The organism is Bacteroides neonati (assembly GCF_000499785.1).
GTDB lineage: Bacteria > Bacteroidota > Bacteroidia > Bacteroidales > Bacteroidaceae > Bacteroides > Bacteroides neonati.
The window spans coordinates 115,344-326,520 of sequence record NZ_HG726023.1; the positions used below are offsets into that span (position 1 = coordinate 115,344).

The 211,177-nt window shown below is 44.6% G+C and carries 167 protein-coding genes, 3 tRNA genes and 6 pseudogenes; 80 read left to right on the plus strand and 96 right to left on the minus strand.

The window, feature by feature from the left end:
* Positions 1-15 precede the first annotated feature (15 nt).
* From TY03_RS13175 to TY03_RS13195, 5 genes are all read right to left on the minus strand, one after another.
* Complete coding sequence (locus TY03_RS13175; RefSeq protein ID WP_042370771.1) at positions 16-348, minus strand: helix-turn-helix domain-containing protein; 333 nt, start codon at positions 346-348, stop codon at positions 16-18.
* A 146-nt stretch (positions 349-494) separates the two neighbouring features.
* Entirely contained in the window at positions 495-917 is a 423-nt protein-coding gene (locus TY03_RS22900; protein WP_042370773.1) for a hypothetical protein, read from the minus strand.
* Positions 901-1,146 (minus strand): hypothetical protein, encoded by a 246-nt coding sequence (locus TY03_RS13185; RefSeq protein WP_042370774.1) that lies wholly within the window; start codon positions 1,144-1,146, stop codon positions 901-903. Before TY03_RS13185 ends, TY03_RS22900 begins: the two co-directional genes overlap by 17 nt.
* 161 nt (positions 1,147-1,307) lie before the next feature.
* Positions 1,308-2,564 carry an aminotransferase class I/II-fold pyridoxal phosphate-dependent enzyme gene (locus tag TY03_RS13190; RefSeq protein ID WP_042370777.1) on the minus strand — a complete coding sequence of 419 codons (1,257 nt, stop codon included), beginning with the start codon at positions 2,562-2,564 and terminating at the stop codon, positions 1,308-1,310.
* Between the two features lie 58 nt (positions 2,565-2,622).
* Positions 2,623-3,225: a Crp/Fnr family transcriptional regulator gene (locus TY03_RS13195; RefSeq protein WP_042370778.1), complete on the minus strand. Its 603-nt coding sequence runs from the start codon at positions 3,223-3,225 to the stop codon at positions 2,623-2,625.
* 569 nt (positions 3,226-3,794) lie between these two features.
* Between TY03_RS13195 and TY03_RS13200 the strand changes: the two genes are divergently transcribed.
* A complete protein-coding gene (locus TY03_RS13200) occupies positions 3,795-4,571 on the plus strand; it encodes a hypothetical protein (protein ID WP_042370780.1) in 777 nt (258 codons plus the stop codon).
* A gap of 217 nt (positions 4,572-4,788) precedes the next feature.
* Here the strand turns inward: TY03_RS13200 and TY03_RS13205 are convergent, their stop codons facing one another.
* Together TY03_RS13205 and TY03_RS13210 are read right to left on the minus strand one after the other, a co-directional pair.
* The gene (locus TY03_RS13205; RefSeq protein ID WP_042370782.1) at positions 4,789-5,247 is read right to left on the minus strand and encodes a hypothetical protein; all 459 of its coding nucleotides are present in this window, start codon (positions 5,245-5,247) and stop codon (positions 4,789-4,791) included.
* Between the two features lie 727 nt (positions 5,248-5,974).
* On the minus strand, positions 5,975-6,535 hold the full coding sequence (locus TY03_RS13210) for a hypothetical protein (protein WP_222860404.1): 561 nt from the start codon (positions 6,533-6,535) through the stop codon (positions 5,975-5,977).
* Between the two features lie 442 nt (positions 6,536-6,977).
* Between TY03_RS13210 and TY03_RS13215 the strand changes: the two genes are divergently transcribed.
* The 4 genes from TY03_RS13215 to TY03_RS13230 all read left to right on the plus strand — a co-directional run bounded on the left by TY03_RS13215 (position 6,978) and on the right by TY03_RS13230 (position 8,252).
* Complete coding sequence (locus tag TY03_RS13215; RefSeq protein ID WP_042370786.1) at positions 6,978-7,292, plus strand: helix-turn-helix domain-containing protein; 315 nt, start codon at positions 6,978-6,980, stop codon at positions 7,290-7,292.
* Entirely contained in the window at positions 7,279-7,572 is a 294-nt protein-coding gene (locus tag TY03_RS13220) for a DUF3876 domain-containing protein (protein WP_042370788.1), read from the plus strand. Before TY03_RS13215 ends, TY03_RS13220 begins: the two co-directional genes overlap by 14 nt.
* Positions 7,573-7,646: 74 nt before the next feature.
* Positions 7,647-7,943, plus strand: coding sequence for a MerR family transcriptional regulator (locus TY03_RS13225; RefSeq protein ID WP_042370791.1), 297 nt, complete (start codon positions 7,647-7,649; stop codon positions 7,941-7,943).
* Between the two features lie 6 nt (positions 7,944-7,949).
* Positions 7,950-8,252, plus strand: coding sequence for a helix-turn-helix domain-containing protein (locus tag TY03_RS13230; protein ID WP_042370793.1), 303 nt, complete (start codon positions 7,950-7,952; stop codon positions 8,250-8,252).
* 63 nt (positions 8,253-8,315) lie between these two features.
* Here TY03_RS13230 and TY03_RS13235 read toward each other — a convergent pair.
* The 12 genes and pseudogenes from TY03_RS13235 to TY03_RS13290 form a co-directional block, all read right to left on the minus strand.
* Positions 8,316-8,582: pseudogene (locus TY03_RS13235) on the minus strand (tyrosine-type recombinase/integrase); the annotation flags it as partial.
* 195 nt (positions 8,583-8,777) lie between these two features.
* Positions 8,778-9,620 carry a BRO-N domain-containing protein gene (locus TY03_RS13240; protein ID WP_042370798.1) on the minus strand — a complete coding sequence of 281 codons (843 nt, stop codon included), beginning with the start codon at positions 9,618-9,620 and terminating at the stop codon, positions 8,778-8,780.
* Between the two features lie 2 nt (positions 9,621-9,622).
* A complete protein-coding gene (locus tag TY03_RS13245; RefSeq protein ID WP_042371360.1) occupies positions 9,623-10,252 on the minus strand; it encodes a hypothetical protein in 630 nt (209 codons plus the stop codon).
* A gap of 158 nt (positions 10,253-10,410) precedes the next feature.
* A complete protein-coding gene (locus TY03_RS13250; protein WP_042370801.1) occupies positions 10,411-12,288 on the minus strand; it encodes a hypothetical protein in 1,878 nt (625 codons plus the stop codon).
* Between the two features lie 153 nt (positions 12,289-12,441).
* Positions 12,442-15,546: a type I restriction endonuclease subunit R gene (locus TY03_RS13255; RefSeq protein ID WP_042370803.1), complete on the minus strand. Its 3,105-nt coding sequence runs from the start codon at positions 15,544-15,546 to the stop codon at positions 12,442-12,444.
* Positions 15,546-16,748 (minus strand): AAA family ATPase, encoded by a 1,203-nt coding sequence (locus TY03_RS13260; protein ID WP_042370805.1) that lies wholly within the window; start codon positions 16,746-16,748, stop codon positions 15,546-15,548. The genes TY03_RS13255 and TY03_RS13260 overlap by 1 nt, the downstream gene beginning before the upstream one ends.
* A complete protein-coding gene (locus TY03_RS22215) occupies positions 16,733-17,896 on the minus strand; it encodes a restriction endonuclease subunit S (protein ID WP_081713105.1) in 1,164 nt (387 codons plus the stop codon). The genes TY03_RS13260 and TY03_RS22215 overlap by 16 nt, the downstream gene beginning before the upstream one ends.
* Positions 17,893-19,440 (minus strand): type I restriction-modification system subunit M, encoded by a 1,548-nt coding sequence (locus TY03_RS13270; RefSeq protein ID WP_042370807.1) that lies wholly within the window; start codon positions 19,438-19,440, stop codon positions 17,893-17,895. The genes TY03_RS22215 and TY03_RS13270 overlap by 4 nt, the downstream gene beginning before the upstream one ends.
* A gap of 30 nt (positions 19,441-19,470) precedes the next feature.
* A complete protein-coding gene (locus TY03_RS13275) occupies positions 19,471-19,671 on the minus strand; it encodes a helix-turn-helix transcriptional regulator (RefSeq protein WP_042370809.1) in 201 nt (66 codons plus the stop codon).
* Between the two features lie 111 nt (positions 19,672-19,782).
* A complete protein-coding gene (gene mobB, locus TY03_RS13280; protein WP_042370811.1) occupies positions 19,783-21,069 on the minus strand; it encodes a conjugal transfer protein MobB in 1,287 nt (428 codons plus the stop codon).
* On the minus strand, positions 21,024-21,476 hold the full coding sequence (gene mobA, locus TY03_RS13285; RefSeq protein ID WP_042371362.1) for a conjugal transfer protein MobA: 453 nt from the start codon (positions 21,474-21,476) through the stop codon (positions 21,024-21,026). Before mobA ends, mobB begins: the two co-directional genes overlap by 46 nt.
* 174 nt (positions 21,477-21,650) lie before the next feature.
* Positions 21,651-22,028: a DUF3408 domain-containing protein gene (locus TY03_RS13290; protein ID WP_074434178.1), complete on the minus strand. Its 378-nt coding sequence runs from the start codon at positions 22,026-22,028 to the stop codon at positions 21,651-21,653.
* A gap of 132 nt (positions 22,029-22,160) precedes the next feature.
* Between TY03_RS13290 and TY03_RS22470 the strand changes: the two genes are divergently transcribed.
* The 3 genes from TY03_RS22470 (at position 22,161) to TY03_RS13300 (ending at position 23,078) form a co-directional block, all read left to right on the plus strand.
* Complete coding sequence (locus tag TY03_RS22470) at positions 22,161-22,310, plus strand: hypothetical protein (RefSeq protein ID WP_154663598.1); 150 nt, start codon at positions 22,161-22,163, stop codon at positions 22,308-22,310.
* Between the two features lie 193 nt (positions 22,311-22,503).
* The gene (locus TY03_RS13295) at positions 22,504-22,776 is read left to right on the plus strand and encodes a helix-turn-helix domain-containing protein (protein ID WP_038653317.1); all 273 of its coding nucleotides are present in this window, start codon (positions 22,504-22,506) and stop codon (positions 22,774-22,776) included.
* 2 nt (positions 22,777-22,778) lie between these two features.
* Positions 22,779-23,078 (plus strand): helix-turn-helix domain-containing protein, encoded by a 300-nt coding sequence (locus TY03_RS13300; protein WP_042370814.1) that lies wholly within the window; start codon positions 22,779-22,781, stop codon positions 23,076-23,078.
* Positions 23,079-23,341: 263 nt separating this feature from the next.
* Here the strand turns inward: TY03_RS13300 and TY03_RS13305 are convergent, their stop codons facing one another.
* From TY03_RS13305 to gadC, 6 genes are all read right to left on the minus strand, one after another.
* Positions 23,342-23,710 (minus strand): hypothetical protein, encoded by a 369-nt coding sequence (locus TY03_RS13305; protein ID WP_042370816.1) that lies wholly within the window; start codon positions 23,708-23,710, stop codon positions 23,342-23,344.
* The gene (locus TY03_RS13310) at positions 23,679-24,998 is read right to left on the minus strand and encodes a site-specific integrase (RefSeq protein ID WP_042370818.1); all 1,320 of its coding nucleotides are present in this window, start codon (positions 24,996-24,998) and stop codon (positions 23,679-23,681) included. Before TY03_RS13310 ends, TY03_RS13305 begins: the two co-directional genes overlap by 32 nt.
* Before the next feature lies 1 nt (position 24,999).
* The gene (locus tag TY03_RS13315; RefSeq protein ID WP_042370819.1) at positions 25,000-26,226 is read right to left on the minus strand and encodes a site-specific integrase; all 1,227 of its coding nucleotides are present in this window, start codon (positions 26,224-26,226) and stop codon (positions 25,000-25,002) included.
* Between the two features lie 286 nt (positions 26,227-26,512).
* Positions 26,513-27,502, minus strand: coding sequence for a site-specific integrase (locus tag TY03_RS13320; protein WP_042370820.1), 990 nt, complete (start codon positions 27,500-27,502; stop codon positions 26,513-26,515).
* 237 nt (positions 27,503-27,739) lie between these two features.
* Positions 27,740-27,812: transfer RNA gene (locus tag TY03_RS13325), tRNA-Phe, on the minus strand.
* A 145-nt stretch (positions 27,813-27,957) separates the two neighbouring features.
* Complete coding sequence (gene gadC, locus TY03_RS13330) at positions 27,958-29,526, minus strand: putative glutamine/gamma-aminobutyrate antiporter GadC (RefSeq protein ID WP_042370821.1); 1,569 nt, start codon at positions 29,524-29,526, stop codon at positions 27,958-27,960.
* A 193-nt stretch (positions 29,527-29,719) separates the two neighbouring features.
* Between gadC and TY03_RS13335 the strand changes: the two genes are divergently transcribed.
* A complete protein-coding gene (locus tag TY03_RS13335) occupies positions 29,720-30,478 on the plus strand; it encodes a potassium channel family protein (RefSeq protein ID WP_042370822.1) in 759 nt (252 codons plus the stop codon).
* An 89-nt stretch (positions 30,479-30,567) separates the two neighbouring features.
* On the opposite strand, the gene glsA is transcribed toward TY03_RS13335, so the two are convergent.
* The 3 genes from glsA to TY03_RS13350 form a co-directional block, all read right to left on the minus strand.
* Complete coding sequence (gene glsA, locus TY03_RS13340; RefSeq protein ID WP_042370823.1) at positions 30,568-31,509, minus strand: glutaminase A; 942 nt, start codon at positions 31,507-31,509, stop codon at positions 30,568-30,570.
* Entirely contained in the window at positions 31,506-32,951 is a 1,446-nt protein-coding gene (locus TY03_RS13345; protein ID WP_042371367.1) for a glutamate decarboxylase, read from the minus strand. Before TY03_RS13345 ends, glsA begins: the two co-directional genes overlap by 4 nt.
* A 239-nt stretch (positions 32,952-33,190) precedes the next feature.
* Entirely contained in the window at positions 33,191-34,174 is a 984-nt protein-coding gene (locus tag TY03_RS13350; protein WP_042370824.1) for an ROK family protein, read from the minus strand.
* A 175-nt stretch (positions 34,175-34,349) separates the two neighbouring features.
* Between TY03_RS13350 and TY03_RS13355 the strand changes: the two genes are divergently transcribed.
* The 6 genes from TY03_RS13355 to TY03_RS13380 all read left to right on the plus strand — a co-directional run bounded on the left by TY03_RS13355 (position 34,350) and on the right by TY03_RS13380 (position 42,280).
* Entirely contained in the window at positions 34,350-35,066 is a 717-nt protein-coding gene (locus TY03_RS13355; protein WP_042370825.1) for an ABC transporter ATP-binding protein, read from the plus strand.
* Positions 35,067-35,088: 22 nt separating this feature from the next.
* Positions 35,089-36,348: an ABC transporter permease gene (locus TY03_RS13360; RefSeq protein WP_042370826.1), complete on the plus strand. Its 1,260-nt coding sequence runs from the start codon at positions 35,089-35,091 to the stop codon at positions 36,346-36,348.
* 5 nt (positions 36,349-36,353) lie between these two features.
* Positions 36,354-37,595, plus strand: coding sequence for an ABC transporter permease (locus TY03_RS13365; protein ID WP_042370827.1), 1,242 nt, complete (start codon positions 36,354-36,356; stop codon positions 37,593-37,595).
* 72 nt (positions 37,596-37,667) lie between these two features.
* Positions 37,668-38,771, plus strand: a complete 1,104-nt coding sequence (locus tag TY03_RS13370; RefSeq protein ID WP_042370832.1) for an efflux RND transporter periplasmic adaptor subunit — start codon at positions 37,668-37,670, stop codon at positions 38,769-38,771.
* A 73-nt stretch (positions 38,772-38,844) separates the two neighbouring features.
* Positions 38,845-40,158, plus strand: coding sequence for a TolC family protein (locus TY03_RS13375; RefSeq protein WP_042370834.1), 1,314 nt, complete (start codon positions 38,845-38,847; stop codon positions 40,156-40,158).
* 220 nt (positions 40,159-40,378) lie between these two features.
* Positions 40,379-42,280 (plus strand): transglycosylase domain-containing protein, encoded by a 1,902-nt coding sequence (locus tag TY03_RS13380; RefSeq protein ID WP_042370836.1) that lies wholly within the window; start codon positions 40,379-40,381, stop codon positions 42,278-42,280.
* A gap of 34 nt (positions 42,281-42,314) precedes the next feature.
* Here TY03_RS13380 and TY03_RS21935 read toward each other — a convergent pair whose 3' ends face one another.
* The 3 genes from TY03_RS21935 to TY03_RS13395 all read right to left on the minus strand — a co-directional run bounded on the left by TY03_RS21935 (position 42,315) and on the right by TY03_RS13395 (position 44,940).
* The gene (locus TY03_RS21935; protein ID WP_074434179.1) at positions 42,315-43,310 is read right to left on the minus strand and encodes a hypothetical protein; all 996 of its coding nucleotides are present in this window, start codon (positions 43,308-43,310) and stop codon (positions 42,315-42,317) included.
* Between the two features lie 16 nt (positions 43,311-43,326).
* Positions 43,327-43,983: a DUF4476 domain-containing protein gene (locus TY03_RS13390; RefSeq protein ID WP_042370840.1), complete on the minus strand. Its 657-nt coding sequence runs from the start codon at positions 43,981-43,983 to the stop codon at positions 43,327-43,329.
* 108 nt (positions 43,984-44,091) lie between these two features.
* Positions 44,092-44,940, minus strand: coding sequence for a CvfB family protein (locus TY03_RS13395; RefSeq protein WP_042370841.1), 849 nt, complete (start codon positions 44,938-44,940; stop codon positions 44,092-44,094).
* A 152-nt stretch (positions 44,941-45,092) separates the two neighbouring features.
* Here TY03_RS13395 and TY03_RS13400 point away from each other — a divergent pair, with 152 nt between their 5' ends.
* Positions 45,093-46,091: a malate dehydrogenase gene (locus TY03_RS13400; protein WP_042370844.1), complete on the plus strand. Its 999-nt coding sequence runs from the start codon at positions 45,093-45,095 to the stop codon at positions 46,089-46,091.
* A gap of 119 nt (positions 46,092-46,210) precedes the next feature.
* Here TY03_RS13400 and TY03_RS13405 read toward each other — a convergent pair whose 3' ends face one another.
* The 3 genes from TY03_RS13405 to rplS form a co-directional block, all read right to left on the minus strand.
* Positions 46,211-47,113, minus strand: a complete 903-nt coding sequence (locus TY03_RS13405; protein WP_042370846.1) for a DMT family transporter — start codon at positions 47,111-47,113, stop codon at positions 46,211-46,213.
* A gap of 17 nt (positions 47,114-47,130) precedes the next feature.
* The gene (locus tag TY03_RS13410) at positions 47,131-48,372 is read right to left on the minus strand and encodes an MFS transporter (protein WP_042370848.1); all 1,242 of its coding nucleotides are present in this window, start codon (positions 48,370-48,372) and stop codon (positions 47,131-47,133) included.
* Positions 48,373-48,522: 150 nt separating this feature from the next.
* Entirely contained in the window at positions 48,523-48,873 is a 351-nt protein-coding gene (rplS, locus tag TY03_RS13415) for a 50S ribosomal protein L19 (RefSeq protein ID WP_042370849.1), read from the minus strand.
* Between the two features lie 158 nt (positions 48,874-49,031).
* On the opposite strand from rplS, the gene TY03_RS13420 reads away from it, so the two are divergent.
* Genes TY03_RS13420 through TY03_RS13430 form a run of 3 tightly spaced genes read left to right on the plus strand, consistent with a single transcriptional unit; the run spans position 49,032 to position 53,658 of the window.
* Entirely contained in the window at positions 49,032-49,808 is a 777-nt protein-coding gene (locus TY03_RS13420; RefSeq protein ID WP_042370851.1) for a 5'-nucleotidase C-terminal domain-containing protein, read from the plus strand.
* A gap of 12 nt (positions 49,809-49,820) precedes the next feature.
* Positions 49,821-50,654, plus strand: coding sequence for a bifunctional metallophosphatase/5'-nucleotidase (locus tag TY03_RS13425; protein WP_042370853.1), 834 nt, complete (start codon positions 49,821-49,823; stop codon positions 50,652-50,654).
* 22 nt (positions 50,655-50,676) lie between these two features.
* Complete coding sequence (locus TY03_RS13430; RefSeq protein ID WP_394330889.1) at positions 50,677-53,658, plus strand: glycoside hydrolase family 3 N-terminal domain-containing protein; 2,982 nt, start codon at positions 50,677-50,679, stop codon at positions 53,656-53,658.
* Between the two features lie 202 nt (positions 53,659-53,860).
* On the opposite strand, the gene TY03_RS13435 is transcribed toward TY03_RS13430, so the two are convergent.
* Entirely contained in the window at positions 53,861-54,487 is a 627-nt protein-coding gene (locus tag TY03_RS13435) for a porin family protein (RefSeq protein WP_042370858.1), read from the minus strand.
* A 19-nt stretch (positions 54,488-54,506) separates the two neighbouring features.
* Positions 54,507-55,139, minus strand: a complete 633-nt coding sequence (locus TY03_RS13440) for a DUF4136 domain-containing protein (RefSeq protein WP_042370859.1) — start codon at positions 55,137-55,139, stop codon at positions 54,507-54,509.
* Positions 55,140-55,315: 176 nt separating this feature from the next.
* Between TY03_RS13440 and TY03_RS13445 the strand changes: the two genes are divergently transcribed.
* Complete coding sequence (locus tag TY03_RS13445; protein ID WP_042370862.1) at positions 55,316-56,614, plus strand: S28 family serine protease; 1,299 nt, start codon at positions 55,316-55,318, stop codon at positions 56,612-56,614.
* Between the two features lie 42 nt (positions 56,615-56,656).
* Here TY03_RS13445 and TY03_RS13450 read toward each other — a convergent pair whose 3' ends face one another.
* Together TY03_RS13450 and TY03_RS13455 are read right to left on the minus strand one after the other, a co-directional pair.
* Entirely contained in the window at positions 56,657-57,016 is a 360-nt protein-coding gene (locus tag TY03_RS13450) for a winged helix DNA-binding protein (RefSeq protein WP_042370863.1), read from the minus strand.
* A gap of 10 nt (positions 57,017-57,026) precedes the next feature.
* A complete protein-coding gene (locus tag TY03_RS13455) occupies positions 57,027-59,489 on the minus strand; it encodes an FAD-dependent oxidoreductase (protein WP_042370864.1) in 2,463 nt (820 codons plus the stop codon).
* Between the two features lie 447 nt (positions 59,490-59,936).
* Between TY03_RS13455 and TY03_RS13460 the strand changes: the two genes are divergently transcribed.
* The 8 genes from TY03_RS13460 (at position 59,937) to TY03_RS13490 (ending at position 69,461) form a co-directional block, all read left to right on the plus strand.
* Positions 59,937-61,301 (plus strand): sigma-54-dependent transcriptional regulator, encoded by a 1,365-nt coding sequence (locus TY03_RS13460; RefSeq protein ID WP_042370865.1) that lies wholly within the window; start codon positions 59,937-59,939, stop codon positions 61,299-61,301.
* 302 nt (positions 61,302-61,603) lie between these two features.
* Positions 61,604-61,684 (plus strand): K(+)-transporting ATPase subunit F, encoded by an 81-nt coding sequence (gene kdpF, locus TY03_RS21940; RefSeq protein WP_074434180.1) that lies wholly within the window; start codon positions 61,604-61,606, stop codon positions 61,682-61,684.
* A 23-nt stretch (positions 61,685-61,707) separates the two neighbouring features.
* The gene (gene kdpA / locus TY03_RS13465) at positions 61,708-63,414 is read left to right on the plus strand and encodes a potassium-transporting ATPase subunit KdpA (protein ID WP_042370866.1); all 1,707 of its coding nucleotides are present in this window, start codon (positions 61,708-61,710) and stop codon (positions 63,412-63,414) included.
* 21 nt (positions 63,415-63,435) lie between these two features.
* The gene (gene kdpB, locus TY03_RS13470) at positions 63,436-65,469 is read left to right on the plus strand and encodes a potassium-transporting ATPase subunit KdpB (protein WP_042370867.1); all 2,034 of its coding nucleotides are present in this window, start codon (positions 63,436-63,438) and stop codon (positions 65,467-65,469) included.
* A 64-nt stretch (positions 65,470-65,533) separates the two neighbouring features.
* Positions 65,534-66,103, plus strand: coding sequence for a K(+)-transporting ATPase subunit C (locus TY03_RS13475; protein WP_042370868.1), 570 nt, complete (start codon positions 65,534-65,536; stop codon positions 66,101-66,103).
* 56 nt (positions 66,104-66,159) lie between these two features.
* On the plus strand, positions 66,160-66,882 hold the full coding sequence (locus tag TY03_RS13480) for a hypothetical protein (protein ID WP_230201984.1): 723 nt from the start codon (positions 66,160-66,162) through the stop codon (positions 66,880-66,882).
* A gap of 1 nt (position 66,883) precedes the next feature.
* The gene (locus TY03_RS13485; RefSeq protein ID WP_042370872.1) at positions 66,884-68,008 is read left to right on the plus strand and encodes a sensor protein KdpD; all 1,125 of its coding nucleotides are present in this window, start codon (positions 66,884-66,886) and stop codon (positions 68,006-68,008) included.
* A 13-nt stretch (positions 68,009-68,021) separates the two neighbouring features.
* A complete protein-coding gene (locus TY03_RS13490; protein ID WP_042370873.1) occupies positions 68,022-69,461 on the plus strand; it encodes a HAMP domain-containing sensor histidine kinase in 1,440 nt (479 codons plus the stop codon).
* Positions 69,462-69,555: 94 nt separating this feature from the next.
* Here the strand turns inward: TY03_RS13490 and TY03_RS13495 are convergent, their stop codons facing one another.
* Genes TY03_RS13495 through TY03_RS13505 form a run of 3 tightly spaced genes read right to left on the minus strand, consistent with a single transcriptional unit; the run spans position 69,556 to position 71,021 of the window.
* Positions 69,556-70,101, minus strand: a complete 546-nt coding sequence (locus TY03_RS13495) for a hypothetical protein (RefSeq protein ID WP_148335666.1) — start codon at positions 70,099-70,101, stop codon at positions 69,556-69,558.
* A gap of 10 nt (positions 70,102-70,111) precedes the next feature.
* A complete protein-coding gene (locus TY03_RS13500; RefSeq protein WP_042370877.1) occupies positions 70,112-70,480 on the minus strand; it encodes a hypothetical protein in 369 nt (122 codons plus the stop codon).
* A gap of 4 nt (positions 70,481-70,484) precedes the next feature.
* Positions 70,485-71,021, minus strand: coding sequence for an RNA polymerase sigma factor (locus TY03_RS13505; protein WP_042370879.1), 537 nt, complete (start codon positions 71,019-71,021; stop codon positions 70,485-70,487).
* Positions 71,022-71,191: 170 nt separating this feature from the next.
* On the opposite strand from TY03_RS13505, the gene TY03_RS21515 reads away from it, so the two are divergent.
* From TY03_RS21515 to TY03_RS13525, 4 genes are all read left to right on the plus strand, one after another.
* Complete coding sequence (locus tag TY03_RS21515) at positions 71,192-71,623, plus strand: hypothetical protein (RefSeq protein WP_052332493.1); 432 nt, start codon at positions 71,192-71,194, stop codon at positions 71,621-71,623.
* 98 nt (positions 71,624-71,721) lie between these two features.
* Entirely contained in the window at positions 71,722-72,357 is a 636-nt protein-coding gene (locus TY03_RS13515; RefSeq protein ID WP_042370880.1) for a DedA family protein, read from the plus strand.
* Positions 72,358-72,447: 90 nt separating this feature from the next.
* Positions 72,448-73,095, plus strand: coding sequence for a DUF47 domain-containing protein (locus tag TY03_RS13520; RefSeq protein ID WP_042370882.1), 648 nt, complete (start codon positions 72,448-72,450; stop codon positions 73,093-73,095).
* A 16-nt stretch (positions 73,096-73,111) separates the two neighbouring features.
* Positions 73,112-74,128, plus strand: coding sequence for an inorganic phosphate transporter (locus tag TY03_RS13525; protein ID WP_042370884.1), 1,017 nt, complete (start codon positions 73,112-73,114; stop codon positions 74,126-74,128).
* A 183-nt stretch (positions 74,129-74,311) separates the two neighbouring features.
* Here the strand turns inward: TY03_RS13525 and TY03_RS13530 are convergent.
* A tRNA-Met gene (locus tag TY03_RS13530) sits at positions 74,312-74,388 on the minus strand.
* Positions 74,389-74,615: 227 nt separating this feature from the next.
* Between TY03_RS13530 and TY03_RS13535 the strand changes: the two genes are divergently transcribed.
* The 4 genes from TY03_RS13535 (at position 74,616) to TY03_RS13550 (ending at position 79,473) form a co-directional block, all read left to right on the plus strand.
* On the plus strand, positions 74,616-75,002 hold the full coding sequence (locus TY03_RS13535) for an START-like domain-containing protein (RefSeq protein ID WP_042371370.1): 387 nt from the start codon (positions 74,616-74,618) through the stop codon (positions 75,000-75,002).
* Positions 75,003-75,081: 79 nt separating this feature from the next.
* Complete coding sequence (locus TY03_RS13540) at positions 75,082-76,980, plus strand: LptF/LptG family permease (protein ID WP_042370886.1); 1,899 nt, start codon at positions 75,082-75,084, stop codon at positions 76,978-76,980.
* 2 nt (positions 76,981-76,982) lie between these two features.
* Complete coding sequence (locus TY03_RS13545; RefSeq protein ID WP_042371372.1) at positions 76,983-78,197, plus strand: bifunctional 3,4-dihydroxy-2-butanone-4-phosphate synthase/GTP cyclohydrolase II; 1,215 nt, start codon at positions 76,983-76,985, stop codon at positions 78,195-78,197.
* An 82-nt stretch (positions 78,198-78,279) separates the two neighbouring features.
* Positions 78,280-79,473: a pyridoxal phosphate-dependent aminotransferase gene (locus tag TY03_RS13550; RefSeq protein WP_042370887.1), complete on the plus strand. Its 1,194-nt coding sequence runs from the start codon at positions 78,280-78,282 to the stop codon at positions 79,471-79,473.
* A gap of 79 nt (positions 79,474-79,552) precedes the next feature.
* Here the strand turns inward: TY03_RS13550 and TY03_RS21945 are convergent, their stop codons facing one another.
* Positions 79,553-79,723 carry a DUF362 domain-containing protein gene (locus TY03_RS21945; protein WP_074434181.1) on the minus strand — a complete coding sequence of 57 codons (171 nt, stop codon included), beginning with the start codon at positions 79,721-79,723 and terminating at the stop codon, positions 79,553-79,555.
* Positions 79,724-79,999: 276 nt separating this feature from the next.
* On the opposite strand from TY03_RS21945, the gene metA reads away from it, so the two are divergent.
* The 3 genes from metA to TY03_RS13565 all read left to right on the plus strand — a co-directional run bounded on the left by metA (position 80,000) and on the right by TY03_RS13565 (position 83,774).
* Positions 80,000-80,917 carry a homoserine O-acetyltransferase MetA gene (gene metA / locus TY03_RS13555; RefSeq protein ID WP_042370890.1) on the plus strand — a complete coding sequence of 306 codons (918 nt, stop codon included), beginning with the start codon at positions 80,000-80,002 and terminating at the stop codon, positions 80,915-80,917.
* Positions 80,914-82,740 carry a peptidase U32 family protein gene (locus TY03_RS13560; RefSeq protein WP_042370892.1) on the plus strand — a complete coding sequence of 609 codons (1,827 nt, stop codon included), beginning with the start codon at positions 80,914-80,916 and terminating at the stop codon, positions 82,738-82,740. The genes metA and TY03_RS13560 overlap by 4 nt, the downstream gene beginning before the upstream one ends.
* A 77-nt stretch (positions 82,741-82,817) precedes the next feature.
* On the plus strand, positions 82,818-83,774 hold the full coding sequence (locus TY03_RS13565; RefSeq protein WP_042370895.1) for a hypothetical protein: 957 nt from the start codon (positions 82,818-82,820) through the stop codon (positions 83,772-83,774).
* A gap of 163 nt (positions 83,775-83,937) precedes the next feature.
* Here the strand turns inward: TY03_RS13565 and TY03_RS13570 are convergent.
* The 7 genes and pseudogenes from TY03_RS13570 to TY03_RS13595 form a co-directional block, all read right to left on the minus strand.
* A pseudogene (locus TY03_RS13570) lies at positions 83,938-85,662 on the minus strand (TonB-dependent receptor); the annotation flags it as partial.
* A gap of 171 nt (positions 85,663-85,833) precedes the next feature.
* A pseudogene (locus tag TY03_RS23250) lies at positions 85,834-86,283 on the minus strand (Plug domain-containing protein); the annotation flags it as partial.
* Between the two features lie 9 nt (positions 86,284-86,292).
* Positions 86,293-86,898 carry a helix-turn-helix transcriptional regulator gene (locus TY03_RS13575; RefSeq protein WP_042370899.1) on the minus strand — a complete coding sequence of 202 codons (606 nt, stop codon included), beginning with the start codon at positions 86,896-86,898 and terminating at the stop codon, positions 86,293-86,295.
* 4 nt (positions 86,899-86,902) lie between these two features.
* Positions 86,903-88,471, minus strand: coding sequence for an NAD(P)/FAD-dependent oxidoreductase (locus TY03_RS13580; RefSeq protein WP_042370900.1), 1,569 nt, complete (start codon positions 88,469-88,471; stop codon positions 86,903-86,905).
* A gap of 51 nt (positions 88,472-88,522) precedes the next feature.
* Complete coding sequence (locus TY03_RS13585) at positions 88,523-88,897, minus strand: GxxExxY protein (protein ID WP_042370903.1); 375 nt, start codon at positions 88,895-88,897, stop codon at positions 88,523-88,525.
* A gap of 56 nt (positions 88,898-88,953) precedes the next feature.
* Entirely contained in the window at positions 88,954-90,324 is a 1,371-nt protein-coding gene (gene radA / locus TY03_RS13590; RefSeq protein ID WP_042370905.1) for a DNA repair protein RadA, read from the minus strand.
* 187 nt (positions 90,325-90,511) lie between these two features.
* On the minus strand, positions 90,512-91,552 hold the full coding sequence (locus TY03_RS13595; RefSeq protein ID WP_042370907.1) for an asparaginase: 1,041 nt from the start codon (positions 91,550-91,552) through the stop codon (positions 90,512-90,514).
* A gap of 405 nt (positions 91,553-91,957) precedes the next feature.
* On the opposite strand from TY03_RS13595, the gene thrA reads away from it, so the two are divergent.
* Genes thrA through thrC form a run of 3 tightly spaced genes read left to right on the plus strand, consistent with a single transcriptional unit; the run spans position 91,958 to position 96,940 of the window.
* The gene (gene thrA, locus TY03_RS13600; RefSeq protein ID WP_042370911.1) at positions 91,958-94,393 is read left to right on the plus strand and encodes a bifunctional aspartate kinase/homoserine dehydrogenase I; all 2,436 of its coding nucleotides are present in this window, start codon (positions 91,958-91,960) and stop codon (positions 94,391-94,393) included.
* A 15-nt stretch (positions 94,394-94,408) separates the two neighbouring features.
* Entirely contained in the window at positions 94,409-95,623 is a 1,215-nt protein-coding gene (locus TY03_RS13605; protein ID WP_042370912.1) for a cofactor-independent phosphoglycerate mutase, read from the plus strand.
* 15 nt (positions 95,624-95,638) lie between these two features.
* The gene (gene thrC / locus TY03_RS13610; protein ID WP_042370915.1) at positions 95,639-96,940 is read left to right on the plus strand and encodes a threonine synthase; all 1,302 of its coding nucleotides are present in this window, start codon (positions 95,639-95,641) and stop codon (positions 96,938-96,940) included.
* 271 nt (positions 96,941-97,211) lie between these two features.
* Here the strand turns inward: thrC and TY03_RS13615 are convergent, their stop codons facing one another.
* From TY03_RS13615 to TY03_RS13625, 3 genes are all read right to left on the minus strand, one after another.
* Positions 97,212-97,844: a thiamine diphosphokinase gene (locus TY03_RS13615; RefSeq protein WP_042371374.1), complete on the minus strand. Its 633-nt coding sequence runs from the start codon at positions 97,842-97,844 to the stop codon at positions 97,212-97,214.
* Complete coding sequence (pnuC, locus tag TY03_RS13620; RefSeq protein WP_042370917.1) at positions 97,841-98,395, minus strand: nicotinamide riboside transporter PnuC; 555 nt, start codon at positions 98,393-98,395, stop codon at positions 97,841-97,843. Before pnuC ends, TY03_RS13615 begins: the two co-directional genes overlap by 4 nt.
* Before the next feature lie 69 nt (positions 98,396-98,464).
* Positions 98,465-100,771, minus strand: coding sequence for a TonB-dependent receptor (locus TY03_RS13625; protein ID WP_042370918.1), 2,307 nt, complete (start codon positions 100,769-100,771; stop codon positions 98,465-98,467).
* A 200-nt stretch (positions 100,772-100,971) separates the two neighbouring features.
* On the opposite strand from TY03_RS13625, the gene TY03_RS13630 reads away from it, so the two are divergent.
* On the plus strand, positions 100,972-101,823 hold the full coding sequence (locus TY03_RS13630) for a mechanosensitive ion channel family protein (protein ID WP_042370920.1): 852 nt from the start codon (positions 100,972-100,974) through the stop codon (positions 101,821-101,823).
* Between the two features lie 94 nt (positions 101,824-101,917).
* Here TY03_RS13630 and TY03_RS13635 read toward each other — a convergent pair whose 3' ends face one another.
* Positions 101,918-102,157 (minus strand): hypothetical protein, encoded by a 240-nt coding sequence (locus TY03_RS13635; RefSeq protein WP_042370922.1) that lies wholly within the window; start codon positions 102,155-102,157, stop codon positions 101,918-101,920.
* A gap of 145 nt (positions 102,158-102,302) precedes the next feature.
* Between TY03_RS13635 and TY03_RS13640 the strand changes: the two genes are divergently transcribed.
* Positions 102,303-102,539 (plus strand): hypothetical protein, encoded by a 237-nt coding sequence (locus TY03_RS13640; RefSeq protein ID WP_042370925.1) that lies wholly within the window; start codon positions 102,303-102,305, stop codon positions 102,537-102,539.
* Here TY03_RS13640 and TY03_RS13645 read toward each other — a convergent pair.
* The 6 genes from TY03_RS13645 to TY03_RS13665 all read right to left on the minus strand — a co-directional run bounded on the left by TY03_RS13645 (position 102,536) and on the right by TY03_RS13665 (position 106,382).
* Positions 102,536-103,684 carry a glycerate kinase family protein gene (locus TY03_RS13645; RefSeq protein WP_042370928.1) on the minus strand — a complete coding sequence of 383 codons (1,149 nt, stop codon included), beginning with the start codon at positions 103,682-103,684 and terminating at the stop codon, positions 102,536-102,538. The two genes, TY03_RS13640 and TY03_RS13645, sit on opposite strands and share 4 nt — an antisense overlap.
* 260 nt (positions 103,685-103,944) lie before the next feature.
* A complete protein-coding gene (locus TY03_RS23020) occupies positions 103,945-104,067 on the minus strand; it encodes a hypothetical protein (protein WP_262482519.1) in 123 nt (40 codons plus the stop codon).
* Between the two features lie 4 nt (positions 104,068-104,071).
* Positions 104,072-104,404 (minus strand): zinc ribbon domain-containing protein YjdM, encoded by a 333-nt coding sequence (locus tag TY03_RS13650; protein ID WP_042370931.1) that lies wholly within the window; start codon positions 104,402-104,404, stop codon positions 104,072-104,074.
* A 91-nt stretch (positions 104,405-104,495) separates the two neighbouring features.
* Positions 104,496-104,568 (minus strand) — tRNA-Lys (locus tag TY03_RS13655).
* Positions 104,569-104,648: 80 nt separating this feature from the next.
* Entirely contained in the window at positions 104,649-105,776 is a 1,128-nt protein-coding gene (locus TY03_RS13660) for an AI-2E family transporter (RefSeq protein ID WP_042370934.1), read from the minus strand.
* A 6-nt stretch (positions 105,777-105,782) separates the two neighbouring features.
* Positions 105,783-106,382: a thymidine kinase gene (locus tag TY03_RS13665; protein ID WP_042370936.1), complete on the minus strand. Its 600-nt coding sequence runs from the start codon at positions 106,380-106,382 to the stop codon at positions 105,783-105,785.
* A 112-nt stretch (positions 106,383-106,494) separates the two neighbouring features.
* Here TY03_RS13665 and TY03_RS13670 point away from each other — a divergent pair, with 112 nt between their 5' ends.
* The 5 genes from TY03_RS13670 to TY03_RS13690 are packed head-to-tail and all read left to right on the plus strand — an operon-like array spanning position 106,495 to position 110,137.
* Complete coding sequence (locus tag TY03_RS13670) at positions 106,495-107,157, plus strand: hypothetical protein (protein WP_042370938.1); 663 nt, start codon at positions 106,495-106,497, stop codon at positions 107,155-107,157.
* 17 nt (positions 107,158-107,174) lie between these two features.
* The gene (rsmI, locus tag TY03_RS13675) at positions 107,175-107,849 is read left to right on the plus strand and encodes a 16S rRNA (cytidine(1402)-2'-O)-methyltransferase (protein WP_042370940.1); all 675 of its coding nucleotides are present in this window, start codon (positions 107,175-107,177) and stop codon (positions 107,847-107,849) included.
* A 37-nt stretch (positions 107,850-107,886) separates the two neighbouring features.
* Positions 107,887-108,744 (plus strand): Cbp1 family collagen-binding glycoprotein adhesin, encoded by an 858-nt coding sequence (locus TY03_RS13680; protein WP_042370941.1) that lies wholly within the window; start codon positions 107,887-107,889, stop codon positions 108,742-108,744.
* Positions 108,744-109,436 (plus strand): YjjG family noncanonical pyrimidine nucleotidase, encoded by a 693-nt coding sequence (locus TY03_RS13685; RefSeq protein ID WP_042370942.1) that lies wholly within the window; start codon positions 108,744-108,746, stop codon positions 109,434-109,436. The genes TY03_RS13680 and TY03_RS13685 overlap by 1 nt, the downstream gene beginning before the upstream one ends.
* A 56-nt stretch (positions 109,437-109,492) precedes the next feature.
* Positions 109,493-110,137, plus strand: a complete 645-nt coding sequence (locus TY03_RS13690) for a MarC family protein (RefSeq protein WP_042370943.1) — start codon at positions 109,493-109,495, stop codon at positions 110,135-110,137.
* 168 nt (positions 110,138-110,305) lie between these two features.
* Here the strand turns inward: TY03_RS13690 and TY03_RS13695 are convergent, their stop codons facing one another.
* The 7 genes and pseudogenes from TY03_RS13695 to TY03_RS13725 form a co-directional block, all read right to left on the minus strand.
* Positions 110,306-111,802: a RagB/SusD family nutrient uptake outer membrane protein gene (locus TY03_RS13695; RefSeq protein ID WP_042370944.1), complete on the minus strand. Its 1,497-nt coding sequence runs from the start codon at positions 111,800-111,802 to the stop codon at positions 110,306-110,308.
* Positions 111,803-111,834: 32 nt separating this feature from the next.
* A pseudogene (locus TY03_RS13700) lies at positions 111,835-114,666 on the minus strand (SusC/RagA family TonB-linked outer membrane protein); the annotation flags it as partial.
* 581 nt (positions 114,667-115,247) lie between these two features.
* On the minus strand, positions 115,248-116,834 hold the full coding sequence (locus TY03_RS13705; RefSeq protein ID WP_042370948.1) for a SusD/RagB family nutrient-binding outer membrane lipoprotein: 1,587 nt from the start codon (positions 116,832-116,834) through the stop codon (positions 115,248-115,250).
* A gap of 12 nt (positions 116,835-116,846) precedes the next feature.
* Positions 116,847-119,813 carry a SusC/RagA family TonB-linked outer membrane protein gene (locus TY03_RS13710; RefSeq protein ID WP_074434183.1) on the minus strand — a complete coding sequence of 989 codons (2,967 nt, stop codon included), beginning with the start codon at positions 119,811-119,813 and terminating at the stop codon, positions 116,847-116,849.
* Between the two features lie 636 nt (positions 119,814-120,449).
* Positions 120,450-121,274, minus strand: a pseudogene (locus TY03_RS13715) (site-specific integrase); the annotation flags it as partial.
* Positions 121,275-121,445: 171 nt separating this feature from the next.
* Positions 121,446-122,729: an IS1380 family transposase gene (locus TY03_RS13720; protein ID WP_042366226.1), complete on the minus strand. Its 1,284-nt coding sequence runs from the start codon at positions 122,727-122,729 to the stop codon at positions 121,446-121,448.
* An 86-nt stretch (positions 122,730-122,815) separates the two neighbouring features.
* A pseudogene (locus TY03_RS13725) lies at positions 122,816-123,220 on the minus strand (Arm DNA-binding domain-containing protein); the annotation flags it as partial.
* Positions 123,221-123,682: 462 nt separating this feature from the next.
* Between TY03_RS13725 and TY03_RS13730 the strand changes: the two are divergent.
* Genes TY03_RS13730 through TY03_RS13745 form a run of 4 tightly spaced genes read left to right on the plus strand, consistent with a single transcriptional unit; the run spans position 123,683 to position 130,790 of the window.
* Positions 123,683-126,985, plus strand: a complete 3,303-nt coding sequence (locus TY03_RS13730; protein WP_042371379.1) for a SusC/RagA family TonB-linked outer membrane protein — start codon at positions 123,683-123,685, stop codon at positions 126,983-126,985.
* A 23-nt stretch (positions 126,986-127,008) separates the two neighbouring features.
* Positions 127,009-128,577, plus strand: a complete 1,569-nt coding sequence (locus tag TY03_RS13735; protein WP_042370955.1) for a RagB/SusD family nutrient uptake outer membrane protein — start codon at positions 127,009-127,011, stop codon at positions 128,575-128,577.
* A 26-nt stretch (positions 128,578-128,603) separates the two neighbouring features.
* Positions 128,604-129,491 (plus strand): zinc-binding metallopeptidase, encoded by an 888-nt coding sequence (locus TY03_RS13740; protein ID WP_230201978.1) that lies wholly within the window; start codon positions 128,604-128,606, stop codon positions 129,489-129,491.
* A 12-nt stretch (positions 129,492-129,503) separates the two neighbouring features.
* Positions 129,504-130,790, plus strand: coding sequence for a DUF4302 domain-containing protein (locus TY03_RS13745; protein ID WP_042370957.1), 1,287 nt, complete (start codon positions 129,504-129,506; stop codon positions 130,788-130,790).
* Between the two features lie 105 nt (positions 130,791-130,895).
* Here TY03_RS13745 and TY03_RS13750 read toward each other — a convergent pair whose 3' ends face one another.
* Positions 130,896-131,345, minus strand: a complete 450-nt coding sequence (locus TY03_RS13750) for an acyl-CoA thioesterase (protein WP_042370959.1) — start codon at positions 131,343-131,345, stop codon at positions 130,896-130,898.
* Positions 131,346-131,423: 78 nt separating this feature from the next.
* On the opposite strand from TY03_RS13750, the gene TY03_RS13755 reads away from it, so the two are divergent.
* From TY03_RS13755 to glmM, 12 genes are all read left to right on the plus strand, one after another.
* The gene (locus tag TY03_RS13755) at positions 131,424-131,987 is read left to right on the plus strand and encodes an L-threonylcarbamoyladenylate synthase (protein WP_042371383.1); all 564 of its coding nucleotides are present in this window, start codon (positions 131,424-131,426) and stop codon (positions 131,985-131,987) included.
* Positions 131,988-133,778: a chloride channel protein gene (locus tag TY03_RS13760; protein ID WP_042370961.1), complete on the plus strand. Its 1,791-nt coding sequence runs from the start codon at positions 131,988-131,990 to the stop codon at positions 133,776-133,778. It begins immediately after the preceding gene.
* 34 nt (positions 133,779-133,812) lie between these two features.
* Positions 133,813-134,787 carry a methionyl-tRNA formyltransferase gene (gene fmt, locus TY03_RS13765; protein WP_042370963.1) on the plus strand — a complete coding sequence of 325 codons (975 nt, stop codon included), beginning with the start codon at positions 133,813-133,815 and terminating at the stop codon, positions 134,785-134,787.
* Positions 134,788-134,906: 119 nt separating this feature from the next.
* Complete coding sequence (locus TY03_RS13770) at positions 134,907-135,497, plus strand: RNA polymerase sigma factor (protein WP_042370965.1); 591 nt, start codon at positions 134,907-134,909, stop codon at positions 135,495-135,497.
* Positions 135,498-135,589: 92 nt separating this feature from the next.
* Positions 135,590-135,766: a hypothetical protein gene (locus TY03_RS22670; protein WP_187373996.1), complete on the plus strand. Its 177-nt coding sequence runs from the start codon at positions 135,590-135,592 to the stop codon at positions 135,764-135,766.
* A 61-nt stretch (positions 135,767-135,827) separates the two neighbouring features.
* Positions 135,828-136,484 (plus strand): ribulose-phosphate 3-epimerase, encoded by a 657-nt coding sequence (gene rpe / locus TY03_RS13780; RefSeq protein WP_042370969.1) that lies wholly within the window; start codon positions 135,828-135,830, stop codon positions 136,482-136,484.
* Positions 136,485-136,487: 3 nt separating this feature from the next.
* Positions 136,488-137,771 carry a ComEC/Rec2 family competence protein gene (locus TY03_RS13785; protein ID WP_230201979.1) on the plus strand — a complete coding sequence of 428 codons (1,284 nt, stop codon included), beginning with the start codon at positions 136,488-136,490 and terminating at the stop codon, positions 137,769-137,771.
* Positions 137,772-137,858: 87 nt separating this feature from the next.
* On the plus strand, positions 137,859-139,142 hold the full coding sequence (locus TY03_RS13790) for an IS1380 family transposase (RefSeq protein WP_042366226.1): 1,284 nt from the start codon (positions 137,859-137,861) through the stop codon (positions 139,140-139,142).
* A gap of 164 nt (positions 139,143-139,306) precedes the next feature.
* Positions 139,307-140,143 (plus strand): ComEC/Rec2 family competence protein, encoded by an 837-nt coding sequence (locus tag TY03_RS13795; RefSeq protein ID WP_148335667.1) that lies wholly within the window; start codon positions 139,307-139,309, stop codon positions 140,141-140,143.
* Positions 140,144-140,306: 163 nt separating this feature from the next.
* Positions 140,307-141,341 carry a DHH family phosphoesterase gene (locus TY03_RS13800; RefSeq protein WP_042370974.1) on the plus strand — a complete coding sequence of 345 codons (1,035 nt, stop codon included), beginning with the start codon at positions 140,307-140,309 and terminating at the stop codon, positions 141,339-141,341.
* A gap of 119 nt (positions 141,342-141,460) precedes the next feature.
* Positions 141,461-142,117, plus strand: a complete 657-nt coding sequence (locus TY03_RS13805) for a DUF4827 domain-containing protein (protein WP_042370975.1) — start codon at positions 141,461-141,463, stop codon at positions 142,115-142,117.
* A 37-nt stretch (positions 142,118-142,154) separates the two neighbouring features.
* Positions 142,155-143,543 carry a phosphoglucosamine mutase gene (gene glmM / locus TY03_RS13810; RefSeq protein ID WP_042370978.1) on the plus strand — a complete coding sequence of 463 codons (1,389 nt, stop codon included), beginning with the start codon at positions 142,155-142,157 and terminating at the stop codon, positions 143,541-143,543.
* A 381-nt stretch (positions 143,544-143,924) separates the two neighbouring features.
* Here the strand turns inward: glmM and TY03_RS13815 are convergent, their stop codons facing one another.
* The 5 genes from TY03_RS13815 to TY03_RS23025 form a co-directional block, all read right to left on the minus strand.
* Complete coding sequence (locus tag TY03_RS13815) at positions 143,925-144,707, minus strand: LytR/AlgR family response regulator transcription factor (RefSeq protein WP_042370980.1); 783 nt, start codon at positions 144,705-144,707, stop codon at positions 143,925-143,927.
* Entirely contained in the window at positions 144,704-145,765 is a 1,062-nt protein-coding gene (locus TY03_RS13820) for a sensor histidine kinase (RefSeq protein ID WP_042370982.1), read from the minus strand. Before TY03_RS13820 ends, TY03_RS13815 begins: the two co-directional genes overlap by 4 nt.
* A 13-nt stretch (positions 145,766-145,778) precedes the next feature.
* The gene (locus TY03_RS13825; RefSeq protein ID WP_042371387.1) at positions 145,779-146,669 is read right to left on the minus strand and encodes an efflux RND transporter periplasmic adaptor subunit; all 891 of its coding nucleotides are present in this window, start codon (positions 146,667-146,669) and stop codon (positions 145,779-145,781) included.
* Between the two features lie 19 nt (positions 146,670-146,688).
* Complete coding sequence (locus TY03_RS13830; RefSeq protein WP_042370985.1) at positions 146,689-150,999, minus strand: CusA/CzcA family heavy metal efflux RND transporter; 4,311 nt, start codon at positions 150,997-150,999, stop codon at positions 146,689-146,691.
* A gap of 148 nt (positions 151,000-151,147) precedes the next feature.
* Positions 151,148-151,273, minus strand: coding sequence for a hypothetical protein (locus TY03_RS23025; RefSeq protein ID WP_262482520.1), 126 nt, complete (start codon positions 151,271-151,273; stop codon positions 151,148-151,150).
* 82 nt (positions 151,274-151,355) lie between these two features.
* On the opposite strand from TY03_RS23025, the gene TY03_RS13835 reads away from it, so the two are divergent.
* The 6 genes from TY03_RS13835 to TY03_RS13860 all read left to right on the plus strand — a co-directional run bounded on the left by TY03_RS13835 (position 151,356) and on the right by TY03_RS13860 (position 161,624).
* A complete protein-coding gene (locus TY03_RS13835) occupies positions 151,356-151,940 on the plus strand; it encodes an RNA polymerase sigma-70 factor (protein ID WP_042370987.1) in 585 nt (194 codons plus the stop codon).
* Positions 151,941-152,000: 60 nt separating this feature from the next.
* A complete protein-coding gene (locus TY03_RS13840; protein WP_042370988.1) occupies positions 152,001-153,020 on the plus strand; it encodes a FecR family protein in 1,020 nt (339 codons plus the stop codon).
* Positions 153,021-153,201: 181 nt separating this feature from the next.
* Positions 153,202-156,729 (plus strand): TonB-dependent receptor, encoded by a 3,528-nt coding sequence (locus tag TY03_RS13845; RefSeq protein WP_394330890.1) that lies wholly within the window; start codon positions 153,202-153,204, stop codon positions 156,727-156,729.
* Positions 156,730-156,751: 22 nt separating this feature from the next.
* Entirely contained in the window at positions 156,752-158,677 is a 1,926-nt protein-coding gene (locus tag TY03_RS13850; protein ID WP_042370990.1) for a RagB/SusD family nutrient uptake outer membrane protein, read from the plus strand.
* 17 nt (positions 158,678-158,694) lie between these two features.
* The gene (locus TY03_RS13855) at positions 158,695-160,107 is read left to right on the plus strand and encodes a sulfatase (protein WP_042370992.1); all 1,413 of its coding nucleotides are present in this window, start codon (positions 158,695-158,697) and stop codon (positions 160,105-160,107) included.
* Between the two features lie 65 nt (positions 160,108-160,172).
* Positions 160,173-161,624 (plus strand): arylsulfatase, encoded by a 1,452-nt coding sequence (locus tag TY03_RS13860; protein ID WP_042371391.1) that lies wholly within the window; start codon positions 160,173-160,175, stop codon positions 161,622-161,624.
* A gap of 150 nt (positions 161,625-161,774) precedes the next feature.
* Here the strand turns inward: TY03_RS13860 and TY03_RS13865 are convergent, their stop codons facing one another.
* The 3 genes from TY03_RS13865 to TY03_RS13875 are packed head-to-tail and all read right to left on the minus strand — an operon-like array spanning position 161,775 to position 167,496.
* Complete coding sequence (locus TY03_RS13865; protein WP_042370994.1) at positions 161,775-162,611, minus strand: hypothetical protein; 837 nt, start codon at positions 162,609-162,611, stop codon at positions 161,775-161,777.
* Positions 162,612-162,633: 22 nt separating this feature from the next.
* On the minus strand, positions 162,634-164,328 hold the full coding sequence (locus tag TY03_RS13870; RefSeq protein ID WP_042370997.1) for a RagB/SusD family nutrient uptake outer membrane protein: 1,695 nt from the start codon (positions 164,326-164,328) through the stop codon (positions 162,634-162,636).
* Between the two features lie 12 nt (positions 164,329-164,340).
* Positions 164,341-167,496, minus strand: coding sequence for a SusC/RagA family TonB-linked outer membrane protein (locus tag TY03_RS13875; protein WP_042370999.1), 3,156 nt, complete (start codon positions 167,494-167,496; stop codon positions 164,341-164,343).
* 223 nt (positions 167,497-167,719) lie between these two features.
* Between TY03_RS13875 and TY03_RS13880 the strand changes: the two genes are divergently transcribed.
* Entirely contained in the window at positions 167,720-171,664 is a 3,945-nt protein-coding gene (locus tag TY03_RS13880; protein WP_042371393.1) for a hybrid sensor histidine kinase/response regulator transcription factor, read from the plus strand.
* Here the strand turns inward: TY03_RS13880 and TY03_RS13885 are convergent.
* Complete coding sequence (locus TY03_RS13885; protein ID WP_187373997.1) at positions 171,657-172,805, minus strand: esterase; 1,149 nt, start codon at positions 172,803-172,805, stop codon at positions 171,657-171,659. The two genes, TY03_RS13880 and TY03_RS13885, sit on opposite strands and share 8 nt — an antisense overlap.
* Before the next feature lie 273 nt (positions 172,806-173,078).
* Between TY03_RS13885 and TY03_RS13890 the strand changes: the two genes are divergently transcribed.
* Complete coding sequence (locus TY03_RS13890) at positions 173,079-173,627, plus strand: glutathione peroxidase (RefSeq protein ID WP_042371002.1); 549 nt, start codon at positions 173,079-173,081, stop codon at positions 173,625-173,627.
* Positions 173,628-173,731: 104 nt separating this feature from the next.
* Here the strand turns inward: TY03_RS13890 and TY03_RS13895 are convergent, their stop codons facing one another.
* From TY03_RS13895 to TY03_RS13910, 4 genes are all read right to left on the minus strand, one after another.
* Positions 173,732-174,769, minus strand: coding sequence for an NHL repeat-containing protein (locus tag TY03_RS13895; RefSeq protein ID WP_042371004.1), 1,038 nt, complete (start codon positions 174,767-174,769; stop codon positions 173,732-173,734).
* A 24-nt stretch (positions 174,770-174,793) separates the two neighbouring features.
* Positions 174,794-176,818, minus strand: coding sequence for a YncE family protein (locus TY03_RS13900; RefSeq protein ID WP_042371006.1), 2,025 nt, complete (start codon positions 176,816-176,818; stop codon positions 174,794-174,796).
* Positions 176,819-176,904: 86 nt separating this feature from the next.
* Positions 176,905-177,411 (minus strand): NUDIX hydrolase, encoded by a 507-nt coding sequence (locus TY03_RS13905; protein ID WP_042371008.1) that lies wholly within the window; start codon positions 177,409-177,411, stop codon positions 176,905-176,907.
* A 25-nt stretch (positions 177,412-177,436) separates the two neighbouring features.
* Positions 177,437-178,657 carry an S-adenosylmethionine:tRNA ribosyltransferase-isomerase gene (locus TY03_RS13910; protein ID WP_042371011.1) on the minus strand — a complete coding sequence of 407 codons (1,221 nt, stop codon included), beginning with the start codon at positions 178,655-178,657 and terminating at the stop codon, positions 177,437-177,439.
* Between the two features lie 67 nt (positions 178,658-178,724).
* Here TY03_RS13910 and TY03_RS13915 point away from each other — a divergent pair, with 67 nt between their 5' ends.
* The 3 genes from TY03_RS13915 to TY03_RS13920 all read left to right on the plus strand — a co-directional run bounded on the left by TY03_RS13915 (position 178,725) and on the right by TY03_RS13920 (position 182,308).
* Positions 178,725-179,774 (plus strand): DUF2027 domain-containing protein, encoded by a 1,050-nt coding sequence (locus TY03_RS13915; protein WP_042371013.1) that lies wholly within the window; start codon positions 178,725-178,727, stop codon positions 179,772-179,774.
* A gap of 455 nt (positions 179,775-180,229) precedes the next feature.
* Entirely contained in the window at positions 180,230-180,397 is a 168-nt protein-coding gene (locus TY03_RS22475; RefSeq protein ID WP_154663599.1) for a hypothetical protein, read from the plus strand.
* Between the two features lie 81 nt (positions 180,398-180,478).
* Positions 180,479-182,308, plus strand: coding sequence for an endonuclease/exonuclease/phosphatase family protein (locus TY03_RS13920; RefSeq protein WP_042371397.1), 1,830 nt, complete (start codon positions 180,479-180,481; stop codon positions 182,306-182,308).
* 100 nt (positions 182,309-182,408) lie between these two features.
* On the opposite strand, the gene TY03_RS13925 is transcribed toward TY03_RS13920, so the two are convergent.
* From TY03_RS13925 to TY03_RS13960, 8 genes are all read right to left on the minus strand, one after another.
* A complete protein-coding gene (locus tag TY03_RS13925) occupies positions 182,409-182,765 on the minus strand; it encodes a hypothetical protein (protein ID WP_042371015.1) in 357 nt (118 codons plus the stop codon).
* 233 nt (positions 182,766-182,998) lie between these two features.
* On the minus strand, positions 182,999-184,933 hold the full coding sequence (locus TY03_RS13930; RefSeq protein ID WP_042371017.1) for an MGH1-like glycoside hydrolase domain-containing protein: 1,935 nt from the start codon (positions 184,931-184,933) through the stop codon (positions 182,999-183,001).
* 12 nt (positions 184,934-184,945) lie between these two features.
* A complete protein-coding gene (locus TY03_RS13935; protein ID WP_042371019.1) occupies positions 184,946-188,080 on the minus strand; it encodes a glycoside hydrolase family 2 TIM barrel-domain containing protein in 3,135 nt (1,044 codons plus the stop codon).
* Complete coding sequence (locus tag TY03_RS13940; protein WP_042371020.1) at positions 188,077-188,679, minus strand: lysine exporter LysO family protein; 603 nt, start codon at positions 188,677-188,679, stop codon at positions 188,077-188,079. The genes TY03_RS13935 and TY03_RS13940 overlap by 4 nt, the downstream gene beginning before the upstream one ends.
* Entirely contained in the window at positions 188,676-188,969 is a 294-nt protein-coding gene (locus TY03_RS13945; protein ID WP_042371022.1) for a LysO family transporter, read from the minus strand. The genes TY03_RS13940 and TY03_RS13945 overlap by 4 nt, the downstream gene beginning before the upstream one ends.
* 110 nt (positions 188,970-189,079) lie before the next feature.
* Positions 189,080-190,609, minus strand: coding sequence for a RagB/SusD family nutrient uptake outer membrane protein (locus tag TY03_RS13950; protein ID WP_042371024.1), 1,530 nt, complete (start codon positions 190,607-190,609; stop codon positions 189,080-189,082).
* A 27-nt stretch (positions 190,610-190,636) separates the two neighbouring features.
* Positions 190,637-193,780 carry a SusC/RagA family TonB-linked outer membrane protein gene (locus TY03_RS13955; RefSeq protein ID WP_042371026.1) on the minus strand — a complete coding sequence of 1,048 codons (3,144 nt, stop codon included), beginning with the start codon at positions 193,778-193,780 and terminating at the stop codon, positions 190,637-190,639.
* 17 nt (positions 193,781-193,797) lie between these two features.
* Positions 193,798-195,459 (minus strand): hypothetical protein, encoded by a 1,662-nt coding sequence (locus TY03_RS13960; RefSeq protein ID WP_042371027.1) that lies wholly within the window; start codon positions 195,457-195,459, stop codon positions 193,798-193,800.
* Between the two features lie 339 nt (positions 195,460-195,798).
* On the opposite strand from TY03_RS13960, the gene TY03_RS13965 reads away from it, so the two are divergent.
* Positions 195,799-197,085: an NCS2 family permease gene (locus tag TY03_RS13965; RefSeq protein ID WP_042371028.1), complete on the plus strand. Its 1,287-nt coding sequence runs from the start codon at positions 195,799-195,801 to the stop codon at positions 197,083-197,085.
* Positions 197,086-197,680: 595 nt separating this feature from the next.
* Here TY03_RS13965 and TY03_RS13970 read toward each other — a convergent pair.
* The 7 genes from TY03_RS13970 to hemW form a co-directional block, all read right to left on the minus strand.
* On the minus strand, positions 197,681-199,312 hold the full coding sequence (locus TY03_RS13970) for a tetratricopeptide repeat protein (protein WP_042371029.1): 1,632 nt from the start codon (positions 199,310-199,312) through the stop codon (positions 197,681-197,683).
* 34 nt (positions 199,313-199,346) lie between these two features.
* Entirely contained in the window at positions 199,347-200,348 is a 1,002-nt protein-coding gene (locus tag TY03_RS13975; RefSeq protein WP_042371030.1) for a DUF4249 domain-containing protein, read from the minus strand.
* Between the two features lie 5 nt (positions 200,349-200,353).
* The gene (locus TY03_RS13980; protein WP_042371031.1) at positions 200,354-202,999 is read right to left on the minus strand and encodes a TonB-dependent receptor; all 2,646 of its coding nucleotides are present in this window, start codon (positions 202,997-202,999) and stop codon (positions 200,354-200,356) included.
* Positions 203,000-203,031: 32 nt separating this feature from the next.
* Positions 203,032-203,901 (minus strand): FecR family protein, encoded by an 870-nt coding sequence (locus TY03_RS13985; RefSeq protein WP_042371032.1) that lies wholly within the window; start codon positions 203,899-203,901, stop codon positions 203,032-203,034.
* A 23-nt stretch (positions 203,902-203,924) separates the two neighbouring features.
* Positions 203,925-204,362, minus strand: coding sequence for a hypothetical protein (locus TY03_RS13990; RefSeq protein ID WP_042371033.1), 438 nt, complete (start codon positions 204,360-204,362; stop codon positions 203,925-203,927).
* Between the two features lie 86 nt (positions 204,363-204,448).
* The gene (locus tag TY03_RS13995) at positions 204,449-205,003 is read right to left on the minus strand and encodes an RNA polymerase sigma-70 factor (RefSeq protein ID WP_042371400.1); all 555 of its coding nucleotides are present in this window, start codon (positions 205,001-205,003) and stop codon (positions 204,449-204,451) included.
* Positions 205,004-205,022: 19 nt separating this feature from the next.
* Entirely contained in the window at positions 205,023-206,156 is a 1,134-nt protein-coding gene (gene hemW, locus TY03_RS14000; protein ID WP_042371034.1) for a radical SAM family heme chaperone HemW, read from the minus strand.
* A 285-nt stretch (positions 206,157-206,441) separates the two neighbouring features.
* On the opposite strand from hemW, the gene TY03_RS14005 reads away from it, so the two are divergent.
* From TY03_RS14005 to rprY, 3 genes are all read left to right on the plus strand, one after another.
* Positions 206,442-208,598, plus strand: a complete 2,157-nt coding sequence (locus tag TY03_RS14005) for an elongation factor G (RefSeq protein ID WP_042371035.1) — start codon at positions 206,442-206,444, stop codon at positions 208,596-208,598.
* Positions 208,599-208,864: 266 nt separating this feature from the next.
* Positions 208,865-210,418, plus strand: a complete 1,554-nt coding sequence (locus TY03_RS14010) for a sensor histidine kinase (protein WP_042371036.1) — start codon at positions 208,865-208,867, stop codon at positions 210,416-210,418.
* A 4-nt stretch (positions 210,419-210,422) separates the two neighbouring features.
* Positions 210,423-211,124, plus strand: coding sequence for a response regulator transcription factor RprY (gene rprY / locus TY03_RS14015; RefSeq protein ID WP_042371037.1), 702 nt, complete (start codon positions 210,423-210,425; stop codon positions 211,122-211,124).
* Positions 211,125-211,177: the final 53 nt, after the last annotated feature.

A 211,177-nucleotide genomic window follows, 5' to 3' on the forward strand; every position in this document is an offset into this window, starting at 1 on the left:
TGCTGCTTTTTACTGTCAGGATTGATTCGTAAACTGATTATCCTTTTCAAACCTTTTGTAAGTTTGATAGTCAGCCTTCTCTTGAACAAATGCCCGAATGTCAGATGATCGATAGTAAGTTTTATGACCTATCATGAAATAGGGGAGCTTGCCATTTGTCCGATAGCGTTGTAGCGTTCGGTAGGATACTTTTAGTAGAAACGCTAAATCCTGATTGTCGAGTAATTTTTCGTTTTTGTCTAATACATTATTGGTATTGACTAGGGATCTCAAGTCTTGCCCGATTTCGGAGAGCTTTTTCGATAGCTTCTCCATCCATTTATCGAAGTTTTCATTGTCTATATACATTTTGCTTCATTTTAAGTTGAACATTATTGTTTTCAATCGATTGATGAAGCAAAGTTCAGCAGAATAGAGAAATAAACATAGAGGAGTCTGGTATTGACCCCTCTATGTGTTAAGTGTAAATGACTATTTATAAGATAATTGTAGAATCATCTTTTTTCATCTTTGCTTTTCTGAATATCAGACTTACGTTTTTTGTACTCTTTAATAAGAGCAGTCTTTAATGCATCCAGTGTTTTAGTTAGATTATAAGGCTTACGTTTAAAAAGCTCTCCCTGCCTATCATAGATACTATTAAAACTAAATCCGAAAGTCTGTTCAAACACTTCGGAAAAAGCAATAGTTGTAGGAGCTTTACCTGTCTTGTCGGTTATTCCTCCTAATAACATAAGTGCTGAAAGAAGTTCGGTCATGCCCATAATACCAAGATTCTGAAACCTAGGTATAATTGATAAAGAAGATTGGTGAGGTTGGGAAAGTGGCAATGAGAATAACTCTGGAGAATGTATTTTCAATTTTATTAATTCCAATTCTGTATCAATTGCGGTTAATGCTTTATGTATAAAGAGCATTTTGAGCGTGTTTTTTTTCCCGCTTGTATTGATATGATTCTTTTATGAATATACATTCAATGCGAATAAAATTAAGTACCCGAAAAGAAGAAGAGAAATCTTTGGAATTACCAGTTGCTACAATATACTTAATAAAATCTTCATAAGCATCTTGTATTTCCGCGTTAATTGCTGTAAGAGAAGTTTTGGATAATAATATAAAAAACTTCATTTTTAATAAATCATTCATAGGCATAAATTTAGATGGTAAATAATTAATTCATATAATCTTGAATTTTTTATCTATTTATTTACACCTTTTCCCACAGATGCATTGCATAGAAAAGCATCCATATTGTGACATGGATACATCCCTTTTTTCATCTTTCTAAAATTGCGTTGCTATATTATCTATGAAGTCTTACGCCGTAAGTTTAACTTGTTGTAGACAAATTCAATTTGATTAAGTGCCTGATCAATATTCTCTTTTGTATGCATGGCTGTAAGGCTTAATCGTATTCTAGATTGTTTTCTGGGCACAGCTGGATAGGAAATCGGATTAACGTACACACCATTCTCTAGTAATATTTTAGCAGCTTCATTTACTTTATATTCATCTCGAATCATAAGAGGAAATATCGCTGATTGAGAAATACCGTAGTCTATATGTAAAGTATTCAGGCTCTCTCTGAAATATTGGATGTTTTTAAGTAGCCTTTCTCGAATATCAGGTTCTTCATCAATAATCTCGATTGCTTTGATAGTGGATGCGGCAACTTGTGGTGTCGCTGCTGCCGAGAAAATATTATGTCTTGAATAATAGCGAAGTAGGGTTATAACCTCCTTTCGGGCAATTGTATAGCCTCCTACATTCCCAAAGGCTTTACTGAATGTACCGGTTATTATATCAACCTTATTTAGCAGTCCAAAATCTTCGATTACTCCTCGACCTGTTTTTCCTAAGACACCGATGCCATGTGCATCGTCTATCATCAAATAAGCCCCGTATTCTTTGCAAACTTCGTAAATCTTGTCAATGTATGCAATGTCACCGTCTTGTGAATAGACACCGTCAATGACAACCAAGCGATTTTTAAAATCCATTGATGCACGTAATGCACGCAGCAAAGATTCAATATTGTTATGTAGAAATATTTTCCGATTTGTGCAATGGCACCCATCCATAACACTCGCATGGGTAAACATATCCAATATGGCAACATCATCCTCCCCTAATAATGCACAGATTGTGCTGCAATTAGCCGCATAGCCCGAAGTATAGCTGATGGCATACTCATTATTTAGGAAATGGGCTATCTTTTTTTCAAGGGCTTCGTGTAAATAATGATGTCCTCCAATAAGAGGGGAAGCACCAGCACCACATCCAAATTGTCTGATTGCATCAATACCCGCTTCAATCACTTTGTTGTGATGTGATAATCCCAAATAGTCATTTGAAACAAAACTAATGACATTTTCCTTTTTTTGCGAATATGGATTTTGGATTTCCATTTCTGCTCTAGATCCGGAACATGTTATGATACGATAGGGTAAATGGCATATGTTATGGCGATAGACAATGTAGTTATCTATCGTTTTGGCTCGTTCTAAAAGAGGCTCTCCTTTATACTCAAAGTCCTTAAGTGTTTTTCCATCAAATTCAGTCATAGTGTTTTTATATATGGCAAAATTATCAGTTTATCCAACCTAAGTCAATGAACCTTAGTTAATAAATTCGTTTTCGAATACGGCTTAAGGCTTGAGGGGTTATACCAATATAAGATGCTAGGTATTTCAATGGAATTGTGAATATTAACTCTTTGTGGTATTTGATTAATTCTTTATATCTATCCTCAGGAGACAGTTTGAGAAGGCTAATTTCTCGTTCTATTTTACGCGTAAACACATCCTCCAAAACAATCCGAGCAATCCTATTTGTGTTTAAAGAGCCTTCGTATATTGTTGATAAGTCTTCTGTATTTATTCGCCAAACGACAGAGTTACATAATGCCTGTATATTAAAGGCCGAAGGATTGTCGTGCATCAAAGATAAATAAGAGTTAGCAAACTCATTACTAAAAGAAAACCAGAACGTGATTTCTCTTAACTTTATATTTGTAGTCCAGTATCGCATAATACCTTTTTCTATAAAGTAAAGGTACCTCTCTTTCTTGCCCTCTTGAATAAGGAAAGTGTTTTTCTTCATTTCATATCTTTGGAAATGCTCATTAAAAAACTGTTCTTCTTCAGCGGTAAGACGTAAGCCATGATTGAGATTGTCTTCTATATTCACCGAAGCCTCTATAAGGTTTGCGATTGTATTACACATAAGCGAATCATTTTTATTTCATGTATTTATATCAGAATTTGAAAAAGGATGATAGCTCAGAAACATATCATTTCTAATATGCCCCTCATTGCATATGTCTATATTTAGACGTTAGGTTTGGCTAATAGCCTCAAAACTTTCGTTACTAAACAAGCAGCAAAACTTATGCCAATAGTTTGTTTTATAGCCGATAGTGAATTTGTCTGCCGCTAAAGATCAATATAGCCCATTTGTCATAAATAGTAATTTAGATAATCATGTGGAAAGTGTGGCGTTTTTAGGTGGCAGCTGTGGAAAAAATACACATATAACACTGTTCTCTTGTGATATCATTGTTCTCACGAACATTTATTTGTAGATAAATGAGGAATTAGTTTGTTTTTTATCATCGTACGTATCATTAGTTGTCTCAGGTTCATTGATTGTAAGCAATCGCTGGTTTAACTTTGTCACATATATTATAATCGATATATCAATAGCTAAGTGTTGTCAAGTTGTAGGGCAACAGATGATAAGTAAATGACTTATTGCTAAATAAATTCTACAACAAAACTTAAATATATCTGCTTATGAAAAAGTTGTTCTTCTTTGCAGCCTTGTTTTTGGCTGTTTTATCTGTTGCTTCGTGTTCAAATGATACAAAGATCGATGAAGCTTCGCTGGCTTCAAGAGACTATCAGACTGACGCCCGGATTTTGGCGAAATTTGTTGATATTAATAAAACAATTGGTGAGTATTACATCAATGAAAATAAGAAAAACTCCCCAATGGCTTATGTAACCAATAAAGATTGGGAGGAGTTACAATTGGTAAACCCTGTGAATAGAGCAAGATATGAAAGTGATTTGAAGATATTGAACTCTCAATTAGAAACTGCTGCCAAACGATCAGATGTAGCACAAATAGTTTACAGCATTTACGGAGAAACTTGGGTGAGAAATCTCAATGATAATGCTTCCTTTAAAATAGAAAAAACGAATGAATTGTCAACGAGAGTATCTAGAAGCAATTATGGGCGTTTAAATCTTTTGTACAATACTGAACAGCGGCAATCTTTTTATGCTGGAAGACAAATAACTTCATCAGTCAGAATTAATATGACTGGTAATTATTATTATTTCTTTGAAGTTCTATGTGATACAGACGCTGGTAAATCTCCCAACGGTGGAGTCGGCGGGGATAATTCTAAGTCGATATTAATGTCCGGAACAACTATAATTGAGACTTATAATTTTGTATGGACAGCGACAAGTAGCTCTACGCAAATATTCTGGGAGTTTAGAGGAATACAGCACGCACCTCAAAATCCTTCAAATGGAAGTATTGTGTTGGAGTTTTATGATTAAGAATAGCCACTGCGCAGAATGTATATAAATGGAAATACGAGATTCATAACTGAGTCTCGTATTCTTTATAGTGAACTTTTTTCAATTAATATATCCTAACATGCTCCTTTTTTCACCCAAGTGTATTCCATTGTTTTGAATAGGTGGTTCGAACTATACGTGATAATAAGTAAAGTGTCAATAAACCCACTTGCTGTGTATTGGATAAACATCTACTTTAAGGGCTCGCTATTTGAACTGAATGGTATTCTCTGTAATCTCTGTATTGCTGACCAGGTACTGTTATAGGATCTCTATGTGTTTCATAAACAAACAAGTCTTCTTTTGTCAACTTTTTAATTTCCCAATACAATCCGTAATCCATGTAGATAACGTTAAAATTAGGAGTCGTAAATGTCCAGCGGAAGTAGGTAACTATCTCTTCTTTTTCCCCATTATCATATGTTGTTATTGTTTTATAAGAGCCACTCGCGTTGTCATTAAATATCCAGAATTCATGAACATCAAACTCTTTTCCATTATCTAACTTGGCATGATAACTCCTTTCCCACCTTTTGTTAAAAGTGAGGTTCTCGATGATAGCTTTCTGCCCCGGTTCGTAATATCCGTTTCTCTCCACACAGCTTGTAAATATTGTAAAAATAAGTGTATGAATAATTGTTTTTAGTATTCTCATATTGATTAATAATTTAAAAACGTTGCTGTCTTATTAAAATCTAAAATTGTTCTTTCAAATATAGTTCTTTATAGAGGGCTTTCGAGCACATTGGCTAAAAAATGGGAGCTTTCATTCGATTAGCCTGATAATATATGCTGCAATATAAATGTGTTTCCGCTCAATCCGTTTCGATACCTACTATTAGTTCAAGGTTACTAATCGTACCATATAATATTACATATTACTATGAAAATGTAGAGTCAATAATACACTCCAAAACACTAAATAGGCTATCAGAATAAGCAATAGAATCTTTATCGTATTGCTTTTTTTTGTATAGGTATTAGTAAGTAATATGTGAGGAATAGTGGAATAATACAAACTCCTGCAATATTTTTCAATTCATAGGTGGTAAACTTTATGCCTAAAATAAAGAATAACCAATAGAATGAGAATATAAACAATAGAATATATTTAATAGTCTTATCTGTTTTTAATTTCTTGATATATGAGTATAGGAAATAGATTGACGTTAGTAAGCTAACGAATATTATATCTCCTATAAATAATATATGAAAATCTAACATATTTCTTCCGTTTACATAATTTCATTCCAGCAGTGTCCCTGCAACATAGCTTTTTGGCAGTCACTTCCAAGAAAATAAGTTTTTGGACCCTTAACGCAGTCAGATCCCCATCCGTTAAAGTCCATACACACGTCTCTACGAGTTACACAATTATCTCCCTATATGCCAAACGCATCACTACAGTTAGCATAGGAACCATGATTCTGTGTACACGGTGTACTTCTCATTTGACCAGACTTACAACAATCTATTAATCCCATGTCAAATATGAAGGTGTTTTCCCGTAGTTGTGCTGGCAATAATTCGTCTTTTAATATTATTTTATTATCAGTGATAATATTGCTCGCACATCCTGTTACTTTATTACTTTTAATTCTGCCTGTCACAGATAAATCACTTATACTCACTCTCGAAAGCTGAACGGGTAATTGCACAATTCCTTTTTCATTTGCGCTGTATTCTTGGCCAGAGAGATTTACAATTGCAGTGTGTAAGGGGAAATATATCCGATAAAAAGAAAAATCAGAAGCAATGAAGGTTCCTCTCTGTGCCTCTATTTCCTTCTTATGATGTTTAAATACCCATTTTACAACATCTTTATTCTTCTCTGCCAGAATCATGGTTTTATAACCAAACACACCCACTTGATTAGGATTATTTACCGAAAACTGTTCAATATACGATTTCTCAAAGGCATTGATTTCATTCTGAATTTCCATAGAAATACTTCGTGTTCCGAACGTTGTTTTGGTATTTACTACATTCTGCTGTTGTGGTTCATCAGAACTACAAGAAATAACTGTCATCGATACGCTTAATACACAGGTCATAAACCATGTGTGAAAAACACTTTAATCTTTTTCATGATTTCTTTTTTTAGTAATGATTAATTGAATATGCTACAAATGTATCATATAAAACTGACCTTCTCTGCAATCCTACCTTTTATCTATTTAGCTTGTCGTCATTAATTAACCTGGATTCATTTTGATGGTTGAGTTGCAAGAGTATTATGAGCAATAAATTGTTCATGTGTCATTTTGCCATAAGCAGTCTTTTCATACCACTATCGGACACTTTTGAAAATGGTTCTTGATTCTTCTTTCATTTGCCTATGAAAATAGAATCAACACGTTTTATAAACTATTTAAAATTAAAAGTATGGAAGTGGTAACCATTGAAAAAAGAACCTTTTTGTATATCTGCGAACGGTTCACAGAGTTTGCCAAACGGATGGAAAGTTTGTGTAGTACTCATATACAGAAAGTAGAAAACGGGCTAGATAGTCAAGAGGTATGCCTGTTATTAGGCTTTAGCAAGCGAACGTTGGCATACTATCGGAGTAGCGGAAGACTGGCGTATTCTCAAATTGGTAGCAAGATTTATTATAAATCTTCTGATATTGAAAAAATTATAGTAGACAGCGAAATACAAAATCAGTCACCCAAACAAATCAAGCCTTATGAAAAGAACTAAAGAGAATTATCCGTCTTTCAATCTGTTTTCCATTGTCGATACATGGGAAAGTATTAATCTGAACCCTACGGTTATCATCTACCGGAACGATAAAACATATCTTTTTTCTATTATATATGTGTCGGAAACCACAAGACAGGCTTCGCCTGCTACTTATGAGATACAGCAAGATGGTAGCCAGTATTTTATTGCTGCTGCGTCCAAATGGCTCTATGTAGATTATGATCCGGCAAAAGATGTACTTAGCATTTCATCATTGGGTGACTATCTGCGCAGCTAATCAGACAGTTCGTCCGAAACTTACTTCAGAGTATAAAGAATTGAAAATTTAGCAATGATTGATGTAATTTATATATGGATATAGTAGCAATAGAAAGAGATTCCTTTGATTCTTTTAGAAAGAAACTGGAACAAATTGCATCATTGGCAGATGGTTGCCTGTCTCCTTATAACAATATCTGTATTGAAAATGAGTGGATAGATGGTAAAACATTAGCAATTTCTTTGAATATTTCTCTACGAAGCCTACAAACTTTAAGGGAGAGGGGTAAACTCTCCTTTTCGACTATCGGAAAGAAAGTCTATTATAAAGTAGCCGAAGTACAAAAGCTACTTGATTCAGATATAATCAAAATAGCCACTAAAAAATAATTGCTTATGGATTTATACACGAATGAAGATAGTAGAGAATTGTTGCTGTCATTGGATAAGGCTCTAGCTCATATAGCGTACGCTTTGAGAAATAGTAAGCCAGCATTTGAAGGAGAACGATATCTGACAAGTGAAGAACTGTGTTCTATTCTAAAAATCAGCCGTAGAACTTTGCAGTATTATCGGGATGGCGGTGTCTTCGCCTTTATTCAACTACCGGGCAAAGTGCTATTCCGTGAATCGGATATTAGGAAAGTACTGGAAGATAGGCTTTGTTCAGCTTATGATATAGAAGATTATTCTCTTTAGCTTTTAATAGCAAATACGGAAAAACGGCTACCGCCCGATTGGAACAGGTAGCCGTTTCTATCTTTAGGTGGTTTTTGTTGAGAAATTCTCCCGTACATTCTGCATATCCCGAAGGATACTTTGATCCAATACTTTGGCATATCGTTGTGTCATTTTTGTATTGGTATGACCGAGCATCTTTGCTACATTTTCCAATGATACATTATTGGCTAAAGCAACAACAGTCGAAAATGTGTGTCGTCCGGTATGCGTGGTTAGGTTCTTCTTAATACCGCATAAATCAGCAATTTCTTTCAAGTAACTGTTTAGCTTTTGATTGCATATAACAGGATTCGTTATATGTTTTTGTAATTCAGATATTTACAATAGAGCTTAGGGTGAAGTGCTAACGGATTTGCAACGTGGTGTATTCTGCTTATTGCTTTTGGTTGCGTAGCCTATTTGTTGCTAGTAGCGTTCCTTGCTCGTGAAGACAAAGATATAAAAAATGGATGAATTTACAAGAAATCCACCCATATATTTGATTTACTCGCTTTCGTTTTTATCCTCAATACTTTTTTGTATTGATTTGGCATTGAGTGAAGTGACCACTTTTTCGCCGAGCACCTCTTCCATTTCAAGACGTGCGTTACGAGCTACCGTTGCACCTTTTATCGCTACCTCTGCGTGCTGTTGCATTGTTTGAGGATCGCTATTCTCAGAAAGACCTTTGGTTGTAAGCTCTGCGAGCATATTAAGTACCAACTCACGATTGGTCATATTATCTCTAAGGTTCTCCTTTTTGAGATTCTTCAATCGTTTATACTCCTTTGCCGTGTGGTCGCTCCAAGTTTTGTAAATTATATCCGTAAGCGTGGCAAATTGCACTCCCTCCTCTAATCCGCAACGTTTCCATTCATCGGTTAGCTCCTTGCGAATCTCAATAGTCTTTATACGTTGATTGATCCAATTTTCTGAATATCCAAGCCTACGATAATCAGTCATAGCTTGTTCAATCGAGAGTTCAGGATCTTGCATCTGGTCTAAACGCTCACTTGCTACTTGCGCCATCCATTGCTTGAAAGGCTCTGCTTTTGGAGATGGAATAGATTGAATTAGACGAAATAGTTGCTCTGTATCAGCAACATCAGTCATACGCATTTTACCATCCACAGCACGCATTTTCAAACCGTGACAATTCGTCACGGTTTCATTTCCCTCCTCTTTAAGGCGTTGCTTTAGCTTGCGCCAATATGCAGTGGGATCGACACTATTGGTTAATATCCCGACGACATCCACAATAGAGAAATACCATTTTTCGGCATCCTCATCCCAAAGAGTGCGGACTTGTTTCTGTTCAAATAGTTGTATTTTATTTTGTTGTGGCATGGCTATACTATTTCTACTTTTAGATTAAGATCCAACGCGTCGGAAATTTTTTCTATCTGCTGCCGTTTTTGTCCGGTTGAACTATGAGTAATAAGAAACATTCCTTTAGCAATCTCTTTTTGATTGTAAAAGTTGTCCTGCGTATTCGAGATAAGAGGCACTCCACATTGTATGATACCGAGAGATCGCACCTTCTCCACGCCTGCCAACATTACGACTTCTTGCAGTGTTTCGTAAGCAAAGCGGTTTTCTATCACTTTGCCGTTTGGTAAGGTAACGCGTAGGTTTGTTTTTGCACTCTTGGTCGTGGAGTTTCGTTTGATCGTCCCAATATTATGATCCACTTTAGGGTCAGGGATAATCTCGATTGTCTCCATTTGGTCGGTAAAATTACGCTTACGAGAGATACGCACACTCAATGGCTCATTCGGCACATAATCAACGACCAATACTAACTCTCGTTGAATTTGACTGATTATCGGCTCAATCTTCTCAGATACAACGGGCAAAATCTCTTTTTTGATGATCTCTTGCTCCAAATCCGATGTTTGTTTTAGGAGGTCATCTCCTAACTCTAAACCTAACTCTTTTAGGCTCTGGATTGTGCTGTATAGTTTTTGTAATTTGGTCATAAGAGTGTTATCTTTTATTGTCAGCTTTTGCTTGTTAATATAGTGGATAGAGAAATTTATGCTCAGTTGCCCAGTCATAGTATCTCTGCACCAACTTCGAAGAGATGGTACGAGAGGTAAGAAAAGCTATTTTTGAATAACTATCAATCATTTATCAATTAAACAAGAGTCTTTAATTTTGTTCTGAAGAAACAATACTTCTTTTTTTTGATATATTTTAGTGCCATTTTTCTAAAACGAGGAATTGCTGTCAACAACGGGACAACTATTACCGTGAATAATGCACTTATGATAGCTAAAGGAGAGTCTGAAGGAGTTGTTATTGTACTTACCACATAATATACAATCCAAGACAACCCTAAAGCGACAATAGATATCAGTGTATACATCAAGTATTTGAGAGTTGTATATTTATGCTTTATCTTATTTTTTTCACTTTTTCGTGAGTTAAATTTTATCTTTTTTAGTTCAGCTGCATACTCCTCGCCCTGCCTTACCTTTTCTTTTAGAAAAGAAGTTTCTCTTCTAAGATCATCAACACTTTTTATATTAATGAAATCTATAATATCCCCAATGTTTTCTGAGGTAATATTCTCAGGAAGAATTTCATGCTCTCGAATGGCATTAAATACGGAAATTTCCTCATCTTTACTATAATTTCGTTTGGATAATTCATCATACTTAATTGAAGCAGATTTATATAACATAGAATTAATAACTAATTTTGTCTTTGTCATCACATTGAATGATATCGGTTTCTTCCCATTTATTAATCCTTTATGTAACTTGAACCAGAGTTTAGCGGTAATAAAATCAATATCTGAAGACAAACTAAACTCATTTTCATTTTTAATTAGGGGATGCCAAGCAACAAAAGATGCGACACTATTTGCCGTCATCAAAATACACTTAGATTTTTCAAAACTCGTTTTGCTATTTGTATTTCTTCGATTGTTGATTATTGAAAACATTCTTAGGTATTTTGATATCGTTTCTTCCTCGAATGTTAAATCTTTATCAAGACTATCCTTAAGTATCGCAGTTATATTCTCATTGGTTTGAAGATTTCCAGACATCTCTGACACATAGCCTGCTCTGTCATCATAAACAATATCATTTGATTTCAAAAATGAAAAGAAACGCCCCTTCTCAGCAATAACGTCACTTTTTTCTAAGCATTTCCGAAGAATTGTATTCATTGCGGTTTGGGCGTACGGGCGTATTTTCCCATCTTTAATTTGAGTTGCAACATAAAAATAGCCATCCATTGTATTTTTTGTTTCCTCAAAATACTTTAGTTCAATATATTTAGTTCTTTTATTAGCTTCTTTTACTAATGATATAAAGTCATCAAATACCTCTTTAAACAATTCTCCATTATAGCCATAAAAGCTAAAAAGATGTTCTGTGTCTAGATAGATTGTAAGTTTACTATCCCAGCTGCCAATGGTATTTAAGTCTGTTGAATCAGTAATATCCTTAATGCCATGCAGTATTATATACCCATCACGAATTTCATTCAAACAATCAATAAAATTTTCATCAGATTCATTTTCAATAATAAAACGTGAAAATAAGCAATCGCCTTGCTCCTTTTGGGTTGATAATAAAAAGTCTGCGAAATTAGATTTGAACTCTTCTTCTTGTTCGACAGTCATTCTTAAACCTTTATTCAGGCGATAAAATTCTAATAACTTATCAAATACAAATTCATATTTAGTTGTTTGCGCTTTTTGATTCTCTTTAAATTGCTCTACAATAATACTTAATGGCATAGCATTATATGTATTGTCTCTATCTTTTGAAACCTCCTGTGATAACCTTTTTTTTAATACAGTCTTTAGTACTCCTTCTGGAACATCAATTTCAAAATCCGTCTTGATTAGTATGCGGAGGCTAGTAATATTAAATGCGTGAAGATTGTTGTTATGTATTGTTGCTTTTACAAATTCAGCAATAACTGAAAATATGTCTTGATTTCCATTATCATATAAGTCTTGAAATAGTGCAATAGAAGCTAAAATATTATTTCTCATCGTAGTTTTTTATTTGTTATCATTATCTAATTTAGAACCCATGTGATATTTGATGTCGTAGTTGTTGTTACGATCTAACTCACTAGCTGACTATGTCTTGTTACTCGGCTAGAGGTGAATCGGAAACAATAACATTTGCTAAATTAGACATACTCAAATCTGCTCACCTATACGTTTAAACTTCTCGACAAAAGCGACAATCTTTTGAAAAACACTCTGTTTTTTTGTCAGATATTGAGGATTCAAAGGGCTCATTTTCGGCAAGATGGCGTTGAGCTCCGTACCGTTCTCACTTGCAAATTCACGTTTTAAAGAAGCTGTTATGTAACGCTTTGCCTCTGCCTTATTTAAATTTTCTTCTGCAATTAACTGTTCCGCCTCTTTCTTTAGTATTTGCCTTGCATATTCATAGAATGAGTCTATTATATTCGCTTTGTCCTCAATGGTATTAAGGTCTGTTTCGTTGATGAAATCAACCACCAAGCTCTCTTTTGCTCTATTACCAATACTTGCACGGATAACCCTGCGAATTTCCTCTATTAACGAAGCTTTGTCTTTGGTCTTTTTGTTATGCTCAAAAATCAATTCGATAATATACTCAAGGTTTATCTCTTGTGATTTAAGCAGGTCAACCTCAAAGACTACATCATCCCAGTCGATTTTTGACTCTTCTGATTCTTTACCGCTACGTTCCTGTCTTAACCAGTCACGAATATCATTATAGGTAGATCTGTAATCTTGGATTGTACGATCAGGTAGTACCTCAATAGCTTGCATTGTGGCTATATCCTCATCTGTTACAAAATGAGCCTCTTTAAACGCTTCAATGGCTTTAGGATCGTTTATGTCTATTGCTTGAAGAGCTTTAAGGTGTGTAAATTCATCGTAGTTTTGCAGGATGTTTTCTACACGCAGGTACTCACCAAATAGTTTTGAGAACTCCTTTTTATCGCTCTCAGTGACTATCGCTTCCGGTGTCGGGAACTTCTCGTTTAACTCCTTTACAACTTCGATATAACCTCTGCGTGCTTCACCTGTGACAATATCCGTAAAACCCTCCAGATACTCTTTGTAGCTTTTTTCAAGCACTACATTTCTTGTACTACTATCCCCGAATGTTCGAATAGCCTCAATGGTAGCAGCTTCCAAATCTCTAAAAGTAACGATGTTACCAAAAGTTTTGGTAGCATCATAAATTCGGTTGGTGCGAGAGAATGCCTGCATCAGTCCATGATAACGCAGGTTTTTATCCACAAATAGCGTGTTGAGTGTAGGTGCATCAAACCCCGTGAGGAACATACCCACAACAATGATAATATCAACCTCTTTGCTCTTTACCCGTTTGGCAAGGTCTCGGTAGTAGTTTTGAAATTCTTTGCTATCAACGCCAAAACTCGTTTTGAACATTTTGTTATAATCGTCAATAGCTTTCGTTAAAAACTCTTTGGCACTAAGATCCATTGCCGTAGGCTCAAAGGTCTCATCTGGTATTGTGCCTATTGCATTTTGCTCTTCATTGGCGGCAAAAGAGAAGATGGTCGCAATCTTGAGAGGTTTTTCACTATCCTTTTGCAGATGGTTCAGCTCCTCATAATAGCATTTTGCGGCATCAACACTACTTACGGCAAACATTGCATTAAATCCTTTGCCACCTCCTTGGTTTCGGTGGGTTTTGATTCTAAAATTCTGCAAAATATATTGCGATATCTCTTTTATACGAGCAGGGTGAAGCATCGCTTTCTTATACTCTGCCGAACTTAGCTTTTCTTCATCTTGCTCTTTTTCTATTCCCTTGAATTTAGGACGTACATCGTTGTAATCAACTTTAAACTTTAATACCTTTTCATCTCTGATTGCATCGGTGATGACATACGAGTGCAATTCACGTCCAAATACACTTGCGGTTGTCTCATCCCCCAAAGCATTTTCGGTAAATATCGGCGTTCCGGTGAATCCGAATTGATAGTATCGTTTAAACTTCTTCCTTAAGAGCTTTTGAGCCTCACCAAATTGTGAACGGTGGCATTCGTCAAAGATGAATACTACCTGTTTTTGGTATATTGACAGTTCACCTTCACCCTTCATCAAGTTGTTTAACTTCTGAATGGTGGTGACTATAATCTTGTTATCGTCTCTTTCGAGGTTCCTTTTTAGCCCTGCCGTGCTATCCGAGCCATTCACGCTGTCGGGCGAGAATCGTTGATACTCCTTCATCGTCTGAAAGTCGAGATCCTTGCGATCCACCACAAAGAACACCTTGTCGATAAAGTCAAGCTGTGTCGCTAATCGAGCCGCTTTGAAGCTGGTGAGGGTTTTACCCGACCCTGTGGTGTGCCATATATATCCACCACCTTCAGGCTTAGACCATTGCTTTGCCTGAAAGGAGCTTTTGATTTTCCATAGTATTCTTTCGGTTGCTGCAATCTGATAGGGTCTCATGATGAGCAGCGTGTCGCTTGTATCGAAAACCGAATAAGTTAGAAGCACATTCAAAAGTGTTCTTTTTTCGAAGAATGTTGCTGTAAAGTCTTTGAGGTCTTTGATTAGCGTGTTGTCGGCTTTCGCCCAGTTCATCGTAAAGTCGAAGCTGTTTTTATTTCGCTCTGTGGTATTTGCAAAGTATCGGCTATCTGTTCCGTTCGAGATAACAAAGATTTGCAGGTACTTAAATAGAGAGTTTTCTTTGTTAAAACTCTCCTTCGTGTAGCGATGCACTTGGTTAAAGGCTTCACGGATAGCTACGCCACGCTTTTTCAGCTCAATTTGAACAAATGGCAACCCATTGACCAATATGGTAACGTCGTAACGATTGGCGTGCGTTCCCATTTGCTCAAATTGCGATATTACCTGCAATTTATTACGAGTAACATCTTGTTTATCAACTAAGTAGATGTTTTGGATATGCCCATCGTCAAAAACAAAGTCGTAGATATAGTTGTCGTGTATTTTCCTTGTTTTTTCAACGAGGTTGTCACTTGGTTTGTCCAAATACTCCTCCACATAACGAGCCCATTCGCCATCACTGAATACCATATTATTAAGCTCCTGAAGCTGTATTCTTGCATTGGCAAGCATCGCCTCTGCGCTCTTTATCGTGGGATTTTCATAGCCTTGGCTGATTAGGTCTTGTATGAGTTCTCGTTCGAGGGCGAACTCCGTTTGATAACCAACAGGAGCTTCACACACCATTGAGTACTTGGCATAATCATCCAGAACTATGAAGTTTTTGGATTCTGCTATGGTTTTATATGGTCTCATTATTGTTCGTTTACGTTATTGTTATCACCTTGTTTAAAACCGCAAGTTTTCTTGATTTCAGGTAGTAAATAGCTTAAAACTCGTTTGTCATCATCTTTAACTATTGAACTTTCTTCTCCGCTATGTTTGGAGTGACTTGAGAGATCAAGTATTCGTTTGTAATATGCACTACGTGAATCTTCTGGCAAGAGCTCATCCCACTTCTTATAACCGAGAAATGTAGATGTTTTTTCTAGGACATTACGGAGAAAGTTGAAATGATATTTTTTAACATCTCCTGATTGTGCTGCTTTTTCTAATTCAGACAAAAGGGAAAGATGATAAGAAAAAGGAGAGTCTTTGGAATCTTCAAGTAAAAACGTGCCATCATTCAGTTTTTCTATACGCCTTTTTATTCCGTGCTTTACTTTGTAGCCATAGCGTGAATCTGCATTATTGAATTCATTAAAAAGAACATTATAAAATAATGGATTATGCGTTGTTATAATAAATTTCAAATCTGACTTACTTGATTTTATTAACTCCGCAATATTTACAGCCAATTCAATTAGGTGATTATCATCTAATGAACTTACTGGGTCGTCAATAAAAACATATTCCAAGTCATCAAATCGGTCAGTGTCTCGTTCTGCGGCTTCAGGGACATTAAGATTATCAATAACCTCTTCAAGCAGACTATAAAATAGACACCATATTAGGCAACTTTCTTCACCTTTTGAAATCTTTATATTCTCAATCTTTTCCTCATTACCACCCTCAATAGAGAAGGTGACTTCAGAATATGCCTTCACGATAATATTCTGACCTTCTTTGTCCTTTATGATGTACTGTTCGTTAAAGCGAGGCGTAAGCTTGTCATTTGTGTAACGCTGAAAGTGAGTTATTATGTTGTTTCCTTGCCCTTGAACACGAAGCACCCAATCTGTAAATTTGTTTGATTGTATTTTTAGTTTTCTATCTGAATCTTTATCTAAATCATTATCCCAATAGAACAAATCTTCAGTAAAGGCATTATAGTAAATGATTTTACCTGCGGACTCCTTCTCTTCGGGTTCTTCTTTGCCGTCATCTTTGGGGGCTACCAACTCTTTAAACTCACGTGACAAACGTGTTTTACCTGTGCCATTAAAGGCGTAGATTAACTGCACTTTTTTATTAGCGTCTTTAAGGGCTCGTGCTATTTCTGTTAATGTCTGTCCCATATTATGCCTCTATTGTTATCGGTTGGAAATGTTAGTAACATATCTCGGTAGTATTCATACTGTTTTTGGCGTAGTTCAATCTCTTTTGGCAGACCTTCACTTATTGAAGTTGTGAGGGTGTCGAATTTGTCGAGAATTGCAACTATGCGTTCTTGCTCTTCGAGGGAAGGAATAGGAGTAGGCATTTTTTCAAATGCTGTTTTTGATAGACGAGGTACGCTTGAGCGTCGAACTTGACCTGTTATTTTCTGCTGTTGAGTTAATAGGAAGTAGTATAAAAACTTACTATTAAAATTTTCTGGGGTTGTGAAATAATAAACATCATCTGCCGCCCAAAAATTAACACTACTATAACCTATTTCGCCAGCAGAACCAGCACTTATAATAAATGTAGTATTAGCATTTACATTGCTTTCATGATAATAACCAAGAGGAATCATACAATTTTGGAAAACTGCATATTCCCCAGTTTCCTTTAATTGACTTTTAATTAATCTTCTACCACGGTTAATTCCGAGAACTTCGCCCAACGGCTTCCATTCCACTTCGCCAGCTTCAAAACTTAACAACTGGTCACGATAGTAGTTATACTGCTTTTTGCGAGCTGTAAGCTCCGCTGTAAGCTCCGCTGTAAGCTCCGTAAAAGTATCTAATATACGAACTATCTCTTTTTGAATTTCGATAGGTGGGATTGGGATTGATATTGCCTGAATGTCTTTATCTAGCAGGTGTCTTACTGTTCCAGTTTGCTTGCCCTGTTCTATTTTTTTTATTACAATTTTCAACAGATGAGATAAATATCCATTACAGATAGTCTTTTCATTATCATTGGAATAAAATTTACAAACACGTTGACAAAGTATACCCCCGTTTGTCTTCCAATTACCAACATGAAAATTACCATCCATTCCCACAAGCAAATCTCCCAGAGATAATACATATTTGTCAGGAATATTTTGAGTTGTAAAAGTGTCAGATGTTCCACTTAGAACATCTCTAATGCGAGCCAAAGGTTTTCCTTTTCCATCATTATTAAATAGTGATGCATCACAAGGATATCCATAAATCACATCAGAAACAGACAGTAATTTATCGTATTTTACCCCATTAGGGCAAAACTGCTGAATTAATTTATCTAAATAACTCATGCCTCAATCTCCTTTAAAATAGCATCAATCTCAGCACGAAGAGTGTTTATCTTCGCCACGGTTTTTGAAATTTCTGCATTCAACTCCGTAATATCCACTTTTTCACGATTATCCTTTTGTTCCACATAGGAACTAACAGAAAGGTTGTAATCGTTTTCGGCAATCAGTTTGTTGTCTACCGATTTTGCTGTATATTCAACATCTTCTTTGCGGTCGAAAATTTCCATAATCCTCTCAATATGCTTGTCTTCAAGAAGATTGTTATTAGTTACCTTTTTGAAAAACTCTTCACCGCTTGCATCTATAAACTGCGTTTTGGAATCTCTCTTATTTTTGGCAAGAACCAAGATATTTACAGCTATCGAAGTTCCATAGAACAAGTTCGGAGCTAATGAAATTACAGTTTCGACAAAGTTATTGTCTACCAAGTATTTTCTAATTTTCTGCTCTGCACCTCCACGATAGAAGATGCCGGGGAAACAGACAATAGCTGCCCTCCCTTTACCCGAAAGATAACTTAGGGCGTGCAGCACAAAGGCAAAGTCTGCCTTTGACTTAGGTGCAAGCACACCTGCAGGGGCAAAACGGTCATCGTTAATCAGCGTAGGGTCGTCCGAGCCAATCCAATTTACAGAATATGGCGGATTAGAAACAATGGCATCAAAAGGTTTGTCGTCACCAAAGTGGGGATCTCTAAGCGTATCACCGAGTGCTATATTAAACTTGTCGTAGTTGATATTATGCAAAAACATATTCATACGAGCAAGGTTATAGGTGGTGTGGTTAATCTCCTGACCAAAGAAACCCTCTTCAATGATATGATTATCAAAGTGTTTTTTTGCTTGCAAAAGCAACGAGCCTGAGCCTGCAGCAGGGTCGTAAATCTTGTTTACTCTTGTCTGCTTGTGCATAGCAAGCTGCGCAATAAGTTTGGAAACGTGCTGAGGTGTAAAGAACTCACCTCCCGACTTCCCTGCATTAGCGGCATAGTTAGAAATAAGAAATTCATAGGCATCGCCAAATAGGTCTATCTGGTTGTCTTCGAAATCTCCAAAATTCAGCTCCTCCACGCCTTTCAATACTGCTGCTAAGCGACTATTTTTATTTTCAACGGTATTGCCCAATCGTGTACTGGTCGTGTCAAAATCGGCAAACAATCCCTTAATATCTTCTTCGGACGGATAGCCGTTTGCGGAACTCTCAATCTCATCGAAAATCTTTTTGAGATCTGTATTAAGATTCGGATTTGTATTAGCGTTTGCTGCAACGTTCACAAAAAGTTGACTCGGTAAGATGAAATATCCTTTTGTTTTAATGGCATCATCTTTAATCTCTGGCGTTATTACACTATCCGCTAAGTTAGCGTAGTCAACGCTATCGTCGCCACCTTCAATGTATTTCGTGAAATTTTCGCTTATAAAACGATAGAAAAGTGCTCCCAGCACAAACTGTTTGAAATCCCATCCATCAACAGCGCCACGTACCTCGTTGGCTATTTTCCATATCTTATTTTGCAATTCAGCTCTTTGTATTGTACTTGTCATTTTTCCGATTTTTTAGTGTTCAATAAGTAGTTACCTGCTCTTATTCAGCAATTCTCTGCGATCAACTGATAAAAGTTTTGCTATTTTCTCAAGCGTAGGAATTGATGGCTGAATAACATTCGTACACCATTTTGAGACCGTAGAAGGGTCTTTGCCTAACTGTTCTGCCAGCCATTTACCTGTTTTCCCTTGTTCTACAAGCACTACTTTTATGCGATTTATATTTTCCATTATATCACCTTTAATAGATATGTAATACAAAGATATTGAAAATTCCAGTAGCTTGTATCAACTTTCTAAACAATTATTTAACAGCCTGTTTTGGGGGCGGAAATTAGGGCGTTACATTCGTCTGCCTTTCTTCTTTTTCTTTTGCATTCTTCGTCGGAACATCTCCTCTTCTGGGTCGTCGCCATTAGGCAATATCGGAATGTCGAAGAGCGAACCAATAGAGCCACCAATACTGCTGCTTTCGAGGTGTTGCTCTGTGTGGTGAATGGTTTGTTGCGCAGGTGGCGATTGTTGTGGGGCAAATGGGGCAGAGCCTTGCGATTGTGCAACGTTGGTTAGATGCTCATATTGTTTAGGGTTCTCAAGCCTATCAACGATTGCGTTTGCTGCGTACTCTTTGCCCAGACGTGAGCCATTGAGGACTACGCCTGTGTTGTGGTCAATGAAAGTAACACCGTACAAGCGACCTGCTGCGTTCTCTCGATAGACTACACCGATACCACTTTGGAACAAGTTGTAACGGAGCTGCTCCTTGTTGGTAGCTCCTGCGAATGCTTGATTGATGGCTCTCTTTAATGAAGCTGCCGGGCGGCTCTTTTCTAAGTGCTCTTTTGAGGCTTGGTACTTTTTCTCTAACGCTTCGTTGCCGGCAAATTTGCCGAGTGTGGCTGACGAAAATGGGTTACCAACTTTGTTGTCTTCATTGTCGGTTGCCGAGTAAACAATACCACTAAATGGGCTGCCATAGTGCGAACCTTTCACCTCTTCGGCTGCAATGTTAAACTTCGTAAGCACCGCTTTATACTCCGTAAAGGTGAGAAAATGGTATTTGTTCATCACCTCCCTGACAACATTTTCGACCTGTTCTTTGGCGTTTCCTTGACTCACATCAACCATTTTTAGCTCTGGTTTTTTCTCTTTTGACATCTTTTCGGCTGTATGGAGTCCATATTTTTGCTCCAAAGAACGAGTTATATCCTTGCTTCTTCGCCTCTCAAATTTGTCGTTTATCTTCTTTCCTTTCTCATTTACACGCACAGAAACGACGTGCAAATGATGTCGACTTATGTCGTGATGCTTGAAAACAACGTATGGTTGCGAACCATATCCCATACGCTTCATATACTCCTCGGCTACCAGCGAAAGCTCCATATCCGAGAGTTTATCATCAGGGTGAGGGTTGAGCGATACGTGAAAAACAGGGTTTTCAGTCCGGTATCTTTGGGGCATAAACAGCTCAAAATCCTTCATCATATCACTCACCTTGAACTCCTCGCCTTGCTGTGGACAGAGCATTTTGTTGGTTAGAAGTATCTGAGCTGTATCGGCTTTGAACTTGTTCATATTGTAATTTATCGCTCCTGCGAGTGATCCGCTGACGCTGATTTTTGCAACCATAGTTCTTTGAATTTTTGTGATAATTCGGAAATTTGTCGGCTAATGACAACCAACTCTACAGTCTGTTGCTCCAATTTATAGAGCATCGCCAGAGCTTTTCGCTCCTCAAATTTGCTCTTGAGAGTTACGACAGTTTGATTGTAATTGACTCCGATTGCTCGAAATTGATTGTATAGAGAGGATAGTAGTTGCGTATATTCAAGCAACGATCCATCAACTTTTACCACCCGAAAGGTCTCGTTAAATATCCGTGCCTTGATGAACGATGCCATACTATGTATCCCAGATTTCTCATAAAGCGTGAGGAAATCTGCATACTCAATATCACTCAAATTGACACTAACACGATTCTTAGCAGGGTCGATTTTTGGTGGTCTGCCACCCATTTTATTCTTTATTCTATTCATATTGTTTTCTATTGATATACGACTTCGGAGTATATCTACCCCATTTATGGGGCGAGGCTTTTGTGTTGCGCAAAAGGTTTTCCGCTGCGGAAAACACACCTCGCCTATATCTCTAATCAAGATATAGAGTTCGCCCCGAAAGGCGAACCTATCAATCTTCGATGATTTAATTTACTACATTCGTTTCCACTGTTCGAGTTCACTGGCATAGTCACTTAGGTGTGCACGGACAAGGTTTTCTACAAAACCCGATACACTCAGTTTTCTATCACCTAACCGTCTGACGACTACATCAACTTCATCTCGTAGCGTTCGGCTGATAAATATTGTCTGCCGATCAACTATCTTTGGCGTTGTGAGATAGGTTTGTTGATACTCATCCATAGATGCCTTGCGCTGCTTGGGTGAACTACGTTTTGTCGGTTCGATTGGTGGAATAGGTAAAGCTGGTGAACTCTGCTCGGTTCGCTCATTTGCAAAAGGATGATTTTTCTCTTTTGGCAAGCCTGCAATCTGCCCCTGTGTGATGAATTCTTCTAAATTGTCTGACATAATTTTCAGTTGTTAAATTAATACTGTTTTGCTGTGCCGAGTTCACTCGCTCGACACGATTTTCAGAGCAAAGTAATAGCGTTAATTTTCAATATACAAGCAACTTAGACGAATCGGATAACTCTTCACTATATGGCAGTAAAATGCACTTGGCTACCTCCATCGAGTCGGTTTAGTTTGCGTTATATTGCGGAGGGACCAAGTCAGCAGATTAAATTCGTGGAGTTGGTGGAGCGACCAATGAAAATACAGATAGTAGAGTTGGTTAAGATAGCAAAGTAGTGCAATTTGGTGAATAAGAACCCATTGGCGTGCCGGATTTGGTATTATCAAAAAAGATTCATTACTTTTGCCGTTGAAGCCCTGAAGCTCGCCCTTGGATAAGGCGAAACAAAAAGCTGAGGAGCGTCGTTTTACTGTGGATTTTTTTAGTGGTGGTTTAACTCGAATTATTAACGATTAAATCACTAAAACAATGACAATTTTAAATATTGAAGAGAGTGCCTTTGAATTGATGATGGCACGCTTTGAGGCTCTTGCCCAAAAGGTAGAGCAGCTATGCAGCAATGCTGGCGACAAAAGAGTAAAGGAGTGGCTGGATGCTACCGACGTATGTTTTCTGCTTAATATCAGGAAACGGCAGTTGCAGAATTACCGTGATAGCGGTAAGATCGGCTTCTCGAAAATCGGCAACGTGATAATGTATCGTCCCGATGATGTTATGAAACTACTTAAAAAAGCGGAGTAACTATGTCGGAGATTATCACACACCAGAGTGAGAGAGTAACAAGGTTTCTCTCCACTATCGACCGTATGATGGAGGCGTTGGACAAGCTATCTAAGAGCCACGCTCCACGATTCGGTGGCGAACATTACGTTACGGATGCTGAGTTGACAGAAAGGCTTAAAATCAGCGACCGAACCACCCAAGAGTGGCGAAGTAGTGGCAAGATTGATTATATCCAATTTGAGAAAAAGGGCAAAATCCTCTATCGAGAGTCGGATATTCAAAAATTCCTCGAAAAGCACTACCTAAAGTCGTGGCAGTAAGTTTTATCCAGATTAGAGGGAGTCTGAAGCTGCAACATTAACAAATAAAAGCGATGAACCTAGATTGAAAAATCTACCGTTCATCGCTTTTGTTTTAAGTTTTATCCGTCATATCGGTCGCCCTTGCTGCTATGACTTTTAATTGTATTTAGCTAAGAATTAGACAAGCCTTGCGACTGTAAGGAGTAACCCTTTAGGGCTTGGGCTTGGCTATTTCGTGCGAAATACTCCCTTTGTCATAGCAGTAAGGGTGATTGATATGATTAATTACAAAAATTATCTTTTGCTTTCAGCTCATTCACTCCAATGTATATTGGTTGCATATTGCTCCGCATCATCTTACACATTATCCACTGCCGAAATAGTTCCGCTTTGTGTGATTGAATCCGAAAAGCGAGAGCCATAATCATATCCAGCCCGTGATAATCCGGTAAAACGTTGCAACCAACCAACGTTGCGCCACCCGTCATGTTAGCCGTTGCAACACCTGTTTTGAGAATTGCACGTATATTGGAACGTATTGTTGGCACCATTACCCCGAATAATTCGGCAATCTCAAAATCTCGCATCTGAACATTTGCAGGCACGTTTACTGTGCCGTTATCGCTGATCGTTACCATATCTCTTTTCATATCTGTCTCTAAATTCAAAATAATTATACTCCTCCACGATGGGCATATCTCGGTCTTCAAAGAGCTTGAATTTGCTTTTGCTGCTCTTGACGATTCGCTTCATATCATCGCCCACCTTTTTATTGCTCATACGTGCGTAGATTTCGGTAGTTTTCAAATCTTTATGCCCCATCATCTTGGCTACCGTCTCAATAGGCACATCGTTAAGCAGAGTGATTAGGGTTCCGAAATTATGGCGACTTTGGTGGTATGAGATGGGCTCTTTTAGTGAGCATAGCTTTTGCATCTTACCCAGATTCTCGTACATCGTAGACCACGTAGTCATATTAAAGAGCCTCTCGCTTTTACGCTCGCTCCGATATTTCTCAATGATTTTCAACGGAATATCAAGCAGGGGAACATAACATTCCGTACCCGTCTTTTGCCGTTTGAAGGTGAGGTGTTTATCCCCTTTGTCGTTAATGCCGATATTTTTATCCGTCAGTTTTACAACATCCGAAAATGAAGTGCCTGTAAATGTGGAAAATATAAACATATCACGACTAAAACAGAGGGCTTTCGATTTAATCTCTGTTGTCATCAGCTTGTGCAAATCCTCTTCTATTTGATGGCGACATTCCGGTGGTACTACATCAAACTTATATCCCACAAATGGATCTTTGCGTAGCGTTCCTTGGTTTATTGCACATTTGATAACTCGCTTGAGTGAAATGGCAACCCCATTGGCTGTATTTACAGACAATCCCTTTTCTCCTCTTAGAAAGAGCATCATATCTTCTAAGAACCTAAGATTCAATTTGATTAGCTCTATATCTTCTACGCCATATTGAGATTTTATAAAATCGGCAACGTAGTTGATCGCATAGTGGTACATCAGAAAGCTTTTCTCCTCTCTATTAACCCCAACCATCTGCTTGTATTGCTCGTTATGCTCCCGAAAGAGTTCGAGCAACATCCCGGTTTTCTGTCCGATGTTGCAAACTCTATTTTTCAGAAGCTCAGCTGTTACATACCCCTGCTGCTTAATAAAATCCTTATGATAGCCGGTAATAGCATCTGTTAGTTCCTGTAATTTGTTGTTGATTTCAGTGGACTCACGCTCTCGCCCTTTCAGTCGATACCTTTTAGCATCCCAAAGTGTAGGATCTACATCCATCTGTGTTGAGAATTGAACCATCTCACCACTAACCGATATACGCCCCATAACGGTGGTCGTACCGTTTTTCTTGACTCGCCCTTTGTTGATGTAAAACATCACCGCAAAGGTGTTATACTTTACCTTTTCCATCTTATAAGTTTGCTAAATGGTATTTCCCTTTGATGCTTTTTGCAAGCCGTCTCATATCGCTATCCACTTTCTCATAAGATATTTGAGCATAGATGCGAGTAGATTTTATCGTGCTGTGCCCCAGCATCCGACTGACTGTTTCCATCGGGATACCTTGGGAGAGCGTAATGACACTGGCGTAGCAGTGCCGGGCTGCGTGAAAGCACAAGCACTTATCTACACCGCACATTTGTGCTATCTTTTTTAGGTGTAGATTGGTTTTTACATTACTCAACATTCTGAATACGTGTTCGCCATCGGTTGAGCCCCTATACTTGTCAATCAATTTGATAGGCAGGTCTAATAGAGGGACGTGAAATTCGACTCCTGTTTTAATACGTTTAGAGTGAATCCATACCGTACCATCATCATTTGTTGCGAGGTCGCTATATTTCAGATTGCGAAGATCACTAAATGAGATACCTGTAAAGGCTGAAAATAGAAATAGGTCTCTCACCAAATACCTGCTTGGAATATCGAGAGGGGTAGTCATAATCTGCTCAAGCTCCTGACGTGTCAAGGTCTTAGGCTTTGACTCTTCGCCTTCACTGCGGAATGATATAAATGGATCAAACACAATGACATCATCGGTAATTGCAGATTTAACCATCAGCTTAATTTTGCCGATTATACCGACAACGCTATTCGCTTTGAATTTTCGTTCTATCCGCAGATAATGGTCAAATTTTTCGATGAAGGAGTAATCCAGCGCACCAAATGAGATCTCTTTGAGGTTGTATTTTGCTTTTATGAACTCCCTTAGATAATTGAAAGCTATACGATATTGATCGCAACTCTTTGCTTTCAGGTTGATGCCAACACGTTGAAGCATCATTTTGTGGAATTTATCACAATAGCCGAGCAGGGACTCTTGTCCCGATGCCATACCTTGAAAGGCTACTGCAACTTCTTTCGGGGTGGTTGTACCTTTTCGCTCGATTAGCTCCTCGTAACTTGTGTGAATAGATACTGCAATCTTGCCTAAGGCACGGTTTAGGTCAGTGGCGACCTTGCTTTTGCCTAATGCTCTGGCTGCTTTAATATCCCATAGGGATATAGCAACACTTAATTTGGCACTAAATTGTGCCATCTGCTTGCCGATGGTAATGCGCCCCATAATTGGAACGGTTCCATCCTTTCTTATCTCTTTGTGCCGGAGATAGAAGCTTACTTTTAGTTCGTTACCCATAATAATAAATTTTACTGTGATTTTTACGTCACAAAATTACTTTATCACGAGCAACGGAACGCCATCAATACATACGCAAAATAGCGAATAGTAATCTTAATATCAAATAGTTAGTCTCTGCAAATTGCGTCATCTTGCATTTAGATAAACTGCTAACGCAATCGTAACGTAACTACTTCGTAAAACCACTAAAAACTGCATTTTTACCACTTAGCAATCTATTGCAGTTTGCTACATACAGCACACAATATCAGCGATTTACTTCATTTATCACTCTATTGCATTTTTAGGTTGTTATCTGGTTGCATGGCACGGGCAATAATGTATCTTTCTTTTTCGCCAGTGGATGCCCTTTGTATTTCTCCAATATCTTTAAAGGAATATCCAAAAGAGGAATATTGCACATGACTTTCGTTTTCTGTCTGGCTTTTCTTATCCACAAGTTTCCCAGATTGTCAGGTACAATATGTTCGGATCTCAATTCCGAAACATCAATGAAAGCTAAACCTGTCCAGCATTGGAATAGGAAAATATCACGTACTAAATCCAATCGGGGAATATCAAACACTTTGTTTTGCATGATCTCTAATTCCTCTTTGGTCAGGAACTCCTTGTGTACTTCCTGCTCATGAAAACGGATGTTGATAAATGGGTCTTTCTCCATCCAGTCATTAGCTAATGCCATGTTGGTGATTTTCTTCACTACTTTCATATAGCGGATTACCGTATTTTCCTGCAAATCCTTCTTTGCTTTCAAGAAGTGAATATAGTCCTGAATGATGGCATGGCTTATTTCTTTTATGGAAATATCCTTTAGATGGTACTTTTTCAAAGCCATCTCTTTGAAATATCTTAAACAGGTATCAAATCGGGATATAGTTACTTTGGCGTAATCCTTACCAATCAATTCACGGCACTTGTCGTTATGTTCCTGAAAAATTTCAAAGAACATCAGGTGCTTTTCATCTAGTCCGAGAAAACGTCTTTTGACCTCCATCGGGTTGATCAGTTTGTTTTCATCCTCTAAAGTTCGATGAATGTCGTATAGGCGTAATTTTACCGATTCAAGATAGCGGTTTGCCTCTACTGATTTAGCGTCTTTGCCTGTACACCGCTCTTTAGCTTGCGACCAATGTTCGGGATTAACGGTTCTTTTTAGTTGTATCTCAGCTAATTGACCCTGAATTGTTATCCGCAACATGATGGGTGTCTCACCCGATTTTACTGTCCTTGTTTTGCGGATGAAGAACAGTACGTTGAAAGTCTGTCGTTTCATACTCTAAAAATTAATGGTTTAAAGTTACTGAATCGTGCAGAATAGCACGAATTAAACGATCAGACAATCAGTGACTTACGGTGCAATTCGTGGACACTTTTTTCGAGACTAAAATTGTCCACGATTTAGCACTACGGAAGTGCGTTATTTTGCTCGAAATATGCGGATTAGGGGAAAAAGAAAATCCCTGAAACGTTTAGTTTTCAGGGATTTACCGAATTTGCAGTATTTTAAAAGTGGTGCCACCAGGAATCGAACCGGGGACACAAGGATTTTCAGTCCTTTGCTCTACCAACTGAGCTATGGCACCTTCTTTTTTTGATTTCGGGTGCAAAGATAGTTATATTTTTTAATACTGCAACAACTTTGTTGAAAAAATGTAGATAATAATCATAAATAACCCCATCTTGTTCTCTTAGAGCCAAGATGGGGTTATGATTTACAAAAAACGAAAGTTAAGGTTTGGGTGTATTTTTATCATCAGCTTCTGTGGCAGTAGCTGTTGTAGTTGTTGCTGAAGCAGTACTGGTAGTCGCAGTTGCAGCAACCTTGGTAGTTGCTGTCGGAACAGCTTGTTCTTCCCAGTGGAAAGGCTCAAATTCTGTATTAGGATCGACCCAAGACGGTTTTTTAGCGGCATAGATAATAAATGGTATGATTACTACCACTAATGTACCGATAAATAGAACGGCATACCATACGGTATTGCTACCTGTCGAAATTTGGCTTGGAGGAATGAAACTTAATACGAAGGCCAGCAGTGAACCCAAAAATCCGAGTCCGCCTACAATCCACATTAAACCATTGTTCTTCTTGCCAATACGGAATGGGCGTCCCTCTTTCTTCATTCGGTAACGCAGTACGATGGCACCCGAGAACATGAGCATATACATGATCAGATAAAGCACTACGGTAAGTTGAGACAGAATTTGATAGAAGCTCTGTACCGATGGCATAACCACAAACAAAAGGCTCAATACGGTAACAGCAGCACCTTGTATATAAAGGATATTCTTTTGTACACCGATCTTATTGGCTTTCTGGAAGAATGGAGGCAAATATCCGGCTTTACCCACCGTGTAGATACCTTTGGAAGGACCGGCTACCCAAGTAAGTACACCGGCTAGTACACCAAATGCCAAAGCAATGGCAATAATAGGCGATAACCAAGAAGCATGAATGTACTTGAAGTAATTGTCAAAACCAACAAGCAAGCTTTGTGTAAGGTTAATATCCTTTTCGGGGATAATAATACCCAATGAGAATGTTCCCAATACAAAGATAATTACCGTAATAAGGGCACCGATGAAAATAGCTTTCGGATAGTTTTTAGATGGATTTTCCATATCTTTTACGTGGATACCACCCATTTCCATACCGGCATAAAATAAGAAGATGCCCGAGGCCAATACAAGGTTGTTGAAGTTCGTGAAATCGGGGATGAAGTTACCATCGAAACTCATGTTTGATTGTCCGCCATTCATCAGATAAAAGGCAGCTAAAATAATAAGCAATGCTGCCGGAATGATTGTACCCACCAGACCGCCTACTTTGGCTACTTTGCCTACCCATCCCAAACCTTTGAGAGAGATAAACGTGGCTAACCAATAAATGATAAGCACTACAGCCAAGGTATAGTACTTGTTGCTAGCCACTGCCATGTCGCTTTTATCGTTCATACCGATGAAAGCAATCGAAACAGCACCAAAAGTTAAAACCGTAGGATACCAGATGGTACTCTCAATCCATTGTAGCCAGATGGCCAAAAAGCCGGTACGCTTACCATACGCTTCGCCTACCCAGCGAAATACTCCTCCCTGTTTGTCCTGAAACATGGCAGCCAATTCTGCGGCTACCAATGAGGTGGGAATCAAAAATACAATGGCTGCAAAAAGATAATAAAAAGCCGAACTTAGTCCATAAACGGCCTCAGCAGGTAAGCCACGTAGAGATACTACTGCCGTTACATTCATGATTGCCAGGGTAAAGACGCCTAGTTTCACTGCTTGTTTCATATTTGCCATAAGTTAAGGTGTTAAGTGAAAATAATATTTTAATCAGATGTATAACAACATCATCATATAGATGTTTTGAGACGTACCCATTAAACTACGATAATTAACAAATGGATACAGTAAACAAACCAATTCCCAAGTTGTTTCTTCTATAATTCTATCGCCCTTACGAGGGCTTTTTATTCATTAAAACAGTCTTTTTATGAAAACTGCCCTAACCGACTTCGCCTTACCCAAGAAAGGAATCTATGGATTTCTTCATCTTATTATATTGGCCTTGTCATTATTTCTCATTATTAGTATATCGATCGATACTTTTAAAGGAACCCCTTTCTACACACAATCATCATATATGAAAGTGCAGTTTTGGATCTGTCTGTGGTTTCTGTTCGACTTTGTGCTCGAGTTTTTTCTAGCTCACCGCAAGCTACACTATTTGCGTACGCACTTTATCTTTTTTCTTATAGCAATCCCTTATCAAAGTATTATTAATTACTACCAACTCACGTTCTCGGAAGAGCTCACTTATTTTATTCGTTTCATACCGTTAGTAAGAGGTGGATATGCTTTGGCGATTGTGGTAGGTTGGCTTACGTACAATCGTGCGTCCAGCCTTTTGGTCTCCTACTTAACCATGCTGCTGGCCACGGTCTATTTTGCCAGTCTTGCTTTTTATGTGATGGAGCATAAGGTGAATCCTTTAGTAACCGATTATGGCGATGCACTTTGGTGGGCATTCATGGATGTTACTACGGTAGGCTCCAATATTGTGGCTATTACCGTAACGGGGCGTGTGCTTTCTGTCGTTCTGGCAGCTTTGGGCATGATGATGTTCCCTATCTTTACGGTTTATGTAACCAGTATTGTGACAAAGAAGAATCAGGAGAAGGAGGCTTATTATCAGCAACAGGCTGCTGCTGCGGGTACAGATAAAGAGCCGGATGCGGCGCAGGCAAAGTAAGAAAGGGTCGGATGATACCAAGAAAAGGGTCGGATGATCTACCCCAAAGGTTCCGACCATCCGACCCAAAGCATCTGGTTACGTTTAGTTTATCCGAAGATATTCTGCTGTAACTTATTCATGATAAATTTTATGGCGAGTTGCGCCTTCACTGAGTTTCCGGCCTCATCGATAGGGGGAGCGAATGCAGCAATACCGAACTTGCCCGGCATAACACCCATTACGCCGCCACCCACGCCTGTTTTGGCAGGAATGCCTGAGGTATACATCCAGTCGCCTGTATGTTCGTAGAAACCTACGGCAGCGATCATAGAGGTGATACGTGGCGAGATCTCGCTGGGGAAAACATACTTCTTTGTCACCGGATTGGTTCCTCCACAAGCAATGGTTGCTGCAGAGATGGCCAGCTGTTTAGCCGTTACGCCGAGCGAACATTGACGCGTATAGAGGTCGAGAGCCAGATTCGGTTCATCGTAAATACGGTTGAAGTTCTTCAGCAACCAAGCGATAGAGCGGTTGTTGAAATTGGTATCCGATTCGGATTTGTACAACTCATCGATTAGCTGCGGAGCCGATCCGCAAAGTTCGGTAATGTTGTCAACAATGGCTTTCCATTTCAAAACCGGATCGCCCACGGGTTGCACCATCGAACAGGCGGCAATGGCACCTGCATTGACCAATGGGGTAGAGGGGTGATCGTTTTCCAAAAGAATCGCAATAATCGAATTAAAGGGCAATCCTGTTGCATCTGCACCAATCATTTCGAGTACCTTGTCTGCTCCATATTGACGCAATGCAAGGATAGCCGTATGCACCTTTGATACCGATTCGATACCAAAACGATAATTGGTATCACCTGCCTCTACCACTTCGCCCGAAGGGAGGCAAACGGCGATTCCAAACAGATGGCTGTCGATATTGGCGAGGTAAGGAATGTAGTCGGCGTTTTTCCCGTCGGTATTTCCTTTGAATTCTTTGTAAGCCTCATCAACAGCTTCTTTTATCTGTGCTAAAGATAGCTCTTTGTTCATGACTTTTTAGTTTTGTGGCTCCGACCGCCGTGGTTAAACATGGTAGGCTCAATAGGAATATTCTTTTCCATGGCAATGCGTGTGGTGGTTGGATATTCCAGTTTTTCCAATGCAATGATCGCATTTTTGATATCGCCCAATAGCATATCGGCCATATCGCGACTGAATCCTTGACGTACTACGACGCGCATGACAACATAGTTTTCCAAACTTTCGGGCAAGGTGTAAGCCGGAACCATCCAGCCGCTTTGTGCGAGTTTGTCCTGCAAGTCGTATAGGGTCCATTTGGCATGTTTCGCGTATTCGGGTTTCATGTACCAGATGAAAAGCGGATTCACCACCTCTTCGCTATAGTTCACAAAAGGAGCCAGTTTGGCAATCTCTTTGTGGATATATTTGGTGATCTCCATCGAGTTATGCTGAATCTCTTTGTAGCCTTGGAAACCTAAACGGATGAATTGATAATATTGTCCTAGAATCTGAGCAGCCGGACGTGAGAAGTTCAAACCGACTTGTGTAATGTTTGCACCCAGATAATTCACGCTGAAAGACATCTCTTCGGGTAGGTACTCTTTGCCTTTCCATACAACCCAACCCAAACCCGGATATACCAAACCGAATTTATGTCCGGAAACACTGATCGAAAGTACCCATTTCAAGCGGAAATCCCATTTCTTTTCGGGATAGAGGAACGGAAGAATGAATCCGCCACTAGCTGCATCGACATGAATTGGAATATCGTATCCGGTTTTAGCGTTGTATACATCAAGAGCTGCGTCGAGTGCTTCTACGTCGTCATTCAAACCGGTCCATGTAACGCCTTGGATAGGAACGATGCAAATGGTGTTTTCATCGCAAAGCTTCAGAGCTTCTTGAGGATCCAATACGGTTTTTTCGAGTGTCAATGGCACTTCGCGCATTTCGATCTGCCACAGTTGGCCGAACTTCTCCCATACCACTTGCATACCGCTCGATATCACAAAGTTGGGTTTGTCTACCGGTTTGCCTTGAGCTTGACGTTTTTTACGCCAGCGCAACCAAGCGGCTACGCCGCCCAGCATACAAGCTTCTGACGAACCAATGGCGAGTGCACCTGTTTTCCATTTATCTTTTTCGGGCGTATTCCACAGATTGGCCATAATGTTGAGGCATTTGGCATTCATCAGTGCAATGCGTGGGTATTCGGTCTCGTCAATGTAGTTGATGTTAATGGCTTCGTTCATTAGCTTGGTAGCATAATCGTCCATATAGGTCGTTACAAACGTTGCTAAGTTCAGCTTAGGCTGTGTTTGTGCATACGTTTCGTCTTTTACCATCTGATAAGCAATTTCTGCTGTAGTTGGTCCGTCGGGTATGCGATCAACAGGCGAAGGTTGCAACATTTCTTCTGAGCCATAAATGGCTGTTTTGGCATCTCCTTTTCTAAAGTCTGAATCTTTCATCTTTTTCTGTTTTATATAGTTAATGAATAGGTCGATCATTCGGCTTGGGTCGAATGTGTACTAACGAACAGATGCCAACGATGAAAGTTTCCTGTTTTTACATTATTTGGCGTTTATTAGGGCTTTGGAAAGAAATGCAGAATATCATCTGCTATTCTGATTCGGGTATGGGTATAAAAAAAAGATGCAATAGCTTAAGAAAAGCCATTACATCTTTTTTATAGACGGTAGAGAGTATATTAATCTTTCAAATCTTTTAATTCCCAAGCCAATGCACTGGCACCCAGTACGGCAGCATCCGAGTCTTTAAGTTCTGAAACCAATAACTTTGTTTTTCCTTGATAAATTTTCAAAATGTTATCGTTGATTGCTTTTTGAATAGGCTTCAAAATGTAATCACCCGATTTTGCAAGACCACCGAACAATACGATAGCTTCAGGGCTAGAGAAAGCAATGAAGTCTGCCAACGCCTGACCTAGTATGGTACCGGTGAAGTCGAAAATCTCTTGTGCAATCTTATCTCCTTGAACTGCTGCGTCGTATACATCTTTAGATGTAATGCTTTCGGCCGGAATGTTGCGTAATAAGCTGGCATCGGTGCGCGCAGCCAAAATCTCACGGGCAGTGCGAGCTACGCCGGTAGCCGAACAATAAGTTTCCAAACAGCCATGACGGCCGCAACCGCACAGACGTCCGTTATCGCGACGTACAATGACGTGGCCTAACTCACCGGCAAAACCATCGTGACCATATACTACCTGACCGTTGATAACGATACCGCTACCTACACCTGTTCCGAGAGTGATCATGATGAATTCTTTCATACCACGGGCAGCGCCGTAAGTCATTTCGCCAACTGCAGCTGCATTTGCATCGTTGGTTAGTGCAGTAGGAATGCCCAAGCGTTCTTCGAACATGGCGGCCAATGGGATAATGCCTTTCCAAGGCAAGTTGGGAGCGAACTCGATGGTGCCGCTGTAATAGTTACCGTTGGGAGCACCAATACCAATGCCTTTGACCTTCTCTACACCGCCATTGGCTATGATGAGAGGAAGCAGACTTTTGCACACTTCGTCAACGTATTCATCTGCTGTGCTGTATACCTGAGTTTTTACAGCGCCGCTGGCAATAATTGTGCCACGTGCATCTACAATACCAAAGACAGTGTTTGTGCCACCGATATCAATACCTACTACATAGGGTCTTTCCATGCTTGAATTCATGTTATTTTTATATTTAAAGGGTTAGTTTATCCATTTTGTGATCACAAATTACGCAAAGAAGATTGATATCACAAAATGTTTTTTATAAAAAGTTCAACTTGTTTGCAACTTTTCGTATCTATCGAGCGTCTAATAAAACAAATCATAAGAAAAGAGAAACTAAACAAAGCAAACTGTGATACAATTAAGAGACATTAATAAGACCTACAACAATGGAGCACCTCTTCATGTGCTCAAAGGCATCAACCTCGATATCAAGCGGGGAGAGTTCGTTTCAATTATGGGGGCATCGGGTTCCGGCAAATCGACGTTGTTGAATATCTTAGGTATTCTCGATAATTACGATACGGGTGAGTATCACCTCAATGGCGTATTGATAAAGAACCTGAGCGAAACAAAAGCAGCCGAATACCGTAATCGCATGATTGGTTTCATTTTTCAGTCGTTCAACCTGATCTCTTTTAAAAATGCAGTAGAAAACGTAGCATTGCCACTCTTTTATCAAGGAGTAAGTCGCAAGAAGCGCAATGCACTCGCACTCGAATACCTCGATAAGCTGGGATTGAAGGAGTGGGCGCATCATATGCCCAACGAAATGAGCGGTGGACAGAAGCAGCGTGTGGCTATTGCCCGGGCCTTGATTACGCATCCGCAAATTATTCTGGCAGATGAGCCTACGGGAGCACTCGATAGTAAAACATCCGAGGAGGTGATGCAAATCTTGAAAGACTTGCATGCAACGGGGATGACCATCGTTGTGGTAACCCACGAAAGTGGTGTAGCCAACCAGACGGATAAAATCATTCATATCAAAGACGGTATTATCGAACGTATTGAGGATAACAGAGAACATGATGCATCGCCGTTTGGCAAAGACGGATATATGAAGTAATAATCAGTAATCAATCATTCTTATGTTTGACATTTGGCAAGAAATATACAGTACTATCAAACGCAACAAGTTGCGAACATTCCTGACCGGATTTGCCGTAGCATGGGGAATCTTTATGCTTATTGTGCTATTGGGTGCAGGCAACGGACTGATACATGCGTTTGATAAATCGGCCTCCGAACGTGCCATGAACTCCATTAAGATATTTCCGGGATGGACTACCAAGGCTTACGACGGGTTGAAGGAAGGACGCAATATTCAATTGGATAATAAGGACTTGCATGCAACCGCCACTAACTTTGGCAACAATGTGATTAGTGCCGGAGCTACCGTGCGGCAAAGTAATGTGAATATTAGTTTCGGGTCGGAATATGTAAACCTTACCCTCTATGGCGTATTCCCGAGCTATACCGAAGTAGAGACGGTGAAGTCGGTCGATGGACGTTTTATCAACGATATCGACATCAAAGAAAGGCGTAAAGCCATCGTGATACACAAGAAAACAGCAGAGATATTATTTGATAAGACGAAGACGAATCCTATCGGACAATTTGTTAATGCCGGTGGTGTGGCTTATCAGGTGGTGGGTTTGTATGACGATCAGGGAGATAAGAACTCGAATGAAGCCTATATGCCCTTTTCGACTCTTCAAACTATATATAATAAAGGTGACAAGCTCAATAATATCATTTTTACGACTAAGAACCTAGATACGGAAGAGGCAAATAAAGAGTTCGAAACACATTATCGAAGACAATTGGGCAATAACCACCGTTTTGACCCTACCGACGATAGTGCTATCTGGATATGGAATCGTTTCACACAATACCTGCAACAGCAAACGGCAACCGGTATTCTGCGAACAGCGATTTGGGTAATCGGTCTTTTTACCTTGCTAAGCGGTATTGTCGGGGTTTCGAATATAATGCTTATCACCGTTAAGGAGCGTACCCGGGAGTTTGGTATTCGTAAGGCACTGGGTGCTAAACCATCTTCCATCCTTTTTCTTATCATCATAGAGAGTATTACTATCACAACGCTATTTGGGTATATCGGTATGGTGGCCGGTATTGGGGCTACAGAGTGGATGAATGCGTCGTTTGGTACCCAAACCATGGACAACGGCATGGGTACGGCAACCGTCTTTTTAAACCCGACCGTCGATATATCTATCGCCATACAAGCCACTTTGACACTCATTGTAGCCGGTACGCTGGCAGGATTCTTCCCCGCCCGCAAGGCAGTGAGTATTCGACCTATTGAAGCACTTAGAGCAGACTAATCATTATGAGAATAGACATAGATTCGTGTGAGGAGATTCTTCTCACCATTACTAGAAATAAAACCCGAAGCCTGCTTACGGCGTTCGGTGTATTTTGGGGTATTTTCATGCTGGTTGCCCTTATTGGAGGTGGACAGGGCATGCAAAATATGATGCAAAAGAACTTTGAAGGATTTGCCACCAACTCAGGTTTTATATGGCCACAGAAAACAGGCGAAGCTTACAAAGGGTTCCGAAAAGGACGTTGGTGGAGCTTGAATAATGACGATGTGGAGCGGGTGCGGAAAAATGTCGAAGGCATGGCAGTGGTTACGCCAACTGTGAATCGCTGGGGATCAACAGCCATTTACGGTGATAAAAAATATTCGGTCATAGCCAAGGGGCTCTATCCCGAATATGATCAGATTGAGACGCAGCAAATGTCATACGGACGATTCATCAATGATGTCGATGTAAGCGAAGCACGCAAAGTCTGTGTTATCGGCAAGCGTGTGTACGAAAGCCTTTTTAAAGCAGGCGAAGATCCTTGCGGAAAGTTCGTACGTGTTGATGGTATTTACTACCGGGTTGTGGGAGTTTGCGTTTCTGAGGGCAACATCAATATCAACGGACAGGCCTCCGAAAGTGTGGTACTTCCTTTCAGCACCATGCAACAAGCGTATAATCTGGGACACAATGTCGATATGATCTGTTTTACCGTAAAACCCGGCGTGAAGGTTTCATCCTTGCAGCCCGATATAGAACGGGTTGTGAAAGAGCCACACCTCATATCGCCTGATGATAAACAGGCAGTGATGCTACTCAATGCCGAAGCAATGTTCTCGATGGTCGATAACTTATTTATCGGTATCCGCATCTTGATTTGGATGGTTGGGTTGGGCACATTACTCGCAGGTGCCATCGGGGTTTCGAACATCATGATGGTGACTGTAAAGGAGCGTACTACGGAGATTGGTATTCGCAGAGCCATCGGTGCTCGTCCGCGAGACATCCTGCAACAGATTCTCTCGGAGAGTATCGTACTTACCACGCTGGCCGGTATGGCAGGTATCTCGTTTGCGGTATTAGTGCTCCAGGTAATGGATATAGCCACTGCTAAAGATGGAACAACTTATGACTTTCAAGTATCGTTCGGGCTTGCAGTGGGCACCTGTATACTGCTTGGCGCCTTGGGTGTGCTAGCCGGCTTAGCTCCTGCTTACCGTGCCATGGCCATTAAACCGATAGAAGCCATACGCGATGAGTAAGGTTTGGATAATGAGCGTGAGAAAAAAAGAGAATCAACAATGTATAATAATAAGATTTAATATAGACTAAAGATGAAAAAGTTTCTGAAAATCACATTACTGGTGGTGTTGGCTGCCATATTAATCGGAACATTTGCGTTCCTTTGGATCAAATCCAGACCTCAAACAATTGTATATGAAACGGTAAAAGCCGAAGTAGCCGACTTGCAGAAAACTACTGTCGCTACCGGTAAGGTGGAACCACGCGATGAGATTCTGATTAAACCTCAAATTTCAGGTATTGTTTCAGAACTTTATAAAGTGGCCGGACAAACCATCAAAAAGGGAGAAGTAATAGCCAAAGTAAAAGTAATTCCTGAACTGGGACAACTTAATTCGGCCGAAAGCCGTGTGAGACTGGCAAAGATCAATGCGGCACAGGCTGATACCGACTTTGCTCGTATAGAGAAACTCTATAAAGAGAAACTGATCAGTCGCGAAGAGTTTGAGAAGAGCGAAGTGGCCTTGAAGCAATCACGCGAGGAGGTACAGACTGCTAAGGATGCACTCGAGATCATAAAGGAAGGTATTACCAAGAACAGTGCCTCTTTTTCGAGCACAATGATTCGTTCAACGATCGATGGTCTGATTTTAGACATCCCGGTAAAAGCGGGTAACTCGGTGATTATGAGTAATACCTTCAATGACGGAACAACCATTGCTACCGTAGCCAATATGAATGACCTGATATTCAAAGGTAAGATAGATGAAACCGAAGTAGGGCGTATTCATGAAGGAATGCCGGTAAAACTGACTATCGGAGCTTTGCAGAACCTCACTTTCGAAGCTGTTTTGGAATATATTTCGCCAAAGGGTGTAGAAGAAAACGGAGCCAATCAATTTGAAATTAAGGCAGCGATTCATGTACCCGATACGGTACAAATCCGTTCCGGATATTCGGCCAATGCAGAAATTGTATTGCAACGTGCCAACAAGGTGCTTGCGGTGCCCGAGAGTGTAATTGAGTTCAGCGGAGATTCCACCTTTGTGTATGTCATGACCGATTCTCTGCCTGAGCAGAAGTTCAAACGTCAGCAAGTGACTACCGGTTTGAGCGACGGTATCAAGATTGAAGTGAAGAAAGGCGTTACGGCGAAAGATAAAGTACGTGGAGCCGAGAAGAAGGATAAGAAATAATATCTTCGTTATACATGAAAACTCTAAATAAGAGTACGAGCCTTAAGGCGTTTAATTACTAATAATCAGTTGAATGAAAAAGAAATTAATTATATTATCGGTGCTGGCTTGCGGCATTACCGCTCAGGCACAAGAGAGTTGGAGCTTGCGTCAATGCATCGACTACGCCCTTGAACATAATATCAATATCCTGGAAAGAGCCAATCAAGCCGAGCAGAATGCAGTAGATGTGAATACTAGTAAATGGGCTCGTTTGCCCAATCTTAACGGATCGGCCGGACAGAATTGGAGCTGGGGACGTGCGGCTTCGCCCGTCGACAACACCTACAGTGATATGAATAGTGCTAGTACACAATTCAGTCTCAGTACCAATATACCTCTGTTCACCGGATTGCAGTTACCGAATCAATACGCTCTGTCGAAGTTAAACCTGAAAGCAGCTATTGAAGACCTAAACAAAGCCAAAGAAGATATTGCCATTAATATTGCCTCGTCTTATCTACAGGTATTATTTAATGCCGAATTGAATAAGGTTGCTGCCGGGCAGGTTGTTCTCAGCAAAGAGCAATTGGCACGAATTTCTAGGTTAGGCGAATTAGGCAAAGCATCTCCTGCGCAGGTCGCTGAGGCAAAAGCTCGTTTGGCTCAAGATGAAATGAATGGTGTACAAGCCGATAACAACTACAAACTAGCATTGCTCGATTTGAGTCAATTGCTTGAACTACCTACTCCCGAAGGATTTCGTATTGCCAATCCGGATACGGCACTCGCTTTTTCTGCGCTTACACCTCCCGACGAGATTTATGCGGAAGCAGTGGTCTCTAAACCAGGTGTTCGAGCTGCGCAGTTGAGGCTCGAAGGGAGTGAGAAAAGTATTCGGATTGCTCAAAGCAACTTCTATCCGCAACTATCACTGGGAGGCGGATTGGGAACGAACTACTATACATTGAGCGGACAGTCAGGAGCTGCTTTTGGTACGCAATTGAAGAATAATCTGAATAAATATGTTGGCTTTAATCTGAGCATTCCCTTGTTTAATCGCTTTGCCACCCGCAACCGTGTGCGTACGGCACGCTTGCAGCAAGCTAGCTTGGCATTGCAACTTGATAATACGAAAAAGGTACTTTATAAGGAGATTCAACAAGCTTGGTACAATGCCGTTGCTGCCGAAAGTAAATACAACAGTAGCTTGGTAGCGGTCGATGCCAATCAGGAATCGTTCCGACTGATGAGCGAAAAGTTCGATAATGGTAAGGCTACTGCCGTAGAATACAACGAAGCTAAGCAAACCTTGGTGAAAGCGCTTTCGGATAAAATACAAGCTAAATATGATTATTTATTCCGCACGAAGATTCTTGATTTCTACAAAGGTCGATTCATCGAATAATAAATAGTTTTGCATGCTGAATGATAAAAAGAGGGAGGTTGACTCCCTTTTTTTATAGTCGCTCTTCTGATGTACTTGCTACCTGTAGCTTACCTGTTTTGCTCTGAATTAAACTTTCGTATATTTTACTCGGAAGAACTATATTTTCGTTTAATTATTATATGAATGAGGGTTTATCGTTAACTTTGCTGCCGAATGAGACGATAAATAACAAAGAACAATGAATCGAAAGATTAGTAGCATAATAGCTGTGGTAGGAGGCGTGCTTATTGCAGTGCTCGTTGGGTTGTACATGGGACGTAATGCTTTACTTGAGCAGCTTGCCCGGAAGCGGATTCAACAGCTTGAAACGACCTATGACCTTAAGGTTGGATACGGTGATTTGTATCTGAATGGATTGGATAAAGTGGTATTGCGTAACCTCTTCGTAGTACCCGATCAACGTGATACGCTGCTTACCATGCAGTCGCTTGATGTTCGTCTGAACCTTTGGCAACTCATTCGAGGGCATGTGGAAGTAGAAAATGTACGACTCAACGGATTGAATGTAACGCTGGTCAAACAAGATTCTGTTGCCAATTATGACTTTCTGTTTCGTAAGCAGTCGCCGGCTAGCACAGACGAGCCACAGGAGGCAAACTATGCCCAACGAGTGGATCGTATACTTGACTTACTTTATCGGCTGCTACCTACCAATGGAGATTTGCATCGTGTTTGTATTACACAACGGGAAGATACCAACACGGTTCAATTGACGATTCCTTCGTTTGTTATTACAGATAATCGCTTTCGCTCCGAAATCAATGTCCTTGAAGATACATTGACCCAATATTGGACTACCAGTGGAGAGCTCAATCGAGGTACGCATACACTTAAAACAGAACTGTATGCTCGCGACCGTCAAAAAGTATCTGTACCTTACATTCATCGTCGCTTGGGAGCAATGGTTCGATTCGATACGTTAGCATACAGCTTGACCCAACTGCCCGGAGAGCCTTTGGGCATGGTCGGTCAGGCGCGTATCAGCGGTCTTGATGTGTTTCATAAAGCACTATCGCCCGAAGCCATTCGACTAGATCGGGGACAGTTGACTTATCGGGTCAACCTCTTTCCTCAAGCTGTTGAGCTCGATAGTGCTACGGTGTTTCGCTTCAATCGTTTAGCCTTTCATCCCTATCTTCGGGTAGCCAAATCAGACAGTAAATACCATTTTACCGCTTCCATTCACAAGCCGTGGTTTCCTGCCGATGAATTATTTAGCTCATTGCCTACCGGATTATTTACGAACCTCGATGGTATTCGTACCAGCGGAAGTTTGGCTTTTACGTTTTTGCTTGATGTCGATTTTGCCCGGCTTGATAGTTTGAGGTTAGTATCTGAACTAAGAGAAAAAGATTTTCGGATTGTGAAATATGGTGCTACGAACCTGTCTAAGATGTCTGAAGAGTTTATGTATACCGCCTACGAAAACGGACAGGCTGTGCGTACCTTTCCTATCGGTCCGTCGTGGGAGCACTTTACCCCTTTAGATAGTATCTCGCCCTTGTTGCAGATGTCTATCATGCAGAGCGAAGACGGTGCTTTCTTTTATCATCGCGGATTTCTGCCCGATGCTATGCGCGAGGCGTTGATTCATGACTTAAAAGTACGTCGGTTTGCCCGGGGAGGTAGTACCATTACCATGCAGTTGGTGAAGAATGTGTTTTTGAACCGGAACAAGAATTTTGCCCGCAAGCTGGAAGAGGCGCTTATTGTATGGTTAATTGAAACTGAGCGTTTAACCTCCAAAGAGCGGATGTATGAAGTGTATCTGAACATAGCCGAATGGGGGCCTAACATTTATGGGGCAAACGAGGCTGCCTCCTATTACTTTAATAAACGGCCTTCTCAACTAACTGTGCAAGAGAGTATTTTTCTGGCATCTATTATTCCGAAGCCCAAGCATTTCAAACGCTCCTTTACCGAAGACATGAAGTTGAAGGAGCATATGGAGGGTTATTACCGGCTCATCACCGAGCGGCTATTGAAGAAAGGATTGATTGATGAGGCTCAGGCAGATAGTATTCGAGCCGAAGTAAACGTAACCGGAGAAGCTAAAAAAGACATGCTTACCGATCAATGATTCATTTCATCACTGATCGGTAAGCATGGGCTGCTTATCTTTCTCTACGTTCGGATGAGTCCGACGAACTTCTACTGCTACGGCTGCTTCTTTCCTTATTATTCTGCCCGTTATTATCATTGCCACTTCGGCGAGATACAGAAGAAGGGTCGCGTCGGTTACTTCTACTACTCTCTTCCCTGCTCGATGAGCTGTTTCCCGGGCGAGCCGATGAATTAGGACGGGTCGAATTGCTTGGGCGAGTTGACGCGTCTGGTCTGTTTGAGGCATCCGGTCTACTTGATGCACCATGACTCGGACGGGTAGATGTGCTTGGCCGTGTCGACGTATCTGGCCGTGTCGATACACCCGGTCTGCTTGATGCATCATGACTTGGCCGAGTTGATATACCGGGACGACTCGATGAATTGTTTCCCGGACGTGTCGAAGTGTTTGGTCGGATCGTGATCGAACCAAAATCGGAGCGTCGATTATTGTAATAGACCTTGCTTTCTCTTATGTTATGCGGACGTCCGTAGTACGTGTGGTTATAGCGTCCGCTATAATAACTAGCATTGTGATAATGTTTCCGATAATGGCCACCGCAATAACTACGGTAATGATAGGGACGACCGAAATAATAGTGATTATGGTTTACGTACGTGATATAAATACGGAAGTTCCAATTGTTTCCACTTGTATAGATAGGACGATAGAAATACTCTGCCCGTAGAAAGCGACGGTATTGTGAATCACTCATTACGTAACGTAAGTCATCGTTTCGTATATCCAGGGCTTGATAATAATCATCCAATGCCCATTCATATCCGCGCACCACATCATCCATAATATAGCGTATCGAATTGATAAAATCGTAATTGATCTCATACGCATCATTATATTGATCGGTATTCATATCCAGCTCGTAAGCCATCTTATCCGTTAAGAAACGAGTCTCTTTACGAATCTTACTGGTGCTCATTGAAGCCATACACATGCTGCTCATGGCAGTCATCCCGATGGCGAAAAGAATTAATATTAGTCGCTTCATATTCTTTTTTATTTAGTTATCGATTGTAACGCTTTATAGCATCTCTTACTTGATCTTTCTCCGAAGTAAAAGTGAGCATATCTATTACCTGATAATAGTTGCGCTTGTCCACTACTTGTGGATACATCTCTATCATAGCTTCAATCTTTTCGTTCGTAAATGAAAAGACATCAACCAATACTTTGCACTGTGCAGACGTTAGCGGTACCTCTTTAATCTTTTTCAGTCGATCGGACGAGAAGCCACTTTTTACCGAATGGAGGAATGCAGCGAACTCGCGATCTGACATCGCTCTTGACGGAGAGAGGCATTGTCCTGGTCTATGACCGGTTGTTGGTCCTGGGCCAACGGTTATGATCGGAGGTGTCACAGGCTGCGTAGGTTGTGCAATGATGGTTTGAACCGGCTCTTTAAACATGTCCAGTGCTACAACACGTCCGTCGGCAAAATTGATAATAATCACCGAATGCTCGTATGATATGAATGCTCTGTATTCCCACTCTTCTCCAACCTCGTCGAAACGTTTATATACAGGTTCACCGCAAAGTGCAATAACTTCTTGCTGTGTCATTCCTTTTTGTATCTGCTTGAAACGACTTGATTGATTATATGTCGAGCAACTACTTAATAATACTACGAATAATAGTAGCACTGTGATCTGTATCTTTTTCATAAGGCCGATTGATTTAAATGAATTCTTTTTGTTGTTACAAAAATAGGGCGAGAAAACTCCCCGCCCTACTGATTCTCTCTATTCATACGTAGGGATTTCCCTATTCTTTCATTTCTGCTTTTGAGTGGCTAGTGAAATGCCGTCTTCATGCAATACGATGAGTCGTTTGCGGTATAAGTCGCCCACTGCCTTTTTGAATGTTTTCTTACTTACATAGAAGGTGTCGTATATATCTTCGGCAGCACTCTTGTCGGTCAGAGTGATGTGTCCGTTGTGCTCCTTGATATAGTCCAGTAGTGTTTTGGCAAAATCGTCTATCTTCTCAAAACCGGGTTTCTGTAGCATCAGGTCAATTTTTCCATCCTCACGCACCTGTTTCACAAAGGCTTTCAGTGTCATGCCTGTGCGCAGGGGTTGAAATATTTCCGTATCATAGAGTAGCCCGCTGTATTGATTCTCAATGATGGCTTTAAAGCCAAGGTCTGTTTTCTGCCAGACAAGAATACGCACTTCGTCGCCCGGCTGATAAGCGGCCACCTCTTTCGACAGGTAGCGATCTACCTTGGCCGATGCCACGATACGATAACTCTCCTCATCCAGGTGAGCGTGTACAATGTATTTGTTGCCTACCTGCATTTTCATTTTTTGTTCGCTGAAAGGTACAAAAAGGTCTTTCATCAGCCCCCAGTTCAGGAAGGCTCCGAATTCATTGACCCAAGCCACTTCGAGACAGGCAAATTCGCCCACCTGTACCAACGGGGTTAGCGTAGTGGCAATCAGTCGTTCGTCAATATCGAGATAAAGGAAGACGTTGAGCCAATCACCTACCTTACAATCTTCGGGTACATAACGGGTAGGCAAAAGGATTTCACCCTCTTCTTCTCCGTCAAGATACATTCCAAAATCTACTTGCTTGACTACCTCAAGCGTGTTGAACTTTCCTAATTCGATGCTCATACTTTTTTTATTAATGCACACAAATATACGGTTTTCTATATAACTTATGGTTATCTCCCCTTACTTTTTACGATAAACAATCTGTTTGTTTAGTCGTTATATTTGCAATAACAATTGAAAACGGATTTATTTATTAAAAAACAGATAACATTATGAAATTCTTAACGAACGAGAAGCTAACCATTGTAGGAGCTGCAGGTATGATTGGTTCTAACATGGCCCAAACGGCCTTGATGATGAAATTGACTCCAAACATCTGTCTTTATGACCCCTACGCACCTGCACTCGAAGGTGTAGTCGAGGAGTTGATGCATTGTGCTTTTGAAGAAGTACATATCACTTATACTTCCGATATCGCCGAAGCACTATCGGGAGCGGCCTATGTGGTTTCATCGGGTGGTGCGGCGCGCCGTGCGGGTATGACACGAGAAGACTTACTCAAGGGGAATGCCGAGATTGCTCAGCAGTTTGGTAAGGACTTGCGTCGGTACTGTCCTGAGGTGAAGCACGTAGTGGTGGTGTTTAATCCTGCCGACATTACCGGATTGATCACTTTGGTATATTCAGGATTAAAACCCTCACAGGTATCTACACTGGCAGCGCTCGACAGTACTCGCTTGCAAAGTGAATTGATGAAATACCTACGCCTTCCTTCTTCGGATATTCGCAATTGCCGTACGTATGGCGGACACGGAGAGCAGATGGCCGTTTTTGCCTCTACTACCGAGGTGCAGGGCGAAGCATTGACCAAGATTATCGGTTCTCATCGTATGCCTCCCGAAGATTGGGATGCGCTTAAGATGCGTGTGATTCAAGGAGGTAAACATATTATCGACTTGCGTGGACGCTCCTCGTTCCAAAGCCCTGCTTTCCTTTCTATCGAGATGATTGCTGCCGCCATGGGAGGTAAACCGTTCTGTTGGCCTGCCGGTACGTATGTGTCCGACCATCAGTTCGATCATATCCTAATGGCTATGGAAACAACGATTACTGCAGAAGGTGTTCATTACAAAGAGGTAAAAGGCAACCTTGATGAACAAAAAGCATTGGAGGAGAGCTACGTACACTTGTGTAAGTTACGCGATGAAGTAATCGCTATGGGATTATTGCCCGAGATGAAAGACTGGCATACGCTGAACAAGCATTTGTAAGTACGCCGTTCGACTATAATCAAATCACAATGGGGTATCGTCTGAAAAGATGGTATCCCATTGTTAATTAAAGTAGAAAGCACCCTTTAATTATTATCGTTTTCTTTGAGAAATCGTTGCTACTTGTCTTTACTCTCGGCGACTTCGACCAAATAGACACCTACGAAAATGAAAGCAATGGCAAACAACTGCGTCCAGTTGAAACGATCCTGCCCCAGAATATAAGAGGTAATGGTAGCAACAATCAGAATAAGATAACCATATATTGCCACAAGTGTAGTCTTGAGATACTTTAATCCGTTAAACATGAGTAAGTAGCTAATCACCGTAGGGAATATCAATACAAACAGCAAGGCTAGTAGCGGTGCCCAATGGATGGGGAGTGATAGCACCGGAGCGTCGAATCCATAAAGGAATAATACGATGATACCCGAAATAGAAGCCCCGGTAAAGGTATACTTAAGCATTGTGAGCGGTCCTGCAGATGAGAGCAAGCGTTGGCTCATGACCAGATAAATGGCATATACGATGGAGGATATCAAACACAATAGGTTTCCGACAAAAGCATCTGATGCGAGATCATCACTTTTCTGTGTAAGGATGCAGACCAAAGCCCCGGCTAGTCCGATTGAGATGCCTACTACTTTGCCCGTCGTAACGCGTTCCTTAAAGAAAAATATCATGATAAGAAACACCCAAATAGGCTGCAGACTGATAAATATAGAACTCGAAATCGGAGTTGTTTTACTCAAACCTAATAGGTAGAAAAACATAAAACCATACAGCCCCACCGCTCCCAATAAAAGGAGTAGCCATTTCTCTTTTGTGGCAACGGTCTTTTCGGAAGGCAAAAACAGTGCGATGATCCAAAAGGCTACCGCAGCAAATACGCATCGCATGGTAGCCCCGGTGAGTGCACTCATCCAGAGTGGAAGTAGAAACTTCAACGCATTCATATTGAGTCCGCTAAATGTCTTAGAAACTGCTACACTAATGTTAGCCCCAAGTATCTTATTCTTCATAATGAATGCGTTTATGGTTATTTCGAGCTAATGCGAAACAAGAATATGCTCTGTCTCTTATAGGTCCATACTAATGCCAACAAGGTTACAACAAGATTGAATACGAACGGAAACTCTTGCGAATGAATATGGAATAAGGATTGGAAAAGACCGATGATAAACGGACACAACAGAATAGCCAGATAGTTCATCATCATCACAAAGGCCAATGCCAGCGTTGCCTTCTCAGGGATGGCTGTCTGTGTCGTTTTATCGTACACCAAAGGCTGAATAACGCCATAGCCCAATCCGGTAAGGATACAGCCGGGCACGATGAGCCATTCGCTTGGAGAGATCCAGATCAATGCCAAACCGGCAGCGATACTCACCAGACTATAAAACAGGGTCCTCTCTTTAAAGAAGCCTACGATCTGATTCAATAGAAAACCCGGTGCCATGATGGCCAAGAAGAAGAGCGATATCATAATACCTGAATTACCACTCGTGAAATGATGAGCTTCCATTAAAAAAGGCAAGTTGAATACAACGATCAACACTAGAAAGGTAGTCAGTCCGTAGAATGCCATTACCTGAGTAAGCCGACCGATATGAATACCATATTTACTGGCTGTCACCTCTGCGTCTATGGTGTCATCGCCCGCTTTGGCCGTTTGTGAAGAGCTGTTGAGTGAGGTGTTCCCTTCGCTTACCATGCTTCGTTGCAAATATATCGATAGTACTAATGATACCAGTGGCAACAGATAGACAACAAAAGGAAGATGCCAGTTTACTTCAGCCAGATATCCGGTGATAACCGTCACCACTACCAATGTAATATTGGTGATAGCCGAGCTAAGACCAAATTGCTTTACCCGATAGGCTCCGGTGAAGTATTTAGTGATAAGTCCGGTTGATAAAGGTACGATCATCCCCGAACCAACCCCCAACATGGCGCTGATAGCAATCAGTTGCCACATTTTATTCGAAAGCAGATACAAGATACCGCTCAGAGCGAAGATACCCAGTCCTATTTGTAGCAATCGGATGAAATTTACTTTCTGAGTAAGTGTACCTGCCAAAAGAATAAAAGGGATAATCAATAGCGAAGGTAGCGATGAGAGCATTTGTATGTCAAGCTCGGTAGCGTGTGGAAATATCTCGGTAAGTTTGCCCAATATAGGCGAAACGGCTAATCCCGGGAGTGCGTTGAGGGCTGATATCGACCAGATACCAACGAGTGTAATTAGAGGGATGGTTCCTCTTCCTGTTTGTATTCTCATATCTTAATGGTTTGGATTTGTAGATGCAAGAAGAACAATCGGGTGGGAGTAATGTTCAGCCTCTCTTGGCTGCATATAGATATAAAAAAGAGGAAATACCTTTGCAGGAATTTCCTCTTTTTTATGTCGAATTGAATCGTTCGTAATAAATTAGCGAACTCTTTTTTCTTTGATTCTGGCTTTCTTACCGGTAAGTGCGCGCAGGTAGTACAACTTAGCACGACGAACCTTACCAACTTTGTTCACCTCGATGCTGTCGATAGCAGGTGATTCAAGTGGGAAAATTCTTTCTACACCAATTGTTCCAGACATTTTGCGTACAGTAAAACGCTTCTTTTCTTGGTGTCCAGAGATCTTGATAACAACGCCACGGTACAACTGTACACGCTCTTTGCTACCCTCGACGATACGATATGCTACAGTTACAGTATCACCAGCTTTGAAACTTGGGTGTTGTTTGCCAGTAGCAAATGCTTCTTCAGCAATTTTAATTAAATCCATTGTTGCTATTATTAAATTGTTTTATCGTTACAACGCAACATACCAGGCAACTCTCTCCTGACAGCGATTGCGCGAAAGCGGTGCAAAGAAACAAATTATTTGCCACACTACCAACTATTTTTTATATATTTGTCGCTTAAACAGAAAAACGAGAGATCATGCAATATATAACAAAGTTCTTTTCAGGAGTAGCTTTAACGGGCTTACTGATATTTGCTTCCTGCCACTCTTCGCGCCAGGCAGTCGAGATAACCCAGATAAAAGGTACGTTGATCCCGGTCGATTCGCTGTTGGATGCACGCCCGGATGCCCAAGCCACAGCATTAATTGCACCGTACAAAGCCAAAATAGACAGTATGATGTATGCGGTGGTCGGAGAGAGTGAGATAACCATGCCGACAGGGCGTCCCGAAAGCTTACTGTCCAACCTGATAGCCGATGTATTGCGGGAGTCTGCCGTACCCGTGTTGGGGAAACCTGCCGATATGGGATTGGTAAACATGGGTGGCTTGCGTAGTATCCTTTCGAAAGGCCCTATTACCTGCGGTACTATCTATGAGATATTGCCTTTTGAGAACTCACTTTGCGTGGTAAGCGTCAAAGGAACAACGCTCAAAGAACTCTTTACCGCTATTGCTGCGAAGAAAGGTGAAGGGGTGAGTGGCGTTAAGCTAACGATCAACCAAGAGGGAGGGCTACTGAATGGAACCATTGGTGGAAAAGCCGTTGAAGATGATAAAGTCTATACCGTAGCCACCATTGATTATTTGGCCGATGGAAACGACGGAATGGCACCGTTGGCTCAGGCGATAAAGCGCGAATGTCCCGATAAGTCCATCTTGCGTGATCTGTTCATGGATTATGTAAAGCAGCAAACCAAGGCCGGAAAGAAAATAACATCCGGAATAGAGGGTAGAGTAGTAATTAATAATTAAGAATAGTCGACGATGAAAAGATATCAAAGAGGAGTAGTTGCATTGCTTTTGATGGTGTTCATGCTTCCGGCATTGGCACAGCAAGAAAAGACATTAACGATTTTGCAAACAAGCGATATGCATAGCCGTATCGAACCGATCGACAAGAATACAGCCGATAAGTATGCTGGTATGGGGGGCTTGGTACGCCGTGCTACATTGATCAAGCAGTTGCGCCAAGAGGTTCCCGGACTTCTATTGTTCGATAGCGGAGACTTCTCCCAAGGTACCCCTTATTATAATATGTTTCGTGGCGAAATCGAAGTAAAGATGATGAATCAGATGGGATACGATGCCATCACGATAGGCAATCATGAGTTTGACTTCGGCATGGACAATATAGCACGCCTTTTTAAGCTCGCCACATTTCCTATTGTATGTGCTAACTACGATGTGCAGGGCACGGGACTCGAAGGCTTGGTAAAACCTTATGTGGTCTTGGAACGCAACGGACTGAAAATCGGAGTGTTCGGTCTCAGTCCTCAGTTAGAGGGATTGGTGCAAGCCGATAAGTGCGAAGGAGTTGTATACAAAGACCCGGTGCTGATGGCCGATGAAATCGTTGCACAATTGAAAGATCATGAGCAGTGCGATGTAGTTATCTGTCTGTCGCACATGGGCTATGAATACGATAAAAAGCAATTGATTACTCAAACAGAGCATATCGATGCGGTATTGGGCGGACACTCACATACGTTTATGAACGAAGTAGAGATGATACCGAATCGCGCCGGCAAAAGTGTGTCGCTCCAACATAGCGGCAAAAGTGGTATCTATGTCAATCGTACCGATATTACGGTTAAATAAATAGTTCGGTATGCGTAAATACATGCTCCTTTTCTTGTTGAGTGTAGTTTCTGTGATGGGGACAGTACACGCAACAGCAACCGGTGTCGATCCTCTGTTGCTATATAAAGCAACGCATGATAAGCAGTGTCAACGTTGGGTAGACTCCCTAATGAATCGCTTGTCGACGAAGGAGAAAGTGGGGCAGCTCTTTATCTATACCATCGCACCGGTAGAGACGAAACGCAACCTGGTACTGCTGCACGAAGCCGTTGCTACCTACAAGGTAGGCGGACTCCTCTTTTCGGGGGGTAAACTACAAAATCAGGCATTACTCACCAACAGGGCACAAAAGCAGGCCCGTGTTCCTCTTATGATTACGTTTGATGGCGAATGGGGGCTGTCGATGCGCCTGCGTGGCACACCGGTATTTCCGCGCAACATGGTGTTGGGGTGTATTCAAGATAATCGGTTGATTTATGACTACGGTCGCGAGATGGCTCGGCAATGCCGCGAATTGGGGGTACAGGTCAACTTTGCCCCGGTGGCCGACGTCAACATCAATCCGCACAATCCGGTGATTAATACCCGCTCGTTTGGTCAGAATCCGATCAAGGTGGCCGATAAAGTAATCGCTTATGGTTCCGGCCTCGAAGGAGGAGGGGTACTTTCTGTCTGCAAACATTTCCCCGGTCATGGCGATACGGATGTCGATTCCCACAAAGCCTTACCCGTACTACCCTTCACCCGCGAACGGCTCGATAGCGTAGAACTGTATCCCTTCAAGGAAGCCATCCGTGCTGGTTTAAGTGGTATGATGGTAGGACACTTGCAGGTACCCATTATCGAACCGATAGGCAACTTACCCTCATCGCTCTCTCGCAACATTGTCTATGGACTACTTACCGAAGAACTGGCTTTCAAAGGACTTATCTTTACCGACGCACTGGCTATGAACGGCGTGTCGGGCAATACCCATGTGAGCCTGCAAGCCCTGAAGGCGGGCAACGATATGGTACTTGCTCCCCGTAACCTGAAAGAAGAGATGGAGGCTGTATACAAAGCGATCGACAAAGGAGAGCTGAGTATGGAAGACATCGACCGGAAATGCCGCAAGGTATTGACCTATAAGTATGCACTCGACCTTAAGCACAAACCGGTGGTGCGCCTATCCGGACTTGGTGCCCGTATTAATACGCCGCAAACGCGCGATTTGATTCGCAGGCTCAATCTGGCTGCCATTACCGTAATCTGTAACAAAAAGCAGATACTCCCGTTGCACACCGAAACCAAAGAAATGGCACTGCTCGAGGTTGGAGAACCAGGCGATATGAGCGACTTTGCTACCCGGTTGTCTCGCTATATCACCCCCGTTCGCTTTCGATTGCGTAAGAACATGACCGAAGAGCAGTCGCAACAGTTGCGCGATTCGCTGGCAGCTTATAAGCGAATCATCGTTGCTGTAGGCGAACAGCGTTTGGCTCCTTATCAGAAGTTCTTTTCCCGTTTTGCGCCTGAGTCACCCACTATATATGCTTTCTTCACGCCGGGCAAGATGATGTTGCAGATTCAGCGGGCAGTCTCTACTGCGCAGGTAGTCGTTTTGGGGCATTCGACAGCAGAAGATGTACAGCACCAGGTGGCCGATGTACTGTTTGGTAAAGCCACCGCCAACGGCAGGCTTTCGGCAAGTCTTGGAGGAGTGTTTCATGAAGGAGAGGGAGTAACCATTACGCCCGATATGCCTGTCCATTTCATGCCCGAAGAGTACGGGTTGCGCTCGGAGGTACTTGCGCGTATCGATTCTATTGCGATTGAAGGCATTCGTCAAGGAGCCTATCCCGGCTGTCAGGTGGTTGTGTTGAAGGATGGACATGTGATGGTCGATCAGAGTTTTGGCACACAAGCCGGTGGAAACTCCGAACGCATCGGGCCTCACAGCATCTATGATCTGGCTTCGCTTTCCAAAACCACGGGCACACTGTTGGCTTTGATGAAGCTTTACGACAAAGGATATTTCAGTCTGAATGATAAGCTGTCCGAGCATTTGCCTTGGTTGTTGCGTACCAATAAAAAAGACATTACCATACGCGACGTGCTTCTTCACCAGTCGGGTTTGCCCGCAGGCATTGTCTCTTATACCGAGTTTATCGATCGAGACAGTTATCAGGGGCGTTTATTCAGTAATAAACGCGATGGGAAACATACGCTTCATCTCGGCCCCGGTGTCTGGGCCAACCCCAACTTTAAGTTCAAAAAAGAGTATGTCTCCTCTGTTCGCGAGGGCGATTATACCTTGCCGGTGAGTGATGGTATCTGGTTGAATCGTTCTTCCCGAAAGCTCCTTGAACAGGAGATTGCCAAGGCACCAATGAAGGATAAATCCTATCGTTACAGTGATGTGGGCTTTATCTTGCTGCGTTTGTTGGTCGAACAGCTTGCTGATAAACCGATGGACGAATACCTTCAACAAGAGTTCTTCGAACCGATGAGACTCGAACGTACCGCTTATCTGCCGTTGCGTCAACATGCAAAGAAAGAGATTGTGCCCTCATCGATTGATCGTTTCTTGCGCAAGGATACGCTTCGCGGTTATGTGAATGATGAGTCGGCCGCATTCCAAGGCGGTGTTTCGGGCAATGCCGGTTTGTTCTCGACTGCCGGCGAAGTGGCGCGTATTTATCAGATGCTGCTCAATGGCGGAGAGCTCGATGGACAACGCTATCTGAGTGAGGAAACCTGTCGACTCTTTACAACCGATCAGTCAAAGATCAGTCGCCGTGTGCTCGGCTTCGACCGTCCCGATACGGTTAATCTCAAGAACAGCCCTTGCGCTCCTTCGGCACCCGCTTCCGTATATGGTCATACCGGATTCACCGGTACTTGTGCCTGGGTCGATGCCGAAAACGGATTGGTATACGTCTTTCTGAGTAACCGTACGTATCCCGATGCGACCAATCGCAAACTACAGCAGTTGGATATCCGCGAGCGAATTCAGGAAGTAATTTACGAGGCGATGAAATAACGCTTCACCACAGATGGCGCAGCGGATACGAAGGAATGTAAAGAGAAAAAGACAAGACAAGCGAAATAAGTAAGGGGCAAAGCAAGAAGCAAAGCCTCGGAAGAGGATACACTAAGAAACAAAAACAGAGGACACAGCGTGCACAAAGTTTATAATAAACTCAGTGCCCCCTGTGTCCTCTGTGGTGAATAAGGCTGAATGTTTAGAAAGCGATTCCCACGCGGAACCCAAAGTTATTCAAACCATCCACACTGTAAGTCAATACATCTGCTTTGTTGGTAGCGTAGCTATAATAAGCAGCGATGTGCAAACCGGGTCCGTAGGCCCATGGGTAGATGTTAAGACCTACTTCGGGAGATGCATAGAATCCCCAGCTGTTTTCTCTTGTTTCGAACATGTTATAATCCGAACGAACCTTTGCATAGCTCGGACCTACCTTCACACCGAAATAAGGTTGGAATGTTCCACCGCGGTTCATCTGATAGCGGGCAGCCACACCAAAAGGCATTTGGAAGATCGTATGTTGCTGATCGGTATTGAGCGATCCGTTGTTCAAAGGTATGGTTGTACGACCATAATATTCATGATTGCTATGGTATGACAAGAAAAGACCCAAGCCGATGTTGGGAGTTACAAAATAACCACCTTCCATATTCATACCCCAACCACTGGCATCGTTGGCAAAGCCATTGCTTAGCGGCACATTAAACTGCCAGTCGATGTTTGCATATCCGTTATCGGTTAATTGTGCCTTGGCCGGAAGGGCAAAGACGAGTGCAACAGCGACCACCGCCATCACTTTGAGAGATATCTTTTTTATTGTTTTCATATAGGTTCAGTTTTGAATATTATTTTTTAGTAAGATAAGGCGACTGCGTGAAAGCTTGATTAACGGCAGCTACCACCAACGTTTTGTTTACAGAAGTAGAGTAATCTATTCCACTCATATAGCTTGTCCAAAGTACGGGAATTTTCTTGCCGGCACCTTCATCGGTTGTTAAGTTTACGATTTCGGTGATGAATGAATTGGTACTGTAGCTATAGTTCACTGCATACGGATAATACCATCCGCCCCAGTTTCCCCAGTAGCCTGATCCCCAGTAGCCAGGATAGTTCCACCACCATTCGGGTTGTCCGTAGTCGGTGAAGTAGTGAGTACTCAGGATATAGCTTACCTGTACACCTAAGTCTGCACTTGCTTTGTTGGCAGCAGGTGTATAGCCTCTTGCTTCAAGATTCTTTGCATAAGCATTCAGTATTTCGTCTGCTTCTGCTCCTTTCCAATATTCCGGTTTGGCAGTATTGCCAATCAGAAGAATACTATCGGGCAAATAGTATGTACTAAATTGTTTAAAGTTAGCTTGTTTGTCGTAGTTGGTATAAACCAAATACTTACTGTCTAACTTGCCCATGTCTGGCTCTTTTTCGCAACCAGCGAATGCAAAGACCGCCAATAATAAAACAGGAATTAATCTCTTCATACTCTTTATAATGTTTAGGTTTAATAAAATCGTGCCCAGGTACCTTAGGCTTTTGTTACAAACAACAACTCGTTTTCTAAAAGGTTCAACGAAGAAGTTGTTAAAATGTTAATAGATAGCTCTTCACTTTGTCGAAAAGAGTGTATCTTTAGGCCATATTATTAAAACGAATACTTATGAAACAGTTGCGCATGCCGCGTGTCGTGCTTTTTGCTCTATTCCTTTTGGTTGCCACCGTCTCGCTCTGGGGGCAATCCGATTTACTCCAAAAGATCAAGACTATTCCGGCTATTGAAGAAGTTAAACCGCTCGAAACCTCCGAGTTCGCCCAGAAGTACGTAACCTATTTCTCTCAGCCGGTCGACCATCGACACCCTGAGAAGGGGAGCTTCCGGCAACGGGTGATTGTAGCTCATGTGGGCTTTGATTGTCCAACAGTAATGGTGACCGAAGGCTACGGCGGTGCCTATGCCCTGCGTCCGAAATACCGCGACGAACTGTCCAAACTATTGAATGCGAACATTGTCTTTGTTGAGCACCGCTACTTCCTCGAATCGACTCCACAGCCTAAGGACTGGCAGTACCTCACTGCCGAGAATTCGGCCTACGACCTGCATGCGGTGGCAACTGCTTTCAAAGCCATTTATCCGGGCAAGTGGATAAGCACCGGAATCAGCAAAGGGGGGCAGACAACGATGCTTTACCGTGCGTTTTTTCCCGATGATGTAGATATCTCGGTGCCCTATGTGGCTCCGCTTTGCTACAACATCGAAGACGGACGGCACGAACCTTTTCTGCAACGCGTCTCTACTGCTGAAAATAGACAAAAAATACAGGCGTTTCAGCTCGAAATACTCAAACGGAAAGCCACACTGCTACCGCGCTTCGAGCAGTATTGTCGGGACAAGAACTATGCGTATCGTACCAATTTGGAGGAGATTTACGACCTTTGCGTGCTTGAGTATTCGTTCGCCCTTTGGCAGTGGGGTACGCCCATAACCGATATTCCCGCCTCTTCGGCTACGGACGATGTGTTGTTTGCCCATTTCCTGGCGATCAGCGAACCCTCTTACTTTGAGAAAGAGGGAGCCAACACCTCGTTCTTTGTGCAGGCTGCCCGTGAGTTGGGCTATTATGGCTACGACACCACTCCCTTCAAGCAATACCTCTCCATACCCAATGCCAAAGGCTATCTGCACCGTCTGATGGTGCCCGAAGAGCTTGGCCGGATGAAGTTTGATAAGCACCTGAGTAAGAAGGTAGCGAAGTTTCTCCGTAAGAACGATCCTAAGATGATATTCATTTATGGCGAGAATGATCCCTGGACTGCTGCGGGCGTCACGTGGCTGGAAGGAAAGCAACAGATGCGCGTCTTTGTTCAACCCGGTGGCAGCCACCTGGCTCGTATCGGCACCCTTCCGCAACCGATGCAGACCGAAGCCCTTACACTGCTCAAGCAGTGGCTGGCCGAGTAAGGTGGCTTCGGGAAAGGTTCAGAGGCATCATTCGGGGGGGAGTTAGTCCTCCCGAATGATGCCTCTGAGCTGTTTGGGTATTTCTATCTTTTCCAGACTCAACTCCTGTAGGCGTGCTTTGCCTGCTGGGGTGAGCGAAAAGTACATTTGTCGCTTGTCCGTTTGCCCCATCGAGCGTTGAATCAACCCTTTCTCCTCTACCGAGCGAAGGGTTTTCGAGGTATGCGATGTGCCCATCTCTGTTCGTTCGGCTATGGTAGTCGATGTGATTTCACACCCCGCCTCTTCGAGGCAGCACAACACCATCGCTTCATTGAGCGATAGGTTGTACTCCTGATAGAAGGCTGTTTCGAATTGCGCCAATGCTTTGTACACATCGCGCATGATACAGATCGTTTTCATATCTTCCTTGTCAAATAAATAAGTTTACGTTTGCGTTATCTGCCCGTTCCATATAGGTGGCTACTCCACCGATGGTAACCTCGTCGAGCAGTTCTTCGCGGGCCACGCCCATCACGTCCATCGACATTTGGCAGGCGATGAACTCGACCCCGTTCTCCAACGCTTGTGTTCGCAGCGACTCGAGCGAATCGATTCCTTTGCGGTGCATGATGTAGCGCATCATCTTGCCGCCCATACCGCCCATGCTCATTTTCGAGAGCTTCAGTTTCAGCGAATGGGCAGGAAGCATCATGCCGAACATCTTGCCGAAGATATCTTTCTCTACTGCCGGCTTGTGCAGACGTTTAATGACATTCAATCCCCAGAAGGTGAAGAAGATGGTTACCTTTTGTCCCGTGGCGGTTGCGCCGTTGGCCAGTACGAAGGTGGCGAGTGCTTTATCCAGATCATCACTGAACATGATGAATGTTTTTCCTTTGCCCTCGCACGAACTCACCAGGTGGCAGGCCTCGGGGCTACCCTTTTCGATGGTAATCGTTGCTTTGCCAGCAGCCGATGTTTGCGACACCAACCGGTTGCCGGTCGAGTTGCACCAAGCTGCGGCATCACGTGCAAATCCGGGGTCGGTCGATACGATTTCTACCTGTTCGCCGGGCGTGAGCGTGTCCATGGCTTTTTTCATCTTCAGAATAGGGCCGGGGCATTGCAGACCGCAGGCATCTACCCGAACGATGTTTGCCAACGCTGCCGGCTGCTCGCCCGATTCACTAACGGAGGCCGCCTTGGGCTTTGCGGGCAGTGGAAACTGCTCCTTATCGTGAATAATGATAGGGGCGGTGGCTGCCTGATAGGTCTTGAGCCCGCCCGAAAGGTTGTGCACCTGCGTATATCCGTGTTGCACCAGTATCCGGTAGGCGAGGTATCCCCTCAGTCCCACGGCACAGAATACATAGATGGGTTGGTCGCGCGGAATCTCCTGCAAGCGGTCGCGCAGCTCGTCGAGCGGAATGTTGACCGCTTCGGACAGGGAGCCGACAGAGAATTCGTCCTTCGTTCGCACATCGAGCAGGTAGGCATTTTCCGTGCGCAGGTCGCGTAGTTCGCGCCAGTGCACCAGCTTCATCTTGCCGGTGATGATGTTCTCGGCTACGTAGCCCGCTATCGCCACCGGGTCTTTGGCCGAAGAGTATGGAGGGGCATAGGCATGTTCGAGACGCATAAGGTCGTAGATGGTTCCGCCTTGCTTGATGACCAACGCCATCTCGTCAATGCGCTTGTCTACACCGTCGTAGCCCACAATCTGGGCACCGTATAGCTTTCCGTCGGTGGGATCGAAGGTGATTTTGAGGCTCATTTGCAGGGCACCCGGATAGTAGCCCGCGTGCGAGTTGCTATGCGTAGTCGATGATACGTACGAGATACCAAGCTGTTTCAGTCGCTTGGCGGGCAGTCCGGTCGAAGCCACCGTAAGGTCGAACACCTTGGCGATGGAGGTTCCGATAGAACCCTCGTACGGAATCTGTGCACCCAGCACGTTGTCCGCCACGATGCGCCCTTGGCGGTTGGCGGGGCCTGCCAGATAATTGAGCCACGGCTGCCCGGTAATCGGGTGTCGAAACTCGATGGCATCGCCGATGGCGTAGATCGATTCGTCGGAGGTTTGCAGGTAGTCATTGACCGCAATGCCTCCTGCCGGACCGATGGTAAGCTCGGCGGCACGTGCCAACGTTGTCTCGGGGCGCACGCCGATCGAGAGAATCACCAAGTCGGCCACAATGGATTCGCCATTCTGGAAAATCACTTTTAGCTCTTTGCCTACCCGTTCGAACGATGCTACTGCCTGCTCTAAATACAAGTTAACCCCTTTGCTCATCAGTTGTTGATGCACCAGCGAGGCCATGGAAAAGTCGATGGGTGCCATCACTTGATTGCCCATCTCGACGATGGATACCTGTGCCCCCAGATGATGCAGGTTCTCGGCCATCTCCAGACCGATAAATCCGCCTCCGATCACAACGGCACGGCGCACCAAGTGCTCTCCCACGTATGTTTTGATGCGGTCGGTGTCGGCCACATTGCGTAGCGTGAAGATGCCCTCCGAGTCGATTCCCGGCAGGGGTGGACGCACGGGAATGGCTCCGGTCGAAATCACCAAGCGGTCGTAGCTCTCCTCGTAGGTATCTTCGCCTACGCGTCTTACCGTAACCGTTTTTTTCCTCTTATCGATAAAGATAACCTCGTTCTCTACCCTTACATCTACGCGAAAGCGCAGCCCGAAAGCCTTTGGTGTTTGCACAAACAACTTCTCGCGCTCCTCAATCACTCCACCTATATAATAAGGTAGTCCGCAATTGGCATACGATATATACTTTCCTTTTTCGAGCAGAATGATCTCCGCTGTCTCGTCCGTTCTTCTGATACGGGCTGCGGTAGTGGCTCCCCCGGCAACTCCACCGATGATGATAATCTTCATTATATTATTTAGTTTAAATAGTTTCCTATGGAAATAACATCTAATGGATACTAATTGTTCGGGCAAAGATTACTTTTTTTTCTTCTTCTCATTCTTTAACGATGAGCATGGTGTAAGGGTACGTGTAGAATATCCCAAAAGCAGTTTGGACGAAAGGCGGTTGCACTGTGTCCGAAAGCCCCTTGCATCGCTCGCTTTTCGTGCCTTTATTTCGTAACTTAGAAGCCCATAAAACTACCTTCTCACCTAGGTGAGAATATCTACCCACCTAGGTGAGAAGGTTTACCCACCCGGGTGGGGAGGTCGTCTCACCCGGGTGAGAATATAAGAATACCGCGGGCAAATTGTGGCTTCCCGCGAAATACTCCCGAAAGTTTGCACAGTCCGTACAAAAAAGAGTAACTTTGTCCACCCTGTTTTTATCCCTTTATTTTAATAAACCGAAACATGAGTAAGATTCTTATAATCGACGACGAGCCTCAGATTCGCAGCTTGTTGGTACGAATGATGGAGCTCGAAGGATACGACGTCTGTCAGGCAGGCGATTGCCGGGCAGCGCTCAAGCAATTGGAACAGCATGCGCCCGAGGTGGCCCTGTGTGATGTCTTTCTGCCCGACGGCAACGGGGTAGAGTTGGTTATGGCCATTAAAAAAGCAGCCCCCCAAACCGAGGTGATTTTACTTACCGCCCACGGCAACATCCCCGACGGTGTGCAGGCGATCAAGAACGGCGCGTTCGATTATATTACGAAAGGAGACGATAACAACAAGATTATCCCCTTGGTGAGTCGCGCTGTAGAGAAGGCATTGCTGAATGCCCGTCTGGAGAAATTGGAAAAGAAGTTGAGCGGGAGGTATTCGTTCGACTCCATCACAGGGCAGTCGAAGGCAATCAAGGCAGCTGTTCTGTTGGCACAGAAGGTGTCTGTAACCGATGTACCTGTACTGCTCACGGGCGAAACGGGTACGGGCAAGGAGGTCTTTGCCCAAGCCATTCATTACAACAGCAAGCGAGCCGGACAGAACTTCGTAGCTGTGAACTGCTCGTCGTTCAGCAAGGAGTTGCTCGAAAGCGAGATGTTCGGCCATCGGGCAGGCTCGTTTACGGGTGCGCTCAAAGACAAAAAAGGGCTGTTCGAGGAGGCCAACAACGGCACGATCTTTCTCGACGAAATAGGCGAAATGGCTTTCGAGATGCAAGCCAAGCTCTTGCGTATTCTCGAAACGGGCGAATACATTAAGATAGGCGATACGAAGTCTACCCGCGTCAATGTGCGTATCATTGCCGCTACCAACCGTAACCTGCCCGAGGAGATAGCGGCAGGGCGTTTCCGCGAAGATCTGTTCTATCGCCTATCGGTGTTCGAAGTGCACCTTCCCCCTTTGCGCGAGCGCGAGGGTGATGTGGGATTGCTGGCCACGCACTTTATCAACGACTTTGCTGCGAAGCTGGCGCACCCCATCGTAGAGATTACTCCTGCTTTTCTTGAAGCCATCGGCCGACAGCCTTGGAAGGGCAACATCCGCGAACTACGCAATGCCATCGAGCGCAGCTTGATTGTGTGTGATGGCGGCCGGCTCGACGTGTCCGATCTTCCGTTCGAGATACAAAACAATCATTATGAACAAGCCGACGGCAGCGGTATAGGCAGCTTTGAGCTTGCCTCGATGGAGAAGCGGCACATTGTCCGGGTGCTGGAGCATACGAAAGGCAATAAAACCGAAGCCTCACGCCTGCTGAAGATAGGACTGACAACGCTTTACCGCAAGATAGAGGAGTATCGGATAAAGCCCGACGAATATAGAGTATAGTCTTCTCTATCAAAAGAGAGCGAACCCTACCAAAATGAAAGGGTCTTCATGGTTGATACCATGAAGACCCTTTTTGTTTATATGCTTGTTTGTTAGTTGATTGACCTTCCCTTTGTGGTGTCTCCTGCTCTTTGGCATACATTTGGCAACAGTAGAGATAAACAAAATAATATAAACATTAAACAAGTAAAAACATGGGTATCACAGGGTCGTTTATTCTTTGTCTGTTGGGCGGGCTAGCCTGCTTCGGACTTTTTTGGAAGTGTATAGATTGGTTCGAGAACATTTAAAGGAAAGCCATCATGTACACAGCACTATTCATCATAGGTATCATCCTATTCGGCTATTTGGTATATGTACTTATCAAGCCCGAAAAGTTTTAATCACACACTAATCAAGTAAAGCAATGAACACAGAAATACTAGGTATAGCCTTACAGATTATCCTAATGATCGCTTTGAGCTATCCGCTGGGACGGTATTTGGCCAAGGTTTACAAAGGAGAGAAAACATGGTCGGACTTTATGGCGCCGATTGAAAACCTTATATATAAGGTATGTGGTATTAACCCCAAAGAGGAGATGGATTGGAAGGTATTCCTCAAATCGCTGCTGATCGTGAATCTCTTCTGGTTTATCTGGGGGATTGTTCTGCTGGTGTCTCAGGGGTGGCTTCCACTCAATCCCGACGGCAATCCGGCACAGTCGCCCGATCAGGCTTTCAATACCTGCATCAGCTTTTTGGTCAACTGCAACCTGCAACACTACAGCGGCGAAAGCGGACTGACGTACTTTACACAACTGTTTGTTATTATGTTCTTTCAGTTTATCACCGCTGCTACCGGTATGGCTGCCATGGCGGGAGTCATGAAGGCGATGGCCGCCAAGACTACCCAGACAATCGGTAACTTCTGGCAGTTGCTGGTGGTGAGCACGACACGCATCTTACTGCCGCTGTCGCTTATCGTGGGCTTCATCCTCATTCTTCAAGGAACCCCGATGGGTTTTGATGGTGCGATGAAGCTGACCACGCTCGAAGGGGTGGAGCAAACGGTTTCGCAAGGCCCTGCGGCAGCCATCGTTCCCATCAAACAGCTCGGAACCAATGGTGGCGGCTACTTCGGAACAAACTCTTCGCATCCGTTGGAGAACCCTACTTACCTGACCAATATACTCGAGTGCTGGGCAATCCTTCTCATTCCTATGGCGATGATTTTCGCTCTGGGCTTTTACCTCAAACGCAAGAAGCTGGCTTTTGTTATCTACGGTGTTATGCTTTCGGCCTATCTGTTGGGAGTGGTGGTCAATACCTATACCGAGATGAACGGCAATCCGCGTATCGATGCGCTGCGCATTGCCCAGACCGGCGGTGCGATGGAGGGCAAAGAGGTACGCATCGGCTCCGGGGCTACGGCCTTGTGGAGTGTTACGACAACGGTTACCTCGAACGGTTCGGTCAATGGTATGCACGACTCTACCATGCCCCTTTCGGGTATGGTGCAGATGCTTAATATGCAGATTAATACCTGGTTTGGCGGAGTGGGAGTGGGCTTTCTTAACTACTATACCTTTATCATCATTGCCGTGTTTATCAGCGGATTGATGGTTGGGCGCACCCCCGAGTTTCTGGGCAAAAAGGTCGAAGCTCGCGAAATGAAGATAGCCACACTCGTGGCACTGCTCCACCCCTTTGTGATTCTGGTGGGTACGGCACTGTCTACCTATTTGTATGTGCATGCTCCTGCTTTTGTTGCGGGCGAGGGTGGTTGGCTCAATAATCCCGGTTTTCACGGATTCAGCGAACAGTTCTACGAATTCACCTCCTGTGCGGCAAACAACGGATCGGGTTTCGAAGGACTGGGCGATAATACCCCGTTTTGGAACTATGCCTGCGGCATTGTGCTGATTCTGAGCCGGTATCTGCCTATCATCGGGCAAGTGGCCATTGCCGGTTTGTTGGCCAAGAAGAAGTTTATTCCCGAGAGTTCGGGTACGTTGAAAACCGACACGGTAACATTCGGACTGATGACCTTTGCCGTGATCGTAATCATTGCTGCCCTGTCGTTCTTCCCCGCACACGCACTGAGTACCCTTGCAGAGCAATTAAGTATGTAATCAACCAAGAGTAAAAAGAGTATGAAAGATAATAAAGCCGCTTCTTTGTTTCAAAAGGAGCAAGTCAAAGAGAGCCTCAAACAATCGTTTGTGAAGCTCGACCCTCGGATGATGATTAAGAATCCGATTATGTTTACCGTAGAGATAGCCACACTGGTGATGCTGTTGGTTACATTCTATTCGCTGACCAATAGCTCGCAAGGTTCGTTCGGTTACAACCTGACGGTGTTTCTCATCCTGTTTCTCACCCTGCTGTTTGCCAATTTTGCCGAAGCTATCGCCGAGGCGCGCGGCAAAGCGCAGGCCGACAGTTTGCGCAAGACCCGCGAAGAGACACCCGCCCGCCTACTTCGGGGCACGAAGCTCGAACTCATCAGCAGTTCGGAGCTTAAGAAAGGCGATGTGTTTGTGTGCGAGGCAGGCGATATCATCCCGTCCGACGGAGAGATTATAGAAGGACTCGCCTCTATCGATGAGAGTGCCATAACGGGCGAATCGGCTCCTGTCATTCGCGAAGCTGGTGGCGACAAAAGCTCTGTTACGGGAGGTACGAAGGTGCTTTCCGATCAGATTAAGGTGATGGTTACCACCCAACCCGGCGAGAGCTTCCTCGATAAGATGATTGCCTTGGTAGAGGGCGCATCGCGTAAGAAAACGCCGAATGAGATTGCGTTGACCATTCTACTGGCAGGTTTCACCCTCGTATTTGTCATTGTGTGTATCACACTGAAACCCTTTGCCGATTACAGTGGTGCGGTGATTACGATTGCTTCGCTTATTTCACTGTTCGTTTGTCTCATTCCCACGACTATCGGCGGGCTGCTTTCGGCCATCGGCATTGCCGGTATGGATCGGGCGTTGCGTGCCAACGTGATCACCAAATCGGGCAAAGCGGTAGAGACGGCCGGAGACATCGACACCCTGCTGCTCGATAAGACAGGCACTATTACCATCGGTAACCGCCGGGCTACGAAGTTTCATCCGGTGAACGGGGTCGACGAACGCAGCTTCATTGAAACCTGCCTGCTCTCCTCACTATCCGACGAAACACCCGAGGGAAAATCGGTTATCGAGCTGGGACGCGATGCAGGGTTCCGTATGCGCAACCTCCGTACCACCGGAGCACGGATGATTAAGTTTACCGCCGAAACCAAATGCTCGGGTGTAGACCTGGCAGATGGTACACAGATACGTAAAGGAGCCTACGATGCCATTCGCAAGATAGCCGAGGCTGCCGGAAACTGCTTTCCGCCCGAGACCGAAGCGGCCATCTCGTTTATCTCGAACAATGGGGGTACACCGCTCGTTGTGTCGGTAAACCGGCAAGTAACCGGAGTGATCGAGCTCCAAGACATCATTAAACCGGGTATTCAGGAACGTTTTCAACGACTACGCAAGATGGGCGTGAAAACCGTGATGGTAACGGGCGACAATCCGCTTACCGCCCGTTACATTGCCGAGAAGGCGGGAGTCGATGATTTCATTGCCGAGGCCAAGCCCGAGGATAAGATGAACTACATCAAGAAGGAACAGGAGGCCGGCAAGCTGGTGGCTATGATGGGCGACGGTACCAACGATGCTCCCGCCTTGGCGCAAGCCAACGTAGGAGTGGCCATGAACAGCGGTACGCAAGCCGCCAAAGAGGCCGGCAACATGGTTGATCTGGACAATGACCCCACGAAGTTGATCGAAATAGTCGAAATAGGCAAGCAACTGCTGATGACACGCGGTACGCTCACCACCTTCTCGATTGCCAACGACGTAGCTAAATACTTTGCCATTGTGCCCGCCTTGTTTATGGTAGCTATCCCCGAACTGGCCGCACTCAATATAATGGGGCTACACTCGCCAGAGAGTGCTATCCTGTCGGCGGTTATCTTCAATGCCATCATCATCCCGATCTTAATTCCGTTGGCACTCAAAGGGGTACAGTACAAACCGATCGGTGCCAGTGCGTTGTTGCGCCGCAACTTGCTTATCTATGGGCTGGGAGGAATGATTGTTCCGTTCATCGGAATCAAATTAATTGATATGGTAGTAGGGTTGTTTTGCTAACGCGACGATGTCGCTGCTTTACTCTTATTGCAAAGATGTTTACTAAATATAAAAGAAAAAGGAAATGAAAAATATAATGAAGTCAATCAAGATAACACTTGCCTTATGTCTCTTTCTGGGCGTGTTTTATGTACTGGTGCTTTGGGTGTTTGCCCGTTTGGTCGGTCCCAATAGCGGCAATGCCGAAGTGATAACCGTAGACGGCCGGGTAGTGGGAGCTGCCAATGTGGGGCAGGCGTTTACCAAAGATATTTATTTCTGGGGGCGACCCTCTCATGCGGGCAGCGGCTACGAAGCCAATAGCTCGAGCGGTAGCAACAAAGGGCCTACCAACGAAGCTTATTTGGCCGAAGTAGAGGCTCGCATCGATACTTTTCTGGTGCATCACCCCTACCTGAGCCGCAAGGAAGTGCCGGCCGAGATGGTTACGGCCAGTGCCTCCGGCCTTGATCCTCATATCACTCCTGCCTGTGCCTACGTACAGGTGAAGCGGGTGGCCGATGCTCGTGGCATGACCGAAGCGGCGGTGAAAGCGATTGTCGACCAATCGATCGAAAAGCCACTGTTAGGCTTCTTGGGAACCGAGAAAGTAAATGTATTAAAGCTAAACGTAGCACTGGATCAACATCAATAACACAAAACACGTATAACGAAATGAAACCATTCAGACTAAAAAAGGGACTTAAAACAATGGCTGTCATGCTTGTCTGCTTTCTTGCAGCCACTCAGACACGGGCACAGGAGGTTATGATACAGGGCGATCTTGTCAGCTCTTACGTATGGCGCGGCATCTACCAAACCGGAGTTAGTATTCAGCCAACCATCGGATTGGGAGTGAAGAACTTTTCGCTCACTGCCTGGGGATCGACCGACTTCGACGGAACTTCCGCTTCGCGTGGTGCCGCTGCCAAAGAAATCGACCTGACGGCCGCTTATACATTCGGAACATCGGGGCTGACTCTCTCTGTTGCCGATCTTTGGTGGGCGGGACAGGGTGCGTATCGGTTTTTCCACTTCAACAGCCACGAAACGAACCATCACTTTGAGGCCGGATTGGCCTATACGATACAATCGGAGAAGTTTCCACTTTCCGTTGCCTGGTATACGATGTTTGCCGGGATGGACAAGAATGCCGCGGGGAAGCAAAACTACTCTTCGTATGTCGAAATGAACTATCCCTTCAGCGTCAAGGCAGTCGACCTGAACCTTACTTGTGGAATCGTACCATACGGTGCTGTAAACCAGTACGGAAACGAACGGTTTGCCATCACGAATCTTGCACTCAAAGGAACTACGGCCATTCAGGTTACCGATTCATTTTCTTTGCCTATCTTTGTACAAGCGATATGTAATCCGCGTACAGAAGATGTGCACCTTGTATTCGGACTCACACTAAAACCTTCATACGAATAAGATGGATAGAGAGGAGAGCGTACAGCATTTCCTGGACTTGATACAGAAGTCTCGTCGGGGAAAATTTAAAATCTACGTCGGCATGATAGCCGGCGTAGGCAAAACCTACCGCATGCTACAGGAGGTACGCGACCTGATGGACAGTGGTGTGGATGTACAGATAGGATATGTCGAGACGCACGGGCGTGCCGGAACAGAGGCGATGCTCGAAGGGTTGCCGGTTATTCCCCGGCGAAAGATATTCTATAAAGGTAAGGAACTCGAAGAGATGGATCTCGAAACCATCATCCGGATACACCCGGAGATTGTGATTGTAGACGAATTGGCACATACCAATGTAGAAGGCTCGGTAAACGAGAAGCGTTGGCAGGATGTAATGGCACTGCTCGATGCGGGTATCAATGTGATATCGGCGGTGAACATTCAGCATATAGAGGGGTTGAACGAAGAAGTTCAAGCCCTTTCGGGCATTGAAGTCAAAGAGCGCATTCCCGATAGTGTGCTCGAAGAGGCCGATGAGGTGGTAAACATAGACCTAACAGCCGAAGAACTGATCACCCGCCTCAAATCCGGGAAAATCTACCGCCCCGAGAAGATTCAATTGGCGTTGAACAACTTCTTCAAAACCGAGAACATCCTTCAACTGCGCGAACTGGCACTGAAAGAGGTGGCATTGCGTGTAGAGAAAAAGGTCGAAAGCGAAATCACCAATACCGGACAGAGTGTGCGCCATGAACGCTTTTTGGCCTGCATCAGCAGCCATGAACGGGCGCCAAGACGCATCATCCGCAAGGCCGCCCGACTGGCCATGCGATACAATACCTCCTTCGTGGCACTTTACGTGCAAACGCCTCACGAAAGCGTCGACCGGATCGACCTCGCCAGTCAGCGGCACCTGCTCAACCACTTCAAACTGGTGGCAGAGTTGGGAGGCGAGGTGGTGCAGGTACAATCGCGCAGCGTGCTCGATAGCATTGTGTCTGTTTGCAAGGAGAAGCAGATAACAACGGTCTGCATGGGTAGTCCGTCGTTTCGTTTCTGTATCATCACCTGCAAACTGTTGGGATATCGAAAGTTTATGAAAGAATTGGCACAAGCTAATATAGATTTGATTATACTTGCATAAAATTTGTGGTCTTATGAATATTAAAACAAAACTTTTTCTCGGCGTTGGTCTGTTGGCCGGGATGATAATTCTACTCGTATCGTTTTCTGTGATTAACCTGCAAGTACTTACAGCGACCGAGCCGGATAGCCCCGAGGCGATGCCTGCCCTCCAAAATGCTCTGTTATGGATATCGGTTACGGGAGGAATCTGTGTGTTGATCAGTCTGTTTTTGTTTGCTTGGTTGCCTCGCTCCATCGATAAGCCCATTAAAATGCTTACACGCGGTATTCTCGAAATAGCCAACCATAACTACGGAAAGCGTCTCGAACTGAAAAACAACGAGGAGTTTCGCGAGGTAGTCGACGGCTTTAACCGCATGGCTGAGCGTCTTACCGAGTACCGTGCCAGTACATTGGCCGACATTCTATCGTCCAAACAGTTTCTCGAGGCCATTGTCAATAGCATCGACGACCCTATTATCGGGTTGAACAAGGAGCACGAGATTCTCTTTATCAATAATGAGGCGCTCACGGTGCTTAACCTCAAGCGCGAGAACGTCATTCGTCATTCGGCCGAGGAGCTGTCGCTTAAGAACGATCTGCTGCGCCGCCTTACCCGCGAATTGCTTACTCCCGGACAGAAAAAAGAGCCTCTGAAGATTTATGCCGATAACAAAGAGAGTTATTTCCGGGCATCCTATATCCCGATTAGAAATACCGGAGATGATTCGGCCGAATCGTCCAGCTTGGGCGATGTGATCTTGCTGAAAAACATCACCGAGTTTACCGAACTCGACTCGGCCAAGACAACCTTCATCTCGACCATTTCGCACGAACTCAAAACACCGATCTCTGCCATCCTGATGAGTCTGCAACTACTCGAGGACAAGCGGGTGGGCGAGCTGAACGAAGAGCAGGAACAACTCTCGAAGAGTATGAGGGAGAGTAGCGAACGGCTGTTGAGCATCACAGGCGAGCTGCTCAACCTGACGCAAGTCGAGGCGGGCAAACTACAGATGATGCCCAAAATAACGAAACCGATCGAGCTCATTGATTACGCCATCAAGGCCAATCGCGTACAGGCTGATAAGTTTAATATTCAACTCGAGGTAGAGTATCCCGAAGGCAAGGTAAGCAAGCTGTTTGTCGATAGTGAGAAGATTGCGTGGGTGCTGACCAATTTGTTGAGCAACGCCATTCGATATTCGAAAGAGAACAGCCGTGTCATCATCGGTGCACAACAGGATGGCGAGTACATCGAACTGTTTGTGAAAGATTTCGGCAAAGGAATCGATCCGCGCTACCACCAAAGTATCTTTGATCGCTATTTCCGTGTGCCCGGCACCAAGGTACAGGGCAGTGGTTTGGGGCTCTCCATCTCAAAAGACTTTGTCGAAGCACATGGCGGCACACTGACTGTCGAGAGTGAGCTGGGCAAGGGCAGCCGCTTTGTGATGAGGCTTAAGGCTTAATAGCAAATGGTCGGAACCTTTAGGGCAAAGGTTCCGACCATTTGCCCCGAAGGTTCCGACCATTTTTGTTATCCTCTTTGTCTATCTGTTTACCTTAGTTAGTACGTTTATGGTTGTTGCGACGGGCATGAGAGGCGTTTTTGCGCTGATTAAATTCTTTTTTAAACTTATCGGCATTGCCCCTTTCTGTTTGATAGATCTTTGCAATTTGCTTGGGTGACAGTAATTTGCGGAACTCATTGTAATACTTCTCGCGGGTATCCAGAATCTTACGGCTTTGTGCAAACTGATCTTTGATCTGTTTCTCTATCTCGGCATCCGTCAGCGCGGGTTTCATAGCCGGTTTCCCTTGGTTGGCTTGTTCGCCTTGGTTTTCTGTGTTGCCGATCCGTGCGTGGCGGTTCATGGTGCGGCATTCGCGCAATGCTGTCAGGTAACGTGTATATACCGGTAGAAACTTTGCGGCTGTTGCATCATCGAGCATCAACACTTTGACCATCTGGTTGCCTTGCATCTCTATGATTTGCTCTTGCGTAGGGCGTGGCTTTTTGGTTTGGGCTTCTTTATTCTGAGCAGATAAAGTCATGGTGCTTCCTACGAGGATAGCGGCCAATAATACATACATAAACTTCTTCATAATTCTTGCGTTGTTAATTAATTGTTTGATTTATAAAAAGATCATTCTCAGAGAAGTTGACGAGCTCTTCCAACTCCTCATCCGAAAGTTCGTTAATCCATTTATCTGCCGGGTCGGCAGTTGTTTTGGTTTCAATGGCCAGCATCTGCGAAGGTGCTGCCGCATCGGGTTGGGTTTGTTCGGCAGACGGTGCGAAAAGTAGTCCCGTGAGTACAGCCGCCATTGCGATGGTTGCCGAAACAATCAGGTTTAGTTTCCGCTTGCGTTGTTGCTTCCCTACCGTCTGCGCGAGGATTTTTCGTTGCATTTGCTCAAAAAAATCGTCAGGAGTACGATAAGGGGTCTGTTTTCCTATATGGTCGAAGTCAAAATCTTTATTCATGTCATTATCGGTTTAAAATATATTCTTTGATCTTGTTCTTTGCATAGTGATAGTTCACCTTCAAGGTATCTACGGTGCTATTGAGAATCGAAGCAATCTCTTCGTATTTCAGCTCATCGTAATAGCGCAGATGAAAGACGATCCGTTGTTTCTCGGGCAAGGAAAGAATGGCTTCCTGAAACTTCACTGCCAATTCGTTCTCGTAATCAATGTATTCGGAGGCTTTGAGCTTCTCCATCAGCTCCTGCCGGGTCTCTTCTTCCGAAACAACCTCCTCTTTGCGCTTATTGAGCAACCGAACGCACTCGTTGGTGGCTATCCGGTAAATCCAGGTATGCAATGAACTCTCGTGTCGAAACTGATCCAGGTGACGGAATACGCGTATGAAGACTTCTTGCAGAATATCCTGCGCATCTTCGTGCGATACCACCATCCGCCGGATATATTGATATATCGGTTCCTGAAATTTGTTCATTAATAGCTTGAATCCTCGTTCGCGGTTCGAGGCACAAGCTTTGCGGATTTCATCTTCGTTTATCATCGATTTGTTTCTGAGCTTTGATGGTTAGAACGAATAAAGGGTGCGAAGTTAAATGAGAAACCTCGCTTTTTATATTTATTAAGATAAGCGTAAAAAGAGAAGTCGGGCAGAAAAGAAAAACCGTCGGAAATATATATCTTATAAAAATAGTTTCTACATTTGTAGCCGTTATGACGAAGTACATATTCTGTATATTATTGGGTACACTCTTATTGCTGGGCATTCAACTTGCTCCCGGTAAGGGTATGCAGAAAATACAGCCTGACACGACCATGGCTGGTATGGAATCTTGTACCGAATCTATACATTGCGCATCTGAAACGGTGGTTATTGAGCAATCATTTAATGAGAATCGTACCGTTAGAAATGAAAGATACACCTGCAAGACCGATAACGTGATTCTGGGGAATTCGTTTTCGCCACGGCACATGCCTCCTTCAAAGATTCTGAAAATTAACCCTACCTCCTTAACTGTTCGGATACTGAGCTTTTTAAATTCTCACCTTTCCTTAAAAAGCAGTACGGATTTTGTATCCGAACCTCATCTCATTAAATATTCATATCGATACTGTATCTATGCTTTAGGGCGTATGTTAGTTTAGTTGTTTTTCCAGTTCGTATACCGGAGGGCGCATGGATCTGTGCCCTTTGATATGGTTCGTGTTCATGTTTCTATGTTGAAATAGTATAGATTAAACCTATGGAATTCTTGCTGGATTTTATTCTTCACATCGATCAGTATATGATTAGTATGGTACAAAACTATCATGCTTGGGCGTATGTCCTGTTATTTGCCATCATCTTTTGCGAAACAGGATTGGTTGTCACCCCTTTTCTGCCGGGCGATTCGCTGCTTTTTGTAGCAGGAGCTATTGCTGCCTTGCCGGGTATGCCCATAGAAATTCATCTGCTTGTATTGATCTTATTTGTGGCGGCTGTACTGGGCGACTCGTCAAACTATGCCATCGGACATTATTTTGGGCGCAAACTCTTCCGGAATCCAAAGTCGAAGATATTCAAGCAAAGCCATCTGGACAAAACGCATGAGTTTTATAAGAAATATGGTGGAAAGACCATTATTCTTGCCCGCTTCATACCTGTAGTTCGCACGTTTGCACCCTTTGTCGCTGGCATGGGGAAAATGCATTATTACTATTTTATGTTATACAACCTGATCGGTGGTGCCGTATGGGTAACCGCCTTCTGCTATGCCGGCTACCTGTTTGGCGATCTGCCTGTTGTGCAAGCCAACCTGAAGTTGCTGATTGTAGCGATTATCTTTGTTTCGATTTTGCCTGCCGCCATCGAAGTGGCACGAGCGAAAATAAAGCCGTAGGAAGAAGCGGCGTATTAAACACCCGAATTTATTTCATATTAACTACCATAAAACCAGTTATTTTAAAATTAATTTAAAGTATTCACATTTATGAAAAATTCTTTTTTTAGTAGGTTTACCCCCAAAGAGCCTAAATTTTTTCCGTTATTGAAGCAGTTGTCCGAAGTACTGTGCGACGCGTCGATTGTTTTGATCGAAAGTTTACAGCATGACCAACCTACAGAAAGGTTTGATTATTACAAAAAAATCAAAGAGCTGGAACGTGAAGGAGACCGATTGACACACTTGATTTTCGACCAGTTGAGCACCACCTTTATTACCCCTTTTGATCGCGAAGACATTCACGATCTCGCTTCTTGTTTAGACGATGTCATTGATGGAATAAACAGCTCGGCAAAGCGTCTTGCTATTTACAACCCCCGTTTGATACCCGAAAGTGGGAGAGAGCTGAGCCGGCTTATCAACGAAGAAGCAGTTCTCATTTGCAAAGCCATGGACGAACTGGACATTTTCCGCAAGAACCCTACGAAGCTGCGCGAGTATTGTACCCGTCTGCACGATATAGAGAATCAGGCCGATGATGTATATGAGTTCTTTATAACGAAATTATTTGAAGAAGAAAAAGACTGTATCGAGCTCATCAAGCTGAAAGAGATTACGCTCGAACTGGAACGAACAACCGATGCAGCCGAACATGTAGGTAAGATACTGAAAAGCCTTATCGTGAAATACGCATAAAAACAGAGCAATATACATGGAACTATTAGTAACTATTATTATACTGGCTCTGATATTCGATTATATCAACGGCTTTCACGATGCGGCCAATTCGATAGCCACCATTGTGTCGACAAAGGTACTTACCCCTTTTCAAGCTGTGCTTTGGGCTGCCTTTTTTAATTTCGTTGCCTTCTTCATCGCCAAATACATTATTGGTGGTTTTGGTATTGCCAATACGGTGTCAAAGACTGTAATTGAACAATACATTACGCTACCCATCATCTTGGCAGGTATCATTGCTGCCATCGCCTGGAACTTGATAACCTGGTGGAAGGGTATCCCGTCTTCTTCCTCTCATACCCTCATCGGTGGATTTGCCGGAGCAGCCATTATGGCCAACGGCTTCGAAGCCATTCAGCTTAATATTATTCTGGTTATTGCAGCCTTTATTTTCTTGGCTCCCCTCATCGGAATGGTTATAGCCTTTGGCTTTACGCTGCTGTTGCTGAATATGTGCCGACGCCTACATCCGCATACGGCCGAAGTCTGGTTCAAGCGAATGCAATTGGTCTCTTCGGCCATGTTCAGTATCGGACACGGCTTGAATGATTCTCAGAAAGTAATGGGTATTATTGCGGCAGCCATGATAGCCGGGCACTCAATGGGATTGGGCATGGGTATTAACAACATCTCCGACCTGCCTGACTGGGTGGCATTCTCCTGCTTTACGGCCATTTCTCTCGGAACGATGTCCGGTGGATGGAAGATTGTGAAAACGATGGGTACGAAGATCACCAAAGTGACTCCTCTCGAAGGGGTGATTGCCGAAACGGCCGGTGCATTTACACTTTATATTACCGAAATGCTGAAAATACCCGTGAGTACTACACATACCATAACGGGAGCTATTATCGGTGTGGGGGCTACCAAACGCCTCTCGGCTGTTCGCTGGGGAGTCACCAAAAGCCTGATGACGGCTTGGGTATTGACCATTCCGGTGAGTGGGCTTCTGGCAGCAGGTATCTACTGCATCGTTTCTCTGTTTTTATAATAAATATTCGAAAAATCATACGCACCTACAGGATAGATGTCTCAATGGACGTTTAGGGTGCGTATGCTTGCTGAGCGTAGTGTTGCGATGTAGCGTCAACTATAGCTTGACCTACCTATATAAAAAAGAAAAACGCCCAGAGGTGGAAGCCCTCCAAACGTCTTATCTGTAAGTCTTTCGACTTGGTAGCGGGACCCGGGATTGAACCGGGGACCTCATGATTATGAATCATGCGCTCTAACCAGCTGAGCTATCCCGCCATCATTTCTCGATTGCGGGTGCAAAGATATAGGTTTTTCTGTAATCACCAAAACTTTTTGCGAAAAAACTCTCTATTCTGTTACAATTTTCATCCAAATAGCTCTTGCAAAGGTCGTTTTACGTATAGAAATAAGAATGTATAGAATAAAGTGATCGAATGATGGCGTGTAATCAGAAAAAAGTGTCTATCTTGGTGCACACAAAAGTTAATAAAGTAAATAAAGCTATGAAAAGAGAGAAAATACATTTGGAGTATCCTCTGAGTGCGACTTCTAAAAATATACTTTGGGCTGCTATCAGTACACCAACCGGGTTGGAAGATTGGTTTGCCGATAAAGTAGTTTCAGATGAGAAAAACGTTGTGTTTCATTGGGGAAAGACGGAAGAGAGAGAGGCTGAAATAATAGCCATACGCGCTTTTTCTTTTATTCGCTTCCATTGGTTGGACGATGATAACGAACGTGATTATTTCGAGTTGAAAATGAACTACAACGAGTTAACCGGCGACTTTGTTCTAGAAATTACCGACTTTACAGAGCCGGATGAAATGGACGATATGGAAGACCTGTGGAACTCGCAAGTAGCTAAATTAAGAAGAACTTGTGGTTTTTAGTTAACTTTCAGTCAAAAATTTCCTACGCTCCTTTTTTTGTGCTAATTTTGCATCTTAATCGCATGAACTTGATTATAAGATGCTACGCATAAAAAAACTAGATATATTTATCATAAAGAGTTTCTCGACACTCTTTATAGGCACATTTTTCATTTGTCTCTTTATCTTCATGATGCAGTTTCTGTGGAGATATGTGGACGAATTGGTGGGAAAAGGTCTTGAGATGAGCGTGTTGGCTCAGTTCTTCTTCTACTCGGCACTTAGCTTGGTTCCGGTGTCATTGCCATTGGCGGTATTGTTGGCATCGCTTATCACGTTCGGTAACTTCGGTGAGCGTTATGAGCTATTGGCCATGAAAGCAGCGGGTATCTCGTTGATCAAGATCATGCGTCCGTTGATTGTCTTTGTCTGCGTATTGGTTGGTATCTCCTTTTATTTCCAGAATGTAATCGGTCCGATAGCGCAGGTAAAATTGGGTACCTTATTGATTTCGATGAAACAGAAGTCGCCCGAGGTGGATATCCCCGAAGGGGTCTTTTACTCTGAAATACCCGGTTATAACCTGAAGGTCGATCATAAAGACCGTAAAACAGGTATGCTGTATGATGTGCTTATCTATAACTTGGCGGATGGTTTTGAGAATACACGTGTTATTTATGCCGACTCGGGTCGCCTTGAAATGACCTCTGATAAGCAGCACCTCTACCTGCACCTCTATAGCGGTGAACTATTCGAGAACCTGAAGAGCCAGAATATGAGTTCGCAGAATGTGCCTTATCGCCGCGAAACCTTCAAAGAGAAGCACTCCATCATTCAGTTTGATTCCGACTTCAACATGGCCGATGCCGGCATCATGGGTAGTCAGGCCTCGGCCAAAGACATGAAGGTGCTACAGACCTCAATCGACTCGATGGTAGTGCTGGGTGATAGTATCGGGCGTCAGTATTATAACGAAGCATCGACAGGTGCTTATCGCAAACAGACCGGATTGACAAAAGAAGACACCTTGAAAATAGAGACTGCTGCTATAGCATCCTATAATCTGGACAGTCTTTATCAAGCGGCAACCTTGATGCAAAAGCAACGCATCATCTCCTCGGCAGTGACTCGCGCCGAGAATCTGGCAAGTGATTATAGCTTTAAGAGTTTCTCTATGGAGTCAAATGATTATAGTATCCGCAAGCATCAAACCGAATGGCATAAAAAAATAACTATCTCCCTCTCTTGTCTGCTCTTTTTCTTTATCGGTGCACCTCTGGGAGGAATTATCCGAAAAGGTGGATTGGGTATGCCTGTCATCGTTTCGATATTGGTTTTTATCATCTACTACATCATTGATAATAGCGGTTATAAGATGGCTCGTGACGGCAAATGGATTGTATGGATGGGTATGTGGATGAGCTCTGCCGTATTGGCACCGTTGGGCGTATTTCTTACCTACAAATCCAACAAAGACTCTGTGGTGCTTAATGCCGATGCTTATGTTGCTTGGTTCAGGAAGGTTTCGGGTATTCGCAGTTTGCGTAACCTCTTCAAGAAAGAAGTAATCATTCACGATCCCGACTATTTGCGTATCCCTAACGAACTCACTGCACTCTCGGAAGATTGCCGTATGTATGCTCAAGCTCGCCGGTTGACGAAAGCGCCTAACTATTTCCGTCTTTGGATGGAGAGTGGCGAGGATCGCGATATCGTGCAGATCAACGATCGGTTGGAGCTGTTGGTTGAGCAACTCTCGAATGCCGAATCGATTACCTTGCTGAATGCGGTAAACCGATATCCAATCATACCCGTTGCGGCTCACTTACGCCCGTTTCACCAGCATTGGCTGAACATTTTAACAGGCTTAGTGGTTCCTATCGGACTCTTTTTCTATTTTAGAATCTGGGCATTTCGCATTCGCCTGAACAAAGATATGGAGCGGATTATCCAAAACAATGAAGAAATTAAATACATCATACAGACTAACATTAAATGATCATGGAAAAAATAAAATTGAATACAATAGAAGAGGCAATTGCCGAATTCAAAGAAGGCAATTTCGTTATTGTTGTTGACGACGAAGACCGTGAAAATGAGGGCGATTTCATTATCGCCGCCGAAAAGATAACTCCCGAGAAAGTAAACTTTATGATGACTCACGGTCGTGGTGTGCTTTGTGCACCCATCACCGAGGAGCGTTGTGCCGAACTGGAACTGGATATGCAGGTGTCTGCGAATACATCTATCTACGAAACACCGTTTACAGTGACGGTCGATTTGCTCGAAGGATGCACCACCGGTGTTTCTATGCACGACCGTGCAGCCACCATTCGTGCATTGGCCGACCCTACATTGCAACCCACTGCACTCGGACGCCCGGGACACGTGAATCCCCTGCGCGCCCGTTCGCGTGGTGTACTTCGCCGTGCCGGACATACCGAAGCAACCGTCGATCTGGCTCGCTTGGCAGGACTCTATCCGGCAGGTGCCTTGATCGAGATCATCAACGAAGATGGTACCATGGCTCGCCTTCCGCAACTGATTGAGGTTGCCCAACGTTTTGATATGAAAATAATCTCTATCAAAGACCTGATTGCCTATCGCTTGCGTATGGAATCGATTGTAGAGAAAGGGGTAGAGGTTGATATGCCTACACACCACGGACATTTCCGCTTGATTCCGTTCCGTCAGAAATCGAACGGCTTAGAGCACGTAGCTCTGATTAAAGGCGAATGGACCGAAGATGAATCGATTCTGGTACGCGTACATTCCTCTTGTGCTACCGGCGATATCTTCGGATCGTGCCGTTGCGAGTGTGGCGAGCAGCTTCACAAAGCCATGGAGATGATCAATGCAGCCGGCAAGGGTGTAATTGTATATATGAATCAAGAAGGCCGCGGTATCGGTCTGATGAATAAAATGGCTGCCTATAAACTTCAGGAAGAAGGTTACGATACGGTAGATGCTAATTTGCATTTAGGCTTTAATGCTGATGAACGCGATTATGGAGTGGGCGCGCAGATCTTGCGCGATTTGGGTGTGAAGAAAATGAAGTTGATCTCCAACAATCCGGTGAAGCGTATCGGTCTCGAAGGATATGGGCTGGAGATAACCGAAAACGTAGCCATCGAAATTAAACCTAACGAGTACAACGAGCGTTACTTAAAGACAAAAAAAGAACGAATGGGACATACGTTGCATTTCAATAAGTAAAATATCGAATTGCTTTTATATGTCAATTATTATAGCTTATTTTGCAACTAATATCACCAAATAACAATAAAAGAGATACAAAATGAACCAATTATCAGACCGTTTGAACAGTTTGTCTCCGTCAGAGACGCTGGCGATGTCGCAAAAGAGCGCTGAGCTAAAGGCACAGGGCATTGATGTAATTAACTTGAGTGTAGGAGAGCCCGATTTTAATACTCCCGAACACATCAAGGAGGCTGCTAAGAAGGCTATTGACGATAACTTCTCGCGCTACTCTCCGGTCCCGGGCTATCCCGGCTTACGTAATGCCATCGTAGAGAAACTTAAGAAAGAGAATGGTTTAGAGTATACAGCCACTCAAATCTCTTGTGCCAATGGTGCCAAGCAATCTGTTTGCAATGCGGTTTTGGCGTTGGTTAATGCAGGCGACGAAGTCATCATTCCGGCTCCCTACTGGGTAAGCTACCCCGAGATGGTGAAACTCGCCGAAGGTACTCCTGTGATTGTTTCGGCTGGTATTGAGCAAGACTTTAAGATCACTCCCGCTCAGCTCGAAGCGGCGATTACTCCTAAAACCAAAGCGATGATCCTCTGCTCTCCGTCCAATCCTACCGGATCGGTGTACAGCAAAGAAGAGTTGGCAGGTTTGTGCGAGGTATTGAACAAACATCCGCAAGTGATTGTGATTGCCGACGAAATCTACGAGCACATTAATTACATTGGCAAGCACCAAAGCATTGCCCAGTTCCCCGGTATGCAGGAACGTACGGTGATTGTAAACGGTGTGTCAAAAGCATATGCGATGACAGGCTGGAGAATTGGTTTCATTGCCGGCCCGCAGTGGTTGGTGAGCGCTTGCAATAAGTTGCAGGGACAATACACATCGGGTCCTTGTTCCGTATCGCAAAAGGCTGCCGAAGCGGCTTACACCGGCACCCAAGCTCCGGTCGAAGAGATGCGTGTCGCCTTCGAACGCCGTCGCAACCTGATTGTACAGTTGGCAAAGGAAGTTCCCGGATTTGAAGTAAACATGCCCGAAGGTGCTTTCTACCTTTTCCCTAAATGCGATTATTACTTCGGTAAGTCTGCCGGCGATCGTAAGATTGAGAATGCCGGCGATCTGGCTATGTATCTGCTCGAAGTGGGCCATGTAGCCTGTGTAGGCGGTGCTGCTTTTGGTGCTCCCGACTGCATCCGTATGAGCTATGCTACCAGTGATGAAAACATCGTAGAAGCCATTCGTCGTATCAAAGAGGCTTTGGCTAAATTGAACTAAAGACCATTAGGTCTATATATAAAAAAGGCTGCTTTCCGTAAGGAGAGCAGCCTTTTACTTTCTTTTGAGTCTGATTGAATTATTCAGCAGGGTGAATTGCTTCAGAAGGACAAACATCAGCGCAAGTACCGCAGTCAGTACATACGTCTGGGTTGATTACATAGATATCACCTTCAGAGATAGCTTCAACGGGACACTCGTCGATACAAGTTCCGCAAGCAATACAATCGTCATTAATTACGTAAGCCATTTTGTTATTATTTAAAATTATTAGTACTAATTTCTGAGACAAAAATACATGTTTTATTCATTACTTGGTATCAAACTCTCTTAAAATGCTTTAATTCGTATTCATTCTAAATAAGAAGGATGTTCTTCACTCATCGGTCATCTGTTAACGAAGTTTGCGCAATTGGTAGAATAAGATAAACTCCTGTATGATTGTGTTAACTTTCTACACCGGATAGCTTCTTTTTTATTACTTTTGCAGGAGATATAGTAAACAGATCATATAGTAAATAGTCACATGCCATTAAATTTGCCCGATAAGCTACCTGCGATAGAATTGCTCAAGGAAGAGAATATCTTCGTAATCGATAATTCGCGTGCCACGCAACAAGACATCCGTCCGTTGCGTATTGCGATTCTTAACCTCATGCCGTTGAAGATAACAACCGAAACCGACTTGGTACGCTTGCTTTCTAATACGCCTTTGCAGGTCGAGATATCCTTTATGAAACTCAAAAGCCATACCTCTAAGAATACGTCGGTCGAACACATGGAGACGTTCTACACCGATTTCGAAGAGATGTGCAACGATAAGTACGACGGTATGATTATTACCGGCGCACCGGTCGAGCAGATGGACTTCGAGGAGGTGGGGTATTGGGAGGAGATTACCAAAGTATTCAACTGGGCGCGTACGCACGTCACCTCTACGCTTTACATTTGTTGGGCGGCACAGGCGGGGCTTTACCACCACTACGGTGTGCCCAAGCATGCGTTGGAGCAGAAGATGTTCGGTATCTTCCGCCACCGTACGCTCGATCCGTTGCATCCCATTTTCCGCGGGTTCGACGATTTGTTCTACGTTCCCCACAGCCGTCATACCGAGGTACGCAAAGAGGATATACTGAAAGTGCCCGAACTGACCCTGCTCTCCGAGTCCGATGAATCGGGGGTGTACCTGGTGATGGCCCGCGGCGGACGCGAGTTCTTCGTGACCGGACACTCCGAATATTCTCCGCTCACACTCGATGCTGAGTACCGGCGCGATCTCGAAAAGGGCCTCCCGATAGAGGTTCCGTATCACTATTACCTCGATAACGATCCCGACAAAGGACCCGTAGTTTGCTGGCGCGGGCATGCCAACCTGCTGTTCTCGAACTGGCTCAACTACTTCGTTTATCAGGAAACTCCCTATAATATTGACGACATCAAATGATAAAGCAACGTAAAATAGAATTGCTGGCTCCGGCCAAGAACCTCGAGTGTGGCATCGAAGCCATCAACCACGGAGCCGATGCGGTGTACATCGGTGCGCCCAAGTTCGGCGCGCGTGCGGCAGCGGTCAACTCGCTCGAAGATATCGCCGCTCTCGTAGCCCACGCCCACCTGTATAATGCCCGCATCTACGTCACCATCAATACCATTCTCAAAGAAGAGGAGTTGAAGGAGACGGAAGAGATGATTCACGAGCTTTACCGCATCGGTGTCGATGCGCTGATTGTGCAAGACATGGGTATCACCACCCTCAACCTACCCCCCATCCCCCTGCACGCTAGTACGCAGATGGACAACCGCACGCCTGAGAAGGTTCGCTTCCTTGCCGATGCCGGATTCCGTCAGGTTGTGTTGGCGCGCGAACTTTCCCTACGCGAGATTCGGGGCATTCACACTGCCTGCCCCGAAGTGCCGCTCGAAATCTTTGTGCACGGTGCGCTTTGCGTGAGTTACAGCGGCCAGTGCTACGTCAGTCAGGCGTGCTTCAATCGCAGTGCCAACCGAGGATCTTGCGCACAGTTCTGCCGCATGCCTTTCAACCTGGTCGATGCCGACGGAAAGGTTATTGCCCAAGAGAAGCACCTCTTATCGCTCAAAGATCTCAATCAGATAGATGAACTCGAACAACTGCTCGATGCAGGCGCCTCTTCCTTTAAGATCGAAGGACGGTTGAAGGATGTTTCGTACGTCAAGAACGTTACGGCCGCCTATCGTCAGAAGCTCGACAGCATTCTGTCGCGCCGTCCGGAGTACGTGCGTGCCTCGTCGGGAACGACCCGTTTCGACTTTACACCGCAGCTCGACAAGAGCTTCAGCCGTGGTTTTACCTCTTACTTCCTTCACGGACGGGGAGGCGAAGTGGCTTCGTTCGATACGCCTAAATCGCTGGGCGAGGAGATGGGTACGATGAAAGAGGCACGGGGCAACTACCTTACCGTAGCCGGACTGAAGTCGTTCAACAACGGTGATGGCGTTTGCTACATCGACGAGCAAGGCAAGCTGCAGGGCTTCCGCATCAATCGGGTCGATGGCAACAAGCTCTATCCGCAGGAGATGCCTCGCATCAAACCGCGCACGGTGCTGTACCGTAACTTTGATCAGGAGTTTGAACGCTCGCTGGCACGTAAGTCCGCCGAACGGAAAATCGGCGTAGCCATGACGCTGGGAGAGACTGAAAACGGATTCTCGCTCGTACTCACCGATGAGGATGCCAACAGCGTGACCCTTGCTTTGCCGCGCGAGAAAGAGCCGGCTCGCACACCGCAAGCTGACAACCTGCGCACGCAACTGTCCAAACTCGGCAATACTCCCTTTGAGGCTACGCAGATCGATATTGACTGGACCGACAACTGGTTCCTGCCCGCTTCGGCGTTGGCCGACCTGCGCCGTCAGGCTGTCGACGAGTTATTGGCTGTGCGGCAAGCCAACTACCCGCGCGAGGTAGCGGTGCTTCAACCCACCACCCACGCGTTTCCGCAAACCACACTGACCTATCTGGGCAATGTGATGAATCCGCAAGCGGCCTCTTTCTATGCCGCCCACGGGGTACAATCCATTGCTCCGGCTTTCGAGAAAGAGCCCGTAGAGGATGCCGTACTGATGTTCTGCAAGCACTGCCTGCGCCATAGCATGGGTTGGTGTCCGATTCATCAGCGTCAGCGTTCGCCCTACAAAGAGCCTTACTATTTGGAGTCGACGGATGGCAAGCGTTACCGCCTGACGTTCGATTGTAAGAATTGCCAGATGAAAGTGAGTGCAGTATGAAAAACGATAGTCACCATAGCGTACACACAGGGCACAGAGGTTTTCGAGGCATAACCTCCGTGACTTCTGCATACGCTATGGTGAACACTCTTGCAGGCATACTCCTTGTTTTGCTGCTTACCGCCTGCCACTATCCGCTCCCCGATCTTTCGTCCGATACACTGACCGAGCATACCAAAGATTCGCTGACCTATCTCCACGAACGCCACTATACGTACAACACTAACTTTGAGGTACAAGCCGACTCGGTTGTGCTTGAACGCTTGCCGATCAAGGACTCCTTCTTCAGTCTTCACAAAGGCGATAGGGTCGTGGTGGCGGAGTTTGCTGTTCATCCGGCGGACAGTGTCGACAGCATTTGGGTGAAGCTGGCGCACACGCAAGAGGAGCAGGGCTGGGTGCGCGAGAAGGAGCTTATTCACTCTTTTGTGCCTACCGATAGCATTTCGCAGTTCATCTACCTTTTTAGCGATACCCATGCGTCGTACTTCGTGGTTATCTTCGCCCTGTTTGTGGGTGTGTATCTGTTTCGCGCTTTCAGGCGTAAGCAGTTGCAATTGGTCTATTTCAATGACATCGATAGCCTCTATCCGCTACTGCTCTGCCTACTGATGGCTTTCAGTGCTACGCTTTACGAGAGTATGCAGGTGTTCGTGCCCGATACGTGGCAGCACTTCTACTTCAATCCCACGCTGTCGCCTTTCAAGGTTCCGCTCGTGCTGTCTATCTTTCTGCTCAGTATCTGGTGTTTTATCGTACTGGTGCTTGCCGTGCTCGACGACCTGTTCCGGCAGCTCACCCCGGCAGCGGCGGTGTTTTATCTGCTGGGCTTGATGTCGTGCTGTATATTCTGTTATTTCTTCTTCATCCTGACCACGCACATCTACATCGGCTACCTCTTTCTCGGATGCTTTCTATGGCTGTTTGTAAGCCGCTTGCGCACACACAAAGGGTATATGTACCGTTGTGGCAACTGTGGAGGCAAGTTACGCGAGAAAGGTGTATGCCCACACTGCGGAGCTATCAACGAATAAACCATACGGATATCTGTCGGCTGCTGTGAACTATGCACACAAAAAAAGAGAGAAAGCCAACGAGCTTTCTCTCTTGATACGGTTCTGTCTCAACCTAATTCATGGTTGCGATAACAAATATGGAGTATAAAAGAGGAAAAGTCAAGCTTTTGCCTCTTTCTTTTTAGAATCGGCAGCGAATATCTATGCCCAATTGCATGGGGCGACCTCGCTGTTCGAACCCGTTGCCCATTGACTCGAAGTAGAATGCTTCGTACTTCTTGTCGAGCGCATTGCGCACCCAGAGAGCAATTGCTCCATTACCCTTCTCGAAGCTGACCCGTCCGTTGAGCGTGCCGTAGAAGGCTTGGCTGGCTGCATTGTTCTCCGTCCAGTAGATGCGTCCGGCTGCGTTGTAGTTGGCGTTGAGCTGTACGCGGTCCAGCCAGTAGCGCGGAGCCAGCGTAAACAGGTACTGTGCACCCAGATTGAAGGTGTGCTTGGGCACGAAAGGCACGTAGTTGCCGTTGTAGTTCTCTTTCTCTTGGAGCGTGCCGCTTGGATCTTTCTTATAAATGACATAATCAGTAAACGTTGCATACGTATATCCATAACTACCGCTTAGGCTTAGTGCATCGGTGAGGTTGGTGCGTAAGGCCGCTTCCATACCGTAACTACGGCTTTTGCCGGCATTCACCGTGGTGCGTCCTAGTCCGCTGGCAGCAAATTGCGCTACCTGTTGGTCGCGAGTGTCCATATAAAACGCAGCAAGATCGGCTTGCAGCTTTCCGTCCCAAAGGGTGAGGTGGCTTCCCACTTCGTAGTTCCAGGAGTATTCTGGTTTGTAGCTGATGGTAGCTTCAATCTCTTCGGCGGTAGGCTTAGTAGGGCGGGCCTGCATCAACTGTCCGCTGATAAGATCCGAGAACATCTGAATATTATACCCCCCCGAGCGGTATCCGCGACTGGCCGAGGCATAGATGTTGTTCAATCTGTCGAAGTTATATTTCAGGGCAAATTTAGGCAATAGTTGCAGATAATCGTTGGAGGCATTGCCGATGAACTCGGCGTTGCGAGCTCCGGGACGTCCCATCATGACGTAGTTTAGTGCAGCTGATGAGTTGTAGTCGATCTTTATCTTTTCGTAGTCGAGTCGCAACCCAACGGTAGCAGATAGCCCTTCGAAAAGTACATCGTTGAATACCGACTGATGAAAAAGGGCAGTACCCATGGACGGGGTGCCAAATTGTCCCGGGATGGGCATTGCGCTGTCGGTAAGCTTAATTTTTACCGGTGATTCTGCCATGGCCTGATCCATCAACTGTTGAATCATGCCGATGCCGTCTTTCTTGAACGTAACCGGTGCGTTCGTATCGAGCCATTGGTAGAATCCGAAAGCACCCGTCACCCAATCCCACCGGCGGTTGTTGCCACTGCTCTTGAAGGTTATTTCCTCGGTTAGTGTGTTTTGACGCTGCTTCTGTTCGAGCGTATAGGTATCGTCGCGCAAGAAGTCCTGATCGATGAACATCCGGTCTTTGAGGTGCTGAAATCCGGTGACCGAACTCAGCACGAACCCGTTGCCCTGATACTCGAGGTTCAATCCCGCATTGAGCAGGTTGCGGTAGTAACTGCTGGCATCGTTGTTGGTTATCTTGCCGATGTCGTCGGCGTGTCTCTCTGCCTTGGGGTTGGTGGCTCCGGTGTAGAAATACGGGTATCCGCCCTGATCGCTGTATTCGTAGCTCACGTTGAGGTCGAGCTTGAGGTTTTCGGTAGGTAGATAAATGCCGCGGAAGCGTCCGCCTGCCGCATTGATTTTGTCCACTCGCTTGCCCGTATCGCTGTGCTTGAAGAATCCGCCCGCATGCTCGTAGAACCCTCCGGTCGAGAATGCGAATTTATCCGACGAGCGGTGATAATGTGTCACCGATGCATTGTAGTTGTTGTACGTTCCTGCGCTCAGTCTCAGATCGGTTCCCTGATAGGTGAAGGGTGATTTGGTGTGTACTTTGATGAGTCCCCCCATCGTGTTGCGTCCGTAGAGCGTGCCCTGCGGTCCGCGAAGCACGTCGATACGCTCGATGTCGGAGTAGTTGAAGTCGAAAGCCGATTTGTCGATGTATGGCACATTGTCTACGTACAGCCCTACCGAAGGTGTGTTGATGCGCGACCCGATGCCGCGGATGTAGATGGCCGAGGTGAGCTTCGATCCGTAGTCGGGGATGAAGATATTGGGAACTACCGAGGTGAGGTCTTTGATCGATTTCACCTGATTGGCTTGCATGTCTTTTTGCGACAGCAGCGTCACGGCTGTGGGTTGTTGGCGTAGCTTGCGGTTCTCTTTGGGCGAGGCTATTACTACAATCTCTTCCACGTCTACCACTTTGAGGGTGTCTTTGGGAAGGTCTTCGGCCCATGCGCTTCCTGTCGCCAGAAGCGTAAGCCCAATAAGCAATGTGTTTCTTTTCATTGATTTATTCTTTTGTTTGCAAAGTAACAAGAAAAGTACGGGTTGCACAATCCTCATTTATTAGGATTATATACGATCGGCTTCAATGTATCCATTCATTACCGCGTAGATGGTTAGTCCCGACACCGACTTGATGCCGAGCTTCTCGGTGATGTTCTTGCGGTGAGTGATGACGGTGGTGAGACTGATATTTAGCTTGTCGGCAATCTCTTTGTTGATTAACCCTTTGGTTAGTAGTGCCAATACCTCTATCTCGCGGGCAGAGAGATCGTGCTCGCCCGTGCCCGAACCACCGTGCGGATGTCCGGTTGCGGTGGTGTGCTCGTTGTGGTGTGCATGCTGATGCAGTTTGAGAATATCCTTTACCAGTTGCTCTTCGGTTTGATAGATGTTGAGCGTCGGTACATTGGCCAGTTGCAACGGCTGACTCTCTCCGCCTGCTAACACAATGGTCTTGGGTCGGCGGGGCAGGAAGAAGGCCGTATGCTCTATGTAGATCTGTGCCGAGATGAAGTAGTGTGCATACATATCGGGCGTGTCGTCCATCAGCTCTGCGAAGCTGCTGAACGACCGTATTGTTGCCACCGGAATCATCCGTTCCAGAATACCGGTCAGTCCGATGGTCGTCAGTGTGTTAGGCTCTACGATAGCAATTTCGGGTGCGTGTTTCATGTTGTTATTTAGTTAAGTAAGTAGCTGCTGCTTCGGCACATCGCTCGCCGTCGATGCCTGCCGATACGATTCCTCCGGCATAACCGGCTCCTTCGCCGCAAGGGAATAGTCCGCTTAGGTCGACGTGTTGCAAGGTATCCTTATCGCGCACAATGCGTACGGGCGAGGAGGTACGTGTTTCTACGCCGATCATCACCGCCTCGTTGGTGAGGAAGCCGTGGCTCATTCGTCCGAACTGCTGGAAGCCTTGTTGCAGTCGACGGCTCACGAAGTCGGGCAAACAGAAGTGCAGCGGCGAAGAGATCAATCCCGGGCTGTACGATGTTTCGGGCAGGTCGTAGCTTAGTTTCTTGCGGGTGAAGTCGGTCATGCGCTGTGCCGGAGCCGTTTGGCGCATACCGCCCTGCAACCAGCTCTGCCGTTCCATCTCCTCCTGAAAGCGGAGTACCGAAAGCACGTCCCCTTGGGTAGCTCCCTCGCCGAGGGGGATGTCTTCGGGGCGCACCTCGACTACCATGCCGGAGTTGCTCCATTTCGATCCACGGTTCGAGGGCGACATACCGTTGACCACCACCTGCTCCGGGCCGCTTGCCGCAGGAACTACAAAGCCGCCGGGGCACATACAGAAGCTGTACACGCCGCGCTCCTCGACCTGAGTCACGAAGCTGTATTCGGCAGCAGGCAGAAACTCGCCACGCCCCTTGCTGCGGTGATACTGTATCTGGTCGATCAGCTCGGCGGGATGCTCCAGACGCACGCCTACGGCAATACCCTTGGGTTCCATCGCTACGTTGTGGTCAGCCAGCCAGCGGTACACATCGCGTGCCGAGTGTCCGGTAGCCAGAATTACCGGGCCGAGGAAGGTTTTGCCGGTGTTGGTTTCGATTCCTGCCACCTTGTTTTTGTCGATGATGAGGCTCTCCATCCGCGTTTCGAAGTGCACCTCGCCACCACAACCGATGATGGTGTTGCGCATATTCTCGATGACGCGCGGCAGCTTGTCGGTTCCGATATGCGGATGCGCATCGGCAAGGATAGCCGTCGAGGCTCCGTGCTGACAGAATACGTGCATGATCTTGTCCGTATTGCCGCGCTTCTTGCTCCTTGTGTAGAGTTTTCCGTCCGAGTATGCGCCGGCACCGCCCTCTCCGAAGCTGTAGTTCGATTCGGGGTTCACGCTGTGCTCGCGGCTGATGAGCGCAAGGTCTTTCTTGCGTTCGCGCACATCTTTGCCTCGCTCCACCACCACGGGGCGCAGACCGAGTTCGATCAGGCGCAGGGCGGCAAACAGTCCGCCGGGTCCGGCACCGACCACAATCACTTGCGGCTTGCCCTCGACGTTGGGATATACGGTTTGGGGATACTCGTCGTCGGTAGGGGTTTCGTTCAGATAAACACGCACTTTCAGGTTCACGTAGATGATGCGTTGGCGCGCATCGATGCTTCGTTTCAGTACCCGAATGGCGGTAATCTCTTTGGGGTCGATCCCTTTTTCTTTGCCTAAGTAAGTTTTCAGGGTTTGCTCCTGAGCTGCAATCTCGGGGAGAATGCGTAGTTGGTATTCTTGTATCATACGTTCACCACAGAGGACACAGAGGTCACAGAGTGTTTTTGTTTTTAATGTTTATACTATAAAACGTTTAATGCCATGTCTCAAACTCGGTACGTTGAAGTTGAGAAGCAGGCCATAATTGATTTTGCTGAGCTTCATGTAAGTGAGGATTTGGGCAGCGTGTACCGGCAAGAGCTGTTCCACGCTTTTCAGCTCGATGATTAATTGGTTATCGACCAGTAGGTCAATCCTGTAACCATCATCCAGTATCATCTCTTTATAATGAATAGGGAGTTTCTTCTGACGCTCTATGATGATACCGTGTTCTTTGAGCTCCTGAAACAGACAGGCTTCGTAGATACTCTCTAATAAACCGGCTCCTAATTGAGTATGTACCTCAAAGGCTAATCCGAGTACCTTGTTCGTCAGTTCATTTATTTCTCTCATATCTCCTTGTTTTACTTATTATACCCTCTGTGCCCTCTGTGTCCTCTGTGGTGAAGTCATCCGAACAGCGCCCTGAAAGCCTCTTCAACTTTCCGCACCGGCACCAGTTCGATCTTCATCTTCTTCGTATCAACTCCTTGCAGGTTGTGCTTGGGCAAGATAATCCGTTTAAATCCCAGCTTCTCTGCCTCGCCAATGCGCTGCTCAATGCGATTCACCGGACGGATCTCGCCCGATAGCCCGATCTCTCCCGCCATGCAAATGCCCGGCTCGATGGCGGCATCCATGTTCGACGAAAGAATGGCACTGATTACGGCGAGGTCGATGGCAGGGTCGTTCACCTTCAGTCCGCCGGCAATGTTGAGGAATACATCCTTCTGTGCCAGCTTAAAACCGACCCGCTTTTCGAGCACGGCGAGCAACATATTCATGCGTCGCAGGTCGAAGCCGGTTGCCGAACGTTGCGGATTGCCGTACACAGCCGAGCTGACCAGTGCCTGCGTCTCGATTAGAAACGGGCGTACGCCTTCGATGGCCGAGGCGATGGCGACACCGCTCATGCCTTCGTGGTCTTGCGACAGCAGCAGTTCGGATGGGTTACTCACTTGCCGCAGCCCGTCTTGCCGCATCTCGTAGATGCCCAGCTCGGCCGTACTGCCGAAGCGGTTCTTGATGCTGCGCAAGATGCGGTATAGGTGGTGCTGATCGCCTTCGAACTGCAACACCGTGTCTACGATGTGTTCCAGTACCTTGGGGCCGGCAATGCTTCCTTCCTTATTAATATGTCCGATCAGCAGCACGGCGGTATGCGTCTCCTTGGCAAACCGCAGAATCGATGCCGCACATTCGCGCACCTGAGCGATGCTTCCGGGCGACGATTCGATGCTCTCGGTCGAGATGGTCTGTATCGAGTCGATAATAATCAGGTCGGGGGTGGTATTCTTGATGTGTACGTAAATCTGTTCGAGCGATGTTTCGCAAACAATGAGGCAGTTGCCGTGGTGCTGCGCTTGCAGACGGTCGGCACGCAGTTTCAATTGTCGGGCACTCTCTTCGCCCGAGATATACAGAATACGCTTCTCGGGTATGCGCAAGATGGTTTGCAACACCAAGGTCGATTTGCCGATGCCCGGCTCGCCGCCGATCAGCACCAGAGAACCTTGCACCAGTCCGCCGCCGAGTACACGGTTCAGCTCCTCGTCGTGCAGGTCGATGCGCGGTTCGTCGTCCGCTTCAATCTCGTTGAGGGTGATGGGTTTGGGCTTGGCCGTTTCGATGCCCGATACGGGACGCTTGTTCGGTACTTCTTTGCGCACGATCTCTTCTACGTACGTATTCCATTCTCCGCACGAGAGGCATTTGCCCACCCACTTGGGCGAATCTTGTCCGCAGTTACTGCATACATAAACGGTTTTCTCTTTGGCCATGGAGGGATCAATTTGATAAATAGCCTCCAAAAGTACTTAATTTCTCCTATTCTACCATCATGATCGGTGAGATAACTGCCGATGAGTGAGTAAATAACCTCCGATCTGCCGGGTAAAAGGAAAAAGGGTCGGAACCTTTGCCCCGAATGGTCGGAACCTTTAGGTACGATGCTCCGATGCGTTGAACTTACGGTATGCTAATCTCTCCGGCTATCGACCGGCTCATGCGTTCGCGTACCTCTTCGGGTGCATAGCCATGCCCCAGGAGGAACATCAACTTGGTGACGGCCGATTCGGTAGTACTGTCGTATCCGCTCACCACGCCTGCCTGTAGCAACTGATAGCCAGTTTCGTATCGCTCCATCTCGACCATTCCCGCTTTGCATTGGGTGATGTTGACGATGACGATGCCCCGTTCGCTGGCTTCGCGAAGCAGTCGGGCGAACCAAACCTTGCGCGGTGCATTGCCCGAACCATAGGTTTCGAGCACTACGGCCTTCAATCCGTCGATGGAGAGCGTGGCGGCTACCACATTCTCGTGAATGCCGGGAAAGAGTTTGAGCACGGCAATGTTGGTATCTAATAGGTAATGAGGGGTAAGTACCTGACTGTCGTTGGCGGCATGGGTGACGGCGGGGTTGTATTTGATATGAATACCCGCCTCGGCCAGCAGCGGATAGTTGAACGAGCGAAAGGCGTTGAAGTTCTCGGCATTCATCTTCGTGGTGCGGTTGCCCCGCATGAGGTGATTCTCGAAGAAGATGCACACCTCGGGCACGAGCGGATGTCCGCCCGTATCGACTGCAGCGGCAATCTCGATGCTGGTCATCAGGTTTTCCTTGCCGTCGGTACGGAGCACGCCGATGGGAAGCTGCGACCCGGTAAGAATGACCGGCTTGTTCAGCCCCTCGAGCATGAAGCTCAATGCCGAGGCTGTATAAGCCATGGTATCGGTGCCATGCAATATGACGAAGCCGGTGTAGCGCTCGTAGTTGTCGAAGATGATGCGTACCAACTTGCGCCATGCTTCGGGCTCCATGTCCGAAGAGTCCATTGGCGGGTCGAACTGGAGAGAGTCGATGGTAAAGGTGAACTTCTGAAGTTCGGGTATATGTTTTTGCAACTGCTCGAAGTTGAAGCTCTCGAGCGCACCGGTTTCGGCATTTTCAATCATTCCAATGGTTCCACCGGTGTATATTAACAATACGGAAGCATTTAAGGCAGTCATACTCGTTGTTTTTGCAGATGTTTTTTGCAAAGATAGATATATATCTGATAGTTCATAACAAAATGTCAAAAAAGTGTGTGCCCGTCTCGGTGAATGTTTGCGCGGTGATAATCTTTTTATCAGAAATTAATCGTAAAAAGTGATAGTTTGAATGATTTTATTGTTACTTTTGCGACATCTTATCAAAACACCGATAGAAACCAGGACTATGATGCAGTACTATCCACATACAGTCACATCCATGTGCTCAATGACCATGACCCTTTGGGGTTGATGGATAGTATTTGTGTTTCTACGTGATTCACGCTTACGGAAGGTAAGCAATAAACATTTTCAAGTCATCTTATTTAAAAACATAGAACCATTGCCCGGCAAAGGGGAAGTGGTATTAAATTTATATCTGCAATGAAAGTAATGAAATTCGGCGGAACATCCGTAGGTTCCGTGAACAGCATTTTGAGCGTAAAGAAAATCGTTGAGTCGGCACAAGAACCGGTCATCGTCATTGTTTCTGCCTTGGGTGGCATCACCGATAAACTAATCAATACCTCGAAGATGGCGGCAGCCGGAGACGCGGCTTACGAAGCTGAGTTCCGCGAGATCGTATACCGTCACGTAGAGATGGTCAAGGAGGTGATTCCGGCAGGAGAGGAGCAAACCGCACTGCAACGTCAGGTGGGCGAACTGCTCAACGAGCTGAAAGACATCTTTCAGGGTATCTACCTGATTAAAGACCTTTCGGCCAAGACATCCGATACGATTGTGAGCTATGGCGAGCGGTTATCGTCGATCATTGTGGCGTGTCTTATCAAGGATGCCCGGTGGTTCGATTCGCGCAGCTTCATCAAAACAGAGTCGAAGCATACCAAGCATACGCTCGACAAGGAGCTGACCAACCAATTGATAAAGAAAACCTTCCGTGATATTCCGCAGGTGTCGCTCGTGCCGGGCTTCATCTCGTCGGACAAGCTGACGGGCGACGTCACAAACCTCGGACGTGGCGGTTCGGACTATACCGCAGCCATTATTGCTGCTGCACTGGATGCCGACAGCCTTGAGATTTGGACCGATGTAGACGGCTTCATGACCGCCGATCCGCGCGTTATCTCTACCGCCTATACCATCAGCGAACTGAGCTACGTTGAGGCGATGGAGCTGTGTAACTTCGGTGCCAAGGTGGTGTATCCGCCTACCATCTATCCGGTGTGCCATAAGAACATCCCGATCCTTATCAAGAATACCTTCAACCCAGAAGGAGCCGGAACGGTGATTAAGAAAACTGTCGATAGCTCTCGTTGCAAGGCGATCAAGGGTATTTCGTCGATCAACGACACGAGCCTGATTACCGTGCAGGGACTCGGTATGGTGGGCGTGATCGGGGTTAACTACCGCATCTTTAAGGCATTGGCCAAGAATGGCATCAGTGTGTTCTTGGTGTCGCAGGCCTCGTCGGAAAACAGTACCTCGATCGGTGTGCGCAATGCCGATGCCGATCTGGCGTGCGAGATGCTCAACGAGGAGTTCGAGAAAGAGATCGAGATGGGAGAGATATCGCCCATACTCGCCGAGAAGAATCTGGCTACGGTAGCCATCGTAGGCGAGAATATGAAGCATACGCCCGGCATTGCCGGCAAGCTGTTCGGAACGCTGGGGCGCAACGGTATCAACGTCATCGCCTGTGCGCAGGGGGCTTCGGAGACGAACATCTCGTTCGTGGTCGATAGCAAGTCGTTGCGCAAGTCGCTCAACGTTATTCACGATTCGTTCTTCCTCTCCGAGTATCAGGTACTGAACCTCTTCATCTGCGGAGTGGGTACGGTAGGGGGCAGCCTGATCGAACAGATTCGCCAGCAACAACAGAAACTCAAGCAGGAGAACGGGCTGAAGCTGCACGTGGTCGGTATCGCCGATGCCGAGCGCGCCATGTTCAGCCGTGCCGGATTCGATCTGGCCAACTACCGCGAAGAGCTTAAAGAGAAGGGCGAACCGAGCACCATCGAAACCCTGCGCGACGAGATTATCGGCATGAACATCTTCAATTCCGTATTCGTAGACTGTACCGCCAGTGCAGGCGTGGCATCGCTCTATAAGGAGCTGCTCGACCACAACGTGTCGGTCGTAGCTGCCAATAAGATTGCCGCCTCGTCGGCCTATGACAACTACCGCGAACTCAAACAGATTGCCCGCCTGCGCGGTGTCAAGTTCCTGTTCGAGACCAATGTAGGAGCGGGATTGCCCATCATCAACACCATCAACGACCTGATTCATAGCGGCGACAAGATCTTGAAGATCGAAGCCGTGCTGTCGGGCACACTCAACTACATCTTCAATAAGATCAGTGCCGACATCCCCTTCAGCCGCACCATCAAGATGGCGCAGGAAGAGCGTTACTCGGAGCCCGATCCACGTATCGACCTAAGCGGTAAGGACGTGATCCGCAAGCTCGTGATCTTGGCGCGTGAGGCCGGATACCGCCTCGAACAGGAGGATGTGGAGAAGAATCTCTTCGTGCCTGCCGACTTCTTCGAGGGTACACTCGATGCCTTCTGGCAGCGTGTGCCCAGCCTCGATGCCGACTTCGAAGCCCGCCGCCAAGTGCTCGAAAGCGAACACAAACACTGGCGGTTCGTGGCGAAGCTGGAGAATGGAAAAGCCTCGGTCGGCTTGCAGGAGGTAGACCGCAACCATCCGTTCTACGGACTGGAGGGAAGCAACAACATCATTCTGCTGACCACCGAACGCTATAAAGAGTACCCGATGATGATTCAGGGATACGGTGCCGGAGCCGGAGTGACGGCCGCGGGCGTATTTGCCGACATCATGAGTATTGCCAATGTGTAACTAAATCGAACGTGAATGAAACATATCATTATTCTCGGTGACGGAATGGCCGACTGGCCTGTTCCGTCGCTGGGCAACCAAACCCTGTTGCAACACGCCCACACGCCGAACATGGATCGGCTGGCGCGGCTGGGACGCAACGGGATGCTCACCACCGTAGCCCCCGGCTTTCACCCCGGTAGCGAGGTAGCCAATCTGTCGGTGCTGGGCTACGACCTGCCTACGGTGTACGAAGGACGCGGCCCGCTCGAAGCCGCCAGCATCGGTGTGGAGCTGCAACCGGGCGAGATGGCCATGCGCTGCAACCTCGTCTGCATCGAAGGCGAGCTACTCAAGAACCACTCTGCCGGACACATCACCACCGCAGAGGCAGACATCCTCATCCGATACTTGCAAGAAGAGTTGGGCGACGACCGCGTGCGCTTCCACACCGGTGTGCAGTACCGCCACCTGCTGGTCGTTAAAGGCGGCAACAAACAGCTCGACTGCACCCCGCCCCACGATGTGCCGTTGAAACCCTTCGCCCCGCTGATGGTTAAACCCCTTGCGAGCGAGGCCGAAGAGACTGCCGCGTGCATCAACGACCTCATCCTGCGCTCGCAAGCGCTGCTCGCCAACCACCCCGTCAACCTTGCGCGTGTGGCGGCAGGCAAAGACCCTGCCAACAGCATCTGGCCGTGGAGTCCCGGCTACCGTCCGCAGATGGTGCGCCTGAGCGAAACCTTTCCGCAGATCAAGCGCGGTGCGGTGATCTCGGCTGTCGATCTCATCAACGGAATCGGCGTGTATGCCGGTCTGCGACGCATCGACGTAGAGGGTGCTACGGGATTGTATGACACCAACTACGAGAACAAGCTCGCCGCCGCCCTCGATGCCCTGCGCACCGACGACTTTGTGTACCTGCACATCGAGGCTAGCGACGAGGCGGGACATGAAGGCGACATCGACCTGAAGCTGCGCACCATCGAGAACCTCGACCGACGCATCGTAGGGCCGCTGCTCGATGCCCTCACCCAATGGAGCGAACCTGTGGCCGTGGCCCTGCTGCCCGACCATCCTACGCCCTGCGCCCTGCGCACGCATACGTCCGACCCTGTGCCCTTCGCCCTCTGGCATCCCGGCATCGAGCCCGACGAGGTGCAGACCTACGACGAACTTGCCGCGCGCAACGGAGCGTGCGGATGGCTGAAAGAGGCCGAATTTATCAACCTATTCATCAACAACGAATAACAACCTCTACTCCTCATGAACTACTACAGCACCAACCACCAAGCCCCCATCGCCTCGCTCAGAGAAGCAGTGGTCAAGGGATTGGCTTCCGATAAGGGGCTATTCATGCCCACAACGATCAAACCCCTGCCACAGGAGTTTTTCGACACGATCGACACCCTCTCGTTTCAAGAGATAGCCTGCCGCGTGGCGGATGCCTTCTTTGGCGACGACCTGCCCGAAGAGACCCTGCGCGAGATCGTCTGCGATACCCTTTCGTTCGACGTGCCCCTCGTACCCGTCACCCACCGCATCTACGCCCTCGAACTCTTTCACGGGCCTACGCTGGCGTTCAAAGACGTCGGGGCGCGCTTCATGGCGCGGTTGCTGGGCTACTATATTAAGAAGGAGGGACAGACGAAGGTCAACGTCCTCGCCGCCACCTCGGGCGATACGGGCAGTGCCGTTGCCAACGGGTTTCTGGGCGTAGAGGGCATCCACGTCTACGTGCTTTACCCCAAGGGGAAGGTGAGCGAGATACAGGAGAAGCAGTTCGCCACGCTGGGGCAGAACATTACGGCGTTGGAGGTCGACGGCACGTTCGACGACTGTCAGGCACTCGTCAAGTCCGCCTTCATGGATGCCGAGCTCAACGAACACCTGCTGCTCACCAGTGCCAACTCCATCAACGTGGCGCGCTTCCTGCCGCAGGCCTTCTATTACTTCTACGCCTACGCGCAGCTCAAACGGTTGGGAAAGGCGGAGAACGTCGTATTCAGCGTGCCCAGCGGCAACTTCGGCAACCTCACCGCCGGGCTCTTTGCCCGCCGCATGGGGCTTCCGGTCAAACGGTTCATCGCTGCCAACAACCGCAACGACATCTTCTACCAATACCTGCATACGGGCGAGTACCGCCCCCGTGCCTCGGTGACGACCGTTGCCAATGCCATGGACGTAGGCGACCCGAGCAATTTTGCCCGCGTGCTGGCACTCTACGAGGGTTCGCACGAAGCCATCCGAGCCGACGTCAGCGGCGAAACCTATACCGACGAGCAGATCTGCCACACGGTGAAAGAGACGTGGGAGCTCTTCGGCTACCTGCTCGACCCCCACGGAGCGTGCGCCTATCGGGCGCTGCAACACGATTTGCGGTCGGGCGAGACGGGCGTACTGCTCGAAACGGCACACCCCGCCAAGTTCCTCGAAACGGTCGAGGGCATCATCGGGGAGCCCGTTGCCGTGCCCGAAAAGCTGCAAGCCTTCCTTGGGCGCGAGAAGCAGAGCGTGCCGCTCTCGAAGGCGTTTGCCGACTTCAAACAGTATTTGCTGGCGCGTTGAGGGGAGATGCATCCGCAGTTGGCAGATTCTCTTTCTTAAACAAACTCAGGTAGGAGCTGCGATGCTCCTACCATCAGCCTTAGGGTGAGGTAGGATCACCTATACCTTGATGTACCATCACCCTTACCTTGATGGTACATCAGTCCTACCCTTTTCTATCCCCCCTGTACAGATAGCTGTAGAGGGGGGATAGCTTTTTTTAGGGTGATGGTTAAAATGTTCTACAAAAACGGTTGGGTAGAAGATCGATCTGTTATCGAGGAGATGAGGCTTAACGCCCCTCGTCGTGCGTCTGAAAGAGAAGATAATAGCCCGTAGCGCAGATGGTGAGCTGCGTTTGGGTCGACTCGTTGAGTGTGCCCTGCCACCAGCGGTCGAAGTCGCTGAGGGGATAGATCAGCCCTTCGCTCCGCAGCCCCGTAGCTCCGAAGTTGAAGAGAGACACCTGCTGCCCCGGGTGCGAGGCAAATGTGCGCGTGCCGCAGGCGGGGGTGAAGATGCCGTAGTCGGTCACCATCACCACTTCGAGCCCCTGACGGCTATACTCCATCAGCAGACTGATGTTGCCCAGCGTATGATCCTCGCGCTTGCCCGTAGCACCGAGGATGGCGATGCGCCTCATCCCCCGTTCGTGCAGAAAAGCAATCGCCTTCGTCTGGTCGTTCGTCTCCTGATCGGCTACGGGGTGAAAGAACCCCTCCGCTGCCGCGCGGTACTCAACGGAAAGCGAGTCGCCATCGCCTACAATGGCATCGGGACGGAAGCCGCGAGCCAGGTATTCGTTTGCCGCCCCGTCGCAACACACCACGTAGGGGGCATTGTGCAAGATGGCCAGCGGAGTGGCGTGGGTCGGGAAATCGCCGTTGGCAAGCACCACGGCATCGAAGTCGGAGGTAGTTTTCATATCATCAATCGTTTCCATTTGTAATAACCGAACAGGGCAATAACCGCATACAGCCCGTAGAGCGTGGCGGTGAAGGGCAGCTCTTTGTAGAAGTAGAGGCCGCAGCACACCACGTCGACCGCTATCCAGACCACCCACTGCTCAAGGTATTTCTGTGCCAGCATCCACATTCCGACGATGCTCAGGGCGGTGGTGAACGAGTCGAGCCACGGCACGGTGCTGTCGGTAAAGTCGATCAGCAGCCACGCGATGGCGAAGAAGGAGGCCGCGAACACCCCCGTCAGCGGCAAGTAGCGGCGCAGGGGCATACGCGTGATGGGCAGTTGTTGCGATGCCCGGTGCCCGTATCGCCATCGCCACCAGCCGTACACGGCCGCCAGCAGATAGTAAACGTTGATGCCTACATCGGCATACAGCCCGGCATCGTAGTAAACGAAGAGGTAGATGGCAGGCATCACCATCCCCGCTATCCAGAGATGGATGCTGGCGCGGTATTCGAGCCAGAGGTAGACGAGGCCGACGAGCGTGCCGATTATTTCGAGGTAATTCATCCGGTTGTTTCGTTCTTTTGTTTCATTCAGATCATCATCCGCACGGGAACTTCCCCGTGCGGGAAGCACTTAGAAGCGCAGCGTGAGGTGTGCCAGCACGTTCGTTCCCGCCATCGGGTAGAAGCGTGGGTCGTACTCAAATACGGGCGCTGCTCCGCTCATGTCGACACTCGTCTGCGAATATCCGTTGGTTTCGTAGCGCGTGTTGAAGAGGTTGTACACGCTCGCTCCCAGCGTGACGGCCTTGACCGAGCGCAGGGCGAAGGTGTAGCTCGCGTGCAGGTGGCTCACGCAGTAGGCGTCGAGCGAGTTTTCGCGGATGCCGAAGTTGTCGAGGTACTGGCGGCTGACGTATTGCGTTTGCAGCGACGCGCTCCATCCCTTGTGCGAGAAGCCGATGTTGCTGTTGGCCATGAGCGAGGGCGAGAGGGCGATGGGGGTGTTGCCGCGCTCGAAGGGGTGCGACGTCCAGTCTTTATCAGATACGTAGCCCACGTAGTTTTTGATGCGGTTCTTGCTCCACGTCGCGTTCACGTCCCACCGCAGAAAGTCGGTAAGGCGCGCACCGAGCGATGCTTCGATGCCCATGCGGTAGCTGTCTTTCACGTTCTCGGCCAGGGGCTCGCCAATCTCGTTGACGTTTCCGTTGAGCACCAGTTGGTCGGTATAGTCCATGTAATACAGGTTGAGGCCTGCGTTGAAGCGGGGTGTGCGGAAGCTGTATCCCACCTCGTAGTCGAACATTTTCTCGGGGCGGGGGCGTTCGTCGAAGTGTCCGTCGGTGTAGTTGTTGCGCGTAGGCTCTTTCTGTGCCACGGCAAAGGAGGCATAGGCGCTGTGTGCCGGAGCGATTTGCCAGAACAGTCCCGCCTTGGGGTTGAAGAATCCGAAGGGCTCGTCGACGTTGAGCACCTGCATCTGTGCAGGGTCGGCAGTCCAGTCCCACTTATCGTTTGTGCCCTCGATGCGGTAATCGATGTAGCGGTATTGCAGGTCGGCATAGGCACTCAGGGCATCGGTGATGCGGTAGTTGGCCTTGGCGTATAGGTTGGCGTCGACCTTGCTGCCGGTGTTGCGGTAGTACTCATGGTCGGGGTCGAGGTTGCCGATGTAGTTCTTCACCCAGATCACCTGTCCGTAGTGGTCGTTGCTGTAATAGTTGGCACCGCCTCCGAGCGAGGCCGTCAGTCGGTCGTTGTTGTAGTTGACCGAGAAGATGCCGCCGCCGAATCCGCTGTCGACCATCTTCTTGCGCACCAGGTCCGCCTTCTTGACGAGTGTCTGCCCGTCGGGCGTTCCGTCTCCATCCGTGTCGTTGGTCTGGTAGAAGGGTTTGAGTCCGTACTCCTTCAGTGTGCGTTGGTTCTTATACTCCTGATAGAAGCCCGATCCGTCGGTATAGTGCAGTGCCGCGTTCACGCTCCAAGCAGGCGAGAACGTGTGCGACAGGTGCAGTTGATAATGCGTCTGCCGGTAGTTGTCCGTCTGGTCGTTGTAGAATCCGACGGGCACCTCTATATCATTTCCTTTCGCGTCTTTCCCGGGCACGGTAATCTCTCCGCTGGGATTGTACGTGCGGTTGTCCTCCAGTTGTTCGCGGCTGATGCCGTTCCAGGCGTGGTACGTCTTCTCGTTTCCGCCGAAGGTGATGAATTTCAGCGTGGTGCGTTCGCCGTAGTATCCGCCTTGCACGAAGTACGACTTCATGTCTGCCCACGCACGGTCGCGATACCCGTCGCTCTGTATGTTCGACACCCGGGCATCAAACGCCCAGCGTCCGCCGATGAGTCCCGAACCCACTTTGACCGTCTCTTTATGGGTGTTGAACGATCCGTACGACCCCGATACCTCGGCATAGGGAGTCGAAGGAATGCCCTGCGTGCGCATATTGATCGATGCCCCGAAGGCTCCCGAACCGTTGGTCGAGGTGCCTGCCCCCCGCTGAATCTGCATATCCTCGAGTGATGAGGCAAAGTCGGGCGTGTTCACCCAGAAGATCGAGTGGCTCTCGGCATCGTTCATCGGAATACCGTTGGCGGTGATATTGATGCGTGTGGCATCGGTTCCGCGCACGCGAATACCGGTATATCCGATACCCGCCCCGGCATCGCTGGTGGTAAGTACCGATGGAGTGGAGGAGAGCAGGAACGGAATGTCCTGTCCGAAGTTCTGTTTACGGATCGTCTCTTTGGATACATTGCTGAAGGCGATGGGTGTACGTGCGCCTGCCCGGGTCGAAACGACCTCTACCTCTTGCAGGTTGACGATGCGCAAACTGTCTTTTTCATGGATACGTGTCTCTTTTGCACCCGTCTGCGCATAGGCAGAGGCGCAGGTTGCCAACACGATGGCTACCGTTACTACATTCTTTTTCATCTTGTTTATTTATTCGTTCTCTACGCCGGCATTACCCGGTTCAGGTTCTATGGGTATGTTCTCAGCCCGTCATGTTAAGGCACCCCTATCTGTGATATGAGCTGCAAAAATAGCTGTTTTTGGCGAGGAGTGCAAGAAATATTTGGTATTTAGCCAAAACGTTGTAGCTTTGCAAACTCTAAATTCAATATGATATACTTATGCAAATAACCGAAACCATCGTTGCCCCCGAGGGCCTCGATAAATTATCCGTATTTACTCAACAACTATTCGACTTCGGCATTACGGCCGGCGGGCGTATATTGGGCGCTATTATTGTATTTGTAGTAGGCCGTTTCCTTATCTCGATTGTGAAGCGATTTATTAATCGCCTGATGGAGAAACGTAAGGTCGAAATCAGTGTGAAAACATTCGTTCAGAGCTTGGTCAGTATCCTGCTTAACGTTCTGCTGGTTGTAGCAGTGATCGGAAAGCTGGGGGTCGAGACGACCTCGTTTGCCGCGTTGCTTGCCTCTGCCGGTGTGGCCATCGGTATGGCGCTCTCGGGCAACCTGCAAAACTTTGCCGGTGGACTGGTCGTGCTGTTGTTCAAACCCTATAAGGTAGGCGACTTTATCGAGAGCCAGAACTACAGCGGCACGGTGCGCGAGATCCAGATCTTTCATACCATCCTGACAACACCCGACAACAAGGTTATCTACATTCCCAACGGTGCGCTAAGTAGCGGTGTGGTAATTAACTACAGTCACCAGGTAAACCGTCGTATCGAATGGGTGTTCGGTGTAGAGTATGGCGAAGATTATGAGCGGGTAGCAGCCGTGGTACGTGGTATCATTAACAGCGAAAAGCGTATTCTGTCCGATCCCGAACCCACGGTGGCACTCCATGCATTGGCTGCTAGCAGCGTTAATGTGGTGGTGCGTGTGTGGGTTAAAAGTGAGGATTACTGGGATGTTTACTTCCACATCAACAAAACCGTGTATGCTACTTTCAACGAACAGGGCATTGCCTTCCCATTCCCTCAGCTGACGGTGCATCAGGCTCCGAACTAAATTCACTTCGTCTCGTCCGGTTCAGGCAACGGACGAGGCTCGTAGCAAGAAGAGCAAAGGGCGCGATTTACCAAAGTAAATCGCGCCCTTTGCTTTAGCAAGCTCCAAACTCCTCTTCGGGATCGTAGGTGTTGTCTATGATTCCGAGCAGGTTATTCATTTTCTTCCGTTTCGAGGGGTCGGTCAGGTAGGTTTCTATTACCTTATAAAGATCGAAGCTGTGGGCGGTTCCCTCTGCGAGGTCGAGCGACTCAACTAGTTTTTCGACTCCTTGATGTATCTTCTCTTTCTCAATCAGATGTAGCTCGTAGCTGTGAATCAGTTTCTTTTCCATGTTGTGATATGAATTATATGTTTCCTTAATAAACAGTTGGCTCGGGTATAAAGTTCGGTAAATATATGCGCCCGCGAGGTTCGTTTAAGGGCGAACATTCTAGCCGTCGGCTTGTTATAGTAGTATCATCTTAATACTTCTTATCATGGAGAAATATCTAATTCATAGCAATGAGTTTCATTTGATTGCACCCGAGAAAATCCATACGGCAGTAGAGCAAATGGTCGATACATTGGGGTTAGCAGCCGGTTCCACTTATCACTTTGACCTGTATCGGGTAGTCGAAACCTATTTTTCTGATTTAGAACGTCGAAAGGAAATGAATATGCTCTTAGGCATTACCGATCCTGATACCGACAGTATCGATGATTATGATGGCTAAGCCCCTGATTTGCTCCCTTGTATGATCCTCATGAGTTGAGTAACCGTTCGCTCAATGTTGGCTTGCGTATACCCGGGCATCATGGCTTGAGACAGGCTAACCGGCTCGGGCAGTATGGGAAATACAGCCAGAAAGCCAGCATGATTGAGCGTTTCCGCCTCTTGCAATTGCCCTGTCAACGCAACAACGGGCACATGGCATTGCCGAGCGATGCGAAGTATACCCTCGGGTGCTTTGCCCATGACGGTTTGTGCATCCATTTTTCCCTCTCCGGTAATGATGAGATCTGTCTGTTGAATACGGCTCTCAAAGTCAATCGCAGACAATAGTGTATCTATGCCCGATTGTAGCTTGGCAGACAAGAAGGCAACCAATCCTCCACCCATTCCTCCGGCGGCACCGGCTCCCGGAAGTTTATCGATGTCGATGCCCAACGACTCTTTCAGAACAGCCGACAGGTGTCGAAGGCCTGCATCCAGTTCATCGACCATGCGATCGTCGGCTCCTTTCTGCCGGGCAAAGATGTGCGCTGCTCCTTGCGCTCCCGAGAAGGGATTGGCTACGTCGCACGCAATGGTGAACGTTGCTTCATGCAGCTCCGGCAGTACCCCGCTGGCATCTATCCGGGTAATTTGCGACAAGATCTGTCCGCCATATCCTAATTCATTGCCTTTGCTGTCGAAAAAGCGGTAGCCCAATGCCTGCATCATGCCAAGGCCTGCATCGTTGGTGGCACTTCCTCCGATTCCCATCATGAAGCGGCGGTATCCTCTTTTAAGTGCGTCTTTCACCAACTCTCCGGTTCCGAAGGTAGTGGTCAGCATCGGATTTCGCTCCTCGTCGGACAATAACATGAGTCCGCTGGCAGTAGCCATCTCTATGACGGCGGTTTGCGTGGCCTCGATCAAACCGTACGTTGCTTCTATCGGCCGCATCAACGGGTCGTGGGCGGATGCGGTGACGTAGGTGCCGCCCAGCGAACTGAGCAAGGCTGTTGTGGTGCCTTCGCCACCATCGGCAATGGATAACTTAACGACGTCGCAGTTAGGAAATACGTGCCGGATGCCACGCTCAACGGCATGCGCTACTTCGATGGAGGTAAGAGATCCTTTAAACGAATCGGCTGCAATGACAATTCTCTTCATACTGTGAATGGGGTTAATCGGTTCAGAATGAACGATTCACTCTGCTGCTCACAAAGTTAATAGATATTTAGTAGAAAGAAAGGGTAGTGTGTTGAAGGAGTTGTTGAAAAGTTATCAACAGGTTAATTTGCTTATAAATAGCGTTTTCGCTGTTTTATGAGACCTGTTATTAACAGGCTGTATCGCGAATTGTGAATAATGGGCAAGAGGGAGATGGTGTGTTTCTGGATATCGGCTTGTTTCGTTTGTGTAAAAGCCGACTACACTTTATGGAAAAGGCCACCGACTTTTATTTTTTTCCCGCCGTCTTTTTCAAAAAGCCCGCCGCCTTTTTTTAAAAGACGGTCAGCTTTTCGTCGGCCTTCTGCGGCTTGTGAAGCCATCGGTTTATTTCTTCAGGAAGCATGTTTTCAGCACGATGCTGCTTCCGTCTATTTTGCAATCTACTTCTTCCGCGTTCTCGGTCAAACGGATGCTTTTTACTTTGGTACCTCTTTTGATAACCATCGAAGATCCTTTTACTTTTAAATCCTTGATTACGGTTACAGCATCGCCGTCTGCCAGCTCTGCTCCGTTACTGTCGCGAGGTACATCGGGTGTTGCATCTGCTGTTACACTTTCGGGGTTGAATTCGTGCGCGCAGTCAGGACACACGTATAGAGAACCGTCAAAGTAAGTGTTCTCACCTTTGCAGCTCGGACAATTTGGAATTTCGTTCATCTGTTGTTGTTGATTTTTAAATATGAGATAGATATAGAAATAATATAAAAAAAGAAAAGAGACAGCTTATCGTTGTCTCTTTCTTTTCAAGTGATCCAGCTGGGGCTCGAACCCAGGACCCCAACATTAAAAGTGTTGTGCTCTACCTGCTGAGCTACTGAATCAATCTGTTATTGCGGTTAAGCGGGTGCAAAGATAGGTACTTTTATTTAAAATGCAAGCAATACGAGGTAAAAAAATCAATTTATTTTTCTTCGGTCTGATTATCAGTGGTTTCTGAAATGTCATTTTCTATGCTCTCTCGATTGATTATAAAGCGTTGGTAATACGAAAGCATGAGCGTAGTAAGCGGAAGTGCTATAATCATGCCCAACATTCCCATCAAAGAGCCCCAAATGGAGAGTGAAAGTAGAATAATAGCCGGATTGAGTCCCGTAATCTTGCCCATGACTTTGGGAACGATCAACGTATCTTGTATGATTTGTACAACACAGAAGACAATGAGAGCCGAGAGAATGATGATCCAGAAGTTCTGTCCGGTATCGGCTGCTTTCAGAATGGCGAGCAAGATGGTTGGTACGAAACCGATCAATTGTAGATAAGGTACCATATTCAACGCTCCGATAAAAAGCCCGAGCCCGATGGCCAAGGGGAAGTCGATAATAAGGAAACCAATGCTGAACAGAATACCGACGCATAAGGCCACGAAGGCTTGCCCGCGGAAATACTTATTCATACCATTCTGCACATCATTTACCAACGTACGTGTGAAACGGCGGTATTTGAGGGGTAATAGGTGAATCCATCCTTCGGCGATGGCTTCATAATCGAGAAGAATAAAGATGATATAAAGTAAGATAATAAATGAAGCAAATATACTAAAGAGAACACTCACCGACTGCGACAGCAAGGCCCATAGCTTCGGAGCTGTGCTTTGAATAGCGTTCAGCAGGTTCTCTTCGCTTAACAATCGATTCAGCGCTTCAATATCTATGTTTTCGTGGATGAATTGAGAAAGGCTGTGAGGTATGTTATGATCGCCCGAGAATCCGTTGGTGAAATAGGTAACCAGGAGCGTATTAACCTTATTGAACTCCGTCAGCATGGGAGGCACGATTAAATAAAAAGCCCCTACGCCTATGGCTAAAAGAGTTAACAAGGCACAGAAGATAGCCGCAATTCGACTTTTTAGCCGCAGTTTATACTGAAAGAACTTAACCAACGGATATATCAGGTAAGCGATGAGCCAAGCGATAAAGAAAGGTAATAGTACACCACTCAACCTTTCAACCAACATGAGCGCGCCTATTATTAACAGAAAGCCCAAGGTGCCACGTATAAAACTGTCGAACGTAATCTTCTTCTTTTCCATAATATTTTATCCTTTTTCTTCGTCTTCAATAAGTGCATTTTGATAACAAACCCTGCACAATGGTTCGTATTCGGCCGTCTCACCCAGTAACACCTGCTTGTCATTCTTTACTGTGCGGTGCGAAAAGGAGGCTAGCTGTCCACACTTCATGCAGATGGCGTGCACTTTTGATACCTCGTCGGCGATGGCACACAAGGCAGGCATCGGGCCAAACGGGTTTCCTTTAAAGTCCATGTCGAGCCCGGCAATAATAACCCGCGTACCATTATTGGCAAGCTGGTTGCAAACATCCACCAATCCGGCATCAAAGAACTGTGCCTCGTCGATACCCACCACATCGACCTCGGATGTGAAGAGCAGAATCGTGGCCGAAGAGTCTATGGGAGTCGACGCAATGGTGCTGCTGTCGTGCGATACCACATCTGCCTCTGAGTATCGTGTATCAATGGCCGGCTTGAATATTTCGACCCGTTGACGAGCAAATTTGGCACGTTTCAATCGTCGGATCAGCTCTTCGGTTTTGCCCGAGAACATCGATCCGCAAATAACTTCAATTCTTCCTCTTCTTTTCGTTTCCTGTATGTGGTCTTCTGAGAATAATACCATGATTAAGTGTGTTATATTTGATTGCAAAAATAATACTTTTAGCGGCTTCGCCATGTTATTTCATTATTTATTTCTACATTTGCGACATTATTGGGTAAGTTATAAAAGGAATATGCAAGGATTACTGACTGACATAGAATTGGATATCCAGGAGCTGAGATACTTAACTGAAGCTTTTCTGCGAGAACCTAATGCAATGCTGCGTGAGGTGCTCAAACGCAATATCTTGCAAATGCGTGGTCGCCTGGACTCAATGCTACAACAACTCGACGTTGTAGAGCCTGTACAAGAAAAACGACCTATAGTAAAAGAGGCTATAGCCAAAGAACCTGTTGTAAAGGAAGAGGTAGCGGTAGCTGTGGTGCCGGTGGAAGCCCCGGTTATTGAAGCCCCGATTGCCGAAGCCCGAACTGTGGAAGCTCCGGTTATTGAAGCCCGAATTGTGGAAACCCCCGTTGCCGAAGAGAAGGTTATTGAAGAGCCGATCGTTGAAGAACCACTCGATAAGGACTGTGTGGAACCGACACCTATTTTGGCCGAACGCATTCGGACAGGTGCCGATTTGCGTCGTTCCATCAGCTTGAACGACTCCTTTCGCTTTTCGCGCGAGTTATTTGGACATGATCCGGAATTGATGAATCGCGTCTTGCAACAGATAGGAGAGATGAGCTCATATCAGGCGGCCGTTTCATTTCTTACCTCCAAAGTACATGTGGAAGAAGAAAACGAAGCGATGAATGATTTGCTCGAACTCCTCAAAAAATATTTTAATTAATCAGATAAGCCGATTATATGGGAAAGTTATACGTTGTACCCACACCTGTGGGCAATCTGGAAGATATGACCTTTCGGGCCATCAGGGTGTTGAAGGAAGCCGATTTAATATTGGCCGAAGACACACGTACTTCCGGCATTCTACTGAAACATTTTGAAATCAAGAATTCAATGCAATCGCACCATAAATTTAATGAACATAAGATGGTAGAGAGCGTTGTTAATAGAATAAAGGCAGGCGAAACAATCGCTTTGATATCCGATGCAGGTACCCCCGGTATATCCGATCCCGGATTTCTGGTTGTTCGCGAATGTGTGCGCAACGGTATCGAAGTTCAGTGCCTTCCGGGTGCTACTGCTTTTGTTCCTGCTTTGGTTGCCTCGGGGCTGCCCAATGAGAAGTTCTGCTTTGAAGGCTTTTTGCCGCAAAAGAAAGGACGAATGACCAAACTCAAATCATTGGTTGAGGAGCCCCGGACGATGGTTTTTTATGAATCACCCCATCGGTTATTAAAAACATTGACTCAGTTTGCCGAGTATTTTGGTGCCGACAGACAAGCAACCGTATCGCGCGAAATATCCAAGATGTACGAGCAAACCGTACGCGGTAGTTTGGCCGAGCTGATAGAACACTTTACCGCCACCGATCCTCGTGGCGAGATTGTGATTGTAGTAGGAGGAATAGACAATTAAAATAACTTCATTAACAAAAAACGTAAAACGTAAGCGTATGAAAAAGTTAGCAGTTTTATTTGTGTGTGTAGCCACTTTGGCTTCGTGTGATAGTTTTAAGGGTGGAAATAAAGACCTTAAAGCTGAGAATGATTCTCTTTTATTAGAGTTGAGTCAACGTAATTCAGAATTGGACGAGATGATGGGTACTTTCAATGAGATTCAAGAAGGTTTCCGTCAGATAAATGTAGCCGAAAGCCGTGTTGACTTGCAGCGAGGCACCATAACCGAGAATGCAGCAACCGCTAAACAACAGATTGCTTCGGATATCGAGTTCATCACTAAGCAGATGGAAGAGAACAAAGCGCAGATTGCAAAGTTACAGTCGATGCTTAAAAACAGCAAGAACAGCTCAGCTCAGTTGAAAAAGGCTGTTGAGTCTCTTACTGCCGAGTTGGCTTCTAAGCAACAACGTATCGAAGAACTTCAAACAGAGTTGGCATCGAAGAATATCCGTATTCAAGAGTTAGATGCTGCCGTTAGCGGTCTGTCTGCCGATAAAGAATCACTGACTGCCGAGAATGAGGCAAAAGCTAAAACAGTTGCAGCCCAGGATAAGGACTTGAATGCAGCTTGGTTTGTATTCGGAACAAAATCTGAATTGAAATCTCAGAAGATTCTTCAGAGCGGAGACGTATTGAAGAGTGCCGATTTCAACAAGGATTATTTTACTCAGATCGATATTCGTACAACGAAAGAGATCAAGTTGTATTCTAAACGTGCCGAACTGTTGACCACCCATCCTACCGGTTCTTACGAATTGGTAAAAGATGATAAGGGACAACTGATTCTGAAAATAACTAATCCGAAAGAATTCTGGAGTGTATCCAAGTATTTGGTGATCCAAGTAAGATAATGAAATACAAAAACCTCTTTTTTGATTTAGACGATACATTGTGGGCATTTTCGGCCAATGCACGCGATACATTTGAAGAAATGTATTTTAAACATGGGTTGGATGCACTGTTTGATTCCTTCACACACTTCTACTCGCTCTATCAGAAGCGAAACCACGAATTGTGGGTGGAATATGGAAACGGACAAATCACCAAAGAGGAACTCAATTGCCAACGCTTTCTGTATCCTCTCGAGGCAGTAGGCGTTGGCAATTCTGCTTTAGCAAAGCAGTATTCCGATGATTTCTTTGCCGTTATTCCTACCAAGAAACGGTTGATGCCTCATGCAATAGAGGTACTCGAATACCTTTCGGGTCACTATAACCTCTATATCTTATCCAATGGCTTTCGGGAGCTGCAAGCCAAAAAGATGCATTCGGGAGGCATTCATCACTATTTTAAGAAGGTGATTCTCTCTGATGATCTGGGTGTAATGAAGCCTTGGCCCGATATCTTTCACTTTGCTCTTTCGGCTACCCAGTCCGAACTCAAAGAATCGCTCATGATTGGCGATAGCTGGGATGCCGATATGGTAGGAGCCCATGGCGTGGGCATGCATCATGCTTTTTACAACGTATCCGGACGCACCGAATACCCTTTTCAGCCGACTTATCAACTAAACGACCTCAAAGAGTTAATCGAACTGTTGTAGCATTAATAGAATAATTGTAATTTTGCATATATTATCAATCGTATAAACATGCAATTATGGATGCTCTATTACCTTTTTTCCTACTTTGCTTCACTTCTTTTTTCACGTTGACCAACCCACTCGGAACGATGCCCGTGTTCTTAACCATGACCAATGGCATGAACAACAAAGAGCGTCAGGCCATTGTGCGCCGGGCTACCATTGTTTCCTTTATCACACTGATGGTATTTGTCTTTGCCGGTCAGTTTCTTTTCAAGTTTTTCGGTATCTCTACCAATGGTTTTCGCATTGCAGGCGGAGTCATTATCTTCAAGATCGGTTTTGATATGTTGCAGGCTCGCTATACTCCCATGAAGCTAAAAGACGAAGAGATTAAAACGTATGCCGATGATATTTCCATAACCCCCTTGGGTATTCCGATGCTCTGTGGTCCGGGTGCTATTGCCAACGCCATTGTGCTGATGCAAGATGCTACCTCGTATGAAATGAAAGGTGTACTTATTGGTACCATCGCCCTTATTTACTTTATTACGTTCCTGATTCTTCGCGCCTCGACGCGTTTGGTGAAACTACTTGGCGAAACGGGCAATAATGTCATGATGCGATTGATGGGACTTATCTTGATGGTAATAGCCGTAGAATGTTTCGTGAGTGGATTGCGGCCTATCTTGGTTGGGATATTGAAAGAGGGATTATTGTAGCTAATACAGGCTCACCAAGAAAGCAATACAGTTTTTCCTATGTAAAACTCTTCTAATAGTAAGAATATAACAAAACCAATTAAATTGATCTTCAATAAATCAATTTAACTGGTTTTTGTTATATTCAAGATACTGCTAGCCTCTTTTTATTTAAAAGAGTGTATTGTTTTAATATCCTGGATTCTGTTGAGCTTTTAGATTCGCATTTACATTTGTTTCTGTAACAGGAATAGGAAGGATAGCTCTAAAATACTTTCTATCAAACTTCCGTGATTCAACATTTAATGAATAATGATATCCCTGATCCTTAGAATCGGTATAGCGTGTTATCGTTTCATTGTTTCTCATTGCATCGAAGAAACGTTGTCCCTCACCAATCAGCTCTTTTCTTCTTTCAATTAAAATACGTTCTAAGGTAACGTTAGCGGCTTCTATAGCAACTGCATCCGGGTTAGCCCTTTGTACAATAGCATTCAAATACAATGCTGCTTTATCTTGGCTATTTCCTAATTTCACAGCAGCTTCTGCCGCGTTTAGGTAAACTTCAGACAATCGGAGCAATGGTAATGAATTAAGGCGCATTTCACCCGATTTTGGATCAGCGGGAAACTTGTTTATGAAGATCTTGGCTTTTCCGTATTGCTTGATTAAACCCGCGTCGCTTAGAGCTGGTAAAATAACATCCAGACGTATGTCTTTCGGGTCTTTGCTTAACATTTCAGTGAAGCTTTTAGTTACAATGGCATCTGCATACCCATCTTCGTTGAGCAAATAAGCAATTCCTTCACGGTCTGTCCAGTCATCATTACTATTATTCAATACTTCAAAAATCATTTCATTAGTATGACTTCCGTTTTCTTTCTGCCAAGCATCCACGTATTCTTCTGTAGTCCATAATTTGTAAGGAGAATTTTTGATGATATCTTCAGCTGTTGCCAGTGCATTTACATTATCTCCTTTAGTTAAATATACTCTTGCTAATAAGGCTTTAGCCGACCAAAGATTGATGTACCCTTGTGTTTTTCCCGTTGCTAGAAAAGTTGAATTAATAGCACTGTTTAAGTCTTTAATTACCTGAGTATATACCTCCGCTACCGTATTTCTTGAGGGAAGTGCCTCTTTTTCTAAGGGTTCTAATATAATTGGTATTCCTAGTGATGCACCATTGTCAGCAGTATATGGCATGCTATAGATCCTCACCAGATCAAAATGAACCAATGCTCTGACAACCAATGCTTCCGAGTAAATTTTCCCAATCTGCTCTTCTTTTGCATCCGTAACCTTTTTATTATCAATAGCTTGGATTAATCGATTAGCACGACGAAGAACATTATACGGTACATTCCACATATTGGGTGCATCATCTACTGTATAACGCATTTCATAACACGATGATGAACGCATGCCTTGCGTTCTTGCCTGCATGTCTTCTCCGCGTACATCGCCATAGTAAAACATTCGTGCTGCATAATAACTTGTATAGGTAGAGTTTCCCTGTAAACCATCGTACATACCGGTACGAGCTGTAAGTGCATCATTGTAGTTAGTGATAGCTTCGCTAGTGGGAATACCGTCCGCTGGCTTAGTATCTAGCCAATCGTTACCGCATGAGACTAGTCCCAGTATAGTAACCGTTAATGCGATTGATTTATATATCTTTTTCATAATTATTTCTGAATACTTTGTTTTTACTAAAATTAGAAACCAATCTCGAAACCAAATGTTACAGTTCTAAGTGCTGGGGTTTCGAAAGTGCTAAGACCATTCGCTGGTACTTCAGGATCAATGTACATGCCTTTTGCCTTCCATGTAAGCAGATTATTACCAGATACATATGCTCTTAACTTGTTAATACCTGCTTTCTCTGACCATTTTGCTGGCAAGGTAAAACCGAGAGACATGTTCTTGAGGCGTAAGTGATCGGTCGACAATAACCAGCGAGAAGAGGCTATATTCCTATTTCCATAAGCGAATTGAGGTAATTTAGCATTATCACCCTCTTTCTGCCATGTATCTTCTATCTTATAGTAGCTTGGGATGTTACCTAAATAATGATAGGTACCACCATTTGATTGCAACCAACTAGCTCTATCATACACATGACCGCCCAATGAATATGTCAGGGTAAAATTAAAGTCTATAAATTTCCAGCTGATATAATTGGTTAAACCACCTTGTAGCGTTGGTTGAATAGAGCCTATGATTGTCTTATTAGCTTTTGAAGAAACAGTTGTAGTTTCACGGCTTCCGTCTTCGCCATTAATGTAATACGACTCCTTACCTGTTTTAGGGTCAACTCCTGCATATTCGTAAGCGTAGATAGAGTAATAGGGTTCGCCAACACGATTAATCATAACGCCACTTATTACTTCTTGCTGCTCACCATCTAATTTTGTTAGAGTATTATTATTGTGTCCCACATTTAACGCTGTAGTCCACAGTAATTCTTTATTTTGTATATTAGTTGATTTTATTTCTAGCTCGAAACCACGATTTCTCATAGATCCTACGTTTACCAACATATTACTAACACCATCAGAGTCGATAACGCCAATAGCAGCGGAAATGGGTTTATCCATTAATAAGTCCTTGGTGTCACGATTATACCATTCAGCAGAAATCGACAATCTGTTGAACAATGTAACATCAATACCAATGTTAGTAGCATAATTTTTCTCCCATTTCAATTGAGGGTTATAAAAACGAGCTTCCGCAGAGCCACCACTACCATTATAGTTGTAACCAAATTCGTAAACTCCCATATATCCATAATAATCGGCTGGCTGTGTACCGTTTACGCCATAAGATGCGCGTATTTTGGCATCAGTAATGATGTCTGATACAGATTCCATGAATTTCTCTTGCGAAAGTCTCCAAGATCCTGACACAGACCAGAAATCGCCCCAACGACTTTCTCTTGCCAGACGAGAACTTCCATCACGACGGAAGCTGGCACTAGCATAATATCTTCCACTAAAATCATAATTCAAGCGACCCAAATAAGAGGTCATACGATAGCTTTGAATATTACTTGAACCTTTCGATACTCCTGCATTTGTTATCTCAGGCAAGAAAGAAGGATACGTATTACCATTGGTATATGTATAATCATACTTATAGTCTTCTGTTTCAAATCCAAGTAAGAAGTCAATATTGTGCCGGTTGAATGTTTTAACATACGACAATTGAGTCTGCGTATTCAATTTGCTCCGATTCATCATATAGCGTTGGAATACACCTTTTGAAGAGCGGCCATCGTTGCTACGTGGATCCCACCATACACGATTGTTGGTTTGATTAAAATCGTAACCCAAAGTTTCTTTTAGGTTTAAATTATCCCAAACATTCCAAGTTGCGGACAATGAATTCATCGTACGAATAATGCCGCTGCGGTCGTAATTGTAAGTTGCTGTCTGTAAAGGATTTGCGCCATTTAAAGCGGGGAAAACATTACTGAAAGTTCCATCTTCATTGTAGGGATAAGTAGAGGGAGAGGCAGTCATTGCCACACACATAATGGGGCTAGAAAAGCTTGTACCCTCTGAATTAACATTCTGATTAGAACTAGTAAACATGGTACTTGCTTCTAACGTTACTCTGTCTGCTTTGTGAGTAAGATTAGCACGTCCAGTTATACGTTCATAGCCAGAATTTAATGTAATACCCTCTTGTTTTGTATACCCCAGAGAAGTATAGAATTTAGTCTTTTCACTTCCACCTTGAGCATTTACTTCGTAGTTTTGGTGACTACCATTCTTAAATAGAATACTTTCCCAATCGGTGTATCCATTTTTAGGTTTAGCAGCAAATCCATCAATCTTACTGTCTGCATAAGCCTGAGCTTCTGCCTCAGAATTTCCACTGTTTTTTGCATAATTAACCAACCCTAAATGAAGCAACTCACGCCTATCTTCACCGTTAAGAGTTGGACGATAATCAATGGCTCTATTGGAAAACCCCCAGTCTGCTCTGAGATTGATCTTCATTTTGCCAGAAGAACCCTTCTTAGTTGTAATAACAATCACACCATTAGCAGCACGTGAACCGTAAAGAGAAGCTGCTGCAGCATCTTTAATCACAGTCATCGATTCAATATCATTGCTATTGATTGTAGATAATAAACTATTACCTGCATCAGAGTAACTAAATCCACTGGCATTACCAACCATAACGGGCACTCCATCAATAACATACAGTGGATTATTCCCTGCGTTGATCGATCCCATACCACGTATGCGAACAGACTCAACAGCACCCGGTTGTCCCGAGGTAGATGTGACTTGAACTCCCGCTACAGCACCTGCTAATTTGTCTTGCACGCTTAATGAAGGTATGTCTTGAAGTTTTTCAGTCGTGATACTCGAAGCAGCTCCTGTAAACGATGATTTCTTGAAGTTACCATAACCTGTAACAACGACCTCGTCAAGCATCTCATTATCAGGCTTAAGCGATGCTTTTACGTAGCTTTTAATACCCACTTCTTGAGTCATCATACCGATGTAAGAAATTTGCAAAGTTTTTGCAGAACTGTATTGGTGTGTATTTTGCTGGTTATTAGGTGATTAGTTTTTGTCTTTGAAACTGAATGATATTTTTTGAAAAAAATGCAACGTGCTTATTTATAAATGAATAAAATTCTTATCGACCTTTAAAGAGGCTGGATTCTTATGCTCGGAGATACCGCCTACCTTGCCGTTAAGAGGCTGTACAACAGTGTTGGTAAGTATGTTTTCGTGCAGCGTATATATCGAAATGAAGTACTAAAGTCTACTTTATGTATTTTAATGTGAGTTTTAAGTATATAAATTTTACCTATTGCTCAGAAGTATGGTTATAGGTGAAAGGATAATCCGATATATTTGAATAAAAAAATAATCGTAATAAAAAAAGATTTTTATTTTTGAGTGTTTTTTTGTTTTCATAGGATTCTTTATATGCAGCTATCATACCTGTAAAGTATCCCTTATCAAGAATATTACAAAATGAAAGTATAAAGAAAATGGAATGAGTAGATTTCAAACCCTTCGATTCGAAATCTATTCATTCCATCTCTCTGAATAGTAAAAAAAATACGCAGAATTACTGAGCTGTCATATTCTTCTTTTATTGATTAACGGCTTCCACCAGCCCACCATACGGGCTCTGAATAAACATATTGTCCATTACCATAAGCAGCCTCCACTTTCGGGTTAGCACTTACGTCCTCAGATCCATAAGGAGCGCGTAAGGGGAATTTGAATGGATTGTCCAGCTTGATATAGTCTTCATTCATTGCTTTCAAGCGACGAACGTCATTATAACACTCTGTTGATTCTCCAAATGCACCAAAGAAAGCGATATATTTCTGTATCATAACCTCTTTCACTGCATTAGCGGCAAATAATGGTTTTACTGAAGCATCGAAGTAAGCATCTACATCGGTAGCAGTAAGAGGAGCGCTTGTTGCAATAACACCACCATATTTTGCTACGGTAGTCGATGAGAATGCAGCAGCAATACCTACTTCTGCATTGGCAACGGCAGCTTTGATAGCTTCTCTTAATGCCAATTCAGCATCTGCATGCTTCAAACGTGCTTTTGCTTCTGCTTTTAAGAACAACAGTTCATGAAAGCTCATCAGCATTGTTGGGCAAGTTTGCGAATATACAAAAATCGGTGTGTTATACTTATACTTCACCGGTTCTCCTGTACCATTCGGAGATACTCTAAATCTTCTGTCGTCAGCTCCTTTTATTTGAATAGATACGGTATCGCGCCCCATATATCCTTGTCCGACTGCGAATACGCGATGCATTCTTGGGTCGTTACGTTCAATCAGCTTATCGGCATAACTTTTGCTAGCTGCCAAACCATCACGACTCCACTGGAGGTCAAACAAAGGATTCAGGTTGGTCTCGTTGTACATTGAAAAGGCTGCTTGTTCGCTAATAGAGGCAAATGACTTATCTACGTATTCAATAACCTTTTGCAAATCGGCCTCTTTTGTTGAAGAGCGTGCCAATAAGCGCATTGTATAGCGTGCTTTAAGTCCATAAGCCAATTTCAGCCATTTGTTGGCATTGCCTTTGTACAGAAAATCATAAGAGCCAATCTTATCCGATTTATCTCCTTTGGGTAGGTCGACAATTGCAGCATCCAGATACTCCATGATGGCTGCATAAATAGCCTCTTGCTTATCAATATCCGGTGACATATAAGGAGGCAGACCATTTGTCAACTCGCCAGAGGCGGCTTGGCTAAAAGGAGTGTCGCCAAATGAATCGGCTATTAGACCTGCGTTGATAGCAGCCAACACCTCGGCAATACCTTTCGTAGTGTAATTGGCAGTAACCTCGTTTGAGCTGAGGTTAATGGCAATACGAGCATTCTTCAATGTTGAGTAGAGGTTTCCCCATACATTATTGAAGGTAGAGGCTGATGAAGGCTCACCGTTTCTAGTTTCCGCGTTAGCTAACTGATTGTCAACTCCTACAGAGTGCTCTACATAGATTGAATAGTATGTATTCAGATCACCTCCGATGTTGCTGAATGCAGTAGAAGTAATAACATCGGCCAAAATAAACTTGGCTGGAACACTTGTTGTATGATCGTTGTCTGCATTGACGCGATCCATTGCATCCTCCGAGCAAGAGGTAAATGCAACAGAAATCAATGCCATCGACAGAATCCCTTTTGATATATTCAATATTGATTTCATCTTTTGTTCTTTTTAAAATTTAACTGTTAAACCGAAGCCATAGCTAGAAGTTCCCGGTAGAGAAAAACGCTCAAAGGCTCCTGCCATGTTGTTGTTTCCTTGTGATGACTCAGGATCGATACCGTTGTTCATCTCAGACCAAAGCAGAATGTTGCGGGCAAACACGTTGGCTGTTACCTTCAGGAATGATTTATTCAACACAGGATAGCTCAATGCGATTTCGCGTAACTTCAAGAAAGACGAGCCGAATACACCTGCTTCAGAGATAGTACTTAAGCGATCGAAATAATCATATGCGGCCGATCCTTTGATGTTGATGTCATTAGGTGCATAGCTGCCATCTGCCAATTGTTTTACTGCATATTTCTCAAAAAGGAATGATTCCATGTTACGATAATCTGCCGATTTTTGAGTTACTCCATAATAATCAAGCGTAGAAACGGTACCGGCATACATAACACCCCCTTGTTTCCAATCTAAAACAGCCGAAAGACGGAACTTATAGAGCTCCAAAGCTGTATTGAATCCTAATCTGAAATCGGGAGAAACGTTACCAAGCACTCTGTCTTCACCTTTAATAGGCAAACCATTCTTGTCTACAACAATGTCGCCATTATCATTACGCTCATAGCTTGTACCGTAGATTACAGGGAATTTATCTCCGGCGCTCAATCGTACTTGTGGGTCAACAAAACCACCCAGCATAATGCTTGATACACCCGGAGCCAACTTGTCTACGTAGTTATCAATTTTAGAGAAGTTGAATGCAAAATCCCAATTGATATTTTTAGTTTTGATAGGGTTTACACTCACGGTAAATTCATGAGCATTGGTATGAACAGATCCGCCATTTGTTACCAATACACCATATCCGGTCGAAGCAGCCAAAGGCACTTCAAAGATCTGATCTTTTACATTTTGGCGAGAATAAGTATAGTTCAACGAAACCAATCCGTTCCAGAAAGCAAAGTCAGTACCAATTTCGTACGAACGCGTGTTTTGAGGTCTCAAGCTTGGATCATAAAGTCTTGAAGAAGGAGTAAATGCCATAATTCCACCAAGAGGATATTGGATAGGAGTACCTGAAGAGAAACCACCACCATATCCTGGTGTACGATAGTATGAAGGATAATATGTACCGGCCTGTCCTACTTCCGCGTACGAAACACGAAGCTTACCAAAAGTCAATACGTCATTCTGCAATGCCTCTAATTCGGTAAAGATGAATCCAAGTGAAACAGAGGGGTAAGTGAACGAACGATTGTTGCGAGGCATTGACGAAACGATATCGTTACGAACAGTTGCATTGAAATACAACATATTCAAGTACGACAATGATAGATTGGCAAAATTACCAACTGTACGCTCGCGATGGTAGGTGCTTATGGATGTATACACCGATGCATTGGAGATATGGTTCCAACCAGGGAAGTTGAAGTTGTTTCCAATGTTATCTTTGTATTTAGTGGCTTTCTCTACCAACTCATTACCATACAAGAAGTTTAGGTCTAAGTCCTGAGTGATTTTCCAATCATAGGCAACTGTAAACAATGAGTTCATTTCATTGCTTGTTACAGTCTGCTCTTCGGCACTACCTGTTCCATTAGAATGTCCGTATCCCCAGATATCGGTATAGTTGGTCGTGTATGCGTCTACACCTAATTGGTATTTTACATCTAATTTATGATTCTCAGTACCAAACTTGGTTGAATATTGAGCGAAAGCGTTTCCAAAGAAACGTTGTGTACGCTCCGTAAACGAGTTGTTATCTACTGCCCAGTATGCGCCGTCAAAACCACCGGTTGAACGGTATGTGTTTTGCTTATAAGGCTGTCCTTCAACAAATGAAGGAATACCTCCTAAATCATAGCTGGCAGGTGCACCATACACAGTTGCCATAATACCGTTGTTGGCGCCGGTTTGTTTCTTAATCTTAGAATAAACAAAGTTACCGTTGAAACCGGTCGACCAGTTCTTGTTCAGTTGAGTTTGAGCAGTCATTTTTGCATTATAGCGATCCATTCCTGTAGAAGGAACAATACCCGATGCGTTTGTATTTCCCAAAGAAAAAGAGTAGCTTCCCTTATCCAGGCTTTGTGCTACGTTCACACTGCTATTCCAAGTTGCAGCTGTATTAAAGAAATCTTTGGCGTTATTATATACCCGTGGAGTAGCCCAAGGATCTAAACCGGCAGTAGCCCGTTGAGGAACATAATATTGTCCTTCGCGCTTACCAAACTGATCTGTATACTTATTCTGAGTATTACCACCATAATTCGGGTCATTAGCCAAGTCGCTAATTTTGGGTCCCCATGAACGAGAGTCGGTTGGTCCGAATGCTCCCTTAAAACCCTGTGCAAATTCTGTTTGGAAATCAGGCATCGTAGATACTTTGTCGAAAGAAAGTCCAGTGTTTATAGTCACATCAGGTTTTCCTTGACCAGCACCTTTTCCGCTTTTAGTTGTGATAATTATCACACCATTCGACGCGCGCATACCATACAACGCCGAGGCAGCTTGCCCTTTCAAGATATTGATGCTTTCAATATCGTTCGGATCAATATCCACTGCGCGGTTGGCATAATCGGAACCAGTTACTGAGTTGTTCGTGCTCAAGTCTGCAGATGACGAAATGGGCATTCCATCTACCACATAAAGTGGGGTGTTGTCTCCCGTAAACGAACGTGATCCGCGAATTGTCATTTTTGACGAAGCTCCGGGCATACCTGATGAAGGTGAAATTTCGACTCCCGAAACCTTACCTTGCAACGCACTTGCCAAGTTTGTACTTGACGCTTGTGTAAGTTTATCTCCTTTTACGTCTTGAACTGCATACCCGAGTGCCTTCTTCTCTTTCGAAATACCCATGGCTGTCACAACAACCTCATCAAGCACCTCTGCGTCAGTCTTTAATATAACCTTCACATTGGGGGCAATAACCACCTCTTGGGCTACCATTCCGATGTATGAAACCTGCAAGGTCCTTGCAGAACTAATTCAAAAATAACAAATTGATTATCAAATATATAGCAATTTTTAAAAGACGCTTCCTTTGCCATTAAATAAATTACATAATCATCTGTTTTACAGAAAGATAATAAGTTAACTAATATGAAATCACACTCAAAAAAAATGGTATAAATCTACCATAATAATCTTTATTATACTTACTTTATATAGCTGATATACAAATATAAATCTAAATATATTATGTTATTAAACACATTAAATGTGATACCCAATAGATACTATTAGTTTTATTACCATGCTTTTTGTTTGCTATTTTTACTTTTCAAAAACACATATTAATTAAGACTTTCTATTACTCTAACAATAGATCAATTTGTAAAGATAATATATTTGCAATATTGAATTTTAAGCTATATATAGTATTCGTTTACACATCAACAACATACTATATTGAATAACGTATACGAGTACGGCCTCACTTACTATCAATAGATAAAAAACATCCGGATGTTCTATATCAAAACACCCGGATGTTATGTACTAAAACATCCGGGTGTTTGTATGGTAAGTAATATATATAATGAAAGGAGATAGCTATATTTTATTCTATATAAAACAACTTAAACATGTATAGCAAGCCATCAATTAAGGTAAATGCAGCACTCCCTTACTCTTTTCAAGATCATTCACAATAGTTATATCCATAATATTGGTATATACCTGGGTTGTTTTAACACTACGGTGCCCTAATAGTTTTTGAACGGTAGTAATACTCACTCCACTATATATTAATAAGGTGGCATTGGTATGGCGAGCGGTATGGAACGAGAAATGCTTGTGCACACCAGCCAGTTTTGCAATCACCAATAACTCTTTATTAATGTTTGAGTTATCTCGAATATTAAAAAGATCACTAAGATTATCGCGATATTTATTTAGGATATGAATACTTTTTCCACCAAACAACAGGTACAATGGTAACCGAACTTCCGTTCTGGTTTTTACAGAACGATAAATCAGCCATGTTTCCTGATGAATCTCCACTATATTATCCGGTTTAAGGTTTACAAAATCAGAGTATCTCAAACCAGCATAGCAACAGAATAAAAATGCATCAATTGTCTTTTGCAAACGAGCATATCGTCCTTCAAGCTTCAGGTTCTCAATGCGTGCGAGTTCCTCTGGGGACAGATGAGTATGGTTGTTCTCTATTGATTTAATCTTATACTTTCTGAAAGCATACTTCTGTATCTCCATATGGTCTTTATTTATAGCCACATTAATATATTTTTTGAGATGCTTCATATGCTTTCCTATCGTATTAACATGGTACTTTTTGGATTGCAGGAAGTAATCAAAAGAAGATATAAAATCAAAAGTTAGCTCATGAAAGGCAATGTCTTTCTTATATTCCTTCAACAACTCAAGAGTTGATTGATGATTACGCTTAGTGCTTTCTTTTAAAGAAGAGCCTCAAATCCGCAGCTAATTTATAACTGATTCAAATAGCGATTTAATTCACCTAATAGTTCCTACTCGTAGCTTTTCCCCCTGCTTTTCTCCTTGATTTCAGGTTATAGGGCATAGCTTCCCCTTTCCCCAGTTAGCTGAAGGCATAAGTAATCCCACGAAAAGTTGTTTTTACGGACTCCAAAGCAACTTGTATGGTTTGTCGGAATAAATATTGAGTACCCATTGTCTGCCTGTCTTTACCCATTTCGCAGGAACTGTAATGAATCGAAAGATAAATCGTTTGACTCGGCTTACCGGTTCAATATCTTCAAACACGGCTGCAACCTTCTCAATAAGGTAAGCATAAAAGTTTTTAGCCATGGCTGTAAGTAGCAGGAATACTGTATTCTCTTTGAGGAATGAACAGGGAAGATGACTCCACCCGAAATCGTTATTCATCATGTCGAATGTTCTTTCACAGGCTCCACGAGCATTGTAGAAGAGTACAATGTCTTTTTCAGAACTTTCATGGTCATTGGTTAAGATGCACCGATAGGTGTATTCACCATCAAATAGGTCCAATTGGTTGTCCTTACGCTTTTGCCTTTGAATAACAAGTCGGTAGTTTTCTTCTTGCAAAAAGGAAGTAAAAGGTATGGAGGTCACTTCATAATTCTCGAAGTTGATTTCTTCTTTTTTCCAATCTGTGATTTTCGTCATTTCTTCATACAGAGACTGACATTTGCCGGCTCGTATGTAGAACTTGTTGCAGTAGCCATGTGTCATACGGATAATCTCTTCCGAATAAGAACCACAGTCCATCCGGCAACGGTCTATGAATATTCCCCTATCGGCCAAACGACGAAAAGTCCGTTGGAGCGTATCCGCTTGACGAAAACGGACATTTGCGTTTGCGGCCCGATTTTCCACACCAACAATGTTACCACCAATAGTTGCCGTGCCGGGGAAATAACCACGTTTTTTCTTGTAAGAATACTGAGTGTCATACTTTTCTGTGGGAATAAACTGGTGGTCGAAGTCCAAGTTATAAAGCGTGTTTGGCTTGAGTTGTTCTGTTTGAAGGAGCATATCGAGCATCAAACTATTAAGCTGTTCCGCCTTATTGAAAGCATAGCTTGCTCCTTTTTGGGAAGTATAGTGGATATCCAATTCTGCGAGTTCTTTTATGCCTCTCAATAAAGTATCCGGACTGGGGATTTCAGTATCCGGGCGTAATTCAAGATGTTTGCCAAGGTGTTTGCCGATATCTTCGATGTGGTCACCGCCGCAATAGTAGATCCAAAATAGGCTCGAAATAATTTCGCTATATTGGTAACCGGCGTAGGAAGAACGTAATCCTAAAGATTTATCGATCACGGAATTCAGTCCTAAACGAGAAAATTCATCCATTGCGTAAAATATACCCCCAAAAGGAGTGATATTATCTGATTTTATGGCTATTTTTGTTGTCATATGCACAAGTACCTTTATGGTTTGTTTGGTAGCACTAATTTAGGTGAATCTTGTGACATAACCAAACCTTGAGGATGTTATTCATCCTCAAGTGTTTGGATTCTCTGAAAATAATATGACTGCGGATTTAAGGAAGAGCTCTCTACTTCTTTTTTATAAAAAGAGAGAAAAGAGCCCGAGTCTTCGACCGTTGTCGTTAATGCATCTTTTAGGATATCTAGACTAATGGGTTTGCCCTGCTGCCACAACGCCAGTTCTTCTTTCTCAATAGCAGCAATGCGTTCATACATCATCCTGTTCAATGCTTCTGCGTTTGGGTGGTTTTTAACCAACCTCTTTTTATTATCCCACTGATCGGGTCTTAAGTAGACTTTAGTCGAAAAATATTTCTTTTTTCTTTGCAAATAAGCTTCAATTTGCACTAAAGCCATTCCTCTTTCATTTAGACACTTCTTTCTGTTAAAAACTAAACTGTAAACTATTTTATCCATTGCCCTCGGTTTAAGTTGGTGTAGCAAATACATAACACAAAATTAAGCATAATCTCAAAATGCCCAATAATGCTCATATTTCTTTTTATGCGCTCTTTCGTATCACGTCTCCGTTTGTTTGCTTTGATAAAATTGCAGAAAATTAATTTATGTAGCAAAAATAGGGAGTGAAAAAGAATTGTTTTTAGTGCATTTTAATGCTATACAACAGAAAATATCTATTTTTCGGCGTTTTTGGTTTCATTTTTCTATTTCAGAAAGTAAGCGCCCACACCCCCTTTTAACGTTTATATGCAGCAAATATATGCTGTTAAGCATAAAATGAATATGTTTAATAACAGTTTGTTATATTTATGAGGTTTTTTTGATAAAATAGTTGTCCATTTCATATTTATTAATATATTTGCATTTTGTTAGAGTAAAGAAACAATTAATGTGAAGTTAAACTTTAAGAGAGAATTTATGAAAAGAAAATTAATGCTGTTATTGACCTGCCTTTTTGTTGGTATAGGTCTAGTAACTGCCCAAACTCAGAAGGTTACAGGTGTTGTGATTTCTGAAGAAGATGGGCAACCAGTTGTTGGAGCCTCTGTATTAGTAAAAGGTACTACTGTAGGTACTATCACTGATATAGATGGTAAATTTACTTTGTCGAATGTGCCAAGTTCTGCAAGAACTCTACAGGTTTCGTTTATTGGTATGAAATCTCAAGATGTGGGCATAAAATCTATTCTAAAAATTGTGCTAGATCCCGACTCTGAGTTACTTGATGAAGTAGTTGTAACAGGTATGACAAAGGTTGATAAGCGTCTGTTTACCGGTGCAGCTGCTAGCTTAAATGCTGATAATGTAAAATTAGATGGTATTGCTGAGATTAGTAGAGGTCTTGAAGGACGTGCTGCTGGCGTATCAGTGCAGAATGTATCAGGTACTTTTGGTACAGCTCCCAAAATACGTGTACGTGGTGCCACCTCCATTTATGGTAGTTCAAAGCCACTTTGGGTCGTTGATGGAGTGGTAATGGAAGATGTTATAGAGGTTAGCGCCGATCAGCTTTCGTCCGGAGATGCTACCACTTTGATTAGTTCGGCTATTGCCGGATTAAACTCGGATGATATTGAAAGCTTTCAGATCCTTAAAGATGGTTCTGCTACCTCAATTTATGGTGCTCGTGCTATGGCTGGTGTAATTGTTGTTACCACCAAAAAAGGAAAATCCGGGCAAAGCCGTATTAGTTATACTGGCGAATTTACCTATCGTCTTAAACCCCGTTATTCTGAATTCAATATTATGAACTCACAAGATCAAATGGGAGTATATCAAGAAATGCAGCAAAAGGGTTTTCTCACCCTTGCTGATGTAGGTACCGCAAGTGAAAGCGGGGTTTATGGCAAGATGTACGATTTGATTGCTAAAGGTAAATTGCTTAATACAGAGGCTGCGCGAAATGAATACCTTCGTGAAGCTGAGTTTCGTAATACTAATTGGTTTGATGAATTGTTTCAAAGTAATCTAATGCAAACACATTCGGTCAGTGTGACGTCAGGTAATGAAAAGGCCAATTATTACGCTTCGCTGAGTGCATTGATTGATCCGGGATGGTCTAAGCAAAGTAAGGTAAACCGCTATACGGCTAACTTGAATGCTACGTATAATATATTGGATAATCTATCAATAAACCTTATTTCGGGAGCATCCTATCGTAAGCAAAATGCACCGGGTACACTATCATCCAATATTGATGCCGTCAATGGGGAAGTGAAACGTGATTTCGATATTAATCCGTATTCTTATGCATTGAATACATCGCGGGCACTTGATCCTTCTGTATTTTATAATCGTAATTATGCGGAGTTTAATATTTTACATGAATTGCAGAATAATACAATGGATATCAACCTTACTGATTTGAAGTTTCAAGGTGAGATGAAGTGGAAGCCGATTAAAGGTTTGGAAGCATCCATTCTAGGTGCGGTGAAGTATCAATCGACCTCGCAAGAGCATCATATTTCTGATTTTTCAAATCAAGCTATGGCATATCGTGCAATGCCTACGACGACTATTCGTGATAAAAACCCTTTTTTGTATACAGACCCCGATAATATTTATTCTGTACCCATTACAGTGCTACCTCAAGGTGGTATTTATGAGCGCAGTGATTACAGCATGTTGTCGTACGACTTTCGTGGAGCACTGTCTTATAATACGGTCATTGATGATAAACATATCATAAACCTTTATGGAGGAACTGAAGTGAACTCGGCAGATAGACATAAGACATGGTTTCGTGGTTGGGGAATGCAATATGCTATGGGCGAGATTCCTTTTTATGCATACCAAGTATTTAAAAAGGGGGCTGAAGAAGGATCTGATTATTATAACATGACAAATATGCATTCGCGAAATATTGCTTTCTTTGGCAATACTACTTATTCATATCAAGGAAGATATATTGTCAATGGAACGATTCGTTATGAGGGTTCAAATAAATTGGGACGTACTACTTCTTCTCGCTGGCTGCCTACATGGAATGTTTCTGCTGCTTGGAATGCACATGAAGAGGCTTTCTTTAAAAGTATAACCCCCGCCGTATCGCATCTGACACTCAAGGCTTCTTATAGTTTAACTGCCGATAGAGGCCCTGCCAATGTAACCAACTCGAGAGTTGTTATTGGCAGCTACAATCCGTGGCGTCCTACAAGCGGTGTTTCCGAATCAGGGCTAAATATTGTGAATTTAGAGAATGGTGCGCTTACCTATGAGAAGAAACATGAGCTAAATATTGGAATTGATCTTGGATTTATAGATAATCGCATTGGAGTAGCTGCAGATTGGTATAAACGTAATAATTATGATTTGATTGGTATCGTCAATACGCAAGGCCTTGGAGGCGAAATTCAGAAATATGGAAATGTGGCTTCTATGAAATCTAGTGGGTTTGAATTGACTTTATCCACTAAGAATATTCAGACCAAAGACTTCTCATGGAGTACTGATTTTATCTATTCGCACAATAAAAATGAAGTGACTGAATTGGAGACTACCTCACGTGTTATTGATCTGGTTTCTGGTACCGGGTTTGCTAAACAAGGGTATCCGGTTCGCTCTATTTTTTCAATTCCCTTTGAAGGGTTAAATAATGAAGGTTTACCTACATTTACAAATCAAAAAGGGGAAAAGACGGTTTCAGGGGTTTATTTTCAAGAACGTAAAAATCACGACTTTTTGGTTTACTCCGGCTCGGCTGATCCTACAGATATGGGTAGCTTAGGTAACATCTTTTCGTATAAAAATTTTCGGTTAAACGTGTTTATTACCTATTCTTGGGGAAATGTTATTCGTCTCGACCCTGTATTTAAGAGCTCTTATAGCGACCTTACATCAATGCCGAAAGAGTATCGTAACCGTTGGGTGGTTCCCGGAGATGAAAATATAACGACCATACCTGTCATTGCAAGTGTTCGTCAACGTAAAAATGACTCAAACTTAGGGGTGGCGTATAATTCCTATAATTATTCAACTGAGCGAATTGCCGATGGTGATTTTATTCGTATGAAAGAAGTTTCGCTGGTTTATGATTTTCCCAAAGGGACGATTAGTAAATGGAAATTGTCTAATCTCTCACTTAAATTGCAGGCGACTAATCTTTTTTTGATATATGCTGATAAGAAACTGAATGGACAAGATCCTGAGTTCTTTAATACGGGCGGTGTAGCTGCTCCTGTTCCTAAACAATTTACACTCACGTTACGATTGGGATTATAATTAATTTTAATAAAGAAAATAAGATGAAAAGAAAATATATATTGCCGATACTTACCATTGCAGGTGTTCTTAGCTGCACCTCGTGCAATGATTACTTAGATGAAATGCCCGATAACCGTGCCGAACTTAATACAGAGGCTAAAATCATTAGTTTATTAGTTTCGGCTTATCCGAAAAATGACTATGTAATGTGTGCGGAAATGGCTTCGGATAATACCGATGATTATGGAGAAACAAATCCTTACGGTGGTCGCTTCTACGAGCAACTTTACAATTGGATGGATGTGACAGAGTCTAATAATGAAAGCCCGGCTCGTGTGTGGGAAGCTTGCTATGGTGCTATTGCTGCAGCCAATCAAGCCTTATCTGCTATCGAAGAAATGGGTAATCCCGCGTCTCTGAACCCTGCTAGAGGGGAAGCACTGGTCTGTCGTGCTTATGGGCATTTTATTCTTGTTAATATTTTTTCGCAACACTATACTAAGCAATATGCCGACAAAGATTTAGGTATCACCTATATGGAGAAGCCTGAAACAGCACTTAGCCCAAAGTATGAGCGTGGTACGGTAGCGCAAGTTTATGAAAAAATAGAAGCCGATTTGTTGGCCGGAATCCCATTAATAAATGATGCCATATATTCAGTTCCTAAGTATCACTTTAATATGAAAGCTGCCAATGCTTTTGCATCCCGCTTTTTTCTCTATTATCAGAAATGGGATGAAGCGATCAAGTATGCTTCTCTGGCTTTAAGTAGTGCTCCTCAGACGGTGTTGCGTAATAATGTAGAGCTTGCTAAATTACCACGTGATCCGCTGGCTAAAGTATCTACACAATACATTAGCGCAGCACATAAATGTAACTTTCTTCTTTTAACAGCCTATTCTCAGTTAGGTACGGTTTATGGTGCTTACTATACCGGCTCACGCTATGCGCATGGTGCTGTAATCTCAAAGACTGAAACATTGCAGGCAGAAGGTCCTTGGGGGACTTATTCGGCTAATACATTTTATCTCGCTCCATGGGTATATGGGGGTACTAACTTGGATAAAGTTTTGCTGCCACGTGTGCCTTATTTGTTCGAATATACCGATCCTGTGGCAGGAACAGGTTATACCCGCTCGGTTTATACCGGTTTTACTGCAGAGGAAACGTTGCTGAATCGTGCTGAGGCTTATATTATGAAGAAGGATTATGTAAATGCCACAGCTGATATGAAGCTATGGGCTGACAATACGGTGAAAACAGGTGCCAAGTTGACTGAAGCTTCAATAGAGGCTTGGGCTAATAAATTTAATTACTATACGCCTACTGTTCCTACACCGAAGAAGAAGTTGGCTCCTGACTTTGTTATCGAAGAAGGTAAGCAAGAGAACTTTATTCAGTGTTTACTCTTTATCCGTCGTCATGAAACCATGCATTCCGGATTGAGGTGGTTTGATACGAAGCGTTATGGTATTGAATTGACGCGACGTATTATTCAGAGTGGAAAGGTCGCTTCTACAGGTGATGTACTGAAACCGCGTGACAATCGCTGTGCTATGCAGATACCAGCCGATGTTGTAGCTGCAGGATTGACTCCAAATCCGAGATAATGAATCGTTAGTAATAAACTTTAATAATGAAAACAATGATAAGAAATATAACTAATATTTTATTTGTGGCACTAATGTTTGCCCTCATTTCGGCTTGTGGCGAAGATGGGTTGAATGCTGATAGTGTTATTAAAGAGTCTCAACGAGAAGAAAATGATTTTGATCGTTGGATTATTCAAAAGTATGTAACTCCTTACAATATTGATTTTAAATATCGTATGGAGGATATTGAATCTGATCGGGACTATAATTTAGTTCCTGCTAACTATACAAAGTCTGTTCAAATGGCAAAATTAGTCGATTTTCTTTGTCTTCAAGTATATGATGAAGTTACTGGTAGCAAAGAGTTTATTCGAAGCTATTTCCCTAAAATGATTCACTTAGTGGGTTCACCCGCCTATCGTAATAATAACACGATGGTATTGGGTACTGCCGAAGGGGGACTGAAGATTACTTTGTATAATGTAAATGCAGTAAAGGTTACGGATGTGGAAGAGCTTAATCGCTTTTATTTCAAAACGATTCATCATGAGTTTGCTCACATATTGCACCAAACAATTCCTTATACGACCGATTTTAAGGAAATTACCGGAAGCTCTTATGTTAAAGATAGTTGGAATACAACCTATAGTAGTGAAAATGAATCTCTTCCAAAAGGATTTATCAGTCCTTATGCATCAAGTGCTCCCGATGAGGATTTTGTAGAGCTAATTTCAATTTATGTTACTAGTTCTCCGGAAGTATGGGCTGAAAAGATGAAAAAGGCAGGTGAAGGATTAGGGCTGGTGACTGCGAAGTTTGAAATAGTATATAACTATATGTTGAATTCTTGGAATATTGATTTAAATAAATTACGCGAATTGGTATTGAGGAATGAAAGTAAGATCGGAGATTTAGATTTAGATAAACTTTAATAAGAAGATGTTATGAAGAAAAAATATTTAATATGGATATTGTTACCTTTTATTTTCCAATCATGTTTGATGGACGATAAGGATTTATTTCCGGAGTCAGCTGCCGATCGTATGAATACGGTACTCAAACATCATCAGGAGATATTAATGGGTGCCACCAACGGATGGATTCTTGAGTATTTCCCTGAGAAAAAACAATCTTATGGTGGGTATACGTTGTTTGTGAAATTCGAGCCTCATGATATGGTGACTGTTGCTTCAGAGTTATATAAAGCAGACCAAACGGAGACAAGTATGTATCAACTGATTGGCGATAGCGGACCAGTACTGACCTTTAATACGCATAATACGTTGTTACATTATTTTTCAGATCCTCATAATCCGGATGGTATTGGTCCTGGTGACAGTGGAATGGGTGGTGATTATGAGTTTCTGATGCTGGAATCAACCCCAGAAAAAGTAACAATGAAAGGAAAAAAGACGGGTAATCGTATTGTTATGACTCCTATTGCATCCGATGCCAATTGGACCGATTTGATGAAAGATTACCAACTGGCTGCAGCTAAGATAAAAGGGAAAAAGTATAAACTGAGTATGGGGGAATTAGAAGGAACAGCACTTGCTTCCTATCGTACATTCAATATTACTTATCCAGGAGATAATGCTGCAATTGAGATGATAATGGCTTCCTATCGAGTGCTTTCGAGTAATGAAATTGAATTTTACGAACCTTTGAAAATAGGTGGTAAAGAGATTACTAAAATGAAATTCAGTGTTGATGCCGACGGGGTTATAACTTTTACCGATGTTCAATCAGGGTTGAGTTTAGTTGAATTACTGCCTGTTTTGAATCAAGAACTAGTGAAGGGTAGCTGGTATTTTGCTTATAGCAAATTAGGTACCTATGGTAAACAGTGCTGGGATTTAGCAAAGACCGGACTTGATGCTATCGGTGAGCAATTATATTCGGCAGCGTTAACTAATGGAATTTCGTTTGCGTTTGGTTGTGTACCCAATGGGGCAAGTACAAATTATAAAGGAATTCTTGGGTTTAGTTATCAACTGATAGATATAGATCAAATAAAGCTATCTTACACGGGAACATCTGATAATAATGGAGGCTATTATTATAAAAACTCACCAAATTTTCCACAATTAATTAATCCGTTAGTGGGGCAATTTAAATTAATCGCGAATGATAAAAAGAATCCAACAACGATTCAGCTACAAGATATTGCAAAACCTGAAAATGTATATGTACTATCTCGTAGTGCTGTGTACTGGCCATATAATAAATAGTGCCGAAAGAAAAGCGAGCGAGCTTCAAGCTAAAATTCTCTCAATGTAACCTGTAACTTAGAATAAATAGAGATTTAGCTTTATATTAATTGTTTCGGAAGGATACTATTGAGAGATAGTATCCTTCTTTTTTCTAACATCTCTGCCCTCATAGGCACAAATAGCCTCTATCCACTCTTCCGAAAGTGGTTTCGACTCATGCTTCTCCAGATCGAAAGCTACCATAACCGAGGTGCCGATGCATTTTACCTCTCCCGTATCCGTATCGATCATTCGCTGAATGAGGTGGAAGCTCTTGGTTCCAATTTCCGAAACGGCAGTTTGTACGGCAATATGATCGGTTGCAAATATCTGCGACAGAAAGTTAGCTTCGATGTGTACTACCACAATACCATCTTTTTCCCAGTCTACTCCGGGGCATACCGAAGCGAAGTATTCTGTCTTGCCTAAATCATAAAAACAGAAGTATACCGTGTTGTTAACATGCCCGAATTTATCTACGTCATTGAAGCGTAGTTGTATAGGGAGGGTGTGGCGAAATTTAATTTCTTCCATTTGTTTTCACTTAATCTTTTATATTGTGATGCAAAATTAGTATTTTTGCGGTTCATCTCAACAGATATGAAGCAAGAAATGATAGAAGATGTTAAAAAAGCCTGTCAGGTGATGAGCGAAGGGGGAGTGATTCTCTATCCTACTGACACGGTATGGGGGCTTGGTTGCGATGCAACGAACCCCGAAGCAGTGCAGCGTGTGTACGAAATAAAACAACGCGCCGATAGTAAGGCGATGTTGGTGTTGGTTGATTCGGCAGTAAAAGTTGACTTTTATGTGGGAGATGTGCCACCTATTGCATGGGATTTGATTGAGTTGGCAGACAAACCGATGACGATTATATATTCGGGTGCACGCAATCTGGCACCCAATTTACTTGCCGAGGATGGCAGTGTGGGGATTCGTGTCACCAGCGAAGCTTTCTCGAATCGCCTTTGTCAACGGTTTCGTAAGGCTATTGTTTCTACTTCGGCCAATATAAGTGGTCAGCCCGGAGCTGCCAACTTCAACGAAATATCCGAAGATATTAAAAGTGCAGTCGATTACATTGTTACTTATCGACAAGACGATCTAAGTCGTCCAAAGCCGTCGAGCATCATTAAGTTGGAGCCGGGGGGAGTTATCAAGATTATCCGCGAATAAATGGAAAAAGAAAAAATAAGTTTATTACAACGCTTTATTAGTTGGCGAGAGAACAAGATTAAAGAAAAGCATTTTATATTGATACTGAGTTTTTTAGTAGGTATCTTTACAGCCACTGCTGCCTTATTACTGAAATTTTTTATTCATACCGTACAGAATTTCCTGACCGATAATTTTAATGCCACACAGGCCAACTACCTTTACCTGGTTTATCCGGTGGTCGGTATCTTCTTGGCAGGGTGGTTTGTGCGCAATATTGTAAAAGACGATATCAGCCACGGAGTTACCAAGATACTCTATGCTATTTCGCGCAGGCAGGGGCGTATCAAACGACACAATGTTTGGTCGTCGACCATTGCGAGTGCCATTACCATTGGGTTTGGTGGTTCGGTAGGAGCAGAGGCACCTATTGTGCTAACCGGTTCGGCGATTGGCTCTAACCTAGGAAGTGTCTTTAAAATGGAACACCGCACACTGATGTTGCTCGTCGGTTGTGGTGCGGCAGGTGCTATTGCAGGTATCTTCAAAGCGCCTATTGCCGGTTTGGTCTTTACGCTCGAAGTGTTGATGATCGACCTTACCATGTCTTCGTTGCTCCCCTTGCTTATCTCGTCGGTTACCGCTGCCACACTCTCTTATATCGTAACCGGGCAACAGGCTATGTTTAAGTTCAACCTAGATCAGCCTTTTGAGCTGGAGCGTATCCCTTATGTGATTTTGCTCGGTATTTTCTGCGGACTGGTTTCATTATACTTTACGCGGGCTATGAACTCTGTCGAAGGCGTTTTTGGTAAATTATCCAATCCTTATAAGAAACTCGCGCTTGGCGGTGTTATGCTGAGTGTGCTCATCTTCCTCTTTCCGCCGCTATATGGCGAAGGGTACGATACTATTGAGATGCTGCTCAACGGGACCAGCAATGTAGAATGGGATACCGTGCTTAATAACTCCATGTTCTACGGTTATGGCAACCTATTGTTGGTATATCTGATGCTGATTCTTTTATTGAAAGTCTTTGCCTCGAGTGCCACAAACGGTGGTGGCGGTTGTGGTGGTATTTTTGCACCTTCTCTTTATTTGGGCTGTATTGCCGGATTTATATTCTCCCACTTCAGCAACGAGATGGGAATATCATCTTTCTTGCCCGAAAAGAACTTTGCCTTGATGGGTATGGCCGGAGTGATGAGTGGTGTCATGCATGCTCCACTTACCGGTGTCTTTCTGATAGCCGAGCTTACCGGTGGTTATGACCTGTTTCTGCCGTTGATGATCGTATCGGTAAGTGCTTACTTAACGATTATCGTTTTCGAACCCCATAGTATCTATTCGATGCGTTTGGCCAAGAAAGGACAACTCATTACGCACCACAAAGACCGTGCTGTACTGACTTTGATGAAAATGGAGAATGTAGTCGAAAAAGACTTTGTGACGGTGCATCCCGAAATGGAATTGGGAGAGTTAGTCAAAGCGATTGCCTCTTCGCATCGTAATATCTTTCCGGTGACCGATGAGGATGGTACCTTTCAAGGTATTGTGCTGCTCGATGATATACGAAACATCATGTTCAGACAAGAGCTTTATCACCGTTTTCGAGTTAGCAAACTGATGACTTCCGCCCCCGCCAAACTATTTGATACGGACGGTATGGAGCAGGTGATGCAAACTTTTGATGATACGAAAGCATGGAATCTGCCCGTTGTGAATAGCGAAGGCAAATACCTGGGATTTGTATCGAAGTCGAAAATCTTTAACTCGTATCGTCAAGTACTGGTGCACTTCTCGGAAGATTAGCGCGCTTGTATCTTAATTAATTAGTCCATTTGTCATGAAGAAAGAAGATTTAAGAATCGTTTATATGGGGACTCCCGACTTTGCTGTCGAGGGCCTTCGATGTTTGGTAGAAGGCGGTTACAATGTAGTGGGTGTGATAACCATGCCCGATAAACCTGCCGGACGCGGACATCAAATTCAATACTCGCCTGTCAAACAATATGCACTCGAACAGAACCTGCCCCTGTTGCAGCCTGAGAAACTGAAAGAAGAAGGGTTTGTAGAGGAGTTGCGCGCACTGAAAGCCGATCTTCAGATTGTTGTTGCTTTTCGTATGTTGCCCGAGGTCGTGTGGAATATGCCTCGCTTGGGAACATTCAACCTCCACGCCTCCTTGCTTCCACAGTACCGCGGAGCGGCTCCCATTAATTGGGCTGTGATTAATGGAGATACCCAGACCGGTATCACTACCTTCTTTTTGCAACATGCAATTGATACCGGCGAAGTGATTCAGCAGGTGGCTGTACCTATTGCAGATACCGACAACGTAGAGGTGGTACACGATAAACTCATGCAGTTGGGTGGTCGGTTGGTACTCGAAACGGTCGATGCCATTATAGCCGGAACGGTAAAGCCCATTCCTCAGGAGAAGATGGAGGTGGTAGGCGAGCTTCGTCCTGCTCCGAAGATATTCAAAGAAACCTGTCGCATAGACTGGAACCGCTCTGTGAAGCAGGTGTACGACTTTGTTCGCGGGCTGTCGCCTTATCCTGCTGCCTGGGGAGAATTGGTCGATCCCGACGGTAAAACCGTTGTCGTAAAGATCTTCGAGACGGAGAAGATTGTTGAACCTCATTCATTGGCAGCGGGTACACTGCTGACCGATGGTAAAACCTATATGAAGATCGCTGTATCTGACGGGTTTATCGGAGTGTTGGCATTGCAGCTTCCCGGCAAGAAACGTTTGAAAATCGAAGAACTCTTACGTGGCTTTCGACTGACCGAAACTTATCGAATGAAAGCGGATTAAATAATCCGCTTTTCTTTTGGCTTTTTCACTTGAATTCTGTTACTTTGTGCCTTGTTGACTTTGATAATCCAGTAAAGCCTATTGACACAACATTACGCTACTACTCAAAAAATCACGTAATGAATACACGAATCAGCAGAACCGACGAAGCGTTGGTAACTCTCTATGCAAACGGAGAGAATGAAGCCTTTGATGAACTACTGAACCGTTATAGGGATCGGTTGTATTACTATATATATTATATAGTGCGCAACGTTGAGCAAACGGAAGACATTTTTCAGGAAACATTCATCAAAGCCATTATTACCATACGGCAGGGACGTTATAATGAAAACGGAAAGTTTTCTGCCTGGTTGCGCCGCATTGCTCATAATTTGATTATAGACTCTTACCGACAAGACAAACAAGAGAACCTCGTGTCTTGTGATGAACCCGATATTAATATCCTCAACACCATTCAACTGGCCGAAGATACTATTGAAACGGCTATGGTTAGTCAGCAAATACTCGATGATGTGCGTCGGTTGATGAACGCATTGCCCGATGAACAACGCGAAGTACTGCAAATGCGCTTCTATCAGGATTTGAGTTTTAAAGAAATAGCCGAACAGACCGGTGTGAGTATCAACACCTCATTGGGGCGGATGCGGTATGCTATCCTGAATATCCGTCGCTTAGCCTCTAAAAATGGTGTCGAACTAACTCTTTAGCAAGATAAATGCATTGGTTTATATACTAAATCGTCCGTTTCGTTCGTTCTTAACAGAGAAATAGATGATTTAACTCATAAATGGATAAGCCTATGTCTAAAAAAACGACTCATCGCTCTTCTTCTCTCCCTATCAATCAAAAGCATTCGCCGGGCAATAAACAAACCGGACCCAGTGCACAAACGCTGAATTTTCTTCGCGCTTTTGCCCGCAACTATCATACCGATATGCAGTTACCTCAGGGCATACAGGGCATTATACTGGGATAAATTTGCTACTTTCGTTTATTCACGCTACTTTTGCACTATAATTCATTAATAAACGAAGCGTATGAAACCAATAATATCTCCCTCTATTCTTTCGGCAGATTTTGCCCACTTAGCTAAAGATATTGATATGATAAACCGTAGCGAAGCTGCGTGGGTACACATTGATATCATGGATGGAGTATTTGTTCCCAATATTTCGTTTGGCTTTCCGGTATTGAAATACGTGGCAGAGTTGAGCGAAAAACCACTGGATGTACACTTGATGATTGTGCAGCCCGAGAAGTTTATTCCCGAAGTAAAAGCACTGGGTGCCCACGTGATGAATGTGCACTATGAGGCTTGCCCGCATTTGCACCGCGTGCTGCAACAGATTAGAGAAGCCGGTATGGAACCGGCCGTAACGATCAATCCGGCTACACCGGTAGCCTTGTTGCAGGATATTATCTGTGATGTATACATGGTGTTGATTATGAGTGTTAATCCGGGGTTTGGCGGACAGAAGTTTATTGAACATTCGATTCAAAAAGTTCGTGAGCTTCGTGAACTCATTGACCGTACCGGGTCTAAGGCATTGATCGAAGTAGACGGTGGGGTGAACAGCGAAACTGCCCCTCGACTGATCGCTGCAGGAGCGGATGTATTGGTAGCCGGAAATGCGATCTTTGCTGCCGATAAGCCGGAAGAAATGATTAAACTGCTGATGAATGGTCAGCCATAAGAAGTGATAAGGGCGCTTCATCGCTACCCGTTTTTACGTCTGTTGCTACCATTGGCAATGGGTGTTTATGTGGGCGATGAATTGTTTTACAAGGGTGTAGAAATCTCCATGCAAGATGCATTATGGGGTCTCTGCACTCTTTTTGTTTTACTGACTTTTTCGCTCCTGCTCAGACGCTATGCGTTGCGTTGGGTTTTCGGCGTTCTTCTTTTCCTGTTTTGTTTTTTCGGCGGATTGAGTTGCATGATGCATCAGTTGCAAGAAACAACAGTCGCCTTTGCGGATAAAGAAACCATTTATCGTGTTTGTATAACCGAGAAGCCTCTGGTTAAGGAGAAAAGCATGCTTTGTACTGCCGAGCTCGATGGGAAGAACATCTTGTTGTACCTGACAAAAGATTCGCTTAGCCAACGCCTCAGAAGTGGGGATGAGCTGTTAATCAACAGTCTTCTTTCGGTTCCGGCAGGCTATGGAAATCCCGATGAGTTCGATTATCCCCGTTATTTGTTGCGCCGCCGGATAAGTGGCGTAGGCTTTTGCTCAAGTGGCGATTGGAAACTTCTGGCACACCATCGGTCGCTTTCTCTTTCTCAACGTGCTTTGGTGTGGCGCGAGCGGGTACTCGGTTTATATCGCGAATTGGGCTTTCGTGGCGATGAACTGGCTGTGCTGTCTGCCCTCACTGTTGGGTATAAAGAAGAATTAAGCGAAGAGATACGCGAAAGCTATTCGATATCGGGAGCCAGCCACGTACTTGCCTTGTCGGGGTTGCATATCGGCTTCCTGTATGCCTTGCTCTTATTCTGTTTACGTATCTATCCCGATAAATGGTGGGGCGCTCGTTTGTGCCGGTGCCTGATTATTCTTACGTTGCTGTGGGCGTTTGCTTTCTTTACCGGCCTTTCTCCTTCGGTGGTGCGTTCGGTGCTGATGTGTTCGCTATTGGTGGTTTCGAGTGTATGGGGACGAGAGTCCTTTTCCATTAATACGCTGACAGTCGCTGCTTTCTTTATGTTGCTTTGTCGTCCCGCCTGGTTGTTTGATGTCGGTTTTCAACTCTCTTTCTGTGCTGTGGCAGCTATCTTATTACTGCAACCGGATATTTATAAAATATTGTCACCGACTCATCGGATGGTTCGCCCGGTTTGGACGCTGTTGAGCGTTTCATTGGCGGCACAGATAGGAACAGCGCCGTTGGTGATGCTTTATTTCGGTCGCTTTTCTGCTCATTTCTTATTGACCCTTAAATCCGCAGTCATATTATTTTCAGAGAATCCAAACACTTGAGGATGAATAACATCCTCAAGGTTTGGTTATGTCACAAGATTCACCTAAATTAGTGCTACCAAACAAACCATAAAGGTACTTGTGCATATGACAACAAAAATAGCCATAAAATCAGATAATATCACTCCTTTTGGGGGTATATTTTACGCAATGGATGAATTTTCTCGTTTAGGACTGAATTCCGTGATCGATAAATCTTTAGGATTACGTTCTTCCTACGCCGGTTACCAATATAGCGAAATTATTTCGAGCCTATTTTGGATCTACTATTGCGGCGGTGACCACATCGAAGATATCGGCAAACACCTTGGCAAACATCTTGAATTACGCCCGGATACTGAAATCCCCAGTCCGGATACTTTATTGAGAGGCATAAAAGAACTCGCAGAATTGGATATCCACTATACTTCCCAAAAAGGAGCAAGCTATGCTTTCAATAAGGCGGAACAGCTTAATAGTTTGATGCTCGATATGCTCCTTCAAACAGAACAACTCAAGCCAAACACGCTTTATAACTTGGACTTCGACCACCAGTTTATTCCCACAGAAAAGTATGACACTCAGTATTCTTACAAGAAAAAACGTGGTTATTTCCCCGGCACGGCAACTATTGGTGGTAACATTGTTGGTGTGGAAAATCGGGCCGCAAACGCAAATGTCCGTTTTCGTCAAGCGGATACGCTCCAACGGACTTTTCGTCGTTTGGCCGATAGGGGAATATTCATAGACCGTTGCCGGATGGACTGTGGTTCTTATTCGGAAGAGATTATCCGTATGACACATGGCTACTGCAACAAGTTCTACATACGAGCCGGCAAATGTCAGTCTCTGTATGAAGAAATGACGAAAATCACAGATTGGAAAAAAGAAGAAATCAACTTCGAGAATTATGAAGTGACCTCCATACCTTTTACTTCCTTTTTGCAAGAAGAAAACTACCGACTTGTTATTCAAAGGCAAAAGCGTAAGGACAACCAATTGGACCTATTTGATGGTGAATACACCTATCGGTGCATCTTAACCAATGACCATGAAAGTTCTGAAAAAGACATTGTACTCTTCTACAATGCTCGTGGAGCCTGTGAAAGAACATTCGACATGATGAATAACGATTTCGGGTGGAGTCATCTTCCCTGTTCATTCCTCAAAGAGAATACAGTATTCCTGCTACTTACAGCCATGGCTAAAAACTTTTATGCTTACCTTATTGAGAAGGTTGCAGCCGTGTTTGAAGATATTGAACCGGTAAGCCGAGTCAAACGATTTATCTTTCGATTCATTACAGTTCCTGCGAAATGGGTAAAGACAGGCAGACAATGGGTACTCAATATTTATTCCGACAAACCATACAAGTTGCTTTGGAGTCCGTAAAAACAACTTTTCGTGGGATTACTTATGCCTTCAGCTAACTGGGGAAAGGGGAAGCTATGCCCTATAACCTGAAATCAAGGAGAAAAGCAGGGGGAAAAGCTACGAGTAGGAACTATTAGGTGAATTAAATCGCTATTTGAATCAGTTATAAATTAGCTGCGGATTTGAGGTTGACCAATCTGCTTGTTATTGTGCTGGTCTCGGTTATTATGTATGGGGCGATAGCTATGTTGCTGCTGACCCCTTTCGTTCTGCTTCAAGGATGGATGGCTTGGTTGGTCAAGATACTGTTGCAATGGCTCAATGCCGTCGTGCGATGGGTTGAACAACTTCCTCTGGCATCTATCGATCAGCTGTGGATTTACCCCTTCGAGGTCTTTTTGTTCTACGTGCTGATCTGTTTGGGGAGGCATTGTGTCTCTTCCCATCGCGCTAAGAGTTTGGTGGCCTGCCTCTGCTGTTCGCTTTTTCTTTTGGGAGGACATGCGTTTATGCGGTTTCAAGATCGTCCGGTTCAGAGCTTGTCTTTTTATAACGTGCGCGGTTGTCCCGCTGTGCACTGTGTAGCTGTCGATGGACGTTCGTGGTTGGTCTATGCCGACAGTCTGCCCGATGAAAAGCGTTTGCACCGTGTGGCTTCCCGTCATTGGCAACGACAGCGGTTGCTTCAGCCTCGTGCCGTTACTGCCGATTATCAAGATAGCACACTTTGTTTTCGCGACCGCATTCTCTCTTATTCCGGCAGGCGCGTATGCATGGTCAATGACGACCGTTGGAAGTATCAATCGGCTTCGCAACCGCTCGCTGTCGATTATTTATACGTCTGCAAAGGGTATAACGGAAGGCTGCATACATTGGCCGCTCTCTTCTCTTTTTCAACCATCATTTTAGATGCCTCTCTTCCTTCTTATCAGCAAGATGCGTTTAAGGAAGAATGTCTAGAGCGGGGTTATCACTTTATCGCACTTTCCGAGAAAGGTTCTATGAGGTTTTTGCTATAAGTACGAAGAATTATTGTAGCTTTGCAAGCTAATAAAGTGGCCATCTGCCGATGCGCTTTTGTGCCAATGAAAAAGAGAATGGCTAAATTAAATTATTAATCTACTTAATCCATGTGTCCGCCAATGGATGATTTCGCTATTGGCACATTGACGCATTATTATTATGCTGACCAAAGTAATTGAACAAAGCAAAATAGACCGTTTTACGAAATGGTTCGAACGTGCCGACAAAATAGTAATTGTTTCTCACGTATCGCCTGATGGCGATGCGATCGGTTCTTCACTGGGACTTTATCATTTTCTTGATTCGCAAGATAAGACGGTGAACGTCATCGTACCCAATGCGTTTCCGGATTTTCTCAAGTGGATGCCCGGTAGCAAAGATATCCTATTGTACGACCGCTATAAGGAGTTTGCCGATAAACTTATTGCCGAGGCTGATGTTATTTGCTGTCTCGACTTCAATACCCTCAAACGTATTGATGATATGGGAGCTGCCGTAGCCGCTTCTCAGGCTCGTAAGGTGATGGTTGACCATCACTTGCACCCCGAGGAGTTTTGCGACATAACGATCTCCCATCCCACCATCTCTTCTACCTCCGAACTTGTTTTCCGTTTGATTTGTCGTATGGGCTATTTCAGTGATATCACACGCGAAGGGGCAGAGTGCATCTATACCGGTATGATGACCGATACGGGCGGGTTTACCTACAATTCGAACAACCGCGAGATCTATTTCATCATTAGCGAACTCCTGTCTAAAGGCATCGATAAAGACGATATTTATCGCAAGGTATTCAATACCTATTCCGAAAGCCGCTTGCGTCTGATGGGGCATGTGCTGGCCAATATGAAAGTATATGCCGAATATGATTCGGCACTGATTTCATTGACTTGTGCCGAGCAGAATTGTTTTGACTACATCAAAGGCGATAGCGAAGGATTTGTGAATATTCCTCTTAGTATAAAGAATGTATGCTTCTCTTGTTTTCTACGTGAGGATACCGAAAGACCGATGATTAAAATATCGCTTCGTTCGGTCGGCACATTTCCTTGCAATCAGTTTGCTGCAGAATTCTTTAATGGAGGCGGACACCTGAATGCTTCGGGTGGTGAGTTCTATGGAACCATGGAAGAAGCGGTTAAAGTCTTTGAGCAAGGATTGAAGAAATATAAACCCTTGTTGTGTAAAGCGTGAGCTCGTTAAAAGTAGAGGCTTAAAGGTTAAAAAATTAGAACTTTCAACTTTCAATCTTCTACTTTCGGCTAATTTAAAATACATTTGTACGAAATATATAGTACCCTAAGATACAGATAATGAAGAAACTTATTTTTATACTTTTTGCTTTATTGGCAGTTGGTTCTCTCTTTCAATCTTGTGATAACACAAAAACATACGCAGAGATGCTGGATGAAGAGAAGAATGCAGTCAATGCGTATATCAAGAAATACAATATTCAGGTTATTTCGTTGGAGGAGTTTGAAAAAGACACTGTAACGGATGTTGCCAAAAATGAATATGTAGCATTCTCCAATGGTGTATATATGCAGATTGTAAACAGGGGAGACGAAGGCGAAAGCAATAAATTCGTCAATAACAATGTGATTCTTGCACGTTTTGTAGAAGTTGATATTCTTCTGGGAGACACGACTCTAGCTTCTACCGTATGCAATCCGGCAGGGCCAAACTTTGAGTTATATCCCGAAGGGTTCAGATATACAGAATCCGGAACCAGTATCTACGGTCAGTTTCTGTCTGAATCGGGATTGGCAGGTTGGAAAGGATTGGGTATGAATGGGCAATATACACAGTATGGCACCAGCGTACCCGCAGGATGGTTGCTGGCTTTGAAGTATATTCGTAGCGGTGCACATGTGAAGCTAATTGTACCTTCCAAGATGGGACATCAGATAGCACAGCAAAAAGTATATCCTTACTTCTACGATGTGCGTAAGTTTTCAATCTATTATTAAAAAAAGAAACCAACATAACTCTCAAAATTAAAACCTTATGACTCTAATCAAATCGATCTCTGGTATCCGCGGAACCATCGGTGGAGGAGCAGGTAACGGCTTAAATCCGTTAGATATTGTGAAGTTTACGTCGGCTTATGCCACGCTTATTCGCAAGACTTGCCAATCAACAAGTAATAAAATCGTAGTGGGACGCGATGCTCGTATCTCGGGCGAAATGGTAAACAACGTCGTAGTAGGTACTCTCATGGGTATGGGCTGGGATGTAGTAGACATCGATCTGGCCTCTACACCGACTACCGAACTGGCTGTAACCATGGAAGGTGCTTGTGGTGGTATCATTTTGACTGCTTCGCATAACCCCAAACAGTGGAATGCATTGAAACTGCTCAACGAACATGGCGAATTTCTCAATGCAGCCGAAGGAGAAGAAGTGCTTCGTATTGCCGAAGCCGAAGAGTTCGACTATGCCGATGTAGATCACTTGGGCAGCTATCGCAAAGACTTAACGTATAACAAAAAACATATTGATAGTGTATTGGCCTTGAAGTTGGTCGATGTAGAAGCTATCAAGAAAGCCAATTTCCGCGTAGCCATCGACTGTGTAAACTCTGTGGGAGGTATTATCCTTCCCGAACTGCTCGAACGTCTGGGCGTAAAGCATATTGAAAAACTTTATTGCGAACCTACCGGAAACTTTGCGCACAACCCCGAACCGTTAGAGAAGAACTTGGGCGATATCATGAACCTGATGAAAGGCGGTAAAGCCGATGTTGCTTTTGTTGTTGACCCCGATGTCGATCGTTTGGCAATGATCTGCGAAGACGGTGCCATGTATGGTGAAGAATATACCTTGGTTACTGTGGCCGATTATGTACTTAAACATACGCCCGGCAATACGGTATCCAACCTTAGCTCTACCCGTGCGCTGCGCGATGTTACTCGCAAGTACGGAAAAGAATACAATGCTTCGGCAGTGGGCGAGGTAAACGTGGTTACTAAGATGAAAGCAACCAACGCCGTTATCGGTGGCGAGGGCAATGGTGGAGTAATCTATCCCGAAAGCCATTACGGACGCGACGCATTGGTGGGTATCGCTCTTTTCCTGAGCCATCTGGCTCACGAGGGTAAAAAGGTAAGCGAACTACGCGCCACCTATCCTCCTTACTTTATTGCCAAGAACCGTGTAGACTTAACCCCGGAAATAGACGTAGATGCTATTCTGGCTAAGGTAAAAGAGATCTATAAAGATGAAGAAATTAACGATATCGATGGTGTGAAGATTGACTTTGCAGACAAGTGGGTACACTTGCGTAAGAGCAATACCGAAGCCATCATCCGTGTGTATAGCGAGGCTTCCACTATGGAGGCTGCCGAGGAAATAGGTCAGAAGATTATGGATGTAATCAATGATTTAGCCAAATAAGCGCAAGCGGAAAGGCTATTAAACTGCTTCCTCGCAAACAAGCGAACTTTCATCGATCAGGTGAATATTCGTTTGTCTGCGGGGAAGCGTTTGTTTTATATGAATAGAACCAGTGACACAATTCTCTAACAGGAGAAATCGGCCGGTATACGAAACCGCTTGCCGATTATTGCTGCAACAATTAAAGCAACGTGAAAAACCGGTGCAGCGTGTCGTTCTTACGCATCTGGCGATACGGGAATCGAGCATGAAGGAACCTCTAAAAAAGTCGGTCGGCTTTTTGAAAAAGACGGTGGGATTTTTTTAAAAGCTGGCGATCTTTTCTGAAAAAGCCGCCGGCTTTTTTTAGAAAGACGAAGTCATTTTCTGCTGAATCTCTATTTACCTTACTGATGAGGAGAACCACTCTTTAAATTCGCCCACCCGCGCCTTACTTACCAGAATCTTTTCGGAGGGAGTAAAGTGGTGAAGGTTGACCGAGAGTCTGCCGTTGAACCACAAATCAATATCCTTGATTGCCTCGCGCGAAATAAGGTATTGACGGTTGACGCGGAAGAAGTGTGCCGGGTCCAGGCAATCGGTCAGTTCGTCCAGCGTTTGTGTAAAAGCGTATTCCGACCGATCGTTCAAAACCGCCTTCACCTGACAGCCACGAATGTAGAACAACCGGATCATCTCTACCGGAACCGGCAGCAACTTATCGCCTTTGACCGGTATGAGGAAGTGTGATTTAAAACTCTCTTTCTTGTTTAGCAACCGCATCAACTGCAACAATTCCTGTTCGTGCTGCGTGCCGCTGGGTGGAGAAGCGTGCAAATGCTCCAGTTTCTGCAAGGCATGTTCAATGTCTGCCTGCCCAATGGGTTTCAATAAATAGTCAATACTGTTTACCTTAAAAGCACGCAACGCATACTCATCATACGCCGTGGTAAAGATGATCGGGCAGGAGAGGGGGATGTGTTCGAATATCTCGAATGCCGATCCGTCTGCCAGGTGAATATCCATGAATAGGAGGTCGGGTAGCGGGTGTTCGGCAAACCATTCGAGCGTACCCGCCACGCTATCGATCACGGTTACAACTTCGGCTTCGGGTCGCACCTCGTTCAGCAGCGAAATCAAGTTGCGTACAGCCGCTCGTTCATCTTCAATAATGATTACCTTCATAGTTGTTCACGAATTAAGGGAATACGAACGGTAAAGTGCGTGTCCTCGGTTATTTGTATATCGCGATGCAGTAGTAGTTGGTATCGTTTGGCAAGATTCACCAATCCGATGCCTGTGCCCGAAGTAACAGTGCGCTTCGGTTGCAGCGGGTTGCTCACCACGATGTGTTCGTCGCTGTCGGTTGCAATACGGATTTTTAGCGGGTGCCGGCTGCCAATCTCGTTGTGCTTCACAGCATTCTCAATAAGCACCTGAATCGACATGGGCGGCAGGAAGTAACCGTCCAGTTTCTCGTCGATATCGACCTGTACCTGTAGGTTGTCCTCGAAGCGCATTTTGAGTAAGAAGAGATAGGCCGAGGTGAAGTTCATCTCTTCGCGCAGCGTAACGCTTTGCGATTCGTTGCCTTGCAGCGTATAGCGCAACACGCGCGACAGCTCTTGGATGTACTCCTGTGCCCGTTCCTGATTCTCCCGCACCAAAGAACGCAACGTATTGAGCGAGTTAAAGAGCATGTGCGGGTTCAGTTGATTCTTTAATACTTCGTATTGATTGAGAATATTCTCCGCCCGCAGTTGCTGGTTTTCGACCAACACCTGCTGTTGCCTGCTTACCAAATGGATGATGTAGCAACTGCCCGTAACGAGACACGACATGATGAAGTCGCGCAACGGATGCAGGTAATGGTGTACCATTGCATCAATGGCCGGTATGTTGAACGTTTTGTGCAGAAAAACAAACGTTTGTCCCAGCAGATTACTCAATACCCACATCAGTAGGAAGGAGAGCAGCACCTTCACCCACCCAATACGGTTGGAGCGGTTGAAGTGAAACACCTGCGTATTGATTGCAAACATCGCCAATAGTGAAAGGTAGGTGAAGAACACCTCGTTCAATACATCTATCAGTCGCATGCCCGGAAACAGGGTGTCGCCTTCGAACTGATCGAAGAGCGACATCGATTCGGGAAAGTGTATGAGAAGTGCCACTGCCAGCGAAATTACGATGGTAGAAAGCACATATCTGTCGGTCAGTAAAGCCGGAGTTCGTCGTTTCATACGGCAAAGATAACTATTTTTTTATACGCGCCGTCACATACATTCCCGGACGAAACTGTTGATGCGTATCATTGACCTGTGCATAGACCTCGAGCGATCGGCTCACTTCGTCTACCTTCTGCCCGATGGAGAGGATGGTAGCGTTGAAGGTCTGCTCGCCCATGCCGTTCACCCGGAACTCGACCGGGCTGCCTACGGTCATGTTGATCAAATCTTTTTCGTAGGTGGTGAGCTTCAGCAAGGGTGCGCTTTTGTCTATAATTTCGCAGAGTGCCTCGCCCGGATGAACGTATTTGCCCACGTTCATCGCCACGCTACCGGCGTATCCGCTGATGGGTGCTTTGATCTGCAATAAGGGCTGTATACCGCTGCTGCGCAACGTTTCGGTCGACACATTGAGTAGCGATAGCTGTGCTGCTGCTGCCTCTACACGACTCTTCATCGAGAGGTAGTCGGCTTTGCTTTGTTGGAACTTCTTTTGCGAAGCAGCCTGTTCGATCGACAAGGTTTTCTGTCGCTCGTACTCTGCCTTCAGGTATTCCGCTTGTGCGTAGCTATCCAGAAAGGTTTGTTGCAGAACGATGAATTCGGGATTCTCGAGGGTGGCCAGTACGGCTCCCTTTTGCACATACTGTCCCGGTAGGAGCGACGTGCTTTTCACCACACCGCTCAGCGTGAGTGCTACGGTGGCCAACCGTTGCGGTGGCAGTACGATGGTACCGTTGAACGATACCTGATTGGCTTTCGAGGTAGCCGAGGTCATGGCGTCTACACTCGCACTGTCGGCAGCTACGGGTAGTGTTTCGGGTTGAGTGCCGGGAGTAGCCGCAGGGGTGGCAGCTTCTTGGCGGTTGCCGCAAGCCACGAGGCTTAGCAACAGGATGGGAATCCATATCTTTCTCATATTAGTCTGTCTTTTATGCTTAGTTATATAATTCATATTCGAGTACGGCCACGTTGAACTGATACATTGTTTCAATGTATCCCCGACGGATGTCGCGAGCAGTGCTTACGGACTGTACAAATTCGGTAATGTTCGTTTCGCTATGCTTGAGGTGCAAGCGGGCTACCTTGATTAGCTCCTCGGCTTCGGGCAGGGCAGAGGTGGTGTACATACGCAGGCTTTCGTTGCAACGTCGCAGTGTGGCCGTCAGTTCGGTCACTTTGTTGTTCAGCTCGCGAATGTTGGCATCGGCCTGAATCGCCGCAGTCGAAGCGGCTATGCGGGCTTGCTTCACCTTACTCTTCTGTGGAACGAAGTAGAGTGGGAAGGAGACTCCTACCATCCATGCATTGAGGTTCTTCAACGGGAGGATGTCTTGGCGCGAATACCCAACCGACAGTTCGGGGAAGAAGCGGCTGCGTTCTACTTGCAGCAACGCTTTGGCCTCTGCCGCCTGACTGTTGAAGTAGCCGATGTGCGCAGCCGATGCCCCACCTGCCGAGAGGGGAGCGGCAAAGAGCACCTGTACCGAATCGTTTGGAATAATCGCTTCATCGGCATAGCAGCTCCAAGTGAAGCGGGTGAGAGCGATTCGCTCTTCCTCCTGTGCCTGATACAGACGGTTGTGCAGATCGGCCGCCAAGGTGGTAAGGATGTTTTTCTCGAGTAGCGTAATTTCGCCCTGATCGTAGCGCAGTTGTGCGATACGTTTCACCTGAGAGGCGAGCTCGTCCTGATCGGTGTACATGGAGCGCAGAGCGGAGGCGTACTGATAGTAAGCCCAAGCTCGTTTCACCTCGGCGGTTACCTCCTTTTTCACCAACTGTTGGTAGTAGGTGCCGGTGGCTACCTGTCGATTCACCAACGTGTTTTTGTAGAAGGGGGTCAGCAACGATCCCAAACTCTGTTCGAATGCCATTTCTTTGTCTTTCTTATTCTCGCCGTTTAGCTGTCCCCACGAATAGTTGAACGTAGTGGGAGTTGCTTCGACGATTTCGCCCCTGGTGGCACGCGCCTGACGGATGGCGGCTTCTGCTATTTTCAGTCTCGGATGGTTGCGGCAAGCCAGTTCAATGGCTTGATCGAGCGTAACCGGTGTCTGTGCAGAAAGAGCAGTGCCGCAGAGCAGCAGCGGGAGCATGATAAGCAGGCTCTTCTTTCTTTTCGGGCGGAAAAGAGGTTTCCAAGAGTTTACAATCCGGTAAAAGACCGGAAGGATGAGCAGGGTCAATAGAGTAGAGATAATCAACCCGCCGATCACGACGGTGGCCAGCGGACGTTGTACCTCTGCTCCGGCCGAAGTGGCGATAGCCATCGGTACGAAGCCGAGTGAAGCCACCAATCCGGTCAGGAATACGGGGCGTAGCAGGTGAGGAGTGCCTTGTGCGATAATTCGTCGGGTGGTCATGGCATATATAGATTGTTTGTGTAAGTCATTGAAATGATTAATCATGAGGATACCGTTGAGTACCGCCACACCGAACAAGGCAATGAAACCGACGCCTGCCGAGATGCTGAAGGGCAAGCCGCGCAGCCACAGGGCAAGTATACCGCCAATGAGTGATAGGGGAACGGTCGAGAAAACCATCAGTGTATAGGTTACATTCTTGAATGCGAAGAAGAGGATGAGCAGAATCAGCATCAAAGCCACCGGCACTACGATGAGCAGGGTTTGGATGGCATTTTGCAGGTTCTGAAACTGTCCGCCATACTCGAAGTAGTAACCCGGTTTTAGTTTGAGGTTCTCTTCCAGTGTTTGTTGAATACGGGATACGACTTGCTGAATATCCGCATCGCGCACGTTGACTCCGATCACAATGCGTCGCTTGGTCGCATCGCGGTTAATCTGCAACGGCCCGTTGACCAGATCAATGCTAGCCACCTCGCTGACCGGAATCTGTATCCCCTCGGTGGTGCGGATGAAGAGCTTGTCGAGGTTCAGATCGGCCGTCTTCTCTTGGTCGAGACGCACAACGAGGTCGAAGCGACGTTCGTTTTCAAACACCGTTCCGCTGGCTTCGCCGGCATAGGCTGTTCGGATCATGGTGTTCAGCTCCATGATGTTGATGCCGTAACGGGCTATCTTGTCGCGGTTGTACTTCACAACCAGTTGGGGAAGTCCCATGGTCTGCTCCACAATAACATCGGATGCACCGGGTATCTTCTCTACCAGCAAGGCCGCTTCGCGTGCTTTGTCGTACAGTTCTTGCGTATCTTCGCCGTATAGTTTCACGGCAATGTCGGCCTTGGCTCCCGTCATCAACTCGTTGAAACGTAGCTGAATGGGTTGCGAGAAGTTGAACTCTGCTCGTTTGGATAGTGGTTCGAGGGCTGCCTTCATCTTCTCTACCATCTCGGCACGGGTATCGGCAGAGGTCCACTCCTTGAACGGTTTCATCACAATCATCACATCGGCATCTTCTACCGCCATGGGGTCGGTAGGAACTTCGGCAGTACCGATCTTGGCAACGACGTGTTTGATCTCTGGGAAGGTTTCCATCAATGCCTGTTCGGCCAGATTTGAAACCTCGATGCTCTCGGTCAGCGAGCTACCTGCCGGAAGGGTCATCTGCATGGCGAAATCTCCTTCGTCGAGGGTAGGGATGAACTCGGCACCGAGTCGGGTAAAGAGTAGCAACGAACCAGCCAGCGCGGCGAACGAGATACCTACGGTTGTCCACTTAAAGCGCAGGCAGATGTTCAGTGCCCGTTGGTAAATACGGTTGAGGCCGGCAAAGAAGCGGTCGGCAAGCGTCTCTTTGACCTCTATCTTGTGTTTGAGAAAGAGCGAAGCCATCATCGGCACGTAGGTGAGCGATAAGATCAGTGCGCCGATGATACAGAATACCAATGTTTGAGCCATGGGGGTGAAGTATTTTCCTTCGATGCCTGTCAGCGTCAGTATGGGGAAGAATACGATCAGGATGATAAAGACGGCAAAGGTAGCCGAACGTACCACGCCCGAAGCGCCGCGCTCTACCTCCACATTCATCTCTTCCTTAGTTAATGTGCGTCCGCGCAGACGCTTACTATAGATATGTGCCAGAATACCTTCGACGATCACTATCGAACCGTCGACTACAATACCGAAGTCGATCGCACCAAGGCTCATCAGATTGGCCGACACACCGAACAGGCGCATCATAATAAAGGCAAACAACATGGCGAGCGGAATGACCGAAGCCACGATGAGACCCGCCCGCAGATTGCCCAAAAACAGAATCAATACGATGAAAACGATGATGGCACCTTCGATCAGGTTGAACACCACGGTCGAGATGTTGCGGTTGACCAACTCCGAGCGGTTAAGGTAAGGCTCAATGCTCACCCCCTCGGGCAGTAGTTTTTGTATCTTCTCCACCCGCTTTTCGAGTTCGGAGGTCACCACATTGGCATTGGCTCCTTTGAGCATCATGGCAATGCCGCCTACACATTCGCCCTTGCCGTCTTTGGTCATGGCACCGAAGCGTTTGGGCGATCCGAAGCGCACCTTGCCCACATCGCTGATGTGAACGGGAATACCGTTGCGGTTGGCTATCACAATCTGCTCTACGTCGTTCGTATTGGTAATCATACCTTCCGAACGGATGTAGTATGCTTTTTTACTCTTCTCGATATAACTTCCGCCGGTGTTCTGGTTGTTTTTACTCAACGCCTCGAACACCTCGCCGATGGTGATATTGAGCGAGAAGAGTGCATCGGGATCTACCGCTACTTCGTACTGTTTGAGGTTTCCGCCAAAGCTGTTGATTTCGACAATACCCGGAATACCGGATAGCTGTCTTTTGACAATCCAGTCTTGTATCGTGCGCAGCTCCATGGCATCGTACTTCTTCTCGTATCCCGGTGCTACTTCGAGCGTGTATTGATAAATCTCGCCCAAGCCTGTGGTGATGGGCATCATCTCCGGCATGCCCAGCTCGGGGGGTATCTCGCCCGCTACGGTCTGAATCTGCTCGTTGACCAACTGTCGGGCATCGAGTGTGGGCACTCCCTCCTTGAATACGACCGTAACCAGCGATAATCCGAAACGCGAAACGGAGCGTATCTCGGTTACATTCATGATATTGCTCATCGCAATTTCAATGGGGAAGGTAATTAACTGCTCCACCTCCTGCGGGGCGAGCGTGGGCGATGTGGTGACAATTTGCACCTGATTGTTCGTAATATCCGGCACGGCATCGATGGGTAGCGTCAGCATGGCATAGATACCCCCGATAAGCAGGAAGAGTGTGGTCAGTCCTACGAACAGTTTTTTCTGGATAGAAAAACGGACAATGGCTTTGAACATGGTTTTTCGGAGTGTTTAATGTTTTAATTACGGCGAAGGTAGAAAGAAACCCGGCAGACTGTACCCAAAGAGTGGTGAAGCAGCCAAAATGAGGGGTGAACTGACCGTATTGTACAATTATGTGTAAGCGCAGGAGAGTTTGTCGCTTTCAAAGGTTCGGACGATAAGCAGCAAAGGTTCCGACCATCGCAGGCAAAGGTTCCGATGATGCGGGGTGAATGGTGCGACCATATTGGGTTGAAAAAAAATCCTCTCCTGCGATAAGTCGCTTCATCGGAATTTGTTAATTCACAATCCTTCTTGCGGCAACCCCAAATTTTATAGTAAATTTGCATCAAACTAATAGAGACTTGTTAATGAAATCTGATACTATTGACCGCCTGTTTTGGCAAATATCGTTGCACGATGACGAATCTGCTTTTCAGCTGTTGTTCTCCGATTTCTTTGCGCCTTTGTGTTTCTTTGCCAATCGCTATATCAGTGACAGAGATGTATGCGAAGACCTTGTACAGGAGGTGTTTTATCAGACATGGAAAAACCGGAAAAAGATTCGTATTACCTCTTCTGCCCGCAACTATTTGGTTACTAACGTGAAAAATGCCTGTATTGATTATATGAGACGTCGCGACCTGGAAGATATTTATCGTGAGAAACAGGGCGTTACGATGGATGCTGAAAATGTTGATGATGAGGGTGTTTACGGTATTACCGAACTCGAAGAGATGTTGAATACGGCTCTTGCCAAATTGCCCGAAAATGTACGCCGCACCTTCGAAATGAGTCGGTTTGAAGATAAAACCTATCTTCAGATAGCCGACGAATGTGGCATGTCGGTAAAAACGGTAGAGGCCCATGTGAGCAGAGTACTCAAACTGTTGCGTACGGAACTGAAAGATTACCTGCCTTTTATTCTTACATATTTGTATAGCAGTATAAAATAAGTTAATACGCATAGGGAGTTTGTTGAATAATCAGTCTATATAACAAAAGAAACAACGATTGTGAACTCAGACACTAAACAAAATATAATCAAGCACCTGGAAGGTCGATTGTCTTCCGAGGAAAAGGCTGTTTTTGATGAAAAGTATTCCAAAGATACCGATTTCAAGAAAGAGGTGGACGACTATTCGTTCATCTGGCGGCAAACGGAATTGCTGAAACAACATAAGCAGTATCGTACTCAGGCGAATTGGCAGAAAGTCTCGGGACGAATCCATCGCGACAGGCTTCGAATACGGATATGGAACGTATCGCGTACGGTGGCAGCTATCCTGCTTCTTCCGTTGCTGGCCGCTACTGTTTATTTGTCTCTGTGGGGCTTGCCCTCGCAGGTGCATGAAGAGATACGCATCAGTTCAGCTTATGGATTGGTATCGCATGTAATTCTACCCGATAGTAGCGAAGTGTGGCTTAACTCAGGGTCTACATTAACCTATCCACGTGTTTTTGACGGAGAAGTTCGTCGGGTGAGTCTTTCGGGAGAAGCCTATTTCAAAGTAAAATCGGATACCGAACATCGTTTTGATGTAGCCGTTCCGAACCTGCTCACGGTAAGTGCCTACGGCACAGAATTTAATGTATCGGCCTATGATGACGACAATGTGGTAGAGACTGTTCTCGCCCAAGGGCATGTGGAACTTACGGCAGAAAGTCGAGTGCTGGCCGATCTGTGCGTGGGGCAGTCAGCCGTGTTGGAGCGTTCGGGTGATTTGAAACCGCTTATCTCCATGGTCAACATGGACGAAAAAGTGGGTTGGAAGGATGGAAAACTTATTTTCCGCCGCGCCGGTATAGAAGAGATAGCCAAGCGGCTGGCACGGCATTTCGGTGTTGAGTTTGAGTTGCGTGGAGACCGTTTGCGTGCCTATGAATATTCGGCTACATTCACTACCGAGTCGTTGACCGAAATTCTCTCTCTACTCGGAAAAGCATCGCCTTTGAACGTTCAAATCATTGAACCGAAAAAACAAAACGACCACTCTTATCCCCGGCGCAAGGTTATCTTATCTATTGGTCAATAACTGCTTTTTTTAGCCTTTTTTAGAAAAACTTGGATTTTTGGATAGGGTATTATTCCCCTTATTCGTCAAGTTAATGAATCTGTCAGAAATAGGTTCGTTAACTTTAATAGAGTAATTTATGAAAAAAGAAATGAAAACACATGGTTTGAAGCCTATGCAAGGTGGGTGCCGACAACTCTCGATGACGTTTCTACTACGTACATTGTTGTTTGTGACTCTCTTTCAATTGGGTACAATGGGGCTGTATGCCCAATCTCCTAAAATCACGTTGAATGCCGATAACGTAACGGTCGAAAATGCATTGATCGCTATTGAAAAGCAATCGGGCTATTCGTTTATTTACAATAGCAAACAGATTGACATAGACCGCAAGGTGTCGGTTCATGTAAAAGATAAATCGATAGAGTCTGTTCTTGCCGAACTATTTAATAATGGGCAGGTAACTTACTCCATTGATGCGAATAAGCGTATCGTGCTCACAAGTACAACTGTCGAAAAGCAACAGGATGCAAAGCAAACGACACAAGGCGGAAAGAAAATTCAAGGTATCGTAAAAGACCAGAACGGCGAAACGGTGATTGGTGCCAATGTTATTTTGCAGGGATACGAAGGGGTAGGAACGGTGACCGATCTGGACGGGCGTTTTTCACTCGTTGTGCCTGCCGATAAAGGTACGCTGCTGGTATCATTCATCGGATACCTGCCCAGTCAGGTATCCATAGCGCAAAAGCAAGACTTTGCAATTACGCTAAAAGAAGACCTGAAAATATTGGATGAAGTGGTGGTGGTTGGATACGGATCGCAAAAGAAAGCCAATTTAACCGGTTCGGTATCGTCTGTAAAGATGGACGAGGTGATTGGCAATCGCCCCATTCTGAATGCTGCCGACGCACTGCAAGGAACGGTGCCGGGCTTGCTGGTTTCTAATGGAGGCAACGATCCTGGAAAAAGTAAGTCGTTCCAGATTCGCGGCTCTTATTCGGTCGGAATAAAGAACAGTGATGGCTCTTATGGTAACACCATCAAGCCGTTGGTATTGATCGATAATGTGGAAGGGGATATTGATATGCTTAACCCCGAAGACATTGAAACCGTAACCGTGATGAAAGATGCAGCTTCGGCAGCCATTTATGGTTCGCGTGCTGCCGGTGGTGTTATTCTTATTACGACCAAGCGTCCCAAGGGAGCTACTCAGTTTCAACTGAACTACAATAATAATTTTGGTTTCGGACGCACTGTCAATCAGCCCAAGCAAGCACCGTTAAAAGAATACCTTCAGGCATATTCTGATGCTGCCGGTGATCAGTTCTGGACCATGGGCTCGCCAAGTGTTGGTAAGTGGTTGCAATACTTGGATCAGTACAAGAAAGATCCGTCGTCTCTGCAAACGTATGGAGATGGAATCTTTAAAGATACAGACGGAGCGGTGTACTATCTGAATGAAAAGGATGTGGTCGATAATATGCTTACCAATAGTTTTCAGATGACTCACAACCTTTCGGCTACGGGCGGTACGGAGAAATTGCGTTATCGCTTGTCCGGCGGGTTTGTGTCTAATGACGGTGTGTTGATTACTGACAAAGATAAATATGAAAGACTAAACGTCAGCGCATTTATATCGGCCGATGTGACTACCTGGTTTACTCAGGAGGCCACGTTAAGCTATGCCCATAGCCAGAAAACGCTCCCGTCATCGGCACTCGGAGCAGTATATTCTACCCGTTTGGCTTCATTTTATCCGGAAGGTACCATGCCTGCCGAGATATCGGAAGGGGCTGCCGGACTTCCATTCTTTACTCCTCGCAACCAGATTCTTTGGTCTAATGCATCTAAGGAGTTAAACGATAATCCGCGTATCTTCTTGAAATCAATTCTGAAGCCGTTTAAAGGATTCGAAGCTGCTTTTGAGTATACTTTTGATAAAAATGCATACGATTATCATTGGTATACCGGAAAAACAGCATACACCACCGTTCAGGGTGGAAAGGATACAACTCCCACCAACGACTACCTGAGAAAGAAAAAACAATATACCGACTACAATGCATTCAACATCTATGGTACGTATGATCTTACGTTGGGTAGCCATAAAATAAAATTGATGGCAGGTTTCAATCAGGAATCCAACTATGAGGAGTATATGGATGCTTATTCGTACGGACAGGCCTTTGTCGAGGTTCCGAGTATGGGAGCCGGAACATCTACTATCAAAGTAGCCGACAGCTATACCGAGTATGCTGTGCGTGGTGGCTTCTTTCGTACCAATTACAGCTATCAGGACAAATACTTGTTAGAGGTAAACGGACGCTACGACGGCTCTTCTAAATTTCCAAAGGATTCTCGTTTCGGTTTCTTCCCTTCCGTATCTGTAGGTTGGCAGGTAGCCGAGGAGAAATTCATGAAGGCAACCCGTAGCTGGTTGGATGGATTCAAACTTCGCGGATCTTACGGTATGATTGGTAACCAGAATGTTCCGGCATATTCGTTTATACCTACCATGAATATTGACAATAAGTACAATGGCTGGTTATCGAACAATACATACGTAACTGCTATTTCAAGCATCCCAGCATTGGTTAGCAACAGCTTTACCTGGGAGAAGGTGGGAACAACCGATTTTGGTGTCGATCTGACTTTGCTTAACAACCGGCTGAATGCTACCTTCGACTGGTATCAGCGTGACACCAAAGGAATGCTTGCCCCGGGTATGCAACTTCCGGCTTTGGTAGGTGCAGGTGCACCTTATCAAAATACAGCCGATATGCGGACAAGGGGCTGGGAGTTGAGTCTTAATTGGAGAGATCAAATAGGAAAAGTCAATTACCGGGTAGGTTTTAACTTATCCGACTATCAGTCGAAGATTGTCAAATACAATGACAATCAGTCGAAGATTCTGACCAGCACCCTGAGAAATCCGCAGACCGGAGGTACGTATGAGTTTTGGAACTTCTACGAAGGAAAGAATGTAGGCGAAATCTGGGGGTACGAAGCCGGTGACTTCTACACGGTAGATGATTTTGAGAATACAGCCAGTTGGGTACTGAAAGAAGGTGTTGTTAAGTTGGATGGCTATAATCCACGCCCCGGCGATTTGAAATTCAATAATTTACGCGACGATCAGAAGGGTACGAACCTGATTTCATCGGGGGATAATACGGTTGATAATCCGGGTGACCGCAAAATACTCGGTAATACGACCCCGCGCTATATGTATGGTATTACATTGGGAGGAAGCTACGGTGGCTTCGACCTCAATATCTTTATGCAGGGTACCGGAAAACGCGATGCATGGCTTGCCAACACATTGACTTTCCCCCTTTATTCGGACTTTAAGTTCATCCCACTCTATGAGGGATTGAGTGATTACTGGAAACCGGTCGATGCTGCCAATGGTGACTATACGGCCGTAAATCCGAATGCTAAATACCCTCGTCTGTATGGTAACTATGGAAATCAGGGATCGAATTATCGCCGTTCGGACAAGTTTTTATCTGATGCCTCTTACTTTCGCATCAAAAACATAACCGTTTCTTATAATGTACCCAAACAATGGGTCTCTAAACTATCTTTACGTCAAGTGAAAACATTTGTCAGCATCGAAAACCTGGCTACGTTCTCTTCGCTTCCCTCAGGTATTGATCCCGAAACATTAGAGTGGAACTATCCATCTTATCGCACGGTATCATTTGGTATTAACCTTACATTATAAACGACTAATACAGCTATCAAATATGAAAAAGATAATTATAAGCTTAGCCCTTTTAGGCTGTTTAGCCCTAACCGGCTGCAACGATAGCTTTCTGGAGAAATATCCGGTAACGGATCTTACCGAAGGAAATGCTTTTCAATCCTATGACAATTTCAAAACATTTACGTGGCCTTGCTATGAAGTGTTTGCCAACAAAACCATTGCTACATCATTAAGTGGTATAGGACAGGATTCACACTATCAGGGAGACAGATGGGCAGGATACCTGGAACATAAACAAGAAAGCGGATTCAATAAATATGCTTTCCAAACGGTGAGCAGCGTTGCTTCGGGCAATGGCTGGGAGTTTGACTATTTACGCCGTGTGAATATTATGTTATCGCATATCGACGCGTCGAATATGAATGAAGCTGAAAAGAATCATTGGAGAGCGGTAGGCTATTTCTTTCATTCGTATTGGTACATGGAGCTGATCGACCGTTTTGGCGACGTACCTTGGGTGGATAAGGTGTTGAATGAATCGTCGGAAGAGGCTTATGCCAAGCGTATGCCTCGTAAAGAAGTAGCAGATAAAGTGCTTGAACGATTGAAATGGGCAGAAGAGAATATAGGTAATTTTACCTCGATTGACGGAGCCAACACAATCAATCAGAATGTTGTGCGTGCAGCATTGTCACGCTTTACTTTGCGCGAAGCTACTTGGCGGAAATACCACGAACTCAATGACTATAATACTTATTTCGAAGAGTGCATTCGTGTTTCCCGATTATTGATGGCAAGTTATCCGACGCTATACTTAGGAACCGATGGTCAGCCGGCTGCCGGATACGGGGAGATGTGGACATCCGATGATCTGAGCAAAGTACCGGGTATTATTCTTTATAAGCAGTATGTGAAAGATATCAATCCGGCCGGCTACTGCTATATGGAGCATACCTCATCTCACAATATCGAGATGAATCAGGCAACGGTAGATCTTTATCTGATGAAAAATGGAAAGCCAATTAAGAACAACGCTTCTCAGTATTACGGCGATAAAGATATGTACGCTACGTTCCGAAACAGAGATCCTCGTTTGTATCATACGGTTATTCCACCTTACAAAGTAAAAGCGGGAAAGGGTGACTATCCAACTTGGTCGTATACGACCAATCCTGCCGATAGAGAGTACATCGACATTATGGGTGCTAATACCAGTTGTAGTAATCCGGGTATCGGAATGAAGCGTCTGCCCGGTCAGAACTGGTCGGCCTCGTTGGTTCCGGAAATTCCAAGATTAGGTACAGGAGCCTTTGTGACTTGTCGTTCGGGCTATTATGTTTGGAAGAACTGGAATAATTGGGAAACAAACTTCAACAACGGCTCTTTGAATGTGGCAGACAAACCTATTTTCAAGATAGAGGAGGTATTGTTGAATTATGCTGAAGCAATGTTCGAGACAGGTCAGTTTGACCAGTCAGTGGCGAATAGTACGATCAATAAATTGCGCAAGCGTGCCGGCATTGCGGATATGGTGCTGGCAGATATTGATGCTAATTTTGACCCCGAACGCGGTAAATATTATCCGAAAGGCAACACGACAGGTGTTTTGGTTGATCCGTTGTTGTGGGAAATTCGTCGCGAACGTATTATCGAATTGATGGGCGAGGGCTTTGGATTCTATGACGTGCGTCGTTGGAGAATGGCTCCATGGTTCGTCAATAAAACACAAAAAGGTTTATGGGTGCCCAAGTCGGTAGCCACAAAAGCCGGCTATACGTTGCTCAACGAATCGACCGGACTCTCCGATGGTGTAAACGGAAGCATGACAGAAGGATACCTGTTCTTATTCAATGATCCGGTGAAGGAAGGTAAAGGATGGATGGAAAAGTATTACCTATTCGAAGTACCTACTACCGAAATCGTATTGAACCCCGGATTGGCACCCAACAACCCCGGATGGGAATAATCTAATTAGAAAGAGAGATGAAACATTTATTCTTGCATGTACTAACCGGAGGAGTGGTGGTATGCTCACCCTTATACGCACAAAATAGACAACCCAACATTGTGTTTGTTATGGCCGATGATCTGGGGTGGAATGATCTTGGCATGACAGGTAGCGATTATTACGAAACTCCTCACATCGATAGACTGGCTTCGGAAGGTGCTTTTTTCGATAATGCCTATGCGGCGGCAGCCAACTCGGCACCGAGCCGTGCTTGCTTGATGACCGGACTTTATACCCCACGGCATGGAGTATACACGGTAAGTCCGTCTGCGCGTGGCGATAAGAGCAAACGAAAACTGATCCCTATTGAGAATAAGGAAGAGGTACGGACAGACTTCGTTACTTTGGGCGAAGCACTCCACCAGCAAGGATATGTTTGTGCCCATATCGGGAAATGGCATCTGGGCAGTGATCTCGATGGCAGCAAGACCGGTCCCCTGTCGCAAGGCTTTGATTACAACATAGCCGGCGACAGGGCGGGCTCGCCCTATTCCTATTTTTATCCTTATTGTGAGAAGGGAAAATGCCATTTAGGATTGGACAAAGGTACGGAGGGTGAATACCTGACAGATCGATTGACGGATGAGGCCATTAAATTTGTCAGCTTGCAAAAAGAGAAGCCCTTTTTCCTTTATATGGCACATCATGCGGTGCATACTCCCTTGAAAGCTCCGCAGGCTTTGATTGATAAGTATCAAAAGAAAGCGAAAGGGGTGCATCACACCAATCCGGTTTATGCTGCAATGGTAGAGAACCTGGATTGGAATGTCGGTCGATTGTGCCATGCGCTCGATTCGCTTGGCCTCTCTGAAAATACACTATTTGTCTTTTATTCTGATAATGGTGGTTCGGAACCCGTTACGGATAACTTTTCGCTCAGAGGTGGAAAGGGAATGCCTTATGAGGGTGGAATCAAGGTTCCGCTTATTCTGAAGTATCCCGGTAAGATAAAGCCTGGCACTGTTGTGGATGATTTGGTTACCGGAGTTGATTTTTATCCTACGTTGCTCACGTTGGCAGGAGGGATTCCGGCTGCCGGTCTCGATGGAGAGAATATCTTTAATCAGTCGTACAGTGAAACGTCAAAGCAGCGGGCACTTTATTGGCACTTTCCTGCCTATTTGGAAGGTTATCAAGGGATGGACGGCGCTTTTCGGGCCACTCCCCATTCCATCATCCGGCTCGGCGATTGGAAGCTGATTTATTATTATGAAGATCAATCGATGGAGCTTTTTTGCCTCAAAGAGGATCCGATGGAGAAAAATAATCAAGCCGTTTCACAACCGGAAAAGGCGAAAGAGTTATACGACAAACTATCTCGGTGGCTTAAAGAAACCCAAGCGGATATTCCTATTCAACTGAATCCCGATTATGGCGGCAGAAAGTGAAAATACGGAGACGATTCATTATTGTAATTAATTAAACTATGATCCATCTAAGAACGAAGAAAAGTATGAAGAATAAACCTTTATTAATTAGCGGAACGCTACTGTTGGGGCTATCTGTGTCCGGGCAAGTAGCTGCACAAAAGAAGAAAGTAGAAAAGAATGTAAAACCGAATGTTGTTTTTATATTGGCCGATGATTTGGGGTATGGCGACTTAGGTTGCTATGGACAAGAAAAGTTTGAGACTCCTAATATCGATAAACTGGCACAGGCAGGAATGCGGTTTACCCAATGCTATTCGGGCACTACTGTCAGTGCTCCTTCGCGTTCGTGTTTGCTAACAGGTACCCACAGTGGACATACCCCTATTCGTGGAAATGTAGAGTTGGAGCCTGAGGGACAGTTTCCGCTTCCGGCCGATACGCGCACTATTTTTCGTTCGTTTAAAGAAGCCGGTTATAAAACCGCTACGTTTGGAAAATGGGGATTGGGCTTTGTCGGATCTACAGGCGATCCGCTGAAGCAAGGTGTCGATCGTTTTTACGGATATAACTGCCAGTTGCTGGCGCATAGCTACTATCCCGATCATTTGTGGGACAATGACCAACGGGTCGAGCTGACTGATAATGTGGCTGAAGTTCCTTACGGACAAGGAACCTATTCGCAAGATCTCATTCACTCCAAAGCCTTAGACTTTTTGGATCATACAACTTCGGATGAACCGTTTTTTATGTTTTATCCTACTATTCTGCCGCATGCCGAGCTGATTGTTCCCGAAGACAGCATCATTCGTAAGTTTCGTGGAAAATATCCCGAAACTCCTTATAAGGGGGTAGATGATGGACCAGCCTTTCGCAAAGGAGGTTATTGTTCGCAAGTATATCCGCGAGCTACTTTTGCTGCGATGATCTATCGGTTGGATGTATACGTAGGGCAGCTTGTGCAAAAGTTAAAAGAGCGTGGGCTATACGATAATACAATGATCATTTTCACCAGCGACAATGGACCGCACCGAGAGGGGGGAGCCGATCCCGATTTCTTTAACAGCAATGGGATATGGCGCGGATACAAACGCGATTTATACGAAGGAGGTATTCGCGTGCCTATGATTGTTTCGTGGCCAAAGCGTATACCTGAGGGTGTTGAAACGAATCTGATGTGCTCCTTTTGGGACATGATGCCTACTTTTGAGGAGCTATTGAATCCCAAAGGTGTGAGCCAAAAACAAGATGGAATCAGTATTCTACCATTGTTGGAAAATCGCAAAGGACAAAAAGAGCATGATTATCTCTATTTTGAATTCATGGAAATGAATGGACGGCAAGCGGTGCGCCAAGGTGCGTGGAAACTTGTTCACCTGGATATCCGGGGTAAGAGTCCGTCTTACGAACTCTACAATTTAGCTTCCGATCCTTCCGAAAAACATGATCTGTCCGGTAAGTATCCGGAAAAAGTAAATGAATTGAAGGCTATTCTGCAGACAGCTCATGTTGAAGATCCGGCTTGGCCACTGTTTTAGCTCTCTTGAAGTATTAGGGAGTCTTATATACGTATGGCAAAAAGTTACTTTACCGTATATTCTTGTCTTGGATATTGTTCGTAATGTAGTATGTACTCCCATCTGTAGGGGCAGATGGGAGTACTTATACAAATGATTGAATATGTTAAGTTATTCCAGACTTTTGAAGCACCAGAAGTAAGCATTTTCCCAAACTCCTGTGCCGGCAGGTGCATAGGCTAAAATCATTTTTGTAGCCGATAGTGATATGATATCAAATGTGTAGACCTTATCATTCGTTTGGCTCGGATTAACTCCGAAAGGAATGGTTGCATCAAGAAATTGCAGTTCGCCGATTGAATAAAGAGATCCGTCGCCTTTCTTTTTGGTCTTACTCATATCAAACTTGAACGTACCTTTTTCGATGACTGTTCCATTCGCCTTTTTCTTAGTGAAGTTAGGGCCTCCGTTCAAATCGAATGTCATGACTTCTGTAATGTCTTGTTTAAAGTCTCCTGTTTGCATTGCCTCTGCCGAGAATACCCACCAAGCGGGTCCGCTACTGGCTAAGTAGCCACCTGCTCCGAAAATAATATCGGTAAGTGATGTGTAGTCCCAGCCCCAAGTCTTTCCGGAGATTTCATTACCGGCAAAGATAGCCCACTCGGGCGCTATCGGATGATCTAATTTAGATACTGTTATCTTACGGCTAGCATTTATTTGCCCACCGTTGCAAAAACCGTTGAACTTAATTTCAAGTTCGCCCAAGAAAGGAAAGATGACAGTGTCTTGTTCTTGAATAGATTGTCCCAATCCATAATCCCAGTAGGTGCCTACACCTTTGGTGTGGTTTGCAAAAACAATTTCGTTTCCACCTTCGGTGGTAGAGAATACTTCAAGTTTCAATTCACTTTCGGGCACGATACCTCCCAATTCTTTGTTGTCGACTACAGGTTCGCAAGCGCTTAGCGCGAGGATGGCAAGTAAACCGAATATCTGCTTTTTCATATTATTCTTTATTGGGTTACGATTAATAAATAATGCTACTACCTGTCCATCCCGGAGTTTGCGTCAGCACACCGTTGGACAGATCGATTTGCGTTTGTGGGATTTGTAAGAATCCACCTGTTTCTTCAATGCGTTTGGCAATATTGCCTACATTCATTTTCCCTTCTACCAGATTATTTTTAATGCTGACTCCATTCTGTTTAGAAAGTTCTTCGCCTGCAATGCCCCAACGAAGTATATCATAGTAGCGAATGGCCTCAAAGGCAAGTTCCCAATGGCGCTCATTGCGTAGTGCCTGAGTGCTGTAAGCAACAGCCGGAAGTCCGGCACGGGCGCGAACCAGGTTCAAGGGTATAGCGTCTTCTTTGAGCTCGGCTGCCATTAGCAATACATCGGCAAAGCGAAGCATAACGAGGTCTTGTGTATTGTTTAGCATATAGTCGGCTGGTGCACCATACATTAAATGACTATATCCGATAATGCTTTTATCTTCTTTGCGTGCGTTTACTGCAATGTATTTCTTTTGCCAATATCCAGTTTCCTCCCATTGTTTGTCGCCACCAAATTTATATCCGGCCAACCCTTCATTTGGGTTTTCTACATTCAGTATAGAAGCTTCGCGGCGTATGTCATTAGGTTCGGCTATACTCCATTCCTCCCATAAACGAGAGTTGGCAGGTCCGTATCCCCAACCTAAGCCAAAGGGATAAATGCCATCGGTTGGCTGCTCGCGAATGGAGAAGAATAGATTGGGACTGTTGTTGTAATCTGATGTTGGTCCCCAGTCGGCAGTTGCACCAAAATGAATGGCAAACATTGTTTCAGTATTGGCTCCCGCTTCGCCTACCCATGATAAATTGTTATCTATAGAGTATTTGTAACCTGGTTGAGTTAGTTTGTTACTATAAGGCCACAAGTTACGGAAGTCGGGCAGTAAAGCATGTCCACTATTGGCTATACAATCATCTAACTGTGCAATAACTTCTTGTTTGCTAATGCTCTTTCCGTTTGTTGAGGGCAATGCCTCTTTTTTATAATAACCGGTATAGAATAGATAAACGCGAGCGAGTAATCCTTGTGCTGCCCACTTCGTGGCATGTCCAAGCTGTGAGACGGGCATCTCTTGTATTTTCGTTGAAGGAAAATTGTCGATAGCTGTTTGCAAATCCGAAGCAATCAGTGCGTATAACTCATCTGGTGTGGCACGCGGGTTGTTGACGGGTGCGGTGGCTGTAATTAACGGCACTGTGCCAAATAACCGGCAGAGGTCGAAATAGAAATATGCCCGTAGAAAATGGGTCTCGGCAAGAATTTGTTTGCGTACCGCCTCACTCTCCCACGTAGTGATGTTTGTGATACTCTCGAGCAGCATATTGCATCTGAATATACCTTTATACGCATTTCTCCATGGGTCGGCAAACATATTATCGGCCGATTTTTTGAGTTGATTCACTGCCTGTGCTGCACGGTCATCCGGTCCGCCGCCACCCAAGCGATCATCAGATAAAATTTCGGAGGTAATAAAGAAACACTGCCCTTCTGCTCCGTCTGTGGTTTGTCGGAGCATGGTGTAAGCACCTGTTAATGCCATTTGTGCATCTTCTGTTGTGAGTGGGAAGTTTGAGTTGTCCTTCTTCGTGAGGTTTTCTGTGTCTAGAAAGCTTTCGCAACCAGACAGGATACATGCCGTGAGCATGCTTGCTATGATCTTTTTCATACTTATTGTCTATTAGAATTTTAAGTTTACACCGATGAGAAGTGTACGTGGGCTGGGATAGAACCCTAGGTCAATACCCGATACCCATCCTTGTCCCGATCCGTATCCGATTTCGGGATCCATTCCCGAATATTCGGTAATGGTGAAGAGGTTCTGTGCGGCTACATATAGACGAGCCTGTTGTAGTGGCATACCTTTGAAGAGTGTCTTGAAGTCGTATCCGATAGTCAGGTTCTGTAATTTGAGGTAATCGCCATCTTCAATGTAAATATCCGAGATGTATTGCCAGTTAGTGCTGGTAACTGAACTCAGTCGAGGAAGTTTATTCGACGTACCATCGCCGTGCCAACGGGCAAAGATGTCGGAGGTGTAGTTTTGTTTGGGAAGATCGGCAAATGAACGATATGACTTCGCTATTTGGTTACCAAACGCTCCGGATGCCGTAGCACTTAGATCAAATCCTTTGTAAGAAAGGTTGATACCCAAGCCAAGGTTAAAATCGGGATGCGGGTTACCAATCATGCCTTTATCCTTTTCGTCAATGGTTCCATTGCCATCGGCATCAACAAAGATGAGATCTCCCGGGCGGGTACCCGAAAGCATTGCACCTTTATAATTTTTAATCTGATCATCATTTTGAAAAACGCCGGCGGTTTCGTATCCCCAGAAGTAGCCGATGGGGTAACCTACTTGTGCACGGTACATTTCGTCGGTAGCATTACTTAAAATGTTAGGTGCTCCGTGAATGATACCTTCGGTATTGGCAATACGAGTTACCTCATTTTCATTGTGAGAGAGATTTACATTAAGTCCATAACGGAAATCGCCTATGTTGTCGTTCCAGTTTAGTGCAATTTCGAAACCTTTGTTGCGTACATCGCCACCATTGATGAAGGGAGCGGCTGCACCGTAACTATCAAGTATAGGAGCTTGTACCAACCAGTCTTTGGTTGTCTTAATGTAATAGTCGAAGGTAATACCTAAGCGATTATTCAACAGGCGTGCGTCGATACCAAGGTCGAATTGTTCGGACGTTTCCCAGGTCACATCTTTGTTTGGCAAAATGTCGGGAAATCCGCCTGAGGTAGGAGAACTCTTATCGGGTCCGAAGAAATAAGAGGCATTGGCAAACGAAATCGTTGATAAGTATTGGAATGGAAGAATGGCCTGATTACCGTTCTGTCCGAAGCTGGCGCGGAGCTTCAAAAAATCGAGTACTTCGCGGGTAGGCTCCATGAAAGCCTCTTCCGAAATAGCCCAACCGGCCGATACCGAAGGGAAATATCCCCAACGTTTGCCTCGCATGAAGTTAGATGAACCATCGGCGCGTAACACGGCTGTAGCCATGTATTTACTTTTATAGTCATAATTTACACGACCGAAAAATGAAGCGATAAGGCTTCTTTCCCACGGATAGCCTCTGAGTAAGCTACGTCCCGAGATAGCCCCGGTATTGCTGAGATATGCGTGCTTTAGGTCATTGAACTTACTGTTGAAGTTAGTTCCTTCCATTGATTCGCCCATACCACTTTTTTCAACTGCCTGACCAATCAATGCACTCAAGTTGTGATTGCCCAAATTGAACTGATAGCTGAGTGTGTTTTCCCATTGCCAATTGACACCAATACCCATACTTTGCGAGACAATACTTTCGGGACCTTTAAGGTTACTCGATAAATCATAAGCTGGAATGAACGAATGCGACGAGTTGCCCGCTAATAACAAGCCAAAGTTGCTTTTCAATAGCAAGTTCTTGATCGGTTGAATGGTAAGAAATATATTCGCCTTCATATTGTGGCTTTTAGTTGCATTCTGACCATGCGTATAGTCCATACGGGCTATCGGGTTGGCTTCGCGACTATCCCAAGGAATGGCATAATGATATTCGCCAGCTTCATTGCGCAAAGGCATAAAAGGGCTGGCGGTAAGTAGGCTGCGTATATCGTTCCACCAGATATCACCAATAGCGATACCGGCACGTTCGCTGTATGTATAAGAAAGGTTCTCGCCTACTTTGATAATGTCGAGATTATTTTTCTTGTAAAGCGTATGTTCCGTGTTTAAGCGAAAGGTATAGCGGCTGTAATTAGGCTCTACGGGTTTTCCCAAAACACCTTCCTGTGAAGTGTACGAGAGACCAATAGAATAAACCGACTGGTCTGTGCCCCCTATGATGTTAAGCGCATGGTTCTGAATAGGCGCATTTTCATTGCGTGCCTCTTCCATCCAGTTAGTACCGGTAAAGGTGCCATTGGCAATCTTGTCCCAGTTAGGTACCTCTTTTGCGAAGTTGTAACCGGGCAGTCCGTCCATCATTCGCGCTTCATTTTGAATAAGGGCGTACTCTTGTGCATTAAGTAAGTCGGGCATACGGTAAACGTTTTGTACGCCTACATAGCCGTCATACGAAATACTTGCTTTGCCTACTCTACCTTGTTTGGTCGTTACCAGTACTACTCCATTGGCTGCGCGCGATCCATAAATAGCAGCCGAAGCAGCATCTTTAAGTACATCAAACGATTCTATGTCGGCCGGATTGAGTGCATTGATATCGGCACCTGTTACTCCGTCGATAATGTAAAGCGGACCTGCATTACCAGTGGTTCCCAATCCGCGGATGGTTACTTTGAAACCTTCACCAGGCATACCCGAACTTTGTGTAATGTTTACACCTGGAGTTTGACTTTGCAAAGCGCCCAAGGCATTTACGGTATTTAGCTTTTGGATGTCATTTCCCTTAACCTGTACAGTAGCACCGGTGATGAGTTTTTTCTTCTGTACACCATAGCCAATAACGACCACTTCGTCTAATTGTTCGTTGTTCTCGCTTAGTAATACGTGTATATCGTTGGCTGCTTCTTTTACTTTGATCAATTTGTCGTTATAACCGATGTAGGAGAATAATAGATCGCAGGGAGCAGGAACGGTTAGCTCAAATACTCCGTCAATATTGGTGATGGTACCATTGGAAGTTCCTTTTTGTATTACATTGACACCAATAAGTGGTTCTTTATTGGATTCGGATAATACAATTCCTTTTATCTTGAAATTGCTCTGAGCCGATAGGTTAAGACAGAGCAGTAAGAGTAATGTACTGACCGTCCATCTTGGAATGTAAAAACGAAAACCTCCCCCATGAAGGAAGGCCGAGTTAAAAATTTCTCTCATAATGTTTTCTTTGTTTATTAGATTATCGTAAAAATTGATGAATTCGCTTATTCATGCCTCATTTATTGTTCCGCAAAGCTATGTTAAAGCTGTACTGTCTTCGTCCATTCTTGTACCAATGATGTCAGTAGATATCCTTTTTTATCCTTTATCCCCTGTATTTCTCGTATTTTTGTTATATTTGTACTTCGAAATACACATGTACTATTTGTTGACCTACTATATGAAAATCACTTTATGTCGATATATTCTATTGCTATTATTCGTAATAGGAAACCCTTCTTTTTTGTATGCGGATGATCATATAAATTATTATTTCAAGCAACTTTCTATTGAGCAAGGTCTGTCGCAAGGTACGGTCAATAGTATGCAACTCGACAACAAAGGTGTCATGTGGATTGGTACCAATGCCGGGTTAAACACCTTTGATAAAAATAAATTTAATGTTTATATGCACGATGAGCATCGAGTGCATTCTCTTCCGGGAAATGCGATTAATTTTATTTTCGAAGATTTACAAAATACAATCTGGGTATCGACCAATAATGGATTGGTGCAGTACGATCCTGTCATTGACGGTTTCCGACCAATACTTCCTAAGGGTAAAGGAACTGCCTATGGATATATGCCTTTTGATGATGGTATTTTATTCTCAGTGGCGGGCTCTTTTTTTGTCTATCATTATGCCTCACGGGAATTGACGGAGCATCGTATTAAGAATATTTCGAATGCAGAAGCTCTCTTTTTTGAGCATGTCCATCCTCTTGATAAAACAAAAGTATTGTTGACTAGTCGCGAATTCGGTATTTGGGTTTATGAACCTTTCTCTCATCGATTGAGCCGTCATCCGATACAAATGCAGAATATAGTGGCATCGTGTACCGATCAAAAAGGGAATTTTTATATCTCGTCTTACAAAGATGGTATACGTGGTTTTTCAAAAGAGGGTAAACAGTTGTTTCATCTTCATACTCATAACTCTGATTTGTCTAGCAATATCATACTTAACATGCTTTTTCATCATAATAAACTATGGGTCGGAACCGATGGAGGTGGCATTAATATAATTGATCCGGAGCATCCCAAGCAGATTAACTCATTACAGCATAAACCCGGTGTGAGAGGTACCCTGCCCAATAATTCGATTAAGATACTTTACGCAGACAAAAAGAAGAATTTATGGGCAGGTACCGTGCGCGATGGTATGTTTGGCATTCGGGAGGTGCCGATACATACTTATAAAGATGCACACTTAATGAGTGGCGAAGGATTGAGTGAGAAGATTGTAAACAGCTTACACGAAGATCATTCGGGCATTTTATGGATCGGTACCGATGGAGGAGGCATTAATTCCTATAGTCCGAAAACCGGTTCATTTGTTCATTATCCGCAAACTTTTGGAGAGAAGATCGTTTCCATTAGTAGCTATTCGCCTAACGAACTTTTGGTGTCGAATTACGAAAAAGGATTACTTATCTTTGATAAAAAGAGTGCTGGTTTCCGTCCATTTAACATTGTTAATAAAGAAATAAACGATCGAGAGTGCTTTAGTGGATATGCCGTATTTATAGATAAAGCATCAGAATACGAGGTTTTTCTTTTATCGGTGAATACTTACTTATTCAATATTGCCTCCAAGAGCTTTAGACAAATGACCACACGGGAAGACCAAAGTCATTTGCGGGCTTTGCGATTGATTCATTCAGATGGCAATCGATTTTATTTCAAGGGAAACAACCGTATTTTTCAAGCCAATCGTAGCGATCTTGTGTTGAAAACTATTTTTAAAGGGAATGAAAATGAATATATAAACTCTGCTTGCTTCGATGGAGAGAGACGGTTTTGGATAGGAACTGATTATGGGTTAAGTTATTATGATATACTGACACAGAAGCACGTGAAGATTGATACCAAACTATTCAGCGGTATATCTATGCTTTTTCTTGATGAACAGAAGCGACTTTGGATCAGTGCACAAAACCTGCTTTTTTCATATAGTATCGCTACCAATCGTTTTGCTATCTGGGGAGAAACGGATGGGTTTACAGCCAATGAGCTACTCTCTCCTCCCGTTTCTTCGAACCATGCACCGGTCTATTATATGGGAGGAGTATCGGGATTGATTAAAATAAATAAAGATATTTCTATTGATGGGTACTTGGAACCATCGATAAAACTGACCAATGTTGTGATTGATGGAGAAGTAACACCAACTAAGTCTGAGCGTATTTTACTTCCTTATAACTACAAGTCTTTGGCCATCAAGGTAACTTCCGACGAGACAGATATTTTTCGTAAAGTATTGTTTCGCTATACTCTATCGGGGATTAATCAACCGCCTATTGAAACGTATAGCTACAATCTTACATTGCCCCAGTTATTGCCTGGTACATACTCACTCGAAGTGGCTTGTAGTACGAAAAGCGGTAATTGGACGGTACCCACTCGCCTGCTTACCGTAGTGGTTACCCCTCCCTGGTATCAGCGACCTTGGGTGATCGTTGTCTTTTCATTCATCTTTTTTGCAAGTATTATCGGTGTTACTCGTCTGTTACTGATCAGGAAAGAAAGCAAGTTGAAATGGGCTATGAAAGAGCACGAGCAGCAGGTGTATGAAGAAAAAATAAAATTTTTAATCAATATTAGCCATGAGCTAAGAACACCACTTACACTTATTTATGCTCCGCTTAAGCGTTTACTCGACAGCTTTATTCCTCGTGCCGATAGTCAGGAGGATATGGAACGATATGGTACGCTCACCCGTATTTATAAACAAACTAAAGAGATGAAGAATATCATTAATATGGTACTTGATCTTAATAAGCTGGGGGATGCGAAAAAAAGATTAATGAAACAGCCCTATTTACTAAATAATTGGGTCAAAGAAGTCTCAGAGGATTTTAGAACAGAGTTTGAGTATCACCATATTCAATTGGAGTACCGATTTGATGATCGGGTTGGTACGGTTGTCTTCGATAAAAATAAATGTGAGATTGTACTCTCTAATTTACTCATGAACGCATTGAAGTTCAGCGTTCAAGATACTGTTGTTACTGTGTCGACTAAGATATGCGATACTTATGTTCGTATTTCCGTTTCTGATCAGGGTATTGGTCTTAACCAGATTGATCCTTCCAAATGTTTTGAACGTTTTTTTCAAGGCGAACACTCCGAAAATGGCAGTGGTATCGGGCTGTCGTATGCTAAAGCACTAATCGACCTTCATCAAGGACACATTGGAGCATCAAATAACTTGACGCAAGGAGCTACATTCTATTACGAACTACCTTTCGAGGAAAATGTTTTGTTGGAACACACAATTGATACGGTCGAAGCGGATATTTATACAGCCAAGCAATATGCAGATCATGAAAATAGTTTTTCCACGAAGGCATATACGATTATTGTTATAGAAGATAAAGCGGAATTGCTCGAGTTTTTGAGAGAGGAACTGAAAGGCTTGTTTTCTAAGGTATACACTGCTTCGAATGGGGAGAAAGCCTTACGGATAATTAAAGAGAAGAGTCCCGATATTATTGTAAGTGACGTTATGATGCCTTTAATGGATGGCTTTGAGCTGTGTAAGCGCGTAAAGGAGGAGCTTGAAATCAGTCATATTCCCATTATTTTACTCACTGCCCGCACGGATGAGAACAGTACCTCGTTAGGTTATAAGCTGGGAGCGGACGCCTATCTTCCTAAGCCTTTTGAGTTGAATACATTGCTTGATGTTATATGCAACTTGTTGAAGATGAAAGAACGTATCAAGTCCTTTTTGAGTAAAGGAACGACGGATCATCTGCTGATTGATGCTCTAACTACCAATAATGCTGATGAAGCCTTTATTAAAAAACTAAATAGCATAATCAATACCAATATAGATAATCCTCAACTTGATGTTGCTTTCTTAATGCAAGAAATGGCTATTTCCAGAACCCCGCTTTACAATAAGATTAAAGCACTTACTGGTATAGGAGTGAATGACTATATAAATAATATACGTATTGCGCAAGCAAAAGAGTTATTGGCTCAAACCGACAAAAGTATCACCGAGATATCAGACCTTACAGGGTTTAGTTATCAGCGTTATTTTAGTACAATTTTTAAGCAGGCAACCGGAGTCAGTCCGAGCCAATACCGAAACAATATACGTGGAGAAGCTACTTAAATATCAATGTTACAAACTCCGATAAATAGTTTCTCCAATTCGTCCATACGTGTCCTTTATCGGTTTCCCGATAGATGTATGGCATGTGCAAGGCATTCATCTGGTTGCGTTGTTTTGCCACATCGTTGTACAGGAAGTCGTCTTTTCCGATGCCTATCCAGTAAAGTTTGTATCCTTGCTTAGCTTGTTGCATTAATTTTTCATCCATTTTTTCATAGATGGTTGATGCAATGCCTTTGTCCGGATAGATAGCAGGAGAAAATAGTCCGATATAATCGAATAATTCGGGGTTATTGGCTGATATGTAGAGTGAATGATACCCTCCCATTGATAATCCGGCAATGGCTCTTCCGGCCTTATTCTTTTTAACGTTATAGTTACTTTCAATAAAAGCTAATATATCGTTAAACGAGCTTTCGAACTCTCCATCCATTGTATGTGGTAAGAGAAACGAAGGCATATAAAAGCCTTTCGAGTCTTGTCCGGGAGTGGCTTGCTGTACTACGTTTCCATTGCTCATCACCACAATCATTGGCGAAGCTTTGCCGCTTTCAATCAGATTATCGAGAATCTGACTCACGCGTCCTAAATTCAACCAAGCTTCTTCGTCACCTCCCATGCCATGTAGTAAATAGAGAACGGGATATTTTTTTTTGCTTGACTCATATCCGGGAGGAGTATAAATACTAAGTCTTCGCTGTTTGTTGAGGGTTGGTGATGGATACCACCTATGTGATACGGTACCGTGAGAGATGTCTTTTACCCCATACATGTGCGAGGTGCCTTCTATCATAAAAATACTGTATAATGTAGATGCATCGCGAATCTGATACACATTGCTTGGATCTATTAAATCGACTCCGTCAACATTAAAGGTATAAATATATACATCGGGCAATAACGTTGACGTTTGGTAGCTCCAAATGCCATTTGTTAGTTGCATGGAAGCACTTCCGTTGATTAGCCAATCGCCTTTAATTGACACCTGTTTGGCATTTGGCATATATAAACTGAATGTAACAGAACCGTCAGAATTGATACTAGGTGAGATAATGCGCGAGGGAATTGTTGATAAACTTTGCTGGGCAAAGGTACTTGTAATATACAGCAATAACAGCCATATGAATAAATATCTTTTCATGAACTCAAATACGGTTTATTGTAATTAGACATATTAATTAAATAGTGTCGACTCTTTATTTCATAATCGAGCCGTCTTTACAATAAATGAGGAGGCATGAATTCGAAAGACAAAAGTAAATTTATTTTTCTGATTATCCATACTAATAGATACTTTTTTTGTCTTATACTTATTTAATTATGAATTTCCTCGAAATGGTATTTGCAACTTTTTTACTCTTACCGTTGTTTATATCAATATACGAACTCTAATATACATAACAATTAAAAAGAAATGAAGCTAATTATGTCACTCCTCATGGCTCTGGGTTTGTATGTTCCGGTAAGTGCCCAGAGTAAACAAACATTTTATGATTTTATAGTGAAAACCATTGAAGGTAAGGATTACCCTCTCTCGGAACTAAAGGGGAAAAAGGTGCTGGTTGTCAACGTAGCCTCTAAATGTGGTCTTACGCCGCAGTATAAAGAGTTGCAAGAGCTGTACGATACTTATAAAGATCAGAATTTTGTGATTATTGGCTTCCCTGCCAACAACTTCTTATGGCAGGAGCCGGGAACAAATAGCGAGATAGCTCAGTTCTGTTCACTGAATTATGGTGTCACGTTTCCGATGATGGAGAAAATATCCGTCAAAGGAAAAGAGATGGCACCGCTCTATCAATGGCTGACGGAGAAAATAAGAAATGGAAAGCAAGATGCACCGGTAGGATGGAACTTTCAGAAATTTATGGTGGATGAGAATGGGAACTGGGTAGGCATGGTGCCTCCTAAAACAAGTCCGCTTTCGGATACCATTGTGAATTGGATTAAAGGAATCAATTAATAATCATTTTATATTTCACACGAATCCCTCCAAAAGGTCTTTTAGGTCTTTTGGAGGGATTCGTGTAAAATAAGCCCATGAGTTGTATGGGTAAGCCGTTGTCGCTACTCGCTCTCTTTTATTTCATTGGTGATAATCTTTACCTCATATAGTTTATTGGCGGCGATGTCGGTGATCCACATCCGGTCTTCATCGATCACGATTCGTTGAGCCTTTTGTAGCTTGGCTCCGAACAGGGTGGTGAACGTATGGGTAACCTGCCCCTTTTTGCAATCGTACAGATGGATGGTACCATTGCTTTGTATCAGGAAAAAATGATCTTGATACGGAGCAGCTCCTACCATGTTGAAGTCAAAACTAAGCGTCTTCTCGCTATCAATCAATTCCTTGTTTGAACCCTGTTCTACTTTATCGGGTTGGATGTAGGTTAGCTTCTTGTTACCATATTGCCCAAAGTCGGTTACATAAATACCCTTCTCATCGGCAAACATCTGATAGGGGTTGAATCCGTTGTTCGTATCGAATCCGGCGGTCGAGGATTTGCAGTAGTACGGCACTTTCATGTAGTTGGCAGGGGTTATATCGCTTTCGCGGTACACCTGCATACAGTTCTTGGTGCGTACATAGATGTATCCGTCGCGGATCAGCATGGCGTGGGCATGTAGCATCTGTGTGTTGCCATCTCCCCACTGTCCCGTCCCGATGCGTGTGATGAATTGATCGGCTGTGCTGTCGAATACGTCGATCTGCGAACCGATATTGGCCACATAAAGCCGGCCGTTGGATACGGATATCGCTTCGATCTTATTGTTTGGAAACGTTTGTTCACGCTCCTGATACGTCCAGCTACGCAGTGTTTTTATCTTTTGTTTGGTTTGAATGTTATAGAGAATGACACTCTGCATGCCTTCTTTGTTGTTGGCTATGTAGAGTACGTTTTCGTGCTGACAGACAGGCCCCGGAACGTATTCGCCCGGTGCAAGGCCTAAAGCAGCCGCATCGATAGCCGATTGAGCCACGTACGAATAATAGTAGTGGCTGGTATAGTTCTCGTTCTCTGTTTCGGGTATTAACTCTTCTTTCGAACAGCCGGCGGCAACGAAGAGGGCGAAAAGAGCGATAAGGGTTTGTTTTATTTTCATAAATATATAGGTGAATGGTGTTGTTTAGTTGAATTGAGTCAATGGAATGGCTATCACAATCTTGTTGCCTCTGTCTACGGCAAAGAGCGTAGCCCGGGCTACGGACATCTTTTCGAGATTCTTGAATGCATATACCGAACTGTAATCTTTCACTGTGGTGCCATTGGCCGGATCGATCTCTATGAGGCGGGGAGCCGAGTTTTGTGCCACAAGTACCCTGTTGTTAAAGCAAACAACATCGACAGGTGTTTTCGTTAAGCTCAACGCTGTGCCGGCGGGTGGTAGAATAGAGCTTTCGAGAATGCTGCTTACGTTGTACGTATAGATTTTCTTACCGGGAGCATAGGTGGTATAGAGCCATCCTTTCGAATCGATATCTGCACCGTATACAACGTCTGCTTCGGAGAGACGTTCGGTTTGTGCGAAGCGCGACACACGGGTATATGCATCGGGTGTGAGGTCATTTGCATCATAAATGTTCACCTTCTTTTTATCTTTGATAAAGACAAAACCACCCGCGGCTACCGTTTCGTAGGCGTGTACTGTTTGTGTACCTCCATCGCCCCAATTGCCTGTACCGATGGCTGTGATGAATTCGAGTGAGCGTGCGTCGAACACATCGGTGCGGCTGTTGATGTTGTTGACAAAGAGCCGTTCGCCATCACAAGCTATGCCTTTCGGAGTACCGATAAAGGTTTGTGTTGCACCTCTGAAACTCCACTCTTTCAAGCTTTTCAGGTGGGTCAGTTTACCGTCTGCTTCGCTGAATACCTCTACGCTGAAATGTGTCGTTCCATTGACCGAGGCATCGTTTAGTACATATACGCGGTTGCCCGACGCGCAAACATCTTTGGGAGTAAAGGTCGCTTCGGTAGCTCCCGGTATCTTCGTATAGTCGATGGTCAGAGAAAGCGGAGTACCTTTGGTGGGATCGGACAGCTCGCCTAGTTTACGTCCTACGAGTCCCCCGTCAATGGCATCCAGTTCAGGGTCTTCGATTACATATCGCGAACTCAGGTATTTTTCCGATCCGTATAACTTGCCGTTTTTTCGCGTACCGAGGAAACGACGGGAGTAAACCGGCAGTTCTTTGTTGCGCGACATCTCTGTGTATAAACGGCGGCATACTTCGGTGAACCCTTTACTGTCTCCATAGGTCATGTTGCCATCGTGTCCGTAGCCCATGCAGTGTCCGTATTCGTGAAAGAAGGTATGTGAATCGGCAGAATCATCAGCATAGTGCGAGACGAATTGCCATTCGGCCACTCCGTAGGTATTGCCTCCTCCCAGACCATTGACACCCGAGGTATGGCCCAATACCAAGGTTCCGTTCTTACGCATGGTTCGGTCGAGAATGGTTTGCTTCGGTATCAGTGAAGAGGGGTCGTTGTTGGCATAGAATGAATAGGCATTGAGCGTGTCTTTTGTGCGCTCTTGCGAAAACATCCATCCCATGTTCATGATAAAGGCGATACTTTCGCGGCAGTGTGCCGGTAGGATTTTATATGCCCACGAACCACTACCCGAATAGGCAGAGAACTCCACGCGAACGTTGTAGGGCATCTCGGTAACTTGTTTGTAGAACTTATCGTTGCACTCAACACTGATTTTGAGATCGGCCGCAGATAGATAGGGGTTTTTCTCTATCCTGATTTTCTTGCCCGATCGTGTTTGGTACACCTTGCTGGCTTCGGTTGCCGGGAGTTTTTGGTGAAACTCGGTGAAGGGAGGTATCTCGTCAAAGTGAGCCAACTTGAACTCTTCGTCATAGCCGATTATCTGTCCCCAAACGGTTAAGTCGGTTGTCTTTCGCGGGCCGTAGTATTTGAAGTAGAGCTCCTGTTGCTCGTTAATCTCTATTTGCAACGGTTGGTTGATACGCAAGCTGCGCATTTTCTGATTGAACAGTACTTCGTCGGGCTCGTTGTCGGCCAGCAAGGGTGCCGAGTTACTCTCGGTAAACCCGTCTTTGCTTATCTGAATGATTCCCTGCTCGCTTTCCGTCGGTTTGTTGTTGTCTGTTACTGTACTGTCGTCGGTACAGCTCATGAATAGAGAGGTGCTAAAAAATAAAAGGACGACTGTGTGTAGTCGTTTTGTTTTGATTTGCATGAGTCTTGTTCGTTTGTGTTTGTTTATATAAGAAGGTTTACTCTCTTTAGTTCTGTTTCGAAGTTGGGTGTAAAGACTCCCTTCCCGAGATTCGCCTTAATTTCTTCGATGTTCCAGAACCGCCCTCCGTCCAGTTCATCGCTTGGACAAAGGGGGCCATCGTATACGGTTTTGTGCACAAAGACCAATTCGCGTTCGCGATCCGATTCAAAAACATAGCTTGTCAGCATTTCGGGAACGAAATCGGTGATATTCAACTCCTCCCGGCTTTCGCGTTTCAACGCTATCTCTACACTCTCGCCCATATCGATGTGTCCACCTACGGCTGTATCCCACTTCCCCGGCTGAATGTCTTTCCATTCGGGACGTTTCTGCAAGTAGAGTTCGCCCTGCGAGTTGAATATGTGTAAATGAACGACCGGATGTAGGAGTTTGCTCCCGCTGTGGCATTCGCCGCGCGTAGCGGCACTTACTATATTTCCTTGTTCATCGACGATAGGAAACATCTCTTGGTTGTTATCACTTTGCATTTTATATGTGTGTTAGTTCTCGTGTTTAAGGAATCAATAGAGAGGAATCGCCATAACTCAGAAAGCGGAAATCGTGATCAAGAGCATAGTCGTATATTCGCTTCCAATCGCCCTTCACAAAAGCCGAAACAAGAAGCAGCAGTGTGCTTTGTGGCTGGTGAAAGTTAGTAACCATTGCCTTTACAATGCGGTATTTATACCCCGGAGCAATAATAATCTGAGTGCTTGAGTGCAAAGCCTCCATGCCGTGACGATCGAGGTAGCCCAGAATTTTTTGCAGTGCAACCACCGGACGAATCTCTTCGAAAGGTTCGTATGCTTGCCATTGACGCACGTGCAGTTGCTCTTCGGTTGCTTCGGGGCAGGCGGCCAGTGTGGCTCCGATATGGTACAAGCTCTCCAGTGTTCGTACCGAGGTAGTGCCTACCGCTATGGCTTGTCCGTCGTGCTTGATCAGCTTTTTAATGAGCGTGCGTGGCACCGATATGTATTCGGTATGCATTTCATGCCCCTCTATCTCTTCGCTTTTTACGGGGCGAAAGGTACCTGCACCTACGTGAAGCGTCAGCTCTTCCAAATCAATCCCTTTCGTGCACAGGGCTTCGAGCACATTTGGGGTAAAGTGCAATCCCGCTGTAGGAGCAGCCACCGAGCCCTTTATCTTCGAATATACTGTTTGGTAGGTCTCTTTATCGCTCTCCTCGGTGTCGCGGTTCAAGTAAGGGGGGATGGGTAGTTCGCCGAAAACCTCCAGAATATCGGCAAAGGTTACCGAAGGGTTGTTCCACCGGAAGTCGACCCAATGGCTTGTTCCGTGACACTCGCCGCGTGTGGCCGTCAAAGTAATCGGACATCCCTTTACCGTCATTTCCCGTTTCAGGCTTCCCTCTTTCCATTTCTTCAGATTACCGATCATACAGAGCCACGAGGCTTGTTCGGTTTGCTGAAAGTTGAGTACGTAATCGTTGGGCAAGATGGGCTCGAGGCAGAATATCTCGATCAGCGCACCCGTGTCTTTGTGGAAATGCATACGTGCCTGAATCACCTTGGTGTTGTTGAACACCATCAAACTACCCTCGGGCAGATAGGTAGGGAGTGAGGCAAAGCCATCTTCAATGATTTCGCCGTGGCGATAGATGAGAAGCTTTGATTGGTCGCGTACGGGGAGGGGAAATTTAGCAATGCGTTCGTCGGGAAGCGCATAATTGTATTCGTCAATACGGATATGTTTCGGGTTTTCTTTCATGATTCTTTATTTCTTCGGCAAAAATAACGATATTTGCTGAACTAATGAACTAATAGCATATAAAGAGATGAAAATAGGAGATAAAGTACGCTTTCTGAGTGAAGTGGGCGGTGGTATCGTGAAGGGATTTCGCGGTAAAGACACCGTGCTGGTCGAAGATGCCGATGGGTTTGATATCCCCATGCCTGCGCGCGAATGTGTGGTGATCGATACCGATGATTACAATATGAAGCATAAGAGCACGGTTTCGAGCCCGAAGGCAGTAGAGCCACCCAAGCCGGTGAAGCCCGAAATATCGACCTTTCGTCCATCCGAAGTGCGTGGAGGCGATACACTGAATGTATGTCTGGCCTTTGTGCCCGAGGATGTAAAGGCCATCAGCCAAACCCCTTTCGAGGTCTATTTGGTGAACGATAGCAACTATTACCTCTATTACACCTACCTCAGTGCCGAGGGAAAAGCGTGGAAGAACCGCTCGCACGGATTGATCGAACCCAATACGAAGCTCTATCTGGAGAGTTTCGCCAAAGATGTGTTGAACGAAATGGAACATGTAGCCGTGCAACTCATACCGTTTAAAGAAGACCGCACGTTTGCCTTGAAACCCTCGGTGAGCGTAGAGCTACGCATCGATACGGTGAAGTTTTACAAGCTACATACGTTCCGCGACTCGGAATTCTTCGAAGAACCTGCTTTGATCTATCCGATTGTGACCAACGATGTATCTGTAAAGCAGGTATTTGTGGCTGCCGAAGAGATTCAAACTGCTTTGTTGCAGAAGAAAGAGGTGGAGAAGCCTCGGTCGCAGTCGATTGTAAAGCGCGGTGGTGGCAATGAGATTCTGGAGATAGACCTGCACATTTCCGAATTGCTCGACGATACGAAAGGAATGGCCAATGCCGACATACTTCGCTATCAGCTCGACAAGTTTAACGAAGTGATGGAGAAATATAAGACCAAGCGCGAGCAAAAGATCGTGTTCATTCACGGCAAAGGCGATGGCGTATTGCGCAAGGCTTTGCTCGAGGAACTTCGCAAAAAGTACGGTACTTGCAAGTCGCAAGATGCCTCGTTTCAGGAATATGGGTTCGGTGCTACGATGGTAACCATCAAATAAGCAAACTGTCGTGTCCCTTTCCCAAGTAGACTTCTGACATTATATGAAATGGATATTTGCCAAGGTGTGAAGCTGAGGAAATATCCATTTTATCTTTCTTGTAGTACCTCAAATATTTGTTTTGTTTTTAACACTGTTAATTTCCTTTTCTTACTTTGCCTCCATGGTTCTGAAAGAATAGGTAGTCTTGCCAATAAGGAGTACGTACTTTAGTGTATAAAAAGTACGTTTTTAACGCACTCTTAAAATAGTTCTCTTGGAAATAATGAATTAGATAAGTTGATGAATTACTTTATTGTGTTTAAAATCAATTAACTACATCTTTTTCTTCTTCTCTTTTCCTATCTGTTACCCTTTTCTTTTGTAGCTCTCTTCTGTTTTATTATCGGCTCTATGGTTAGTGATAGTTGTCTGTTAATCAACTTCATCCGTTTGAATAGGATCGATTTTAAATTATGCTGACGGTTCGCTATCAAGGAATGAAGTATCAAGTAGCCTCTTTCCCTCGTTTTGAAGCACAGGATCAGTTATGCGATTTTATTGATCGCGCTGCCGACGGCCGGTATACCAATGAACTCGATATTACCATTCGCAACAAAGAGCTGCAACAAAAGTATAAATAGGGTGCAAGAGAACTTTACATAGAATATTTTGTATACATTTGCCCCAAATTGCAAGAAATAAAGAAAAACATGAGAAACACCATGAAGAGAAGCGCGGTAGCCCTGCTTGCTGCTTTTTTAATGCTGTCGGCACAAGCCGGAACAACATTGCGTATGATGAGCTACAATGTTCGGAATGCAAAGGGGTTGGATAATGTAACCAACTATCAGCGCATAGCCAATGTGATAAACAATGCCTGCCCCGATGTGGTTGCACTGCAAGAACTGGACAGTATGACCCTCCGAAGCAATCGAACCGATGTTCTTAAAGAGTTGGCAGAGCGTACGCAGATGTATGCCTGTTTTGCACCTGCCATTGCTTTTGACGGCGGAAAATACGGTATTGGTTTATTGAGTAAGGAAAAACCCTTGCAGGTTCGGATGCTTTCCTTGCCGGGCAGGGAAGAACAACGTGCGCTGCTGATAGTAGAGTTCAAAGACTACCTGTATAGTTGTGTACATCTTTCTTTGACCGAAGAGGATCGGATGAAGTCTGTCGAAATCATCAAGGCCGAAGCAGCTAAAGTTCAGAAACCATTCTTTCTGGCGGGAGATTTCAATGATTCGCCAACGTCAACCTGTATGAAAGAGGTGCAGAAGGAGTTTCAACTGCTATCGAATGTAAAGCAGGCCACTTTTCCGGCCAACAAGCCTGTCGATGTTATCGATTATATACTTGCCTATAAAGCTACCACGAGCAATTATGTGGTTACTTTGGCCCGGGTGATAGATGAGCCGTTGGCTTCCGATCATCGTCCCTTGTTGACGGAGATTCGCTTTGCCGAAGCAGCCGACAATATCTTCCGCACAAAACCTTACCTGCAAAACCCAACCGATGGCGGCATTACGGTGATATGGCAAACAACCGTTCCGGCTTATGCCTGGGTCGAGTATGGTACCGATAAGAATAACCTGCAAAGAGCACGCACGTTGATCAATGGACAGACCTTGTGCAATAATACCATCCACAAGGTGCGTCTCAATGACTTGCAACCCGGGAAAACGTACTATTATCGCATCTGCTCGCAGGAAATATTGCTTTATCAAGCTTATAAAAAAGAGTTTGGTCATACGGCACAGTCGGAGCTTTCGAGCTTTACGCTGCCCTCAGTCGGTCAAACCGACTTCACTGCGGTTATATTCAACGATCTGCATCAGCAGGAAGCTACGGTACGTGCTTTATGCAGTCAACTGAAGGGGATTCGGTATGATTTCGCTGTTTTCAACGGCGATTGTGTAGACGATCCTGCCAACCACGATCAGGCCACGAAGTACATCAGTGTGTTGAATGAAGCGGTGGGAGCAGATCGCATACCTGTTTTCTTCATGCGTGGCAATCATGAAATCCGCAATGCGTACTCCATTGGTCTGCAAAGTTTGTACGATTATGTGGGTGGGAAAACGTATGGCGCTTTCTCTTGGGGAGATACCCGTATCGTGATGCTCGATTGTGGCGAAGACAAACCGGACGACCATTGGGTATATTACGGTTTGAACGACTTTACCCAACTGCGCAACGATCAGACGGAGTTCTTGAAACAGGAGTTGGCTTCCAAAGCATTCAAGAAGTCTGCTAAGAAAGTATTGTTGCACCATATTCCTCTTTATGGCAATGCTTCCGAATACAATCCGTGTGTGGAATTGTGGGGCAAGCAACTCTCCAAAGCGCCGTTCGATGTCTGTGTCAACGGACATAACCATGAGTTTGCTTATCACCCGAAAGGGAGTCACGGCAATCACTTTCCGGTTATTATCGGGGGAGGACCGAGCCTAGATAAAGCCACCGTTGTTATTCTCGAGAAGCGTGGGAATGTTTTAAAGACCAAAGTGCTGAACACCAAAGGAGAGGTACAGTTTGAAACTTCTTACTGATAGCTTGTGAGCAAGCAGATCAGTTGTAAATAGATAAAAAAACGGGTGTCGATGGTTTGATCCATTGACACCCGTCTTTTTTTTATGATGCTTCATTACATTACTTGTTCAGTTCAATACCTTTGTTCTTCAACGTTACATTCATCAACGCAGCATACTTGCTGTATTGCTCGTTGGTAAGTGTTTGTCTCATCAACTTCAAGTTTCCGTAAACTGCATTGTACAATTTGGCATCTTTATTCTTCTTAGAGCTGGTAGCTCTTCCCATCTGTTCGGTGAAATAAGAGCAGATGTTTGATACCTCTTCGCTTTGAGCCGAGTTCAGCTTCAAGTACTGTCCCAATTTGGTTACGTTAATGTTACCTTCCCATTTTGCAGTTGTAGGTTGGTTTCCTGCTGCATACGTTGTAGCTGCGATACATAATGCTGCTACGATTGTCATTCCAATTTTTTTCATACTAATACCTACTTTAATTGTTATTCCTAAAAACTAATCTATTTACCTAAAACTAATACCTATTGAAAACATAGGTTTAAAGCACTTGGCTTTTTCTTTTTACCTATGCAAATATAGAAATATGTTTTAGAACATAAAAAGATAAGTAGGTAAAAGTATCTCTTATACTATCCTTTTTTGACCTAGATCAATTATATGAGTGTGAAAACGACTGTTTTATTAGCAAAATGAAATTATTTTGTAATATCATTCGCCTGTTTGCCATACTCTTCGTACAAGAGTAGCAGGTGCACCGAGCTCCAACTAAAATGTGGTGCTTTGAGACATTCGCCCGTATGGGTGCCATAATTTTCGTGAATAGGTGCACCATTCTTTAGCCCTTGCAGGCGGTCGAACACCTGTTTGGTACATGCATCGGCTCTGTCGTTATAGCCATAGTTACGCAATCCTTTGATGGCAAAGTACGTCTGATCTAACCAAATTGGGCCTCGCCAATAACCTTTAGGCATAAACTTGGGATTATCGGCTGCCACGGTAGGGAAGGGAATATAGGTGGCAAATTTGGTTGTATCGGTAAGCAGTTTCATGGCACGCTCCATCTGTTCGGGGGTAGCGATGCCTGTCCACAGAGGAATATAGGCCTCGCAGCCCTCTTCTTTTACGAAACTGCCATCGCTGAGGCGGCGGTCGAAGAAGAACCCTGTTTCGGTATCGAAAAAGTAATTGGCAACATCGGCCGTATAATCTTTCTCTTCAAAGGGCTGCCCGATAAGCGAAGCAAACTTTTTCAGCAACTGATACTCTTGCGCCAGGTATGCGTTGAGGTCTACGCTCTCCTGATCGAAGCTCCAGGCATTCTCTGCATCGTTCTTCACCATTTGGGCATTGTCAAAGCGAATGGCGTTGTCCATACCGCTTTCCCATGCTGCCGCTTCGGTAGTACCGTCGGTCGATCCGAATTCGCAGATACCATTGCGGTTATGATCGCGCTTCAAGTACCACCAGCGATGATAAGCCAGCAGTTGCGGATACATCTCACGTACAAAGGCGGTATCTTGTGTGTGGGTAAAGATTTCATCGACCGCCCAGGCTGCTAATGGTGGTTTGCTGTCGCGGGCATTGTTCTCTTCGGGATTGGTGTAGATACAGTCGATTATCATACCGTCGGGCAACTGATAGTCGAACATGGCACGGATGTTGTTTTTAGCCAATTCGGGAGCAAAGCGTGCCAGAGCTACTGAGAATCGCCAAGAGTCCCATGCCCAAAAGCCCACAAAGTAACCTACCGCATGGCTGGGAATGATCCCTTCGTGCAACAATCCGCCTCGGTTGGTACGCCAGTTAGAGAGTAGCGTAACAACCGATTTCACGGCAATACGGTCGTACTCTTTCGGCATGTCCTTCCGGAGAATACGGCTTAGATACTCTTCCCAACGCTTGTTGTTGGCCTGAATAAAAGAGTCGGGCTGGCAGAGTACGGTGGCAGCTTTTTGCATGCCTGCTACCTTTTCTTTCTCGTTGTAGAAGAAAGAAAGGCTGATAGAGACCTTTTTCCCACCTTCGCATATGGCTTGATAATTGGTGTCGGTACAGGTGATGCGTGTGTCGGGAGTAAAACCGATGGAAACGATTTCACCGGAGGGGTGGGTGGCAATGACCGTTGTCTGATCCAATGCAAAGGTGGTTCCGGGAGCCCAATCATTGCCTGTAAAGCAGAGTTCTCCGGCTGTGTCGGCATATACGGAGAGTAGTGCCGTAGTGGCATCGGCAAACAGTAGTTGCTGACTTATCTTGCCCGAAGCCGATCGGGCAGATAGATAGAGTTCTCCCGGATAATAGTTGGTAGAGTCGGGTGTAAATACCTCCTTCGGTGCTTTACCGAAATGAGCTGTTACGGCTGCCTTGGCCATCCAGTTACGCTTGTCGATGCTGAACGGACCGCAAAACCCATTGACCCACCGATCGGTTTGCGGCAGCGTGAATCCCATCCACGAACCCTGATCGGTAAACCATCCGGTGCAACGTACGGCTGTATCGGGTGTATAAGCAATATCGATAATATGATCGAATTGGTACCTGACCGCATTCGATGCTTTCTCTTTACTGCCGCAAGCCATAATAAGGCTTGCCAACAGTATACAAAGAAGGAGTGACGGAATTTGTTTCATGGTTTTCGTGTATTAAAGAGGTTGTAAGGTAAAGGTATAACTCATGGTTTCGGGGGTGATGGTGTATTCGGGATGCACTTGTGCGCCCCACGTATTATCGCCTCCTACGCCCATTTGGCGGTGATCGATGTTGAGCCATACCAAATCTTTGGGGGCGATGCTTCCACCGTGGCGACGCTCTACGTTGAACGGACGGTATTCGATATCTTCCATCGGGAAGTTCCAGGCACTGACACTGAGCGGTTGTACTCCTCGAACAAGCAATCCGCGACCCTCTTTGTCGCAAAGCGATAACCAACGGACATCGCACTTATTGCCCGTCTCTTGTGCGCGCACATAAGGATGATATTGTTCCCATACACTTGCTTGATATCGACCGATGAGTGCCGAGCTTTTACGGTCGGCATAGTTCTCGTGTGGGCCGCGTCCGAACCAGGTCATCCGATCGTATTGACCGGGCAGTATCATCCTCATGCCGAAGCGTGGTAGCTCGGGTAGTGGTTTCTGTCCCGGTACGAACTTCATGCTGACTTGTACCGTTCCGTCGGGTCGTATTGCGTACGAGGTTTCCAGCTTGGCTTCTTGTGCCTTCATGTCGTAATGAGCCACTACGTAGGCGATTTGTTTATCATCACTCACGCGCAGGTCGAGTTCGCTCAGTACCATCTCCTTGCCTGCATATTGCCAGGTGGCACAGCGTTCGGCTGTTTTGTTGGCTACGTCATTGTCGGTCAGTCCGCGCCAGAAGTTGGGTTGCAGCCCCTCTTTCAGCAGTTCCCTGCCTTTATAGGTAAAGGAGGTCATTTCGCCGGTGCGGATAGCAAAGCGTATGCATAAATCGGGAGCGGTTATGAGAATACTGTCGGCAGTACGTTTGCTGTTGAGGGTATTGGCAGATGGTCCGATGGGGCATATTTGCGGCTTAGGAGTGGGTAGTTGCCACTGCTCCATGGCGGTGCTGTGTCCCTGAGGCACGAGTGGAGCTTCATTACGGGTGATGGCTTCCAGCTTCAAGAAATATTCCCGTCCGTTGGCAGGCAGTGGCTTTAGCGGTAGGGTTACCTGTCCGGTCGTATGCGGAGCGATGAAGGGAAAATCCATTGTACCCCCATCAAAAGGTAGACCGTCAGCCTCTACTGTCCAGCGCAGCAAGAGTCCGTCCATGCCGATGAAGTCGTGACGATTGGTCACCGCAATTTGATTGGTGGTGAAGGGCACGGGAGCAAAATGCACATACTGATACACCCGCTTCACCTCCCAGATATGCGGATGCAGTGAGCGGTCAGCAGCTACGAGTCCGTTGGCGCAGAAGTTAGAGTCGTTGGGAACACCGGCAAAGCCCATGTCGCCACCGTAGGCGGCAATCTTTCGTCCGTTGTTGTCCTGCTTCTCAAAGGTCTGGTCTACCCAGTCCCAGATGAAGCCGCCTTGCAGTTGGTCGTATGCATAGATCAAGTCCCAGTAATCTTGCAGGTTGCCTACGCTGTTGCCCATGGCATGTGCATATTCGCAGAGGATGAGCGGACGGGGCTGACGTTGGTTGACGTGTTCGCGCAACCACCAGATGCGGCCGTACATGGGGCAGTAGATGTCCGACAATCCTTGCTTGCGTGCACCTTCGTATTGTACGGGGCGCGTGGGGTCGAACTCCTTTGTCCAATGATAAAGCGTTTCAAAGTTCTTTCCATAGCCCGATTCATTGCCCAGCGACCAGGTAACGATGGAGGTGAAGTTGCGGTCGCGTCTTACCATTCGCTCCATTCGTTGGCGGAAAGGAAGTTCCCAATCGGGGTAGTTTGCCAAGGTTTCGTCTTTATGGTGTTCCATACCGTGGCTTTCGAGGTTGGCTTCGTCGATGAGGTAGAGGCCGTACCTATCGCACAGGGCATACCATTCGGGACGATTCGGGTAGTGAGAGTTGCGTACGGCGTTCAGGTTGAACTGTTTCATCAGCCGGATGTCTTGTATCATACTCTCCACCGTGATGGTGCGTCCCTTGAAGCGGTCGTGTTCGTGGCGGTTTACTCCTTTAAACTTCAGCGGTACATTGTTAATCAGTACCATACCGTTGCGCATCTCTACCGTGCGAAAGCCGAAGGGGTGTACGAACGATTCGATCATCTCGCCCTCTTTGGTGTATGTATTGACGATGAGTGTGTAAAGAGTTGGTGTCTCGGCACTCCAAGCTTTTACGTCTGCTACGCGGTGCTGCAGCGAAAAGAGCGTATCGGTTGCTTGCTTAATGGCCTCTTGATGGGCAAAGAGTTGTTGGTTTCCATCCATTAACTTCATCTCTACCACATATTCGGAGGTGGGAACGGTGGTGTGAAAGGTGATATCGAAGGCACCGTCTTTGTAATCATTGGTGAGTGCTGCGGTCAATTTGAAGTCTTTGACCCGGGTTTGGGGGCGGGCATACAAGTATACGCTACGCTCGATGCCGCTGTACTTCCAATAGTCCTGATCTTCGAGGTAGGAGCCGTCGCTGTATCGGAACACCTTGACGGCGAGTGTGTTCTTTCCCTTTTTGAGTAGTTGGCCGATGTTGAAGTGTGCCGGTAGGCGGCTGTCTTCGCTGTATCCAGCCAATTCGCCGTTTACCCAACAGTAGAAAGCCGACTCTACGCCTTCGAAGTCGAGAAACACATCCATCCCTTTCCAGTCGGCGGGTACGGTGAACTCGCGGACATAGGCACCCACCGGATTATAGTCGGCAGGAACAAAAGGCGGATTGGGCGGAAAGGGGTAGCTCACATCCGTATAGATCGGTGCGTCGAAGCCTTGCAGTTCCCAACTGCCCGGTACTTCAATGTTTTTCCACTTGCGGGTGTTGTAGCCCGGTTTCCAGAAACCATCGGGACAGGCAGCCGGTGTTTTTGAATAGAGAAACTTCCACGTACCATCGAGTGAGATACGCCGTTCGCTTTGAGGGTTTAAGGCCAAACATTGCGGAGCGGGCAATGCCTGTTGCTGCAAGGCTCCCGCTTCGTTTACAAACGGAATGAAGTGCGCGTGCATCGGTTCGCGATGCATGGCATTCACTTGCGGGTTCTGCCAGGGAACTTGGTTCGTATGGTGACCGGCTTGCGCCTTTGCTTCCGTCAGTAACGAACCGAAAAGAAGTGTATAAAATATCAGGTGTTTCATATTGAGCAAAATAAAGTGACTAAAAAGGGTACGCTAAAGTCGACCACAAATCCGTGGAAGATGGAGACGATGACAAACTCCTGTCCCGAACAGCGGGTGATGATGGGCAGTGTGGTGTCCATCGTCGTAGCTCCGCCTACGGAGATGGGAGCGAGTTTTCCGAAATACCGCACCAATAATGGGGCGCACAGCAGTGCGATGATTTCGCGCATGATGTTCGACAGCAGAGCGATAGTGCCCAGCTCGGCTCCTTTGTATTCGGTGATAAAGATACTCGATAGCGAATAGTATCCGAAGCCCGAACCCACTGCCATGCAGTCGGCAGGCGAGCGGTGTCCCAGAAAGAAGCTGATAAACGCACATCCCGCCAGTGTGCCCAGTATCGTCATGACGGGCAACAAGAGCAGCCGCGGGTTGAGCGAACGAAAACTCTTCAAGGTTTTCGGATCGTTGCCCACACTAATGCCTACGCTGAACATCAGCGCGCAGAGTGCGTAATAACTCAGTTTACTATCGGTAAAATCATAAGGAATCAGGTGATAGACCCCACAGATAGTACCCACTATAAAGAACGAAATGATAATCAAACTACCCTTCACGACTGTACCTCCTTTCGTTTCTTACCCGGTCGGATGTATATGAAGTACCAGAGCGCCCAGGCAGTGAGTGTGCTTCCGGCTACTGCTGCTAGTGTAATGATAGCTGCCTCGAAGCCTATGGTAGCCAGCCCGTTGATGATCGCTTCATTGCCCCCTACATCGATACCCAGCAGAAAGAGCAAGAGCCAGATGAGCAGCGTGATGACCCGATGAATCCAGGATAACTTCTTGTTTCGTAACAGGTAGCCCAGGAGCATTCCCGTGAGCATGATTCCAATGATTATAAACATATCTGTGTCTTTTTTTTGTGCAAATATAGTGGTTTATATAGGAAGCAAGGCAGGCTTTCTCACGAATGTCTGCCTTGCAGTGAGATTATACGTTAAAATAATGTAGTGAATTATTGTTTAATTTGATCGTTGGTATTTATTTCTGTTAGTGGGATTGGGAAGAAATTATTCTCTGACGGATTAAAGTCTCTACCTACTTTTTTCAATGCTTCTTGTGTTTTACCCCATCTTCGAAGATCGTAGAATCGGAAATTCTCCAAGGGGAATTCAATAATGCGTTCGTGTTCGATCTGTGCCCTGACTTCTGCTTGGGTAGTACCTTTCATAGCAGGCATATCTCCGTGCACCTCTCTAACTTTATTGATGAGTGGAATAGCTAACTCAGTATGCCCTAACTCATTATGTGCTTCGGCTTTCATCAATAATACATTCGCATAACGCATCAGAGGAACATTGATAGCTGCCATGGTGAGATTGTTGAGATCTTCCAAGGTTTTCGGTAAGAATTTACGGAATGCCGGGCGATCAATCAGCTTTCCTTCGTCATCAGAGAATACTTCATCATAGTTGAATCCATATACATGGCCATTGCCATCATTAAAATAATCACATCTGAAGAAGATACTTTCATAGGCGCGAGTATCTAAACGCCCTGTAGTTGCTATTTCTCCCTCTTTCTTAAACTCATCGACCAGACTTTCGCTCGGTAATATTTCATCCCATCCCCCTAATTGAGCTGTGGCAATCCATTTCGGAAGAGATATTTTGTAATAAGCTCCTCCGTCTTCTTTCATTGAGAACTGTAACTCAAAGATCGATTCTTTACAATTCTTATTGGTTGCATTAAACATGCTCAAAAAATTCTTTTCCAGTTCGTATCCTTTTACAGCATCAAACGCCTTGATGGCTTCTGCCAGATATTCAGCCTTTTTCTCTGGTATTTCATAGGCACGGGTCAGATAGGCAAATCCCAGATACGCATTTGCTGCTCCGCTGGTGGCGCGTCCTATGTTGTTTGTCTCTCTCTTGGCAGGAAGTGCAGTGGCTTTTTTGAGGTCTTCGATGATAAAGTCCCAAGCAGCCTCACGTGTAGATAGCGGTTTGCTTAATTTGTCTTGTGAGGTGATGTATTCATCCCGAATCACAATTTGTTCCCAATTTAAAATAAGCTTCATGTGATAGTATGCTCGCAAGAAATGGGCTTCGTTGATAATCAGTGTCCTCTTATCAAGAGAAATATTACCCTCTTTAATTTTAGCAGTCATTTCTATGACCTGATTTGAATAGCTGATTCCACGATAGTTGTTTCTCCAGTATTTGCTTAGCTGAGAATTACCATTGTTATAGGTAAAGTCTCTCAGTGCTACCCAGTCTTTGTATCCGAATGCATCGGCTCCTAAGTTCACTATGTCTTCTCGAAAGGCTTCTACCGGCCATTTTACCTCTGGGAATTCCCATTGATCTACCGAATACTCCAGTTGTGCGTAGGCTGAAGCTAATCCAGCTTCTGCATCCGATTCATTGCGCCAGAAAGTACTGGAAGTAAGTTGATCGGGAGATTCAACAGTTAAAAAGTCTTCGCATCCCGTCATACATACCGATGTTATTAAAAAGGATGCTATGTATATTATCTTCTTCATATTGTAATTCTATATTAAGGGGTGATGTTAGAATGTGAGTTGTAATCCAATGATGAACGAACGTGTAAATGGATAGATTTGGGTATCCAAACCTGTGCTCATAACATTGCTGAGGCTGCTAGTAGCCCGCGCCGAGAAGTCCGGATCTATTCCCGAATAATTAGTCCATGTCAGTAGGTTTTCTCCGCTTACATAGAATCGGAGCTTTTCAATATATGCTTTACGGGTAAGCGAGTTTGGCAAAGTGTAGCCTAACTGAATTTGGCGTAAGCGTATAAAGTCTCCCTTTTCAAGAAAACGGTCAGATTCTCTGGTATTCATGTTTGGATCTTTGTATACAGCTCTTGGCACATTTGTTTGGGTGTTGGTCGGTGTCCATGCGTCCAATGTTGTTTTTAAGAAATTAGAACCGGAACCCATTCCTTCGTACTCATATTGATTACCGTTATAGAGTTCGTTGCCCCACGAACTACCAATAAGCAAAGATAAGTCAACTCCTTTGTAAGAGCCGTTGAATGATAAGTTGGCTTCTACTGTTGGGATGCCCGAACCTGAATATATTTTATCTTCTGTTCCTATTTTACCGTTGCCGTCAATATCTTTAAAACGAATATCACCGGGTTTGGCATTGGGTTGAATCAATTTTCCGTCTTTACTGTGTGCATTGACCTCGTCCATGCTTTGAAAAATACCGTCTGTTTGGTAGAGATAGAAAGCACCTACCGGTTTGCCTACACGTGTTTCGTTAGGGAAGTGTGCTGTTCCGTATTGTAGCCCGATACCGGTCAATGCCTGTCCGTCATTGGCTAACTCTAATACCTTATTACTTGTTGTTGCCAGATTTAGTCCAACACTATAATCAAATCCTCCTTTATTATCCTTGTAGTTCACTTCAAACTCAAATCCCGAGTTACGAACTTTGCCTACGTTCAAGACCGGATTATCAAGACCGGCTGAAGGAGCTAATTGCTTTCTGACAAGCATATCTTCAGTTTTGTTGTAGTAATAGTTAACAGAACCTGTCAGTTTGTTATTGAAGAAGGCGTAGTCTACTCCGATATTTTTCGTATCTGTCGTTTCCCATTTAAGACTGCGGTTCTCTAAACCTGTGGCAATGCTACCCGGCCAAGGGTTCTCGGCTCCTTGCACATATCCATACTGATACCAGTTACCTGAGGTGATTAACGCCTGGAAGTCATACGCTCCTAAAATTTGTTCGTTGCCTAAGCGTCCCCAGCTCATTCTTAATTTGAGGTTGTTCATTGCTGCATCTTTGGGGAAGAAGCCTTCTTCGCTGATTCTCCATCCTAAAGCAACCGAAGGGAAAGTTCCCCAGCGACTGTTAGCACCGAATTTAGAAGAACCATCGCGGCGAATCGTTGCTTGCAATAAATATTTGCTTGCATACGAGTAGTTTACTCTACCGAAAAAAGAGGCGCGACGATATGTATATTTAGAGCCATCTCCGGATAATGTTCCTCCGTTACCGGCACCAATGGTACTAAAGTTCGGATCGAGGAAGCCGGCCGGTACTTCTGTATTGACAATATTTCCGTTTTTGTCTACACTTTGTACAATTGTTTTTCCTTCTACGCCTACGCTATTCCATGTTTGATCTTCGGAAGTAATCGAACTACCAATCATCACGTTGACAGAGTGCTGATTGAACGTTTTGTTAAATGTCAGCGTATTGTCAGCTATTTGTTCTTGGGTATATGTGCTTTTTTCGCTGTGTATAGGATACTTCGCAGGAGTTTTATCGGCTGTAAATGCAGGCGCATGATATACATAGCGATAGTGTGAACCGGTATATGAATAGCTTGTTTTGAAAACGAGCCATTTGGTTAGATTAATTCCCAGAGAGACGTTTCCGCTCATATTGTACGTTTTGTTGCTTGCTTTTTTATAATGGTTGTCTGCCATGATGTTTCGATTGCTAGGCAAACCACTGAAGCTGGTCGTTAATCCATATCCGGATGCTTGCTCGCTATCGTATACAGGTACTATTGGCGAGAGCATATACATTTCTTTGAGGGAATATTGAGGTTGTTTACTATCGATTATTCGTAAAGAAAGGTTTGCATCTACATCAAAAATGTATTTGCTGAAACCGATTTTCGCCCGGGCATTATCTTGCTTGTAGTTATTGCCTAGGAAGATACCTTTCTCGTCGGAGTGATTGTAAGAAAGTGAATAACGTGCATTTTCAGATCCTCCACGTGCGCTGATCATGTAGTTTTGAGCCAATCCGCCTCGCATTACTTCGTCTTGCCAGTCTGTATCTGCTGTACCTGGTTTAGAAATATATGCCGGCAAAGCCTCTTGTTTTTCGGGAGCTGCATACTGATTATAATTATCATACATCAATTTATTTACTTGAACATACTCTTTGGCGTTCAGCATTTCCAACTTTTTGGCAACATTGGTAAAACTTAGATAAGAGTTGAAATCTATTTTCAAATCGCCTTTCTTACCGTTTCTGGTCGTTATAATAATAACACCGTTAGCCGCAACAGAGCCATAGATCGCTGCTGCAGCACCATCTTTCAAAACTTCCATTGACTCAATGTCCGATGGGTTGACACTAGTAATGCTTCCCTGAAAGCCATCTATGATATATAGAGGCTCATTATCGCCCATGGATTTTACACCTCGAATTCTCACCCTGACTCCGGAACCGGCATTACCACCTGCTTTCTGAATATTCACACCGGCTACCTTGCCTTGCAATGCTTCGGCGGGGTTGGTCGTGGCGCGCTTGGTCAAATCTTCTACGTTGACCGACGAGATAGCCCCCGTCATGTCGCTCTTCTTCATCGTACCGTAACCGATAACGACTGTCTCTTCGAGCATCTGGGCATCTTCTTGCAGTACCACCTTGATTTCGCGGCGGCCATTGACGGCAAGGGTTTGCGGCTTATATCCTACATAGGATACGATCAGTGAGCTTTGCGGATTGATAGTGAGCATAAATCGCCCGTCGAGGTCGGTAATAATACCATTGGTTGTTCCTTTCTCGAGTACGCTTGCGCCGATAATCGGTTCACCGCTTGCGTCGACTACTGTTCCTTTCAATTGAAAACTTTGTGCGAATGCACCGAACGGAATAAGAAAGGCAAATAGCAGCCATAGATAAATAGCTGCGCCTTTAGAACAAGGTTTGTGATTCATGTGATTATTTTTAAAGGTTAATTTAAGGATTTTGAATGTAAATTAGTAATTATGTATTTATCAGGATTCTCAGAATTATTTAGTTCGTAATCTTGCGGATCCCATTCAAACTTAGGAAGAAAAGTTCTTGTTGATACAATAGTATCTTTCGTGCTAGTGATCAACATGAGTCTCACTTTTAATAAATGATCACATCGGATATTTATTCCTATAGAACTGTTATTTAAGCGACCTTTAGGTGCAAAAATCATTCCAGGGATATCGGGGTGTTTAGAAGTTCTGGAAATATCTGGAAAATGGACTTTGAACTTGAAGTTAAAATCTTGCTCATATATATTTTCATAAATGTTTTTATATGAATCACTATAGCATGCAGTTCCCCCAATACTTCCTCTGTCATAATCTTTCACTTCACTAGAGATATTCGTTGTTCTAAGCATTAAGCTATTAAATGAATAATGAATAATATTTTCTTTAATTGTGGAATTAAAGACTGGTCGATACACTGTTTGTGGGCTAGGAAATAATGAATAGATAAATCCTTGGTTTAGGTTGCCACCTTGATATCTAGCGGTTGTACTAAAATAAGTCGTAGGTTGTTCTAATAAATTCCAAACACCCAATATCCCAACCATGTTATTAGATATATTAATAGTGATAGGTGTTAACCCTCCCGTTTGTTCAGTACTAATAGTTCCCTCTAATTGAGCAGTACCATTGGTTGTAAACTCTAATTTGGATTCTTGAATATTCTGTTTGTTGAATTTTCCTAAAAAAGATCCAAATAATAGATCAATGCCTGCCTTGACTATTCCTGAAGTTCCACCTGATAAAATATCAGGAATAGAGTGTTTTAAGAAATCTGTCGCTATTTTTCCATTTTCCACCTCTTTGGTCAGCCAGCTTTTTGCTTCTTTTCCGGAAGCTTTTGCTATTCCCGATATAACATCATTAGTTGGATTAGAAGTTGTGGTTGTTATTATGGTACCTTCTGATTTTGATTGGTAACTACCTGTTAAGTTGATATTGGAGCTTGTTCTACTTATAGGGTTAATTGTCAAATATCCAGTTATAAAGTTAGGGTCATACGCTAATTGTAATTGAAAACAATTCCACCCTCTCGTGTATCCTTTATTTTCATCAGTAGTAATATTCATACAATAAATATCTTGTTTTTTGACCTTACAGCTAATTGATTCAGAAAGATTTCCAGTAAATCCTAAAAGATGCTGCGGGCTATCTATATGTACCTTCCAAATAGCTGATGTTTGCATGACTACTTCTTCTAAGTAGTAAAACACTTTTAATAGACCTGTTAACTTATTGTAAAAAATAAGGTAGTTTGTGCCAGGATTTGCGGTTGAATTTATTGTATGAGCTATTAATGTCCAGCCATCATCTTTTTTGATATCCATTCGAATATCTGTTGGGATAGTAGTAGTCACATTAAAATTGTACCAGGGAGGAGTGACTGAGATACCTGAAGGCAAAACTACGCTGGACCAGTTTTCCCAACATTCAGCAACATTGCGAGTTTCATTTTGTCGATGCGGGTATATTACCCCTTTACTCTCTTTACTTAAACAAAACTGCTTCTTCACCGTTTCAATATTATCTATTTTGTCGGAACAGCTTAAACAAATCATACTTAGTAGTATAAAAAAGAATCTTGTTTTCATTATATTATTTTTAAAGGTTAATAAATCGTTCGTGATTTATGCGCTAAGTAATCAAATCACTCATGGAATCACTAATTTTTATGATCTACTTTTGCTCTACAAATCGTTCGTTTTGATAGCTATTAATACTACAATGTTTGTTTTATTTTGCTGTTTATCAGTTGTTTATTAATTCATGTATATCTACATAAGTCATTGCGGTAAAGAGTTGGATATAACTGCAAGGTGGCAGACTATGTAGGGCATCTTTTGCCGTTCGAAGAGTGTATTTACAAATTTATGGCTAACTTTGCGCCCTTTAAAGACAGAACTTAAATGTAATTTGAAACAGAAAGAACAATGATTGATAACTATTTCAAGCTGAAAGAGAACGGAACAACCGTCCGAACCGAGGTAATTGCAGGTATTACTACGTTTTTAACCATGGCGTATATCTTAGCGCTTAATCCACAGTTTTTGTCGACAACCGGCATGGATGCCGGAGCTGTTTTCACCGCTACCGCCGTATCGGCTATTGTTGGAACCATGATTATGGCTCTCTGGGCTAAGTTGCCCTTTGCGCTTGCTCCGGGAGTTGGGCTGAGTGTTTTCTTCTCCTTTACGGTTTGTATGGCTATGGGATATACCTGGCAGTTTGCACTGACTGCTGTGTTTATTGAAGGAATCATCTTTATACTACTTACCCTCTTTAACATCCGCGAGGCCATTGTCAATTCGATACCTCAAACACTTAAGAATGCCATTGGTGCAGGTATCGGATTGTTTATCGCCTTCATCGGTTTGCAGAATGCAGGCATTATCGTAAACAGTGATTCAACGCTTGTTAAATTGGGCGATATCACATCCGGTGCACCTCTTTTGGCATTGATCGGATTGGGTATCACCTCTTTGTTATTGATTAGAAAGGTAAACGGAGCCCTGTTACTGGGTATTCTGATAACTACCATCATCGGTGCCTTTATGGGAATTACTCAGTACAAGGGCATTGTAAGCCTTCCGCCATCACCCGAACCTCTTTTGTTTAAGTTTGACTTTTCGGAGGTGTTCAGCTTGAAGATGGTCTTGGTGGTTTTCACTTTTCTGTTTGTAGACTTGTTCGATACACTGGGCACGCTGGTGGGGGTAACAACCAAAGCCAAAATGCTGACGCCCGATGGCAAAGTGCCCGGCATTAAGCAAGCGTTCATGGCCGATGCCGTAGCTACTACGCTGGGAGCTATGATGGGAACGAGCACCGTGACCACCTATGTGGAGAGTGCAGCAGGCGTAGCCCAAGGCGGACGTACCGGATTAACTTCGCTCGTTACAGCCTCGTGTTTTGTGGTTGCTTTGTTGTTCTCGCCCCTCTTCTTGTCTATCACGCCCTCTGCCACCGCACCGGTGCTTATATTGGTAGGCTTGTTTATGCTCTCTCCGGTGGTAGCGATCGACTTTGACAATTACTCCGAGTCTATTCCTGCCTTTATCTGTATTTTGGCCATGCCGTTGTCATACAGTATAGCCGAGGGTATTTCGTTGGGTATGATTAGTTATGTGGTGCTCAATCTGTTAAGCTCCAACCAAAAGAAGCTAAACGCCGGAATGTGCATACTCGCCGTTCTGTTTATTCTGAAGTATTTCATTTAGTTCGGAAGCCGTTGTCTATTTGACACTTTGTATATTGAACCGCTATTGAATAACGATGTTTGCGCCCTTGATCGAGGGTGATGAAAACGACGCTATTCAATAGCGGTTTCCTTTTTCTCCATTGTTTGTAATAGAGCTGTATAGGCGATAAAAGTTCGTCTTTTTAGTGTCAGTCGGTGGTTGAAAGATAGTGATTCGGTCGGTTTTGTATCGTTATGATGCTTTCTGTTTGTTCGTGCGGAGTGAGCTTCTGGCAAAAAACAGCGTTTATTTTCCTATCTCGTACGGTCTTTTCAGGAAATGTCGGGACGTTTATAAAAAAGGTCCCGACCATTTATGAAAAGCCCTCGACGATTTATAGAAATCTCCCCGGCTTTTCTTAGAATCCTTGCTCACTTACATGCTCCAAAACCGTATTATCTTGCAGTAATCCGTATGTTTATACTGATTTGGCGGCATGTTTTTCCTTTTCTTATTCCTTTCCTGTGCTAGTTCTTCTTTTTTGTGCAAATAGTTGGTTACTACTCTTTTCGCATTTCCTTCTTTTCGCTTTTTATATTGGCGAAGTGCTGTCTTTTCGACAAGCGAGCTGCCGTTATATTTTTTGCAAATAGCCGGTTAAATCGTCTTCGGACTGCAAGCCCAAAGCCTTGCGCAACCGATAACGATTCATATTAATGGTTTTGGGAACACTCCCGGTAAGGAGTGAGATTTCCTTGGTCGATAAATTAACCCGTAAGAGGGTGGCCAGGTATTTTTCGCCCTGAGTAAGTGCAGGATGCAGCGTTAGTAAGCGTTTCAGGAAGTCGGCATTCTTTTGTTCAATGCTTAAGAGTAGCGCATTGGTCTCTTCCGAACCGTTTTGATACTGGCTGATGAATGCATTTACCTTTTTCAGGTGCGTCGAAATGGCACCGGGCTCCATGCGGTATCCCTCTTTGATTTGCTCGCGAATGCGTTCCAACAGCTCGTTACGGCTGCGTAGAAACATGGCAAAACTGGTTACCTCCTGTCGGCTTACCTCCAATTCGTTTTGAATCGAGTGAATGGCCAGTTCCTGTTGCGCTACCTTGAGTTCTGCCAATTCGCGTTCGGACTGCTCGAGTCGGTAGCGGGTTTCGATGAGTTGCATATTCTTGCGCCGCCTGTACCATCGGGGCAGAAAAATAGCGATGGCGATGCAGAAAAGCAATGTTGCACTTAGCAGGAATATATTACGACGCAACAACTCTATTTCGTAGGATTGTTCGACCAATTCATTTTCGCGTTGCTGATCCATGAGCTTCTTTCTCGAAATCTCCTGTTCTACGTCGCGTAGCTTTTTGTCGTTTTGCAGCTCCTGACTCATCGTATAGAGCTGAAGCAGGCAATCGTAGGCTTTGTCGTACTGCTTCATGGCGGCATATACCCACGAGGAGTATTCGTAATTATCGCAGATCAGCTCTTTGCCATTGGAGGTGGCGGCAGCAATCTTGGCCTCTTTGAGTGCTTTGAGCGCCTTGTCGTATTGATGGGCAAAGAAATATTGCTTGCCCATGTTGTTGTAGTTCTCGGCAAGTGCCCAAGTGGCATTGAAGTTTTTATTGATGATGATCGCTTCATTGATCAGCGATAGTTTTTCGTCGATATCTCCTTCGTACAAACACATATTGTTCAGGTTGGCAGCCGCAGCTTTGATGTTGCCGATCTTGCGATTAATCTGCAAAGCGTTGCGAAAACATTGTTCGGCTGTTTTGAATTCGTTGAGGCTGTAGTGAATAATGCCGCGCGTATTGTACGTTCCTGCCAGCCCCACCGAATCCTGATAGATTTTGCAGAGTGTGGCTGCTTTGTCGTTAATCTCGAAGGCTTTATTGTAGTCTTTAAGCCTGCAATAGATATTGGCCATTTGCATCTGGATGTCCGATAATATGCGATAATCTTCGGGTTTGCAGTAATGCAATGCATCGTATAAGGCTTTGATTCCTATATCGAAATCGCCTAGAAACTTACAGGCTACTCCGTAGGCGAGCAACGCCTGGGCACGTCTGGTATCGGGCGATTTGACGGGGAGCAGTTCGAGTGCCTGCTGCGCGAAATAGGCCGATTGCTTGGGGTTGGTATATTTAACAAGCTTTGCTTTCTGAATGAGAGAATCGGCCTTGATGTTATCGGCTTGCAGGGGCAAGGCGTGAGATACTATCGATAGAATCAATAGAATGCTCCAATTCTTTTTTCCAATGTGCATATAGTATTAGTTTGGGGTTTCCTGCAAATATAGTTTATTTTGGATACATATGCTCTTCGAAATAGAATTTTCTGCTTGCTTCGCTACTGATACTGACAATACCCAGCCCACCGTTTACATTGCTGGCAAACTTAATTGGTTCCATGGTTTCATCGAGCGAACCGGAGTCGATGATGTTGAGTGCTTTCAAATAATTGAACTCTGTTTCGCTGATGCTGAGCACGCGGATATACGTGTATATTTGCCACCACAGTTTTATTCGATAATCGGTGGGATGTGAAAATCTTTGCTCTAAGAGATATACGGTCATGGTATAGTTGTTGTTGGCAAATAACTTGTCGTTGAAGATAGCATACATGTTGGATGCTTGATCAAACAGTCCTGCGTCGGTGTCTATATTCGGGTATCCGTCAGTCAGTACAACGTCTTCGTTGATGATCATCTGTGTACCACTTCCTTGCAAAGGGATTGTTTCACCTCCTGCTAGATAGGCGGTTCCGCCCTGTTCAAGAATCAGGCGATAATAATTCTGTTCGTTCGGGCGGTCTTTGATTTTGAATCGGTAACGCATCGCATTCGGATAATAAAAGCTATTGTATCGGATGCTAATGGTCATCGTATCAATAGCCTCTTCAATGAAAGCCGGCTGCGGCACAACGACTTCGGCCCATGCCTTGTATTGCCCGTCGGCAGTGCGCGCATCTACCCGTACCACATCGCCCGGACGAAAAGCAGAGGTGACCAGATAGCTATTTGCCGCCGGTTTGTTCTCGCTAGGAAGTATTGGTTGTGGCTTTTCGCTCAATACCCCGTTGATACGTATTTCTATGACTCCGTTTGTAACCTCTTTCAATTTGACCGGATCGCTCAGGTTCAGAAAGATGCGGTTATTGGTGCTGTTGGCACTCATCTGTGCATGAATGATCAGTTGCGTAGGAGTGGGCTTGAGATCGATGTCAATCTGGTTCTCGCACGAGGTAGCCAGTATGGCCCATAAGAGAAGAGCCGATAGTAAATGATTATAATGAATCGTCATACGAGTTAGAATTTATACGTGTAAGTGACTGATGGTATGCATGGAAGAAGGGTTAGTTTCTTCATTTTATGTATATTGTCTTTGTATAATAGCAAGGTAGGATTCATGGCATTGTAGGCATTGTAGACGCTGATGTTCCAAGTGCGCACACCGTGACGTGTCTTTTTATTGAAATTAATGCCCAGATTAAGCCGGTGGCTGCCGGGTAAGCGGTAGTTATTGCGCTGTGTAACAAGCTTCTCTTCTTTTACCATATCTCCGTCGGGACGCAACGCACCGGTTACCCCCACCGGAATGGTTGCCGTGCCCCCGGTGTAAAAGACCCAAGTGGCACCTACATCAATGCGGTCGCTGAATTTATGGTTCAAACTTAGGCTGATGTTATGACGGCGATCATACTTATACGGAAATCTTTCGCCATTGTTGATGCCTCCTTCGGCAAACTGCCGGTCACTTCGTGCCAAGGTGTAGGCTATCCATCCGGTAGTTTTTCCGGTGAGCTTTTGCGCCATAAACTCAATGCCCATCGAGCGTCCCTTGCCCATCTCCACTTTATCTTCCCAATTGGTCGAGGAGCCAAGGAAGCTCACCCCTTCTTTGTATTCGAGCACATTACGCATCTGTTTATAATAGCTTTCGATAGAAAACTCCCATCCCGGCAGGCCGTTGTAGTAAGCTCCTATCGAGTATTGGTGCGCTTGCATGGGTTTTATCTTACTAGTTACCGGTACCCAGAGGTCGGTAGGCATCGAGATAGGGGTAGAGGAGAGCAGATGAATGTACTGGCTCATTTTGCTGTACGAGGCTTTCAATGCAAAATGTTTCGGCAGTTGATAGCGAGCCGAGAGGCGTGGCTGCACGGAGAAATAGGTTTTCTTCTGCACGTTGAACAGCGAAATGTGTACTCCCGCGTTTATTTGCAGCCGGGGGGTAAGTTCAAAATCATCTTCAGCGTAAACAGATGCTTCGTGGGCGTAGATATATTTGTTGAACAGGCTGTGGAAAGCGGTATCCTGCTGTACGCTACCCGATGCTTGTTCGTATATTTTGGAGGTCATCACCTCCGGACGGAAGCGATGGAAGAGGTAATTGCCCCCAAAGCGGATGCGATGGGTGGGTAGGGGCGTGTAGTCGAAATCTATTGCATAATTCCAATCATTGATGCCCGAGCGGAAATTAGCCTCATAGTTGGATACTTTTTCCTGATCGCTACCTCCGTAGTAAGTTTTGCTGTATGCTTCGCTCCGGGCACTCATCAGATAGTTGTTGTAGGCGATGGTGGTGTTGCTGAACAGTTTGTTGTTGAATATATAGTTCCAACGGGTACTGACAACGGTATTTCCCCAATCGATCGACATTTTGTCTTTATACTGGTTTCCATAACTATGCTGACTTTCAAGTTCCTTTGACGTGAAGTGGTAATGGTCTTTGCCGTTGTAGAAGTTAAGGTAGAGGCGGCTGCGGTCGGAGAACTTATGGTTGACTTTGGCGTTGATGTCGTAGAAGAAATAACTCATCTTTTCGTCTTTGGGCATGAATGGTTTGGCAAGTAAATCAACATACGATCGCCGAGCCGAGATGTTGAACGAAGTGCGGTCTTTGATAATAGGCCCTTCGAGCTGCACTTTGGCAGAGAGCAATCCCAGACTGAACGTTCCGTGAAAGCGTTTCATGTCTCCATCATTCGAACGCACATCGACCACCGATGATAAACGCCCGCCGAAACGAGCAGGAAAGGAACTTTTGAATAGTGTAACCTTCTTAACCGCTTCGGGAGTGAATACGGAAAAGAAGCCGAATAAGTGGTCGACATTGTATACCGGAACACCGTCGAGCAATATCAGGTTCTGGTCGGGACCTCCGCCACGTACATAAAGACCGGCAGACCCTTCGACACCGGCTTGCACACCGGGCATCAGCTGAATGGTTTTCATTACGTCGGCTTCGCCCAACACAGTGGGGGTATGTCGGATTTGAGCCATGGGAATGACGTTCGCACCCATTTGTGTTGCCTTTATTCCGGCTTCGGGCTTATCGGACAGAATAACAACTTCACTCAACTGCGTATTGGTTGCAAGGCGAATGTTGAGTACGGTGTCTTTCTGTAAAGCGAACGTGTGTTGCTGGGTATCGAAACCCAAGTATGAGAAACGCAGCTCCGTCTCTCCTGCAGGCAGGGTAATACTGTAAAAACCGTAAGGATTGGTGGCGGTTCCTTGATGTTGACGACTCTCAAGAATGTTTGCCCCAATCAGCGTTTCAGAAGAAGCTCCGTCTGTCACATATCCGCTGATAGTGAATCGTCGGCTTACGGGTTTTATTTTTTTAGGCTGCAAAGAGATGTGCTTACCTATGATTCGGTAACTTACCGGCTCATCGGCAAAGACAATGTCTAATATCTCTTTGAGTGTTTTCTTGGTGACGTTGAGTGTGATCTTTTTATTGATTTTGACCTCCTCTCCATAGATAAAAGAATAGCCGGTAGAGTTTTCCATGCGTTTGATAAACTCTTGGAGCGTAGCGTTTCGCATGTTGAAACTTAGCTGTTGGTCGGCGTTCTGTGCTTGCAGTGACGGTGATAATGTTAAGATGATGTATGTTATAAAGAGGAATTCGATAATAAAAATCCTTTTTGTATCGGGTTTATTCATAACGGTTTTATTTGGATACCACGGGAGCCCGCTTAAGGGGCGGATAGTATGATTTCTTTGTTTTTCTCTATATAGTTAAAACTCTTGGCATGTTGCAATAATCGTAATATGGGTATAAGCCCATCTTTCTGCTCGAATCTCGCTGTGATACGGTATTCTTGCAGTGCTTTGTCGGCAATACGGATCGGAATACCAAAAGTATTGGACAGTTGATGGGCAATCTCTATCAAGGGCAAGTTGTTGAATATCAACATTCCGTTTTGCCAGGCTATATCGTTGGAAACATTGCTCGAAGGTACAAGTGTAAGGCTTCCTTCTACCTTATTATATATAGCACTTTCGTTGGGACGCAATACAATACGTTCGGATTGGTTTTTATCGCTTACTGCTACCGATCCTTCGAATAGTGTAGTCTTTATTTCGGGGATATTGGCATAGGCTTTTACATTGAACTGAGTACCCAATACCCGAATGTCTACTGCATCGGTTTGTACGACAAAAGGGTGCTTCGTGTCTTTTCTGACCTCGAAGTAAGCCTCTCCGCAGAGGCTTACTGTGCGCTCTTGCTGTTGAAAACGCTTGGGGTAGGTCAGCGAAGAGAAATGATTGAGGGTTACTTCGGTACCGTCGGGCAGACTAATGGTACGTACCTCGGCCTGAGTGTAGATGGTTTGCAGGCTGTCGGTCTGTGCATGATCGGCTACAAACCAGCCTGCAACACACAATGCGACCATTGCCGCTGCTGCACCGATCCATCTGACAAGTGGGAAGGAACGTTTGCCCGGAAGCCGCTTTTCAAGTAGTTTATAACTGTTGGCTGCTGCAAAGCGACCTCTTGGGGTGCGGGTAGAAGCAACAAGGCGGTTCAATAGCTGCTCTAACTCTGTATCTGTATATCTCATTTCTCTCATGCGATGGTGGTTGCTTACTTGGGCATTAACCGAATACTTAATTTAGACGGCTGAGCATTTTTATCCTTCCACTGGGGTGTACAGATTAGATGCACGAAAGTACCCTTGATGATATGCTTTGGATAAAGCTTGATTTGGGTCGTGACCGACTTTTTACCGGCTTTGATAATCACCTGCTCCTCGGTTAACTTGACAAATACCGATTCTCCTCCCGGTGTTTTTGTTGCGCTACTGGATAGTTTTACTATCCTGTCCTCTTTACTTTTTTCGATAGCAATTACTTTGATATCTAGCGTCTCTTCTTGCATGGCTTTGTTATAGGTATACTCTTGTTGAGCCCGTTCAAATCCGACATAATCTGTTGGATAATTATTTTTGTTGTTGCTCTTGCATGCTCCCAGACAACTTAAGATGACTAAAGCCATAACTACTTTTTGATAAAACTTTTCCATATGCAATCTGTTTAAATTAAGTGTTTATTCACAGATAAAGACAGTTGCATGAAGAAATCTCCCTATTCCATTAGTCGAAATAAATGTTAATTCTCGTAGTGCTGTAAAATCATCTCTTTCAGTCGAAGGGTTGCTTTCTGTAAGTGTGCGTCGACGGTCTTTGTACTAATGTTCAATGCTTCGGCTACTTCGGCATAGGTCTGCTTCTCCTCGCGTATGCGGATAAATATCTCTCTGCACCGTTCGGGCAATCGGTCGAGTGCTTTGACGTATTGTGCAAATAGTTCTTCGCTGATGAGGGTTTCCTCGGGCGAGGAACCGGAAGCGATCGGATCAATCAAGGTGTTGGAAGAGCTGGCCAGTCGCCGATCTTCTTTCTCTAATTGGTTTAGTGAGGCGTTTTTTACAAGAATAAAACAATAATCTTCGATGTTGCGGATATCGAGCAACGTGGCACGTTGTTCCCATAGTTTCAAAAAAACATCGAGTACAATCTCTTGCGAAATCTCTTCTTGTTTCACATAATAATAAGCGATACGGAAGAGACGGTCGTAAGTGAGGTTGTAGAATTCGCGAAAGGCTGTCTGTGAATTCAGTTCCTTTATGCGGCGCAATAGTTTCCTTACTTCAGATTCGGTCATGGGCGTTGAGGCTATGCATTCAATCTTCAACCCACAGTAGGTCGCTCATAATACCGTCTGAAACAAAGATACCCTTGCGGCTGAGGCAAAGAGCATTGTTTCGTAGTTCGAGCGTTCCACTTTGAAGGTGTTTGTCGGCTATACGCAAACAATAATGATATAGCTTATCGTTGAATGTTGATTGCAATTGGTTCAGTGAGATGCCCCATACGGTACGCAGCGATGTGAGTATGAACTCGTTGTATCGGGTGGCTTCGTACCGTTGCTCTGTTTCAAAAACGCGCATCCCTTGGTTTATTCCTTCTACGTATGCGTCGATAGAGGAGCTGTTCCACTCTCTCGAATCTCCATCGAATGAGTGTGCCGATGGTCCGCATCCCAGGTATTTGGTGCCTTGCCAATAGGAGGTGTTGTGTTGAGACAGCTTGCCCGGACGGCAGAAATTGGAAATTTCATACTGCTCGTATCCGGCTTCGGTCAATTGATCGATCAGCAACGAGAAAAAATCAACGCTGCTCTCTTCATCTACTTCTTCTACCTGATGGTTTTTGCACATTATATATAAAGGAGTACCTTCCTCATAAATGAGGTGATAGGCCGATATATGTTCGACGTCGAGCGCAATGGCTTGTTGTAGATCATTCTTCCAGCGTTCGAGTGTCTCTCCCGGTAACCCGTATATGAGATCAATACTGATGTTCTGGAATCCGGCTTGCCGACAGGCTGCAACAGCTTGAATGGCTTGCAATGCCGTATGACGGCGTTTTAATAACTTCAATGTTGTGTCATTGAATGTTTGTATGCCCATGCTGATACGGTTGAACGGTAGGTGTGAGAGGCTATGCAAGTATTCGGGCGTAAGGTCGTCCGGATTGGCCTCGAGTGTAATTTCACGACAGTGCTCCCTGCCGAAAAGGCGATCGATGGTAGCAAATATTCGTTCAAAGTCTACGGCCGATAGTTGTGAGGGAGTACCTCCTCCAAAATAGATTGTCTCGACAGGCTTGTTTTGAAGGTAATCTTGACGCATTTCCAATTCACGGCAAAGTGCAAGTATATATCGCTCTTTCATCTCACTGCGGGTGGTTGAATAGAAATCACAATAAATACAACGAGTTTTACAGAAAGGAATATGAATGTAGATGCCTGCCATGAATCTTAATTTTACGCTTAAGTTGTTCTATCGCTGCAAAAGTAGAACTTTGACTTTAAAAAAGGACTATTTGATTGCTTAATAATCTAAAATAAGATATTTCCATAGGAAGATAATGCGTCGTTAGAAACTTATTTGTTCGATTTGGGCTAATGTGTTGAATAACATTGTTTAGTAACAGTACTATTTTATTGCTTTTCATTTTATTAATGTCTATTTTGCGCGTCACAAAGTTAATGGTATGCGAGTAACATACTGAGTCATTCATTTTAAATCTTACATATTATGAAGGTATATCAGACTAACGAAATTAAGAACATTGCCCTCTTGGGAAGTTCTGGCTCTGGGAAAACCACTCTTGTGGAAGCAATGCTTCTCGAGAGTGGTATTATAAAACGTCGCGGAACTATTGCCGCAAAAAATACTGTAAGTGATTATTTTCCCGTAGAGCAGGAGTATGGCTATTCTGTCTTCTCCACCGTGTTTCATGTAGAATGGAATAATAAAAAACTGAATATGATAGACTGTCCGGGAGCGGACGACTTTGTAGGAGGAGCAGTTACTGCACTGAATGTTACCGATACCGCCATTATTCTTTTAAATGGTCAATATGGTGTTGAAGTTGGCACACAGAACCATTTCCGATATACTGAAAAGCTGGATAAACCTGTTATCTTCTTAGTAAACCAGCTCGATAATGATAAATGCGATTATGATAATATCCTCGAACAGCTTAGAGAAGCCTATGGTTCTAAGGTTATTCCCATTCAATATCCACTGAATACAGGTGCCGGATTTAATTCGCTCATTGATGTATTATTGATGAAGAAATACTCATGGAAACCCGAGGGAGGAGTTCCCACCATTGAAGATATCCCCGAAGAGGAGATGGAGAAAGCCATGGCGATGCATAAAGCCTTGGTTGAGGCTGCTGCCGAAAATGACGAAGCATTGATGGAAAAGTTCTTCGAACAAGATTCGCTTAGTGAAGACGAAATGCGCGAAGGCATCCGCAAGGGATTGGCCACGAGGGGTATGTTCCCGGTATTCTGCGTCTGTGCAGGCAAAGATATGGGGGTACGTCGGTTAATGGAGTTCTTGGGCAACGTAGTTCCTTTTGTTTCGCAGATGCCCAAAGTGACCAATACTTCTGGCAAAGAGGTGGCACCCGATGTGCATGGTCCCACCAGTCTATACTTCTTTAAAACCAGTGTGGAACCGCATATTGGTGAGATTTCTTATTTTAAGGTGATGAGTGGTAAGGTAAAAGAAGGTGATGATTTGGTAAATGCTGATCGCGGATCGAAAGAGCGCATGGCTCAGATTTATGTAGTAGCCGGTGCCAACCGTGTAAAAGTTGAAGAGCTTCAAGCTGGTGATATCGGAGCTACGGTGAAACTGAAAGATGTAAAAACAGGTAATACACTTAATGGCAAGGATTGTGATTATCGATTTAACTTTATAAAGTATCCTAACTCAAAATATACCCGTGCCATTAAACCGATCAATGAAGCGGATGTGGAAAAAATGATGTCGATCCTTAATCGTATGAGGGAGGAAGATCCGACATGGGTTATTGAACAGTCCAAAGAATTGAAGCAAACATTGGTTCACGGACAAGGAGAATTCCATCTACGTACCTTGAAATGGCGATTGGAGAATAACGAAAAGTTGATGGTGAAGTTTGAGGAACCAAAGATTCCATATCGCGAAACCATTACCAAATCATCCCGTGCCGACTATCGGCATAAGAAACAATCGGGTGGTGCCGGGCAGTTTGGAGAGGTTCATATGATCGTAGAACCTTATAAAGAAGGCATGCCTGTACCAGATACTTATAAATTCAATAACCAGGAATTTAAAATAAGTGTGAAAGGTACCGAAGTTATTCCGCTGGATTGGGGTGGGAAATTGGTGTTTATTAACAGTATTGTAGGTGGTTCGATCGATACTCGTTTCTTGCCTGCTATCCTGAAAGGAGTGATGGCTCGTATGGAGCAAGGCCCTTTGACGGGTTCTTATGCTCGTGATGTACGTGTCATTATCTACGATGGAAAGATGCATCCGGTCGATTCAAATGAAATTTCCTTTATGCTTGCCGGTCGAAATGCCTTTAGTGAGGCCTTTAAGAATGCAGGTCCCAAGATTTTGGAACCAATTTACGATGTAGAGGTATTTGTACCTTCCGATAAAATGGGTGATGTCATGGGTGACCTTCAAGGACGTCGTGCCATGATTATGGGTATGAGCAGTGAAAAAGGTTTTGAAAAACTAATAGCGAAAGTACCATTGAAGGAAATGTCTTCTTACTCTACGGCACTTAGTTCGTTGACGGGTGGTAGAGCTTCGTTTATAATGAAGTTTGCCAGTTATGAACTTGTTCCTGCCGATGTTCAAGATAAGCTAATCAAAGACTTTGAAGCCAAACAGCCTGAAGAATAGATTGATTTGTTAACTAGATAAAAAGTCGTTGTTCTTTCTTAATGAAAGAATGACGACTTTTTTAATTAACAATGATTAATTAAAGTAGAAAAAGACGATAGAAAGATTTAATTTTTTATTAAATTTGCAAACCAAAGAGATGTTTGTTTTGTTATAGTCGTCAGATTATGACCTAAATACTCATCTTCGGTTAATTTACAAGAACGTGCGGTTAAATCAGGTTAATAGATTAGGTATGTTAATTAGGGAGTGTTAATTTTGTTGCTATGAAAAAGTCAACAATTTGGATATTGGGAATTGTGATGGGGCTTTCCTTTCTTAGTCTGCTTTATTTGCAGGTGAGCTATATTGAGGAAATGGTCAAGATGCGCAAGGAACAGTTTGATACTTCGGTAAGGAATAGCCTCTATCAAGTATCTAAAGACGTAGAGTATGCCGAAACTGAACGTTGGTTAAGGGAAGATGTAGCCGAAACGGAGATGAAGGCCATGGCCAACAGTTCATCAATGCAGCAAAGCGAAAGTCTGATTCAGCAAACGAGACGTTTTACGATGAAGTCACCCGACGGAAAGATATATTCGGATTTTGAACTGAAGGTGATGACAAATAAACCGTCAGAGCTGCCAAAGGCAATGATTTCTCAATTTCATGGAAGCAAAACAATTCCGGAAACATCAAGATCATTGTTGGAAGCCGTGAAGAATAGATATATGTATCAACGTGTACTACTCGATGAGGTGGCTTTACAGATGGTTTATCGTGCAAGTGATAAATCGATTGGTGAGCGGGTACGCTTTAAGGACTTAGATGATTATTTGAAGTCTGCATTATTGAATAATAGCATTGAGTTGCCTTATCACTTTACGGTGATTGATAAAGATGGACGGGAAGTATATCGTTGCGCCGATTATGAAAATAAAGGTTCTGAGGATGCGTATGCTCAAGCTTTGTTTCAAAACGACCCGCCGGCAAAAATGAGTATTATGAAGATTCACTTTCCGGGAAAGAATGATTATATTTTCGATTCGGTTAGCTTTATGATACCATCGATGATCTTTACGATTGTGTTGTTGATAACGTTCATTTTTACTATCTACATTGTTTTCCGTCAAAAGAAGCTTACGGAGATGAAAAATGACTTTATTAATAATATGACGCATGAGTTTAAGACGCCGATATCGACAATTTCGCTCGCAGCGCAAATGCTGAAAGACCCGGCAGTTGGTAAATCTCCACAGATGTTCCAACATATATCGGGTGTGATTAATGATGAGACTAAACGATTGCGCTTCCAAGTGGAGAAAGTGTTGCAAATGTCGATGTTCGATAAGCAGAAAGCAACTCTTAAAATGAAGGAACTCGATGCAAACGAAATGATTAATGGGGTTATCAATACCTTTGCTTTGAAGGTAGAGAGATATAATGGTAAGATAACATCGAACCTTGAGGCCACCGATCCTGTTATATTTGTGGATGAAATGCACATCACCAATGTAATATTCAATTTAATGGATAATGCGGTGAAGTACAAGAAACCCGAAGAAGACTTATTGCTCAATGTCAGAACTTGGAATGAACCGGGCAAACTGATGATTTCGATAGAAGACAATGGCATTGGTATTAAGAAAGAGAACCTGAAAAAGGTGTTTGATAAGTTCTATCGCGTGCATACAGGTAATCTGCACGATGTTAAAGGCTTCGGATTAGGTCTTGCTTATGTGAAGAAAATTATTCAAGACCACAAAGGAACCATCCGGGCAGAGAGCGAATTGAACGTAGGAACTAAATTTATTATTGCATTACCTTTATTAAAAAATTAATGATATGGACGAGAAACTGCGTATTTTATTATGCGAGGATGATGAGAATCTTGGCATGCTTTTGAGAGAATATTTACAGGCAAAAGGTTACTCAGCCGAGTTATATCCCGATGGAGAAGCTGGATACAAGGCTTTCTTGAAGAATAAATATGACTTGTGTGTGTTTGACGTAATGATGCCCAAAAAAGATGGTTTCACGTTGGCACAGGATGTTCGTGCAGCCAATGCCGAAATTCCTATTATATTTCTGACAGCCAAAACGCTGAAAGAAGATATTCTAGAGGGATTCAAGATTGGTGCCGATGATTATATCACCAAGCCATTCAGTATGGAAGAGCTAACTTTTAGAATCGAGGCTATTTTAAGACGAGTTCGCGGAAAGAAAAACAAAGAAAGCAATGTTTATAAAATAGGTAAGTTTACCTTTGATACGCAAAAGCAAATCCTTTCGAGCGATGGCAAGCAGACAAAACTTACCACGAAAGAATCTGAATTGCTTGGCTTGCTCTGTGCTCACGCAAATGAGATATTGCAGCGCGACTTTGCACTGAAAACAATCTGGATTGATGATAATTATTTCAATGCACGTAGCATGGATGTATACATTACCAAACTACGTAAGCACTTAAAAGAAGATGAGTCAATTGAAATTATCAATATCCACGGAAAAGGCTACAAGCTTATTACTCCCGAAGTCGAAGCATGATAGCGGAGAAACAAATATAAAAAAGCCCGGAAACATCTGTTTCCGGGCTTTTT

What these genes read in the sequence shown, in the direction of transcription:
- TY03_RS13175 (WP_042370771.1), bottom strand. Translation starts at nt 348, where the DNA reads ATGTATATAGACAATGAAAACTTCGATAAATGGATGGAGAAGCTATCG.
- TY03_RS22900 (WP_042370773.1), bottom strand. Translation starts at nt 917, where the DNA reads ATGCTCTTTATACATAAAGCATTAACCGCAATTGATACAGAATTGGAA.
- TY03_RS13185 (WP_042370774.1), bottom strand. Translation starts at nt 1,146, where the DNA reads ATGAATGATTTATTAAAAATGAAGTTTTTTATATTATTATCCAAAACT.
- TY03_RS13190 (WP_042370777.1), bottom strand. Translation starts at nt 2,564, where the DNA reads ATGACTGAATTTGATGGAAAAACACTTAAGGACTTTGAGTATAAAGGA.
- TY03_RS13195 (WP_042370778.1), bottom strand. Translation starts at nt 3,225, where the DNA reads ATGTGTAATACAATCGCAAACCTTATAGAGGCTTCGGTGAATATAGAA.
- TY03_RS13200 (WP_042370780.1), top strand. Translation starts at nt 3,795, where the DNA reads ATGAAAAAGTTGTTCTTCTTTGCAGCCTTGTTTTTGGCTGTTTTATCT.
- TY03_RS13205 (WP_042370782.1), bottom strand. Translation starts at nt 5,247, where the DNA reads ATGAGAATACTAAAAACAATTATTCATACACTTATTTTTACAATATTT.
- TY03_RS13210 (WP_222860404.1), bottom strand. Translation starts at nt 6,535, where the DNA reads ATGGAAATTCAGAATGAAATCAATGCCTTTGAGAAATCGTATATTGAA.
- TY03_RS13215 (WP_042370786.1), top strand. Translation starts at nt 6,978, where the DNA reads ATGGAAGTGGTAACCATTGAAAAAAGAACCTTTTTGTATATCTGCGAA.
- TY03_RS13220 (WP_042370788.1), top strand. Translation starts at nt 7,279, where the DNA reads ATGAAAAGAACTAAAGAGAATTATCCGTCTTTCAATCTGTTTTCCATT.
- TY03_RS13225 (WP_042370791.1), top strand. Translation starts at nt 7,647, where the DNA reads ATGGATATAGTAGCAATAGAAAGAGATTCCTTTGATTCTTTTAGAAAG.
- TY03_RS13230 (WP_042370793.1), top strand. Translation starts at nt 7,950, where the DNA reads ATGGATTTATACACGAATGAAGATAGTAGAGAATTGTTGCTGTCATTG.
- TY03_RS13240 (WP_042370798.1), bottom strand. Translation starts at nt 9,620, where the DNA reads ATGCCACAACAAAATAAAATACAACTATTTGAACAGAAACAAGTCCGC.
- TY03_RS13245 (WP_042371360.1), bottom strand. Translation starts at nt 10,252, where the DNA reads ATGACCAAATTACAAAAACTATACAGCACAATCCAGAGCCTAAAAGAG.
- TY03_RS13250 (WP_042370801.1), bottom strand. Translation starts at nt 12,288, where the DNA reads ATGAGAAATAATATTTTAGCTTCTATTGCACTATTTCAAGACTTATAT.
- TY03_RS13255 (WP_042370803.1), bottom strand. Translation starts at nt 15,546, where the DNA reads ATGAGACCATATAAAACCATAGCAGAATCCAAAAACTTCATAGTTCTG.
- TY03_RS13260 (WP_042370805.1), bottom strand. Translation starts at nt 16,748, where the DNA reads ATGGGACAGACATTAACAGAAATAGCACGAGCCCTTAAAGACGCTAAT.
- TY03_RS22215 (WP_081713105.1), bottom strand. Translation starts at nt 17,896, where the DNA reads ATGAGTTATTTAGATAAATTAATTCAGCAGTTTTGCCCTAATGGGGTA.
- TY03_RS13270 (WP_042370807.1), bottom strand. Translation starts at nt 19,440, where the DNA reads ATGACAAGTACAATACAAAGAGCTGAATTGCAAAATAAGATATGGAAA.
- TY03_RS13275 (WP_042370809.1), bottom strand. Translation starts at nt 19,671, where the DNA reads ATGGAAAATATAAATCGCATAAAAGTAGTGCTTGTAGAACAAGGGAAA.
- mobB (WP_042370811.1), bottom strand. Translation starts at nt 21,069, where the DNA reads ATGGTTGCAAAAATCAGCGTCAGCGGATCACTCGCAGGAGCGATAAAT.
- mobA (WP_042371362.1), bottom strand. Translation starts at nt 21,476, where the DNA reads ATGAATAGAATAAAGAATAAAATGGGTGGCAGACCACCAAAAATCGAC.
- TY03_RS13290 (WP_074434178.1), bottom strand. Translation starts at nt 22,028, where the DNA reads ATGTCAGACAATTTAGAAGAATTCATCACACAGGGGCAGATTGCAGGC.
- TY03_RS22470 (WP_154663598.1), top strand. Translation starts at nt 22,161, where the DNA reads ATGGCAGTAAAATGCACTTGGCTACCTCCATCGAGTCGGTTTAGTTTG.
- TY03_RS13295 (WP_038653317.1), top strand. Translation starts at nt 22,504, where the DNA reads ATGACAATTTTAAATATTGAAGAGAGTGCCTTTGAATTGATGATGGCA.
- TY03_RS13300 (WP_042370814.1), top strand. Translation starts at nt 22,779, where the DNA reads ATGTCGGAGATTATCACACACCAGAGTGAGAGAGTAACAAGGTTTCTC.
- TY03_RS13305 (WP_042370816.1), bottom strand. Translation starts at nt 23,710, where the DNA reads ATGAAAAGAGATATGGTAACGATCAGCGATAACGGCACAGTAAACGTG.
- TY03_RS13310 (WP_042370818.1), bottom strand. Translation starts at nt 24,998, where the DNA reads ATGGAAAAGGTAAAGTATAACACCTTTGCGGTGATGTTTTACATCAAC.
- TY03_RS13315 (WP_042370819.1), bottom strand. Translation starts at nt 26,226, where the DNA reads ATGGGTAACGAACTAAAAGTAAGCTTCTATCTCCGGCACAAAGAGATA.
- TY03_RS13320 (WP_042370820.1), bottom strand. Translation starts at nt 27,502, where the DNA reads ATGAAACGACAGACTTTCAACGTACTGTTCTTCATCCGCAAAACAAGG.
- gadC (WP_042370821.1), bottom strand. Translation starts at nt 29,526, where the DNA reads ATGGCAAATATGAAACAAGCAGTGAAACTAGGCGTCTTTACCCTGGCA.
- TY03_RS13335 (WP_042370822.1), top strand. Translation starts at nt 29,720, where the DNA reads ATGAAAACTGCCCTAACCGACTTCGCCTTACCCAAGAAAGGAATCTAT.
- glsA (WP_042370823.1), bottom strand. Translation starts at nt 31,509, where the DNA reads ATGAACAAAGAGCTATCTTTAGCACAGATAAAAGAAGCTGTTGATGAG.
- TY03_RS13345 (WP_042371367.1), bottom strand. Translation starts at nt 32,951, where the DNA reads ATGAAAGATTCAGACTTTAGAAAAGGAGATGCCAAAACAGCCATTTAT.
- TY03_RS13350 (WP_042370824.1), bottom strand. Translation starts at nt 34,174, where the DNA reads ATGAATTCAAGCATGGAAAGACCCTATGTAGTAGGTATTGATATCGGT.
- TY03_RS13360 (WP_042370826.1), top strand. Translation starts at nt 35,089, where the DNA reads ATGTTTGACATTTGGCAAGAAATATACAGTACTATCAAACGCAACAAG.
- TY03_RS13365 (WP_042370827.1), top strand. Translation starts at nt 36,354, where the DNA reads ATGAGAATAGACATAGATTCGTGTGAGGAGATTCTTCTCACCATTACT.
- TY03_RS13370 (WP_042370832.1), top strand. Translation starts at nt 37,668, where the DNA reads ATGAAAAAGTTTCTGAAAATCACATTACTGGTGGTGTTGGCTGCCATA.
- TY03_RS13375 (WP_042370834.1), top strand. Translation starts at nt 38,845, where the DNA reads ATGAAAAAGAAATTAATTATATTATCGGTGCTGGCTTGCGGCATTACC.
- TY03_RS13380 (WP_042370836.1), top strand. Translation starts at nt 40,379, where the DNA reads ATGAATCGAAAGATTAGTAGCATAATAGCTGTGGTAGGAGGCGTGCTT.
- TY03_RS21935 (WP_074434179.1), bottom strand. Translation starts at nt 43,310, where the DNA reads ATGAAGCGACTAATATTAATTCTTTTCGCCATCGGGATGACTGCCATG.
- TY03_RS13390 (WP_042370840.1), bottom strand. Translation starts at nt 43,983, where the DNA reads ATGAAAAAGATACAGATCACAGTGCTACTATTATTCGTAGTATTATTA.
- TY03_RS13395 (WP_042370841.1), bottom strand. Translation starts at nt 44,940, where the DNA reads ATGAGCATCGAATTAGGAAAGTTCAACACGCTTGAGGTAGTCAAGCAA.
- TY03_RS13400 (WP_042370844.1), top strand. Translation starts at nt 45,093, where the DNA reads ATGAAATTCTTAACGAACGAGAAGCTAACCATTGTAGGAGCTGCAGGT.
- TY03_RS13405 (WP_042370846.1), bottom strand. Translation starts at nt 47,113, where the DNA reads ATGAAGAATAAGATACTTGGGGCTAACATTAGTGTAGCAGTTTCTAAG.
- TY03_RS13410 (WP_042370848.1), bottom strand. Translation starts at nt 48,372, where the DNA reads ATGAGAATACAAACAGGAAGAGGAACCATCCCTCTAATTACACTCGTT.
- rplS (WP_042370849.1), bottom strand. Translation starts at nt 48,873, where the DNA reads ATGGATTTAATTAAAATTGCTGAAGAAGCATTTGCTACTGGCAAACAA.
- TY03_RS13420 (WP_042370851.1), top strand. Translation starts at nt 49,032, where the DNA reads ATGCAATATATAACAAAGTTCTTTTCAGGAGTAGCTTTAACGGGCTTA.
- TY03_RS13425 (WP_042370853.1), top strand. Translation starts at nt 49,821, where the DNA reads ATGAAAAGATATCAAAGAGGAGTAGTTGCATTGCTTTTGATGGTGTTC.
- TY03_RS13430 (WP_394330889.1), top strand. Translation starts at nt 50,677, where the DNA reads ATGCTCCTTTTCTTGTTGAGTGTAGTTTCTGTGATGGGGACAGTACAC.
- TY03_RS13435 (WP_042370858.1), bottom strand. Translation starts at nt 54,487, where the DNA reads ATGAAAACAATAAAAAAGATATCTCTCAAAGTGATGGCGGTGGTCGCT.
- TY03_RS13440 (WP_042370859.1), bottom strand. Translation starts at nt 55,139, where the DNA reads ATGAAGAGATTAATTCCTGTTTTATTATTGGCGGTCTTTGCATTCGCT.
- TY03_RS13445 (WP_042370862.1), top strand. Translation starts at nt 55,316, where the DNA reads ATGAAACAGTTGCGCATGCCGCGTGTCGTGCTTTTTGCTCTATTCCTT.
- TY03_RS13450 (WP_042370863.1), bottom strand. Translation starts at nt 57,016, where the DNA reads ATGAAAACGATCTGTATCATGCGCGATGTGTACAAAGCATTGGCGCAA.
- TY03_RS13455 (WP_042370864.1), bottom strand. Translation starts at nt 59,489, where the DNA reads ATGAAGATTATCATCATCGGTGGAGTTGCCGGGGGAGCCACTACCGCA.
- TY03_RS13460 (WP_042370865.1), top strand. Translation starts at nt 59,937, where the DNA reads ATGAGTAAGATTCTTATAATCGACGACGAGCCTCAGATTCGCAGCTTG.
- kdpF (WP_074434180.1), top strand. Translation starts at nt 61,604, where the DNA reads ATGTACACAGCACTATTCATCATAGGTATCATCCTATTCGGCTATTTG.
- kdpA (WP_042370866.1), top strand. Translation starts at nt 61,708, where the DNA reads ATGAACACAGAAATACTAGGTATAGCCTTACAGATTATCCTAATGATC.
- kdpB (WP_042370867.1), top strand. Translation starts at nt 63,436, where the DNA reads ATGAAAGATAATAAAGCCGCTTCTTTGTTTCAAAAGGAGCAAGTCAAA.
- TY03_RS13475 (WP_042370868.1), top strand. Translation starts at nt 65,534, where the DNA reads ATGAAAAATATAATGAAGTCAATCAAGATAACACTTGCCTTATGTCTC.
- TY03_RS13480 (WP_230201984.1), top strand. Translation starts at nt 66,160, where the DNA reads ATGGCTGTCATGCTTGTCTGCTTTCTTGCAGCCACTCAGACACGGGCA.
- TY03_RS13485 (WP_042370872.1), top strand. Translation starts at nt 66,884, where the DNA reads ATGGATAGAGAGGAGAGCGTACAGCATTTCCTGGACTTGATACAGAAG.
- TY03_RS13490 (WP_042370873.1), top strand. Translation starts at nt 68,022, where the DNA reads ATGAATATTAAAACAAAACTTTTTCTCGGCGTTGGTCTGTTGGCCGGG.
- TY03_RS13500 (WP_042370877.1), bottom strand. Translation starts at nt 70,480, where the DNA reads ATGAATAAAGATTTTGACTTCGACCATATAGGAAAACAGACCCCTTAT.
- TY03_RS13505 (WP_042370879.1), bottom strand. Translation starts at nt 71,021, where the DNA reads ATGATAAACGAAGATGAAATCCGCAAAGCTTGTGCCTCGAACCGCGAA.
- TY03_RS21515 (WP_052332493.1), top strand. Translation starts at nt 71,192, where the DNA reads ATGACGAAGTACATATTCTGTATATTATTGGGTACACTCTTATTGCTG.
- TY03_RS13515 (WP_042370880.1), top strand. Translation starts at nt 71,722, where the DNA reads ATGGAATTCTTGCTGGATTTTATTCTTCACATCGATCAGTATATGATT.
- TY03_RS13520 (WP_042370882.1), top strand. Translation starts at nt 72,448, where the DNA reads ATGAAAAATTCTTTTTTTAGTAGGTTTACCCCCAAAGAGCCTAAATTT.
- TY03_RS13525 (WP_042370884.1), top strand. Translation starts at nt 73,112, where the DNA reads ATGGAACTATTAGTAACTATTATTATACTGGCTCTGATATTCGATTAT.
- TY03_RS13535 (WP_042371370.1), top strand. Translation starts at nt 74,616, where the DNA reads ATGAAAAGAGAGAAAATACATTTGGAGTATCCTCTGAGTGCGACTTCT.
- TY03_RS13540 (WP_042370886.1), top strand. Translation starts at nt 75,082, where the DNA reads ATGCTACGCATAAAAAAACTAGATATATTTATCATAAAGAGTTTCTCG.
- TY03_RS13545 (WP_042371372.1), top strand. Translation starts at nt 76,983, where the DNA reads ATGGAAAAAATAAAATTGAATACAATAGAAGAGGCAATTGCCGAATTC.
- TY03_RS13550 (WP_042370887.1), top strand. Translation starts at nt 78,280, where the DNA reads ATGAACCAATTATCAGACCGTTTGAACAGTTTGTCTCCGTCAGAGACG.
- TY03_RS21945 (WP_074434181.1), bottom strand. Translation starts at nt 79,723, where the DNA reads ATGGCTTACGTAATTAATGACGATTGTATTGCTTGCGGAACTTGTATC.
- metA (WP_042370890.1), top strand. Translation starts at nt 80,000, where the DNA reads ATGCCATTAAATTTGCCCGATAAGCTACCTGCGATAGAATTGCTCAAG.
- TY03_RS13560 (WP_042370892.1), top strand. Translation starts at nt 80,914, where the DNA reads ATGATAAAGCAACGTAAAATAGAATTGCTGGCTCCGGCCAAGAACCTC.
- TY03_RS13565 (WP_042370895.1), top strand. Translation starts at nt 82,818, where the DNA reads ATGGTGAACACTCTTGCAGGCATACTCCTTGTTTTGCTGCTTACCGCC.
- TY03_RS13575 (WP_042370899.1), bottom strand. Translation starts at nt 86,898, where the DNA reads ATGAAACACGCACCCGAAATTGCTATCGTAGAGCCTAACACACTGACG.
- TY03_RS13580 (WP_042370900.1), bottom strand. Translation starts at nt 88,471, where the DNA reads ATGATACAAGAATACCAACTACGCATTCTCCCCGAGATTGCAGCTCAG.
- TY03_RS13585 (WP_042370903.1), bottom strand. Translation starts at nt 88,897, where the DNA reads ATGAGAGAAATAAATGAACTGACGAACAAGGTACTCGGATTAGCCTTT.
- radA (WP_042370905.1), bottom strand. Translation starts at nt 90,324, where the DNA reads ATGGCCAAAGAGAAAACCGTTTATGTATGCAGTAACTGCGGACAAGAT.
- TY03_RS13595 (WP_042370907.1), bottom strand. Translation starts at nt 91,552, where the DNA reads ATGACTGCCTTAAATGCTTCCGTATTGTTAATATACACCGGTGGAACC.
- thrA (WP_042370911.1), top strand. Translation starts at nt 91,958, where the DNA reads ATGAAAGTAATGAAATTCGGCGGAACATCCGTAGGTTCCGTGAACAGC.
- TY03_RS13605 (WP_042370912.1), top strand. Translation starts at nt 94,409, where the DNA reads ATGAAACATATCATTATTCTCGGTGACGGAATGGCCGACTGGCCTGTT.
- thrC (WP_042370915.1), top strand. Translation starts at nt 95,639, where the DNA reads ATGAACTACTACAGCACCAACCACCAAGCCCCCATCGCCTCGCTCAGA.
- TY03_RS13615 (WP_042371374.1), bottom strand. Translation starts at nt 97,844, where the DNA reads ATGAAAACTACCTCCGACTTCGATGCCGTGGTGCTTGCCAACGGCGAT.
- pnuC (WP_042370917.1), bottom strand. Translation starts at nt 98,395, where the DNA reads ATGAATTACCTCGAAATAATCGGCACGCTCGTCGGCCTCGTCTACCTC.
- TY03_RS13625 (WP_042370918.1), bottom strand. Translation starts at nt 100,771, where the DNA reads ATGAAAAAGAATGTAGTAACGGTAGCCATCGTGTTGGCAACCTGCGCC.
- TY03_RS13630 (WP_042370920.1), top strand. Translation starts at nt 100,972, where the DNA reads ATGCAAATAACCGAAACCATCGTTGCCCCCGAGGGCCTCGATAAATTA.
- TY03_RS13635 (WP_042370922.1), bottom strand. Translation starts at nt 102,157, where the DNA reads ATGGAAAAGAAACTGATTCACAGCTACGAGCTACATCTGATTGAGAAA.
- TY03_RS13640 (WP_042370925.1), top strand. Translation starts at nt 102,303, where the DNA reads ATGGAGAAATATCTAATTCATAGCAATGAGTTTCATTTGATTGCACCC.
- TY03_RS13645 (WP_042370928.1), bottom strand. Translation starts at nt 103,684, where the DNA reads ATGAAGAGAATTGTCATTGCAGCCGATTCGTTTAAAGGATCTCTTACC.
- TY03_RS23020 (WP_262482519.1), bottom strand. Translation starts at nt 104,067, where the DNA reads ATGGCTTCACAAGCCGCAGAAGGCCGACGAAAAGCTGACCGTCTTTTA.
- TY03_RS13650 (WP_042370931.1), bottom strand. Translation starts at nt 104,404, where the DNA reads ATGAACGAAATTCCAAATTGTCCGAGCTGCAAAGGTGAGAACACTTAC.
- TY03_RS13660 (WP_042370934.1), bottom strand. Translation starts at nt 105,776, where the DNA reads ATGGAAAAGAAGAAGATTACGTTCGACAGTTTTATACGTGGCACCTTG.
- TY03_RS13665 (WP_042370936.1), bottom strand. Translation starts at nt 106,382, where the DNA reads ATGGTATTATTCTCAGAAGACCACATACAGGAAACGAAAAGAAGAGGA.
- TY03_RS13670 (WP_042370938.1), top strand. Translation starts at nt 106,495, where the DNA reads ATGCAAGGATTACTGACTGACATAGAATTGGATATCCAGGAGCTGAGA.
- rsmI (WP_042370940.1), top strand. Translation starts at nt 107,175, where the DNA reads ATGGGAAAGTTATACGTTGTACCCACACCTGTGGGCAATCTGGAAGAT.
- TY03_RS13680 (WP_042370941.1), top strand. Translation starts at nt 107,887, where the DNA reads ATGAAAAAGTTAGCAGTTTTATTTGTGTGTGTAGCCACTTTGGCTTCG.
- TY03_RS13685 (WP_042370942.1), top strand. Translation starts at nt 108,744, where the DNA reads ATGAAATACAAAAACCTCTTTTTTGATTTAGACGATACATTGTGGGCA.
- TY03_RS13690 (WP_042370943.1), top strand. Translation starts at nt 109,493, where the DNA reads ATGGATGCTCTATTACCTTTTTTCCTACTTTGCTTCACTTCTTTTTTC.
- TY03_RS13695 (WP_042370944.1), bottom strand. Translation starts at nt 111,802, where the DNA reads ATGAAAAAGATATATAAATCAATCGCATTAACGGTTACTATACTGGGA.
- TY03_RS13705 (WP_042370948.1), bottom strand. Translation starts at nt 116,834, where the DNA reads ATGAAATCAATATTGAATATATCAAAAGGGATTCTGTCGATGGCATTG.
- TY03_RS13720 (WP_042366226.1), bottom strand. Translation starts at nt 122,729, where the DNA reads ATGACAACAAAAATAGCCATAAAATCAGATAATATCACTCCTTTTGGG.
- TY03_RS13730 (WP_042371379.1), top strand. Translation starts at nt 123,683, where the DNA reads ATGAAAAGAAAATTAATGCTGTTATTGACCTGCCTTTTTGTTGGTATA.
- TY03_RS13735 (WP_042370955.1), top strand. Translation starts at nt 127,009, where the DNA reads ATGAAAAGAAAATATATATTGCCGATACTTACCATTGCAGGTGTTCTT.
- TY03_RS13740 (WP_230201978.1), top strand. Translation starts at nt 128,604, where the DNA reads ATGAAAACAATGATAAGAAATATAACTAATATTTTATTTGTGGCACTA.
- TY03_RS13745 (WP_042370957.1), top strand. Translation starts at nt 129,504, where the DNA reads ATGAAGAAAAAATATTTAATATGGATATTGTTACCTTTTATTTTCCAA.
- TY03_RS13750 (WP_042370959.1), bottom strand. Translation starts at nt 131,345, where the DNA reads ATGGAAGAAATTAAATTTCGCCACACCCTCCCTATACAACTACGCTTC.
- TY03_RS13755 (WP_042371383.1), top strand. Translation starts at nt 131,424, where the DNA reads ATGATAGAAGATGTTAAAAAAGCCTGTCAGGTGATGAGCGAAGGGGGA.
- TY03_RS13760 (WP_042370961.1), top strand. Translation starts at nt 131,988, where the DNA reads ATGGAAAAAGAAAAAATAAGTTTATTACAACGCTTTATTAGTTGGCGA.
- fmt (WP_042370963.1), top strand. Translation starts at nt 133,813, where the DNA reads ATGAAGAAAGAAGATTTAAGAATCGTTTATATGGGGACTCCCGACTTT.
- TY03_RS13770 (WP_042370965.1), top strand. Translation starts at nt 134,907, where the DNA reads ATGAATACACGAATCAGCAGAACCGACGAAGCGTTGGTAACTCTCTAT.
- TY03_RS22670 (WP_187373996.1), top strand. Translation starts at nt 135,590, where the DNA reads ATGTCTAAAAAAACGACTCATCGCTCTTCTTCTCTCCCTATCAATCAA.
- rpe (WP_042370969.1), top strand. Translation starts at nt 135,828, where the DNA reads ATGAAACCAATAATATCTCCCTCTATTCTTTCGGCAGATTTTGCCCAC.
- TY03_RS13790 (WP_042366226.1), top strand. Translation starts at nt 137,859, where the DNA reads ATGACAACAAAAATAGCCATAAAATCAGATAATATCACTCCTTTTGGG.
- TY03_RS13800 (WP_042370974.1), top strand. Translation starts at nt 140,307, where the DNA reads ATGCTGACCAAAGTAATTGAACAAAGCAAAATAGACCGTTTTACGAAA.
- TY03_RS13805 (WP_042370975.1), top strand. Translation starts at nt 141,461, where the DNA reads ATGAAGAAACTTATTTTTATACTTTTTGCTTTATTGGCAGTTGGTTCT.
- glmM (WP_042370978.1), top strand. Translation starts at nt 142,155, where the DNA reads ATGACTCTAATCAAATCGATCTCTGGTATCCGCGGAACCATCGGTGGA.
- TY03_RS13815 (WP_042370980.1), bottom strand. Translation starts at nt 144,707, where the DNA reads ATGAAGGTAATCATTATTGAAGATGAACGAGCGGCTGTACGCAACTTG.
- TY03_RS13820 (WP_042370982.1), bottom strand. Translation starts at nt 145,765, where the DNA reads ATGAAACGACGAACTCCGGCTTTACTGACCGACAGATATGTGCTTTCT.
- TY03_RS13825 (WP_042371387.1), bottom strand. Translation starts at nt 146,669, where the DNA reads ATGAGAAAGATATGGATTCCCATCCTGTTGCTAAGCCTCGTGGCTTGC.
- TY03_RS13830 (WP_042370985.1), bottom strand. Translation starts at nt 150,999, where the DNA reads ATGTTCAAAGCCATTGTCCGTTTTTCTATCCAGAAAAAACTGTTCGTA.
- TY03_RS23025 (WP_262482520.1), bottom strand. Translation starts at nt 151,273, where the DNA reads ATGAAGCGACTTATCGCAGGAGAGGATTTTTTTTCAACCCAATATGGT.
- TY03_RS13835 (WP_042370987.1), top strand. Translation starts at nt 151,356, where the DNA reads ATGAAATCTGATACTATTGACCGCCTGTTTTGGCAAATATCGTTGCAC.
- TY03_RS13845 (WP_394330890.1), top strand. Translation starts at nt 153,202, where the DNA reads ATGACGTTTCTACTACGTACATTGTTGTTTGTGACTCTCTTTCAATTG.
- TY03_RS13850 (WP_042370990.1), top strand. Translation starts at nt 156,752, where the DNA reads ATGAAAAAGATAATTATAAGCTTAGCCCTTTTAGGCTGTTTAGCCCTA.
- TY03_RS13855 (WP_042370992.1), top strand. Translation starts at nt 158,695, where the DNA reads ATGAAACATTTATTCTTGCATGTACTAACCGGAGGAGTGGTGGTATGC.
- TY03_RS13860 (WP_042371391.1), top strand. Translation starts at nt 160,173, where the DNA reads ATGAAGAATAAACCTTTATTAATTAGCGGAACGCTACTGTTGGGGCTA.
- TY03_RS13865 (WP_042370994.1), bottom strand. Translation starts at nt 162,611, where the DNA reads ATGAAAAAGCAGATATTCGGTTTACTTGCCATCCTCGCGCTAAGCGCT.
- TY03_RS13870 (WP_042370997.1), bottom strand. Translation starts at nt 164,328, where the DNA reads ATGAAAAAGATCATAGCAAGCATGCTCACGGCATGTATCCTGTCTGGT.
- TY03_RS13875 (WP_042370999.1), bottom strand. Translation starts at nt 167,496, where the DNA reads ATGAGAGAAATTTTTAACTCGGCCTTCCTTCATGGGGGAGGTTTTCGT.
- TY03_RS13880 (WP_042371393.1), top strand. Translation starts at nt 167,720, where the DNA reads ATGAAAATCACTTTATGTCGATATATTCTATTGCTATTATTCGTAATA.
- TY03_RS13885 (WP_187373997.1), bottom strand. Translation starts at nt 172,805, where the DNA reads ATGAAAAGATATTTATTCATATGGCTGTTATTGCTGTATATTACAAGT.
- TY03_RS13890 (WP_042371002.1), top strand. Translation starts at nt 173,079, where the DNA reads ATGAAGCTAATTATGTCACTCCTCATGGCTCTGGGTTTGTATGTTCCG.
- TY03_RS13895 (WP_042371004.1), bottom strand. Translation starts at nt 174,769, where the DNA reads ATGAAAATAAAACAAACCCTTATCGCTCTTTTCGCCCTCTTCGTTGCC.
- TY03_RS13900 (WP_042371006.1), bottom strand. Translation starts at nt 176,818, where the DNA reads ATGAGCTGTACCGACGACAGTACAGTAACAGACAACAACAAACCGACG.
- TY03_RS13905 (WP_042371008.1), bottom strand. Translation starts at nt 177,411, where the DNA reads ATGCAAAGTGATAACAACCAAGAGATGTTTCCTATCGTCGATGAACAA.
- TY03_RS13910 (WP_042371011.1), bottom strand. Translation starts at nt 178,657, where the DNA reads ATGAAAGAAAACCCGAAACATATCCGTATTGACGAATACAATTATGCG.
- TY03_RS13915 (WP_042371013.1), top strand. Translation starts at nt 178,725, where the DNA reads ATGAAAATAGGAGATAAAGTACGCTTTCTGAGTGAAGTGGGCGGTGGT.
- TY03_RS22475 (WP_154663599.1), top strand. Translation starts at nt 180,230, where the DNA reads ATGCTGACGGTTCGCTATCAAGGAATGAAGTATCAAGTAGCCTCTTTC.
- TY03_RS13920 (WP_042371397.1), top strand. Translation starts at nt 180,479, where the DNA reads ATGAAGAGAAGCGCGGTAGCCCTGCTTGCTGCTTTTTTAATGCTGTCG.
- TY03_RS13925 (WP_042371015.1), bottom strand. Translation starts at nt 182,765, where the DNA reads ATGAAAAAAATTGGAATGACAATCGTAGCAGCATTATGTATCGCAGCT.
- TY03_RS13930 (WP_042371017.1), bottom strand. Translation starts at nt 184,933, where the DNA reads ATGAAACAAATTCCGTCACTCCTTCTTTGTATACTGTTGGCAAGCCTT.
- TY03_RS13935 (WP_042371019.1), bottom strand. Translation starts at nt 188,080, where the DNA reads ATGAAACACCTGATATTTTATACACTTCTTTTCGGTTCGTTACTGACG.
- TY03_RS13945 (WP_042371022.1), bottom strand. Translation starts at nt 188,969, where the DNA reads ATGTTTATAATCATTGGAATCATGCTCACGGGAATGCTCCTGGGCTAC.
- TY03_RS13950 (WP_042371024.1), bottom strand. Translation starts at nt 190,609, where the DNA reads ATGAAGAAGATAATATACATAGCATCCTTTTTAATAACATCGGTATGT.
- TY03_RS13955 (WP_042371026.1), bottom strand. Translation starts at nt 193,780, where the DNA reads ATGAATCACAAACCTTGTTCTAAAGGCGCAGCTATTTATCTATGGCTG.
- TY03_RS13960 (WP_042371027.1), bottom strand. Translation starts at nt 195,459, where the DNA reads ATGAAAACAAGATTCTTTTTTATACTACTAAGTATGATTTGTTTAAGC.
- TY03_RS13965 (WP_042371028.1), top strand. Translation starts at nt 195,799, where the DNA reads ATGATTGATAACTATTTCAAGCTGAAAGAGAACGGAACAACCGTCCGA.
- TY03_RS13970 (WP_042371029.1), bottom strand. Translation starts at nt 199,312, where the DNA reads ATGCACATTGGAAAAAAGAATTGGAGCATTCTATTGATTCTATCGATA.
- TY03_RS13975 (WP_042371030.1), bottom strand. Translation starts at nt 200,348, where the DNA reads ATGACGATTCATTATAATCATTTACTATCGGCTCTTCTCTTATGGGCC.
- TY03_RS13980 (WP_042371031.1), bottom strand. Translation starts at nt 202,999, where the DNA reads ATGAATAAACCCGATACAAAAAGGATTTTTATTATCGAATTCCTCTTT.
- TY03_RS13985 (WP_042371032.1), bottom strand. Translation starts at nt 203,901, where the DNA reads ATGAGATATACAGATACAGAGTTAGAGCAGCTATTGAACCGCCTTGTT.
- TY03_RS13990 (WP_042371033.1), bottom strand. Translation starts at nt 204,362, where the DNA reads ATGGAAAAGTTTTATCAAAAAGTAGTTATGGCTTTAGTCATCTTAAGT.
- TY03_RS13995 (WP_042371400.1), bottom strand. Translation starts at nt 205,003, where the DNA reads ATGACCGAATCTGAAGTAAGGAAACTATTGCGCCGCATAAAGGAACTG.
- hemW (WP_042371034.1), bottom strand. Translation starts at nt 206,156, where the DNA reads ATGGCAGGCATCTACATTCATATTCCTTTCTGTAAAACTCGTTGTATT.
- TY03_RS14005 (WP_042371035.1), top strand. Translation starts at nt 206,442, where the DNA reads ATGAAGGTATATCAGACTAACGAAATTAAGAACATTGCCCTCTTGGGA.
- TY03_RS14010 (WP_042371036.1), top strand. Translation starts at nt 208,865, where the DNA reads ATGAAAAAGTCAACAATTTGGATATTGGGAATTGTGATGGGGCTTTCC.
- rprY (WP_042371037.1), top strand. Translation starts at nt 210,423, where the DNA reads ATGGACGAGAAACTGCGTATTTTATTATGCGAGGATGATGAGAATCTT.